209 protein-coding genes and 1 tRNA gene (2 of these 210 only partly in view) are annotated in these 229,353 nt (G+C 73.3%); 85 read left to right on the forward strand and 125 right to left on the reverse strand.

Annotated elements, in window-relative coordinates:
• Positions 1-78, reverse strand: partial view of an enoyl-CoA hydratase-related protein gene (locus tag G7072_RS12590; protein ID WP_240916926.1) — the 5' portion only. The gene continues 699 nt to the left of window position 1, outside the view; 78 of the gene's 777 nt are visible here — the first part of the coding sequence; it begins with the start codon at positions 76-78; its stop codon lies beyond the left edge, outside the window.
• Between the two features lie 125 nt (positions 79-203).
• On the opposite strand from G7072_RS12590, the gene glgX reads away from it, so the two are divergent.
• The gene (glgX, locus tag G7072_RS12595; protein ID WP_240916928.1) at positions 204-2,351 is read left to right on the forward strand and encodes a glycogen debranching protein GlgX; all 2,148 of its coding nucleotides are present in this window, start codon (positions 204-206) and stop codon (positions 2,349-2,351) included.
• 33 nt (positions 2,352-2,384) lie between these two features.
• Here the strand turns inward: glgX and glgP are convergent, their stop codons facing one another.
• Entirely contained in the window at positions 2,385-4,967 is a 2,583-nt protein-coding gene (glgP, locus tag G7072_RS12600; protein WP_166086871.1) for an alpha-glucan family phosphorylase, read from the reverse strand.
• A 148-nt stretch (positions 4,968-5,115) separates the two neighbouring features.
• Here glgP and G7072_RS12605 point away from each other — a divergent pair, with 148 nt between their 5' ends.
• Entirely contained in the window at positions 5,116-8,577 is a 3,462-nt protein-coding gene (locus tag G7072_RS12605) for a M36 family metallopeptidase (RefSeq protein WP_166086873.1), read from the forward strand.
• A 145-nt stretch (positions 8,578-8,722) separates the two neighbouring features.
• Here the strand turns inward: G7072_RS12605 and G7072_RS12610 are convergent, their stop codons facing one another.
• Positions 8,723-9,253: a DoxX family protein gene (locus G7072_RS12610; protein WP_166086875.1), complete on the reverse strand. Its 531-nt coding sequence runs from the start codon at positions 9,251-9,253 to the stop codon at positions 8,723-8,725.
• Between the two features lie 110 nt (positions 9,254-9,363).
• On the opposite strand from G7072_RS12610, the gene G7072_RS12615 reads away from it, so the two are divergent.
• The 4 genes from G7072_RS12615 (at position 9,364) to G7072_RS12630 (ending at position 15,526) form a co-directional block, all read left to right on the forward strand.
• On the forward strand, positions 9,364-11,349 hold the full coding sequence (locus tag G7072_RS12615) for an alpha-1,4-glucan--maltose-1-phosphate maltosyltransferase (RefSeq protein ID WP_166086877.1): 1,986 nt from the start codon (positions 9,364-9,366) through the stop codon (positions 11,347-11,349).
• On the forward strand, positions 11,349-13,139 hold the full coding sequence (gene treS / locus G7072_RS12620; RefSeq protein WP_166086879.1) for a maltose alpha-D-glucosyltransferase: 1,791 nt from the start codon (positions 11,349-11,351) through the stop codon (positions 13,137-13,139). The genes G7072_RS12615 and treS overlap by 1 nt, the downstream gene beginning before the upstream one ends.
• A complete protein-coding gene (locus tag G7072_RS12625; RefSeq protein WP_166086881.1) occupies positions 13,136-14,542 on the forward strand; it encodes a hypothetical protein in 1,407 nt (468 codons plus the stop codon). The genes treS and G7072_RS12625 overlap by 4 nt, the downstream gene beginning before the upstream one ends.
• 117 nt (positions 14,543-14,659) lie before the next feature.
• Positions 14,660-15,526, forward strand: a complete 867-nt coding sequence (locus G7072_RS12630; RefSeq protein WP_166086883.1) for a peptidase — start codon at positions 14,660-14,662, stop codon at positions 15,524-15,526.
• A gap of 43 nt (positions 15,527-15,569) precedes the next feature.
• On the opposite strand, the gene G7072_RS12635 is transcribed toward G7072_RS12630, so the two are convergent.
• Positions 15,570-16,475: a homocysteine S-methyltransferase family protein gene (locus G7072_RS12635; protein WP_166086885.1), complete on the reverse strand. Its 906-nt coding sequence runs from the start codon at positions 16,473-16,475 to the stop codon at positions 15,570-15,572.
• Positions 16,476-16,529: 54 nt separating this feature from the next.
• On the opposite strand from G7072_RS12635, the gene G7072_RS12640 reads away from it, so the two are divergent.
• The 3 genes from G7072_RS12640 (at position 16,530) to G7072_RS12650 (ending at position 20,701) form a co-directional block, all read left to right on the forward strand.
• Positions 16,530-17,435 (forward strand): GNAT family N-acetyltransferase, encoded by a 906-nt coding sequence (locus tag G7072_RS12640; RefSeq protein WP_166086887.1) that lies wholly within the window; start codon positions 16,530-16,532, stop codon positions 17,433-17,435.
• A 106-nt stretch (positions 17,436-17,541) separates the two neighbouring features.
• Positions 17,542-19,737 (forward strand): 1,4-alpha-glucan branching protein GlgB, encoded by a 2,196-nt coding sequence (gene glgB / locus G7072_RS12645; RefSeq protein ID WP_206063103.1) that lies wholly within the window; start codon positions 17,542-17,544, stop codon positions 19,735-19,737.
• Between the two features lie 76 nt (positions 19,738-19,813).
• Entirely contained in the window at positions 19,814-20,701 is an 888-nt protein-coding gene (locus tag G7072_RS12650) for an NUDIX hydrolase (RefSeq protein ID WP_240916930.1), read from the forward strand.
• On the opposite strand, the gene G7072_RS12655 is transcribed toward G7072_RS12650, so the two are convergent.
• From G7072_RS12655 to G7072_RS12700, 10 genes are all read right to left on the reverse strand, one after another.
• Positions 20,674-22,182, reverse strand: coding sequence for a response regulator (locus G7072_RS12655; RefSeq protein WP_166086889.1), 1,509 nt, complete (start codon positions 22,180-22,182; stop codon positions 20,674-20,676). The genes G7072_RS12650 and G7072_RS12655 overlap by 28 nt on opposite strands.
• On the reverse strand, positions 22,179-22,799 hold the full coding sequence (locus G7072_RS12660; protein ID WP_166086891.1) for a hypothetical protein: 621 nt from the start codon (positions 22,797-22,799) through the stop codon (positions 22,179-22,181). Before G7072_RS12660 ends, G7072_RS12655 begins: the two co-directional genes overlap by 4 nt.
• 114 nt (positions 22,800-22,913) lie before the next feature.
• Entirely contained in the window at positions 22,914-23,150 is a 237-nt protein-coding gene (locus tag G7072_RS12665) for a hypothetical protein (RefSeq protein ID WP_166086893.1), read from the reverse strand.
• Positions 23,151-23,154: 4 nt separating this feature from the next.
• Complete coding sequence (locus tag G7072_RS12670; protein WP_166086895.1) at positions 23,155-24,102, reverse strand: tetratricopeptide repeat protein; 948 nt, start codon at positions 24,100-24,102, stop codon at positions 23,155-23,157.
• A 21-nt stretch (positions 24,103-24,123) separates the two neighbouring features.
• Positions 24,124-25,236 carry a PH domain-containing protein gene (locus G7072_RS12675; protein ID WP_166086897.1) on the reverse strand — a complete coding sequence of 371 codons (1,113 nt, stop codon included), beginning with the start codon at positions 25,234-25,236 and terminating at the stop codon, positions 24,124-24,126.
• 31 nt (positions 25,237-25,267) lie between these two features.
• Positions 25,268-25,435 (reverse strand): hypothetical protein, encoded by a 168-nt coding sequence (locus G7072_RS12680; RefSeq protein ID WP_166086899.1) that lies wholly within the window; start codon positions 25,433-25,435, stop codon positions 25,268-25,270.
• A 63-nt stretch (positions 25,436-25,498) separates the two neighbouring features.
• Complete coding sequence (locus G7072_RS12685; RefSeq protein ID WP_166086901.1) at positions 25,499-26,695, reverse strand: uroporphyrinogen-III synthase; 1,197 nt, start codon at positions 26,693-26,695, stop codon at positions 25,499-25,501.
• Positions 26,696-26,769: 74 nt separating this feature from the next.
• On the reverse strand, positions 26,770-28,299 hold the full coding sequence (locus G7072_RS12690; protein ID WP_166086903.1) for a hypothetical protein: 1,530 nt from the start codon (positions 28,297-28,299) through the stop codon (positions 26,770-26,772).
• Between the two features lie 239 nt (positions 28,300-28,538).
• Positions 28,539-29,486: a methylmalonyl Co-A mutase-associated GTPase MeaB gene (gene meaB / locus G7072_RS12695; protein WP_166086905.1), complete on the reverse strand. Its 948-nt coding sequence runs from the start codon at positions 29,484-29,486 to the stop codon at positions 28,539-28,541.
• A 20-nt stretch (positions 29,487-29,506) separates the two neighbouring features.
• Complete coding sequence (locus tag G7072_RS12700; RefSeq protein ID WP_166086907.1) at positions 29,507-30,691, reverse strand: acetyl-CoA C-acetyltransferase; 1,185 nt, start codon at positions 30,689-30,691, stop codon at positions 29,507-29,509.
• A gap of 160 nt (positions 30,692-30,851) precedes the next feature.
• On the opposite strand from G7072_RS12700, the gene mce reads away from it, so the two are divergent.
• From mce to G7072_RS12720, 4 genes are all read left to right on the forward strand, one after another.
• A complete protein-coding gene (gene mce, locus G7072_RS12705; protein ID WP_166086909.1) occupies positions 30,852-31,304 on the forward strand; it encodes a methylmalonyl-CoA epimerase in 453 nt (150 codons plus the stop codon).
• 116 nt (positions 31,305-31,420) lie between these two features.
• On the forward strand, positions 31,421-32,758 hold the full coding sequence (gene ccrA / locus G7072_RS12710) for a crotonyl-CoA carboxylase/reductase (RefSeq protein ID WP_166086912.1): 1,338 nt from the start codon (positions 31,421-31,423) through the stop codon (positions 32,756-32,758).
• 242 nt (positions 32,759-33,000) lie between these two features.
• The gene (locus G7072_RS12715; RefSeq protein ID WP_166086915.1) at positions 33,001-34,233 is read left to right on the forward strand and encodes a hypothetical protein; all 1,233 of its coding nucleotides are present in this window, start codon (positions 33,001-33,003) and stop codon (positions 34,231-34,233) included.
• Entirely contained in the window at positions 34,230-35,312 is a 1,083-nt protein-coding gene (locus G7072_RS12720; protein ID WP_166086917.1) for an AI-2E family transporter, read from the forward strand. Before G7072_RS12715 ends, G7072_RS12720 begins: the two co-directional genes overlap by 4 nt.
• Before the next feature lie 30 nt (positions 35,313-35,342).
• On the opposite strand, the gene G7072_RS12725 is transcribed toward G7072_RS12720, so the two are convergent.
• The 3 genes from G7072_RS12725 to G7072_RS12735 form a co-directional block, all read right to left on the reverse strand.
• A complete protein-coding gene (locus G7072_RS12725) occupies positions 35,343-36,176 on the reverse strand; it encodes an endo alpha-1,4 polygalactosaminidase (RefSeq protein WP_166086919.1) in 834 nt (277 codons plus the stop codon).
• Positions 36,177-36,231: 55 nt separating this feature from the next.
• Positions 36,232-37,725, reverse strand: coding sequence for an MFS transporter (locus G7072_RS12730; protein WP_166086921.1), 1,494 nt, complete (start codon positions 37,723-37,725; stop codon positions 36,232-36,234).
• Between the two features lie 87 nt (positions 37,726-37,812).
• Positions 37,813-39,630, reverse strand: a complete 1,818-nt coding sequence (locus G7072_RS12735; RefSeq protein ID WP_166086923.1) for a 3-hydroxybutyryl-CoA dehydrogenase — start codon at positions 39,628-39,630, stop codon at positions 37,813-37,815.
• Between the two features lie 100 nt (positions 39,631-39,730).
• Between G7072_RS12735 and nucS the strand changes: the two genes are divergently transcribed.
• Positions 39,731-40,417 (forward strand): endonuclease NucS, encoded by a 687-nt coding sequence (gene nucS / locus G7072_RS12740; RefSeq protein ID WP_206063104.1) that lies wholly within the window; start codon positions 39,731-39,733, stop codon positions 40,415-40,417.
• A 52-nt stretch (positions 40,418-40,469) separates the two neighbouring features.
• On the opposite strand, the gene G7072_RS12745 is transcribed toward nucS, so the two are convergent.
• The gene (locus G7072_RS12745) at positions 40,470-41,066 is read right to left on the reverse strand and encodes a hypothetical protein (protein WP_166086927.1); all 597 of its coding nucleotides are present in this window, start codon (positions 41,064-41,066) and stop codon (positions 40,470-40,472) included.
• A gap of 37 nt (positions 41,067-41,103) precedes the next feature.
• Entirely contained in the window at positions 41,104-42,027 is a 924-nt protein-coding gene (locus G7072_RS12750; protein WP_166086929.1) for an FAD-dependent oxidoreductase, read from the reverse strand.
• A gap of 163 nt (positions 42,028-42,190) precedes the next feature.
• Between G7072_RS12750 and G7072_RS12755 the strand changes: the two genes are divergently transcribed.
• Together G7072_RS12755 and G7072_RS12760 are read left to right on the forward strand one after the other, a co-directional pair.
• Entirely contained in the window at positions 42,191-44,116 is a 1,926-nt protein-coding gene (locus G7072_RS12755; protein ID WP_166086931.1) for a right-handed parallel beta-helix repeat-containing protein, read from the forward strand.
• A gap of 1 nt (position 44,117) precedes the next feature.
• A complete protein-coding gene (locus G7072_RS12760; RefSeq protein ID WP_166086933.1) occupies positions 44,118-44,672 on the forward strand; it encodes a hypothetical protein in 555 nt (184 codons plus the stop codon).
• 96 nt (positions 44,673-44,768) lie between these two features.
• Here G7072_RS12760 and G7072_RS12765 read toward each other — a convergent pair whose 3' ends face one another.
• A complete protein-coding gene (locus tag G7072_RS12765; protein WP_166086935.1) occupies positions 44,769-46,850 on the reverse strand; it encodes a protein meaA in 2,082 nt (693 codons plus the stop codon).
• A 106-nt stretch (positions 46,851-46,956) separates the two neighbouring features.
• On the reverse strand, positions 46,957-47,265 hold the full coding sequence (locus tag G7072_RS12770; protein ID WP_166086937.1) for an STAS domain-containing protein: 309 nt from the start codon (positions 47,263-47,265) through the stop codon (positions 46,957-46,959).
• Between the two features lie 128 nt (positions 47,266-47,393).
• Here G7072_RS12770 and G7072_RS12775 point away from each other — a divergent pair, with 128 nt between their 5' ends.
• Positions 47,394-47,711, forward strand: coding sequence for a DUF3072 domain-containing protein (locus G7072_RS12775; protein WP_166086939.1), 318 nt, complete (start codon positions 47,394-47,396; stop codon positions 47,709-47,711).
• Between the two features lie 26 nt (positions 47,712-47,737).
• On the opposite strand, the gene murA is transcribed toward G7072_RS12775, so the two are convergent.
• Together murA and G7072_RS12785 are read right to left on the reverse strand one after the other, a co-directional pair.
• Positions 47,738-49,024, reverse strand: a complete 1,287-nt coding sequence (gene murA / locus G7072_RS12780) for a UDP-N-acetylglucosamine 1-carboxyvinyltransferase (RefSeq protein ID WP_166086941.1) — start codon at positions 49,022-49,024, stop codon at positions 47,738-47,740.
• A complete protein-coding gene (locus G7072_RS12785; RefSeq protein WP_166086943.1) occupies positions 49,024-49,605 on the reverse strand; it encodes an adenylate kinase in 582 nt (193 codons plus the stop codon). The genes murA and G7072_RS12785 overlap by 1 nt, the downstream gene beginning before the upstream one ends.
• Before the next feature lie 84 nt (positions 49,606-49,689).
• Here G7072_RS12785 and G7072_RS12790 point away from each other — a divergent pair, with 84 nt between their 5' ends.
• Entirely contained in the window at positions 49,690-50,262 is a 573-nt protein-coding gene (locus G7072_RS12790; RefSeq protein WP_166086944.1) for a cob(I)yrinic acid a,c-diamide adenosyltransferase, read from the forward strand.
• 9 nt (positions 50,263-50,271) lie between these two features.
• Here G7072_RS12790 and G7072_RS12795 read toward each other — a convergent pair whose 3' ends face one another.
• The 24 genes from G7072_RS12795 to lysA all read right to left on the reverse strand — a co-directional run bounded on the left by G7072_RS12795 (position 50,272) and on the right by lysA (position 74,430).
• Complete coding sequence (locus tag G7072_RS12795; RefSeq protein ID WP_166086947.1) at positions 50,272-52,137, reverse strand: response regulator; 1,866 nt, start codon at positions 52,135-52,137, stop codon at positions 50,272-50,274.
• Positions 52,138-52,251: 114 nt separating this feature from the next.
• Complete coding sequence (locus tag G7072_RS12800; protein ID WP_166086949.1) at positions 52,252-52,695, reverse strand: DUF2550 domain-containing protein; 444 nt, start codon at positions 52,693-52,695, stop codon at positions 52,252-52,254.
• Positions 52,696-52,739: 44 nt separating this feature from the next.
• The gene (locus G7072_RS12805; RefSeq protein ID WP_166086951.1) at positions 52,740-53,144 is read right to left on the reverse strand and encodes a F0F1 ATP synthase subunit epsilon; all 405 of its coding nucleotides are present in this window, start codon (positions 53,142-53,144) and stop codon (positions 52,740-52,742) included.
• Complete coding sequence (gene atpD / locus G7072_RS12810) at positions 53,141-54,625, reverse strand: F0F1 ATP synthase subunit beta (protein WP_240916931.1); 1,485 nt, start codon at positions 54,623-54,625, stop codon at positions 53,141-53,143. The genes G7072_RS12805 and atpD overlap by 4 nt, the downstream gene beginning before the upstream one ends.
• Before the next feature lie 29 nt (positions 54,626-54,654).
• Complete coding sequence (locus G7072_RS12815) at positions 54,655-55,560, reverse strand: F0F1 ATP synthase subunit gamma (protein ID WP_166086955.1); 906 nt, start codon at positions 55,558-55,560, stop codon at positions 54,655-54,657.
• Positions 55,561-55,563: 3 nt separating this feature from the next.
• Positions 55,564-57,204: a F0F1 ATP synthase subunit alpha gene (gene atpA / locus G7072_RS12820; RefSeq protein WP_166086957.1), complete on the reverse strand. Its 1,641-nt coding sequence runs from the start codon at positions 57,202-57,204 to the stop codon at positions 55,564-55,566.
• Positions 57,205-57,272: 68 nt separating this feature from the next.
• Positions 57,273-58,094, reverse strand: a complete 822-nt coding sequence (locus G7072_RS12825) for a F0F1 ATP synthase subunit delta (RefSeq protein ID WP_166090106.1) — start codon at positions 58,092-58,094, stop codon at positions 57,273-57,275.
• Positions 58,095-58,099: 5 nt separating this feature from the next.
• A complete protein-coding gene (locus G7072_RS12830; RefSeq protein ID WP_166086959.1) occupies positions 58,100-58,675 on the reverse strand; it encodes a F0F1 ATP synthase subunit B in 576 nt (191 codons plus the stop codon).
• A 34-nt stretch (positions 58,676-58,709) separates the two neighbouring features.
• The gene (gene atpE / locus G7072_RS12835; RefSeq protein ID WP_277343369.1) at positions 58,710-58,913 is read right to left on the reverse strand and encodes an ATP synthase F0 subunit C; all 204 of its coding nucleotides are present in this window, start codon (positions 58,911-58,913) and stop codon (positions 58,710-58,712) included.
• A gap of 32 nt (positions 58,914-58,945) precedes the next feature.
• Positions 58,946-59,770: a F0F1 ATP synthase subunit A gene (gene atpB / locus G7072_RS12840; RefSeq protein ID WP_240916933.1), complete on the reverse strand. Its 825-nt coding sequence runs from the start codon at positions 59,768-59,770 to the stop codon at positions 58,946-58,948.
• 13 nt (positions 59,771-59,783) lie between these two features.
• Positions 59,784-60,011: an AtpZ/AtpI family protein gene (locus G7072_RS19800; RefSeq protein ID WP_206063105.1), complete on the reverse strand. Its 228-nt coding sequence runs from the start codon at positions 60,009-60,011 to the stop codon at positions 59,784-59,786.
• A 135-nt stretch (positions 60,012-60,146) separates the two neighbouring features.
• On the reverse strand, positions 60,147-60,605 hold the full coding sequence (locus G7072_RS12850) for a hypothetical protein (RefSeq protein WP_166086961.1): 459 nt from the start codon (positions 60,603-60,605) through the stop codon (positions 60,147-60,149).
• A gap of 121 nt (positions 60,606-60,726) precedes the next feature.
• A complete protein-coding gene (locus G7072_RS12855; protein WP_166086963.1) occupies positions 60,727-61,878 on the reverse strand; it encodes an MraY family glycosyltransferase in 1,152 nt (383 codons plus the stop codon).
• Between the two features lie 9 nt (positions 61,879-61,887).
• Positions 61,888-62,547 carry an L-threonylcarbamoyladenylate synthase gene (locus tag G7072_RS12860; protein ID WP_166086965.1) on the reverse strand — a complete coding sequence of 220 codons (660 nt, stop codon included), beginning with the start codon at positions 62,545-62,547 and terminating at the stop codon, positions 61,888-61,890.
• Between the two features lie 5 nt (positions 62,548-62,552).
• The gene (prmC, locus tag G7072_RS12865) at positions 62,553-63,458 is read right to left on the reverse strand and encodes a peptide chain release factor N(5)-glutamine methyltransferase (RefSeq protein WP_166086968.1); all 906 of its coding nucleotides are present in this window, start codon (positions 63,456-63,458) and stop codon (positions 62,553-62,555) included.
• Complete coding sequence (gene prfA, locus G7072_RS12870; RefSeq protein ID WP_240916936.1) at positions 63,455-64,534, reverse strand: peptide chain release factor 1; 1,080 nt, start codon at positions 64,532-64,534, stop codon at positions 63,455-63,457. Before prfA ends, prmC begins: the two co-directional genes overlap by 4 nt.
• A 140-nt stretch (positions 64,535-64,674) precedes the next feature.
• Positions 64,675-64,920, reverse strand: a complete 246-nt coding sequence (gene rpmE, locus G7072_RS12875) for a 50S ribosomal protein L31 (RefSeq protein WP_166086970.1) — start codon at positions 64,918-64,920, stop codon at positions 64,675-64,677.
• A 101-nt stretch (positions 64,921-65,021) separates the two neighbouring features.
• The gene (locus G7072_RS12880) at positions 65,022-66,662 is read right to left on the reverse strand and encodes an ATP-binding protein (protein ID WP_166086972.1); all 1,641 of its coding nucleotides are present in this window, start codon (positions 66,660-66,662) and stop codon (positions 65,022-65,024) included.
• Positions 66,663-66,676: 14 nt separating this feature from the next.
• On the reverse strand, positions 66,677-67,051 hold the full coding sequence (locus tag G7072_RS12885) for a response regulator (RefSeq protein ID WP_166086974.1): 375 nt from the start codon (positions 67,049-67,051) through the stop codon (positions 66,677-66,679).
• 90 nt (positions 67,052-67,141) lie between these two features.
• The gene (gene rho / locus G7072_RS12890) at positions 67,142-69,379 is read right to left on the reverse strand and encodes a transcription termination factor Rho (protein WP_166086975.1); all 2,238 of its coding nucleotides are present in this window, start codon (positions 69,377-69,379) and stop codon (positions 67,142-67,144) included.
• A gap of 272 nt (positions 69,380-69,651) precedes the next feature.
• Positions 69,652-70,572, reverse strand: coding sequence for a homoserine kinase (gene thrB / locus G7072_RS12895; RefSeq protein WP_166086977.1), 921 nt, complete (start codon positions 70,570-70,572; stop codon positions 69,652-69,654).
• Positions 70,569-71,669: a threonine synthase gene (gene thrC, locus G7072_RS12900; protein ID WP_240916937.1), complete on the reverse strand. Its 1,101-nt coding sequence runs from the start codon at positions 71,667-71,669 to the stop codon at positions 70,569-70,571. Before thrC ends, thrB begins: the two co-directional genes overlap by 4 nt.
• Complete coding sequence (locus G7072_RS12905; RefSeq protein ID WP_166086979.1) at positions 71,666-72,991, reverse strand: homoserine dehydrogenase; 1,326 nt, start codon at positions 72,989-72,991, stop codon at positions 71,666-71,668. The genes thrC and G7072_RS12905 overlap by 4 nt, the downstream gene beginning before the upstream one ends.
• Positions 72,992-72,996: 5 nt before the next feature.
• Positions 72,997-74,430, reverse strand: coding sequence for a diaminopimelate decarboxylase (lysA, locus tag G7072_RS12910; RefSeq protein WP_166086981.1), 1,434 nt, complete (start codon positions 74,428-74,430; stop codon positions 72,997-72,999).
• A gap of 187 nt (positions 74,431-74,617) precedes the next feature.
• Between lysA and G7072_RS12915 the strand changes: the two genes are divergently transcribed.
• A tRNA-Arg gene (locus tag G7072_RS12915) sits at positions 74,618-74,689 on the forward strand.
• A gap of 50 nt (positions 74,690-74,739) precedes the next feature.
• Here the strand turns inward: G7072_RS12915 and G7072_RS12920 are convergent.
• Together G7072_RS12920 and G7072_RS12925 are read right to left on the reverse strand one after the other, a co-directional pair.
• Positions 74,740-75,711, reverse strand: coding sequence for an LCP family protein (locus G7072_RS12920; protein WP_166086983.1), 972 nt, complete (start codon positions 75,709-75,711; stop codon positions 74,740-74,742).
• Positions 75,708-76,295 carry a hypothetical protein gene (locus tag G7072_RS12925; RefSeq protein ID WP_166086985.1) on the reverse strand — a complete coding sequence of 196 codons (588 nt, stop codon included), beginning with the start codon at positions 76,293-76,295 and terminating at the stop codon, positions 75,708-75,710. Before G7072_RS12925 ends, G7072_RS12920 begins: the two co-directional genes overlap by 4 nt.
• Before the next feature lie 415 nt (positions 76,296-76,710).
• Between G7072_RS12925 and G7072_RS12930 the strand changes: the two genes are divergently transcribed.
• Positions 76,711-80,571, forward strand: a complete 3,861-nt coding sequence (locus tag G7072_RS12930) for a multifunctional oxoglutarate decarboxylase/oxoglutarate dehydrogenase thiamine pyrophosphate-binding subunit/dihydrolipoyllysine-residue succinyltransferase subunit (protein WP_240916939.1) — start codon at positions 76,711-76,713, stop codon at positions 80,569-80,571.
• A 50-nt stretch (positions 80,572-80,621) separates the two neighbouring features.
• Entirely contained in the window at positions 80,622-80,801 is a 180-nt protein-coding gene (locus G7072_RS12935) for a DUF6104 family protein (protein ID WP_166086987.1), read from the forward strand.
• A 112-nt stretch (positions 80,802-80,913) separates the two neighbouring features.
• On the opposite strand, the gene G7072_RS12940 is transcribed toward G7072_RS12935, so the two are convergent.
• From G7072_RS12940 to G7072_RS12950, 3 genes are all read right to left on the reverse strand, one after another.
• On the reverse strand, positions 80,914-81,882 hold the full coding sequence (locus G7072_RS12940) for a zinc-binding dehydrogenase (protein WP_166086990.1): 969 nt from the start codon (positions 81,880-81,882) through the stop codon (positions 80,914-80,916).
• 48 nt (positions 81,883-81,930) lie between these two features.
• A complete protein-coding gene (locus G7072_RS12945) occupies positions 81,931-83,121 on the reverse strand; it encodes an NADP-dependent malic enzyme (protein ID WP_166086992.1) in 1,191 nt (396 codons plus the stop codon).
• Between the two features lie 172 nt (positions 83,122-83,293).
• Entirely contained in the window at positions 83,294-83,614 is a 321-nt protein-coding gene (locus G7072_RS12950; RefSeq protein ID WP_240916940.1) for a S24 family peptidase, read from the reverse strand.
• A gap of 153 nt (positions 83,615-83,767) precedes the next feature.
• Here G7072_RS12950 and sodN point away from each other — a divergent pair, with 153 nt between their 5' ends.
• From sodN to G7072_RS12965, 3 genes are all read left to right on the forward strand, one after another.
• Positions 83,768-84,169 (forward strand): superoxide dismutase, Ni, encoded by a 402-nt coding sequence (gene sodN / locus G7072_RS12955; protein WP_166086994.1) that lies wholly within the window; start codon positions 83,768-83,770, stop codon positions 84,167-84,169.
• 116 nt (positions 84,170-84,285) lie between these two features.
• Positions 84,286-84,672: a hypothetical protein gene (locus tag G7072_RS12960; RefSeq protein WP_166086996.1), complete on the forward strand. Its 387-nt coding sequence runs from the start codon at positions 84,286-84,288 to the stop codon at positions 84,670-84,672.
• Positions 84,669-85,487 carry an RNA polymerase sigma factor SigF gene (locus tag G7072_RS12965; protein ID WP_240916941.1) on the forward strand — a complete coding sequence of 273 codons (819 nt, stop codon included), beginning with the start codon at positions 84,669-84,671 and terminating at the stop codon, positions 85,485-85,487. Before G7072_RS12960 ends, G7072_RS12965 begins: the two co-directional genes overlap by 4 nt.
• A gap of 39 nt (positions 85,488-85,526) precedes the next feature.
• On the opposite strand, the gene G7072_RS12970 is transcribed toward G7072_RS12965, so the two are convergent.
• Positions 85,527-85,928, reverse strand: a complete 402-nt coding sequence (locus tag G7072_RS12970) for a hypothetical protein (protein WP_166086998.1) — start codon at positions 85,926-85,928, stop codon at positions 85,527-85,529.
• A gap of 332 nt (positions 85,929-86,260) precedes the next feature.
• Here G7072_RS12970 and G7072_RS12975 point away from each other — a divergent pair, with 332 nt between their 5' ends.
• Positions 86,261-86,515, forward strand: coding sequence for a WhiB family transcriptional regulator (locus G7072_RS12975; RefSeq protein ID WP_166087000.1), 255 nt, complete (start codon positions 86,261-86,263; stop codon positions 86,513-86,515).
• Between the two features lie 54 nt (positions 86,516-86,569).
• Here the strand turns inward: G7072_RS12975 and G7072_RS12980 are convergent, their stop codons facing one another.
• Positions 86,570-88,042, reverse strand: a complete 1,473-nt coding sequence (locus G7072_RS12980; RefSeq protein ID WP_206063106.1) for a PAS domain-containing sensor histidine kinase — start codon at positions 88,040-88,042, stop codon at positions 86,570-86,572.
• A gap of 32 nt (positions 88,043-88,074) precedes the next feature.
• Between G7072_RS12980 and G7072_RS12985 the strand changes: the two genes are divergently transcribed.
• Positions 88,075-89,802: an acetolactate synthase gene (locus G7072_RS12985; RefSeq protein WP_166087003.1), complete on the forward strand. Its 1,728-nt coding sequence runs from the start codon at positions 88,075-88,077 to the stop codon at positions 89,800-89,802.
• Positions 89,803-89,806: 4 nt separating this feature from the next.
• On the opposite strand, the gene G7072_RS12990 is transcribed toward G7072_RS12985, so the two are convergent.
• From G7072_RS12990 to G7072_RS13030, 9 genes are all read right to left on the reverse strand, one after another.
• A complete protein-coding gene (locus G7072_RS12990) occupies positions 89,807-90,193 on the reverse strand; it encodes a hotdog domain-containing protein (RefSeq protein ID WP_166087005.1) in 387 nt (128 codons plus the stop codon).
• Between the two features lie 274 nt (positions 90,194-90,467).
• Entirely contained in the window at positions 90,468-90,746 is a 279-nt protein-coding gene (gene rsrA, locus G7072_RS12995) for a mycothiol system anti-sigma-R factor (RefSeq protein WP_166087007.1), read from the reverse strand.
• Positions 90,743-91,381 (reverse strand): sigma-70 family RNA polymerase sigma factor, encoded by a 639-nt coding sequence (locus G7072_RS13000; RefSeq protein ID WP_166087009.1) that lies wholly within the window; start codon positions 91,379-91,381, stop codon positions 90,743-90,745. Before G7072_RS13000 ends, rsrA begins: the two co-directional genes overlap by 4 nt.
• A 146-nt stretch (positions 91,382-91,527) precedes the next feature.
• The gene (locus G7072_RS13005; protein WP_166087010.1) at positions 91,528-92,157 is read right to left on the reverse strand and encodes an alpha/beta family hydrolase; all 630 of its coding nucleotides are present in this window, start codon (positions 92,155-92,157) and stop codon (positions 91,528-91,530) included.
• Positions 92,154-92,942, reverse strand: coding sequence for an SOS response-associated peptidase (locus G7072_RS13010; RefSeq protein ID WP_166087012.1), 789 nt, complete (start codon positions 92,940-92,942; stop codon positions 92,154-92,156). The genes G7072_RS13005 and G7072_RS13010 overlap by 4 nt, the downstream gene beginning before the upstream one ends.
• A gap of 5 nt (positions 92,943-92,947) precedes the next feature.
• The gene (locus G7072_RS13015) at positions 92,948-93,565 is read right to left on the reverse strand and encodes a TetR family transcriptional regulator (RefSeq protein ID WP_166087015.1); all 618 of its coding nucleotides are present in this window, start codon (positions 93,563-93,565) and stop codon (positions 92,948-92,950) included.
• 110 nt (positions 93,566-93,675) lie between these two features.
• Entirely contained in the window at positions 93,676-93,876 is a 201-nt protein-coding gene (locus G7072_RS13020; RefSeq protein WP_166087017.1) for a rubredoxin, read from the reverse strand.
• 89 nt (positions 93,877-93,965) lie between these two features.
• Positions 93,966-95,186: an alkane 1-monooxygenase gene (locus tag G7072_RS13025; RefSeq protein ID WP_166087019.1), complete on the reverse strand. Its 1,221-nt coding sequence runs from the start codon at positions 95,184-95,186 to the stop codon at positions 93,966-93,968.
• A gap of 146 nt (positions 95,187-95,332) precedes the next feature.
• On the reverse strand, positions 95,333-96,112 hold the full coding sequence (locus tag G7072_RS13030; RefSeq protein ID WP_166087021.1) for a hypothetical protein: 780 nt from the start codon (positions 96,110-96,112) through the stop codon (positions 95,333-95,335).
• Between the two features lie 356 nt (positions 96,113-96,468).
• Here G7072_RS13030 and G7072_RS20215 point away from each other — a divergent pair, with 356 nt between their 5' ends.
• The 4 genes from G7072_RS20215 to G7072_RS13050 are packed head-to-tail and all read left to right on the forward strand — an operon-like array spanning position 96,469 to position 102,602.
• Positions 96,469-99,201 carry a sigma-70 family RNA polymerase sigma factor gene (locus tag G7072_RS20215; RefSeq protein WP_166087023.1) on the forward strand — a complete coding sequence of 911 codons (2,733 nt, stop codon included), beginning with the start codon at positions 96,469-96,471 and terminating at the stop codon, positions 99,199-99,201.
• 43 nt (positions 99,202-99,244) lie between these two features.
• Positions 99,245-100,558, forward strand: a complete 1,314-nt coding sequence (aroA, locus tag G7072_RS13040) for a 3-phosphoshikimate 1-carboxyvinyltransferase (RefSeq protein WP_166087025.1) — start codon at positions 99,245-99,247, stop codon at positions 100,556-100,558.
• 2 nt (positions 100,559-100,560) lie between these two features.
• Positions 100,561-101,580 carry a ribosome small subunit-dependent GTPase A gene (gene rsgA / locus G7072_RS13045; protein WP_206063107.1) on the forward strand — a complete coding sequence of 340 codons (1,020 nt, stop codon included), beginning with the start codon at positions 100,561-100,563 and terminating at the stop codon, positions 101,578-101,580.
• A gap of 5 nt (positions 101,581-101,585) precedes the next feature.
• Positions 101,586-102,602 (forward strand): inositol monophosphatase family protein, encoded by a 1,017-nt coding sequence (locus G7072_RS13050; RefSeq protein ID WP_166087027.1) that lies wholly within the window; start codon positions 101,586-101,588, stop codon positions 102,600-102,602.
• Here G7072_RS13050 and G7072_RS13055 read toward each other — a convergent pair.
• Positions 102,544-103,395, reverse strand: a complete 852-nt coding sequence (locus tag G7072_RS13055; RefSeq protein WP_166087029.1) for a hypothetical protein — start codon at positions 103,393-103,395, stop codon at positions 102,544-102,546. The genes G7072_RS13050 and G7072_RS13055 overlap by 59 nt on opposite strands.
• A gap of 104 nt (positions 103,396-103,499) precedes the next feature.
• Between G7072_RS13055 and G7072_RS13060 the strand changes: the two genes are divergently transcribed.
• Complete coding sequence (locus G7072_RS13060) at positions 103,500-103,931, forward strand: CBS domain-containing protein (protein ID WP_166087031.1); 432 nt, start codon at positions 103,500-103,502, stop codon at positions 103,929-103,931.
• Between the two features lie 78 nt (positions 103,932-104,009).
• Here G7072_RS13060 and G7072_RS13065 read toward each other — a convergent pair whose 3' ends face one another.
• On the reverse strand, positions 104,010-104,588 hold the full coding sequence (locus G7072_RS13065; protein WP_166087033.1) for a TMEM165/GDT1 family protein: 579 nt from the start codon (positions 104,586-104,588) through the stop codon (positions 104,010-104,012).
• A gap of 301 nt (positions 104,589-104,889) precedes the next feature.
• On the opposite strand from G7072_RS13065, the gene G7072_RS13070 reads away from it, so the two are divergent.
• Positions 104,890-105,261 carry an FKBP-type peptidyl-prolyl cis-trans isomerase gene (locus G7072_RS13070; protein WP_166087035.1) on the forward strand — a complete coding sequence of 124 codons (372 nt, stop codon included), beginning with the start codon at positions 104,890-104,892 and terminating at the stop codon, positions 105,259-105,261.
• Between the two features lie 154 nt (positions 105,262-105,415).
• Positions 105,416-106,567, forward strand: coding sequence for a serine hydrolase (locus tag G7072_RS13075; RefSeq protein ID WP_240917289.1), 1,152 nt, complete (start codon positions 105,416-105,418; stop codon positions 106,565-106,567).
• Between the two features lie 5 nt (positions 106,568-106,572).
• Here the strand turns inward: G7072_RS13075 and G7072_RS13080 are convergent, their stop codons facing one another.
• From G7072_RS13080 to G7072_RS13110, 7 genes are all read right to left on the reverse strand, one after another.
• The gene (locus G7072_RS13080; RefSeq protein WP_166087038.1) at positions 106,573-106,824 is read right to left on the reverse strand and encodes an RNA-binding S4 domain-containing protein; all 252 of its coding nucleotides are present in this window, start codon (positions 106,822-106,824) and stop codon (positions 106,573-106,575) included.
• A complete protein-coding gene (locus G7072_RS13085) occupies positions 106,821-108,128 on the reverse strand; it encodes a DUF445 domain-containing protein (RefSeq protein ID WP_240916942.1) in 1,308 nt (435 codons plus the stop codon). The genes G7072_RS13080 and G7072_RS13085 overlap by 4 nt, the downstream gene beginning before the upstream one ends.
• Before the next feature lie 10 nt (positions 108,129-108,138).
• Positions 108,139-109,269: an ABC transporter ATP-binding protein gene (locus G7072_RS13090; RefSeq protein ID WP_206063108.1), complete on the reverse strand. Its 1,131-nt coding sequence runs from the start codon at positions 109,267-109,269 to the stop codon at positions 108,139-108,141.
• Positions 109,266-110,990 carry an iron ABC transporter permease gene (locus G7072_RS13095; protein ID WP_166087040.1) on the reverse strand — a complete coding sequence of 575 codons (1,725 nt, stop codon included), beginning with the start codon at positions 110,988-110,990 and terminating at the stop codon, positions 109,266-109,268. Before G7072_RS13095 ends, G7072_RS13090 begins: the two co-directional genes overlap by 4 nt.
• Positions 110,991-111,020: 30 nt before the next feature.
• A complete protein-coding gene (locus G7072_RS13100; RefSeq protein WP_166087042.1) occupies positions 111,021-112,070 on the reverse strand; it encodes an extracellular solute-binding protein in 1,050 nt (349 codons plus the stop codon).
• Positions 112,071-112,157: 87 nt separating this feature from the next.
• Positions 112,158-112,796, reverse strand: a complete 639-nt coding sequence (locus tag G7072_RS13105) for a response regulator transcription factor (protein ID WP_346766205.1) — start codon at positions 112,794-112,796, stop codon at positions 112,158-112,160.
• A gap of 315 nt (positions 112,797-113,111) precedes the next feature.
• Positions 113,112-113,729, reverse strand: coding sequence for a TetR/AcrR family transcriptional regulator (locus tag G7072_RS13110; RefSeq protein ID WP_166087044.1), 618 nt, complete (start codon positions 113,727-113,729; stop codon positions 113,112-113,114).
• A 67-nt stretch (positions 113,730-113,796) separates the two neighbouring features.
• On the opposite strand from G7072_RS13110, the gene G7072_RS13115 reads away from it, so the two are divergent.
• On the forward strand, positions 113,797-114,411 hold the full coding sequence (locus G7072_RS13115; RefSeq protein WP_166087046.1) for a hypothetical protein: 615 nt from the start codon (positions 113,797-113,799) through the stop codon (positions 114,409-114,411).
• 42 nt (positions 114,412-114,453) lie between these two features.
• On the opposite strand, the gene G7072_RS13120 is transcribed toward G7072_RS13115, so the two are convergent.
• Positions 114,454-115,659, reverse strand: coding sequence for a lipid-transfer protein (locus tag G7072_RS13120; RefSeq protein ID WP_166087048.1), 1,206 nt, complete (start codon positions 115,657-115,659; stop codon positions 114,454-114,456).
• Positions 115,656-116,120, reverse strand: coding sequence for an OB-fold domain-containing protein (locus G7072_RS13125; RefSeq protein WP_166087050.1), 465 nt, complete (start codon positions 116,118-116,120; stop codon positions 115,656-115,658). Before G7072_RS13125 ends, G7072_RS13120 begins: the two co-directional genes overlap by 4 nt.
• A gap of 141 nt (positions 116,121-116,261) precedes the next feature.
• On the opposite strand from G7072_RS13125, the gene G7072_RS13130 reads away from it, so the two are divergent.
• From G7072_RS13130 to G7072_RS13165, 8 genes are all read left to right on the forward strand, one after another.
• Positions 116,262-116,819: a YceI family protein gene (locus G7072_RS13130; RefSeq protein WP_166087052.1), complete on the forward strand. Its 558-nt coding sequence runs from the start codon at positions 116,262-116,264 to the stop codon at positions 116,817-116,819.
• Between the two features lie 172 nt (positions 116,820-116,991).
• Positions 116,992-117,450 carry a pyridoxamine 5'-phosphate oxidase family protein gene (locus G7072_RS13135; protein WP_166087054.1) on the forward strand — a complete coding sequence of 153 codons (459 nt, stop codon included), beginning with the start codon at positions 116,992-116,994 and terminating at the stop codon, positions 117,448-117,450.
• A 16-nt stretch (positions 117,451-117,466) separates the two neighbouring features.
• Entirely contained in the window at positions 117,467-119,095 is a 1,629-nt protein-coding gene (locus G7072_RS13140; RefSeq protein ID WP_166087056.1) for a GAF domain-containing protein, read from the forward strand.
• Positions 119,096-119,097: 2 nt separating this feature from the next.
• Positions 119,098-119,649, forward strand: coding sequence for a MarR family transcriptional regulator (locus G7072_RS13145; RefSeq protein ID WP_240916943.1), 552 nt, complete (start codon positions 119,098-119,100; stop codon positions 119,647-119,649).
• Positions 119,650-119,690: 41 nt separating this feature from the next.
• Positions 119,691-122,936, forward strand: a complete 3,246-nt coding sequence (icmF, locus tag G7072_RS13150) for a fused isobutyryl-CoA mutase/GTPase IcmF (protein ID WP_166087058.1) — start codon at positions 119,691-119,693, stop codon at positions 122,934-122,936.
• Between the two features lie 6 nt (positions 122,937-122,942).
• Complete coding sequence (locus G7072_RS13155) at positions 122,943-123,539, forward strand: GNAT family N-acetyltransferase (RefSeq protein ID WP_166087060.1); 597 nt, start codon at positions 122,943-122,945, stop codon at positions 123,537-123,539.
• 60 nt (positions 123,540-123,599) lie between these two features.
• Positions 123,600-124,769 (forward strand): acyl-CoA dehydrogenase family protein, encoded by a 1,170-nt coding sequence (locus G7072_RS13160; protein WP_166087062.1) that lies wholly within the window; start codon positions 123,600-123,602, stop codon positions 124,767-124,769.
• Between the two features lie 59 nt (positions 124,770-124,828).
• Positions 124,829-125,497, forward strand: coding sequence for a hypothetical protein (locus G7072_RS13165; RefSeq protein WP_166087064.1), 669 nt, complete (start codon positions 124,829-124,831; stop codon positions 125,495-125,497).
• 10 nt (positions 125,498-125,507) lie between these two features.
• Here G7072_RS13165 and G7072_RS13170 read toward each other — a convergent pair whose 3' ends face one another.
• Entirely contained in the window at positions 125,508-127,733 is a 2,226-nt protein-coding gene (locus G7072_RS13170; protein ID WP_166087066.1) for an N-6 DNA methylase, read from the reverse strand.
• 8 nt (positions 127,734-127,741) lie between these two features.
• Entirely contained in the window at positions 127,742-128,935 is a 1,194-nt protein-coding gene (gene galK, locus G7072_RS13175; protein ID WP_240916944.1) for a galactokinase, read from the reverse strand.
• 67 nt (positions 128,936-129,002) lie between these two features.
• Between galK and G7072_RS13180 the strand changes: the two genes are divergently transcribed.
• The 7 genes from G7072_RS13180 (at position 129,003) to G7072_RS13210 (ending at position 135,700) form a co-directional block, all read left to right on the forward strand.
• On the forward strand, positions 129,003-129,830 hold the full coding sequence (locus G7072_RS13180; protein WP_240916945.1) for an adenylate/guanylate cyclase domain-containing protein: 828 nt from the start codon (positions 129,003-129,005) through the stop codon (positions 129,828-129,830).
• Positions 129,831-129,849: 19 nt separating this feature from the next.
• A complete protein-coding gene (locus G7072_RS13185) occupies positions 129,850-131,304 on the forward strand; it encodes an amidase (RefSeq protein WP_166087072.1) in 1,455 nt (484 codons plus the stop codon).
• Positions 131,305-131,353: 49 nt separating this feature from the next.
• Positions 131,354-132,130, forward strand: coding sequence for an IclR family transcriptional regulator (locus tag G7072_RS13190; protein WP_166087074.1), 777 nt, complete (start codon positions 131,354-131,356; stop codon positions 132,128-132,130).
• Positions 132,131-132,168: 38 nt separating this feature from the next.
• A complete protein-coding gene (locus G7072_RS13195; RefSeq protein WP_166087078.1) occupies positions 132,169-133,200 on the forward strand; it encodes an acetaldehyde dehydrogenase (acetylating) in 1,032 nt (343 codons plus the stop codon).
• Entirely contained in the window at positions 133,197-134,210 is a 1,014-nt protein-coding gene (dmpG, locus tag G7072_RS13200; protein WP_166087080.1) for a 4-hydroxy-2-oxovalerate aldolase, read from the forward strand. The genes G7072_RS13195 and dmpG overlap by 4 nt, the downstream gene beginning before the upstream one ends.
• Before the next feature lie 190 nt (positions 134,211-134,400).
• Positions 134,401-134,931: a hypothetical protein gene (locus G7072_RS13205; RefSeq protein WP_166087082.1), complete on the forward strand. Its 531-nt coding sequence runs from the start codon at positions 134,401-134,403 to the stop codon at positions 134,929-134,931.
• 34 nt (positions 134,932-134,965) lie between these two features.
• On the forward strand, positions 134,966-135,700 hold the full coding sequence (locus tag G7072_RS13210) for a glutamine amidotransferase (RefSeq protein ID WP_166087084.1): 735 nt from the start codon (positions 134,966-134,968) through the stop codon (positions 135,698-135,700).
• Between the two features lie 25 nt (positions 135,701-135,725).
• Here G7072_RS13210 and G7072_RS13215 read toward each other — a convergent pair whose 3' ends face one another.
• Complete coding sequence (locus G7072_RS13215; protein WP_166087086.1) at positions 135,726-137,894, reverse strand: hypothetical protein; 2,169 nt, start codon at positions 137,892-137,894, stop codon at positions 135,726-135,728.
• Positions 137,895-138,122: 228 nt separating this feature from the next.
• Here G7072_RS13215 and G7072_RS13220 point away from each other — a divergent pair, with 228 nt between their 5' ends.
• Both G7072_RS13220 and G7072_RS13225 read left to right on the forward strand, forming a co-directional pair.
• Positions 138,123-138,629, forward strand: a complete 507-nt coding sequence (locus G7072_RS13220) for a SigE family RNA polymerase sigma factor (RefSeq protein ID WP_166087088.1) — start codon at positions 138,123-138,125, stop codon at positions 138,627-138,629.
• On the forward strand, positions 138,629-139,762 hold the full coding sequence (locus G7072_RS13225; RefSeq protein WP_166087090.1) for a hypothetical protein: 1,134 nt from the start codon (positions 138,629-138,631) through the stop codon (positions 139,760-139,762). The genes G7072_RS13220 and G7072_RS13225 overlap by 1 nt, the downstream gene beginning before the upstream one ends.
• Before the next feature lie 45 nt (positions 139,763-139,807).
• Here the strand turns inward: G7072_RS13225 and G7072_RS13230 are convergent, their stop codons facing one another.
• The 11 genes from G7072_RS13230 to G7072_RS13280 form a co-directional block, all read right to left on the reverse strand.
• Positions 139,808-140,410 carry an energy-coupling factor transporter transmembrane protein EcfT gene (locus G7072_RS13230; RefSeq protein ID WP_166087092.1) on the reverse strand — a complete coding sequence of 201 codons (603 nt, stop codon included), beginning with the start codon at positions 140,408-140,410 and terminating at the stop codon, positions 139,808-139,810.
• A complete protein-coding gene (locus G7072_RS13235) occupies positions 140,407-141,126 on the reverse strand; it encodes an ABC transporter ATP-binding protein (protein ID WP_346766206.1) in 720 nt (239 codons plus the stop codon). The genes G7072_RS13230 and G7072_RS13235 overlap by 4 nt, the downstream gene beginning before the upstream one ends.
• A complete protein-coding gene (locus G7072_RS13240; RefSeq protein WP_240916946.1) occupies positions 141,123-142,292 on the reverse strand; it encodes a thiolase family protein in 1,170 nt (389 codons plus the stop codon). The genes G7072_RS13235 and G7072_RS13240 overlap by 4 nt, the downstream gene beginning before the upstream one ends.
• A gap of 32 nt (positions 142,293-142,324) precedes the next feature.
• Positions 142,325-143,572, reverse strand: coding sequence for a long-chain fatty acid--CoA ligase (locus G7072_RS13245; protein WP_166087096.1), 1,248 nt, complete (start codon positions 143,570-143,572; stop codon positions 142,325-142,327).
• Positions 143,573-143,645: 73 nt separating this feature from the next.
• Positions 143,646-144,284, reverse strand: a complete 639-nt coding sequence (locus tag G7072_RS13250) for a biotin transporter BioY (RefSeq protein ID WP_166087099.1) — start codon at positions 144,282-144,284, stop codon at positions 143,646-143,648.
• Between the two features lie 88 nt (positions 144,285-144,372).
• Positions 144,373-145,137 (reverse strand): gamma-glutamyl-gamma-aminobutyrate hydrolase family protein, encoded by a 765-nt coding sequence (locus G7072_RS13255; RefSeq protein WP_166087102.1) that lies wholly within the window; start codon positions 145,135-145,137, stop codon positions 144,373-144,375.
• Positions 145,138-145,147: 10 nt separating this feature from the next.
• Positions 145,148-145,948 (reverse strand): 3-oxoacyl-ACP reductase, encoded by an 801-nt coding sequence (locus tag G7072_RS13260; RefSeq protein ID WP_166087104.1) that lies wholly within the window; start codon positions 145,946-145,948, stop codon positions 145,148-145,150.
• Positions 145,949-146,004: 56 nt separating this feature from the next.
• On the reverse strand, positions 146,005-147,372 hold the full coding sequence (locus tag G7072_RS13265; RefSeq protein ID WP_206063109.1) for an aldehyde dehydrogenase family protein: 1,368 nt from the start codon (positions 147,370-147,372) through the stop codon (positions 146,005-146,007).
• A 130-nt stretch (positions 147,373-147,502) separates the two neighbouring features.
• Positions 147,503-148,870, reverse strand: coding sequence for a glutamine synthetase family protein (locus G7072_RS13270; protein ID WP_166087106.1), 1,368 nt, complete (start codon positions 148,868-148,870; stop codon positions 147,503-147,505).
• A gap of 265 nt (positions 148,871-149,135) precedes the next feature.
• Entirely contained in the window at positions 149,136-150,068 is a 933-nt protein-coding gene (locus tag G7072_RS13275; protein ID WP_166087108.1) for an oxidoreductase, read from the reverse strand.
• A 66-nt stretch (positions 150,069-150,134) separates the two neighbouring features.
• Complete coding sequence (locus tag G7072_RS13280) at positions 150,135-152,024, reverse strand: alpha-amylase family protein (protein ID WP_166087110.1); 1,890 nt, start codon at positions 152,022-152,024, stop codon at positions 150,135-150,137.
• A gap of 93 nt (positions 152,025-152,117) precedes the next feature.
• Here G7072_RS13280 and G7072_RS13285 point away from each other — a divergent pair, with 93 nt between their 5' ends.
• Both G7072_RS13285 and G7072_RS13290 read left to right on the forward strand, forming a co-directional pair.
• Positions 152,118-153,014 carry a DICT sensory domain-containing protein gene (locus G7072_RS13285; RefSeq protein ID WP_166087112.1) on the forward strand — a complete coding sequence of 299 codons (897 nt, stop codon included), beginning with the start codon at positions 152,118-152,120 and terminating at the stop codon, positions 153,012-153,014.
• Between the two features lie 203 nt (positions 153,015-153,217).
• Positions 153,218-154,018 carry an META domain-containing protein gene (locus tag G7072_RS13290; protein WP_166087114.1) on the forward strand — a complete coding sequence of 267 codons (801 nt, stop codon included), beginning with the start codon at positions 153,218-153,220 and terminating at the stop codon, positions 154,016-154,018.
• 13 nt (positions 154,019-154,031) lie between these two features.
• Here the strand turns inward: G7072_RS13290 and G7072_RS13295 are convergent, their stop codons facing one another.
• Genes G7072_RS13295 through speB form a run of 3 tightly spaced genes read right to left on the reverse strand, consistent with a single transcriptional unit; the run spans position 154,032 to position 156,819 of the window.
• Positions 154,032-154,427, reverse strand: a complete 396-nt coding sequence (locus tag G7072_RS13295) for a hypothetical protein (protein WP_166087116.1) — start codon at positions 154,425-154,427, stop codon at positions 154,032-154,034.
• Positions 154,424-155,782, reverse strand: a complete 1,359-nt coding sequence (locus tag G7072_RS13300; RefSeq protein ID WP_166087118.1) for a pyridoxal-dependent decarboxylase — start codon at positions 155,780-155,782, stop codon at positions 154,424-154,426. Before G7072_RS13300 ends, G7072_RS13295 begins: the two co-directional genes overlap by 4 nt.
• Positions 155,782-156,819 carry an agmatinase gene (gene speB, locus G7072_RS13305; RefSeq protein WP_166087120.1) on the reverse strand — a complete coding sequence of 346 codons (1,038 nt, stop codon included), beginning with the start codon at positions 156,817-156,819 and terminating at the stop codon, positions 155,782-155,784. The genes G7072_RS13300 and speB overlap by 1 nt, the downstream gene beginning before the upstream one ends.
• A gap of 98 nt (positions 156,820-156,917) precedes the next feature.
• Here speB and G7072_RS13310 point away from each other — a divergent pair, with 98 nt between their 5' ends.
• The gene (locus tag G7072_RS13310) at positions 156,918-158,432 is read left to right on the forward strand and encodes an MFS transporter (RefSeq protein WP_240916947.1); all 1,515 of its coding nucleotides are present in this window, start codon (positions 156,918-156,920) and stop codon (positions 158,430-158,432) included.
• A 203-nt stretch (positions 158,433-158,635) separates the two neighbouring features.
• Here the strand turns inward: G7072_RS13310 and G7072_RS13315 are convergent, their stop codons facing one another.
• Positions 158,636-160,735, reverse strand: coding sequence for a prolyl oligopeptidase family serine peptidase (locus G7072_RS13315; RefSeq protein ID WP_166087122.1), 2,100 nt, complete (start codon positions 160,733-160,735; stop codon positions 158,636-158,638).
• 74 nt (positions 160,736-160,809) lie between these two features.
• On the opposite strand from G7072_RS13315, the gene G7072_RS13320 reads away from it, so the two are divergent.
• Positions 160,810-162,462 (forward strand): amidohydrolase, encoded by a 1,653-nt coding sequence (locus G7072_RS13320; protein ID WP_166087123.1) that lies wholly within the window; start codon positions 160,810-160,812, stop codon positions 162,460-162,462.
• On the opposite strand, the gene G7072_RS13325 is transcribed toward G7072_RS13320, so the two are convergent.
• Positions 162,440-164,347: an amino acid permease gene (locus G7072_RS13325; RefSeq protein ID WP_166087125.1), complete on the reverse strand. Its 1,908-nt coding sequence runs from the start codon at positions 164,345-164,347 to the stop codon at positions 162,440-162,442. The two genes, G7072_RS13320 and G7072_RS13325, sit on opposite strands and share 23 nt — an antisense overlap.
• Before the next feature lie 203 nt (positions 164,348-164,550).
• Complete coding sequence (locus G7072_RS13330; protein ID WP_166087127.1) at positions 164,551-165,738, reverse strand: aminotransferase class V-fold PLP-dependent enzyme; 1,188 nt, start codon at positions 165,736-165,738, stop codon at positions 164,551-164,553.
• Between the two features lie 82 nt (positions 165,739-165,820).
• Between G7072_RS13330 and G7072_RS13335 the strand changes: the two genes are divergently transcribed.
• The 3 genes from G7072_RS13335 to G7072_RS13345 all read left to right on the forward strand — a co-directional run bounded on the left by G7072_RS13335 (position 165,821) and on the right by G7072_RS13345 (position 168,952).
• Positions 165,821-167,275 (forward strand): FUSC family protein, encoded by a 1,455-nt coding sequence (locus G7072_RS13335; RefSeq protein ID WP_166087129.1) that lies wholly within the window; start codon positions 165,821-165,823, stop codon positions 167,273-167,275.
• Positions 167,276-167,443: 168 nt separating this feature from the next.
• Complete coding sequence (locus G7072_RS13340) at positions 167,444-168,427, forward strand: alpha/beta hydrolase (RefSeq protein ID WP_206063110.1); 984 nt, start codon at positions 167,444-167,446, stop codon at positions 168,425-168,427.
• Positions 168,428-168,475: 48 nt separating this feature from the next.
• Positions 168,476-168,952, forward strand: coding sequence for a GNAT family N-acetyltransferase (locus G7072_RS13345; RefSeq protein WP_166087131.1), 477 nt, complete (start codon positions 168,476-168,478; stop codon positions 168,950-168,952).
• On the opposite strand, the gene G7072_RS13350 is transcribed toward G7072_RS13345, so the two are convergent.
• Positions 168,949-170,199 carry an MFS transporter gene (locus G7072_RS13350; RefSeq protein ID WP_166087133.1) on the reverse strand — a complete coding sequence of 417 codons (1,251 nt, stop codon included), beginning with the start codon at positions 170,197-170,199 and terminating at the stop codon, positions 168,949-168,951. The two genes, G7072_RS13345 and G7072_RS13350, sit on opposite strands and share 4 nt — an antisense overlap.
• 106 nt (positions 170,200-170,305) lie before the next feature.
• On the opposite strand from G7072_RS13350, the gene G7072_RS13355 reads away from it, so the two are divergent.
• The 6 genes from G7072_RS13355 to G7072_RS13380 all read left to right on the forward strand — a co-directional run bounded on the left by G7072_RS13355 (position 170,306) and on the right by G7072_RS13380 (position 176,603).
• The gene (locus G7072_RS13355; RefSeq protein ID WP_166087135.1) at positions 170,306-171,028 is read left to right on the forward strand and encodes a TetR/AcrR family transcriptional regulator; all 723 of its coding nucleotides are present in this window, start codon (positions 170,306-170,308) and stop codon (positions 171,026-171,028) included.
• A 311-nt stretch (positions 171,029-171,339) separates the two neighbouring features.
• Positions 171,340-172,662, forward strand: coding sequence for an aminomethyltransferase family protein (locus G7072_RS13360; RefSeq protein ID WP_166087137.1), 1,323 nt, complete (start codon positions 171,340-171,342; stop codon positions 172,660-172,662).
• The gene (locus G7072_RS13365) at positions 172,659-174,287 is read left to right on the forward strand and encodes an NAD(P)/FAD-dependent oxidoreductase (RefSeq protein WP_166087139.1); all 1,629 of its coding nucleotides are present in this window, start codon (positions 172,659-172,661) and stop codon (positions 174,285-174,287) included. The genes G7072_RS13360 and G7072_RS13365 overlap by 4 nt, the downstream gene beginning before the upstream one ends.
• A gap of 100 nt (positions 174,288-174,387) precedes the next feature.
• Positions 174,388-175,227 carry a hypothetical protein gene (locus G7072_RS13370; protein WP_166087141.1) on the forward strand — a complete coding sequence of 280 codons (840 nt, stop codon included), beginning with the start codon at positions 174,388-174,390 and terminating at the stop codon, positions 175,225-175,227.
• A gap of 85 nt (positions 175,228-175,312) precedes the next feature.
• Entirely contained in the window at positions 175,313-175,981 is a 669-nt protein-coding gene (locus G7072_RS13375; RefSeq protein ID WP_166087143.1) for a hypothetical protein, read from the forward strand.
• Between the two features lie 25 nt (positions 175,982-176,006).
• The gene (locus tag G7072_RS13380) at positions 176,007-176,603 is read left to right on the forward strand and encodes a hypothetical protein (protein ID WP_166087145.1); all 597 of its coding nucleotides are present in this window, start codon (positions 176,007-176,009) and stop codon (positions 176,601-176,603) included.
• Between the two features lie 47 nt (positions 176,604-176,650).
• On the opposite strand, the gene G7072_RS13385 is transcribed toward G7072_RS13380, so the two are convergent.
• Both G7072_RS13385 and G7072_RS13390 read right to left on the reverse strand, forming a co-directional pair.
• Positions 176,651-177,334, reverse strand: a complete 684-nt coding sequence (locus G7072_RS13385) for a nucleoside/nucleotide kinase family protein (RefSeq protein ID WP_240916948.1) — start codon at positions 177,332-177,334, stop codon at positions 176,651-176,653.
• The gene (locus G7072_RS13390; RefSeq protein WP_166087147.1) at positions 177,331-178,158 is read right to left on the reverse strand and encodes a DNA-formamidopyrimidine glycosylase family protein; all 828 of its coding nucleotides are present in this window, start codon (positions 178,156-178,158) and stop codon (positions 177,331-177,333) included. The genes G7072_RS13385 and G7072_RS13390 overlap by 4 nt, the downstream gene beginning before the upstream one ends.
• A gap of 118 nt (positions 178,159-178,276) precedes the next feature.
• On the opposite strand from G7072_RS13390, the gene G7072_RS13395 reads away from it, so the two are divergent.
• Both G7072_RS13395 and G7072_RS13400 read left to right on the forward strand, forming a co-directional pair.
• On the forward strand, positions 178,277-178,942 hold the full coding sequence (locus G7072_RS13395; RefSeq protein ID WP_166087149.1) for an SDR family NAD(P)-dependent oxidoreductase: 666 nt from the start codon (positions 178,277-178,279) through the stop codon (positions 178,940-178,942).
• Positions 178,943-179,031: 89 nt separating this feature from the next.
• Positions 179,032-180,189 (forward strand): glycosyltransferase family 1 protein, encoded by a 1,158-nt coding sequence (locus tag G7072_RS13400; RefSeq protein WP_166087152.1) that lies wholly within the window; start codon positions 179,032-179,034, stop codon positions 180,187-180,189.
• Positions 180,190-180,204: 15 nt separating this feature from the next.
• Here G7072_RS13400 and paaE read toward each other — a convergent pair whose 3' ends face one another.
• The 6 genes from paaE to G7072_RS13430 are packed head-to-tail and all read right to left on the reverse strand — an operon-like array spanning position 180,205 to position 184,573.
• Positions 180,205-181,305: a 1,2-phenylacetyl-CoA epoxidase subunit PaaE gene (gene paaE / locus G7072_RS13405; protein WP_166087154.1), complete on the reverse strand. Its 1,101-nt coding sequence runs from the start codon at positions 181,303-181,305 to the stop codon at positions 180,205-180,207.
• The gene (paaD, locus tag G7072_RS13410) at positions 181,306-181,821 is read right to left on the reverse strand and encodes a 1,2-phenylacetyl-CoA epoxidase subunit PaaD (protein ID WP_166087156.1); all 516 of its coding nucleotides are present in this window, start codon (positions 181,819-181,821) and stop codon (positions 181,306-181,308) included.
• Complete coding sequence (gene paaC, locus G7072_RS13415; protein ID WP_166087158.1) at positions 181,821-182,789, reverse strand: 1,2-phenylacetyl-CoA epoxidase subunit PaaC; 969 nt, start codon at positions 182,787-182,789, stop codon at positions 181,821-181,823. The genes paaD and paaC overlap by 1 nt, the downstream gene beginning before the upstream one ends.
• Positions 182,790-182,796: 7 nt before the next feature.
• Complete coding sequence (paaB, locus tag G7072_RS13420) at positions 182,797-183,093, reverse strand: 1,2-phenylacetyl-CoA epoxidase subunit PaaB (protein ID WP_166087160.1); 297 nt, start codon at positions 183,091-183,093, stop codon at positions 182,797-182,799.
• Complete coding sequence (gene paaA, locus G7072_RS13425; RefSeq protein ID WP_166087162.1) at positions 183,090-184,064, reverse strand: 1,2-phenylacetyl-CoA epoxidase subunit PaaA; 975 nt, start codon at positions 184,062-184,064, stop codon at positions 183,090-183,092. The genes paaB and paaA overlap by 4 nt, the downstream gene beginning before the upstream one ends.
• 56 nt (positions 184,065-184,120) lie before the next feature.
• Positions 184,121-184,573: a GNAT family N-acetyltransferase gene (locus tag G7072_RS13430; protein ID WP_206063111.1), complete on the reverse strand. Its 453-nt coding sequence runs from the start codon at positions 184,571-184,573 to the stop codon at positions 184,121-184,123.
• A gap of 138 nt (positions 184,574-184,711) precedes the next feature.
• On the opposite strand from G7072_RS13430, the gene G7072_RS13435 reads away from it, so the two are divergent.
• Both G7072_RS13435 and G7072_RS13440 read left to right on the forward strand, forming a co-directional pair.
• The gene (locus tag G7072_RS13435; RefSeq protein WP_166087164.1) at positions 184,712-185,041 is read left to right on the forward strand and encodes a plasmid stabilization protein; all 330 of its coding nucleotides are present in this window, start codon (positions 184,712-184,714) and stop codon (positions 185,039-185,041) included.
• Positions 185,042-185,096: 55 nt separating this feature from the next.
• Complete coding sequence (locus G7072_RS13440) at positions 185,097-186,494, forward strand: FAD-dependent oxidoreductase (RefSeq protein WP_166087166.1); 1,398 nt, start codon at positions 185,097-185,099, stop codon at positions 186,492-186,494.
• 6 nt (positions 186,495-186,500) lie between these two features.
• On the opposite strand, the gene G7072_RS13445 is transcribed toward G7072_RS13440, so the two are convergent.
• Complete coding sequence (locus G7072_RS13445) at positions 186,501-187,868, reverse strand: SLC13 family permease (protein ID WP_206063112.1); 1,368 nt, start codon at positions 187,866-187,868, stop codon at positions 186,501-186,503.
• A 120-nt stretch (positions 187,869-187,988) separates the two neighbouring features.
• Here G7072_RS13445 and G7072_RS13450 point away from each other — a divergent pair, with 120 nt between their 5' ends.
• A complete protein-coding gene (locus tag G7072_RS13450) occupies positions 187,989-190,010 on the forward strand; it encodes a GAF domain-containing SpoIIE family protein phosphatase (protein ID WP_166087168.1) in 2,022 nt (673 codons plus the stop codon).
• Between the two features lie 25 nt (positions 190,011-190,035).
• On the opposite strand, the gene G7072_RS13455 is transcribed toward G7072_RS13450, so the two are convergent.
• Positions 190,036-190,479, reverse strand: a complete 444-nt coding sequence (locus G7072_RS13455; RefSeq protein ID WP_166087170.1) for a nitroreductase family deazaflavin-dependent oxidoreductase — start codon at positions 190,477-190,479, stop codon at positions 190,036-190,038.
• A 98-nt stretch (positions 190,480-190,577) separates the two neighbouring features.
• Between G7072_RS13455 and G7072_RS13460 the strand changes: the two genes are divergently transcribed.
• The 4 genes from G7072_RS13460 to G7072_RS13475 all read left to right on the forward strand — a co-directional run bounded on the left by G7072_RS13460 (position 190,578) and on the right by G7072_RS13475 (position 195,997).
• Positions 190,578-191,018, forward strand: a complete 441-nt coding sequence (locus tag G7072_RS13460; RefSeq protein WP_166087172.1) for an SRPBCC family protein — start codon at positions 190,578-190,580, stop codon at positions 191,016-191,018.
• Positions 191,015-192,619, forward strand: coding sequence for an NAD(P)/FAD-dependent oxidoreductase (locus G7072_RS13465; protein WP_240916949.1), 1,605 nt, complete (start codon positions 191,015-191,017; stop codon positions 192,617-192,619). The genes G7072_RS13460 and G7072_RS13465 overlap by 4 nt, the downstream gene beginning before the upstream one ends.
• Positions 192,620-192,653: 34 nt before the next feature.
• Positions 192,654-195,275, forward strand: coding sequence for a DEAD/DEAH box helicase (locus tag G7072_RS13470; RefSeq protein ID WP_166087174.1), 2,622 nt, complete (start codon positions 192,654-192,656; stop codon positions 195,273-195,275).
• A 230-nt stretch (positions 195,276-195,505) separates the two neighbouring features.
• Positions 195,506-195,997: a hypothetical protein gene (locus tag G7072_RS13475; RefSeq protein WP_166087176.1), complete on the forward strand. Its 492-nt coding sequence runs from the start codon at positions 195,506-195,508 to the stop codon at positions 195,995-195,997.
• A gap of 239 nt (positions 195,998-196,236) precedes the next feature.
• Here the strand turns inward: G7072_RS13475 and G7072_RS13480 are convergent, their stop codons facing one another.
• A complete protein-coding gene (locus G7072_RS13480) occupies positions 196,237-196,563 on the reverse strand; it encodes an AzlD domain-containing protein (protein WP_166087178.1) in 327 nt (108 codons plus the stop codon).
• On the reverse strand, positions 196,560-197,291 hold the full coding sequence (locus G7072_RS13485; protein ID WP_240916950.1) for an AzlC family ABC transporter permease: 732 nt from the start codon (positions 197,289-197,291) through the stop codon (positions 196,560-196,562). Before G7072_RS13485 ends, G7072_RS13480 begins: the two co-directional genes overlap by 4 nt.
• A gap of 251 nt (positions 197,292-197,542) precedes the next feature.
• Here G7072_RS13485 and G7072_RS13490 point away from each other — a divergent pair, with 251 nt between their 5' ends.
• From G7072_RS13490 to G7072_RS13500, 3 genes are all read left to right on the forward strand, one after another.
• Positions 197,543-198,169, forward strand: coding sequence for a hypothetical protein (locus tag G7072_RS13490; protein WP_166087182.1), 627 nt, complete (start codon positions 197,543-197,545; stop codon positions 198,167-198,169).
• Positions 198,166-200,883: a hypothetical protein gene (locus tag G7072_RS13495; RefSeq protein WP_166087184.1), complete on the forward strand. Its 2,718-nt coding sequence runs from the start codon at positions 198,166-198,168 to the stop codon at positions 200,881-200,883. Before G7072_RS13490 ends, G7072_RS13495 begins: the two co-directional genes overlap by 4 nt.
• 147 nt (positions 200,884-201,030) lie before the next feature.
• Positions 201,031-201,693 carry a TetR/AcrR family transcriptional regulator gene (locus tag G7072_RS13500; RefSeq protein ID WP_166087186.1) on the forward strand — a complete coding sequence of 221 codons (663 nt, stop codon included), beginning with the start codon at positions 201,031-201,033 and terminating at the stop codon, positions 201,691-201,693.
• A 162-nt stretch (positions 201,694-201,855) separates the two neighbouring features.
• Here G7072_RS13500 and G7072_RS13505 read toward each other — a convergent pair whose 3' ends face one another.
• The 4 genes from G7072_RS13505 to G7072_RS13520 form a co-directional block, all read right to left on the reverse strand.
• On the reverse strand, positions 201,856-202,587 hold the full coding sequence (locus G7072_RS13505) for a M23 family metallopeptidase (RefSeq protein ID WP_166087188.1): 732 nt from the start codon (positions 202,585-202,587) through the stop codon (positions 201,856-201,858).
• Positions 202,588-202,870: 283 nt separating this feature from the next.
• Entirely contained in the window at positions 202,871-203,044 is a 174-nt protein-coding gene (locus G7072_RS13510; RefSeq protein ID WP_166087190.1) for a hypothetical protein, read from the reverse strand.
• Between the two features lie 98 nt (positions 203,045-203,142).
• Entirely contained in the window at positions 203,143-204,000 is an 858-nt protein-coding gene (locus G7072_RS13515) for an LLM class F420-dependent oxidoreductase (protein WP_166087192.1), read from the reverse strand.
• A 248-nt stretch (positions 204,001-204,248) separates the two neighbouring features.
• Positions 204,249-204,953 carry a response regulator transcription factor gene (locus tag G7072_RS13520; RefSeq protein ID WP_166087194.1) on the reverse strand — a complete coding sequence of 235 codons (705 nt, stop codon included), beginning with the start codon at positions 204,951-204,953 and terminating at the stop codon, positions 204,249-204,251.
• A gap of 141 nt (positions 204,954-205,094) precedes the next feature.
• Between G7072_RS13520 and G7072_RS13525 the strand changes: the two genes are divergently transcribed.
• Together G7072_RS13525 and G7072_RS13530 are read left to right on the forward strand one after the other, a co-directional pair.
• A complete protein-coding gene (locus G7072_RS13525) occupies positions 205,095-205,550 on the forward strand; it encodes a response regulator transcription factor (protein WP_166087197.1) in 456 nt (151 codons plus the stop codon).
• A 93-nt stretch (positions 205,551-205,643) separates the two neighbouring features.
• Entirely contained in the window at positions 205,644-208,010 is a 2,367-nt protein-coding gene (locus tag G7072_RS13530) for a PAS domain S-box protein (RefSeq protein WP_166087199.1), read from the forward strand.
• A gap of 316 nt (positions 208,011-208,326) precedes the next feature.
• On the opposite strand, the gene G7072_RS13535 is transcribed toward G7072_RS13530, so the two are convergent.
• Complete coding sequence (locus tag G7072_RS13535; RefSeq protein WP_166087201.1) at positions 208,327-208,857, reverse strand: flavin reductase family protein; 531 nt, start codon at positions 208,855-208,857, stop codon at positions 208,327-208,329.
• Positions 208,854-209,996, reverse strand: coding sequence for an LLM class flavin-dependent oxidoreductase (locus G7072_RS13540; protein WP_166087203.1), 1,143 nt, complete (start codon positions 209,994-209,996; stop codon positions 208,854-208,856). The genes G7072_RS13535 and G7072_RS13540 overlap by 4 nt, the downstream gene beginning before the upstream one ends.
• A 149-nt stretch (positions 209,997-210,145) precedes the next feature.
• On the opposite strand from G7072_RS13540, the gene G7072_RS13545 reads away from it, so the two are divergent.
• Entirely contained in the window at positions 210,146-211,120 is a 975-nt protein-coding gene (locus G7072_RS13545; protein ID WP_277343370.1) for a LysR family transcriptional regulator, read from the forward strand.
• A gap of 89 nt (positions 211,121-211,209) precedes the next feature.
• Complete coding sequence (locus tag G7072_RS13550; protein ID WP_166087207.1) at positions 211,210-212,589, forward strand: MFS transporter; 1,380 nt, start codon at positions 211,210-211,212, stop codon at positions 212,587-212,589.
• Between the two features lie 81 nt (positions 212,590-212,670).
• On the opposite strand, the gene G7072_RS13555 is transcribed toward G7072_RS13550, so the two are convergent.
• On the reverse strand, positions 212,671-214,575 hold the full coding sequence (locus G7072_RS13555) for a bifunctional metallophosphatase/5'-nucleotidase (RefSeq protein WP_166087209.1): 1,905 nt from the start codon (positions 214,573-214,575) through the stop codon (positions 212,671-212,673).
• 138 nt (positions 214,576-214,713) lie between these two features.
• Here G7072_RS13555 and G7072_RS13560 point away from each other — a divergent pair, with 138 nt between their 5' ends.
• The 3 genes from G7072_RS13560 (at position 214,714) to G7072_RS13570 (ending at position 216,949) form a co-directional block, all read left to right on the forward strand.
• A complete protein-coding gene (locus tag G7072_RS13560) occupies positions 214,714-215,235 on the forward strand; it encodes an ACT domain-containing protein (protein WP_166087211.1) in 522 nt (173 codons plus the stop codon).
• A 162-nt stretch (positions 215,236-215,397) separates the two neighbouring features.
• On the forward strand, positions 215,398-216,030 hold the full coding sequence (locus G7072_RS13565) for a DoxX family membrane protein (RefSeq protein ID WP_166087214.1): 633 nt from the start codon (positions 215,398-215,400) through the stop codon (positions 216,028-216,030).
• A 19-nt stretch (positions 216,031-216,049) separates the two neighbouring features.
• Positions 216,050-216,949, forward strand: coding sequence for a universal stress protein (locus tag G7072_RS13570; RefSeq protein ID WP_166087216.1), 900 nt, complete (start codon positions 216,050-216,052; stop codon positions 216,947-216,949).
• A 12-nt stretch (positions 216,950-216,961) separates the two neighbouring features.
• On the opposite strand, the gene G7072_RS13575 is transcribed toward G7072_RS13570, so the two are convergent.
• The 6 genes from G7072_RS13575 to G7072_RS13600 form a co-directional block, all read right to left on the reverse strand.
• A complete protein-coding gene (locus tag G7072_RS13575; RefSeq protein WP_166087218.1) occupies positions 216,962-218,704 on the reverse strand; it encodes a GAF domain-containing protein in 1,743 nt (580 codons plus the stop codon).
• A complete protein-coding gene (locus G7072_RS13580) occupies positions 218,694-219,371 on the reverse strand; it encodes a response regulator transcription factor (RefSeq protein WP_166087220.1) in 678 nt (225 codons plus the stop codon). Before G7072_RS13580 ends, G7072_RS13575 begins: the two co-directional genes overlap by 11 nt.
• A gap of 112 nt (positions 219,372-219,483) precedes the next feature.
• Positions 219,484-219,906, reverse strand: coding sequence for a pyridoxamine 5'-phosphate oxidase family protein (locus G7072_RS13585; protein WP_166087222.1), 423 nt, complete (start codon positions 219,904-219,906; stop codon positions 219,484-219,486).
• Positions 219,907-220,120: 214 nt separating this feature from the next.
• A complete protein-coding gene (locus G7072_RS13590) occupies positions 220,121-220,477 on the reverse strand; it encodes a TraR/DksA C4-type zinc finger protein (RefSeq protein WP_206063114.1) in 357 nt (118 codons plus the stop codon).
• Positions 220,470-221,414: an NAD-dependent epimerase/dehydratase family protein gene (locus G7072_RS13595; RefSeq protein ID WP_166087224.1), complete on the reverse strand. Its 945-nt coding sequence runs from the start codon at positions 221,412-221,414 to the stop codon at positions 220,470-220,472. The genes G7072_RS13590 and G7072_RS13595 overlap by 8 nt, the downstream gene beginning before the upstream one ends.
• A 38-nt stretch (positions 221,415-221,452) precedes the next feature.
• Positions 221,453-222,817, reverse strand: coding sequence for an MFS transporter (locus G7072_RS13600; protein ID WP_166087226.1), 1,365 nt, complete (start codon positions 222,815-222,817; stop codon positions 221,453-221,455).
• A gap of 113 nt (positions 222,818-222,930) precedes the next feature.
• Between G7072_RS13600 and G7072_RS13605 the strand changes: the two genes are divergently transcribed.
• On the forward strand, positions 222,931-224,301 hold the full coding sequence (locus tag G7072_RS13605; RefSeq protein ID WP_166087228.1) for a CehA/McbA family metallohydrolase: 1,371 nt from the start codon (positions 222,931-222,933) through the stop codon (positions 224,299-224,301).
• Positions 224,302-224,320: 19 nt separating this feature from the next.
• Here G7072_RS13605 and G7072_RS13610 read toward each other — a convergent pair whose 3' ends face one another.
• A complete protein-coding gene (locus G7072_RS13610) occupies positions 224,321-226,429 on the reverse strand; it encodes a beta-galactosidase (protein WP_166087230.1) in 2,109 nt (702 codons plus the stop codon).
• 175 nt (positions 226,430-226,604) lie between these two features.
• On the opposite strand from G7072_RS13610, the gene G7072_RS13615 reads away from it, so the two are divergent.
• Positions 226,605-226,814 (forward strand): DUF2945 domain-containing protein, encoded by a 210-nt coding sequence (locus G7072_RS13615; RefSeq protein ID WP_166087233.1) that lies wholly within the window; start codon positions 226,605-226,607, stop codon positions 226,812-226,814.
• Between the two features lie 91 nt (positions 226,815-226,905).
• Here the strand turns inward: G7072_RS13615 and G7072_RS13620 are convergent, their stop codons facing one another.
• From G7072_RS13620 to edd, 4 genes are all read right to left on the reverse strand, one after another.
• Positions 226,906-227,412, reverse strand: coding sequence for a pyridoxamine 5'-phosphate oxidase family protein (locus tag G7072_RS13620; protein WP_166087236.1), 507 nt, complete (start codon positions 227,410-227,412; stop codon positions 226,906-226,908).
• A complete protein-coding gene (locus G7072_RS13625; protein ID WP_166087238.1) occupies positions 227,409-227,777 on the reverse strand; it encodes a hypothetical protein in 369 nt (122 codons plus the stop codon). The genes G7072_RS13620 and G7072_RS13625 overlap by 4 nt, the downstream gene beginning before the upstream one ends.
• A 134-nt stretch (positions 227,778-227,911) precedes the next feature.
• Positions 227,912-228,571, reverse strand: coding sequence for a bifunctional 4-hydroxy-2-oxoglutarate aldolase/2-dehydro-3-deoxy-phosphogluconate aldolase (eda, locus tag G7072_RS13630; protein WP_240916951.1), 660 nt, complete (start codon positions 228,569-228,571; stop codon positions 227,912-227,914).
• On the reverse strand, positions 228,555-229,353 hold the 3' portion of the coding sequence (edd, locus tag G7072_RS13635; protein ID WP_166087240.1) for a phosphogluconate dehydratase. Its footprint extends 1,106 nt past the window's final position; only the last 799 of its 1,905 coding nucleotides appear in the window; its start codon lies off the right edge, out of view; the stop codon is at positions 228,555-228,557. Before edd ends, eda begins: the two co-directional genes overlap by 17 nt.

Below are 229,353 nucleotides of genomic sequence, written 5' to 3' on the forward strand. Positions count from 1 at the left end.
GTTCAGCGCGTTCATCTTGGGGCGGTCCAGTCGGATCGTGCCGACCCCGTCCTCGACCTCGAGCCTGACGAACTCCACCGGGCACCTCCACCGATCGCACAACGTCACGGGCCGGGCGGTCGCCCGGCCACCGCCCGCACCCTACTCACGCCTGCCACCCGCCCGGCCGCGTGGCCCGCGACCACCTGGGCACAATGGGGCCCGTGAGTTCCCCCTCCTGGCGCTGGAGCGCCCCCGGCGAGTTCGCGCCCGTGTGGCCCGGGAGCCCGCACCGGCTCGGCGCCACCTGGTCCCCCGAGTCCACGACCTTCGCCGTGCACGCCCCGGAGGCCGAGGCGCTGTGGGTGTGCCTGGTCGACGACGCCGGTCGCGAGACCCGCCACCAGCTCACCGAGCACACCCTCGGGGTGTGGCACGGCGCCATCCCGGGTGTCGTCCCGGGGCAGCGCTACGGCTACCGCGCCGACGGGCCCTGGGCGCCGGACGCGGGTCGCCGATTCAACCCGCAGAAGCTGCTGCTCGACCCCTACGCCCGCGCGGTCAGCGGCACGGTGACGGCCTCGGCCGGCTCCCCCGAGCTGCTGGCGCACGACCTCGCCGAGCCGTGGCGCCCGAGCGGGCTCGACTCCGCCGGCCACGTCCCCCTCGGCGTCGTGGTCGACGACGACTTCGACTGGCGCGGCGACCGCCCTCCGGCTGTCCGGTGGACCGACACCGTGCTCTACGAGCTTCACGTCAAGGGCTTCACCCAGCTCCACGACCGCGTGCCCGAGGCGCTGCGCGGCACGTACGCCGGCCTCGGCTCGGCGCCCGTCGTGGACTACCTCCGCGACCTCGGCATCACCGCGGTGGAGCTCCTCCCGGTCCACCACTTCCTCTCGGAGCGGCCGCTGGCCGAGCGCGGCCTGTCCAACTACTGGGGCTACAGCTCCATCGGGTTCTTCGCCCCCCACGCCGCCTACGCCGCCGGCGACCGCGGCCAGCAGGTGACCGAGTTCAAGGAGATGGTGCGCTCCTTCCACGCCGCCGGCATCGAGGTCGTCCTCGACGTCGTCTACAACCACACCGCCGAGGGCGGGGCCGACGGGCCGACGTACTCCTTCCGGGGGCTGGACGACTTCGGCACCTACAAGCGCGCGCACGCGACCAAGGACGCCTACTGGGACGTCACGGGCTGCGGCAACACCGTCGACACCTCGCACCGCGGCACGCTGCGGATGATCATGGACTCGCTGCGCTACTGGGTCACCGAGATGCACGTCGACGGCTTCCGCTTCGACCTCGCGCCGGCGCTGACGCGCACCGGCCACGACGTCGACATGCGCAGCGCCTTCCTCACCACGGTCGGCCAGGACCCGGTGCTGCGCCAGGTCAAGCTGATCGCCGAGCCGTGGGACGCCAGCATGGACGGCTACCAGGTCGGCAACTTCCCGCCGCCGTGGGGCGAGTGGAACGACAAGTACCGCGACACCATGCGCGACTTCTGGCGGGCCGACGCCGGCGGCATCCGGGAGGTCGCGTCACGGTTGGCCGGCTCCTCCGACCTGTACGCCGACGACGGCCGCTCGCCGTACGCCTCGGTGAACTTCGTGACCTGCCACGACGGCTTCACCCTTCGCGACCTGGTCTCCTACGACCGCAAGCACAACGAGGCCAACGGCGAGGGCAACCGCGACGGCTCCGACCACAACCGCTCCTGGAACCACGGGGTGGAGGGCGAGACCGACGACGTCGCGATCGTCGCGCTGCGACGGCGTCAGGCGATGAACATGATGGCGACGCTCTGCCTGTCGAGCGGCATCCCGATGCTCGCGGCGGGCGACGAGCGCGGGCGCACGCAGGGCGGCAACAACAACGCCTACTGCCAGGACAACGAGACCTCGTGGGTCGACTGGCGCGCCGACGACGCGTGGCTGGACCTCTACGAGCTGACCAAGCAGGCGCTGCGGCTGCGCCGCGAGCACCCGGCGCTGCGCCAGCGGCACCACTTCCGGGGGCGGCCGTCGATCGACGGCGGACCGAAGGACCTCGCGTGGATGCACCCCGAGGGCCGCGAGATGACCGACCAGGACTGGTACGACGGCGCGCTGCACGTCGTGGGCATGTTCGTCTCGGGCGACCCGTTGCGCGCGCCGGGGCCTCAGGGCGAGCAGATGCGCGACCGGTCGTTCCTGCTGTGGTGCAACGCCCAGAGCACCGACTGCACGATCCGGCTGCCCGAGAACGAGTGGGTCGCCCGCGGCGAGGTGGTGCTGAGCACCGACCCCGCCCACGCGGACGGCTCCGAGGTGCAGGCGGGCGACGAGATCACGCTCGCCGCCCGCTCGCTGCTGCTGCTGCGCCAGGCCTGAGCCCGGCGCGAGCCGGGCCCGGCTCGCCGGCCGTCAGGACGGTACGGCGACCAGGCCCATCTCGGCGATCGAGGCGAGGCGGTTGTTCCGCGGCACGACCCGGACGGTGTACCCGAAGGAGCCCGACGTGGCCAAGGTGACCGTGCCGTCGAACCGGTGGCGGTTGGCCTCGTAGGACTCGACCGCCTTCAGCGGGACCGTGCCGGCGACCGTCATCACGTCCTCGTCGCGGACCCGGCCGTGGACGACCTGCACCTCGACGTCGTCGGGGCTGAGCGATCCGAGCGAGACGAAGGCGTGCACGGTCATGGTCGCGCCGACCTCCGGCGAGTCGCCGACGCCCTCGGAGTCGACGTGCTCGACGGCGACGTCGCCCCAGCCTGCGCGGACGCGGGACTTCCAGGTGGCGAGGTCCTTCGCGCCGGCGTAGTCGTGGTTGAGCGTGCGCGACGACTCGGCGGCCGGGACGTAGAGCGTGTTGACGTAGTCGCTGACCATGCGGTCGGCGAGCACCTTGGGCCCGAGCGACTTGAGGGTGTGACGCACCATCTCCAGCCAGCGGCCCGGCGTGCCGTCCTCGTCGTGGTCGTAGAACCGCGGCGCGACCTCGCGCTCGATGAGGTCGTAGAGGGCCTCGGACTCGAGGTCGTCACGACGGTCGGGGTCCTCGACGCCGTCGGCCGACGGGATCGCCCAGCCGTTGTTGCCGTCGAACCACTCGTCCCACCAGCCGTCGAGGATCGACAGGTTGAGCCCGCCGTTCAGCGCCGCCTTCATGCCCGAGGTGCCGCAGGCCTCGTAGGGCCGCAGCGGGTTGTTCAGCCAGACGTCGCAGCCCGGGTAGAGCGGCAGCGCCATCTTGATGTCGTAGTTGGGCAGGAAGACGATGCGGTGGCGCACCTCGGGGTCGTCGGCGAACCGCACGATCTCCTGGATGAGCCGCTTGCCGCCCTCGTCGGCCGGGTGCGACTTGCCGGCGATGACCAGCTGGATCGGGCGCTCGGGGTGCAGCAGCAGCGACTTGAGGCGCGCGGGGTCGCGCAGCATCAGCGTCAGCCGCTTGTACGACGGCACGCGGCGGGCGAACCCGATCGTCAGCACGTCGGGGTCCAGCGCGGAGTCGATCCACTTCAGCTCGGCCGGCGCCGCGCCCCGGTGGGCCCACGAGTCACGCAGCCGCTTGCGGGCGTCGACGACGAGCCGCTCGCGCAGGTCGCGCTTGACGGCCCAGATCCTCGTGGAGGGCACCTCGTCGGCGACGTCGAAGACGCGGGACGGGCTGTCGGCGCCCGGGCCGGAGCCCGGCTCGACGCCGGCCTCGCGGGCGAGGTCGAAGACCTCTCGCGCGACCCAGGTCGGGGCGTGGACGCCGTTGGTGATGGAGATGATCGGTCGGTCGGGGGCGTCGAACGCGGGCCACAGGCCCCCGAACATGCCGCGGCTGACCTCACCGTGCAGCTGCGAGACGCCGTTGGCCCGCTGCGCCAGGCGCAGGCCCATGACCGCCATGTTGAAGACACCGGGGTCGCCGCCCTCGAAGTCCTCGGCCCCGAGGGCCAGGATGCGCTCGACCGGGACGCCCGGGCAGGCGTTGTCGCCGCCGAAGAACTGGGTGACCAGGTCGCGCGGGAAGCGGTCGATGCCGGCCGGGACCGGGGTGTGGGTGGTGAAGACGGTGCCGGCGCGGGAGACCTCGACGGCGGAGTCGAAGTCGAGTCCCTTGTCCTCGGTGAGCTCGCGGATCCGCTCGAGGCCGAGGAAGCCGGCGTGTCCCTCGTTGGTGTGGAAGACCTCGGGCTCGGCGAAGCCGGTCAGCCGGGCGTGCGTGCGGACGGCGCGGACGCCGCCGATGCCGAGCAGCATCTCCTGACGCAGCCGGTGCTCGGTGTTGCCGCCGTACAACCGGTCGGTGACGTCGCGCAGGACGCCGTGGTTCTCCTCGATGTCGGTGTCGAGCAGCAGCAGCGGGACGCGGCCGACGCTGGCGACCCAGATGCGGGCCACGGCCTCCTCGCCGCCGGGCATGCCGATGGTGATGCGGGCGGGCGTGCCGTCGGCCTCGCGCAGCAGCGACAGCGGCAGCTCGTCGGGGTCGAGGACCGGGTAGGTCTCCTCCTGCCAGCCGTCGCGGGAGAGCCACTGGCGGAAGTAGCCGTGGCGGTAGAGCAGCCCCACGCCGACGATCGGGACGCCGAGGTCGCTGGCGGACTTGAGGTGGTCGCCGGCGAGGATGCCGAGGCCGCCGCTGTACTGCGGCAGCACGGCGGTGATGCCGAACTCGGGCGAGAAGTAGGCGATGGCGGACGGGGCGCTCTCGTCGAGCCCCTGGAACCAGCGCGGGCCGGTGAGGTACTCCGCGAGGTCCGCACGGGCGGCCTCGAGCCGCGCCAGGAAGTCGGCGTCCTGGGCGAGACGCGCGAGCAGGTCGGCGGGGACCAGCCCGAGGAGCTTCACGGGGTCCTGACGGCTCTTCTCCCACAGGTCCGGGTCGATGGACTCGAAGAGGTCCTGGGTCGGCGGGTGCCAGGACCAGCGGAGGTTGCCGGCCAGCTCGCCGAGAGCGGTGAGGGCGGTGGGCAGGACGGGGCGGACGGTGAACCGTCGGATAGCGCGCACGGCAGGAAGGTACCGAATGGATCGTTCAAATCCAATCCGACTACCCATTTCCGTAACTGACAACACCCTGGGGCGTTCCGCAGGTTGAATGACCTTCGCCACTCCCGGTCGCCGACCCACGACGGCCCCTCTCCTCGGAAGGCACCACATGCCCCTCCGCCACCGCACGACCGGGCTCCTCGCCGCCGGCCTCGTGCTCTCCCTGGCCCAGCTCCCGACGTCACCGGCCACCGGCGCTCCCGGCGACCAGGTCGCCGTCGATCCCGACGACTTCCGCGGCCTGGGCGACACCCCGCTCGGCATGGAGGACCTCGACGAGCGCGGGGTCGCGCTGCCGAGCGCCGCCCAGCGCACGGCCGCCCGCGGCCTCGGCGCCGACGTCCGCTGGAACGACTTCGGCACCCCCTCCTCGATCCTGCCCCGCACCGGCAGCCTGGGTACGGCGTCGGGCGACCCGGCCGCCGCTGCCCGGTCGTGGCTGCGCCGCAACGCCACCGTGCTCGGCCTCAGCACCGGCGAGGTCGACGACCTCGAGCTGGTCAACGACCAGCGGATGGCGCAGAGCCCGGGCCACGCCGTGCTGTTCCGCCAGACCTTCGACGGGCCGGGCGGCGACCTGAGCCCCGCCCTCGGCAGCATGGTGACGGTCGGTGTGTCCGGCGACCGGATCCACTACGTCTCCTCATCGCTCACCAAGGGCGCCGACCCCGTCCCGGCGGCGTCGCTGTCGCCCCAGGAGGGCTGGGTGGCGGCCGCCGACTCCGTCGGCATCGACGTGTCCGTCGGCGAGCTGACGGCCTCGACCGAGCCGCGCGAGGGCTGGACCACCTTCGGAGTGCCCGGCCTCGCCGAGGACCAGCTCGCCCGCGTGCGCAGCCTGGCGATGGCCGACGGCACCGTCCGCCCCGTCGTCGAGGCCAACGTCGTCGACGTCGACAACGTGCAGGCCTACACCGTCATGGTCGACGCCGTCACCGGCGACCTCCTGCACCGCGAGCACCAGGTCGAGCAGTCCAACGAGTCCTCGGGCTTCCAGGGCGAGGTCACCGCGAGCGAGTGCGGCCCCCAGCACCCGTTCGACATCTCCGACGACACCACCCGCACCATCACCGCGACCGCGGCGGCGGTGGTGACCACCAACGACCTCGTCGTGAAGATCCTCGACCCGGCCGACCAGGTCCTGACGGCGGGCGACACGGGCACCAGCCCCGAGGTCGCGACGTACACCTCGCCGGACGGGCCGCTCGCGCAGGGCACCTACGCGGTGCAGATCTGCCCCTTCGACGACCCCACCGTCCCCTTCGTGGCGCCCGGCACCTACGCCGGCACCGTGAGCCTCTCCGAGACCGAGGGCGAGACCCCCTCGCTGCCCTACCCGCCGAAGTGGCGCTACTTCGACACGAACCCGACGCCGATCTTCACCCCCGAGCACACCCCGACCAACTCGGTCGTGGGCTGCTGGGTCGTCAACAACGACGGCGCCCGGGTGCCCGACTGCACCGAGCCGGTGGGCCAGCTCTACAACCTGGCCTCCCGCTTCCCCTGGGACGTCGACACGCGCTCCGGGCTCTCGACGCTGACCACCGAGGGCAACAACGCCCGCGACCGGGAGGCGTGGGGCTCCCCGCTGACCCCGGGCGGCTTCTTCCAGGCCCCGGTCTCCCCCACGCGTGAGTACACCGACGAGTTCACCGACGCCTGGAACAACAGCAAGTGCGACCCGGCGAACCTCGTGCCCGGCGGCAACGACATCTTCGCGTCGGTGACGAACCTGTTCGTCAACCACAACCGGATGCACGACTACTCGTACTTCCTCGGCTTCACCGAGAAGAACTACAACCTGCAGCAGAACAACTTCGGCAACAACGGCAACGGTGCCGCCGAGAACGACCCGGAGGTCGGCAACGTGCAGGCCGGCGCCCTCACCGGCGGCGCGCCGTCGTACCTCGGTCGCGACAACGCCAACCAGATCGCGCTGCAGGACGGCGTGCCCGGCATCACCAACCAGTACCTCTTCCAGCCGATCGCCGGGGCGTTCTACGCGCCGTGCACCGACGGCGGCCTGGACATGGGCATCGTCGGCCACGAGTACACCCACGCCATCTCCAACCGCATGGTCGGTGGCCCCGACGAGGGGCTGACCTCCGAGCAGGGCGGCGCCATGGGCGAGTCGTGGTCGGACCTGGTGGCCGGCGAGTTCCAGTTCGCCCACGGCTACAGCAACGGCGGCAACATCTGGGCCATCGGGCTCTACGCCACCGGCAACAAGAAGGTCGCCATCCGCGACTACGCCGTCAACGACAACCCGCTCACCTACGGCGAGTACGGCTTCGACACCACCGGTGACGAGGTCCACGCCGACGGCGAGATCTGGAACGCCACCAACTGGCGGGTGCGCCAGGCGCTGGTCAACAAGTACGACGCCCGGTTCCCCTACAACGACAAGGCGCTCCAGCTGCGCTGCTCGGAGAGCCGCAGCTACAAGGCGCCGGTCCGGGCGCAGGACTGCCCCGGCAACCGTCGCTGGATCGCGCTGATGTTCGACTCGTTCCTGCTCCAGCAGGGCGCGACGAGCATGCTCGACGCCCGTGACGCCATGCTCGCCGCGGACCGCATGCGCTTCGGCGGTGCCAACCAGAGCGTGATGTGGAAGGCCTTCGCCCGCAGCGGCATGGGCACCGGCGCGAGCACGCCCACGGCCGACTCCGGGGACGTCGAGCCCAGCTTCGCCGCCCCGTCGGGCAACACGACAGTGCGGTTCAAGCCGGTCCTGGCCGACGGCACCCCCGTCGCCGGCGAGGTCTACCTGGGCACCTACGAGGCCCGGGCCACGCCGCTGGCGGACACCCTGCCCGGCACCCCGCGCGGGGCCTCGGCACCGATGACGCCCGGCACCTACACGGGTCTGCTGCGCAGCGACGAGACGGGGCTGACCCGGTTCACCGCCACCATCGGCGGCGCGAGCCAGACGGTCCGGATCACGGCCGAGCCGAACCTGGCCGCGAAGGCGAAGGGCGCGTCGGTGATCTCCACCAGCGCCGGCAGCCTGAACCCCGACTCCCTCATCGACTCCACCGAGTCCACCAACTGGGCCGGGGTCAACGAGGGCGGCGAGAACGTCGACGAGAAGAACCCCTTCGTGACGGTCGACCTCGCCGGCGGTCTGCAGACGGTGCGGAGGCTGGGAGTCAGCGCCATGCTGCGCCCCGCCGACGACAGCGGCGGCGACGTCCCGCTCGCCCAGGACGTCGACGAGGACCCGGACTCCGGCTCGCGGTTCACCGCGCTGCGCCGGTTCGCGATCGAGGTCTGCACCACCGACTGCGCGGGCAGCGGCGCCTCGTGGCGTCGCGTGTTCACCAGCAGCCCGGACGCCTTCCCCGGCGACCGTCCGCGTCCCACGGCACCGAACCTGATCTTCCGCAGCTTCAAGATCGACGCGGTGCAGGCCCGGGCCGTGCGGCTGGTGGCGCTGGAGAACCAGTGCACCGGGTTCGCGGGCTACGCGGGCGAGCAGGACAACGACCCGCTCAACGACACCGACTGCAAGACCGCCTCGGACCGCGGTCAGTCGGTGCGGGCGGCCGAGCTGGAGGTGTTCACCCGCTGAGCGGTGAGCCCGCCGGTCGACGTACCGGCGGGCTCCCGATGGCGTGACGCGGGGGCTGCTCCCCGCACGAAACCGGCGCTTCCCGAGCGATGCTTCGCTCGGGAAGCGCCGGTTTCACTAGGTACCTGGTGAAACCGACAGGGGGTCAGCGCACCTTCGCGGCGACCAGCTTGCTCTGCAGCTTGGCCTCGGTGCCGACGTGGCCGGCCTCGCGGCGCAGGTCGCGCGCGGCGCGCTGGGCCCGCCAGGCGACGCCCGGCTTGCCCTCGGTGTCGACCGCGGCGAGGATCAGCCCGCCGAGCAGGGAGACGTTCTTGGCGAAGGCCAGGCGCTGGTTGTTCTTGGCCTCGGCGTCGGTCTCCTCCCAGAAGGCGTGACCGGCGATCGTGGTCGGCACCAGGCTGGCGGCGAGCACGGTCGCCGAGACGCGGGGGAAGCGGTCGGTGGCCAGCGCGGCCGACGCCACGAGCTGCACGCCGGCGTTGACCAGCACCAGGGTGTGGGGGTCGGAGGTGATCGGGACCTGCGGAGCGGTCTTCCTGACCGTCTTCACGATCGGGTCCGTCACCGGCTGGGCCTTCTCGGCGAGAGGCTTGGAGTTCTTGAGCGCCTCCACGGCGCCCAGGGCGAAGGTGGTGGCGAGCATGGGGCGGGCGAGGCGTCGGATCAGGGTCATGTCCTCGGTTCTACCCCATCCGCCGCAGGTTCAGACCGGACATCGCCGGCCGCCGGGTGTCAGCCGTTCCGGGCTGGTTGACCCGCGCGGACTTGGGTAGGTTCGCGGGCATGGTTGGACGCATACCTGTCCTGGATGTCACGCCGCAGATCGAAGGAGGTACGTATCCGGCCAAGGCCGCGGTCGGTGAGCCCTTCGAGGTCACCGCACTGGTCCTCCGCGAGGGCCACGACGCCCACAGCGCCGAGGTCGTCCTCGTCGACCCGACCGGCACGAGACGCCCGCCGCAGCGCATGACCAAGGTGCCCGCCGAGGCCGACCGGTGGCGGGCCACCGTCGTCGCGGACACCGAGGGCGCCTGGGGCTTCGAGATCCACGGCTGGAGCGACCCCTACGGCACCTGGGTGCACGACTCGGAGATCAAGGTGCCCGCCGGCATCGACACCGAGCTCATGTTCACCGAGGGCGCGCTGCTGCTCGAGCGTGCCGCCGAGCAGCCCGGGCTGGACGCCGAGGCCGGCGCGACGCTGTCCGCCGCGGCCCGCGCCCTGCGTGAGCAGTCCACCCCCGACGTGGTCCGGCTCTCGGCCGGCATCTCCGCCGCCGTGCGCGCGGTCATGGCCGCCCACCCGGTGCGCGAGCTGGTCACCGTCGCGGGGCCGTTCCCGTTCTTCGCCGACCGCACCCGCGCGCTCTACGGCTCCTGGTACGAGTTCTTCCCCCGCTCCGAGGGCGCCTACGTCGACGCCGACGGCACGACCGTCAGCGGCACGTTCCGCACCGCCGCGAAGCGGCTCGCCGCCGTGGCCGAGATGGGCTTCGACGTCGTCTACCTCCCCCCGGTGCACCCGATCGGCCGGATCAACCGCAAGGGCAAGAACAACACCCTCGACGCCGGCCCCGACGACGTCGGCTCCCCCTGGGCGATGGGCTCCACCGAGGGCGGCCACGACGCCATCCACCCCGACCTCGGCACCTTCGAGGACTTCGACGCCTTCGTCGCCGAGGCCCGTCGGCTCGGGATGGAGATCGCGCTGGACCTCGCGTTCTCGGCCGCGCCGGACCACCCCTGGGTCACCGAGCACCCGGAGTTCTTCACCACCCGCGCCGACGGGAGCATCGCCTACGCGGAGAACCCGCCCAAGAAGTACCAGGACATCTACCCGATCAACTACGACAACGCCCCGGACGTCATCTATCCGGAGATGCTGCGCGTGACCCGGGTCTGGATGGACCACGGGGTCCGCATCTTCCGCGTCGACAACCCCCACACCAAGCCGGTGAACTTCTGGGAGTGGCTGCTCGGCGAGATCCGGAAGACCGACCCGGACGTGCTGTTCCTCTCCGAGGCCTTCACCCGGCCCTCGATGTTGCAGGCGCTGGCGAAGATCGGCTTCCACCAGAGCTACACCTACTTCACCTGGCGCAACACCCGCCACGAGATCGAGTCCTACTTCCAGGAGGTCTCGCACGAGACGGCGCACCAGATGCGGCCGAACTTCTTCGTCAACACCCCCGACATCCTCCCGGAGTACCTCCAGTACGGCGGTCCGCCGGCGTTCAAGATCCGCGCCGCGCTGGCCGCCCTGGGCTCGCCGTCGTGGGGGGTCTACGCCGGCTTCGAGCTCTACGAGCACGTCGCCATCCGGCCGGGGGCCGAGGAGTACCTCGACTCGGAGAAGTTCCAGATCCGGATCCGCGACTGGGAGGGCGCCGAGGCGTCCGGCCGCACGCTGTCGCCGTACCTGCGGATGCTGAACCACGTGCGCCGCGAGCACCCGGCCCTGCAGGAGCTGCGCAACCTGACGGTGCACAACCCCGAGGACGACTCGATCGTGTGCTTCTCCAAGACCACCGAGCTGCCCGACGGCAGCCGGGACACGGTGATCGCGGTCGTCAACGTCGACCCGCACAGCACCCGCGAGACCACCGTCCACCTCGACATGGCCGCCCTCGGGCTCGACTGGGCCGACCGCTTCCTCGTCCACGACGAGGTGACCGGGGCCGACTGGACCTGGGGCGAGCACAACTACGTCCGCCTCGACCCCTTCGACGAGCCCGCGCACATCCTGACCGTGAGGAGCCCCACCGCCTGATGACCACCACCTCCCCCACCCCGTCCGGAACCCAGACGGGCACCGTGCCCGCCGTCTCGCCCGGGGCCACCGAGGACACCGAGTGGTTCAAGACCGCGGTCTTCTACGAGGTCCTGGTGCGCTCGTTCTCCGACAGCGACGGCGACGGCTTCGGCGACTTCAAGGGCCTGACCGAGAAGCTCGACTACCTGCACTGGCTGGGCGTCGACTGCCTGTGGGTGCCGCCGTTCTTCACCTCGCCGCTGCGCGACGGCGGCTACGACGTGGCCGACTACACCGAGATCCTCCCCGAGGTCGGCACGCTCGACGACTTCCAGGAGTTCCTCGACGAGGCGCACAAGCGCGGCATCCGCGTGATCATCGACTTCGTCATGAACCACACGAGCGACGCGCACCCGTGGTTCCAGGCCTCGCGCAACGACCCCGAGGGCCCGTACGGCGACTTCTACGTCTGGTCCGACACCGACGACGAGTACGCCGACGCGCGCATCATCTTCGTCGACACCGAGCCGTCGAACTGGACCTGGGACCCGGTGCGCCAGCAGTACTTCTGGCACCGGTTCTTCAGCCACCAGCCGGACCTGAACTTCGACAACCCCAAGGTCCACGAGGCGATGTACGAGGCGCTCTCGTTCTGGCTCGACATGGGCATCGACGGGTTCCGCCTCGACGCCGTGCCCTACCTCTACGAGCGTCCGGGCACGAACGGCGAGAACCTGCCCGAGACCCACCAGTTCCTCAAGGAGGTCCGCAGCTACATCGACGAGCACTACCCCGGTCGGGTGCTGCTGTGCGAGGCCAACCAGTGGCCCGCCGACGTGGTGGAGTACTTCGGCGACTTCGAGAAGGGGGGCGACGAATGCCACATGGCGTTCCACTTCCCGGTCATGCCGCGCATCTTCATGGGCGTGCGCCGCGAGTCCCGCTTCCCGATCTCCGAGATCATGGAGCAGACGCCGGCCATCCCGGACGGCTGCCAGTGGGGCATCTTCCTGCGCAACCACGACGAGCTGACCCTCGAGATGGTCACCGACGAGGACCGCGACTACATGTGGGGCGAGTACGCCAAGGACCCCCGCATGAAGGCCAACATCGGCATCCGCCGCCGGCTCGCGCCGCTGCTCGACAACGACACGAACCAGATGGAGCTCTTCACCGCGCTGCTGCTGTCGCTGCCCGGCTCGCCGGTGCTCTACTACGGCGACGAGATCGGGATGGGCGACAACATCTGGCTCGGCGACCGTGACGGCGTCCGCACGCCCATGCAGTGGACGGCCGACCGCAACGCCGGCTTCTCCAAGGCCACCCCGGGCCGGCTCAACCTGCCGCTGAACCAGGACCCGGTCTTCGGCTACCAGCGCGTGAACGTCGAGACCGAGCTGGAGAACTCCTCCTCGCTGCTGCACTGGACGCGCCGGATGATCCACGTCCGCAAGAACCACCCGGCCTTCGGGCTCGGCGACTTCCAGGACCTCGGCGGCTCGAACCCGAGCGTGCTGTCCTACGTGCGCGAGCACGAGGGCGACACGGTGCTGTGCATCAACAACCTCTCCCGCTTCCCGCAGCCGGTCGAGCTCGACCTGCGCCGGTGGGAGGGCGTGGTCCCCGTCGAGCTGCTGGGCGGCACCCGCTTCCCCCAGATCGGCGAGCTGCCCTACCTGCTGACGCTGACCGGCTACGGCTTCCTGTGGTTCCGGCTGCCCCGGCCGGCGCCGGTCCACGAGCCGGCCGCCGAGATCGGCAGCGCGTCCGAGAACGGAGCCGGCGCCACGACCGGGGAGTCGGCGTGACCCCCGAGGCCCGTGACCAGGTCCACCGGTTCGTCGAGCAGGCGCGGTGGTTCGGCGGCAAGGGCCGCACGTTCGAGATCGGCGCCACCCGGCGGCTGGTCCTGCAGGAGGCTGCGGACGGCGTCCCGACGGTGGGCGTCGAGCTCGTCGACCTCGTCTTCGAGGGCGGCGAGACCGACACCTACCAGCTGCCGACCGTCTACTACGCGACCGAGCAGGAGCAGCTGGCCCACGCGCACGTCGGGTCGTGGGACGACGAGGAGCTGGGCCCGGTCCACGCCTACGACGCGCTGCACGACCACGCCTCCGCCCCGCTGTGGGTGCGGTCGCTCGCCGAGGGCGCCACCCGGGGCGAGGGCGCCGACGCGGTGCGCTTCGTCCGGGTCGGCGACCACGAGCTCGACGTCGAGGCCCGCTCGTCGTTCTTCTCCGGCCAGCAGAGCAACTCGTCGGTGATCTTCGGCGAGGACAGCCTGCTCAAGGTCTTCCGCCGGGTCACCCCGGGCGTCAACCCCGACATCGAGATCCTCGCGGCCCTGAGCGAGGCGGGCAACGAGAACGTCGCCACGCTCTACGGCTACGTCGAGACGACCAGCGGCCCGGGCGGGTCGGGCGAGGTGCTGCAGCTGGGCATCCTCCAGCAGTTCCTGCGGACCGCGAGCGACGGCTTCGACCTGGCACTCGCGAGCCTGCGCGGGCTGTTCGGCGACGGCGGCGACATGACCGCCCGGGAGGCCGGGGGCGACTTCGCCTCCGAGTCGCACCGGCTCGGTCGCGCCGTGGCCCAGATGCATGCCGACCTCACCGCCGCTTTCGGCACCGAGACGTGGGACCGTGCGCGGCTCGACGCCCTGACGTCGGCCATGACCGCCCGCCTCGACGCCGCGCTGCTCGTCGTACCAGGGCTGGAGGAGCACGCCGACGCGTTGCGGGCGATCTACGCGCGGGTGGGCGACCACCCGCGGGACGTGGCGGCGCAGCGGGTGCACGGTGACCTGCACCTCGGCCAGACGCTGCGGACGGTGTCGAGCTGGAAGATCATCGACTTCGAGGGCGAGCCGGCCAAGCCGCTCGAGGAGCGGCGCCAGGCCGACTCCCCGTGGCGCGACGTGGCGGGCATGCTGCGCTCGTTCGACTACGCCGCGGAGCTGACCCGGCTCGACCACGCCCAGGCGACCGGCGACTCCGACCACCACGACGCCGAGCGCTCGCGCGACTGGTCGTCGCGCAACTCCGAGGCGTTCCTCGCCGGCTACCGCGACGCCAGCGGTGCGTCGGTCGACCAGGTGCTGCTCACGGCGTACACCGCGGACAAGGCGGTCTACGAGGCGGTCTACGAGGCGCGCAACCGACCGACCTGGCTGCCGATCCCGCTGGCCGCGCTGGCCCGCATCGCCTCCTGAGGCCCGCCCCTCACACGCCGGCCGGCTCCTGGTCACTCGCTGCCGCGGTGCCGGCTTCCGGTCACCGCCTGCACCAAAAGGCGGCTCCGGCTTGGGCCCATCGACCAGAATCACGGGGTGGAGGGCCACCTGCGTGATCGCCTGACGCTCGGCCCCTACCGCCGTCGTCGGTGGATGCGGCGACGGCTCGCCCAGCTCGACCGCGAGTACGCCGCTGCGGCCGCCGGCCGGGCGCCCCGGGGCCGTCGACCCCGCAAGGACCGGACCCTCGGGCCGCTGGCGGCCCTGGCGCTCTTCGCGGTGATCGTCGGGGCCGGCGGGATGGCGATGGGGGTGTCCGACCTCGTCGGCCGCCTGCCCTGGGCCGAGGACGTGCGCGGGACCCCGCCGGACGCACCCGACGGACCGGGCGCGTTCGCCTTCAGCGCCACCCAGCCGGGCCGCTCGGACGAGCCGGTCGGCTACTCCCCCTGCGAGCCGCTCCGGGTGGTGCTCAACGACGACCAGGCCCCCGACGGCGTCGAGGGCCTGGTCGAGGACGCGCTGGCCGACGTCGCCACCCTGACCGGCCTGCGCATCGAGCTCGTCGGTCCCAGCGACGAGCTGCCGACGTCCGACGGCTCGCGGGCCCTGGACGCCCCGGCGCTGATCGCCTGGACCGACCCCGACCAGGTGCCCGCCCTCGAGGGCCGCGTGGCCGGTCTCGGCGGCAGCACGGCGGTGGAGGAGCCGCTGCGGAGCCGGGTCTGGCTGCGGACCGGCCAGGTCGCGCTGGACAGCCCCGACCTCGCCGAGATCCTCGACCGGCCCGGTGGCCGGGAGCAGGTGCTGGCCATCGTCCGCCACGAGATCGGCCACCTCGTCGGGCTCGACCACACCCCCGACAGCACCCAGCTCATGCACAGCGAGAACGTCGGGGTCGCGGACTTCCAGAACGGCGACCGACGAGGACTCGCCCGCCTCGGCGAGATCCGCTGCCGCTGAGCCCGCGACACCGGACGCCCCGGACGCCCCGGCGTCGCGGCGCTCAGACGCCCCAGAGCGCTCCGACGTGGCGGGCGTCGGTGCCGCAGCACCCGCCCACCGCCGCGAGCGCGGGCAGCTGGGAGCGCAGCCGGTCGACGGACGACGTGAGCAGGCCGAGGTCGCCCTCGTCCAGCTCCTCCATCGCGTCGAGCTCGGCGTGCGTGAGCGTCGACGCGTTGGGCCGCAGCACGGCGACCCGCTCCTGCCACCCACTCCCGTCGAGGGCCGGCGCCACGTGCGTCGGATGGGCACAGTTGACGCCGAACCGGTCCGGGGCGGCGACGGCGTCCACCCGGGCCACGGCCTCGGCGAGCGACGTGCCGTCCGGGAGCCGGCCGTCGGTCTCGACCGTGAAGGACACCACGACGGGCAGGGCGTGGGAGCGAGCGGCCCGCACCACCCCGATCGCCTCCTCGGTCGCCGTCAGCGTCATGGCGTGCACGAGGTCCACGCCCTCGGCCGCGAAGGAGGCCACCTGGTCCGCGTGGTGGGAGGCGGCCTCGTCCGGGTCGGACCACAGGCCCGGCACGTAGCCGTCACCCCGCGGACCGAGGATGCCGACCACGAGCGACCGTGCCACCCCGGCCCGTGCCTGCACCTCGCGAGCGAAGGCGACGGCCGCGCGGTTGACCCGGTCCAGCGCCTCGCGCCCGTAGCCGACGCGGGGCCCCCACGCGGGGTTCGCGCGCCAGGTGGGCGTCTCGACGAGCAGGCCGGCCCCGGCGGCGCGCGCGATCGCGGCGTACTCGTCGTAGTAGGCGTCCAGCGCCTCCCTCCCCGCCCGGTCCTCGAGCAGCGGGAACGACGCGAACTCGGGGAGGTCGATGCCGTGGTGGAAGATCAGGTCGGTCTCGAGCCCGCCGTCGGTGACGAAGGGCCCGTCGGCGAACAGGGTCGCAGCACTCATGCACGCAACTCTCCTCCTCTGGCGCCGCGCGCGGAACCTCCTAGGGTGGGCGCCATGGACGTCGTGCTGACCATCCCGGCCCCCGGGGAGCTGCACGCGGTCGCGGCGCACCTCGACGCCTGGCAGACCGACCGCGGGCCGGTGCACCTGCACCCCGGGGACCTCGGCTGGTACTCGATGCGAGGTGCCGAGCGGACCGCCGCCGACCTGCGGGTGTGGTCGCGCCACGGTCGGCCCGTCGCGGTCGGGCTGCTCGACGGGCCTGACGGTCTCCTCCGACTGGCGCTGGACCCGGACGCGCGTGAGGACCAGGACGTGGCCGAGGCGATCGCCGACGACGTCGTGGACGCCGACCGCGACGTCCTCCCGGGTGGTGAGGCGGTGGTCGAGGCCCGCGGCGCCACGCTGCTCGCGCAGGCCTTGCGCGCCCGGGGCTGGCAGGACGACGAGCCGTGGACGCCCCTGCACCGCGACCTCGCCGAGGCGGTGACGGACACCCGTGCGTCCGGGTCCGGGGTCCGCGTCGAGGTCGCCGGAGCGGATCTGGCGCACGCCTGGACGGCGGTCCACTGGTCGGCATTCCGGGGCTCACCGCTGAGTGAGAGCCGGCACCGCGAGGTCGTCGACTGGTGGCGGACCATGACCGACGGCCCGTTCGCCGAGCGAGGACGCACCCTGGTCGCCCTCGACGCCGACGACGCCGCGGTCGCTGTCGCCGGGGTGTGGTCGGCCGGGACCGGACGGCCCGGGCTGGTGGAACCGATGGGCGTGCACCGCGACCACCGGGGCAAGGGCCACGGAGCCGCCGTGTGCGTCGCCGCGGCGGCCGCCCTCCGGGAGCTGGGCAGCTCCAGCGCGGTCGTCTGCGCCGAGACCTCCAACGTCGGCGCCGTGTCGACGTACGTCGCGGCCGGGTTCGTCGCCGGGGCTCCGGTGACGGACCTGCGTCGAGGATCCTGAGCCGGTCAGGCTCACCCTCCGTCACGGTCGCGTTGTGCCGGTGTTGCTGCGCTGCCAGAGTGGGTACGACACCCTGAAGCGTCCCCGATCCCCAGGAGCAGCCTCCGTGCCGAACCCCCAGCCCGCGCCCGTGAGCCACGGCGACCTCGCCCTGCTCGTCGAGGGCCGGTACGGCGACCCGCACGCGCTCCTCGGCGTGCACCCGCACGACGGCGCCGTCACCATCCGCACGTTGAAGCCGCTCGCCGAGACCGTCACGGTGGTGTACGGCGACGAGCGCCACCCGCTCGCCCACGAGGCCCACGGGGTGTGGTCCGGGGCCGTCGCGACGAAGCACACCCCCGACTACCGCCTCGAGGTGACCTACGCCGACGGGCACCCCCACGTCGTCGACGACGCCTACCGCTACCTGCCCACCCTGGGCGAGATGGACCTGCACCTGATCAACGAGGGCCGCCACGAGGAGCTGTGGAAGGTCCTCGGCTCGCACGTGCAGCACTACGACGGCCCCTTCGGCCGGATCAGCGGTGTCTCGTTCGCCGTGTGGGCGCCGCACGCGAAGGGCATCCGGGTGAAGGGCGACTTCAACTCCTGGGACGGCCGCGAGCACCCGATGCGTGCGATGGCCTCCTCGGGGGTCTGGGAGCTGTTCGTGCCCGAGGTCGGCTCGGGCACCAAGTACAAGTACGAGGTCCTCGGGGCCGACGACGTCTGGACCGAGCGGGCCGACCCGATGGCGTTCTCCACCGAGGCGCCGCCCCTGACGTCGTCGCAGGTCCACGAGTCGTCGTACACCTGGGGCGACGACGCCTGGATGCAGGCGCGCGACCACAAGAACCCGGCCCGGGAGCCGATGTCGGTCTACGAGATGCACCTGGGCTCGTGGAAGCGCCACCCCGACACGTCCTTCTGGAGCTACGACGAGCTCGCCGACGACCTGGTCCCCTACCTGCGCGACAACGGCTTCACCCACGTCGAGCTGATGCCGGTCATGCAGCACCCGTTCGGCGGCTCGTGGGGCTACCACGTCACGTCGTACTTCGCGCCCGACGCCCGCTTCGGCGACCCCGACGGCTTCCGCCGCCTGGTCGACCGGCTGCACCAGGCCGGCATCGGGGTCATCCTCGACTGGGTGCCGGGCCACTTCGCCACCGACGAGTGGGCGCTCGCGCGCTTCGACGGCACCCCGCTCTACGAGGACCCCAACCCGCAGCGCGGGTGGCACAAGGAGTGGGGCTCCCACATCTTCAACTTCGGGCGCAACGAGGTCCGCAACTTCCTCTACGCCAACGCCGTCTACTGGCTCGAGGAGTTCCACGCCGACGGTCTGCGCGTCGACGGCGTCGCCTCGATGCTCTACCTCGACTACGCCCGCGAGCACGGCGAGTGGTCGCCCAACATCCACGGCGGTCGGGAGAACCTCGAGGCGGTGCAGTTCCTGCAGGAGATGAACGCCACCTGCCACAAGCGGGTGCCCGGCGCGGTCACCATCGCCGAGGAGTCGACGTCCTGGCCGGGCGTCACGGAGCCGACCAGCGAGGGCGGCCTCGGCTTCGACTTCAAGTGGAACATGGGCTGGATGCACGACACCCTCGACTACCTCAGCCGGGAGCCGATCCACCGCACCTACCACCACGGCGAGATGACCTTCTCGATGGTCTACGCCTACACCGAGCAGTTCGTGCTGCCGCTGAGCCACGACGAGGTCGTGCACGGCAAGGGCTCCCTGCTGCGCAAGATGCCGGGCGACCGCTGGCAGAAGCTCGCCAACCTGCGTGCCTACTACGCCTTCATGTGGGCCCACCCGGGCAAGCAGCTGCTGTTCATGGGCTGCGAGTTCGGCCAGGACGCCGAGTGGGCCGAGCAGCGCGAGCTCGACTGGTGGCTGCTCGAGCAGCCCGGCCACGCCGGGATGCTGGGGCTGGTCCGCGACCTCAACCACGTCTACCGCGACACCCCCGCGCTGTGGGCGGAGGACCACGACGAGTCCGGTTTCCGCTGGATCGAGGCCGACGACGCCGCCAGCAACGTCTTCGCCTTCCTGCGCACCGACGGCGCCGGCTCCCAGCTCGCCTGCGTGGTCAACTTCGCCGGCGTCCCCCACCACGGCTACCGCATCGGCCTGCCGCAGGCCGGGACGTGGCGCGAGGTGCTGAACACCGACGCCGAGGTCTACGCCGGCTCCGGCGTCGGCAACCTCGGCGAGGTCCGGGCCGAGTCCGAGGGGTCGCACGGCCTCCCTGCCTCGGCGACGATCTCGGTGCCCCCGCTGGGCGCGGTCTGGCTGCGGTACGACGCCTGAGCCGGTCGCCGGGCGGCCGCGGGACGGGGCCGACCGCCCCCGCCGAGGCCCACCGACCGCCGGTTAGGGTCGCAGGGTGAGCCGGGACAGCGACGCGTACGACGGGACCGACGACGGGGCGCGCGACCTGGACGACCTCGACCGTGGCAGCGACCTCGGGGGCAGCCACCGCAGCGCACGCGGCGTCCGGCTCGTGGCGATCGGCAACGGCGTGACCCGCGTCAGCTGGTCCGACGCGCTCCAGGCCCAGGGGTTCGACGCCGCCTCCGCCGCCGTGCGCGAGGAGGTCGACCTCGCGCTGGAGCAGCTGAAGCAGCGGCGCGTCGAGGCCCTCGTCGACCCCGAGGACGTCACCGCCACGCGGATCGCGACCTGGGCCGGGCTGCAGCGCGAGGGCGTCATGCGGGGCGCGGTCGACCGGGCCGGCGAGACGGGCGACCGGGTCGTCTTCGCCCGCCTCCACACCGACGCCCCGGTCTCGAAGTCGCGCGGCTTCCGGGCCATCTTGAACTCGTTCCTCCCCCGCAAGCGCGCCATCGCGCAGATGCTGGTGCGCGACGAGCAGGGTCGGGTGCTGCTGTGCAACCTGACCTACAAGCAGGACTGGGACCTGCCGGGCGGCGTCGTCGAGGTCAACGAGTCGCCGCGCGTCGCGGTGTCCCGGGAGGTCGAGGAGGAGCTGGCCCTCGACATCGACGCCGGCTCCCTGCTGCTGACCGACTGGCTGCCGCCGTGGAGCGGCTGGGACGACGCGGTCTGCTTGGTCTTCGACGGCGGTCGCCACGACGCCGGTCTCGCGGACCGCATCGTGCCGCAGGCCCGCGAGATCCGCTCCGCCCGCTTCTGCACCGTGGCCGAGGTGCACCAGCTCTGCGCCGACTTCACCGCGCGGCGCATCGACTCCGCCCTGGCGGCGGTCGACGGTCCCGCCCCGAGCTACAGCGAGAGCGGCCGGCCCGTCTGAGCCGGGTGCGGCACCGCCCGGTTCGCGGGCGCCTCGCCCCCGGGCACCGACCCGCCGGACCGCTCCGCGGCCGGCAGGTGCACCGAGAACTCCGACCCGCCCCCGGGCCGGGGGTCGTAGTCGGCCCGGCCGCCCTGCGCCTCGGCGAGCGCGCGCACGACGTACAGGCCGAGACCGGTGCCCTGCTCGCGCGTCGACTCCGCGCGGGCGAACTCGTCGAACAGGCGCGGGCGGAAGTCCTCCTCCACCCCGGGGCCGGCGTCGAGGACCGCGACCCGGACGAACGGCCGCCGGACCGACGGCACCTCGGTGACCTGCACGAGGTAGGGACCGTCGGCGTACTTGAAGGCGTTGGTGAGCAGGTTCGCCACCATCTGGTTCACCCGGGTGCGGTCGGCCAGCACGACGACGTGCGCGGGGACCGACACCTGCACCGGCTGCGCCCCCGCGACGTCGGCGACGATCTCACGCAGCAGCGGCGCCAGCTCCAGCCGTCGTACGTCGACCCGCAGCGTCCCGCGTCCCGCCTGGGCAGCGGCGAGGAGGTCGTCGGTGACGCGCTCGAGCACGGCGGCCTGCCGACCCACCGCCGCCAGGAGGTGGGTCTGCTGGTGGTCGCTGAGGCTGCTGCCGGCGTCGGCCACCACGCCTGCGATGCCGCTCAGCAACGTGACCGGGTTGCGGATCTCGTGGGCCGTGGTCCGGATGGCCCGACGCAGCCGCGCGACCTCCTCGTCGCTGCGCGAGGGGGCGAGGCCGACGACGACCTCGACCCCGTCGCCCCGCACCGTCACGTCGATCGGCACCGGGCCACCGAGCACCCGGTCCTCGACGCCGGCGGCGAGGTCACCGCTGCGGGCCCGGCTCACCAGGGCCGAGAGCGGCGGGGAGAGGTCGCTCAGCGAGCCGGGGAGCGGCGTCGCGGCGTCCCAGCCCAGCAGGGCCCGGGCGGCCGGGTTGGCGTAGCGGACGTCGTCGTCGGCGCCGAGCACGAGCAGCCCGGTCGCGGTCAGCTCGGCTGCCCGGGAGGCCACCGGAGCCGTGACGGCCGGCGGCTCCCGGTCCGGCGCCCGGGGGCTGCGGGCCGACGGGACGGTCGCGGTCGGCTCCGGCTCGCGGCCCACCAGGGACCGCACCAGCGCCAGGATCTCCTTCGGCGAGGCCCCCTTCTGGACGTAGGCGTCGGCCCCGGCCCGCAGGGCCCGGTCCTGCATCGCACCGGCCTCGAACCCCGACAGCACGACCACGCGCGCCTCGGGGCAGCCGGCCTTGATGCGCGGCAGGGCCTCCAGGCCGTCCATCACGGGCATCGCGAGGTCGAGCATGACGAGGTCGGGCTGCAGCCGCCCGGTGACCTCGATGCCCTGGCGGCCGTCCTCGGCCTCCCCGACGATCGTGATGTCGCCGTCGCGCTCGAGGGTCAGCCGCAGCAGCAGGCGCAGGTCGGGGGTGTCGTCGACGATGACCGCGCGCACGGTCACGGGGTGTCCCCGTCCCGGTCGTCGGGGGTCTTCTCCGGCGGCGGAGCGGTCACCGCGGGGGTGCCGCGGAGCAGGCGCTCGGACGAGCCCCGCCGGTCCGGGCCGAGCAGGTCGGTGATCATGTGGCTGGCCGAGCTGATCGCGGTCTCCAGGGCCTCGGAGGCGCGGCGCTGGTCGCCGAGGTCGAGCGACATCTTGGCCACCACGAGCCCCTGCAGCACGTTGTCGTTGAGCTCGAGGGCCTGCTCCTCCCGCTTGCGCATGTCCTCGAAGAGCTGGGCTCCCTCCATCAGCGAGCCGTAGTTGCGACGCAGCGTCCAGTAGTAGACCCCGACCAGGGCGCCGACGACGTCCCACAGCGCGAGCTGCCAGCCCCAGGCCGTCCGCATGGCGATGCCCTGGACCTCGTCCACGCCGAACACCGGCATGAGCATGTGCACCGAGTGCGTGCCGTGGTGGACCGCGCAGGTGAAGAAGATGGCGGCGGTCGCGCCGCCCAGGGGGTTCGAGCGGAGCTGCTGGCTGCGCACGAGGGGAACGACGATCGCGGCGCAGATCGCGAAGTAGGCGACGGCCACGACGGCGTTCGCCACCAGGCCGACCACCCACCAGTCCATCGAGTCATCCTTCGCCAGCCACCGTCGACACCCGCACGATATCCAGCAGCTCCGCGCGCTGATCCACGAATGCGGCAGAAGCCAGGACCAAGGGCACGCGACCGAACCGGGCGGTCACTCGTCGGGGTGCCCGGGCGCCTGCGAGGTGCTCGACCCGGCCCCCGCGGCGCGCAGCCGCGCCAGCTGCTGCTCGCGGACCTCGCGCGTGCGTCGACGCGGAGCGGACCGGCGGGGCCGCGTCGCCAGGAGCAGCGCGGCCAGGCCCAGCAGCGCCGCCAGCAGCATCACGCCGTGCACCGTGTGGGCGCCCAGCACCAGCGTCACGGGAGGCAGCACAGCCACGGGCGGCACGGGCTCAGAACAGGGCCGAGGCCAGGTCGCGGCGGCCGGCGAGCACCCGCGGGTCGTCGTTGCCCACCACGGCGAAGAGCTCGAGCAGGTGGACGCGCGCGGCGGTGCGCTCGTCGCCGTCCGTACGACGCACCAGGTCGAGCAGGCGCGCGAAGGCGTCCTTGACGTGACCGCCGAGCAGGTCGATGTCGGCGACGAGGGTCTGCGCCTCGACGTCGTCGGGCCGGTCGGCCGCGGCCTGTCGCGCCGCGGCGGGGTCGGCGTCGGCGGTGCGCTTCATCAGGCGGGCGCGCGAGAGGCCGACGGCGGCCTCGGTGTCGGCGGGGCTGTCGTCGAGGAGCTTCTGGTACTCCGCGATCGCGGCGTCGAGGTCGCCGGCCATGAGCGCGTCCTCGGCGGGGGCGTAGCGCGGGTCGACCGCGTCCTCGACCTCCTCCTCGGCGACCGGACCGGCCGCGAAGGGCTGGTGGCGACCGGTGATGCCCTGGGAGGTCATCTGCTGCAGGAGCTGGCCGAAGAAGGCGCGGAGCTCCTCGAGGGCCGGCACCTCCTGGAAGAGCGGCTGCAGCCGGCCCTGGAGCACCAGGGCGACCAGCGGCACGGACGGCACCTGCAGGGCCTGGCCGATGCTGGGCTGGGCGTCGATGTCGACGCGCCCGACCGCGACCCTGCCCTCGAGGCCGTCGGCGATGGCCGCGATGTCGTCGGCGAGCTGGACGCTGGCCGGCATGCGGCTGGGCGAGTAGACGACCAGCACCACGGGGGCGTCCATCGACGACTCCAGCAGGCCCTGGAAGCTCTGGTCGTCGACCTCCAGCGTCCAGCTCGGTCCGGCCCCGCCGGGGCCACGGGCGGCACCCGGGCCCGCGGCGCCGGGACCGCCGGCAGGGCGGGCCGGGGCCTTGAGGGCAGAGAGGTCGATCGCACCGGGACGGGAGAACGGCATGGTCATGGCCCCATTGTCCCAGCCGGGTCAGGCGTCGCGCGACCAGGGCCACGGGCGCGGCCGGCGCGGGTCCCGGGGTGGCCGGTGCTCGCGGGGCACGATCTCCGACAGCGTCCTGATCCGCTCGCCCCGCCGCGCGGACGTGCCCTCCTCGCGGTGGGTCGTGCGCGGGTCGAGGACCGGCCCGGTGGCGTGCTCGACGACGGGCTCGTCGTGCAGCGGTGCGCGGCTCCACGGCACCGAGACGTCCGAGACGCCGTCGCCCCCGTCGTCGCCGTGGTGCGGTCCCCCGGCACGACGCGACCGGTCGTCCGGCCCGCCGCCTCCGCGTCCGCCGGACCCGCCGGCCGGCCCGCCGCCGTACGCCCGGGCCTGGATCTGCTTGCTGACGCCGAGCGGGTCCCCGACGAAGTGGAACTTGTCCAGGCCCTGGCGCTGGGCCGCCGACTCGAACGTGAGGTGGCCGTAGCCCAGGACCCGCCCCAGGACCGGCTGGTGGACGGTGAGGTCGACGAGCCCGCGCAACGGCATGGCCCCCATCGTCTTGGACAGGAACGAGTTGACCTTGAACACGCGCTTGGTGGTCACGAACAGCACGTCGGAGCTGGTCGCCTGCCACAGCCACTCCCCACGCACCGCCGCCACCGGGGCGAGGAGCAGCAGGAGCCCGGACGGGTCCTCCACGCTGAGGAGCCCGGCGGTGGCGTAGGCGTAGAGGCCGATCGCGGCGACCAGGCAGCCCACGCGCATGCCCTGGCTGAAGACGTCGGGGTCGACCGGCAGCCGCCGCCCGCGCGCGGCGAGCGTGAAGGCGACCGACAGCAGCACCGCCGCCAGCAGGATCGTGCCCTCGACGGTCCGCGGCACCCCGAGCGCGCCCGCCACCACGGACAGCACCGCCACCGCGCGGTAGAGCGCGGCGCGGGCGTGGGCGAACCAGTGGTGGTGGATCTCGAGGGTGGACTCCCGGGTCTCCCGGCCGTCGTCGTCGCCGTCGAGCAGCTGCTCGAGCCACGGCGGGTCGGTCGAGGGCCGGAAGCGGTCACGCACCCACCGACCGGTCTGCCAGGCACCGCTTCCCAGGGCGCGGGTCCGCCGCAGCCGGCGCGGAGGGGCGCCCTCGGCGCCGGGTGACGCCACGGTCAGCTCCCGCGGGTGGGCCGCACGGGGCTCACGTGAAGAGGGCGCCGAGGAAGTCGATGAGCCCGCTGAAGACCGTCTCGGTCATGCTCCACACCCAGTTCGCCCCGTCGCCGGCGAAGTCGGCGAGCTGGTCGGGTGCCTGCACCATCCAGAAACCGACGAACAGCACGAGGAGCACGATGACCAGCGGCTTCATGGTCCATGGGTACCAAAATCAGGCTCCGGAGGGGCGGAGGCGCGCGGCGGCGGCCCGCGAACGTCACCGGGCCGCGAGCACGTAGCCCCGCCGGACGACCGTGCGGACCAGCCCGCCGTCGTCGTCGGCCACGCCGTTCCGGCCGCCGTCCTGGCCGCCGTCCTGGCCGCCGTCCTGGCCGCCGTCCTGGTCGCTGCGGAGGGCGCCGCGCAGGGCCTCGCGCAGGCGCGCCACCGCGACCTCGGCCGCGTGCGGGTCGCGCGAGGCGCCCGGCAGGACGCGCAGCAGCTCCTCGCGGCTCACGACGTGGCCCGGGGTCGAGGCGAGCCGGCGCAGCAGCGCCAGCCCGCCCGGGGACAGCGGCACCGGTCGGTGGTCCAGCGTCACGGTGCCGGCCCGCAGCCGCAGCAGGCCGTGACCGGTGAGGAGCGCGTGCCGGTCGTCCCCCAGCTCCTCGAGGACCAGGCGCACGAGGTCGGCGAGCCGCGACGTGGCCGGGGTGCGCGCGAGCAGCCCGGCGAAGGACAGCGGCTCGGCGGTCACCGCGCCCACGGCGGCCAGCAGGAGCTGGCGCTCCTCCACCCGGGCCCGGACCTCGTCGAGGCGGCCCTCCCGGCGTACGGCGCGCAGCCACGCCTGTGCCCCCGGCGCGCTGGTGAACAGCACGGCGTCGAAGCGTCCTGCCGCGGTGTCACGGGCCGCGGACCGCACCGGCGGGCGGTCGTCGAGCGGGACCCAGCGGTAGGGCTGGAGTGCCTCCACCTCGGCCCCACCGGCGCGCAGCGCCTCCTCGAGGTCGGCGTCACGGCGACCGCCGTGCAGCACGAGCACCCGCGCGGCATCGACGCCGTCCGCCAGCAGCAGGTCGGCGATCCCGGCGGTCGTCTCGGCCTCGCCCAGCCAGTCCGGGCGGACCCCGAGCCGCTCCAGGGCGGCGCGCGCCTTGGGCCCCCGGGCCATCACGCGGGCGCCGGTGAGCAGGTCGAGCACGCCGGGTCCCAGACCGGCGGGTCCGACGGCGGCGCTCCAGCGGTCGACCGCGGTGGCGGTGACGACCACCACGACGTCGGGCGGCCGGCCGATCGCGTCGCGGGTCCGCGCGCGCAGCCGTCGCGCGCTCTCGTCGACCGAGGCCAGGGTCGGGGCGTGCACGACCGTGGCGCCCCGGTCCTCCAGGGCGGCGCCCAGGTCGTCACCGCGGCGCCGGGCGGTCACCAGGATCCGGGCTCCTGCGAGCACCGGGGCGTTGCCGGTCGGCATGGCACCACTGTGGGCCGGTCCTGTCACCGCCGTCGGTCGCGGAGGTTACGGGCGTGCTACGTCGCCGCACCGGTTCAGGCCCGGACCCGGCCACCCTCGTCGAGCCACCAGCGGGCGGCGTCGCGCAGGTGCGCCGTCGCCGCGCCGTCCACGACGAGGTCGTGCAGCAGCGGGTCCTGCGTCATCCCGGCGGCGTAGAGCGCCGCGCGCCGCACCTCCTCGTCGTCACCGGTCAGCGCCCGGTGCAGCGGGCCGCGCTCCAGCGCGACCCCGGCGGTGCCGGCGACGCGCAGCCCCGTCGCCTGGAGGTCCCCGGGGTGGCGCCACCAGGCCACTGCCGCGGCCGGCACCCGGCCCGACAGCATGGCGGCGATCCGCCGGCCCGAGCGCTGCCGCACCACGGGGTCGTCGTGGTGCTCGGCCAGCGACGCGAGGATCGCGCACACCCCCTCCGCCAGCGGCGGGAGCGCACCCAGCAGCATGCCGCCGGTGATGGCGCGCGACTCCTCCTCCCCGGTGGCGAGCTCGAGCAGCAGCCGCGTCAGCACCGGCTGCTCGGGCAGCCCCAGGCGGTCGGTCAGCCGGCCGGCGAGGATCTCGCAGGTCGACCAGTGCGCGTTGAGCCGGTTGCGGCTCCACGCCCGGACCTCCGGCGTCGGGGGCAGCGGGTGCGCCAGCCGTGGCTCGACGCCAGCGCGCTCCGCCGGCGGCAGCAGCCGCACGAGGTGGGCCAGCCACCGCCACGCCGCTCCCTGCGGCTCCTGGGCGTTGTACGCCGCGACGGCGGGCTCGGCGCTGCGCCGCCACACGCCGGGGTCGTCACTGATCGCCGCGAGGTTCTCCAGCCCGACCACCCCGCCCGCGACCACGAGGTCGCGGGGGTCGGCCAGCAGCTCCTGCAGCCAGGTCTCCGCCCCGTCCCCGGCGCTCTCCCCCACGGCGCTCATCAGGTCGAGCAGCACCTGGGGGTGCGGCTCGGCGACGGCCGCGCGGGCCACGTCGAGCACCACCGCGCCGTACGCGCTGCGGCGCAGCAGGGACAGCGCCTCGTAGCGGGTGACGTAGCCGACGCCGTGGGAGCGACCCATCTCGCTGGCGAGCCGGGCGACCAGCGGGGTGGCGAGCAGCGTGGGCATGCCCAGCGCGTTGGGCTGGGCCAGCGCCCGGGCCCACAGCCACCAGTCGCTGCCGGTCGGGTCACCGCTGATGAGCGGGTGGACGAGCGCGTCCAGGGCCGCCACGCTCACCGCCCGACCACCGGGCGCCCGGTCCTGGGGGCCGTAGGGGAAGGTGCGGCAGAAGGCGTCGAGCGGCGCGCGCAGCGCCCCCGGCGGCCGGTCGAGCACCTGCTCGTAGCCGTCCACCAGGCTGCCGTCGCGGAGCTGCCCGGTCTCGAGCCGGTGCAGCGTCGCGGCGCTGGTGACCACGCCGTGGTCGGCCAGGGCGGTGACCATGTCGGCCAGCCGGGACAGCCGTGGCGCGTCCGGCGCGGTCAGCCGCGCCGTCCTCAGCACCCACCCCAGCCGTGCGTCGACCCGGATCCGCGGCCCGTCCAGCGGGCTGTCGTCGTCGAGCACGGCGAGCGGAGCCCCCCGTCGCGGCATGTCGACCCTCCCCTCGTGGACTGCTGCGCCTCCGGTGCGCCCTGGTCCTCCGTGCCGCCGCCCGCGGTTCCGGCGCCCAGGTTATTTCAGATCGCCGTCGGCGTGAATGAAAGGAGCCGACGATCCCCCTCCTGCCTACGCTGGGCGCGGCACATGCCGGGGTGCCCCCGGGGCGCCGGTGACTCCGTTCCGACGGGGGATGACGTAGCCACCGGTGCCTCGCGGGGCTATTCGTCGACTCAGTCGCCGAGCAGCCGGTCCGCCGCGGCGTACGGGTCGAGCTCGTGCGCGACGACGCGCCCGGCGAGGTCCTCGAGCCGGTCGCGGTCGGTGCTCCCCGCCCAGCGGCGCCGCAGCGCGGCGAGCGCGATGGCCTCGACCTCCTCGCGGGCCCGGCGACGACGCCGCAGCTCCAGCGCACCGCTGCGCCGCGACCACTCAAGGTGCTGCTCCAGGGCGTCGACGACCTCGGCCATGCCCTCGCCGCGGGTGGCGACAGTGCCCAGCACCGGCGGCTTCCACGCCCCTGGCGGGCGCTGGGCCAGCCCGAGCATCGAGCGCACGTCGCGCCGGACCTGGGCCGCACCGTCGCGGTCGGACTTGTTGACGACGTAGACGTCGCCGACCTCGAGGATGCCGGCCTTGGCGGCCTGGATGCCGTCCCCCATCCCCGGGGCGAGCAGCACGACCGTGGTGTCGGCGGCGCCGGCCACCTCCACCTCGCTCTGCCCGACCCCGACGGTCTCGACCAGCACCACGTCGAACCCGGCGACGTCGAGCACCCGCACCGCCTGGGGCGTGGCCCACGAGAGTCCGCCGAGGTGGCCGCGCGAGGCCATCGAGCGGATGAAGACGTCCGGGTCCGTGGCGTGCTCGCCCATCCGGACCCGGTCACCGAGCAGCGCGCCGCCGGAGAACGGCGAGGAGGGGTCGACGGCCAGCACGGCCACGCGCCGGCCGCGGCGCCGCAGCTCGCCGACCAGGGCCGAGGTGGAGGTCGACTTGCCGACTCCGGGAGCCCCGGTGACGCCGACCACGTGCGCGGCACCGGTCCGCGGCGCGATCAGCGCGATGGCGCGGCGCAGCGCCGGCGAGTCCTCCTCGACCAGGCTGAGCAGACGTCCGACCGCGCGGGCCCGGCCGGCGCGGGCGTCCTCGACGAGGCGCTCGACGTCCGGCTCGGGCACGCGGGCGGTCCCGGCCGGGATCAGGCGGGGACGCGGATGATGAGGGCGTCGCCCTGGCCGCCGCCGCCGCACAGCGCGGCCGCACCGACGCCGCCGCCGCGGCGCTTCAGCTCCAGCGCGAGGTGCAGCACGATGCGGGCGCCGGACATGCCCACGGGGTGACCCACGGCGATGGCGCCGCCGTTGACGTTGACCTTGTCGTCGTCGACGCCGAGCTCGCGGGCCGACTCGATGCCGACCGCCGCGAAGGCCTCGTTGAGCTCGAAGAGGTCGATGTCGGAGACGGCGATGCCCTCCTTCTCGGCGGCCTTCTGGATCGCGCGCGAGGGCTGCAGCTGCAGCGTCGAGTCCGGGCCGGCGACCTGGCCGGACGCACCGATCTCGCAGAGCCACTCCAGGCCGAGCTCCTCCGCCTTGGCCTTGCTCATCACGACGACGGCGCAGGCGCCGTCGGAGATCTGCGAGGCCGACCCCGCCGTGATGGTGCCCTCCTTGGAGAAGGCGGGGCGCAGCTTGCCGAGCGACTCGGTGGTCGTGTCGCCGCGCACGCCCTCGTCGGAGGTGACCTGGGTGTCGCCGCCGCGACCCTTGATCGTGACCGGCACGACCTCGTCGTCGAAGACGCCGTTCTTCCAGGCCTCGGCCGCGCGCTGGTGGCTGCGGGCGGAGAAGGCGTCCTGCTCCTCGCGGGTCAGCTCGGCACCGGCGGCGTTGCACTGCTCGGTGAGCATGCCCATGGCCTGGGTCGTGAACTGGTCGTAGAGGGCGTCGTAGGCCATCGAGTCGACCAGCGCGGTGTCGCCGTACTTGAAGCCCTCGCGGGACTTGGGCAGCAGGTGCGGGGCGTTGGTCATCGACTCCATGCCGCCGGCCACGACGATCTCGTGCTCGCCGGCGCGGATGAGCTGGTCGGCCATCGCGATCGCGTTGATGCCGGAGAGGCACACCTTGTTGATGGTGATGGCCGGGACGTTCATCGGGATGCCGCCCTTGACCGCGGCCTGGCGGGCGGTGATCTGGCCGGTGCCGGCCTGGATGACCTGGCCCATGATCACGTACTCGACGTCCTCGCCGTTGACGCCGGCCTTGCTCAGCGCGGCCTCGATGGCCACGCCGCCGAGGTCGGCGGCCGACAGGCTCTTGAGCCCGCCGAGGAGGCGTCCGATGGGGGTGCGAGCCCCCGCGACGATGACGGAACCGGACATGGAGCGCCTCCTGGTGCTGCGGATCGGGTGTGCCCACGCCGGGGACGGGGGGGGTGGGTCGGACGATACCGAGCAGTAGCCGTGAGCGGGAGGGGTCGCCTCCCGGTGGTCCTGTCGGACACGTCACAGTCGCTCGCTGCCCCGGTCACGACGTACGACGATGTGCCGCATGAGTGTGGAGATCCCCGGACACCTGTTCACCGCCATCGACCACGTCGGCGTCGCCGTGCCGGACCTCGACGAGGCGATCGCGCTCTACCGCGACGTCTTCGGCATGCAGGTCCTGCACGAGGAGACCAACGAGGAGCAGGGCGTGCGCGAGGCGATGGTCGGGGTCGGCGACTCCGGCTCCTGCATCCAGCTGCTCGCCCCGCTCGACGAGACCTCGACGATCGCGAAGTTCCTCGACCGCTCCGGCCCGGGCCTGCAGCAGCTGGCCTACCGGGTCACCGACGTGGAGGCGGTCTCGGCGGTGCTCCGCGAGCGCGGCGTCCGCCTGCTGTACGACGCCCCGCGCCGCGGCACGTCCGACAGCCGGATCAACTTCGTCCACCCCAAGGACGCCGGCGGGGTGCTCGTCGAGCTCGTCGAGCCCGCCGCCTCCGGTCACTGACACCGGTCCGGCACCCGGTCCGGACCACGAGCCAGATACGTCACACGGGGCTGACACGGTGGTTACTCGCCGGTAGATTCGCCGCCACTCGCCCCACCGAACCTCCAGGAGCCCCCGTGAAGCAGATCCTCGACGCGATCCAGGCCGGAGACACCTCGTCCGAGGACTTCGCCGCGCTGCCGCTCCCCGAGTCCTACCGCGCGGCAACGGTCCGCAAGGACGAGGTGGACATGTTCGAGGGCCTGCCCAGCAAGGAGAAGGACCCCCGCAAGTCGATCCACGTCGACGAGGTGGCGCTGCCCGAGCTCGGCCCCGGCGAGGCGCTGGTCGCCGTCATGGCGAGCGCCATCAACTACAACACCGTGTGGACCTCGATCTTCGAGCCGGTCTCCACCTTCGGCTTCCTCGAGCGCTACGGCCGGCTCTCCGAGCTCACCAAGCGCCACGACCTGCCCTACCACGTGGTGGGCTCCGACCTCTCCGGCGTCGTGCTCGCGACCGGCCCCGGCGTGACCCGCTGGAAGCCCGGCGCCCGCGTGGTGGCGCACTGCCTCTCGGTCGAGATGGAGGACCCCGACGGCCACAACGACACGATGCTCGACCCGCAGCAGCGGATCTGGGGCTTCGAGACGAACTTCGGCGGCCTCGCCGACGTCGCCCTGGTCAAGGCCAACCAGCTCATGCCGAAGCCGGAGCACCTCACCTGGGAGGAGGCGGCGTCGCCCGGGCTGGTGAACTGCACGGCCTACCGCCAGCTGGTCTCCAAGAACGGCGGCGACATGAAGCAGGGCGACAACGTCCTCATCTGGGGCGCCTCGGGCGGGCTCGGCGGCTTCGCGACGCAGTACGCCCTCAACGGCGGCGCCACCCCTGTCTGCGTGGTCTCCAACGAGGAGAAGGCCGCCATCGCCCGGAGGATGGGTGCGGAGCTGATCATCAACCGCTCCGAGGAGGGCTACAAGTTCTGGAAGGACGAGCACACCCAGGACCCGAAGGAGTGGAAGCGCTTCGGCGCCAAGATCCGCGAGCTCACCGGCGGCGAGGACATCGACATCGTCTTCGAGCACCCCGGTCGCGACACCTTCGGCGCCAGCGTCTACGTCACCCGCAAGGGCGGCACCATCACCACCTGCGCCTCCACCACCGGCTACATGCACGAGTACGACAACCGCTACCTGTGGATGAACCTCAAGCGGATCATCTCCTCGCACTTCGCCAACTACCGCGAGTCGTGGGAGGCCAACCGCCTCGTCGCCAAGGGCAAGATCCACCCGACCCTGTCGCGGACCTACGGCCTCGAGGACGTCGGCCAGGCGGCGCTCGACGTGCACCACAACCTCCACCAGGGCAAGGTCGGCGTGCTGTGCCTGGCCCCCGAGGAGGGCCTCGGCGTGCTCGACGAGGAGCTGCGCGCCACCCACCTCACGCAGATCAACGCCTTCCGCGGCCAGTAGCGGCCACTGGACGAGCACCCCGGGAAGGCTCGGGACGCCCGTCCCACCGACCCCACCGGTCACACGTCCCGGTCCCCCGACGGCTCTCAGCCGTCCGGGGACCGGGACGTTCGTCGTTTTCGGCGGACACGCCGACGAGACACGCAACCGCGGACGGGCTTTTGGCGCCGCATCGGTGACACTAGGGAATGGCTCCCGCCCGCCCGCCCAGGAAACGCAAGCACGAATCGAGGGACACTCCCATGACCGAGCGCTCCGGACTCTCCATCTTCGACGAGACCGACGACAGCACCGAGACCTCCACCCTTCCCGCCGTCGCGCCGGCCAAGCCCTCCGCCGCGGTGCCCGGGCAGGCGCCGTCGGCGAACGCCGCCCCGGCTCCAGCTCCGGCCCCCGCCCGTCCGGCGGCCGCCGCCCCCGCCGCGAGCCCCGAGCCGCGTGCGGCCTCGCCCCGCACGTCGAGCGGCTTCCCGATCGGTCGCCGCGGCTACGACACCGCCGCGGTGGACCGCAAGGTCGGCCAGCTGAGCAGCGAGAACTCCGCCCTGGCCCGTGACCTCGACGGGACCCGCCGCCGCCTCGCCGAGGTGGAGCAGCAGCTCGGCTCGCTGCGCGACCGGGCCAGCGAGAACGAGAACCCGACCTACGCCGGGCTGGGCGGTCGGGCCAGCGAGCTGCTGCGTCTGGCCGAGGAGCAGGCCGACGAGGTCATCGCGGCCGCCAAGCACCGCGCCGACGAGCTGCTGCGCACCGCCAGCGCCGACGCCGCGTCGCTGAAGTCCCACGCCTCGCGCGACGCCGAGGACATGCGGATGGTCCAGCTCAAGGAGCTCGACGAGGCCCGCACCTCGGCCATGAGCGAGGTCGAGCACCTGCGCTCGTCCGCCCAGGCCGACGCGGCCGACATGGTGGCGTCCGCCGAGCGCGACGCCTCGCAGCGTCGCCTGGCCGCCGAGCAGGAGGTCAACGCGCTGCGCACCGGCGCCCGTCGCGAGGCGGAGCAGGCCCTGGCCACCGCCCACCGCGAGGTGCAGGAGATGCAGCGTGGGCTCGCGGTCGAGAAGGAGCGCCTGACCCGCGAGGCCGCCGAGCACCACAGCACCGCCGTGGCCGAGACCACCGCGCTGGTCCAGGAGGCGGAGGCCCGGGCCGACGCCGCCGAGCAGCGCGCCCGCGAGGCCATCGCGCAGGCCACCAACCAGCGCCAGGCCGCCGCCGACGAGGCCGAGCGCCTCCTCACCCGCGCCCGCCGCGAGGCCCAGCAGGTCGTGTCGTCGGCGCAGACCCAGGCCGCGACCTTCGTCGCGACCGGTCAGGCCGAGGCCGAGCGCGAGCTCGAGGCCCTGCGCTCGGAGGTCGACCGCTACACCAAGCGGCGTGACGCGATCGTGGCCCAGCTCGGCGCCCTGCGCGACGTGGTGGCCGGCTTCGCCGACGGCCCCGAGCCGCGCGGCAAGGACGCCGGCACGGAGTGACCAGCAAGGTCCGCCCCCCGGCGGAGACGTCCGACGCGCCATCGCACCTGTGGCACCACCACGGTCCGGTGGCGCTCGGCTTTCTCTTCGGGGTCGGGGCGCTGACGGCGTACTGGCTGGGGAGCCTGCTGCTCTCGGTCAGCGGCGTCATCCTGCTCGTGGTCGTGGCGATGTTCCTCGCCGTCGGTCTCGACCCGGTCGTGAGCTGGCTGGTCCGCCACCGCGTCAGGCGGCCCTGGGCCGTGGTCATCGTGATCTCCGGGGTGCTGTTCGCGCTGGTGATGTTCTTCGTCGCGCTGGTGCCGGTGATCTCCGAGCAGGTGGGGCGGATCATCGACCAGGCTCCGGGCTGGTTCGCGCAGCTGCAGCGCAGCGAACGGGTGCAGGACCTCGACGAGCGCTTCGGCGTGGTGCAGAAGGTCGAGGACTTCGTCACCAGCGGCGACTGGGCCTCCGGCCTCTTCGGCGGCGTGGTCGGCCTGAGCCTGGCGTTCTTCGGGTTCCTGGCCAACACGTTCTTCGTGACCGTGCTGATGCTCTACTTCCTGGCCTCCCTGCACACCACCAAGCAGGCGCTCTACGACCTCGCCCCCCGCAGCCGCCGCGCGCGGGTCTCCGATCTCGGTGAGCAGATCTTCACCAGCGTGGGCGGCTACGTCGCGGGTGCCTTCGTGGTCGCCGTGTGCGCCGGCACCTGCTCGCTGGTGTTCCTGATGGTCGTCGGGCTCGCCGAGTACGCCGTCGCGCTGGCCGCCGTGGTGGCTTTGCTGGACTTCATCCCGATGATCGGGGCGACCCTGGGTGCGGTGGTGGTCTCGGCGATCGGCTTCGCCACCGACCTCAAGATCGGCATCGCCTGCGTGATCTTCTTCCTCGTCTACCAGCAGGTGGAGAACTACGTGCTCTACCCCCGCGTCATGCAGCGCTCGGTCAACGTGCCCGGCTCGGTGACCGTGATCGCCGCGCTCGTGGGCGCCGGTCTGCTCGGCGTGGTCGGAGCGCTGCTGGCCATCCCCACGGCCGCCGCGGTGCTGCTGCTGGTGCGTGAGGTCTGGACGCCGCGACAACAGGCCCGCTGACCCGGGCCGCCCCGTCCGGTCACGACCCGGTCAGCACCAGGCCCGGACCCCGCCGGCGCTGAGCGCCAGGTCGCGGCGTACGACGGGGTGGTCGCCGAAGCGTCCGCAGGTCCACGCGAAGTCGGCGTCGCGGTACTCCACCATCAGCACCCGGGGCCCGTAGGTGTCGACGTACCCCTGGCACTCGCGCCATCGCCCGCACTCCTCCGCGATGGCGAAGTCGAAGCCCAGCTGCGGCCCGCGTGCGCCGAGCTCGACCCAGTTCTTCTGCGCGACCGCCAGCCCGGCCGCGTGGGCGTCGCTCACCAGCAGCCGCGCGAACGCTCGCGCGTCCGCGGCGCTCAGCAGCCCGCGGCTGCGCGTGAAGGAGTCGAGGTTGTCGAGCTCGACGGCGTCGTAGCCGTCGGCGGCGCACCCGGCGGTCCAGCCGGCCACGATGCGGGCCAGCCGCTCCCGCTTCGCCGCCGTGCGGATGTCGAGCAGCCACTCCCCCCAGGCGCTGTCGACCACGGGCGAGCCCGCCTTCTTCAGCACGAGGTCCCACCGGGCGCGCCAGAAGCGCCTCTCGTCGGGCTGGGTCTGGAAACCGTTGACGTAGCAGATCGCGTAGGTGCCAGCAGCGGGCGCCTCGCGCCGGTCCCGGACCACGGTCCCCACCCGTGCGGGCGGCTCGGCGGGGCCGCCGAGCTGGTAGTCCCAGTCCAGGTCCGCCGGGGGCAGCGTGCGCACCGCGCCTCGGGCGGCCGCCTCCGGGTCGGCCCCGGCGGCGCCTGCCGGCCCCGAGGCGCCGACCGCGAGCGGCAGCAGCAGGCACGCGGCCAGCAGGACGCGGACGAGGGGAGGCAGGACGGGGCGACGGGTCATCACCCGCCCATCGTCCCCCTCCCCCCGCTCCGTGTCGGGGCTTTCGGTTGTCGCGTCAGACCGGCTGTGGGGTCTTCTCGTGGGCCCCCCCACCGGAGCCGCCGGCCGCGTCGTCCTCCGCGGTCAGCGGCTGGGCGATCGACTCCAGCGACTGGCCCTCGGCCTTGACCCCGAGGAAGGCGGCGACGATGCCGCCGGCGATCATCAGCGCCGCGCCGATGAAGTAGCCGATGGCGATCTGGGTGATGTCCTTGTCGGCCGAGGCCGCCTCGATGAGCCGGCCGAAGAGCAGCGGCCCGGCGATGCCGCCGGCGGCCGTGCCGATGGCGTAGAAGAATGCGATGCACAGGGCGCGCGTCTCCATTGGGAAGACCTCGCTCGCGGTGAGGTACGCCGCGCTGGCGCCGGCCGAGGCGAAGAAGAAGATCACCGCACCGAACAGCGTCAGGGTGGTCGCGCTCAGGTCGCCCAGCACGAGCCCGGCGATCGCGAGCAGGACGCCCGAGACCAGGTAGGTGCCCGAGATCATCGTCACCCGGCCGACGGTGTCGAAGAGCTGGCTGAGCAGCAGCGCGCCGGCGAAGTTGCTGGCGGCGAAGATCGCGAGGTACCACCCGGTCTGGCCGACACCGAGGAAGGTGGTCAGGGTGTCGCCGTAGGTGAAGAAGAAGGCGTTGTAGAGGAACGCCTGGCCCACGAAGAGCGAGAAGCACAGGATGGTGCGGCGCGGGTAGAGCGTGAACACGGTGCGGGCGATCTCCACGAGCGAGATGGTCCGACGCTGCCGGATGGTGATGGTCTCCGAGACGTCCGGCAGGTGGTGGCCCGACTCCGTGCCGACCTTGTGCTCGATGTCCTTCACGATGCGCTCGGCCTCGTCCTCGCGGCCGTGGATGAACAGCCAGCGCGGGCTCTCGGGGACGTTGCGTCGCACCACGAGGATGCCGACGGCCAGGATCGCGCCGAGCCCGAAGGCCAGGCGCCAGCCCCAGGCGGGGTCGACCAGGGTCGGGTCGAGCAGCGGGATGGTCAGCAGCGACCCGCCCGCGGCGCCGATCCAGAAGGAGCCGTTGATCGCGACGTCGACACGGCCGCGGTACTTCGCGGGGATGAGCTCGTCGATCGCGGAGTTGATGGCGGCGTACTCGCCACCGATGCCGGCGCCGGTGAGGAAGCGGGCGGCGAAGTACCACAGCGGCGTCATGGAGAACGCGGTCAGCACGGTGGCGACGGTGTAGATGCCGAGGCTCCACAGGAACAGCTTCTTGCGGCCCAGGCGGTCGGTCAGCTGGCCGAAGAACAGCGCCCCGAGGCAGGCCCCGGCGACGTAGATCGCGCCGGCCAGGCCGATGTCGGAGCTGCTCAGGCCCAGGCCCGTGCCCTCCGGCTTCAACGCCTCCGACATCGAGCCGACGATGGTGACCTCGAGCCCGTCGAGGATCCACACCGTGCCGAGCCCGATGACGACGAGCCAGTGCCACCGCGCCCACGGCAGCCGGTCCATGCGGGCCGGGATGTCGGTGGTGATCCGACCTGTCTCCACACTCATGTGACCGCCCTCCGCTCCGGAGTCGCGCGCGGAGCCGAGTGCAGGGCGGGCGAAGTCCCCGAAGACTTCAGGTGAGAGTGTCCCCCGTCACACCGCGGAGTAATCCCGGAAGCCCTTTTTCGTCTTCCGCCCCAGGTAGCCGGCGGCGACGAGGTGCTCGAGCAGCGGCGCCGGAGCGAAGCCGGGCTCGCGGAACTCCAGGTAGAGCTCGCGCTGGATGGCGAGCGAGACGTCGTTGCCGACCACGTCGAGCAGCGCGAACGGGCCCATCGGCAGCGCGCAGCCGTACTTCATGGCGGTGTCGATGTCGTCGGCCGTGGCGTAGTGGGCCTCGAGCATCTTGATGGCGTCGTTGAGGTAGGGGAACAGCAGGGCGTTGACGATGAACCCGGCGCGGTCGCCGCAGGAGACGGCGTGCTTGCCGACCTTGGCGCACAGCGCCCGGGTCGTCTCGGCGACGTCGTCGCTGGTGGCCACGGTGGAGACGACCTCGACCAGCTTCATGATCGGGGCCGGGTTGAAGAAGTGCATGCCCACCACGTCCTGCGGGCGCGAGGTGACCTTGGCGAGGCTGATGATCGGCAGGCTCGAGGTGGTGGTGGCGAGGATCGCGCCCGGCTTGCAGATCTCGTCGAGGTTCTCGAAGAGCACGGTCTTGACCTGGAGGTCCTCGGCGATGGCCTCGACCACGACGTCGACCTGGGCCAGGTCGTCGAGCGACGTGGCCCCGGTCAGCCGGCCGAGCACGGCGGCCTTGGCCGACTCGTCGAGCTTGCCGCGCTGGATCGCCTTGTCCAGGGAGCGCTCGATGGTGGCGCGGACCCCGTCGACCTTGGCCTGCGAGCGGCCGACGTAGACCACGTCGTACCCCGCCTTGGCGAAGACCTCCACGATGCCGCTGGCCATGGTGCCGGTGCCGACGACGCCCACGGTGGAGACGTCGTGGCGCAGCTGCGGTGCCTCGTCGGCCGACGGGGTGCGCTCGTCGGGGACGACGGCGGAGGAGTCCACGCCGTCGTAGGTGTAGAAGCCGCGACCGGTCTTGCGGCCCAGCAGGCCGGCGGTGACCATCTGCTTGAGGATCGGGGCGGGCGCGTGGAGACGGTCGCGGCCCTGCTTGTACATCGTGTCGAGGATCTCGTACGCCGTGTCGAGGCCGATCAGGTCGAGCAGGGCCAGCGGACCCATGGGGTAGCCGCAGCCGAAGCGCATCGCCGCGTCGATGTCCTCGCGGGAGGCGTAGCGGCCCTCGTACATGGACACGGCGTGGTTGAGGTAGCCGAACAGCAACGCGTTGGCGATGAAGCCCGCCTTGTCGCCGCAGACGACCGGGGTCTTCTCGAGCGACTCCACGAGTGCGGACACGTCGGCGAGCACGTCGGGCTGGGTCACGACGGTGCGGACGACCTCGACGAGCTTCTGGACCGGGGCGGGGTTGAAGAAGTGGACTCCGACCACGCGACCGGGGCGCGCGGTGGCCGTCGAGATCTCGGTGACCGACAGCGACGAGGTGTTGGTGGCGATGATGGCATCGGCGCCGAGGATGCCGTCGAGGGTGGAGATCACGCTGCGCTTGACGGCCAGCTGCTCGACGACGGCCTCGACGACGAACTGGCATCCGGCGAGCGCCTGCAGGTCGGTGCTGAAGGTGATGCGGTCGACCAGCTCGCTCTGCTCGGCCTCGGTCAGCTTGCCGCGGCTCACGGCGCGGGCGGTCGAGTTGGTGACGTGCTGGCGGCCGCGCTCCAGGGTCTCGTCGTCGACCTCGACGCCGACGACCTCGTAGCCGTGGCGGGCGAAGACCTCCGCGATTCCGGCGCCCATGGTGCCGAGGCCCACCACGCCGATGGTGGTGAACTCGCGGGACGGGGCGGTGCTGACCGGGGCGACGGCTTCTGCAGACATGGGCGCATCCTGCCACTCCCCGGGGCCTCCCGAGCCGACCCGTGAGGTACTTCACTGGCCGGTAACTTGTGGCCCGGACGGCCGGGTAGATTGCCGCCTTGTGAGACTCGTCGTCGCTCGGTGCCAGGTGGACTACGCGGGTCGGCTGTCGGCCCACCTGCCGATGGCGACGCGCCTGATCATGGTCAAGAACGACGGGTCGGTGCTCGTCCACAGCGACGGCGGCTCCTACAAGCCGCTGAACTGGATGTCACCGCCGGCCACCCTGCGCGAGGGCACCACCGACGACGGCCAGGTCGAGTGGAGGGTCACGTCCCCCAAGGCCGACGACACGCTGCGGATCCTCATCGAGGAGGTCCTCAGCGACACCCGCCACGACCTCGGCATCGACCCCGGGCTACAGAAGGACGGCGTCGAGAAGCACCTCCAGGCGCTGCTGGCCGAGCACCCCGCGACGCTCTCCGACGGCCTCACGCTCGTACGCCGTGAGTTCCCCACGGCGATCGGCCCGGTCGACCTGATGTGCCGCGACGGCGAGGGGCTGTCGGTCGCGGTCGAGATCAAGCGCCGCGGCGACATCGACGGTGTCGAGCAGCTGACCCGCTACCTCGAGCTGCTCAACCGCGACCCGCTGCTGACCGTCAACGGCGCGGTCCGGGGCGTCTTCGCCGCGCAGGCCATCAAGCCACAGGCGCGCGTGCTGGCCGAGGACCGCGGCATCGCCTGCGTCGTCGTCGACTACGACGCGCTCCGCGGCATCGACGACCCCAGCCACCGGCTCTTCTGACCGACGACCGGCGGCCGCTCTCCGGTCGCTCCGGAGCCGCAGGGCCGGCGGGTCAGGCGTCGGCGAGTGAGTAGTGGCGGGCCTCCTGGCCCTGGGCCCACGCCAGTCCGGCGGTGCCGAGGCCGATGAGGGCGGCACCGGCGGCGCCGTACGGCGGGAAGATGTGCTCCTCCGCGACCCACCAGGCGCCGAGCAGCACCATCGCGGTCCCGGGCAGGGCGACCCAGCCGGTGCGTCGGGCGACCTCGATCGAGGCCGCGCCGACAGCCACCAGCAGGCCCCACTCCCCCACGTCTCCGACCCGGCCGCCGATCTGGAAGATGTAGTCGACCTCGTCCGGGCGCAGCTGACCGGGCCCGAGCCGGTAGGTCACCCAGCCGGCGGTCAGCCCGCTGATGATGTCGAGGGCCGTGTAGCAGACCGCGTAGACGAAGGCACCGGCGTGCAGGACCAGCGCCAGCGGGTCCCGGCGCCCCCACACCAGCACCGACAGCGCGAGGCCCACCAGCGGGAAGACGAACATGCCCGCGAGGTGCATCTGCCACCAGTGGTGGGAGGTCGGGTAGCTCAGCGACCCGGGGTGGGTGGCGCCCACGACCCCCAGGGACAGGCCGGGCAGGGCGAGCAGCACGAGGCGACGGACGTCCATGGGGGCGAACCTACCGACCGGGTCTCAGCCGCAGGTCTCAGCCGCGTCCGACGAGAGACGTCACCTCGGCGGCGCAGCCCCACGAGAGCGTGACGCCGGCCCCGCCGTGTCCGTAGCAGTGGATGACGCGGTTCCCGCGCACCCCGGTGCGCTCCTCGAGGCGCACGCCTGAGCGCGCCGGTCGCAGCCCCACGCGGTGGCGCAGCACCCGCGCGCGCTTCAGCTGCGGCACCAGCGCCGTGGCCCGGGCGAGGACCTCGCGGGCGACGGCCTCGTCCGGCCGGCGGTCCCAGGCCCCCTCGGTGTCGGTGCCGCCGACGACGATGTCGTGCCGGCGCGGCACGACGTACGTCGGTCCCGCACTGTCGAGCCACCACTCCTCGAGCCCGACCTGCTCCACGACCACGACCTGGCCCCGCACCGGCACGACCGAGTCGTCGGACCCGAGCAGCCGGGCACCGAGCCCGCTGGCGTTGACGACCACCTCGGCCTGGTCGGGCAGCGCTGCCAGCGCCATGCGGGTCACGGTGCCGCCGAGGTCCTCGACCCGGTCGTTCAACCAGCCGAGGTAGACCGGCATCTCGGCGACCGGCACCTCCGCCGACCACCCGGCGGCGTACCCCGAGGGCAGGTCGGTGGCGGCCTCGACCGCCGGCAGCGCCGAGGCCCACCACGGCCGCGCCTCCGGTGAGCGGAGCACCTGGGTGCCGCGCCGCATCGTGACGCCGGTCGCCTCGTCGTCGGCCAGCGCGGTGAGGTCGGTGCAGGTCGTGGCGGCCCAGCCGAGCACGCGCTCGAGGGGGTAGGCGCGGTAGGGGTACCAGAGCGCGGCGGCCACCGCGGAGGTCGTCTCCAGCGGCAGGTCCCGCGCCAGCACCGCCACCTCGTGCCCGGCCTCGAGCAGGCGGACGGCGCACGAGAGCCCGACCACACCGGCCCCGACGACGGTCACGCGACTCATGCGCCTCAGTCTTCACCGCCGGGGCCGTGCGCGGACCGCGAACCGTGACCTTTCTCGGTGAAACGCGTTCTGACTGACAGTGCGTCGTGTCACATTGGGACGGCGTCCTCCGGCCTGGGCACTCCCGCCCGAGGTCGGGACCCGGAGAAGAACAGGTGTCCAGATGAGCCGTCCGTCGTCCGTCCGTCCCCCCTCGCGTCGCCCCTCGCGTCGCGCTGCGCGACCGCTCGCGGCCCTGCTGGTGGCGCCGCTCGTGGCGCTGCTGACGGCCGGGCTCGTGAGCGTGACGGCCCCGGCCGCCTCGGCCCACGAGGAGCGGACGTCGACCTTCCCGAAGGGCACCGGCGAGGTGCCGCGCTTCCTCGGCTACGACAACGCCCGCAGCCGCGTGGTCTGCCGGCCCGAGACCCGGGCGCTCGTCGCGGACATGCGCGCCGGCGCCGTGAAGGACCGCAACCAGCGGATGCTGCGACGCTGCGAGTTCGGCTCCATCCAGGACGCGATCAACACGATCTCGGCCCGCAACACCTCGATCTACGTGCTCCCGGGCACCTACCGCGAGACGAAGTACGCCGGCGACGAGCGGTCGGACTACTGCTCCAACCTCGAGACGGAGTCCAACGACCCGCTCGACGAGGTCGACTACATCGGCTCGGTGCCCGACCCCGAGGGCGAGGAGGGCGAGGACTCCGACCCGATCGCGCTGTCCTACTCCGACCAGCGCCGCTGCGCCCACAACCTCAACCTGATCGCGCTCTTCGGCGACGAGACGCCGCGCAACGACTCGATCGCCTGCGACAGCCGCTTCTGCGGGACGCAGATCGTCGGCACCGGCCAGCGCCGCACCGACGTGCTGATCGACAACCGCTTCAGCAAGCTCAACGCGCTGCGCGCGGACCGCATGAGCGGGCTCTACCTGTCGAACTTCGCGGTGCAGCAGGCCGAGTTCAACGCCGTCTACGTGATGGAGAGCGACGGGTTCGTGATCGACCGCCTGCTCACCCGCGGCAACGACGAGTACGGCATCCTCGCCTTCGCCTCCGACCACGGCGTCATCAAGCACTCCGAGGCCTACTACAACGGCGACTCGGGCATCTACCCGGGCTCGGCCTCGGACGTGAACGGCGAGAACGACCGCTTCCGTCCGAAGCGCTACTCGATCGAGATCTTCGGCAACCGCAGCCACCACAACACGCTCGGCTACTCCGGCACCGCGGGGAACTCGGTCTACTCCCACCACAACCGCTTCTACAAGAACGCGACCGGCATCTCGACCGACTCGCTCTTCCCCGGCCACCCCGGGCTGCCGCAGGACCACGCCCGCTGGAGCCGCAACAAGATCTACTCCAACAACGTCAACTACTTCACGAAGTACGTCGACACCGGGGTCTGCGCCAAGCCGATGCCGGAGCGCGGCTACCTCCAGGGCACCGTCTGCCCGGTCGTGCCGGTCCCCGTCGGCACCGGCGTGCTGATCGCCGGCGGCAACTTCAACTCCACCGACAACAACGAGATCTACGACAACTGGCGCTACGGGACGATGCAGTTCTGGGTGCCCGCCCCGCTGCGCGACGAGTTCGACCCGGCGAAGCTCTACGACACCTCGCACGGCAACCGCACCTTCGGCAACGAGATGGGCTTCGGGCCGCGCGGGCAGAAGCTCTACAACGGCATGGACCACTGGTGGGACGACGAGGGCCAGGGCAACTGCTGGGTGAACAACACCTCCTCGCGCGGCGAGCCGACCGACAACTTCCTCGTCGACCCGGGCCCGTGCGCCGAGGGTGGCTCCTTCAACTCCCCCGGCACCGCCGCGGTCAAGGACGCCGGCTTCCTCTCGTGCTCGCAGTACGACCGCAACGACCCGACGCTGCGTCACCCGCCGGAGTGCAACTGGTTCGACAGCCCGCCCAAGCCCACGGCGACCTCCGGGGACCCGTTCCCGATCGTGCCGGGCTCCGGCGAGATCGCCCCGCGCTCCTCGACGGTCGGCGGCCCCGACGTCGGCTGGGCGACCAGCCTGCTGGCGCTCGGCGCGCTGCTCGCCGTCGGCGCGGCGTCCCGCGCTCGGCGTACGGCGCGAGGCTGAGGTGCGCCGGGCCCTGACGGTCGCCGGCACCGTCACGCTCGCCACCGTCGCGGCCACCGGCGTGGCCGTGGCCACCGCCACCCCCGAGCTGGAGGCCACCGGACCGACCTCGGTCGCCGGCACCACCGGGACGGCCGTGTTCACGCTCGGCGACCGCACGATCCGGCAGGTCCGGTACGCCGACGGCGGCACCTTGGCCTACACGTTCACCGTGGAGAACGACGGCTGGCTGCCGCTGACGGTGACGGGCCTGCGGGCACCGGACCCCCAGCCGCGGCTGTTCGAGCTGAAGCGGGTGGTGGGCGCCGACGGCGACGCAACGATCGCCCTTCCGGCCCGCGGGTCGGCCGAGGTGACCGTGGAGATGCTCATGCGCGGCTGCGAGACCCTCTCGGCGCGCGCGGGCAGCATCGTCGACGAGGTCGAGCTCGAGCTCGAGAGCGCCGGGCTCCCCCGCGACACCGTCACGGTCGACCTGCCCGAGGAGGTCCGCGCCGGGTCACCGCGCGAGGCCGGCTGCGCCGACGCCACGGCCAGCTCGCGTCCCCCGGGCTGACAGCGGTCTCACTGCCCATGGCGGACTGGCACTCCCCATGGTGAGGACACCGTGGGGAGTGCTGGTCTCCCTGCATACCGTGGGAAACCAGCAGCCTCAGGCGAGGCCGCGGGCCGTGCGGATCTCGGCGACGATGCCGGCCATGATCTCGGTGAGGCCGAAGTCCTTGGGCGTGAAGACCGCGGCGACGCCCAGCTCCTTGAGGCGCGCTGCGTCCGAGGTCGGGATGATGCCGCCGAGCACGACCGGGACGTCGTCGAGGCCCTCGGCCCGGAGACCGTCGAGCACCGCCGGCACGAGCTCCATGTGCGAGCCGGAGAGGATCGAGAGCCCCACGCAGTGGACGTCCTCGGCCACCGCGGCCGCGACGATCTCGGCCGGGGTCAGCCGGATGCCCTGGTAGATCACCTCGAAGCCGGCGTCGCGGGCGCGCACCGCCACCTGCTCGGCGCCGTTGGAGTGCCCGTCGAGACCGGGCTTGCCGACCAGCAGCCGCAGCCGACCGCCCAGCTCCTCGCCCGTGGCCCGGACCGTCTCGCGGACCTCCGTGAGCGCCTCGCCGGGCTCGGCCACACCGACGGCGCCGGAGACGCCGGTGGGGGCGCGGTACTCGCCGAAGACCTCGCGCAGCGTGCCGGCCCACTCGCCGGTCGTCACGCCGGCGCGGGCCGCGGCCAGGGTGGCGTCCATGAGGTTGACCCCCGACTTGGCGTCGGCGGCCAGCCGCGCGAGCGAATTGTCGACCTCGCCCTGGTCGCGCTTCGCACGCCACTCCTCCAGGCCGCGCAGCGCGGCCCGCTCGGCCTCCGGGTCCGCGACCTGGATGGCGGTGTCGAGGTCCGCGGTCAGCGGGGACTCCTCGGTGGTCTGGAACTTGTTGACGCCGACCACGACCTCGTCGCCGGACTCGATGCGGCCGCGACGAGCGGCGTGGGAGGACACCAGCGCCTGCTTCATGTAGCCGGTCTCGACGGCCGCGACCGCGCCGCCCATCGCCTGCACCCGGTCGATCTCGGCGCGGGCGCTGGCGACGAGGTCGGCGACCTTGGCCTCGACCACGTGCGAGCCGTCGAAGAGGTCGGCGTGCTCGAGCAGGTCGGACTCGAAGGCCAGCACCTGCTGCAGCCGCAGCGACCACTGCTGGTCCCAGGGCCGCGGCAGGCCGAGCGCCTCGTTCCACGCCGGCAGCTGGACCGCACGGGCGCGGGCGTTCTTCGACAGCGTGACGCCCAGCATCTCCAGGACGATGCGCTGCACGTTGTTCTCGGGCTGGGCCTCGGTCAGGCCGAGCGAGTTGACCTGCACGCCGTACCGGAAGCGGCGCATCTTCTCGTCGGTGACGCCGTAGCGCTCCCGGGTGATCTCGTCCCACAGCTCGACGAAGGCGCGCATCTTGCACATCTCCTCGACGAACCGCACCCCGGCGTTGACGAAGAACGACATCCGGCCCACGACCTTGGCCATGTCGTCGGCCTCGACCTGGCCCGAGTCACGCACGGAGTCGAGCACCGAGATGGCCGTGCACAGGGCGAAGGCCAGCTCCTGCGTCGGCGTCGCCCCGGCCTCCTGCAGGTGGTAGCTGCAGATGTTGATCGGGTTCCACTTCGGGATGTGGTTGACGGTGTAGGCGATGGTGTCGGTGGTCAGGCGCAGCGAGTGCTCGGGCGGGAACACGTAGGTGCCCCGGGAGAGGTACTCCTTGATGATGTCGTTCTGCGTCGTGCCGGCCAGCTGGGCGTGCACCTCGCGCGGGTCGACGCCGGGGTTCTGCTCCTCGGCGACCACCTGATACAGCGCCAGCAGCCACATCGCGGTGGCGTTGATCGTCATCGAGGTGTTCATGCCGGTCAGCGGGATGTCGGCGAACAGCTGCCGCATGTCGCCCAGGTGCGGGACGGGGACGCCGACCTTGCCGACCTCGCCCTTGGCCAGGACCGAGTCGGGGTCGTAGCCGGTCTGCGTCGGGAGATCGAACGCGACCGACAGGCCGGTCTGCCCCTTGGCGAGGTTGCGGCGGTAGAGCGCGTTGGACTCCGACGCCGAGCTGTGCCCGGCGTAGGTCCGCATCACCCAGGGGCGGTCGCGCTCGGGGCGCACCTCACCGGTGCCCGGGGCCGTCTCCGCGGCGGTCTCGGCGGCGGGTGCGGCCGGGGGAACCTGGTCCTGCTGCTGGGTCATAGCGGCACCCTAGTGCCGGGTTACGCCCCGGTAACCGGGTTGTGAGGTGATCCACTGGGGCCCATCTCACACCGGGGAGCGAGCCCAGCGCCGACTCAGAGCCGACTCACTCGGAGGCGGCGCGCTCGAGCCGGAACAGCCGGCGCCACCCGCGGTAGGCGACCACCCGGCGCAACGCGGGCGAGCAGCCCACGAGGACGACCTGGCCGCCCGCGCGACGCACCTTGAGCGCGGCCGCGGCCAGCAGGTTGAGAGCGGTGACGTCGATCGACTCGACGTGCGTCACGTCGACGCGCACGTCCTCGTCGGGATGCCGCTCGATGTGGTCGTAGAGCGCTTCGCGCACCTCGGCCGAGCTGCGTCCGTCCAGGCGCCCCGTCAGCTCGATCGCCCCGTCGTTGTCCACGAGTTCCATGTGTCCCGTCCCTGCGGTCCGCCCACGCCGCCGCCAGCGTGGCTCACTCACTATGACGCACGCCACGTCGAAAACGTTGCACGCCGAGGTCGACGTTTTGCGGTCGTGACCTCGGGTAGGAGGAGGGCATGACCGAGTCGAACACACATTCGAAGTCCCCGTCCGCTGACCAGTCCACCGACGAGCCCACCCAGCATCCCACCGAGCAGCCCACCGGCCAGTCCGACCAGCCGGACGTCCTCGGCGCCGGCGCCGCCTCCCCCGGCACCACCGAGAAGGACCCGGAGAGCTGGGTCACCGGCGACGAGCCGATGACCGGCGCCCAGCGCAGCTACCTCGACACCCTGGCGCGCGAGGCCGGCGAGACCCTCCAGGGCGACCTCACCAAGGCCGAGGCGTCCGAGCACATCGACCGCCTGCAGGAGGCCACCGGCCGCGGCGCCTAGGTCGCAGCGGTACGACGCGGCGCGGCTCAGCGGTCGTAGTCGGGCAGCTCCACCCGCTCGACGTCGACCCCGAGCCGTTGCAGCGTCTCCACGAACCCGGGGTAGCCCCGGTCGATGTGGAACGAGTCGGCCACCGTCGTGCGTCCGCTGGCCGCCAGCCCCGCGAGCACGAGCGCCGCGCCGGCCCGGATGTCGTGGGCGACCACCTCCGCGCCCGACAGCAGGGGCCGACCTCGGACCACGGCGTGGTGGCCGTCGGTGCGCACGTCGGCGCCGAGCCGCGCCAGCTCCTGGGCGAACATGAAGCGCGCCTCGAAGACGTTCTCGGTGATCATCGCGGTGCCGTCGCTGACGGCCGCGAGGGCCATCGCGAACGGCTGCAGGTCGGTGGGGAACCCGGGGTAGGGCAGCGTCACGACGTCGAAGGCGTCGAGGCGCCGCTCGGCGGAGACCACGAACCCGTCGGGCCGCACCTGGACCTCCGCGCCCGCGCTGACGAGCTTGTCCAGCACGATGTCGAGGTGGCCCGCGACGCCGCCCTCGACGACGAGCTCGCCGCCGGCCATCGCGGTGGCGAACGCCCAGGTGCCCGTGACGATGCGGTCGGTGACGGTGGCGTGGGCGACCGGGTGGAGCCGGTCGACGCCGTCCACGACGAGGGTCGAGCTGCCGATGCCCTCGATGCGGGCGCCCATCTCGACCAGCATCGTGCACAGGTCCACGATCTCCGGCTCGCGGGCGACGTTGTCGACGACGGTCGTGCCGTGGGCGAGGGTCGCGGCCATCACGAGGTTCTCAGTGGCGCCGACGCTGGGGAAGTCCAGCCACAGCGGCGTCCCGACGAGACGGTCGACGACCGACGCGACGACGTACCCGTGCTCGATGCCGACCTCGGCCCCCAGGTCGCTCAGGCCACGCAGGTGCATGTCCAGGCCGCGGGATCCGATGTTGTCGCCCCCCGGCAGTGAGACCTCGGCCCGCCCGCAGCGCGCGAGCAGCGGCCCGAGCACGCTGATGGACGCGCGCAGGCGCCGCACCAGGTGGTACGGCGCGTGGTGGCCCAGCGTCTCCGGCACGTCGATGTCGACCCGCTCGGCGTCGAGGTCCAGACTCACCGTGCAGCCCAGCTCCTCCAGCAGCCGCGCCATGACGGCGACGTCGAGGATGTCCGGCAGGTTGGTGATCGTGGTGGTGCCGGGCGCGAGCAGCGCCGCAGCCATGAGCTTGAGCGCGCTGTTCTTCGCCCCGCCCACCCGCACCGTGCCGTGCAGCGGGGAGCGGTCCTCACCGCTGGTGACGACGAAGGCCTCCATCAGGACACCGCCTGCGCGTGGGGAGCCGCAGCCGCCAGCTGCTGCAGCCAGGCCGCCGTCTCGCGGGGCCGGCGCAGCCGCCGCACCGGCGGCAGGTCCGGGTCGGCCTCCCAGGCGGCGATGCGCGCCCGCTTGCTGGCGAAGGACCGGAAGTGCCACGCGACGATCGACTCGGACGAGAACGACTGCGCCAGCGTCTCGGTGTTGCCGTTGCAGATCGGGCGGCGGTCGACGACCCGCGCCACCGTGCGTCGCAGCAGCCGGGCCAACGACACCGCGCGCGGGTAGTCGAGGGCGACGACGAGGTCCGCGCGAGCCAGGGCGAGGTCCGACCAGACTCCCCAGGCCGAGTCGAGGACCCAGCCGTCGCGGGCGCAGACGACTGCCATCCGGCGCCGCTGCTCGTCGGGCAGCACCTGCACCCACCCCGGCAGCCAGCAGAGGTCGTCGACGGCGACGTGCTCGAGGCCCCGGAGCGCGGCGACCCGCGCGGCCAGCACCGACTTGCCCGACCCGGTGACGCCGTACACGAGGATGCGCTGCGCCCGGCCGTCCACCGCTGGGTCCTGGGTCGCACGCATCCGGCGAGGATACCGAGGTCGGAGGCCGGCACCGTGCGCGCCACCAGCCGTCCGGGCTCCCACCCCTCCCTCTACGCTGGGCCGATGGTCAACCTGACGCGCATCTACACCCGCACCGGTGACGCCGGCACCACACGGCTCGGCGACAACAGCGAGACCACGAAGACCGACCTGCGTCTCGAGGCGTACGCCGACGTCGACGAGCTCAACAGCCACCTCGGCCACGCGCTGGCGACGGGCGGGCTCGACGAGCGCTCGGTGGCGGTCCTCGTGCACGTGCAGAACGATCTCTTCGACGTCGGCGCCGACCTCGCCACCCCGGTGGTCGAGGACCCGGAGTTCCCGCCGCTGCGCGTGCTCCCGGAGTACGTCGAGCGCCTCGAGGCCTGGTGCGACGAGCTGAACGATCCCCTGGAGTCGCTGCGCTCCTTCATCCTCCCCGGGGGCACCCCCGGCGCTGCCCTGCTGCACGTGTGCCGCACGGTGGCCCGTCGCGCCGAGCGGGCCGGCTGGCGGGCCCACGAGGAGCACGGGGCGAGCATGAACGTGGTCGCCCTGACCTACCTGAACCGCCTGAGCGACCTGCTGTTCATCCTGGCCCGGCACGCGAACCGGGAGGTCGGCGACGTCCTGTGGGTGCCGGGCGGCGAGCGCTGACGTCGCCGGTCAGGCCGTCGACGAGCCGGCCAGCGTCTCGCGGATGACCGCGCCGAGCTCCTGGAGCGCCACGCCCTTCTCGACGTAGCGCGACGCGCCGGCGGAGACCACCCGCTCGGCCAGCACGCTGTCCTCGAAGCCGGAGAGCACCACGACCCGCAGGTCGGGGGCCTGCGCCAGCAGCAGGGGCAGCGCCTGGAGGCCGTCCATGCGCGGCATGGCCAGGTCCAGCAGCACCAGGTCGGGCCGCAGCTCGGCGGCGCGGGCCACGGCGTCCTCGCCGTCGGCGGCCTCGCCGACGACCTCGACGCCGGGCAGGGTCGACAGCTGGAGCGAGAGCAGGAACCGGACGTCCTCGGAGTCGTCGACGACCAGCACGCGCGCCGGCGGCGGCCCGTCCGCCGACCGCGCCGTCGGCACCCGCGGTGCGGTGGCGGCCCGGGCCCGGGGCCCGGTCGGGTCGTCGGCACTGTCCGGGTCGGGCGCCCCGTCGATCGTGCTCGCCTGGGAGCGCACGAGGTCGCCCGGACGCAGGTCGGTGCCGTCGAGGGGCTCGAGCAGGTCGGACATGAGCTGGCGTGCTGCGGCCAGGGTGCGCCGGTGCAGCCCGGTCGCGGTCTCGGTCTCGCCGGCCTCCAGGGCGTAGAGACCCGCACTCAGGCCCTGCACGACGTTGTCGTTGATCTCGAGCGCGGAGCGGCGACGCACCTGGGCCTCGCGCAGGTGCGCGGCCAGGGCCTCGCCCTCCAGCCGCTCACGCGACTCCCGCAGGAACAGCGCCTCCAGCCCGCGCCCCTGCGTGCCGTGCTCCTCCAGCGGAGCGCAGCGCACGTCGAGCTCGAGCGTCCGCCCGTCGAGGCCCGTCGCCGGCACCGCGAGGCCGTCGCCCGTCGATCCCGGGAGGATCTCCGTCAGCAGGCGCCCGACCGGGTCGCCACCGAGCAGGGCGGCCGCGCGACCGTTGGCCTGCACCACCACCCGGTCGGGTCCGCAGACCACGATGGCGTCCGGGGCCGCCTCGGCGAGCTCCTGGAACAGCACGCGGCTGCGCTCCCGCTCGTCCTCGGCCCGCACCCGCTCGGTGATGTCGATGCAGGTGCCGCGGAAGCGCACCGGGGTGCCGTCGTCGTCCTGGAGCACCTGGCCGTTGGAGGCCAGGTAGCGCAGCTCCCCGTCGGCCCGCACGATGCGCTCCACCATCTGGTAGGGCTCACCGGTCTCGTAGGCGCGCCGGTGCACCTCCGTCACCAGCTCGCGGTCCTCGGGGTGGATGAACGACAGGAAGCGCTCGTAGGAGGCGTTGAAGGACTGCGGCTCGTGGCCGTAGATCCGGAACAGCTGGTCCGACCACTCGTTGGTGTCGCTGGCCACGTGCCAGTCGTAGTCACCCATGCCGGCCAGCTGCTGGGCGTTGTCGACGCGGGCCTGGAGGTCGTGGAGCCGCTCGTGCTCGTCGCGGGCCTCCAGCGTGCGCAGCACGAGCGCCTGGGCCACGTCGTACGTCGGGTGCGGGCTCTCGTGGCCCGCGCACCAGGCGAGCACGAGGTGGCCCAGCAGGCCCGGCAGCGGCTGGCACACGACCGCGACGACCCCGGCCCCGGCCCACGCCGGCGGCACCGCGATGCCGGCCGCGGCCTCACCGCGGTGCCGGTGGCCGTCGAGGGCGGAGGCGGGGAGCTCGCTGAGCCCGTGGCTGCTCGCCACGGCCGTGCCACCCGCGCGCGGCTCGAGGACCCATCCCCCGGCGGCACCGGCGAGACGGCACAGGTGGGGCACCACCGTGTCCAGCAGCTCGCGGGCGGTGGCTGCCTCCTCGCACACCCGAGCGACGGTGACGAGCTCGCTCTCCTGCGGGCTGCACCCGAGGTTCTCCACGGCCATGACTCCTCCCGGGACGCCGCCGATGGCCGGAGGGCACACCGAGGTGGACGTCCCCCAGACGTCGACGACGCTACGCCGCGCGGACCCGTGGCGGCAGGCCCAGAAGACCTAGACCGGGCGGGGACTCTGGCCCGGAGGTGCGGCCTCCAGCCAGGACAGGAAGCCGGTCACGGCCGACTCCGCCATGGCGAGCTCGATCAGTCCCTGAGCCCGACGGCACGAGACGATGACGTGCCCCGCGTAGAGCGCGGAGGCCTCGGAGGCTTCCGGCGGCCGCTGCCCGAGGTACTCCACCTCGGCGCGCACCACGACGTCCATGGGCCGCGGCACGACCGAGAAGATGCGGAAGAACTGCAGCGTGTCCTCGGCGTAGCGGCCCACGCCCAGCACCCACCCCCGCCCGGGCCGGAGCTCGCCGGCGCGCAGGCTGAGGTCGAAGGTGCCGCCGGCGCGTGAGATCCACCGTCGCCGGACGACGAGCGCGACGGCGTACAGCGCGACCAGCAGCAGGACGCCGCCCAGCACGTCCACCAGCCACTGCCACCACGGCATGAACGGGGCCCTCTCCCGGCCTGGTCAGACCGAGTCGCGCGCGGTCAGGACTTCGAGGACTCCGCGGCGCGGATCCTGGCCTCGGCCCACGCCCGGGCGGCCTTCTCGGCCGCCTCGTCGTCGTTCTCGCCGGCCCCGTGCGCGCGGTCGAGGTCGCCGCGCGCCTTCTCGAGGTCGATCTCGTGCGACATCTCGGCGTGCTCGGCCAGGATCGAGATCCGGTTGGCCGCCACCGACAGGAAGCCCGCGTCGACGGCCGCGATCCAGGTCTCCCCGTCGCCGGTGGTCACGTCGACGATGCCGTCGACCATGAGCGAGAGCATCGGGGCGTGGTTCGGCAGGATGCCGACGTCACCCTCGGTGGTGCGGGCGACGACCATTCTGGCCTCGCCCGACCACACGAGGCGGTCGGCCGAGACCAGCTCGACCTGCATGGTGGTCTCGCTCATGAGCGGCTCTTGCCGCCGGTCTGCTCCTGGATCTCCGACCACTTCTTCTCGACGTCGTCGAGACCGCCGCACATGAAGAAGGCCTGCTCGGCCACGTGGTCGTACTCACCGTCGCAGATCTTGTTGAACGCCTCGATGGTGTCCTTGACCGGGACCGTCGAGCCCTCGAGGCCGGTGAACTGCTTGGCCACGTAGGTGTTCTGCGACAGGAAGCGCTGGATGCGACGCGCCCGGTGGACGGTGATCTTGTCCTCCTCGGAGAGCTCGTCGACACCGAGGATCGCGATGATGTCCTGCAGCTCCTTGTTGCGCTGGAGGATCTGCTTCACGCGGATCGCGGCGTCGTAGTGCTCGCGCCCGATGTACTGCGGGTCGAGGATCCGCGACGTCGAGGTCAGCGGGTCCACCGCGGGGTAGATGCCGAGCGAGGCGATCTCACGGGAGAGCTCGGTGGTCGCGTCCAGGTGGGCGAACGTGGTCGCCGGGGCCGGGTCGGTGTAGTCGTCGGCGGGGACGTAGATCGCCTGCATCGAGGTGATCGAGTGGCCGCGGGTCGAGGTGATCCGCTCCTGCAGGACGCCCATCTCGTCGGCCAGCGTGGGCTGGTAGCCCACCGCGCTCGGCATGCGGCCCAGCAGCGTGGAGACCTCGGAGCCGGCCTGGGTGAAGCGGAAGATGTTGTCGACGAAGAGCAGCACGTCCTGCTCCTTCACGTCGCGGAAGTACTCCGCCATCGTGAGCGCGGAGAGCGCGACGCGCAGGCGGGTGCCCGGCGGCTCGTCCATCTGGCCGAAGACGAGGGCCACCTTGTCGAAGACGTCGGCCTCCTGCATCTCCTGGATGAGGTCGTTGCCCTCACGGGTCCGCTCCCCCACCCCGGCGAAGACCGACACACCGTCGTGGTCCTTCGCGACGCGGGCGATCATCTCCTGGATGAGCACGGTCTTGCCGACGCCGGCGCCGCCGAACAGGCCGATCTTGCCGCCCTGCACGTAGGGGGTCAGCAGGTCGATGACCTTGATGCCGGTCTCGAACATCGTGGTGCGGGCCTCGAGCTGGTCGAAGGCCGGCGCCTTGCGGTGGATGGCCCACCGCTCGTCGACCTCGAGCTTCTCGCCCTCGGCGAGGTTCATGCAGTCGCCGGTCACGTTGAACACGCGACCGAGGGTGACGTCACCCACGGGGACCGAGATCGGGCCGCCGCTGTCGGTCACCTCGGCGCCGCGCACCATGCCGTCGGTGGGCTTCATCGAGATCGAGCGCACCATGCCGTCGCCGATGTGCTGGGCGACCTCGAGGACGATCCGCTGGGTCTCGTCGCCCAGCGTCACCTCCACGCTGAGGGCGTTGTAGATCTCGGGCATCGCGTCGATGGGGAACTCGACGTCGACGACCGGGCCGATCACGCGTGCGATACGGCCCACGGCGCCCCCGGTGCGGTCGGTGGCCTCGTCGCTGATGGTGGCTGTCATCTCTCTCACTTCTCCGTCGTTCGGGGGAACATCTGTGATCATTCCTTGCCGGCGTTGGCGTCGGCCAGGGCGTTCACGCCGCCGACGATCTCGCTGATCTCCTGCGTGATGCCCGCCTGGCGGGCCTGGTTGGCGATCCGCTTGTACTTCTTGATGAGCTCCTCGGCGTTGTCCGTCGCCGACTTCATCGCGCGCTGCCGGGCGGCCAGCTCGGAGGCGGCCGCCTGGAGGAGCGCGAAGTAGATCCGCGACTGGACGTACTTCGGGAGCAGGCCGTCGAGCACCTCCGAGGGGCTGGGCTCGAACTCGTAGAGCGGCAGCGCCTCCTCGGCGTCGGGCTTGGACTCGCCCTCGACGATCTCCAGGGGCAGCAGGCGCACGGCCGTCGGCTCCTGGGTGAGCATGGAGCGGAAGCGCGTGTAGACCACGTGCACCTCGTCCACGCCGGTGTCCTCGGTCAGGAACTCGCCGATCAGCTCGTCCCCGATCGCCTTGGCGACGTCGTAGGTCGGCTGGTCGGAGTGACCGGTCCAGGACTCCGCGATGTCACGGTCGCGGAACTTGTAGTAGGCCACGCCCTTGCGTCCGGAGACGTAGATCGCGGCGTCCTTGCCCTCGCCCTTGAGCTTCTCGACGAGACGCTCGGCCTCCTTGAGCACGCTCGAGGAGTAGGCACCGGCCAGGCCTCGGTCGCTGGTCACGACCAGCACGGCGGCCCGGTTGGAGTCGGTGGTCTCCTGCGTCAGCGGGTGGTCGACGTTGGAGTACGTCGCCACCGCCGACACCGCCCGCGTGAGCTCACGGGCGTAGGGAGCGGCTGCCTGGGCCCGCTGCTGCGCCTTGATGATGCGCGACGCAGCAATGAGCTCCATCGCCCGCGTGATCTTCTTGGTCGACTCGACCGACTTGATCCGGGCGCGGTACTCGCGCAGCGATACGGCCATGCGTCAGCCCCGCTTCTGCTTGACGATCTGCTCCTGCTCGACGTCGTCGTCCTCGAGCGCCTCGTGCTCCTCGTGGCCGGCCTTGATCGAGCCGCCCTCGGAGGTCTCGAACTGGTCGGCGAACTTGTCGAACGCCTTCTCCAGGGAGTCGGCGGTGTCGTCGTCGAAGTTGCGGCTCTCGCGGATGCCCTCGAGGATGCCGGACTCCTGACGACGCAGGTAGTCGAGGAACTCGGACTCGAAGCGCAGGACGTCGTCGGTCGGGACGGCGTCGAGCTTGCCGCTCGTGCCCGTCCACAGCGAGACCGTCATGTCCTCGAGCGAGTACGGCGAGTAGGCCGGCTGCTTGAGCAGCGCCATGAGGCGCTGACCGCGGTCGAGCTGCTGGCGCGAGGCGGCGTCGAGGTCGGAGGCGAACATCGCGAAGGCCTCCATGGCGCGGAACTGCGCCAGGTCGACCTTGAGCGAGCCGGTGACCTTCTTCATCGCCTTGGCCATCGCCGCACCGCCGACGCGCGACACCGAGACGCCGACGTCGATGGCCGGACGCTGGTTGGCGTTGAACAGGTCGGACTGCAGGAAGATCTGGCCGTCGGTGATCGAGATGACGTTGGTCGGGATGAAGGCCGACACGTCGTTGGCCTTCGTCTCGATGATCGGCAGACCGGTCATCGAGCCCGAGCCCATGTCGTCGGACAGCTTCGCGCAGCGCTCGAGCAGCCGCGAGTGGACGTAGAAGACGTCACCGGGGAAGGCCTCGCGACCCGGGGGACGACGCAGCAGCAGCGACACGGCGCGGTAGGCGTCGGCCTGCTTGGTCAGGTCGTCGAACACGATGAGGACGTGCTTGCCGTCGTACATCCAGTGCTGGCCGATGGCCGAGCCGGTGTAGGGGGCGAGGTACTTGAAGCCGGCGGAGTCCGAGGCGGGCGAGGCGACGATGGTGGTGTACTCCATCGCGCCGGCCTCCTCGAGGGCGCCACGCACCGACGCGATGGTCGAGCCCTTCTGACCGATCGCGACGTAGATGCAGCGCACCTGCTTGTCGGGGTCGCCGGAGTCCCAGTTGCTCTTCTGGTTGATGATCGTGTCGATCGCGATCGTGCTCTTGCCGGTCTGGCGGTCGCCGATGATGAGCTGGCGCTGGCCGCGGCCGACCGGGGTCATGGCGTCGATGGCCTTGATGCCGGTGGCGAGCGGCTCGTGCACCGACTTGCGCTGCATCACGCTGGGGGCCTGGAGCTCGAGGGCGCGGCGGCCCTCGGCCTCGATCTCGCCCATGCCGTCGATCGGGACGCCGAGCGGGTCGATGACGCGACCCAGGAACTTGTCGCCGACGGGCACCGAGAGGACCTCGCCCGTGCGGCGCACGGTCTGTCCCTCCTCGATCCCCTCGAAGTCACCGAGGACGACGACGCCGATCTCGCGGGTGTCGAGGTTCAGGGCCAGGCCGCGGGTGCCGTCCTCGAACTCGAGCAGCTCGTTCGCCATCGCGGAGGGCAGTCCGGTGACCCGGGCGATGCCGTCGCCGGCCTCCGCCACGGTGCCGACCTCTTCCCGGCTGGCGGTGTCGGGCTCGTAGTCGGCCACAAAGCGCTGAAGCGCGTCCCGGATCTCGTCCGGACGGATCGAAAGCTCCGTCATCGTGTCGTCCTGCTCTCTTCTGGGTTGAGGTCTACAAGTCTGGGTGGTCGGTGGTGAGCTGACCAGGTCTAACCGGCGAGCTTGCGCCGGGCGTCGTCGAGGCGGCTCGCCACGGACCCGTCGATGACGTCGTCACCGATCTCGACCCGCATCCCGCCGATGAGGGCGGGCTCGACGATCAGGTTGAGGTGGATGTCGCGGCCGTACTGACGGCCCAGGGCCGCGCGCAGGCGCTCCTGGTCGCTGTCGTCCAGGGGCTGGGCGCTGCGCACCGTGGCGACCCGCTCCCCCTGCACCGACGCCGCCACCTTCTGGTACTCGGCCACGGCGAGCGCGACCGTGCGGTGGGTGCCGGCGACGGCCTGCTCGACGAGGCGCAGCGTGGAGGCGAGCACCTTGTTCTCGAGGATCCCCTGGAGCAGGGTCCGCTTGTCGTCGACCGAGCGCGCCGGGTCGCCGAGGACGTTGCGCAGCTCCGGGTTCTCGGTCAGCGCACGGCTCACCGCGAACAGCTCGTCCGCCACCCGGCCCGGGTCGTCGGCCGAGCGGACCGTGGTCCGCACGCCCAGCAGCTCGAGGCTGTCGGCGAGGTCGCGCGGCGCGGTCCACCGCTGAGCCGTGGCCGTGGCGAGCACGTCCACCGACTCGTCGGCCACCTTGCCGGCGAAGATCGACCGCACCAGCTCGGCCTTGGCCGAGTCGTCGAGCGAGACGTCGGTCACCACGCGCCGCAGCCGCGGCTCACGGCGTACGACGTCGGCCAGGCCGAGCAGGTCCTGACCGATCTCGGCGGTCTTGCGCGAGCCCGCGGCGTCGAGCGCGTCCGACAGCTGCGACTCCAGCCGTCGGGCCGCCTCGGCCGAGGGACCGCGCAGGGTGCTGGACACCATGCTGCTCACCGACCCCCGTCGTTCGGGTCGGCGGCGGCGCGCGCGGTCTCGAGGGTCTCGAGGTCGGCCAGGAAGCGGTCGACCACGCGGTTGGCGCGGTCGTCGTCCTCGAGGGCCTCCCCGACGATGCGACCCGCGAGCGCGGTGGCGAGCGTGCCCACCTCGGCCCGCAGCTGGGTCACGGCCTGCTGGCGCTCGGCCTCGATCTGCGCCTTGCCGTGCTCGACGATGCGCGTGGACTCCTCCCGGCCCTGCTCACGCAGCTCCGAGACGATCTGGGCACCCTGCTCGCGCGCCTCCTCGCGGATGCGCGCAGCCTCGTGCCGGGCCTCGCCCAGCTGCTTCTCCAGCTCGGCGAGACGCTTGTCGGCCTCGGCCTGCTTGGTCTCGGCCGCCTTGAGGCCACCCTCGATGGCGTCGGTGCGCTCGGCGAAGACCTCCTCGAACTTCGGCACCACGAACTTGCGCAGCGCGAAGAACAGGATGCCGAAGACGACCAGCGACAGCCCGATCTCGGCCAGGTGCGGCAGGATCGGGTTGAGGTCTTCGCCTCCGGAGTGGAACACGGGTGTCTGGAGCATCAGCAGCAGTCCTCAGCAGTTGGGGCCGGGGTCGTCAGATGACGAACGCGAGCGCGATACCGATGATGGCGAGCGCCTCGGCGAGCGCGAAGCCCAGGATGGCGATCGACTGCAGGCGGCTCTGGGCCTCCGGCTGACGCGCCACACCGTTGATGTAGGCGGCGAAGATCAGACCGATGCCGACACCGGGGCCGATGGCGGCGAGGCCGTAACCGACCATGTTGAGAGAGCCTTCCACGGCTTCTTCCTTTCTGTTGTTTCTATCTGCTCTCAGTGCTCTTCAGAGATCGCACTGGAGATGTACATGGCGTTGAGCAGCACGAACACGTAGGCCTGGAGGAACTGGATCAGCAGCTCCAGGAACGAGATCGCGATGAAGAGCACCCAGGCGAGGATGCCCACAGGCTTCACCAGGAGCGAGCCCTCCAGGAGGAGGTACTCACCGCCCAGCGCGAACAGGATGAGCAGCAGGTGGCCGGCGAACATGTTGGCGAAGAGTCGCAGGGCCAGCGTGACGGGCCGCACGAGGATGTTCGACATGAACTCCAGCGGCACGAGCAGGATGAGCATCGGCCCGGTGATGCCGGCCGGCACGCACTGGTGCTTGAAGTAGCCCAGGACGCCGTGCACGCGCATGCCGGCGACGTTGTAGATGATCCAGCTCAGCAGCGCCAGGCCGTAGACGAGGCCGGAGCGGGAGAACGTCGGGAACTGGATGAACGGGACGCTGGCCATGAAGTTGTTGACCAGGATGAAGAAGAACAGCGCGAAGAGGTAGGGCACGTACTTGATGAAGTCGTGCCCGCCGATGATGTCGCGACCCAGGCTGTTGCGCACGAACCCGTAGGCCTGCTCGCCGGCGAACTGCATCCGGCCCGGCACCATGGACTTCTTGGCGATCGCGAGGCGGAAGAAGACGAAGACCAGCACGCCGGCGATGACGATCTGGAGCATCGGCTTGGTGACGCCGTAGTAGAACTCCTGCCCGAACATCGAGAAGGTGGCGTCGCCACCGAAGATCGGCGGCAGGTTGAAGTCGGCGGGCCCCGGAGGGGTGAACTCCTCGCCGGACGTCAGCACGGCTGCGTTCCTCACCAGCTCTCCTTCATCAGTTCTGTGCGGGATCGTCGTGCGGTCGTGCGGGGTCCGGCTCCGGTGCGTGGTCGATCGGCAGCTGCGGGTCGGACGAGGGGGGTGCGGGCGGTCGTTCTCGGTTGAAGCGGCTGAAGGTCAGGTACAGGCCCAGCGTGGCGCCCGCGACGATGCCCAGCGCCACCAGGAAGCTGGTGCCCAGCCACCGGTCCGCGAGCCAGCCGAGGAACCCGTAGAGCCCCACTCCCGACACGATGTACCCGAACGCGTGCCAGGGGTCCCCGCGCGGAGACTCCTGGGCAGCGGCCGTGGGATCTCCGGAGGAGGGACTCGACTGACTCATTGCCTCGGCGACAATAGCAGCCGCGAGCCGGCCCCATCACCGGGTCACCCCCACCGCGTGAGTCGTCTCACCGGGGGTGCCCGCGCGGAGCGTGCCGACGAGCAGCGCGCCCATCCACACGAGGGTCCCGACGATCACGGTGCCACCCAGCCAGCGCGCGTCGAAGGTGCCGGGCGCGACGTCGGAGCGGTTCACCGCGACCAGCACGACGGCCAGCAGCAGCACCTGGAGCGTGTAGGTCATGAGTGCGAAGAGCATCGACGCACGCGGCGCGACGGTCGCCACCAGGTTGACGCTGAAGGCGCCGAAGGTGAAGAACGAGACGACGAGCAGGGCTCCGGCGGCGGCGCCGGTCGCGGCGCCGGACCCGCCGACGAGCAGCGCGAGGAGGGCCAGCACGACGCCGACGGCGGTGACCGCGACCGACGCGAGGCCGAGGCCCTCGACCCTCACACCGCTCCCGGCGACGGGGGTGGCGGGTCCTTCGGTCGTCATGATCGGCGGCCGTTTCTGCTCGAGGACGGTCGGTCGGTGGCGCTTGTGAAAATTAGCACAAGCGCCCGGTCGGACCCAATTCGATCGATCAACCCGCCCCCGCCGCGGGGTCGCCGACGTCTCATCGGCGCGGCGGCGGCGGCACGTAGTCGTCGTGGTGGGTCCAGCCCGGACGCTCCACCCGGGGCACCACCACCGTCAGGACGACGGTCACCACCAGCCACCCGGCCAGCGCCAGGAACACCACCCGGTTCTGGTAGACGGCCACGGCCGTGCCCCCCAGCGAGATCAGCGCCGCCCAGAGCCACATGATCGCCACGGCGCGCCGGTGGGAGTGGCCGAGCTCGAGCAGGCGGTGGTGCAGGTGCTGCTTGTCGGGGCTGAACGGCGACAGCCCCTTGCGGGTGCGCCTGAGGATCGCCAGCAGCAGGTCCAGGAACGGCAGCACCAGGATCGAGATCGGCAGCAGCACGGGCAGCAGCACCGGCAGCAGGCTGGCCTGGGTGGTCTCCCCCACCACGTCGATCGGGAAGTTGGCGGTCAGCGTCAGCGCCGACCCGGCCAGCACGAGCCCGATGAGCATCGACCCGCTGTCGCCCATGAACATGGCCGCCGGGTGGAAGTTGTGCGAGAGGAAGCCCAGGCACCCGCCCGCCAGGGCCGCGCACAGCAGCGCCGCCGGGATCGCCAGCGACTCGCCGTTGACCGCCGCCAGCCGGTAGGAGAAGAGGAAGTAGCCGACCGCCCCCAGCCCCACCACCCCGGCCGCGAGGCCGTCGAGCCCGTCGACGAAGTTCACCGCGTTGACCGTCGCGACCACGATGATCACCGTCGCCACGGCGGCCTGCGAGATGTCGAGGGTGAGCATGCCGTTGCCGGGCAGGTAGAGGTAGTAGAGCTGCACGTCGTTGTAGACCATGTAGCCCGCCGCCAGCACCTGGCCGCCGAGCTTGGTCAGCGCGTCGATCTCGAAGAGGTCGTCGACCACGCCGAGAGCGCACACCATCCCCCCGGCCGTCAGCACGACGCCGGCGTCGGACAGCGCCTGCTCGCCGGCCCGCGACAGGAACGGAAGGTTGCGGGCCACGACGTACGCCGCGACGAGGCCGCCGTACAGGGCGAGACCGCCGAAGTACGGGATGGGGACCTCGTGGACGTCGCGGTCGCGCACCCGCGCCACCGCCCCGAAGCGCAGGGCGGTCTCGCGGGCGAGGACCGCGAGCAGGTAGGTGACGACGACCGCGACGAGGAAGACCGCGAGGTACTCGCGCACGTGGGGGTCTCAGTCCTCGTCGGTCACGACGGCGCCGAGCGGCTCGACGACCTCGTTGAGGGTCTCCAGGGCGATGACGCCCTGCCGGAGCACCCGGCCCCGGTCGGTGGTGCAGTCCACGATGGTCGAGGGCACGGGGCCCGCGGTCGGTCCGGCGTCGAGCAGCACCCGCGCGGCGGTGCCCAGCATCTCCTCGGCGCCGTCGGCGTCCGTGGCCGCCGGCAGGCCGGTGCGGTTGGCGCTGCTGACCGCCAGCGGGCCGGTCCGCGCCAGCAGGGCGAGCGTCACGTCGTGGTCGGGCATCCGGACCGCGACCGTGCCGCGGGTCTCCCCCAGATCCCACTGCAGGCTGGGCTGCTGGCGGAAGACCAGGGTCAGCGGCCCCGGCCACAGCTCCTCGATGAGGGCCTTGGCCCACCCGGGGACGTCGACCGCCAGCGCCTCGACGGTGGTCTTGGCCGAGACCAGGACCGGGGGCGGCATCTGGCGCCCGCGCCCCTTGGCCTCGAGCAGCCGGGTGACGGCCTCGGGGCTGAAGGCGTCGGCGCCCACGCCGTACACGGTGTCGGTCGGCAGCAGCACGAGGCGGCCGCGCTGGACCGCGCGGGCCGCGGCCGACAACCCTTCCTCGAGCTCGGCCTCGTCGGAGGTGTCGTAGCGGGTGCTCACGGGCGTCAGTCTGCCAGCCGCGCCGGGCGGGGGCCGGGGTTGGTCGCACGCCGCGCGGTGAGGAACCGCGCCCGCCCGGCCAGGTCCTCGTGGTCGCGTACGTCGCTCCAGCGTCCGGCGGTCGCGAACACCGCCGGGGCGTCGTGGGCCTGCACCTCGGCGTGCTCCGCGCCGACGCCCCCTCCCGGCACCAGCAGGCGCGCCGCGACCTGCTCCACGACGCGCATCGCGTCGAGCCCGTCGTCGCCGCTCCACAGCGCGAGCGCCGGGTCGTGGTCGCGCACCTCCGGGGTCACGGACTCGAAGGCCTCGAGCGGGATGTAGGGCGGGTTGGAGACGACCACGTCGACCGTGCCGTCGAGGTCGGTGAAGCTGGTGGCCATGTCGCCCGCCCGGAGGTCCACGCCGCTGCCGGCGAGGTTGCGCTCGGCCCAGACCAGGGCCTGCTCGTCCAGCTCGACGGCGTGCACCCGGCTGCCCGGCACCTCCGTGGCCACGCTCAGCGCCACCGCACCGCTGCCGGTGCACAGGTCCACCACGACGGGGTCCCGACCGGTGGCCGCCCGCACCGCCAGCGCCTGCTCGACCGCCCAGCCCGCCAGCAGCTCGGTCTCCGGGCGCGGGACGAAAACACCCGGCCCGACGGCCAGCTCCAGGTAGCGGAACCCGGCGGACCCCACCAGGTGCTGCAGCGGCTCGCGGGTCGCGCGACGCGCCACCAGGGCCTCGAACGTCTCCACGACGTCGGGGGCGACGTCCTCGCGCAGCAGCACCCGGCTGCGCGGCTCTCCGGCGGCGTGCGCCAGCAGCGCCGCCGCGTCGCTCTCCGGGGAGGCGACCTGCGCCGCGGCGAGGCGTGCGGTCGCGGCCTGCAGGAGGAGGCGCACCGAGCCGCGGTCGGGCCCGCTCATCCCTCCAGCTCCGCCAGGCGCGACTCCAGGTCAGCCGCCACGCACGAGCCCACCACCGGGTCCAGCTCGCCGTCGAGCACGGTGTCGAGGTTGTAGGCCTTGAAGCCCGTGCGGTGGTCGGAGATCCGGTTCTCGGCGAAGTTGTAGGTGCGGATGCGCTCGGAGCGGTCGACGGTGCGCACCTGCGAGCGCCGGGCGTCGGAGGCCGCGGCCTGCCGCTGCTCCTCGGCGAGCTGGAGCAGCCGCGAGCGGAGGATCCGCAGCGCCTGCTCCTTGTTCTGCAGCTGCGACTTCTCGTTCTGGCAGCTGACGACGAGCCCGGTCGGCAGGTGGGTGATCCGGACCGCGGAGTCGGTGGTGTTGACGCTCTGCCCGCCGGGTCCCGACGACCGGAAGACGTCGATGCGCAGGTCCTTGTCGTCGACCGTGACGTCGACCGGCTCCGCCTCCGGCATGACCAGCACGCCCGCGGCAGAGGTGTGGACGCGCCCCTGCGACTCGGTGACGGGCACCCGCTGGACCCGGTGCACCCCGCCCTCGAACTTCAGCAGCGCGTACGGCGCCTCGCCCGGGGCCGGTGTGCCCTTGGCCTTGACCGCGACGGTCACCGACTTGAAGCCGCCCAGGTCCGACGCCGTGGCGTCGAGCTGCTCGGTGCGCCAGCCCCGCCGCTCGGCGTACCGGGTGTACATGCGGAGCAGGTCGCCCGCGAAGAGCGCCGACTCCTCGCCGCCCTCACCGGACTTGATCTCCATGATCACGTCCTTGGCGTCCGAGGCCTCCCGGGGCACCAGCAGGTGGCGCAACCGGTCCTCGAGCTCGCCGAGCCGCTCGGACAGGCGCTCGGCCTCGGCCGCGAAGGAGTCGTCCTCGCCGGACAGCTCGCGGGCCGCCTCCAGGTCGCCGCGGACCGTCGTCCACTCCTCGTGGGCGCGCTTGACCGCGGTCAGCTCGGCGTAGCGCTGGTTGAGACGCTTGGCCAGCACCGGGTCGGAGTGGACCGCCGGGTCGGCGAGCCGCTCCTCGAGCTCGGCGTGCTCGCCGAGCAGCGCGGTCACCGCGTCGAGCACCGACATCGCCGCACCTCCTGGTCCCCCCGAGCCGTCGTCCGAGCCGTCGGCCGGGCCGTAGTCCGGGCCGTAGTCCGGGCCGCGGGGTCCCCCGCGGTCCGTGCATGCGAAACGCCGGCCCCGGACGGGGCCGGCGTCGCCGGGGACTACTTGCTGTCGGCGCTCTCAGCGGTCGGGGCGCCGGCGGCCTTCTTGGCGTAGCGAGCCTGGAACCGGGCCACGCGGCCACCGGTGTCGAGGATCTTCTGCTTGCCGGTGTAGAACGGGTGGCACGCCGAGCACACGTCGGCGTGGATGTTGCCGGCCGAGGCGGTGCTGCGCGTGGTGAAGGTGTTGCCGCAGGTGCAACGGACCTCGGTGGCGGTGTAGCTGGGGTGGATGTCCTTCTGCATGATGTCCTCTCGTCGTGGCCCCGGGTCGTCGGCTCGTGGTGAGCCGGACGTGAACCGGGGCCAAGGATCCAGTCTGCCGCACAACACCGTCACGGAGCGAATTAGTCCCGGCCGGTCCCGCCCAGGAAGTGGGCGGTGACCTCCTCGGCGCCGGACGCCTGGGTCAGCGGCAGACGGACCGTGACGGTCGTCCCGGCGTCCTCGACCGACTCGATGCCCAGGGTGCCGCCGTGGCGGTCCACGATCGTCTGCACGATGCGCAGCCCCAGTCCCGTGCCCGCGATCTCGGACCGGGTGGCGTTGGAGGCCCGGAAGAAGCGCGACCCGAGCCCGTCGAGGTCGGGCGCGGGGATGCCGATGCCCTCGTCGACGACCTCGAGCATCGCCTCCCGGCCGACGGGGGCGACCCGGACCTCCACCACGTCGCCGGGCTCGGAGAACTTGACGGCGTTCGAGACCAGGTTGGTCAGCGCCCGGAAGAGCTGGGTGCGGTCGCCGAGCACGAGGATGGGCGAGGCGCTCTGGATCGTCCGCAGCGTGATGGAGCGCGAGGCCGCCGTCAGCCGCAGGTCGCCGACCACCTCGGAGGCGACGACACGGAGGTCGAGGGCCTCGATCTTGAGCCCGGCCTCCTCCACCCGCGACAGGGTGAGCAGGTTGCTGATGAGCTCCTGCAGGCGCAGCAGGTTGCGTCGCACGACCGCCAGCATCCGCTTCTGGGAGTCGTCGAGCTGGTCCGAGACCTGGTCCTCGAGCAGCTCGAGGTAGCCCATCACGCTCGTCAGCGGGGTGCGCAGCTCGTGGGAGACCGTGGACACCAGCTCGGTGCGGACGCGGTCGATCTCGCCGAGCTGGGAGACCACGGTCTCCTCCATGTCGCGCCCCCGCAGGCTGTCCTCGGCCAAGCGGTTCAGGGCCACCGCGATCTCACGGACCTCCTCCGGGCCCACCTCGCGGACCCGGGCGGTGAGGTCGCCCTCCCGCAGGCGCGCCAGCACCTGCGACACCTCGTCCAGCGGTCCGTGGACCGCCACCTCCAGCCGACGCGTCATCGCGGTGGCGACGCCGATCATCACCAGCGGCACCAGCACCACCGCGGCCAGGGTCCAGAACAGCACGGCGCGGGCCCGGTCGCTGATGCGGGCGATGGTCCGCTCGATGGCCAGGTCGACCTGGGCGTTGGCCGAGCGGACGTCGTCGTACAACCGGCGCCCCTGGGCCCGGAGCCGCTCGCTCTCGGCGGCGTCCAGCCGCAGGGCCGGGTCCACCTGCAGCTCGACGTAGTCCTCCAGCCACCGGTCGGTGGCCTCCTCCTGGCGCCGGACCGCCTCGGTGAGCTCCGCGTCGCCCTCCGCGAGCTCGCGCAGGTGCTGCTCGTCCTGCGGCAGGTAGCCGATGGCGACCCGGTAGGGCTGCAGCGACGCGGAGTCGTCGTCGGCGAGCGCGTAGCCGCGGATGGAGGCCTCCGCGTCGGTGACGTCCTGCAGGATCTCCTTGTTGGCCACCTGCAGCGGCACCGCGGTCTCGTTGAGCGAGCCCAGGGAGTACGCCGACCACACCACCGCCGTCGAGCAGAGGGCGGCCAGCGTCACGAGCAGCACCACCGTGCCCCGCAGCGTGACCGCGGTCTGGCGCCGCAGCGACGCCGTGGCCCAGGCGACCCAGCGTGCCGGCTCCCCGGCGCCGCCGCCGCGTGCCGGCTCCTCGTGATCCGCGGTCGCGGTCCCGGACGCAGCGGCCACGGCAGGGCTCCGACTCAGCGCTCGCCTTGGGCGAGGAGGGCGTCGACCCGCTCCGCGAGGTCCCGCGGGCTGAACGGCTTGGTGATGTAGTCGTCGGCGCCGGCGGCCATACCCGCCTCCACGTCCGAGGTCTGCGCACGAGCCGTCAGCAGGATGACCGGGGTCTTGGCCAGCGCCGGGTCCGCACGGATCGTGCGGCAGGCGTCGAGACCGTTCATGCCCGGCATCATCAGGTCGAGCACGACGAGGTCCGGGGCGTCGTTGCGGCACTGCTCGACCGCCGTCGCCCCGTCACCTGCCTGCTCCACCTCGTGCCCGGAGTGCTGGAGCCGCATGACAACGAGCATGCGGATGTCCTCGTCGTCGTCCGCGACCAAGATGCGTGCCATCGACTCCCCCTTCCCTGGGACTCGTTTCCCCCGCCCACAGAAAGTCCGGCTCGGCGAGCATATCGGCGCCGGGGCCGCCCGCGCGGCGTATCAGTCGTCTTCGTGCGCCCCAGGAGTCGTCTTCTGCACCTGCATGAGGAAGTCGATGTTGTGGTGGCTGCGACGCAGCTTCTCCAGCAGCAGCTCCAGCGCCTGCTGCCCGTCCCGCCCGGAGAGCACGCGGCGGAGCTTCCAGATGATCGCGAGCTCCTCCTGGCCGAGCAGCAGCTCCTCGCGCCGGGTGCCCGACTGCACGGGGTCGACGGCGGGGAACAGACGCTTGTCCGCCAGCTCGCGGCGCAGCCGGAGCTCCATGTTGCCGGTGCCCTTGAACTCCTCGAAGATCACCTCGTCCATCTTCGAGCCGGTCTCGACCAGCGCGGTGGCCAGAATGGTCAGCGACCCGCCGTCCTCGATGTTGCGGGCGGCGCCGAAGAACTTCTTCGGCGGGTAGAGCGCACTCGCGTCCACCCCGCCCGACAGGACGCGGCCGCTGGCCGGCGCCGCGAGGTTGTAGGCCCGACCGAGCCGGGTGATGCCGTCGAGGAGCACCACGACGTCGTGGCCGAGCTCGACCAGGCGCTTCGCGCGCTCGATGGCGAGCTCGGCGACGATGGTGTGGTCGGCGGCGGGACGGTCGAAGGTCGACGCGATGACCTCGCCCTTGACGGTCCGCTGGAAGTCGGTGACCTCCTCCGGGCGCTCGTCGACGAGCACGATCATGAGGTGGCACTCGGGGTTGTTGTGGCTGATCGCGTTGGCGATGGCCTGCAGCGTCATGGTCTTGCCCGCCTTGGGCGGGGAGACGATGAGGCCGCGCTGGCCCTTGCCGATCGGCGCCACGATGTCGATGACCCGGCCGGTCATCTCGGTCGGCCCGGTCTCCAGGCGCAGCCGCTCCGTGGGGTAGAGCGGGGTCAGGTCGTCGAAGTCCGCGCGGTTCTGGGCCGCGTCGAGCTCGCCGCCGTTGATGGTGTCCAGCCGCACGAGCGGGTTGAACTTCTCCTTGCGCTCGCCCTCGCGGGCCTGACGCACCGCACCGGTGACCGCGTCGCCCTTGCGCAGGTGGTAGCGCCGCACCATCGACAGCGACACGTAGACGTCGTGGGAGCCGGGCAGGTATCCGCTGGTCCGCACGAACGCGTAGTTGTCGAGGATGTCGACGATGCCGCCGACGGGCACCAGCACGTCGTCCTCGGTGACCTCGAGGTCGGCGTCGCTGGGGGCACGGCGCTCGCGGTACGGCGCGTTCTGGTTGCCGCCCTGCCCAGGCTGGTTGCCGCCCTGGTTGCCGCCCTGGTTGCCCTGGTTGCCCTGGCCACCGCCGGTACGCTCGCGGTCGCGTCCGCGACGGCGTCGGCGTCGGTTGCCGCCCTCCTCGGTGCGGTTGTCGTCCCCGCCCTGGTTGGACTGGCTGGACTGGTTCGACTGGTTCGACTGGTTCGACTGGTTCGACTGGTTGGACTGGCTGGACTGGTTCGACTGGTTGGACTGGCTGCCCTGGTTGCCCTGGTTGCCCTGGTTGCCCTGGGTGGCGCCCTGGCCGTTCTGGTCCCCGCGGCTGTTCTGGTCCCCGCGGCCACCACCCTGGCCCTCGTCGGCGCGGTCGCGGCGGCTGCCCGGGTCGGGCTGCTCACCACGGTTCCCCGCGGAGGGAGCCTCGCCGCCGGCCGGCGCGGTCGCGGCGTCCTGCTGCTTGTTCTTGCCCTTGTCCTTGGTGTCCTTGTCCTTGTTCTTCTTCTTCTTCGGCTCGCCCTCGCGGCCGTCGGGCCCGCTCTGGCCGCCGCCGCCCTGGCCGCCGGCACCCTGGCCGCCGCCCTGGCCCCCGCCGCTCTGCTCGGTGCCGTTCTGACCACGGCCACCCTGGCCGCCACGGTCCTGGCCGCTCCCGTCCTGGTCGCGGTTGTCCGCGCGGTCCGAGGACCGGGTCGCACCCTGGTCAACCGTGCTCGCCCGGTCACCCGCACCGGGACGGTCGCTCGCACCGGTCGGCTCACTGACGGGGCGCTCGACGGACGGTGAGCCGGAGGACGCGCTCGGCCGGCCGCCGGACGAGTCGCCGGACGAGCCGCCGGGCTGGCCACCGGACTGGCCACCTGACTGGGCCGCCCGGATGGCCTCGACGAGCTGGGCCTTCTTCATGCCGCGGGCGCCCTTGATGCCGAGCCCGCCGGCGATCTGCTTGAGCTCCGGCAGCAGCTTGCCCGACAGGCCGCCGCCCGAGCGGGCGGCACCGGACGCACCGGCGTCCGGCGTCGAGGAGGAGGTGGCTCCGACAGTCTCCGACACGTGAGGTCCTTCGCACGTCGAGGTCGCGGAGCAGGTGCCCGTCGACCTGTGATCAGTGACTCCGGACCGCCGTCACGCCCGACGACCCGGTCAGGTGTCGACGTCAGGGAGACCCGGAGAGATGAGAACGCTGTCCCGGCGATCGAGCCAGGCCTGGGCGACGTCGTCCGTCGCGCTTCCAGCGCAGCGCCACAGTAGCACCGGCCGCGACCGCGGCAGCACCGGCGCCACGGCAGTCGGTCGGCGGCGCGTCCGCCGTCACGCCCGGGTGGTCAGGCGACGGTCGCCACGCCGCGGCCCACGCCGAGGGCGAGGCGGCGCCAGGAGTCGGGCACCACGTCGTCGACGTCCGCGGCCAGGCGCGACCCGTCCGCGGACGTGCCGAGCACGAGGACGGTGGGGCCGGCGCCGGAGACCACGGCGGCCGCGCATCGGCCGCGCAGCGCGGAGACGACGGCGAGCGTCTCGGGCATCGCCGGTGCCCGGTAGTCCTGGTGCAGCCGGTCCTCGGTGGCCTCGAGCAGCATCTCGGGCCGGGTCGTCAGCGCCGCCACCAGGAGCGCGGCCCGGCCGGCGTTCGCGGCCGCATCGGCGTGCGGCACCGTCGCGGGCAGCAGCCCGCGCGCCACCGACGTGGACACCGGTGACGGCGGCACGAAGGCGTGCAGCCGCACGTCGGGGTGGACCGGCAGCCGCACCGCGGCGTAGCCGTGGGCGCGGGTCAGGGCGACGGTGAATCCGCCGAAGACGGCGGGGGCGACGTTGTCGGGGTGGCCCTCGAGGCCCGCTGCCTGCTCGAAGAGGTCGTCGTCGCTGCGCTCCACGCCCGGGGTGAGGGCCCGCGCCAGGGCGAGGCCCCCGACGATGGCGGCGGCCGACGAGCCCAGCCCCCGGCTGTGGGGCACGACGTTGCGGCAGGTCAGGCGCAGGCCCGGGACGGGCGCACCCACGGCCTCGAGGCCGGCCACCAGGGAGCGGACGACGAGGTGCGAGGCGTCACGCGGCACGGCACCCGGCGCGGCACCCTCCCCCTCGACCGCGATCTCGAGCGCTCCTGCGGTGGGCAGCACCTCGGCGGTGATCTCGTCGTACAGGTCGAGCGCGAGGCCGAGCGCGTCGAAGCCCGGGCCGAGGTTGGCGCTCGTGGCGGGCACCCGGACCGTGACCGGTCCGGACGCGAGGGTCGCGCTCACGCGAGGCCGGCGGCCCGCGCCGCCGCGGCGGCGTCGGCCTCGACGACGTTGTCGACCAGGTCGGTGAAGGTCGACAGCGCGGTGTCGATGTCCTTGAGACCGTGACCGGTCACCGTCAGCACCAGGGTCCGTCCGCGGAAGTCGGCTCCGTCGGCGACGTCGCGCAGCAGCCCCGCGACGCTCGCCGCGGAGCCGGGCTCCACGAAGATGCCCTCCGCGGCGGCGAGCTGACGCTGCGCGGCGAGGATCTCCTCGTCGCTGACGGCGCCGAAGCGTCCGCCCGACTGCTCCGCCGCCGCCACGGCGAGGTGCCACGACGCGGGGTTGCCGATGCGGATCGCGGAGGCCACCGTCTCGGGCGAGGTGACGGGCTCGCCGCGGACCAGGGGCGAGGCGCCCTCGGCCTGCCAGCCGATCATCGTCGGGCGGTGCGTGGCGCAGCCGGCGTCGGCGTACTCCGTGTAGCCCTTCCAGTACGCCGAGATGTTGCCGGCGTTGCCCACCGGCAGCACGTGCACGTCGGGGGCGTCGCCGAGGAAGTCGACGATCTCGAAGGCCGCGGTCTTCTGCCCCTCCAGCCGGAAGGGGTTGACCGAGTTCACCAGCGCGACCGGGTAGTGCTCGGCCAGCTCGCGCGACATGCGAAGGCAGTCGTCGAAGTTGCCGCGCACCATGATGACCTGCGCACCGTGCACGATCGCCTGCGCCAGCTTGCCGGCCGCGATCTTGCCCTGCGGCACCAGCACGAGCGGCTTGACCTTGGCCCGCGCGGCGTAGGCCGCCATCGAGGCGCTGGTGTTGCCGGTGGAGGCGCACACGACCGCCTCGGCGCCCTGACCGACCGCGACCGAGAGGGCCACGGTCATGCCGCGGTCCTTGAAGGACCCGGTGGGGTTGTCGCCCTCGACCTTGATCCAGACCTTCGCGCCGGTCAGCTCCGAGAGCCACGGGCTGTCGATGAGCGGGGTGCCGCCCTCGCGCAGCGTGAACGTCGGGGTGCCCTCAGGCAGCGGCAGCCAGTCGCGGTACTCCTCGATGACCCCCCGCCACTGGTGGGTGCGGGTGCGCTGGTGGCCGGGACCGGTCTGCACGCTCACTCGCCCTCCCCCTCGACCCGCATCACCGAGGACACGTCGCGCACCTCGGGCATGGTGTGCAGCGCGGCGACCGTCGCCGACAGCGCCGCGTCGGTGGCGCGGTGCGACACCACGACGAGCTGGGCGTCGTCTCCCCGGCCCTCCTGGCGCACCGTCTGGATCGAGACGCCGTGCTCGGCGAAGGCCAGAGCGACCGCCGCGAGCACGCCCGCGCGGTCATCGACGTCGACGGCCACGTGGTAGCGCGTGGTGGTCTCCCCCATCGGTCGCACGGCCAGCTCGGCGTACGCCGACTCGCCGGCTCCGCGGACGTCGACGAGACGGTTGCGTGCGACCGTGACGAAGTCGCCCAGCACCGCCGAGGCGGTCGGGGCGCCGCCGGCGCCGGGGCCGTAGAACATGAGCTCGCCTGCGGCCTCGCTCTCGACGAAGACCGCGTTGAACGCCTCGCGCACGCTGGCCAGCGGGTGGCTGCGCGGGATCATGGCCGGGTGCACGCGCGCCGACACCGCCGGTCCGTCGGGACCGTCGGTGAGCTCGCAGATCGCCAGCAGCTTGACCACGGCGTCCATCTCGCGCGCCGAGGCGACGTCGGCCGCGCTGACGTCGGTGATGCCCTCGCGGTAGACGTCCGCGGCGACCACGCGGGTGTGGAAGGCGAGGCTGGCGAGGATGGCGGCCTTCGCCGCCGCGTCGAAGCCCTCGATGTCGGCCGTCGGGTCGGCCTCCGCGTAGCCGAGGGACTGGGCCTCCTCGAGCGCCTCGGAGAAGCCGGCGCCGGAGGTGTCCATCTTGTCGAGGATGAAGTTCGTGGTGCCGTTGACGATGCCGAGCACGCGCCGCACCCGGTCGCCCGCGAGCGACTCCCGCAAGGGCCGCAGGATCGGGATGGCGCCGGCGACCGCGGCCTCGTAGTAGAGGTCGCGGTTGTGCTTCTCCGCGGCCGTGAACAGCGTCGAGCCGTCCTCGGCGAGCAGCGCCTTGTTGGCGGTCACGACGCTGGCGCCGTGCTCGAGGGCGCTGAGGATGAGCGTGCGGGCGGGCTCGATGCCACCGATGACCTCGATGACGACGTCGACCCCGGAGGCGACCAGCCCGGCCGCGTCGGTGGTCAGCAGGTGCGCCGGCACGTCGACCTCGCGACGCGCGTCGAGGCGGCGTACGGCGACGCCGACCAGCTCGACCGGCGCCCCCACCCGCGCCTCGAGGTCGGTGGCCTGCTCGGTGAGCAGCCGCACCACCTGGCTGCCGACCGAGCCGCAGCCCAGCAGGCCCACGCGCACGGTGCGGCGGGGCGTGCTCGCCGGGACGTCCTCGGGCATCGCGTTCACTGCTCTCGTTCCTGGGTCGGGTCGGCGCCGGTGCCGGCACCGGTGTCGGTGGCCAGCAGGTCCTCGACGGTCTCACGCCGGACGACGACGCGGGCCGAGCCCCCGCGGACCGCGACCACCGGCGGGCGCAGGGCGTGGTTGTAGTTGCTGGCCATCGACCAGCAGTAGGCGCCGGTGCCCGGGACCGCCAGCAGGTCCCCGGGGGCGACGTCGCCGGGGAGGAACTCGTCCTTGACCAGGATGTCGCCGGCCTCGCAGTGCTTGCCGACGACGCGTCCGAGCACGACCGGGGCGTCGGAGGATCGCGAGGCCAGGGTGGCCGAGTAGTCCGCGTCGTACAGCGCGGTGCGGATGTTGTCGCTCATCCCGCCGTCGACCGACACGTAGGTGCGCACCGCCCCGCCGTCGAGGGCGACCTTCTTCACGGTGCCGACCTCGTAGAGCGAGCACATGGCCGGACCGACGATCGCCCGGCCGGGCTCGATCGCCAGCCGCGGCACCGCGAGCCCCCGCGCGCGGCACTCCTGCTCGACGATCGAGGTCAGCTCCGAGGCCAGGTCCTTCGGGTCGGCTGGGTCGTCCTGGAGGGTGTAGGCGATGCCGAAGCCGCCCCCGAGGTCGAGCTCGGGCATCTCCACGCCCAGCTCGTCGCGGACCCGGCCCTGCAGCGCGAGCACGCGCCGGGCCGCGACCTCGAAGCCCGAGGTGTCGAAGATCTGCGAGCCGATGTGGCTGTGCAGCCCGAGGAGCTCGAAGCCCTCGCTGCCGTGGACCTGCCGGACCGCCGCGAGCGCGTCCCCCGCGTTGATGGAGAAGCCGAACTTCTGGTCCTCGTGGGCGGTGGCGATGTACTCGTGGGTGTGCGCCTCGACGCCCGCGGTGACGCGGACCATCACCGGGGCGACGCGGCCGAGCTCGGCGGTCAGCCGCTCCAGCCGCGCGATCTCGTCGAAGGAGTCGAGCACGATGCGGCCCACGCCGGCCTCGAGGGCGGCGCGCAGCTCGGCGGTCGACTTGTTGTTGCCGTGGAAGCCGATGCGCGCCGGGTCGGTGCCGGCCCGCAGCGCCACCGTCAGCTCGCCGCCCGAGCACACGTCGAGGCCGAGCCCCTCCTCCGCCACCCAGCGGGCCACGGTCGTGCACAGGAAGGCCTTGCCGGCGTAGAAGACGTCGTAGGAGGAGAAGGCGTCGCGGAAGGCTCGCGCCCGGCTGCGGAAGTCCTCCTCGTCGAGGACGTACGCCGGGGTGCCCACCTCGGCGGCCAGCGCGCGCAGGTCTGTCCCGCCGACGTGGAGGACTCCGTCGACCTTCTCGGCCGTGCCCGGCCACAGGTGCGGCACCAGCGCGTTGGCGTCGACCGGCTCGCGCAGCCACGCAGGCCCGCGGGCGTTGATGTCGGCGTGCAGGGCGCCGGCCTCGTGGGCCCTCATGCCGGGGCCGCCAGGGGTCGGCGCAGGTCGGGACGCGAGATCAGCACCGGCCCAGCGTATCGGCGACGGCGGGCACCGCGGCGACCGATGTCAGGGGGCAGACGCACGCCGGCACCCGCCGGCAGGCCCACCGGCAGGGCGGTCGGGACGACCCGGCAGGTCATGTAACCTTGCCCGCGCACGCTGAGCCCCCGTAGCTCAGGGGATAGAGCACCGCCCTCCGGAGGCGGGAGCGTAGGTTCGAATCCTACCGGGGGCACCGTTTCCTGCGTGTCGGTCGAGCGGTCACCCGCTCCCGATCGCTCGCCCTCAGCAGCCCCGTGCGAAGCGACCGTCGTTGCGGGCCTCGTTGCCCAGCCGACGGGCCTGCGCCACGTCCGGGAAGATGATGCTCGCGCCGTTGACGTAGCCGTAGCTGCCGTCGAGCACGCAGGTGGGCATGGCCGAGGGGTCGATCGCGGTCAGCGCCTGGGCCAGGCGGAACAGCGCGGCCGGCGACAGGTCGGTGGTGAGGTTCTGCGCGACCGACAGCAGCGCGCGCTCCATGAAGCCCGGGGCGTCCTGCATCAGCCGCACCCGCCGCAGGATCGCGCGCAGCATCTCCTGCTGGTTGGCGGAGCGGTCGAAGTCGCCGCGCGGCAGGAAGTGACGGGCGCGGGAGAAGAACAGTGCCTCCCACGGCTTGAGGGTGTTGCGGCCCTTGCGGATGGATCCCTCCATGGCGTCGTCGCGGAACGCCATGCGCGAGTTCACCGTGACCCCGCCGATGCTGCCGACCATCTGCTTGAAGCCGGTGAAGGACGTCAGGAACACGTAGTCCGGCTGCACGCCCACGAGGTTGCCGACGGTGCGGCCCATGAGCTCCGGGCCGCCGAAGGTCAGCGCCGAGTTGACCCGGCCGGAGCCGTGGCCGGGGATCGGCACCCAGGAGTCGCGCGGGACGCCGATGCTGACCGCGTCGCCGGTGGCGAAGTTGACGCCCACCATCTGGATCGCGTCGGCCCGCTGCCGGGTGATGTTCTGCCCCGGGCGCGCGTCGGACCCGAGGGCCAGGATCCACAGCATCCGCTCGTCGTGGTCGACCCCGCGGGCCAGTCCGGTGGCGACCAGGCCGGCGGGGGTGTGGCTGGTGGTGGCCGGCGGCACGACGAGCAGCAGCGGGGCCAGCAGCGCCAGACCGACGATCCGGCCCGTGCGACCCGGGCGGCCCAGGCGGCCCAGGCGGCCCAGGCGGCCAGGGCGGCCCGTACGGCGGCCGGTCCGCACCGTGCGCGCGCTCATCGGTCGGTCCTGCGGACGTCGAACCCGAAGACCCGCCAGCTCTGTCCGACCGGGGTCAGGAGCAGGCGGCCCTGGAGCCGCACCCGCTCCGGCCCGGACGTCGACGCGGTCGGGGACCCGGACGCGGACGCCGAGGCGGTGTCGTCCTCCGGGGACGCGACCTCGAGCGTGAGGTCGAGGCGGGCCGTGGCGCCGGCCGGTCGGCCGCGCGGGGCCAGGACGTTGACCGGGGCCTCGACGCGCACGACCTGCACCACGACCGGTTCTCCCGCCTCCTCGAGGTCGGCCCGCGAGAGCACCGCTCCCTGTGTCCGGGCCAGCCGGGTCGCGCCCTCGGTGAAGCCGGGGAACCGGTCCGCGGGGGCCGTCGCCGGGTCGACGAAGGCCGCCAGGACGTAGCGCGACACGAGCTCCTCCACCTGACGTCGCAGCGCGAGACGGTCGCGGTCGGGGAGCCGCCCGGCCACCCGCGTCACCGGGGCGGAGACCTCAGGTGCCGCCACCTCCGCCGCCTCACCGGACTGCGGCGTCGGGGTGTCGGCCGACTCGGCGGGCGAGGTGCACCCGGCCAGGGCACCTGCCACGACGAGCGACACGACGGCCGAAGCAGCCGAGGCGATCGAGGGGGCCCGGCGGGCCCGAGTGGCTCGGGTGGATCGGTGGCGAGCCGCGCGAGGGGGCGTGGAGCGCCGGGACCAGCCGGCGGTCGTCGTACGACGCATGGGGACATGATCACCTCTGCACCGCGCCGCGCGGACGGACACGCCCGAGAACGGACCACCCCTGGGGGTGGGACGCACCGTGCCGCGGTGACGACCCTGGGGGTCGCTGCGTCCGCTTTGGACGTGTTCTCCCTCACCCTCGGAGCACCCGTCGACCGGGGCACAGCGTCCGGGCTACCCGCGAGTCGCGTGCCAGCCGCCCGCGACCTTCGCGCACGGTCTAGATTTGGTCCGGCGATCAGTTCCATACCGCAGCGGAAGAGGGCGAGCTTCAATCGTGGCCGAATCGGGTCCAGACAACCAATCCAGCGCCCCGGGCGGCTCGGTGGCCGAGTTCGGCGACAACGAGTGGCTCGTCGACGAGATGTTCGAGCGCTACCAGGAGGACCCGTCCAGCGTGGACGACGCCTGGGTGGCCTACTTCGAGGGCCGGTCTGACTCCGGCGACACGGCCTCCTCCGGCGACGGCACGTCCGCCGCCGGCAGCAACGGCACGGCCCCCGAGAAGGCGGCTGACAAGGCGGCTGACAAGGCGCCCGCGAAGAAGGCTGCTGCGGCGAAGGCACCCGCGGAGAAGGGTGCCTCGTCCGGCACCTCGGCTCCGGCCAAGTCGGCGCAGGACACCGCCGCGACCGCCGGCGCCAAGCAGTCGGCGGCCAAGGAGTCGGCGGCCAAGGACGCCTCGAAGCCCGCCGCGAAGGAGACCTCGGCCCCGAGGTCGAGCGACAAGCCGACCAAGAAGGCGGCCCCCGTGCCCAAGGAGAACCCGCCCGCTCCCCCGTCCGAGGCGAGCGACGAGCCCCAGCTCACCGTGCTGCGCGGCGCCCCCATGCGCACCGCGCAGAACATGGACCTGAGCCTCACCGTCCCCACCGCCACGAGCGTGCGCACCGTCCCGGTGAAGCTGCTGTGGGACAACCGGATCGTCATCAACAACCACCTGGCCCGCGCCCGCGGCGGCAAGGTCTCCTTCACCCACGTCATCGGCTACGCGCTGGTGAAGGCGCTGCGGTCGATGCCGGAGATGAACAACGGCTTCGACGTCATCGACGGCAAGCCGAACCTCATCCAGCCGGCCCACATCAACCTCGGCCTCGCCATCGACCTGCCCAAGGACGACGGCACCCGCCAGCTGCTCGTGCCCTCGATCAAGGGCGCCGAGGCGATGGACTTCGCCGAGTTCTGGACCGCCTACGAGGAGCTCATCCGCAAGGCCCGCAACGGCAAGCTCGGGGTCTCCGACTTTCAGGGCACGACGATCAGCCTCACCAACCCCGGCACCATCGGCACCAACCACTCCGTCCCGCGCCTGATGAAGGGCCAGGGGTGCATCCTCGGCGTCGGGTCGATGGACTACCCGCCGGAGTACCAGGGCGCCTCCGAGGAGACCCTCACCCGCAACGCGGTCAGCAAGGTGATGACGCTGACCTCGACGTACGACCACCGCGTGATCCAGGGCGCGCAGTCGGGCGAGTTCCTCAAGCGGATGCACGCGCTGCTGCTCGGCGAGGAGGGCTTCTACGACGAGATCTTCCGCGCGCTGCGCATCCCCTACGAGCCGATCCGCTGGTCGAAGGACATCTCGACCAACCACGACGACGACATCAGCAAGCAGGCCCGCATCCTCGAGCTGATCCACGCCTACCGCGTGCGCGGCCACATGATGGCCGACACCGACCCGCTGGAGTACCAGCAGCGCAGCCACCCCGACCTCGAGATCGAGTCGCACGGCCTGACGCTGTGGGACCTCGACCGCGAGTTCGCCACCGGCTCCTTCGGCGGCGACCGGCGCTTCATGAAGCTGCGCGGCATCCTCGGCATCCTGCGTGACTCCTACTGCCGCACCATCGGCATCGAGTACATGCACATCCAGGACCCCGAGCAGCGCCGCTGGATCCAGGAGCGCGTCGAGCAGCCGCACCAGAAGCCGCCGCGCGAGGAGCAGCTGCGCATCCTGCTCAAGCTGAACCAGGCCGAGGCGTTCGAGACGTTCCTGCAGACCAAGTTCGTCGGGCAGAAGCGCTTCAGCCTGGAGGGCGGTGAGACCACGATCCCGCTGATCGACGAGATCTGCGAGGCCTCGGCCGAGGCCGAGCTCAAGGAGGTCTGCATCGGCATGGCCCACCGCGGCCGGCTCAACGTGCTGGCCAACATCGTGGGCAAGTCCTACAACCAGATCTTCCGCGAGTTCGAGGGCAACATCGACCCGCGCACGGTCCAGGGCTCCGGCGACGTGAAGTACCACCTCGGCGCCGACGGCGTCTTCAGCGCCGGCTCCGGGGCGACCATCAACGTCTCGGTGGCGGCGAACCCCTCGCACCTCGAGACCGTCGACCCGGTCCTCGAGGGCATCGCCCGGGCCAAGCAGGACGTGCTGGACCGGGGCGCGGAGTTCCCCGTCATGCCGCTGCTGGTCCACGGCGACGCCGCCTTCGCCGGTCAGGGCGTGGTGGCCGAGACCCTCAACCTCTCGCAGCTGCGCGGCTACCGCACCGGCGGCACGATCCACGTCGTGGTGAACAACCAGGTCGGCTTCACCACGTCGCCGTCCTCGTCGCGCTCCTCGCTCTACTGCACCGACGTGGCGCGGATGGTGCAGGCGCCGATCTTCCACGTCAACGGCGACGACCCCGAGGCCTGCATCCGCACGGCCCGGCTCGCCTTCGAGTACCGCCAGGCCTTCAACAAGGACGTCGTCATCGACCTCGTCTGCTACCGCCGCCGCGGTCACAACGAGGGCGACGACCCGTCGTACACGCAGCCGCTGATGTACGACCTCATCGAGCAGAAGCGCTCGGTGCGCAAGCTCTACACCGAGTCCCTCATCGGTCGTGGCGACATCACGATCGAGGAGGCCGAGCAGGTCCTGCGCGACTACCAGCAGCAGCTCGAGCGGGTCTTCAGCGAGGTGCGCGAGGCCGACACCCAGCCCGACGAGTGGCTCACCGTCCCGGACTACCCGGACAAGCCGTCCCCCGAGGCGAAGACCGCGATCACTAAGGAGACGCTCAAGCGGATCTCCGACGCGCACGTCAACGCCCCCGACGGCTTCACCGTGCACCCGAAGGTGCTGCCGCAGCTGCAGCGCCGGGCGGCGGCGATCACCGACGGTCCCATCGACTGGGGCACCGGCGAGATCCTGGCGTTCGGCTCGCTGCTCATGGAGGGTCGGCCGGTCCGGCTGGCCGGGCAGGACTCGCGGCGCGGCACGTTCGTGTCCCGCTTCGCCACGATCATCGACCGGCGCAACGCCGACGAGTGGACGCCGCTGTCGAACCTCGACGAGGAGCAGGCGAAGTTCTACGTCTACGACTCGCTGCTCTCCGAGTACGCCGCCCTCGGCTTCGAGTACGGCTACTCCGTGGCCCGTCCCGAGGCGCTGGTGCTGTGGGAGGCGCAGTTCGGCGACTTCGTCAACGGCGCCCAGACGGTGATCGACGAGTACATCACCTCCGGCGAGACCAAGTGGGGCCAGCAGTCCGGCGTCGTGATGCTGCTGCCGCACGGCTACGAGGGCCAGGGCCCCGACCACTCCTCGGCACGCATCGAGCGGTTCCTCACCATGGCCGCCGACGACGCGTTCGTGGTGGCCCAGCCGTCCACCCCGGCGAGCTACTTCCACCTGCTGCGCCAGCACTCGCTGGGCGAGAAGCACCGCCCGCTCATCGTCTTCACCCCGAAGTCGATGCTCAAGCGCAAGGAGGCGGCATCGCGACCGGAGGACTTCACCGAGGGCACCTTCCGGCCGGTGACGTCCGACCCGGCGGTCGACGCGGACGCGGTGGAGACGGTCCTGCTGTGCTCGGGCCGCATCACCTGGGACCTGATGAACGAGCGGAAGAAGCGCGAGGGAGACACCCCCTCCACCGCGATCCTCCGCCTCGAGCAGCTCTACCCCCGCCCGGTCAAGGAGCTGCTCGCGGAGCTGGAGAAGTTCCCGAACCTCTCCGCGATCCGCTGGGTCCAGGACGAGCCCGCCAACATGGGGCCCTGGCCGCACATGGCGCTCAACCTGCGCGAGGAGCTGCCCGTCGAGATGACGCTGGTCTCGCGGTCGAAGTCGACCTCGCCGGCGGTCGGGCAGGCCAGCCGTCACAAGCAGGAGCTGGAGAACCTGCTCAAGGACGCGTTCGCGTAGTCGCGCGGACGCCGCAGCGACGAGTCGAGACGACGCGAGACGGGAGCACCGTGTACTTCACCGACCGCGGGATCGAGGAGCTCCAGGGCCGACGGGGCGACGAGGAGGTCAGCATCGCCTGGCTCGCCGACCGGCTCCAGGAGTTCGTCGACCTCCACCCCGACTTCGAGGTCCCCGTCGAGCGGCTGGCCACCTGGCTGGCCCGCCTCGACGACCCCGACGACGACTGAGCCGAGGCGGTGCCGGTTTCACTGGGTACCTAGTGATGTTGGCGCTTCCCGAGCGAAACTTCGCTCGGGAAGCGCCGGTTTCACTAGGTACCCAGTGAAACCGACAGGGGCCTCAGCGGGTGAAGACGACCTTGCCGAACACGTCGCCGTCGGCCATGGCGGCGAAGCCGTCGGCGGCCTGCTCCATCGGCATCAAGCGGTCGATCAACGGTGTGGTGCCGGTGGCGTCGAGCATCTGCACGAGGCTCGCCAGCTCCTGACGGGTGCCCATGGTCGAGCCGACGACCCGCAGCTGCAGGAAGAAGATGCGCGTCAGCTCGGCGTCGTCGAGCTTGGGTCCGCTCGTCGTCCCGCTGATGACGATCGCGCCGCCGGGGCGCAGTGCGCGGATCGAGTGCGACCAGGTCGCGCGTCCGACGGTCTCCATGACCGCGTCCACCTTGCCCGGCAGCTTGGCGTTGCTCTCGAAGACCTCGTGCGCCCCGATCTCCAGCGCGCGGGACCGCTTGGCCTCGTCGCGGCTCGTGGCCCACACCCGCAGGCCGCCGGCCCGCGCGAGCGTGATGAGGGCGGTGGCGACACCGCCGCCGGCGCCCTGCACCAGCACCGAGTCGCCGGCCTTCAGCCCGCCCTGGGTGAAGAGCATGCGGTACGCCGTGAGCCACGCGGTCGGCAGGCAGGCGGCCTCCTCGAAGCTGAGCGAGGCCGGCTTCGGCACCACGTTGGCCCGGGGTACGGCGACCTTGTCGGCGAACGTGCCCTGGTGGCGCTCGCTCAGCAGCGACCGGCGTGGGTCGAAGGTCTCGTCACCGGTCCACGACGCCGACGGGATGACGGCGTGCACGACGACCTCGTTGCCGTCCTCGTCGAGACCGGCCGCGTCGCAGCCGAGGATCATCGGCAGCGCCTCCTCGCGCAGGCCGACCCCGCGCAGCGACCACAGGTCGTGGTGGTTCAGCGAGGCGGCCTTGACGGTCACCATGGTCCAGCCGTCGGGGACCTCGGGATCGGGTCGCTCCCCCACCACCAGACCGTCGAGCGGGGTGTCGGAGGAGAAGGACTCGGCGTAGACGGCAAACATGCCCCGACCCTAGCCGCGGAGGCCCGCCGAGCCTCCCGGTTGTGATGTTTACCGCGTCCCGCCGCCAGCGACCGCCGCGGCGGCCACCGCGGCCACCGCGGCCGCCACGGCGGGGCCGACCCGGGGGTCGAACGGCGACGGCACGATGTAGTCGGCGCGCAGGTCCTCGCCGACCAGCCCGGCGATGGCGCTCGCGGCGGCGAGCTTCATCGCCTCGGTGATGGCGGTGGCCCGGGCGTCGAAGGCGCCGCGGAAGATGCCGGGGAACGCCAGCACGTTGTTGATCTGGTTGGGGAAGTCCGAGCGGCCGGTGGCCACGACGGCGGCGTGCCGGTGGGCGACGTCGGGGTGGACCTCGGGGGTGGGGTTGGCCAGCCCGAAGATGATCGCATCGTCGGCCATCGTGGCCACGACCTCCTCGGGGACGGTGCCGCCGGAGACGCCGATGTAGACGTCGGCGCCGGCGAGCGCGTCGGCCAGGGAGCCCGAGCGTCCGGTGCGGTCGGCGGTGTCGACGGCCAGGGCCCGCTTCACCGGGGTGAGGTCGTGGCGCTGGGAGCTCAGCACGCCGCGACGGTCGGTGACGGCGAGGTCGGTGATGCCGGCCGCCAGCAGGATGCGCGCGACCGCGACGCCGGCGGCTCCGGCCCCGGAGATCACGACGCGGGTGCCGGCGTGCGTGCGTCCGGTCAGCCGCAGCGCGCCCTCGAGGGCGGCGGCGACCACCACGGCGGTGCCGTGCTGGTCGTCGTGGAAGACCGGGATCGCGAGGCGCTCCTGCAGCCGCTGCTCGATCTCGAAGCACCGCGGAGCCGAGATGTCCTCGAGGTTGATGCCGCCGAAGGACGGTGCCAGCCGGACCACGGTCTCGACGATCTCGTCGGTGTCGGTGGTGTCGAGGCAGATCGGGACGGCGTCGACCCCACCGAACTGCTTGAACAGCACGGCCTTGCCCTCCATCACCGGCATGGCCGCGGCCGGGCCGATGTCGCCCAGCCCCAGCACCGCGGTGCCGTCGGTGACGACGGCGACCGTGTTGGAGACCCAGGTGTAGTCGCGCACCAGCGCCGGCTCGGCCGCGATCGCCTCGCACACCTCGGCGACGCCGGGGGTGTAGGCGAGCGACAGGTCGTCGCGGTCGTCGAGCGACACGGTGCTGGCGATCGCCATCTTGCCGCCCTCGTGCAGGCGGAACACGGGCGACGCGGCGCGGTCGGCGGGCGTGGGGGACGCGGTCATGGCGTGGCAGCAGGCTTTCGCGAGTGGGTGCGAGCAGGGGCGGCTCGAGTGCGAGTCGCGGTCGGGACTGATCGGTGCCGATCAGGGCGGGTCGTGGATCCGTGGGGTGGTGGAATCCGTGGCAGGGGCCCGCGGTCGTGGCAGGGCGCCCTGCAGCGCGTTCGATCGGGTCTCAGTCTGGCACAGCCCGACGACCGCGCAGCGGCCAGACCCGGGCCAGCACCGCGGCGAGCACGCGGTCGTCGGGCACCGCGCCGACCGTCCAGGAGTCCACGCCCTCGCGCGGGTTGTCCCGCTCGACCCACCAGCCGTCGGGCTCACGGCGTACGGCGCGCTTGACCGCCACCGTGCCGTCCGGCAGCCGTACGACGACCAGCCGGCCGACCCGCGGGCGGGCGCCGTGGACGACGAGGAGCAGGTCGCCGGGGTGCAGGGTCGGCAGCATGGAGCGACCGTGGACGCGGGCCAGGCCGACGCGGACCGGGGTGCTCACCCGCCTCACCTCACCTGTCACGTCGGGGTCCCTCGGGCGGCCCCACCCCTGGGGGTGAGTCTGCTGAGCCGCCCCCGCAGCGCCGTGGCCACGGAGTAGTGTCGCAGCAGACCGAAGAACCCCTCCCTGTGCATGCTCACGAAAGGATTCTGGATGCTCGCGCGAATCTTCGCCCCGACGCTCGATGTCCACGCCCACTGCGACCTGCCCTGCGGTGTCTACGACCCCGCGCAGGCCCGCATCGAGGCGGAGTCGATCAAGGCGATCATCGGCAAGCTCGCCGACAACGACGACCCGGACTTCCGCACCCGCGCCGTGGTCATCAAGGAGCAGCGCTCCGAGCTGGTCAAGCACCACCTCTGGGTGCTGTGGACCGACTACTTCAAGCCCCCGCACTTCGAGAAGTACCCGCAGCTGCACACCCTCTTCAACGAGGCCACCAAGCTCGCCGGTGCGTCCGGCACCAAGGGCACGATGGACGCTGCGACGGCCGACGACCTGCTGGCCAAGATCGACGAGATCGCGGAGATCTTCGCCGAGACCAAGAAGGCCTGAGCACCGTGGGGCGCCCCGCAGCGGGGGCCCCGCCTGCTCGACCTCATGACGTCGGATCGGGCCCGGGTCGACACGACCCGGGCCCGATCCCCACGCCGAACGGGAGCCACCACCACGTGGACATCGATTCACCGCCGGACGCGCAGCTGCGGCTGCCGGCCGACAGCGCCTACCTGGCCGTGCTGCGCTCGGCCACGGCCGGGCTCGCCGCCCGCATCAACTTCACCCTCGACGACATCGAGGACCTGCGCATCGCCGTCGACGAGGCGTGCGCCATCCTGCTGCCGCAGGCCGCTCCGGACACGCAGCTGGACTGCACCTTCTGGCTCGGAGGCGCGACGATGACCGTCGCGGTCGGCGCCACCTGCACCGAGCCGCGCCAGCCCTCGGAGCAGGGCTTCGCCTGGCGGGTGCTGACGGCGCTGACCACCCACGCCCGGTCGGAGGTGCACGACGACCGGCTCGTGCTCACGCTCTCGCGCAGCGCTGGACAGCACCCGTGACCGCCGGCCCGACCGCGCGCCAGGTGTCGACCACGCACCAGCGCAGCAACGACACGAACGACATCCACGCCCGCACCGCTGAGCTCTTCGCCCAGATGCAGGCCGCGGAGGGAGACGAGGCCGCGCGCGTGCGCGACGCCCTCGTCGAGCTGCACCTGCCGCTCGCGGAGTACCTCGCCCGTCGCTTCGGCAACCGCGGTGAGCCCCACGAGGACCTCGTCCAGGTGGCCACCATCGGGCTGATCAAGGCCATCGACCGCTTCGACACCGACCGCGGGGTCGCGTTCTCGACCTTCGCCACCCCGACGATCATGGGCGAGGTCAAGCGTCACTTCCGCGACCGCGGCTGGACCATCCGGGTCCCGCGCCGGCTGCAGGAGATGCAGGCGATCATCAACCAGGCCGTCGCCGACGTGGGCCAGCAGCTCGGTCGCAGCCCCACCGTGGCCGAGATCGCCAAGCACGCCGGGCTCAGCGAGGAGGAGATCCTCGAGGGCCTCGAGTCGGCCAACGCCTACAGCCCGCTGTCGCTCGACGCCCCCGACCCGGGCGGCGAGGTCGGCGCGGTGATCGAGCAGCTCGGCGACTACGACGACGCCCTCGACGCCGTGGTGGACCGGGAGACCGTGAAGCCCCTGCTCGACGCCCTGGACCCGCGCGCCAAGCGCATCCTGCTGCTGCGGTTCTTCCGCAACATGACGCAGTCGCAGATCGCCGAGGAGCTCGGGATCAGCCAGATGCACGTCTCCCGGCTGCTGAGCCGGACCCTGGCCGACCTGCGTCGCAACCTCGAGGACCAGCGACCGACCCCCTAGCCCGGAGGCCGGACGGCCGACCCCGGCTCGGGCCGGCGGTCAGGCGTGCTCGTCGGTGCTCAGCGCCGCCAGCGACCGGGGATGAAAGACCCCGACGAGCACGGCGATCCCGACCGCGACCAGCACCCACCCGATCACGTCGGGGGTCCAGTCGCTGGTGAACCCGACCAGCACCTGGATCAGCTGCGCCAGCACGACCGGCGCCCGCGCCCACGACTGGCCCCGGACCAGGCACCAGGCGCACCAGGCCAGCCCGGCGCCGTACACGGCGAGGAACAGCGCCGAGGTGAGGCCCATGGCGAGGCGCTGCCCGTCGAGCGCGGGCAGGACCAGGAGCGCCTGGACGACCAGGACGACCGCCTCGAGGGCCGCGGTGGCGCACGCGGCCCGGAGGGGCCAGGGCTGCGCGGAGAGGGGCGAGGAGCGCGGCACGTCGGTCACACCGCGATGGTACGGGCCCGCACCCGGGCACTACGTCCTAGCGCGACGGTGGCATTTGTGCTGGTGAGAGGCCATCTGAGGGCGTGTGACCAAACCAACCAGGCCAAAACCTTGAACCGGTGCCCCTGACTTTGACACGATCGGCTGGTCATCGGTCATGGGGGCATCCTGCGACGCGTCGGGCCCCCGCCCGGTCTTCGCAGCGCCCCCGTCCTCGGATCCGATCACCGGAACGTTGGACGCGAGGGTTTCACCAGAGCCGCGAGCGGCGACGATGACCTGTGGTCGGCACCCCGTGCCACACCCCCTGAACCAGACAAGGAGCCGTCGCCATGGATTGGCGCCACCGTTCCGCGTGCCTCGACGAGGACCCGGAACTGTTCTTCCCGATCGGCAACACCGGTCCGGCCATCCTCCAGATCGAGGAGGCCAAGCAGGTGTGCCGTCGGTGCGAGGTGCGCGAGCAGTGTCTTGCGTGGGCGCTCGAGGCGGGCCAGGACCACGGTGTCTGGGGCGGGATGAGCGAGGACGAGCGGCGCGCCCTCAAGCGCCGCAACGCCCGGGCCCGGGTGCGCACCACCGCCTGACGCGAGACCTCCTGACCCGAGACCGCCTGACGCGAGCCAGGTCCCGGTCGGGCGTCAGCCCGCGGGCACCACGAGCCGGACGCACGTCCCCCGCGGGGAGGCGGCGCCGATCTCGATGGACCCTCCGAGCTCGGACTCCACGAGCGTGCGGACGATCGACAGCCCCAGGCTGCTCGAGCGATCGAGGTCGAAGTCGTCGGGCAGGCCGACCCCGTCGTCGGTCACGCTGACGACCCAGCCGGTCTCGCTGCGAGTCGCGGCCACCTCCACGTGGCCCGGCCCGCCGGCGAAGGCGTGCTCGGCCGCGTTCTGCACCAGCTCGGTCAGCACCATCGCCAGCGGCGTGGCCACCTCGCCCGGCACGGTCCCGAACGAGCCGGTCCGCGACGAGCTGATGACCCCGCCGGCCGAGGCGACCCCGGAGCTGACGTCGGCCACCACGGTGCGCAGCCGGTCGGCGATCTCGTCGAAGTCGACGTGCTCGTCGAGGGACTGGCTCAGGGTCTCGTGGACCAGGGCGATCGAGCCGACGCGGCGCACCGCCTCCTCGAGGGCGGCGCGCGCCTCCGGCACCTGCATGCGTCGCGCCTGCAGCCGCAGGAGTGCCGCCACCGTCTGCAGGTTGTTCTTCACCCGGTGGTGGATCTCGCGGATGGTGGCGTCCTTGGTGACCAGCTCGCGGTCCCGGCTGCGCAGGTCCGTGACGTCGCGCAGCAGCACCAGGGCGCCGACGTGCCGCTCGAGGTCGCGCAGCGGGATGGACCGGGCGATGACGACGCGGGAGCCGTCGCCGATCTCGGTGTCGCGCGCGGCGCGCCCCCCGAGCACCGCGCTCAGCGTCTCCTCGTCGGCGCGCTGCGCGAGCGGCACCAGGGAGCGCGTGGTGGCCGCCAGGTCGAGACCGGTGAGGTCGGTGGCCAGCCCGAGCTGGCGGTAGACCGACAGCGCGTTCGGGCTGGCGTAGGTGACGGACCCGGACTCGTCCACCCGCACGAAGCCGTCGCCCACGCGGGGCGAGTCCGTGTGGTCCGAACGCTGCCCCGGGTAGGGGAACTGCCCGCGCGCGATCATCTGGGTGAGGTCGGTGGCGGTCTGGAGGTAGGCCAGCTCCAGGCGCGAGGGGGTGCGCACCCCCAGCAGGTTGGTGTTGCGCCCGATGATCGCGATGATGCGCCGCCCCCGGCGGACGGGGATCGCCTCCACCCGCACCGGCACCTCGTCGCGCCACTCCGGGTCGCCCTCGCGCACGACGCGCTCCTGTGCCAGCGCCGTGTCGATCAGCGGGCGCCGGCCGGGCGGGATGAAGGTGCCCACCACGTCGTCGACGTGCGCGGTCGGGCCCGTCGTCGGGCGCATCTGGGCCACGGCCCAGAAGCCTCGCCCCTCCCGGTCGGGCAGCCACAGCACGAGGTCGGCGAAGGAGAGGTCCGCGATGATCTGCCAGTCGGCCACCAGCAGCTGCAGCAAGGCCTCGTCGTCGGCGGTGAGGTCGGCATGCGCCTGGGCCAGCTCGCTCAAGGACGCCACGGCTCCACCCTAGGCCGGATAGGTTCGGCCGCATGACGCAGGAGACCACCCCCGACGCCCCGCACGCCGCCGAGACCCCGGAGGCGAACGCCCCGGCCGCCTCCTCCGACGGTGCGGTGGAGGGTCACAGCGGGACCCACGCGGTCGCCGTGGCCGCCTCCCACGGCGTCGAGACCATGTTCACCCTCTCCGGCGCCCACGTCTTCCCGATGTACGACGCCGCGGTCCACGCCGACCCGCCCGTCAAGCTGCTCGACGTCCGCCACGAGCAGACCGCCGTGTTCGCCGCCGAGGCCGTCGGCAAGCTGACCCGGGTGCCGGGGCTCGCGGTGCTGACCGCCGGCCCGGGCATCACCAACGGCGTCAGCCCCATCACGCAGGCCTACTTCAGCGGCTCGCCGCTGGTCGTCGTCGGCGGTCGCGCGCCCGCGAACCGGTGGGGTCAGGGCAGCCTGCAGGAGCTCGACCACGTCCCGCTCGTGTCCCCGGTGACCAAGTCGGCGCGCACCGCGCACCGGGCCGACGACGTCGCCGACGAGATGCACCGCGCCTTCACGTCCGCGCGCACCTCCCACCGCGGACCGGCCTTCCTCGACGTCCCCCTCGACGCCTTCTTCGACAACGCCACCGTGGAACGTCCCGCCTACTCCCCCGCCGAGCCGGTCGAGCCCGACCCCGAAGCGATCGCGACGATCGCCCAGCTGCTGTCCGAGGCCGAGCGCCCCGTGCTGGTGCTGGGCAGCGACGTGTGGCTGGACGGCGCCGAGGAGGCGGCCCGACGCCTCGTGGAGACCGCCGGGCTGCCGGCCCTGGCCAACGGCATGGGCCGCGGCATCGTCCCCGGCGGGCACGAGCTGCTCGTCACCAAGGCTCGCTCGGTCGCCCTGGGCCAGGCCGACCTGGTCGTGGTGGTCGGCACCCCGCTGGACTTCCGGCTCTCCTACGGCGTCTTCGGCGGCAAGGAGGGCGCTCCCACCGCGAGGACGGTCCACGTCGCCGACTCGGAGGCCCAGGTGGCCGGTCACGCCGAGCTCGCCGCGTCTGCGTACGGCGACCTCACCCACGCCCTCGACGGGGTGCTCACCGCCCTGGAGCAGCAGCGGCAGAAGCCCGACTGGTCCGCGTGGGTCGCGAGGCTCCAGGACACCGTCAAGGCCGCCGCCGAGCGCGACCGCGAGCTGCTCGACGCCGAGGCCGACCCGATCCACCCCGCCCGGATCTACGGCGAGCTGCTGCCGCGGCTGGCCGACGACTCCGTCGTGATCGGCGACGGGGGCGACTTCGTCTCGTTCGCCGGCAAGTACGTCGAGCCGCAGCGGCCAGGCGGGTGGCTGGACCCCGGCCCCTACGGCTGCCTCGGCGCCGGCATGGGCGCGGCGATCGCGGCCCGGCTGGTGCGGCCCTCGGCCCAGGTCGTGGTGCTCTTCGGCGACGGCGCCGCCGGCATGTCGCTGATGGACGTCGACACCCTGGTGCGCCACGACCTGCCGGTGGTCATGGTCATGGGCAACAACTCGGCCTGGGCGCTGGAGAAGGGCCCCATGCAGATGCTCTACGGCTACGACGTCATCGCCGACCTCGCCCCGCGCACGGCGTACGACGAGGTGGTGAAGGCGCTGGGGGGCGCCGGCGAGATGGTCACCGACCCGAAGGAGATCGGGCCGGCCATGGACCGGGCCTTCGCCGCGAACGTGCCCTACCTGGTCAACGTCATCACCGACGTGAAGGCGGCCTACCCGCGCAACACGCTGGGCATCTGAGCGCTCACCCGGCGCCCCGGCCCAGGCGGGCCAGGAAGCGCTCGGTGTCGACCACGACCCGGGTGACCTCGCCGTGCCCGAGCACCGAGCCGGTGTCGTCGGCCACGGCGGTGACCTCGTAGCGCAGCAGCCGGCCGTCGCGGTGGACCTGCCGGGCCAGCACCCGCACCCGGTCGCCGACGCTGCTGGCGGCGCGGTGCTCGAGGGAGACCCGGGTGCCGACGGTGGTCTGGCCGTCCTCGAGCAGCGGGTCGGCGGCCGCGCAGGTCGTCGCCTCGGCCCAGGCCAGCAGCACCGGTGTGCCGAGCACCTCCAGCGAGCCCGACCCGACCGCGCGGGCGGTGTCGTCGGTGGTGACGGTGAAGGTGAGGGTCGCCTCGTCGTGGGTCATGCCCCCAGCATGCCCATTTCCTCTGACGCCTGCCTCGATGAGAGACTGGGGCGAACCAGAGTCCACCGGTCCGTCGGATCACGGGCCGTGCAGAGGAGACACCATGGGTAAGACCGGTCGCAAGCGCCGCGGGCGCAAGAAGAAGGCAGCGAACCACGGCAAGCGTCCCAACGCCTGACCGTCCTCGCGAGAGACACCACGACCCCGTGCACCAGCACGGGGTCGTCGTCGTTCTGGGGCCGGGTGCGGTCCGGGACCCGGACCGGCCGTCGGCTCAGGCGGGGCCGGTCTCGCCGTAGCGGACCTGGATCTCCTGGCGGATGCTGATGAGCACCTTGTGGCGCAGCTCGTCGGGGGCGCGCTCGGCGCAGGAGCGCGCCACCAGCGCCTTGACCGCCCGCTCGAGCACGAAGTGGTCGACGCACGGCGCGCAGTCGTCGAGGTGCTGCTTGATCGTGGCGGCGTCGGCGTCGGCCAGCTCGTTGTCGATGAAGAAGACCATCCGCTCGAGGGCGGCGGTGCAGTCGGTGTCGTTCGGGTCGCCGCAGCTCATCGTGTCGCTCCTTCCACGGTCCGGGCGGCGTTGCCGTCGGCGTCGACGCGCATGCCGCGCTCCCGGGCGTAGTCGGCCAGCATGGTGCGCAGCTGGCGACGGCCACGGTGCAGCCGCGACATCACGGTGCCGATGGGGGTGTCCATGATCTCGGCGATCTCCTTGTAGGGAAACCCCTCGACGTCGGCGAGGTAGACCGCGAGGCGGAACTCCTCCTGCAGCTGGTTGAGCGCGTCCTTGACGTCGCTGTCGGGCAGGTGCTCGAGCGCCACCATCTCGGCGGACTTGAGTCCGCTCGAGGTGTGGGACTCGGCCCGGGCGAGCTGCCAGTCCTCGACGTCCTCGCTCATCGACTGCTGCGGCTCCCGCTGCTTCTTGCGGTAGCTGTTGATGAAGGTGTTGGTCAGGATGCGGTAGAGCCAGGCCTTCAGGTTGGTGCCCTGCTTGAACTGGTGGAAGGCGGCGAAGGCCTTCGCGAAGGTCTCCTGGACCAGGTCCTCGGCGTCGGAGGGGTTGCGGGTCATCCGCATCGCGGCCGAGTAGAGCTGGTCGAGGTAGGGCAGGGCGTCGCGCTCGAAGCGTGCGGCCCGCTCCTGCTCCGACTCGGGCTCAGGGGTGGTGACTTCGTCAGACATTGTCCGCCAGCCTACCGGCAGGGTCCGCCCCGGCAGATCGGCCGTGATCGTCGCGCAGGCCACGGTGACCCCTTCCTGTCGTTCGAGGTGCCGGCGCGCGTGCGCCGACCCCGGGTCAACGCCCGGCCCGCGGGGTTGATTCCCTCCTAGAGCACGCGCTGCTCGATGAGCTCCAGCGCGCTCTCGACCACGATCTGCGCGACGTCCTCGGCGCTGACCCCGCTGCGCTTCGGCGTCTTCAGCCCGTGGTCGGCCGAGGGTACGACGACCAGTGGCTGGGTCGGCGCGAACTCCGCCGGGGTTCCGAAGGGGTCCCGCTCGCCCTGGACGACCAGGGTCGGCACGGTGACCGCGGCCAGCTCGTCGGCCCGCGACCTCTCCGGCTTGCCCGGCGGGTGCAGCGGGAAGGACAGCGCGAGCACCGCCGACGCACCGAGGTGGTGAGCGGTCCGGCAGGAGCTGCGGGCTCCGGCGCTGCGTCCCCCGAGGACCAGCGGGGTCCGCGAGCGCAGCCGGTCGACGACCGCCACCGCGCAGGTGTCGAGGATGCCGGGGGCCGAGGCGATCCGGCGTCCGGCGACCCGCCAGGGCTGCTCGAGCCGGATGACGGTGATGCCCTGGCCGGGCAGCGCCCGTGCCAGCGCGACCAGGTCGGGGGCGTCGGGGCCTCCCCCGGCGCCGTGCTGCAGGAAGAGGGTGGCGCGGGGGCTGCGGGAGCGGTCGACGTGCAGCCGGGCGTCGCCGTGGGGGGTGGCCCAGGTGCGGATCTCGGTCACGCGGGTCCGCCCGTGCCGGCATCCACGCCCGCGGGCACGTCCTCGGCGGGCAGGGGCTCGGCGAGCTCGGGGCCGTTGTGGCGCACGTTGTTGACCTGGGTCGAGACGGGATAGGCCTCGAGCCGGCCCGGGGCCGCGGGCACCAGCAGGGCGCGGGCCCGGTCGACGTCGACGCCGGGGTCGAGCCACTCGGCGCGGCGGTCCGGCTCGACCAGCAGCGGCATCCGGTCGTGGATGTGGCCCACGGCGTCCTCCGCGGTCGTGGTGAGCACCGTGCAGGTCCAGCGGAAGCGCTCGGGGTCGTCCTCGTCGCGTGTCGGGTCCCTCCAGATCTCGTAGAGGCCGGCCATGGCCATCACGGACCCGTCCGCGGGGTGGATGTAGAACGGCTGCTTGAGCGGCTTGCCGGCCTTCGTGCGCTGCTCGGTGGCGTACCACTCGTAGTAGCCGTCGGCGGGCAGCAGGCAGCGACGCTTGGCGAAGGCCCGGCGGAAGGCGGGCTTCTCGGTCACCGTCTCCATGCGCGCGTTGATCATGCGGTTGCCGATCGAGGGGTCCTTGGCCCAGAAGGGCACCAGCCCCCAGCGCAGCACCCGGAGCTGCCGCTCGGCCGGGGCGTCCTCGCCGGGCGGCCGGTCGAGCACGGCGTACACCTGCTTGGTCGGCGCGACGTTCCAGTCGGGCTCGAGCGGAGCGGCGACGGTCTCGGTGACCTTCGCGCGGTCGATCTCGAACTCCTCGGCGAGGTCCTCCGGCTTGCGGCTCGATGCGTAGCGCCCACACATGGGCATCACCCTACGGCGGCCTGCTCGGCCTCGACCCCGGCCAGCACCGCGCCGACGACCCAGGCCAGGTCGTCGGCGGTGCGCTCGGGGCTGTGGTGGGGCTGCGTCAGGTGCGACAGCGCCAGCCGGATGACCGACTCCAGCGACACGGCGAGCTTCTCGCCGCGCAGCGGCAGGTCGGGGAAGTGCTCGACCACGAGGTCGTAGAGGAAGCCGGCGGCGGTGTCGATGATGGTCTGCGACTGGAAGATGTAGGGCAGGAGGTCGGTGTCGCCGGTGTGCCCGCTCTCCAGCACGGCCTTGAGCAGGGCGTTGTCGCCGGCGCTGGTGAGCGCGCCGAGCACCGCCGAGCGCACGGCGGGCTGGAACTCCTGCTCCCCCTCGAAGGACTCGCGCACCACGTCGAGGAAGACGTCGAGCTCGCGCATCACGAGCTGCTCGGCGAGCTGCTGCTTGGTGCCGAACTCGTTGTAGACGGTCTGCCGGCTGACCCCGGCCCGGTCGGCGACCTTGGCCATCGTGAGCCGGCGCCACCCCTCGGCGGCGAAGGCCGCGGCGGCCGCGTCGAGCAGCCGGTCGCGCAGGATCGTGCGCACGGCGGCCCGGAACGGTTTCTTGCTCACCTGGTCAGGGTCTCATCCGGGGGCAAGGTGCCGGGCAGGTCGTCCGGCGGGCCGTCCGGCAGGTCGACCAGCGCGTCGCCGGGCGGGTCGACCCGAGGTCGGGCGCTCGCTCAGACCGGCTCGAAGTCCTGCGCCTCGCGCACCCCGCAGTCCGGACACGGCCAGTCCTCGTCGACCTCGGCCAGCGGGGTGCCCGCCGGCCAGCCCTCGCGGGGCTCGCCGAGGGTCTCGTCGTAGACGTAGTCGCAATTGGGGCAGCGGAAGCAGCCGGTCTGCTGGTCCTGCCGTGTCGTGGTGGTGACGGTCTCCATGGTTCTCTCCCTCGGCTCGTCGGTCGGGTGCTGCGTGCTGGGCTCGTGCTGGGCTCGTGCTGGGCTGGTGCTGGGCCGGCGCCGGTGGCTCAGGCGGCGTCGGCGCGGCTCGTGGGCGGCTGCCCGTACGTCGCGAGGTAGCGCTCGGCGCGCCGCGGGTGGAGGTTGGCGCGGCTGACGTCGCCGTCGTAGTGCGCCACGACGCGGCGGTCCATGACCCGGCGCCAGACGGCCGGGACCCAGGTCAGCACGATCATCCCGGCGTAGCCGGTGGGCAGCACCGGCGCCTCGGGGAAGTCGCGCAGCGCCTGGTAGCGCCGCGTGGGGTTGGCGTGGTGGTCGCTGTGGCGCTGCAGGTGGTAGAGCAGCACGTTGGTCCCGATGTTGTTGCTGTTCCAGCTGTGGCTGGGGTTCACGCGCTCGTAGCGGCCCGACTCGAGCGTGGCGCGCTTCATGCCGTAGTGCTCGAGGTAGTTGACCGACTCCAGCTCCCAGATGCCGACCACGGCGGCGACCAGCAGGTAGGGCAGCACCTGCCACCCGAAGGCGAGCACCAGCCCGCCCCACAGCACCACGGTCATGGCGTAGGCGTTGAGGATGTCGTTCTTGATGGTCCAGTGGTTCTGGTCGCGGCGACCGAAGCGCTTCTTCTCCAGGCGCCAGGCGCTCTTCCAGCTGCCGACCACGGTGCGCGGCAGGAAGCCCCAGACGGTCTCCCCCATCCGCGAGCTCGCGGGGTCCTCCGGGGTGGCGACGCGGACGTGGTGCCCGCGGTTGTGCTCGATGTAGAAGTGCCCGTACGCCGTCGGGGCGAGCGCCACGCGCGACAGCCAGCGCTCGTGCTTCTCCTTCTTGTGGCCGAGCTCGTGGGCGGTGTTGATGCCGATCCCGACCACGATGCCGAGCGAGATCGCCATGCCGAGCCGGTCCAGCACGTCGTGCTGGGGCTGGCTGATCATCCAGGCGGTCCAGATCACCGCGAGGTACTGCATCGGGATGAAGGCGTAGGTGATCCAGCGGTAGAACCGGTCCTCCTCCAGGCGCTCGAGGACCTCGTCCGGGGGGTTGTTGGGATCGATCCCCACGAGGAGGTCCACCAGGGGCACGAGGCCGAAGATGAAGACCGGGCCGAAGAACCAGAAGGCGTCCCAGCCCGTCCAGCTCACCAGGCCCCAGGACAGGAACGGGATGATCGGCACGATCGCGCCGACCAGCCAGGCGTAGCGCTTGGTGTCGCGCCAGACGGGCTCGGCGGGGTGGGCCTCCGCGCTGTGGGTCGAGGTGGTCGCCGGGGTGTGAGTGGCAGCCATGATCAGCCTCCTGCTCGCTGCGTCCCGCGTGAACAGCGGGCTTTACACGAGAGTAGGAGTTGTACACCTACTTGGCAACGACTTCGAGTTTGTACACCGACGTGTCGCGCGTCACACCGCAGCGATTGGCGGGAGCGGCGTGTAGGTCAGTGGACGAGCAGCGTGCCCAGCACGGCGCCGGCCCGGTCCACGTCGCCCGGGAGCCCCTCCACCCAGATGCGGGCGTCCTCGGGACCGCCCAGCTCGGTGAGCAGCGTGCGCAGGCGCGCCACGGCCGGCGCCAGGTCGGGCGTGCGACGCACGAGCGTCACCACCGCGTCGTGGCCCAGGCGGGCCACGGTCTCCTCGCCGGAGAAGGTGGCACGCAGTCCCTCGGCGACGGTGGCCAGCTCGAGGGCACGCACCAGCCGCAGGTCGACGGGTCCGGCCCCGCGCAGGCCGGCGCGGTGGCGTCGGGCGCTGGCGGTGACGTCGACGACGACGAGCGCGTGCGTGCGGCGTACGTCGTCCCCGGAGCGCTCGGCGCCCCGGTAGACCTCCGCCAGGCGGCTGCGCAGGTGCTGCTGGCTGGCGAGCCCGGTGAGCGGGTCCTCGCACGAGACGTCGACCAGGTAGCCGAGCGTCGCCTCGCTCCAGGCCACGGTCATCGCCTCCACGGCAGCGAAGTCGGGGTCCGAGCTGCGGACGACCTCGTAGGTCCTCCGCAGCCCGGTGAGCGCCTCTCCCACGGACGCCCCGTCCCCGGCCAGCGCGGTCCCCACCAGGGCGCAGGCCGCGAGCGGGCACCTCCCGGACGCCAGGGCGTCACCGACCGCATCGAATCCCAGCGGCACGTCGTGCCTCGATGCGGTGGTGCGCTCCCTCCCTGGCTCCGGCGAGCCACCCGGGTCACGTCGGCCGGTGAAGGACGGCAAGCTGCCTCGCATGGCGTCCTCCTCCCCTCCGGTGGGTCGTCCTCCCATGAACCGACCCGTGGCCGACGAGCACCGGTGGTGCCGTCGATGAGGGAACGGAGCCGTGGCGGGGTCATGACGCGGTTCCGGAGATTTTCTTTTTCGGTGCCGCCCGGCCCTCGTCCGCCCCGGCGGGCCCGTCCCGCGGGTCCTGGTGCTGCCGGGTCGGCTGGGGCTGATGTGGCTGCCGGTGCACCCACGGTCGACTCAGGCGTCACCTCGGCCTCGCGGATCGCTCGCGGTATCGGCCGACCCGGGGTATTTTTTGTCACGGCAGGCGATTCGTCCGCCGAGGAGGCGGGCACCCTGTCCGCTCCACCCGTGGGGACATGACCGAACTCCTGCACCAGCTCGAGGCTCCCGGAGACGCGGAGCTGATCTCGCGCGTGCGCGAGGGCGACCTGGAGGCGTACGGCGACCTCTACGCGCGCCACGTGGACGCCGCCCGACGGCTGGCCCGCCAGCTGGTCCGCGGACCCGACTCGGACGACCTGGTCTCGGACGCCTTCGCGAAGGTCATGGCCGTGCTGCAGCGCGGCGGCGGCCCGGACGTGGCGTTCCGCGCCTACCTGCTGACGGCCGTGCGACGTCTGCACGTCGACCGGATCCGGGCGACGTCGCGCGTCACGACCACCGACGACCTCGAGGCCTTCGACCCCGGGGTGCCCTTCCAGGACACGGCCGTCGCGCAGTTCGAGAACGGCGCCGCCGCCCGGGCCTTCTCCTCGCTGCCCGAGCGGTGGCAGCTCGTGCTGTGGCACCTCGAGGTCGAGGGCCAGAAGCCCGCCGAGATCGCCGTCCTCCTCGGGATGAGCCCGAACTCGGTCTCCGCCCTGGCCTACCGCGCCCGCGAGGGCCTGCGGCAGGCGTTCCTGGCCGCGCACCTCGCCACCGCCGACCAGGCGGAGTGCCGCTGGGTGACCGAGAGGCTCGGCGGCTACGTCCGCAAGGGCCTGTCGAAGCGGGACCACGACAAGGTCGCGCTCCACCTCGACGTCTGCCCGCGCTGCACCGCGATGTACCTCGAGCTCACCGAGGTCAACGACAACCTGGCCGGCATCATCGCCCCCCTCCTGCTCGGCGGCCTGGCCGCCGGCTACCTCGGCTCGAGCGGCGCCGGCGCGGCCGGCGGCGTGGTCGCGCTGCTGGGGCGGGCCAAGGACGCGGTCACCGGCAACGTGGGCCCGGTCGTGGCGGGCACCGCCGCCGCCACGGTCGCGGTGGCGACCCTCATCGCGATCGCCGTCACCGGCGACGACGAGCCGCCCGCCGCCGCCGGCGGCGACCGCTCCACCACGGACACCGCCGACGGGGCCGACCCGGACGACCCCTCCGGTCCCGGTGGCTCCGCGCCCGGCGCCCGGCTCCCGGCCCCTCGGACCGCGGACGAGCCGGCCCTGCGGGTGGCCTCGCCGCTGCTCGCCGAGCCCGTCGCCCTGACCGAGGCCGCCGCCCCGACCTCCGTCACCGAGCTCGTCACCGAGGCCCTGGCGCCCGGGACCGACACCAGCACCGACACCGGCACCGGGACCGACCCGGGCACTGACCCCGGGACCGACCCGGGCACGGATCCCGGAACCGACCCCGGAACCGACCCGGGAGAACCGGAGACCGACATCCGGGTCGCGGGCGCGACCGTCTCCGACGACGCCCTGGTCGTCGACGTCGACAACCTCCCGCCGGAGCCGGTCACCATCGTCGTGGACCTGGCCTCGGACTCCGGTCGTGCCGCCTTCGTGCCCGGCCAGCGGGTGTGCAGCGTCGAGCCCGCCACCCCGACCCGAGCGGTCTGCGTGACGAGCACCGCCATGGCGCGCATGGCGGCCACCCAGCTGGCCCCCCGCTCCTTCCAGGCCGTCATCCCGCTCGACTTCCCGGCCGACGTCGACGTCGACTTCCTCGACGTGTCGGTCAACGTCGTCGGCTACCGCGAGACCTTCGCCGAGGACAACCGGATCCGCTTCGAGTACCGACCGGTCCGCACGCCCACGGACGGTCCGACGACCGACGGCCCCACCGACGGCCCCACCGACGGCCCCACCACCGGCGGTCCCACCGACGGCCCCACGACCGGAGGCCCGACCGACGGCCCGACCACGGGCGGTCCCACCGACGGCCCGACCGACGGCCCGACCGACGGCCCGACGACGGGCGGCCCCACCGACGGCCCCACCACCGGCGGCCCCACCGAAGAACCGAGCGAGGGACCCGACCTGGCCGTGGCCCTCTCCCGGGTGTCCGCCGACGACGGCCGCTTCAAGGTCCAGGTCAGCACACCGCGGGGCACCGGTCCGGCCGACGTCGGTCTGCGTCTGGCCTTCCGTCCCGGCACCGTGACCGTCGCCGCGGCCGAGCGCGACTGCACCGGGCCGGTCGACGGGGTCGTCACCTGCGACTGGAACGGCAACACCTGGGTCGGCTTCTTCACCGTTCCCCTGGCTGCCGGCGACACCGTCGACGTCTCGACGACCGTCAGCCTGCCCGGCCTCACCGACCCCCGCCCCGAGAACAACACCGACACGCTCCGGCTCGAGGGCGACGACCGCGCCACCGGAGGCGGCCCGAAGGACGGCGGGCCGAAGGACGGCGGGCCGAAGGACGGCGGGCCGAAGGACGGCGGGCCGAAGGACGGCGGGCCGAAGGACGACGGGCCGAAGGACAGCGGCGGCCCGAAGGACACCCGGCCGTCGAACCCCGGCGGCTCGAAGCCGTCCGAGGGACCCGGCCGACCGGACCCGTCCCCCGCGCCCGACAGGCCCGACAGGCCCGCCAAGCCCGAGAAGCCCGCCAAGCCCGACAAGCCGGCCCCGCCCGAGAAGCCGGGCCAGGCGGGCGACCCGCCCGGCAAGGCGGACCCGCCCGGCAAGGCGAACGGCCACGAGACCGACCCGTCGAACGGCAAGTCGGACGACAAGCCGGACGACAAGCCGGGCGACAAGCCGGGCGACAAGCCGGGCGGCAAGCCCGACCCGGACGACAAGCCGGGCGCCGGACCCTCGCGGCCCGCCGGTGAGGGCAAGGGCCCGCGCCGCTCCGGACGCCGGTCGCCTCGTGACGGCTGACCGTCGTCCCCGACCGGCACGCCCGGCTCGATAGGGTTCGCCGGTGCCTCCCGACGCCACCACCGACCTCCCGCGCACCGACGCCGGTGCGCCCGACCTGTGGCCGGCGCCGACGCCGACGGCCCCGGTCCGCTCGCGGGTCCGGCTCCCGGGCTCGAAGTCGCTCACCAACCGGGCGCTCGTCCTGGCCGCGCTCAGCGACGGTCCCAGCACCGTGGCCGGCGCGCTGCGCTCACGGGACTCGCTGCTCATGGCGGCCGCCCTGACCGCCCTCGGGTCCGCCGTCGACACCGAGGGCCCCGACTGGCGGGTCACCCCCGGGCCCCTGCGCGGCCCGGCACACGTCGACTGCGGCCTCGCCGGCACCGTCATGCGGTTCGTGCCGCCGGTGGCGGCCCTGGCCGACGGCGCCGTCACCTTCGACGGCGACCCCCACGCCCGCACCCGGCCGATGGGCCAGGTGCTGCACGGGCTGCGCGGCCTCGGTGTCGAGGTCGAGGACGAGGACCGCGGCACGCTGCCGCTCACGGTGCGGGGACACGGCTCGGTCCGCGGCGGCCAGGTGGTCATCGACGCCTCCGCCTCCAGCCAGTTCGTCTCCGCCCTGCTGCTGGCCGGTGCGGCGTACGACGAGGGCGTCGACGTCCTGCACGACGGCAAGCCGGTCCCGTCGCTGCCGCACATCGACATGACCGTCCAGGCGCTGCGCGAGCACGGCGTGGACGTCGACGACAGCGAGCCGAACCGGTGGCGCGTCTCCCCCGGACCGGTGCGCGCCGTGGACGTCGCCGTCGAGCCCGACCTGTCCAACGCCGCCCCCTTCCTGGCCGCCGCCGTCGTCACCGGCGGCGAGGTGACCGTCGTGGGCTGGCCTCGACGCACCACGCAGGCCGGCGACCGACTGCGCGAGATCCTCGCGCTGATGGGCGCCGAGGTGGAGCTCACCGACGACGGGCTGACCGTGCGCGGCACCGGGGTCGTCCGCGGCGTCGACCTCGACCTGCACGACGAGGGCGAACTCGCCCCCGCGGTCGCGGCCCTGTGCGCGCTGGCCGACGGCCCGTCGGTGCTGCGCGGCATCGGGCACATCCGCGGCCACGAGACCGACCGGCTCGCTGCGCTCGCGACCGAGCTGACCGCCCGCGGCTGCACCGTGCGCGAGCGGCCCGACGGTCTGGAGATCACGCCCGGCCCGCTGCGCGGCGGAGCCTTCGCGACGTACGCCGACCACCGGATGGCCCACGCCGCGGTCATCCTCGGCCTCGGCGTCCCCGGGGTGGAGGTGGTCGACGTGGCCACCACCGCGAAGACCTTCACCGACTTCCCCGGCGCGTGGACCGCGCTGGTCGGGGGCTGAGCGTGGCCGGACGGGACCGCAAGGGCGCGGAGCGGCAGTACGCCGACCTCGACGACTCCTCCTTCGACCGGCCCCGGCGCCGGACCCGGCCGCGCACCAAGGACCGCCCCACCTACGACGACGCCACCGACGCGGTGGTGATGACCGTCGACCGGGGTCGCTTCACCTGCGGGCTCGTCGGGGAGCAGCACCGCCTGGTCACGGCGATGAAGTCGCGCCCGCTGGGCCGCAAGGGCGTCGTGGTCGGCGACCGGGTGCGGCTGGTGGGCGACCTGGCCGGCGGCGACACCCTGGCCCGCATCGTGGAGGTCTCGCCGCGCGCCACCGTCCTGCGGCGCACGGCCGACGACGACGACCCCGTCGAGCGCGTCGTGGTGGCCAACGCCGACCAGCTCGTGATCGTGGTGGCCCTGGCGGACCCGGAGCCGCGCACCGGCCTGGTCGACCGCGCGCTCGCGGCGGCGTACGACGCGGGCATCGACCCGCTGCTGTGCCTGACCAAGGCCGACCTGGCCGACCCCGGGCCGTTCCTGGAGATCTACCGACCGCTCGACGTCCCCTTCGTCGTGACCCAGCGCGGCGCTGACGTCAGCGACGTGCGCGACCGCCTGGCCGACCGCACGAGCGTGCTGCTCGGTCACAGCGGGGTCGGCAAGTCGACGCTCGTCAACGCCCTGGTCCCGGGCGCCGACCGCGCCGTCGGGGTGGTCAACGACCACACCGGACGGGGCCGTCACACCTCCACCTCGGCGATCATGCTGGCGCTGCCCGGCGGCTCCGGCGGGGGTTGGATCGTCGACACCCCCGGCATCCGCTCCTTCGGGCTGGCACACGTCGACGCCGCCGACCTGATCCGTGCCTTCAGCGACCTCGAGGACGCCGCCCTCGACTGCCCGCGCGGCTGCTCCCACCAGCCGACCGAGCCGGAGTGCGGCCTCGACCTCGCCGTGACCGACCGGCGCATCGACGCCGCGCGGGTGGAGTCCTACCGCCGGCTGCTGGGCAGCCGGGACATACGCTGACCCCCATGCCCACCTCCTTCACCGACGACCTGAGGCTGGCCCACGTCCTCGCCGACGACGCGGACTCGCTGAGCACCAACCGCTACCAGGCGTTGGACCTCCGGGTGGACACCAAGCCCGACCTCTCCCCCGTGACCGACGCCGACCGGGCCGTCGAGGAGGGCATCCGGCGCACCCTCGGCCGCGCCCGCCCCCGCGACGCCATCCTCGGCGAGGAGCAGGGCAGCACCGGCTTCAGCCAGCGGCGCTGGGTGGTCGACCCGATCGACGGCACGAAGAACTTCGTGCGCGGCGTGCCCGTCTGGGCCACGCTGATCTCGCTCATGGTCGAGGACGAGGTCGTCGTCGGCGTCGTGTCCGCCCCGCAGCTCAACCGCCGCTGGTGGGCGATGAAGGACGGCGGCGCCTTCACCGGCCGCTCGCTGCTCAAGCCGCTCCCGATCCGGGTCTCCGACGTCTCGAGGCTCGAGGACGCCTCGTTCTCCTACTCCTCGCTCGACGGCTGGGACCACGCCGGTCGCCTCGACGACTTCCTCGCGCTCTCCCGCCACAGCTGGCGCACCCGGGCGTACGGCGACTTCTGGAGCCACATGCTCGTGGCCGAGGGGGCCGTCGACTTCGCGGCCGAGCCCGAGCTGGAGCTCTACGACATGGCCGCGCTCGACGTGATCGTGCGCGAGGCCGGGGGCCGCTTCACCTCCCTGGACGGGCGTGACGGCCCGCACGGCGGCAACGCCCTGGCCAGCAACGGGATCCTCCACGAGACCGTGCTGGGCTTCCTCGGCTCGGTCGGACCCGACGCCCGACCGTCCGCGGACGGACGGCCCGCCGGTGCGGCGGGCGGCGACGACGAGCGTGCGAGCGACCACCCGGAGGGCTCGGAGGCTCACGGCACCGGCGACCGGGCACCGGCCCGGGAGGGCTCGGTGGCCCCGCGCGAGCCCGGAGGCACGCTGCACCAGCTCAGCGACCGGCGTCGGCCGGCCCCGACGGGACAGGGTCCGGACCTGCCTCCGATGTGACGGCCGCGGTCTCCGGGGGCGCCGCCGCGCCCGGGCGGTCGCCGCGCAGCCGCGCCCACGCCGCCAGCACGGTCGGGGCGAGCAGCAGCCCGGCGAGGTCGAACCAGCCGTAGCCGCCCGCGGCGCCGGTCGGCGGGTTGCCGATGCTGACCAGCCCCGTGGGGTCGGTCGGCTGCCAGGTCCACGTCGCCAGCTCGGTGCCGAGCACCTCGAGCCAGGTCACGACGACGGCCGCGCCGACGTACACCTCCCGCGACGGCCCCCACCGCAGGAAGCCGAGGAGGCACAGGAACCAGAAGGCGCCGAGGACGTCGGGCCGGTCGCCGCGCAGGGCCAGTGCGGCCCACGTCCCGAGGCCGACGACGACGAGCCAGGTCGCGCGGTCGAGGTGGCGCCGCACCCACGGGGCGTGGCCCAGCGCGTAGGCGGAGAGGTAGACCAGCCCGTGGCCCGGCGGCACGTAGGCCGGGACGTTGTCGAAGCGGTAGGTGTAGACCTCGAGACCGGGGCTGAAGACGTACTCCACCACCGTCGCCACCACCACCACGACGGCGGTCTGCGCCCGCACGGTCGCGTCCACCCGCCGCAGCGCCAGCAGCAGGACGCCCCAGGTGGCCAGCCCCAGGAAGCGCTGCAGGGTGAGGGAGCCGTCGTGGTCGGCCAGCAGCACCAGGCTGAGCCAGCCCATGAGCACGAGCGCGACGCGCCCGCCCCCGGCTCCCCCGCCCCGGGGCGGCCCGCTCCCCCCGACAGCGGTGGCAGCGGCGCCCTCGGCGGGGTCGGGACGGGTCATGGCCCCATCCTGCCCGTCGCCCCTACCGCGGGCCGTCCGGCGTGGTCTAGATTCGCCTCACCCCAGCCGGCGGGAGGTCCCGTCGTCGTGACCGGAGGTCAGCCATGCGCATCAAGGACGTGCTCGCAGCCAAACCGCGCCACGAGGTCGTGACGGCCACGCCCGGCAGCACCGTGCGCGACCTGGTGGCCTCGCTGGCCGAGCACAACCTCGGCGCCCTGGTCGTCAGCGGCGACGGCACGCACCTCGACGGGATCGTCTCCGAGCGCGACGTGGTGCGCCACCTGGGCCGCGACGCCTCCGTGCTCGACGCGAGCGTGGAGCAGATCATGACCTCCGCGGTGCGCACCTGCACGCCCGAGGACCGGCTCGACGACCTGCTCTCGCTGATGACCGAGCACCGCATCCGCCACGTCCCCGTGGTCGACGGCGACGCCCTCGTCGGCATCGTCAGCATCGGCGACCTGGTCAAGCACAAGATCAGCGCCCTGGAGTTCGAGCGGGACCAGCTCGACTCCTACGTCCACCAGAGCTGACGCCCCCGACCCACCGGTCCCAGGTCACCGGTCCCAGGTCACCGGTCCCAGGTCGCGGGTCGCCGGCGGCGTCGCGAGTCAGAGCCAGCCGGCACCCTCGGCGACCAGCAGCAGGCCGAAGACGGCGAAGGCGGTCGCAGCGCCGTACTTGATGGCCCTCTCGGGCAGTTTCTTGCCGAGCACCGCCCCGACGACGATGGCCAGCGCGTCGGCGGCCACCATGCCCACGGTGCTGCCGATCCAGGTGCCGAGCCAGCCCTCCTGGGTGGCGAGCGTGACGGTGGCGAGCATCGTCTTGTCGCCCAGCTCGGCGAGGAAGAACGCGACGCCCACGGCCAGGATCGCGGCGCCGGTGCTGTGCCGGGCCTTGTCGGCCTCCTCGTCGCTCAGCTCGTCGCCGCGCAGCGTCCACGCGGCGAAGGCCAGGAACGCGAGGCCGGCGATGATCGAGATGAGGTCCTGGCTCTCGGCGAACTGGTCGCCGACGAAGCGCCCGAGGGCGACCGAGAAGAGGTGGACGATCGCGGTGGCGACCGTGATGCCGATGAGGACGTCGCGGGCGCGGTAGCGGGCGGCGAACGTCATCGCCATCAGCTGGCTCTTGTCGCCGAGCTCGGCGACGAAGATGACGGCGGTGCTGAGCAGGAAGGCGTACATCGGACGGGTGTCTCCTTGTCGTGACGGGCCGCGCCCGGACCGAGGAGACCGCCGGACGACGACCCTTCGACCAGGCACGTCCGCAGGGGTCGTGGAACCGGTCGAAAGTCTCGTCCGCCACCGAGTACTGATCGAGTGGCCTGCCGCACCGGACCCGAGGGTCAGTGTGTCGACGCGGCTGTTGGGGACTACTCCCTTTCGGCCACCAGTTTACCCGGGCCGCCCCGGGGGCCGGACCCGAGCCCCGGGGCGACCCGGGTACCGTCGACCAGCCCACCCCCGAACGAGACGAGGAACCTGCATGACCGACAAGCCCGAGATCGACTTCCCCGACGGCCCGCCGCCCAGCGAGCTCGAGATCACCGACCTCAGCGTCGGCGACGGCGACGAGGCCGCGGCCGGTCAGACCGTCAGCGTCCACTACGTCGGCGTGGCCCACTCCACCGGCGAGCAGTTCGACGCCTCCTACGACCGTGGCGACCCGCTGCAGTTCCGCCTCGGCGTCGGCCAGGTCATCTCCGGCTGGGACACCGGCGTGCAGGGCATGAAGGTCGGCGGCCGCCGTCGCCTCGTCATCCCGCCCCACCTGGCGTACGGCGACCGCGGCGCCGGCGGCGTCATCAAGCCCGGCGAGACCCTGATCTTCGTGGTGGACCTGCTGTCCGTGCGCTGAGCCGCACCGCGACCCGCTGACCGCGCGGGTGCGGTGGATCCGGACCCTGGCTCGGATCCACCGCACTCCGGTGTGGACCGGGCGCCGCCCGGCGTTGCCCGACGTGAGCGCGCAGGTCCATGATCGAAGGACCCAGCGACCAGGGGTGAGCGCGATGGACCTGCCGTCGACGGTCTCGGCTCCCTCCCGCACGCTCGCGAGCCTCACGGCTCTGCTCCTCGCCGGGACCGTCCTGGTGTCCTGCACCTCGACCGACGGGCCCCGCACCCCGGCGACCAGCCCCGGCGTCGGTGAGCCCCTCTCGTCGGCCGGAGTGGACGCCCTGAGGGCCGAGGTCGTCGACTACCTCGGGTCGCAGGACATCTTCGACGACGTCCGCGTGGTCCTCGTCGCCACCGGTGACGAGGTCGTCCTCGCCGAGTACCAGGACACCTCCCCCGAGGAGTTCGCCGACACCCGCTCGATCACCAAGAGCGTGATGTCGACCCTGGTCGGCATCGCGGTCGACCGGGGCCTGATCGACGGGGTGGACGCCACGCTCGGCAAGCTGCTGCCCGACGAGACGATGCCGCGTGCGGTCGCCGGCACCACGCTCGAGCAGGTGCTGACGATGACCGGAGGCTTCGTCGGCTCGTGGTCGGCCCCCGACGAGGAGTTCAGGGCCTCGCGCGACTGGGTCCGCGCCGTCCTGCGTGACGCCGATCCCGCCGCGGCCGGGGAGTTCGCCTACTCCGACGGCGGCGCGCACCTGCTCAGCGCCGTGCTGACCGAGGCCACCGGGATGCCGGTGCTCCGCTTCGCCCGCAGCGCCCTGCTCGACCCGCTCGGCGTCGACACCCGACCGGCCGCGCTGCCGCTCGCGGTCGCCCGCAACGCGCCGGCCTACGTCGCGGCGGACTTCGCCTGGCCGGTCGACCCCCAGGACCGACCGCTGGGCTGGGCCGGGCTCAAGCTGCGGCCCGAGGACCTGCTCGCCCTCGGTCGGCTCGTCCTGCAGCAGGGCCGCTGGGACGGGGAGCAGCTGGTCTCCGCCGCCTGGGTCGCCGAGGCCACCCGGACGCACGTGGAGGCGTACGGCGCCGCGGAGGGCTACGGCTACCTGTGGTGGGTCGACGAGGTCGACGGGTCGCCGTCCGCCCGGGCCTGGGGCTACGGCGGGCAGATGGTCGAGGTGGTGCCCGCGCGCGACCTCGTCGTGGTCGTCGCCTCCGACGTCGACCCGGGGCCCGGGCTGAGCCGCCTCGCGCCGGACCTCTTCGACTACCTGGTCGACGAGATCGTCGCTCCGCGGTTCCCCGCCGCGTGAGCGGATCAGTCGACCTGCACCGAGTTGGGGCCGGCCGGCAGGTCCACGGTGACGACGTCGCCGCGGACCAGCTGCCGGCCCCGCCGGGTCTCGACCTCGCCGTTGACGCGGACGTCGCCCTCGGCCAGCAGCGCCTTGGCGTCGGAGCCGGCGTCGACGAGGTCGGCCAGCTTGAGCAGCTGACCGAGGCGGATGCTCGCCTCGCGGACCGCCACGAGCCGCGGCTCGTGCTCCTGGCCCCCGCCGCCGCCGCTCATCCGAGCACCACCGCGACGGTGTGGATGAGGACCCCGACGAGGCCGCCGACGATGGTGCCGTTGATGCGGATGAACTGCAGGTCCTTGCCGACGTGCAGCTCGATCTTCTCCGAGGCCTCCTTGCCGTCCCACTCGTCGATGGTGGTGGTGATGACGGCGGTCAGCTCGCGGCCGTAGCGGTCGATGAGGAACACCGCGAGGTCCGCGGCCCGGACGTCGAGGCGGCCGCGCCGTCCGGCGTCGGCCACGAGGCGCTCGCCGTACGCCTGCACCTCGCGGACGCCGCGCCGCACCAGCTCGCCGTCGGTGTCGGCCAGCGCCTTCTCCAGCGACCGCTTGAGCGCGTTCCACAGCGAGATGTAGGTGCTGGTGACCTGCGGGTGACCGAGGAAGCGGGCCTTGAGCCGCTCCATGCGCTCGATGGTCTCCGCGTCCTCGAGGAGGTCACGGGCCAGGTCGCGCAGCAGCCGGTCCAGCGCGATCCGGGAGCGGTGGTGCGGCTCGCGGCGGATGTCGGTGAGCCAGGTGAGGATCTCGGTGTGCAGCCGGTGGATGACCCGCTCGTTGAGGGAGTCCGGCGCCCACCAGGGGGCGCGCTCGACGACGACGTCGTGGAAGGTCGACTCGTTGCCCTCGAGCCAGCGGTGGGCCTCCTCGAGCAGCAGGTCCACGACGCCGTGGTGCGCACCGTCCTCGACGACCTCCTTGAGCAGGCTCCCGACGATGGGGCTGATCGGCTCCTCCAGGAAGCGCGGCACCAGCACCTGCTCCATGAACGCCGCGACGTCCTCGTCGTCGACCCGGCTCAGGCCGAGACGCAGCAGGTCGGTCGCCTCGTGGACGACGCGCCGCGCGTGGCGCTCCTCGGCCATCCACTGCCCGGCCTTGAGCGCCGGCTCCGCGCCGAGGACCCGGTCCTTGATGATGTCGGGCTGCAGGAAGTTCTCCCCCACGAACTCCTCGAGGCCGCGCCCGAGCATCTCCTTGCGCTTGGGCACCAGCGCGGTGTGCGGGATCGGGATGCCCAGCGGGTGCTTGAACAGCGCCACCACCGCGAACCAGTCGGCGATCGCCCCCACCATCGACGCCTCGGCGCCGGCGTTGACGAAGCCGAGGAAGCCGTCCTCGCCCAGCGTGACGAGGTAGACGGTGGCCGCGAACAGCAGCAGCCCGACGGCGACGCTGCGCATCCGCCGCAGAGCCGTACGCCGCTCCTGGTCGAGGTCCGGATCGGCGTTCAGAGCGGGGGCGGACCGGGGCGGGGTCCCGGTGGCGGTGTTCGTGGCGGTCGTCGTGGCGGGCACCGGGCCCAACCTACCGGGGCGGTTCGGTCACGGCGTGGTCGCCGACGAGCAGCGTGGGGGTGACACCGGCCACCACCGACACCCGGACCCGGCTGCCGACCGGGTGGCGGACGGCGTGCGGCTGCCAGGAGCGGACCTCCCGGCCGGAGGCCAGCGCGACGGTGTGGAGCACGAAGGCCCCGTGGTAGGCCACGGCGGTGACCGTGCCCGCACCGTCCGGCTCGGCGGTCAGCGCCACCTCGTGGGGACGGAGCACGACCTCGACGTCGACGTCGGCGTCGCCCCAGCCGGGGACGGTCGAGACCACGCCCAGCTCGCAGGTCAGCAGCGCGTCGCGCACGTGGGCCGGCAGGAACACCGCGTCGCCCATGAAGGAGGCGACGAAGCGGGTGGCGGGCCGCTCGAAGACCATCACGGGGGTGTCGGCCTGCTCGACGAGGCCGTCGCGCATCACCACCACGCGGTCGCCCACCGACAGCGCCTCGGTCTGGTCGTGGGTCACCAGCACCCCGGTGGTCCCGGTGGCGCGCAGCACGGCGACGGTGTCGGCGCGCAGCTGCGCGCGCAGCGTCTCGTCGAGGCTGGAGAAGGGCTCGTCGAGGAGGATGACGGCCGGCCGCGGCGCCAGGGCACGCGCGAGGGCCACCCGCTGCTGCTCGCCCCCGGAGATCTCGTGCGGGTAGCGGTCGGCCAGGGCGCCGAGCCGGGTCAGCGCGAGGACCTCCTCGACCCGGGCGCGGCGTTCGCGTCCCGGCAGCTTGTCGAGGCCGAAGGCGATGTTGCGGCGCACGTCGAGGTGCGGGAAGAGCGCGTGGTCCTGGAAGACGAGACCGACCCGGCGCCGCTCGGGCGGCACCCAGCGGCCGCCGGCCTGCTCCTCGCCGTCGATGCGGATGCTGCCGACGGCGGGCTTCTCCAGCCCCGCGACCAGCCGCAGCAGGGTGGACTTGCCGCAGCCCGAGGGGCCGATGACGGTGAGCAGCTCGCCCGGGCCCGCACTGAGGGTCAGGCCCGTCACGGCCGGGACCTTGCCGTAGGCCTTGGAGACGTCGGCGATCTCGAGGACGGGCCGCTGGCCCTCGTGGCCGCGGTCGGGCTCGGTGACGGCCGCCACCTGGGGGGTGGTCAGGGTCGGGGTCACCGGGGCGCCCCCGCCGTCCGGTCCAGCGTGCGACGCTCCCGGCGGAACAGCAGGAAGACCGGCACCACCGCCGTCGCCACGATCACCAGCGCCGGGAGAGCCGCCTTCTCCCAGTAGTTCTCCTTCGCCAGCTCGTAGACCCACACCGACACGGTACTGAACCCGAACGGACGCAGCAGCAGGACCAGCGGCAGCTCCTTGACGGCGTCGACGAGCACCAGCACGAACGCCACGAACACCCCGGACCGCGCCAGCGGCAGGTGCACCCGGGTCAGCACGCGGCCGGGCCGGGCACCGAGGCTGAGCGCGGAGGCGGTCATCGAGGCCGACACCTTCGTGAGGCTGGCGTCGACGGCCTGGTAGGCGGGGGCCAGGAAGCGGATGACGTAGGCGTAGAGGACGCCCAGCACCGAGCCGGTGACGAGCAGTCCGGTCCCGTCCTCCGACCCCAGGGCCCGCACCACCCGGTCGAGGTCGGCGAAGACGAGCAGCACGCCGATGCCGATGACCGCACCGGGCACGGCGTACCCGAAGGTGGTGACCTGGGCGGCGGCCGGCAGCAGCCGACCGACCCGGGTCACCCGCTGGGCGTGGGCGACGACGAGCGACAGCAGCACGCAGACCGCGGCCACCGTGACGGCCACCGTGAGGGTGTTGGCGAGGTACTCGGTGAACCGCGGGTCGACCAGCGCGCCCGACTCGCGCCGCGCCTCGCCGACCGCCCACGCGAGCAGCCGGGCCACCGGCAGCAGGAAGGCCACGCTGAGCGCGAGCAGGCATGCGGCCACCGCGGCGCCGGCGCGCCAGCCGGTCAGCGTGACGGTCTCCAGGCCGCGCCCGCGCCCGCCGCGCTGGGTGAAGCGGGCCCGTCCGCGCAGGCCGCGCTCGGCCACCAGCACGGCCACCGCGAACAGCAGCACCAGCACCGACAGCCGGCTGGCCGAGTCGAAGTCGTAGCCGCCCTTCCACTGGTTGTAGACGCCGACCGAGATGGTCTGCACGCCGAAGTACTGCACGGTGGCGAAGTCGGTGAGCACCTCCATCGCCACCAGCGCCAGACCGGCCGCGAGCGAGGGGCGGGCCAGCGGCAGCACGACCTGGCGCAGCGCACGTCCCCGGGAGGCGCCCAGCGAGCGCGCGGCGTCGTACGTCGTCGCCGACTGCTCGGCGAACGCCGCGCGTGCCATCAGGTAGACGTAGGGGAACAGCGTCAGCGTCATCACGACGACCGCGCCGCCGAGCGAGCGCACCGGCGGCAGCCAGAACCCGTCGCCGAAGACCCCGCGCAGGGCGGTCTGCACGGGACCCGCCTCGTCGAGGGTGGAGAGGAAGACGAAGCCGAGGATGTAGGCCGGCATCGCCAGCGGCAGCACCAGCATCCACGTGAAGAGGTCGCGCAGCGGGAAGCGCGCGACGGTGACCAGCCAGGCCAGGCCGCCGCCCACGACCAGGGTGCCGATCCCGACGCCGCCGATCAGCAGGACCGTGTTGAGCACCATCTCCGGCAGCCGCGCCGGGAAGGCGGTGTCGGCGTCGGCCCGCAGACCGTCGACCACGACCGCCAGGATCGGGGCGGCCACCAGGGCGGCGACGAGCAGCGCCGCCAGCACCCACCCGACGCGCCCGCCCGCCCCGCTGCCCGTGGTGCGGCGGGTGCGGGACGCCGTCGCGCCCGGCCGCCGGCCGGGAGCGACCGGCTGCACCGGGTCGAGCAGGGTCATCGGGGGGTCATCGGGAGGTCATCGGGGGGCTCACTCGTAGCCGAGCTCGTCGAGCAAGGCCAGCGCGTCGGCGTTCCGCTCGCCGTAGGCCTCGGCGTCGACGGGCATGGTGGTGAACTCGCCGAAGGCGACGATCTCGTCGTCGGGGGCGACGTCGGGGTTGACCGGGTACTCGTGGTTGTCGCCGACGAACTCCTCCTGGCCGTCGGTGGCCAGCCACTCCAGCAGGCGCTGCGCGTCGGCGGCGTCGTCGGCGGTGGAGACCACCCCGGCGCCGGAGATGTTCTCCATGACGCCCTTGCCGTCCTGGCTGGCCCAGTAGAGCTCCACGTTGAGGTCGGGGTTCTCGTCGAGCTCGCGCGCCAGGTAGTAGTGGTTGACGATCGCCACGTCGCAGGTGCCGGCGTCGACGGCCTCGAGCAGCAGCACGTCGTTGCCCATCACGTCGACGTCGTTGTCGATCCAGCCCTGCACGATGTCGCGCGCCTCGTCGTCGCCGTACTGGTCCATCAGCGCGGCCACGAGCGACTGGGTGTAGGCCTCCGAGGAGTCCCGCATGCAGAGCCGTCCGGACCACTGCGGGTCGCCGAGCCCGGCGTAGCTGTTGACCGGGTCGAAGTCCGCGGGGTCGACGTTGTCGGGGTTGTAGACGAGGGTGCGCTCGCGCCGGGCCAGGCCGAACCAGCTGTTGTCGTCGGCGCGGTAGGCCGCCGGCACCGCCCGCTCGAGCGGTCGGCTGTCGAGGGGCGCGAGCACGCCCGCCTGGTCGGCGGCGTAGAGGTTGCCGGCGTCGACGGTCACGAAGAGGTCGGCCGGGGAGCCCTCACCCTCGGCCTCGAGCCGCTGCAGCAGGTCGGCGTCCTCGCCGAAGAGGAAGTCGACCTTCAGGCCGGTGTCCTCCTCGAAGTCCTCGAAGGCCTCCTCGAGGTCGTAGTGGCGCGCCGAGTAGACCTGGATGTCACCGGGCTCCTCCTCGCCGCCCCCGAAGATGCCGCAGCCGGCGAGGGTGAGCGACAGGGTGAGCCCGGTCAGCGCGGCGGTGGCGCGGCGAGCCGGGACGAGCGTGCGGGCGGTGCGCATGCGGGAGGGACCTCCGAGGGGGAAGACATCGGTTAGGTGAGCCTAACCTACCCAGGAGGAGGTGCCCGGCGACGGGGTCGGGAGGGGTCAGTTGAGCAGCTTCGAGGCCAGCACGGCGGCCTGCGTGCGGCGCTCGAGCCCCAGCTTGGTGAGGATGCTGGTGACGTAGTTCTTGACCGTCTTCTCGGCCAGGAAGAGCTGCTCGCCGATCTGGCGGTTGGTCAGGCCCTCGGCGACCAGCTCGAGGATGCGCCGCTCCTGGGGCGTGAGCGAGCGCAGCTCGGCGGGCTCGTTGGCCCCGCCGTCGCGCAGGCGGTCCAGCACCCGCTGGGTGACGGCCGGGTCGAGCAGCGACTGGCCGTCGGCGACCTTGCGCACGACGTCGAGCAGGTCGTTGCCCACGATCTGCTTGAGCACGTAGCCCGCGGCGCCGGCCATGATCGCGGCGAAGAGCGCCTCGTCGTCGTCGTAGCTGGTCAGGATGATGGCGCGGATGGAGGGGTCCACCGAGCGGACCGACCGGCACACGTCGACACCGCTGCCGTCGGGCAGGCGCCCGTCGAGCACCGCGACGTCGGGACGAAGCGCCGGGATCCGGGCCTCGGCGTCCTTGGCCGACCCGGACTCGCCGACGACCTCGAAGCCCTCCTCGGAGTCGAAGAGGTCCTTGAGACCTCGGCGCACGACCTCGTGATCGTCGAGCAGGAAGACGCGAACCACGCTCATGCCACCCATTTCCCTTCAGGCCCAGTCCGGCCCGCGTTGACTGCGGCCCATGCTAGCGGCTGGATCGGACACTGCCGGCGAAAAAAGACTTCGGGCCGGCCCACCCCTGGACCGGCCCGCTGTGAGTCTCGTCGCGCGCTGGGAGAGTCGCACGAGTGACTTTCTTGTGCCCGAAGGCGAGTCACGTCGCCGTGGGAGGTCGGCTTGGTGACATCACCCAGCATGGCGCAGTTCGCGGCGGCGCGCCCCGTGGCCTCTTTCCCGTGTTGCCGGGACGAAGGTCCCGGTCGGTGGGACCCCTGGGACCGGTGGTGGTCAGCGGGGCGCCGGCACCGGCGCGCCGACGACCACGCGCACGACGTCGGAGAGGACCTGCACCGACAGGGCCGGGTCGATGGCCCGCTGCAGCCCCAGCCCGATGCCGAGGCTCAGCAGGGCGTGGGCGGCCTCGTCGACCGGGATCGGCATGACCAGCCCGTGCCGTGCGCAGGTGTCGCCCAGCACCCGCGCGATCAGGTCGCGGATGGCCTTGTTGCGCTCCTCCAGGGCCGCCCGCAGCTCCGGCTGGCGGCGGCTCCGGGCGGCGAACTCGGCCTCCAGCGCCGACCAGTCCGGGTCGCCGAGCCGGGCGTCGGCCCACACGTCGAGCGCGCGCAGCGCGTCCTCCAGCGAGGTGGCGCCCTCGAAGGCGCCGACCACCGCCCGGGCGACCTCGGAGTGGATGACCTCGAGCACCTCGAGGCACAGCTCGTCCTTGCCCGAGAAGTTGGAGTAGACCGCGCCCTTGGAGAACCCGGCCTCCTCGGCTACCCGCTCGAGCGACGTGGCGGCGTAACCGTCGGTGAGGAAGAGCTCCCGTGCGGTCTCCACGAGCCGGCGCCGGGTCTGCGCCTGGCTCTCCGAGCGGCGGGTGCGCGTCGCGGGGCGGGTCACGGACCCAGCCTAAGCCGATCGACGTCAAACCCACCCGCCACCCGCGGGCCGCGGCTACGGTCGAGAGGTGGCCCTGCTGCCCCGCTTCGACGTCTTCTCCCGCCGCGCGGGACGCGGCGGCGCACCCGCGGACGGACAGGCGGCCGGAGCCGTCGACGGGACCGCAGCCGCGCACCCCGCGGTCCCCCGGCAGGGCGCGGGACAGCAGCTGCGACGACTCCTCGCGGAGGCCGAGAGCCAGGACGCCGCCGCCGGGCGCGACGCCTGGCTGGCCCGGGCCGTCGAGCACCTGGTGCCCGACGAGGCCCGCGTCCTGGCGGTGCTGGCCGCCGAGCCCGACGGCACGCCCGGGCGGGCGCTGGTCCACATCCACTGCATGACCCCGACCGGGCTCAACGGCGAGTCCCTGCTCGAGAACGTCGTCGGGATCGGCGACGCGGCCCCCCTGGCGCTGCCGCAGCTCGTGCCCTACTACGTGGGACGCCTGCTCGCCCTCGACCTCGTGGAGATCGGGCCCGCCGACCCGCGGCTCGAGAACGACTACCCCGCGCTGCTGGCGGACCCGACGGTCCTGGAGGCCCTCACCGCCGCCCGCGCGCAGGGCCTCACACCCCGCGTCATGCGACACTCGTTGCGGCTCTCGCCGCTCGGGCGCGAGCTCTGGGACCTGCAGGACGCCTGACCGGCCGATCGGCCGCGCGGCGGGGCGGCGGGGCGGCGGGGCTCAGCGGGACAGCAGCACCGAGGACCCGTGGCCGAACAGTCCCTGGTTGGCGGTGATCCCGACGCGGGCACCCTCGACCTGGCGCCCGGTCGCCTGCCCGCGCAGCTGCCAGGTCAGCTCGCACACCTGCGCGAGCGCCTGGGCCGGCACGGCCTCGCCGAAGCACGCCAGCCCGCCGGAGGGGTTCACCGGCAAACGCCCACCGAGGGCGGTGTCCCCCCGGCGGACGAGCTGCTCGGCCTCCCCCTCGGCACAGAGCCCGAGGTCCTCGTACCAGTCCAGCTCGAGCGCGGTCGAGAGGTCGTAGACCTCCGCCACGTCGACCTCGTCGGGGCCGATCCCCGCCTCCTCGTAGGCGGCGTGGGCGAGGGACTGCTTGAAGGTGCGCCCCGGACCCAGGTCCGCGCCGGGGGCCGCTGCGGCTCGGGCGTCGGTGGCGATGTCGGGCATCTCGATGCGGGTCTGCGGGTAGGTCGGCGTCACCGTGGAGACGGCCCGGACGCGCACCGGACGGTCGACACCCCTCCGGCGGGCGTAGTCGACGCTGGTGAGCAGCACCGCGGCGCCGCCGTCCGAGGTGGCGCAGATGTCGAGCAGGTGCAGCGGGTCGGCCACCACGGCGGAGGCGAGCACCTCCTCCTCCGTCACCGCCTTGCGGTAGCGGGCGTACGGGTTGGCCACCCCGGCCGCGGCGTTCTTGACCTTTACCTTCGCGAAGTCCGACGACGTGGCGCCGTAGACGTCCATGCGGCGGCGGGCGTAGAGCGCGAAGTAGGCCGGGTTGGTCATGCCCAGCAGCCGGAAGCGCAGCCAGTCCGGGTCGTCCCAGCGCTCGCCGGCGTTGGGGGCCAGGAACCCCTTCGGCGTGGTGTCGGCGCCCACCACGAGCGCCACCTCCGACAGGCCGGCCAGGATCCGGGCCCGGGCGGTGTCGACGGCCTGGGCCCCGGTCGCGCAGGCGGCGTACGACGTCGCGACGCGGGCCCCGTTCCAGCCGAGGGCCTGGGCGAAGGTCGCGCCGGCGACGTAGCCGGCGTAGCCGTTGCGCACGGTCTCCCCGCCCACGACGAGGTCGACGTCGGCCCACGGCACCTCGGCGTCGGCGAGCGCGGCCCGGGCGGCGTGCACGCCGTACTCGGTGAAGGGACGGCCCCACTTGCCCCAGGGGTGCATGCCCACCCCGAGCACGGCGACGTCGTGGCTCACCGGTCCCCCTCCGCCGTTCCCGACCCTGCCGGCCCCACCGGCCGCCACCGCCACGTCGTGCGCTCCCCCGTGTCGTCGACGTAGAGCGTCTCCACGACGAGCTCCACCTCGCTGCCGACCACCACGTCGCGCACGCCGTACCCCTCGGCGAGCTGGCCGAGCACCACCAGCCCCTCGGGCAGCTCGACGGCGGCGAGCGCGAAGGGGACGTAGGGATCGGTGGCGGGCACGTACGGCGGCGGGGGCTGGTACTGCGCGTCGGTGTAGGACCACACCCGGCCCCGGCGCGCGAGCGGGACCGGCTCGAAGCGGTCCCCGGCGCAGTCGGGGCGGCGGCAGAAGCCCCGCCCGTCACGGACGGGCGGGAACACCAGCGTCGCGCACGTCGTGCACCGCGATGCCAGCAGCGCGGGCGACCCCTCGGTGGTGAACCACCCCTCGACGACCGGCGTCGCCACCATGCTGCCTCCCGACCTAGAACGTGTTCTTGTTCCTATCACGGCACCGGCCCGGCGATCCCGTCCGGAGCAATACTTGACACTTCAACTGTCTCGTGGCACAGTGATGCTTGTAAGTTCAATCAACGACTCGAGGAGAGCCCGATGAGCACCACCACCCAGAGCACGATCCCCGCCGGCACCTTCACCGTGGACCCGTCGCACAGCCACGTCGGCTTCGTCGCGCGGCACGCGATGGTCACCAAGGTCCGCGGCTCGTTCAACGAGTTCAGCGCCACCGCCACCTTCGACCCCGCCGACCTCGCCGCCACCAAGGCCGAGGTCAGCGTCGACGTGGCCAGCATCGACACCCGCAGCGAGCAGCGCGACGGCCACCTGCGCAGCGGCGACTTCTTCGACGTGGAGACCTTCCCGAAGCTCACCTTCGTGTCCACCCAGGTCGAGCAGTCCGACGACGAGACCCTGAGCGTCACCGGCGACCTGACCATCAAGGACACCACCAAGCCGGTCACGATCGACTTCACCTTCACCGGTGCGGCCACCGACCCGTTCGGCAACGAGCGCGTCGGCTTCGAGGGCTCCGTCGTCGTCAACCGCAAGGACTGGAACCTCACCTGGAACGCGGCCCTCGAGACCGGCGGCGTCCTGGTCAGCGACAAGGTGACCCTGGAGTTCGACCTCAGCGCCATCAAGAGCGCCTGACCTCCTCTCCTCGAGGGGCCGGTCCCCGACCCGAAGGCCGATGGTCGCCCGGGTCGGGGACCAACGCCCCCACCTGGGGCGAAAGGCTGGCTGACGCGCCGCTCGTGGCGCACCATGGATCAGCACCGCGACCCGCGGTGCTCCTTGCCGCGAGCGCGACGGAGCCCGTCCCATGTCCGAGACCCGAGACCTCGAGCCCGGAGAGTGCGTCCGGCTGCTCCGCAGCGGCGTCGTGGGCCGGGTCGCGCTGTCGACGCCGGAGGGCCCGCACATCGTCCCGGTGAACTACGCCGTGTTCGAGGACACCATCGTGGTGCGCACCTCGACGTACAGCCTGCTGGGGACCTACGGCCGCAACTCCATGCTCGCCTTCGAGGTCGACGACGTCGACCACGACCGGCACGTGGGCTGGAGCGTGCTCGCCCGCGGACGGGCCTGGGCCGAGCTCGACGCCGACGTCATCACGGCGATGCGCAACGCGTGGCGGCCCCACCCCTGGGCCGGGGGCGTGCGCAACCTCTACCTCCGGATGCGGTGGGAGACCCTCACCGGTCGAGCCATCGGCGCCGGAGCGATGCGCGGCCTCTCCGCCACGCGGGTGTCGCCGGACACCACCCTGAACGCCAGCTGACTGTGACAATGAGCCCGTGAGCTCCGCCACCGGCTCCGACGACGAGGACCTCGGCTCCCCCGCCCCGCTGCCCTCCGCACCGTCGCCCACCCCCTCCCTCCCGGCGTTCCTGCGCGCCATGGAGACGATCTCCAGCGACCTCGACACCACCACGCTGCTGGACCAGCTCGTGCTCGCCGCCTGCGACCTCGTCGGCGCCCGGTACGGCGCCCTGCTCGTGTTCGGCGCCGACGGCCGGCTCGCGCGCTTCGTCACCCACGGGGTCGACCGACGCCAGGAGAGCCGCATCGGGTCGCCCCCCACCGGGTGCGGGCTGCTCGGGCTGAACGGGCACCCGAGCGGCGCGCTGCGGATGGACGACCTCACCCAGCACCCGCGCTTCAGCGGCTTCCCGCCGCACCACCCGGTGCTGCGCACGCTCATCTTCGCGCCCATCCGGGTGCGAGGCACCGAGTTCGGCAGCCTCTACCTCAGCGAGAAGGCCGACGGCGCCCCGTTCACGGCCGCCGACCAGGCCCAGGTCCAGGCGCTCGCGCAGGTCGCGGGCTTCGTGGTCGAGAACGCGCACGCCTACGGGCTGAGCGAGCGCCGCCGCCGCTGGCTGGAGATGTTCGGCGAGCTCAACGACGCCCTCCAGCCGCCGCTGGTGCTCGGCACCGCGCTGCGCCGCGTCGCCTCCGCCGTCCGCATCGCCTCCGGCGCCCTGGCAGCCGCGGTGGTCCAGGTGCCCGAGCAGGGCCTGGTCAGCGTCGCGGCGCAGTCCGGCGACGAGTCGGTCCTCAGCGCCGTGACGAGCGAGATGGAGCGGACGGTGCGGATGGTCGTGGCCAGCGGCGAGGTCCTCGAGACGACGCTGGCCGACGAGGTCAGCGCGCTCGTCGCCCCGCTGCGCGCCCACCTGGCCGTCCCCGGGGTGCTGGTGATCGCGCACGAGGCGAGCCGCCGCCCCGACTACGTGGAGGAGCGGGACCTGCTCGCGACCTTCGCCGACCACGTCGCCCTGTCGCTCGACCGGACGCAGGCCCTGCAGGACCGCGAGGAGATGGCGGTCGTCGCCGACCGCGACCGCATCGCCCGCGAGCTGCACGACGTGGTGATCCAGCGCCTCTTCGCCACGGGCCTGCACCTGCAGTCCGCGCGCACGGCGGCCACCGACCCCGACCTCCGCGCCCGCATCGAGCAGGTCGTGGTCGAGGTCGACCAGACCATCCGCGACATCCGCGGCACCATCTTCTCGCTGCAGAAGCGCCCCCAGGACTCCCTGCGGGCCGAGGTGCGGGAGGTCGTGCGTGAATTCGTCCCCCGCCTCGGCTTCGCCCCCTCGGTGCAGCTGACCGGGCGCGTCGACCAGGGCCTGGGCGCCCAGGTGCAGCCCGTCTTCCTCGCCGTCCTGCGGGAGGCCCTGACCAACGTCGCCCGGCACGCCCGCGCCGGCAGCGTGTGGATCGACGTCCGCGTGGTCGACGCGCAGGTGCAGCTGCGGGTCACCGACAACGGCAGCGGGGTGCCCGAGGAGCGTCGCGAGAGCGGTCTGCGCCACGCACGACGCCGCGCGCTGCTGCTGGGCGGCGACCTCGACCTGTGGCCCAACGAGCCCAGCGGCACCGTCTTCGTGTGGTCCGTCCCGCTCCCGGCCACCGACTGAGGGTGGTGTCCTCCCCAGGCCCGGACCGGCCGGCGCGCCCGGACCGGCCCGACCCCATCCGCGAGGCGCACCGGCAGTGGGTGCGGCACGGCTGGGCCGACGCCGCCGACGCGATGGCGGTGGTGACCTCGCTGGTGCGGGTCCACCAGCTCCTGCACGAGCGCATCGACGCCGTGCTGCGTCCGCTGGGCCTGACCTTCGCCCGCTACGAGGTCCTGCGGCTGCTGGCCTTCACCACGGCCGGGTCCCTGCCGATGACGCGGCTCGGGTCCCTGCTGCAGGTCCACCCGACGAGCGTCACCAGCGCCGTGGACCGCCTCGAGCGGCAGGGCTTCGTGGTCCGCGAGCGCCAGAGCGCCGACCGACGGGTGGTGCGAGCCGCCATCACCGACACCGGGCGCGCCGTCGTGGAGGAGGCGACCGTGGGCCTCAACGACTCGGTGTTCGGCGAGCTCGGCCTCGACCCGGACGAGACCGCCGACCTGACGCGCCTGCTGTCGACGTACCGCCGGCACGCCGGAGACCGGGTCGAGCCCGGCGAGGACGGCGTATGATGACGACGATTACTTGGACGTCCAACTAAATCCGAGGTGCCATGCCCGAGCCGACCGTGCCGTCCCGCCCCGCCCTCCACCGGCCGGTCCACCCGGTCCGGCTGGTGACGGCCTCCAGCCTGTTCGACGGCCACGACGCCTCGATCAACATCATGCGGCGGATCCTGCAGTCGCAGGGCGCCGAGGTGGTCCACCTGGGGCACAACCGGTCCGTGCAGGAGGTCGTCGACGCCGTCCTCGAGGAGGACGCCCAGGGCGTCGCCGTGTCGTCGTACCAGGGCGGCCACGTGGAGTACTTCGAGTACCTCGTCTCCTCCCTGGCCGAGCGCGGCGCCCCCGACGTGAAGGTGTACGGCGGTGGCGGCGGCGTCATCGTCCGCGACGAGATCGAGCGGCTGGCCCGCAGCGGCGTCACGATCTTCTCGCCCGAGGACGGGCAGAAGCTGGGCCTGGCCGGCATGGTCAACCGCATCGTCGCCGAGTGCGACGTCCCCGGCTGGGACCGCGGACCGGTCGACGTCGACGCCGTCCTCGCCGGCGGCGCGACCGCCGTGGCCCGGGCGATCACCGGCGCGGAGACCGGACGCCTGCCCGACGACCTGCGCGCACGCCTCGAGGAGGTCGCCGCCGGTCGGGACGTGCCCGTGCTCGGCATCACCGGCACCGGCGGCTCCGGCAAGTCCTCGCTGACCGACGAGCTCGTCCGCCGGCTGCGGCTCGACCAGGAGGACAAGCTGCGCGTCGCGGTGGTCGCGGTGGACCCGACCCGGCGCAAGGGCGGCGGCGCCCTGCTGGGCGACCGGATCCGGATGAACTCCCTCGACGGCGACCGGGTCTACTTCCGCTCCCTGGCCACCCGCGGTGCCCACGAGATCCCGCCCTACCTGCCCGACGTGGTCACGGTGCTGAAGGCCGCCGGCTTCGACCTGGTGGTGATCGAGACCCCGGGCATCGGCCAGGGCGACGCCGGCATCGTGCCGTTCGTCGACACCGCGCTCTACGTCATGACGCCCGAGTTCGGCGCCGCGTCGCAGCTGGAGAAGATCGACATGCTCGACTTCGCCGACGCGGTCGCGATCAACAAGTTCGAGCGCCGCGGGGCCGAGGACGCGCTGCGCGACGTCGGACGCCAGCTGGTGCGCAACCGCGAGGCCTTCGGGCAGCAGCCGACCGACATGCCGGTCTTCGGCACCTCGGCCGCCACCTTCAACGACGACGGCGTCACCGCGCTCTACCAGCACCTGCGCGACCTGCTCGCCGAGCGCGGCCTGCCGGTGACCGAGGGGCGCCTGCCCCGGGTCGACGTACGCCGCTCGTCGGTGACGGCGCGCATCGTGCCGCCCGAGCGGGTGCGCTACCTCGCCGACATCGCCGAGACCGTGCGCGGCTACCACGCCGCGACCGAGCGGCTGGCCGAGGCGGCGTCCCGCGTGCAGCGCCTCGAGCTGGTGCACGACGAGCTCGCCGGCTCCGACGACGCAGGGGTCCGGCGCCTCCTCGACCGGGCGCGCGACGACCTGCCCGCCGAGGCGGGCGAGCAGCTGGCCTCCTGGCCCGACGTGGTCGCGTCGTACTCCGGCGAGGAGCAGGTCGTCGTCGTGCGCGACAAGGAGATCCACACGGCCCTGACGCGGGAGTCCTTGTCAGGCAACAAGATCCGCCGGGTGTCGCTGCCCCGGCACCGTGACCACGGCGACCTGCTGCGCTTCCTGCGTCGGGAGAACCTGCCCGGCTTCTTCCCCTTCACCGGCGGGGTCTTCAAGTTCAAGCGCGACAACGAGGACCCGGCCCGGATGTTCGCCGGCGAGGGCGACCCGTTCCGCACCAACCGGCGCTTCAAGCTGCTGTCGGAGGGCCAGCCGGCCACCCGGCTGTCCACCGCCTTCGACTCGGTGACGCTCTACGGCCGCGACCCCGACCTGCGACCCGACATCTACGGCAAGGTCGGCACCTCCGGTGTCTCGGTGGCGACTCTCGACGACATGCGGGCGCTCTACGACGGCTTCGACCTCGTGTCGCCCACCACGTCGGTCTCGATGACGATCAACGGCCCCGCGCCCACGATCCTGGCCTTCTTCCTCAACACCGTCGCCGACCAGCAGGTCGCGAAGTTCACCGCCGAGCACGACCGCGAGCCGGACGCCGAGGAGCGCGCGGCGCTCGCCGCGCACGGGCTGGCCACCGTGCGGGGCACGGTCCAGGCCGACATCCTCAAGGAGGACCAGGGCCAGAACACCTGCCTGTTCTCCACCGAGTTCTCCCTGCGGATGATGGCCGACATCCAGGAGTGGTTCATCGAGAACGGCGTGCGCAACTTCTACTCGGTCTCGATCTCCGGCTACCACATCGCTGAAGCCGGGGCGAACCCCATCAGCCAGCTCGCGTTCACGCTGTCCAACGGCTTCACCTACGTTGAGGCCTACCTCGCCCGCGGCATGGACATCGACGACTTCGCGCCGAACCTGTCGTTCTTCTTCTCCAACGGCATGGACCCGGAGTACTCCGTGCTCGGCCGCGTCGCCCGTCGCATCTGGGCGGTGGCGATGCGTGACCGCTACGGCGCCAACGAGCGCTCGCAGAAGCTGAAGTACCACGTGCAGACGTCGGGCCGCTCCCTGCACGCGCAGGAGATGGACTTCAACGACATCCGCACCACGCTGCAGGCGCTCATCGCGATCTACGACAACGCCAACTCCCTGCACACCAACGCCTTCGACGAGGCCGTCACCACCCCGTCGGCCTCCTCGGTGCGCCGAGCGCTGGCGATCCAGCTGATCATCAACCGCGAGTGGGGCCTGGCGATGAACGAGAACCCGCTCCAGGGCTCCTTCGTCATCGACGAGCTCACCGACCTCGTCGAGGCCGCGGTGCTGGAGGAGTTCGACCGGATCACCGAGCGCGGCGGCGTCCTCGGGGCGATGGAGACCGGCTACCAGCGCGGGCGCATCCAGGACGAGTCGATGCTCTACGAGCACCGCAAGCACGACGGGTCGCTGCCCATCGTCGGCGTCAACACCTTCCTCGCGCCGGAGTCCGACCAGGAGCCGGTGACCGTCGAGCTCGCCCGCGCCACCGAGGACGAGAAGCGGTCCCAGCTCGACCGGGTCCACGGCTTCCAGGAGACCCACCGCAGCGAGGCCGAGGAGGCGCTGGCGCGGCTCAAGCGCGCGGCCGTCGAGGGCGAGAACGTCTTCGCCGTCCTCATGGACGCGGCGCGCGTGTGCTCGCTGCAGCAGGTGACCGAGGCCTTCTTCGAGGTCGGCGGGGCCTACCGCCGCAACGTGTAGGCCGTCGTGGCTCTCGAGATCCGGCCGGCCCACGACTTCGCCGACGTCGCGACGATGCTCGGCCCGAGGAACCCGACGTCCTCGGTGTGCTGGTGCCTCAGCCACCGCGTCGACTCCCGCACCAACCGCGAGCTCGTCGGTCCGGCCCGCGGGGAGTTCGTGCGCGGGCTGTGCTCCCGTGACGTCGCCCCCGGCGTGCTGGCGTACGACGAGGACGGCACCGTCGTGGGCTGGGCCGCGGTCGCCCCCCGCTCGGAGCTGCCCTTCGCCCGCTCGACGAAGATCCCGCACGTCGACGACCTGCCCGTCTGGTCGTTGTGGTGCGTGCGCGTCCGACCGGGACACCGGGGCCGCGGCATCGCCCCCGTGCTCGTCGCCGGCGCCGCCGACTACGCCTTCTCCCAGGGCGCTCCCGCGGTCGAGGGCTACCCCACCGACAACCAGGGCGCCAAGGTCGACCTGACCATGGCCTACGTCGGCACGCGCGCGCTCTTCGAGCGGGCCGGGTTCGTCAAGTCCGCCGACACCGAGTCCGTCTCGGGCGGATTCCCGCGCGTGCTCATGAGGCTGCACGCCGAGGACCGCGCCCGGCGTACCGTCTGAGCACCACCACCGACCCGCCCACCGACCCCACCGATCCCGCATCCGCCCCCGGAGGAACCCGTGCCCGCCACCCGCGTCCTGCCCACCGAGGAGGCCGCCGACCTGCTGCGGCTGACCCGCCAGATCGTCGAGGCCGAGCTCGGCCCGCACGTGGCGCGGGCCGAGGCCGAGGAGGAGTTCCCGCGCGAGGCCTTCCGCACGCTGGGGCGCGCCGGGCTGCTGTCGCTGCCCTACCCCGAGCAGTACGGCGGCGGCGAGCAGCCCTACGAGGTCTACCTCCAGGTGCTCGAGGAGATCTCGTCGGTGTGGGCCTCCGTCGGCGTCGGCGTCAGCGTGCACGCGCTGTCCTGCTTCGGGCTCTTCACCCGCGGCACCGAGGAGCAGAAGCAGCGCTTCCTGCCGGAGATGCTCTCCGGCGAGCTCCTCGGCGCCTACGCCCTGTCCGAGCCGCACGCCGGCTCCGACCCCGCGGCGATGACGACCAAGGCGGCACGCCAGGGCGACGGGTCCTACGTGCTGAGCGGCACCAAGGCCTGGATCACCCACGGCGGTCACGCCGACTTCTACAAGGTCATGGCCCGCACCTCCGACCGCCGCAACGGCATCTCCTGCTTCCTCGTGCCGGCGGACGCCGACGGGCTCAGCACCGACCCGCCGGAGCGCAAGATGGGCCTGACCGGCTCGGCCACCACCACGCTGCGGCTCGAGGACGTGCACGTCGACGCCGACCGGCTGCTCGGCGCGGAGGGCGACGGCCTGCGCATCGCGCTCGAGGGGCTCGACTCCGGACGTCTCGGCATCGCCGCGGTCGCCACCGGCCTGGCGCAGGGCGCGCTCGACCACGCGGTCGCCTACGCCAAGCACCGCGAGACCTTCGGCACGCGCATCATCGACCACCAGGGGCTGGCCTTCGTGCTGGCCGACATGGAAGCGGCGGTGCAGTCGGCGAGGGCCACGACGCTGCACGCGGCGCGCCTGAAGGACGCCGGCCGTCCGTTCGGGCGCGAGGCCTCGATCGCCAAGATGGTCGCCACCGACAACGCCATGAAGGTGACCACCGACGCGGTCCAGGTGCTGGGCGGCTACGGCTACACCCGGGACTTCCCGGTCGAGCGCTACATGCGCGAGGCCAAGGTCATGCAGATCTTCGAGGGCACCAACCAGATCCAGCGCATGGTGATCTCCCGCGACCTCGACAAGAACCCGGGCGGGAAGATCTCCCACCAGTGACCGTCCTGGCCGACCCTCCGCGTCCCCGAGCCGGCCGAGGCCGGTCGTGGGTCGTCGACGTGGTCCGGCTGGTGCTCCTCGGAGCCTGGCTCGTGGTGCTGGCCGCGGCGGTGCTCCTCGCCGAGCGCCCGTCGAGCTGGGACCGGCTGGAGGGTGCCGTCGCACGCGGGGACGTCGGCTCCGTCGTCCTGCGCGGCGACCTGGCGCTCGAGGGACGCGGCTGGTCGGTGACGGACGTCGCCTGGCGCGAGGGCCCCTTCGCGCACCACGCCGAGGTCCTGGTGGCCCGTCCGCGCGAGGCGGGCCTGAGGCAGGTGCGCCGCGGCAGCTTCCCTGAGGCCACGCTGGTCACGTCGCAGGACGTGTCGACGCTGCTGGCGGACCTGGACCCCGACCTCCGGGTCGAGACCGCCCCGTGGTCCGGCTCGGGTGCCACGTTCGAGGCCTTCCCCGGCTGGCGGCTGAAGGGCTGGGTCGTCGGCCTCGCGTTCGGGACGTTCGTCGCGACCGTCGTCCTGCTGGTCCTGGGCCCGCCGACCCGGCGGGCCACGCCGTGGGCCTGGTTCTGGCTCCTGACCACCCCGTTCCTGCCGCTCGTGGCGGTGGCCCTGCTGGTCCTCGGCTACCGGACGCCGTTCCTGCCGCCCGGCCGGGACGGGCGGCGTGGGCTGACCGGCGGTTGGGCCTTCCTGCTCTCCCTCGTGCTGGGCGCCGCGGCGACGCGCTGAGGGCCGGGGGTCAGACCCGCGGGAGGCGCGCGCTCCACCAGGCGAGGACGTCGTCCCCGGGCGGCCCCGGGAGCGGTGCGCGCGGCGCACCCGCGGGGTCCACGCCGAAGCCGTAGGCCCGGCCCATCGTGGCTCCGGCCCGCAGGAGGAGCTCGCGCCGCTCGGCCGGGGTCGCCGCCTCCTGGGCCGCCCGGACCTCGTCGGCGCCGCGGCCCCAGGACTCCTCGTCGGTGGGCAGCGGCAGCGCCGCGGCCTGCTTGGCGCTGAGCTTGATCGATGCGGGGTTGAGCGCGCTGCCGGCGTAGCGGGTCGCCGCGAGTGCGCACACGGGCGGGGCGAGCAGGACCGCGAGCACCCGCCACACGTCCGCGGGGTCGTGCGGGCGGACGGTGACGACGGGCACCGACGGCAGCCACATCCCGGCGGGGTCGGCGACCGCCTCGAGCACACGGCCCTGGGTCGCCAGCAGCACCTTGGGCACCAGCCGCCGCGCGGCCCAGCCCGCCAGCGCCGGGTCCTCCTCGAGCACGTCGAGGTCCACCACGGGGGCCTGCCACTGCTGCTTGAGGAAGCGCGTGCTGCGCAGCCCCCACAGGCAGACCGCGGGGTCGATCAGCCCGGCGGTGACGAGCGGGGCGACACGACCCCCGGTGGTCGGCGGATCCGCGGGGTCGGACTCGCGCACCGCCGGCTCGAGCCCGTAGTACTGGTCGCGGAAGTCCGCGGTGCAGTCGGCGAGGTCGCCGAGGGTCCGCGAGGACACCAGCGCGACCTCGGGCACCCCGAGGGCGGCGGCGAGCAGGAAGCCCCACTCCCGCGTCAGGTGGCCGGCCTCCACCGCCCGGTCGGGCAGCCGCTCGAAGGTGCCGCCCCGCCAGCGGCGTACGACGTCCTGGGTCGCGCCGTGCGCCACCACGACCGCGCACGTCGGGACCGCCGCGTCGAACAGGCCCGACTCCCCCACCCACAGCGACGTCACAGCGCCGGCCGCGGTCACGGCCTGCCGCACCGGCGCGGCGTCGCGCGTGGACAGCACCGACTGCGGCTGCACCAGCCCGACCCGGCCACCCGGACGCACCCAGGACAGCGCGTGCAGCAGGAAGACCGCGCTCAGGTCCGTGTACGTCGCGACGCCGGCGGTGGGGCGGGCCCGGACGGTCAGCCGTTCGAGCTGGTTGGCGAAGGGCGGGTTGCCGACCACCACGTCGAAGCCGCCCGGCGCCGTCTCGACCGCACGCACCTCGCCCGCGGCGAACTCCCCGGCCTCGAAGTCACCGAGCTCGAAGTCCCCCACCCCGACGCCGCCGTCGACGAACACGTCGGGGAAGCACCGCTGCCAGCCGAGGTCGCCCACGCTGTCGCCGGCGACCAGGGTGACCTCGAGCATGACGTCGGCGGGGACGGTCCCGGGCGCGTCCTCGTCGCGCAGGTCGAGCCAGGTGTCGAGCCAGAGACCGATCCGGGCGAGCTCGAGGACGGCCGGGTCGAGGTCCACCCCGTGCACGGCGGCCAGGGCCGCCCGCCTCGCCTCCGCCGGCCCCGGACCGCCCGCGCGGACCCGGGCGGTCAGCCGGCGGGCCGCGGGGAGGAGGAACGCGCCTGCCCCGCAGGCCGGGTCCAGCACCCGGGGCAGCGCCGGCGGCAGCACCGGTTGCCCGTGGGCGACGTCCTGGGGCCGGTCCGCCACGGGCTCCAGCGTCTCGTCGAGCAGGTGGTCGACCAGCGCGGCCGGGGTGAAGTAGGAGCCGCCGGCCTTGCGCAGGCGGCCCTCGCGCCGCCAGGTCCAGCGGTCCTGCTCCGCGACCAGCTGCCAGTCGAGCACCTCCTCGTGCAGCCGGCCGAGCCGCAGCACGTCGTCGCGCCCCAGGCCCGGCCCGTCATCACGCCCCAGGCCCGGTCCGCCACCCAGGCCCCGTCCGACGCCCAGCACGTCCCGGGCGGCGTCCAGCACGGGGAGGTCCGGCACCGGGGACGCGAGAGCCAGCCCCGCGACGGCCTCGGACGTGGAGACCGTCAGCCCCGACGCGCCGGCCAGCTCGGCGAACAGCAGCCGGTAGCCGACGGCCAGCAGGTCGGCGCGACAGCGGTCCGCGGCGCCCTCGTCACGGGCCTCGGCGACCTCAGCACCGGGCGGCGGGAGGGCGTCGGCGAGCCGCTCGAGGGCAGCCAGCAGGAAGGCTGTCCCGGGGAGGGCTGAGGTCGTCCCGGACCGGTCGCCCTGCCGGCGGCGGCTCATGCCGCCCGTCACCCCACCCGGCGCGCGCCGGCCGAGGCGGTCACCACGAAGGTGCGCGGCTCGGTGAACCCGTGCTCGTCGTACGCCGCCCGCACGCCCGCCTCGACCGCGGCGACGTCCTGGCGGAGCACGAGGGCGATGACGCACCCTCCGAAGCCGCCCCCGGTCATGCGGGCGCCGAGGGCGCCGGACCGCTCCGCCGCCTCCGCGGCGACGTCGACCTGGGGCACGGTGATCTCGAAGTCGTCGCGCATCGAGGTGTGGGAGGCGCTGAGCAGCGGTCCCACGGCGCGGAGGTCGCCGGACCGGAGCAGTGCCGCGACCTCGAGGACCCGGCCGTCCTCGGTGACGACGTGGCGGACCCGCCGGCGGACCACCTCGTCGTCGATGCGGGCCAGCGCGTCGTCGAGGTCGTCGACCGTGACGTCGCGCAGCGCCGGCACCCCGAGCGCGTGGGCCCCGGCCTCGCACGAGCTGCGCCGCTCGGCGTACTCCCCGTCGACCAGGGCGTGCGGCGCCCGGGTGTCGACGACGAGCAGCGCCAGGTCGTGGGCCGCCGCGTCGAAGGGCACCGGGTCGACCTCCAGGCTGCGGGTGTCGAGGAACAGCGCGTGGCCGTCGAGCCCGTGGAGGCTGGCCATCTGGTCCATGATCCCGGTCGGCGCGCCGACGTAGTCGTTCTCGGCGGTGCGCACGAGCAGCGCCAGCTCGGTGGCGTCGACCTCCAGCCCGGCGCGGCCGAGGAGGGCGCGGGCGACGGCGCACTCGAGGGCGTGCGACGACGACAGCCCGGCGCCGCTCGGCACGTCGGAGTCGAGGAAGACGTCCACGCCGGAGCGGCCCACGAGGTCGTGTCCGGCCTCGCGCAGCGCCCAGGCGACGCCGGCGGCGTAGCCGCCCCAGCCCTCGACGCGGCCGTCCTCGGAGGCGGGGTCGAGCGCGGCGACGTCGATCTCCACCACCCCGTCGGCCTGGCCCGACCGGACCACGACGAGGTGGTCGTCGCGGCTGCGCGTGGCGGCGCCGACCCCGAAGGGCAGCGCGAGCGGCAGCACGAAGCCCTCGTTGTAATCGGTGTGCTCGCCGATGAGGTTGACCCGTCCCGGGGCGAACCAGACCTGCTCCGGCTCGGCGCCCGACGCCGCGCGCAGCTGGTCGGCCGCGCGCACGGCGGGCTCGGGCCAGGGGGAACGGTCCGTCACGGGGGCTCTCCTCGGAGTTCGGTGGCCTCGGCGTCGCGGGCCAGGGTCACTCTGACAGGCTGGACCCGTGTCGCGGAACCTCACGCTCGTGCTGCTCCTGGTCGCGCTGGTGCTGCTGGCCGCCACGCTCGTCGCCCTGATCGCGATGACCGTGCTCGCGCTGCGTCGGGCCCGGCGGATCGAGGAGCTCGAGGCCCGGCTCACCCCCGATCCCGACCGGCCCCAGAACGCCGCCCAGTGGGCGGTGCGGACCGTGGTCGACACCGCGGCAAGGGTCCGCGAGCGGGGCCTGGTCTCGGGGCTGCTGCGGACCCCCATCGAGGAGCTGCAACGGTGGTTCACCGAGGAGCGGGAGCAGATCCGCCGCATCGCCGGCCCCGACGGGCACCTCACCGTGATGTTCTCCGACATCCAGGGCTCGACCGCCCTCAACGAGGAGCTCGGGGACCGCGAGTGGGTCAAGGTGCTGCGCCGCCACGACGCCGTGGTGCGGGCGGCGGTCGCGAGCCAGGACGGGTACGTCGTGAAGTCGCAGGGCGACGGCTTCATGGTGATCTTCAGCGACCCGGAGTCGGCGGTGGCCGCCGCCGAGCGCATCCACCGCAAGGTGGGCACCGCCGGGCGCCGGCTGCGACGTACGCCGCTGACGGTCCGGATCGGCATCCACTGCGGCACGGTGGTCGCCCGCAACGGGGACTTCTTCGGGCGCAACGTCGCGATGGCGGCCCGGGTGGCGACGCTCGCCGACGGCGGGCAGACCCTGGTCACCGACGAGGTCGCCGAGGCGCTCGAGGGTCGCGAGGACCTCGACCTGACCCCGCTCGGCGTCGTCGAGCTGAAGGGGCTCGCCGGCGAGCACCAGCTGTGGCTGTTGGACCCCCCGCAGCGCGTCTGAGCGGGCATCATGGGCTGCCATGACCTCCCCCACCCCTCCCGGGCACCCGGTCCACGCCTTCTCTGACGACGCCCTCGGGAGCGACGACGCCACCGGCGTGGCCGCGCGGATCCGCTCCGGCGAGATCTCCGCGGCCGAGGTGGCAGCCGCCGCGATCGACCGGGCGGAGTCCCTGCAGCCGGTGCTCAACGCGGTGCAGCACGCCGCCTACGACGCGGGCGGCTCGACGTCTCCGGGCGCGGACGCCGTCTTCGCCGGCGTCCCGACGTTCGTCAAGGACAACGCCGACGTGAAGGGGCTGCCGACCAACCACGGCACCGAGGCGTTCGTCGCCCGGCCCGCCAAGGCCGACGGCCCGGTCGTGACGCAGCTGCGCTCCCTCGGGGTCACCGTGCTCGGCAAGTCGCGGCTGCCGGAGTTCGGCTTCAGCGCCTCCACCGAGTACGCCGGCGCCGCTCCCGTCCGCAACCCGTGGGACCCCCGCTTCTCCGCCGGCGCGTCCTCCGGCGGATCGGCGGCCCTCGTGGCCGGCGGTGCCGTGCCGCTGGCGCACGCCAACGACGGCGGCGGCTCGATCCGCATCCCGGCGGCCGCCTGCGGGCTGGTCGGGCTCAAGGCCACACGCGGCCGGGTCGCCTCGGACCCGGCCGACCGGGCGATGCCGGTCGGCATCGTGGCGCAGGGGGTCGTGACGCGCTCGGTGCGCGACACCGCACGCTTCCTCGCCGCGGTCGAGGAGCACCGGCGCGCGCCGGGACTGCCCCCGGTCCGGCTGGTCGAGGGCCCCGGCCGGACCCGGCTTCGGGTCGGGGTCACCCTGGACTCGCTCGGCGGCGCCGTCACCGACGAGGAGACCCGCAAGGCGGTGCTCTCCGTGGCCGACCTGCTCTCCGGTCTCGGCCACCACGTCGAGGAGGCCGCGCCCCCGGCCCCGGACCGCTTCGCCGACGACTTCGCGGCGTACTGGGCGCTGCTCGGGGCACTGATCTCCCGCACGGGGCGGCTGGCGCTGGGGCGCGACTTCGACGCCTCGCGCACGGACGCGCTGACGCAGGGGCTGGCGCGGACGTTCCGCCGTCAGGTCCTGAGCACCCCGGGGGTGGTCCGGCGGCTGCGCCGCAGCACCGCGGTCTACCGCACCGGCTTCGCCACCCACGACGTCTACCTGTCTCCGGTGCTGAGCCACACCACGCCCGAGATCGGGTTCCTCTCCCCCGGGCTGGGGTTCGAGGAGCTCTTCGAGCGGCTGCGGACCTACGTCGCCTTCACGCCCCTGCAGAACGCCACCGGGACCCCGGCGGTCTCGCTGCCACTGGCGCAGTCCTCCCGGGGTCTGCCGATCGGCGTCCAATTGGCCGGCGACCTCGGCGACGAGCGGACCCTGCTGGAGCTGGCCTTCGAGCTGGAGGCGGCGCGGCCCTTCGCACGGATCCAGGACGCGCCCGGGGCCGCGCTGCTGACGAAGGGCTCCTGACATCGCCACCGTCGGGCCCGGACCGGCGCCCGCAACCGGGCCCGGGCCGGTGCCGGGGCCGGAGACCGTGCTGGGCAAGGCGGCCGCCCTGCTCTTCGCCTTCGGCCCCGACGAGCCGCAGCTCTCGCTGAGCGAGCTCACCGCGCGCACCGGCGTCGCCAAGCCGACGGTGCACCGGGTGGCGGGCGACCTCGTCGCGCTGCGGCTGCTCGAACGCGTCGGCAGCGACTACCGGCTGGGGGCGCGGCTCTTCGAGCTCGGCATGCGCGCCTCGGTCGAGCGGGGCCTGCTCGAGGTCGCGACGCCGTTCCTGCAGGACGTGCGCGAGCGCACCCGGGAGACCGTCCACCTCGCCGTCCCGGAGGGCACCGAGGTGGTCTACGTGGCGAAGCTCGGGGACCACCAGCAGGCCAGCACGCCGACCCGGCTGGGCGGGCGGATGCCGATGCACTGCACAGCGCTGGGCAAGGCGCTGCTCGCCCACACCGACCCCGAGGTGCGCGACGCGGTGCTCGCCGGGCCCCTCGAGCGACGTACGGCGCGCACCGTCGTGGCGCCCGGCCTGCTGCACCGTCAGCTCGAGCGGGTCCGCGCGAGCGGCGTGGCCTTCGAGCACGAGGAGGCGGTGGCCGGGGTGGTGTGCGTGGCGGCGCCGGTGCTGGGCGTCGACGACCGACCGGTGGCGGCCGTGAGCGCGACCGGACCGATCACCCGCTTCGACCCGACCCGCCACGCGGCGGCCGTCCGGGCGGCGGCGGACGGCATCGCGGCCACCCTCGCCCGTCGGCGGGAGCTGACCCCGGAGGTCCACTCACCGGAACACTGAGGTGTCCTCCCGCCCGGCATCCCGAGGACCATGCGGCCATGGAACCGGACGGAGCAGGACGGACCGCGGTGGCGGTGATCGGCTCGGGCAACATCGGCACGGACCTCATGATCAAGGTGCTGCGCCTCTCCGAGACCCTCGAGATGGCCGCGATGGTGGGCATCGACCCCGACTCCGACGGGCTCGCCCGGGCGGCCCGCCTCGGGGTGCCGACCACGGCCGACGGCGTCGAGGGCCTGATCGCGATGGAGGGCTTCGACCGCATCCGCATCGTGCTCGACGCGACGTCGGCCCGGGCCCACGCCGCCAACGCCGAGGCCCTCGCGCCGTACGGCGTGACGCTGGTCGACCTGACCCCGGCCGCGCTCGGGCCGTTCGTGGTGCCCGCGGTGAACCTGGAGGAGCACCTGGGTCCCGACGTCGCCTGGGAGGGGCTGGACCTCAACATGGTCACCTGCGGCGGGCAGGCCACGATCCCCGTCGTGCACGCCGTCGCCCAGGTGACCGCGGTCCCCTACGCCGAGATCGTGGCCTCCATCGCGTCACGCTCGGCCGGTCCGGGCACACGGGCGAACATCGACGAGTTCACCGAGACCACCGCGCGGGCGATCGAGCAGATCGGCGGCGCCGGTCGCGGCAAGGCGATCATCGTCCTCAACCCGGCCGAGCCGCCGCTGATCATGCGCGACACCGTCTTCTGCCTGACCGGGGACGTCGACGCGGACGCCGTACGCACGGCCGTGGAGGCGCGGGTGGCCGAGGTGGCGGCGTACGTGCCGGGCTACCGGCTCAAGCAGCAGGTGCAGGTCACCCCGCTCGCCGAGGGCGACCCCTGGCACACGGTGGTGCCGGCGGGGCACGCGCCGGTGACGACGAAGGTGACGGTCTTCCTCGAGGTCGAGGGCGCGGCGCACTACCTGCCCGCCTACGCGGGCAACCTCGACATCATGACGTCGGCGGCCCTGCGGGTGGCCGAGCGAGTCGCCGAGCGACGGGCCGACCGGGCCGACCGGGCCGACCGGGCCGACCGGGCCGACCGGGCCGACCGTGCGCTGGAGGCGGCGCGGTGAGCGCGCCCGAGCTCTACGTCCAGGACGTCACGCTGCGCGACGGCATGCACGCGATCCGGCACCGCATCGGCACCGACGACGTCGGCCGCATCGTGGCGGCGCTGGACGCCGCCGGGGTGGACGCCATCGAGGTCGCCCACGGCGACGGACTGGCCGGTGGATCGGTGAACTACGGGCCGGGCAGCCACACCGACTGGGAGTGGATCGAGGCCGCGGCCGAACACTGCTCGCGCGCCGTGCTGACCACGCTGATCCTGCCCGGGATCGCCACCCGACGCGAGCTGCGGCGCGCCTACGACCTCGGCGTCCGCTCGGTCCGCGTCGCGACGCACTGCACCGAGGCCGACGTGGCCGCGCAGCACATCGCGATGGCGCGCGAGCTCGGGATGGACGTGTCCGGGTTCCTGATGATGAGCCACATGGCCCCCGCCGCGGAGCTGGCCCAGCAGGCCCGCCTGATGGAGTCGTACGGCGCCCACTGCGTCTACGTGACCGACTCGGGGGGCCGGCTGACCATGGACGGGGTCCGGGAGCGGTTCCGCGCCTACCGCGACGTGCTCGACCCCGACACCCAGCTCGGCATCCACGCCCACGAGAACCTCTCGCTGTCGGTGGCCAACTCCGTGGTCGCCGTGGAGGAGGGCGTCACCCGGGTCGACGCGTCGCTGGCCGGGCACGGCGCCGGGGCCGGCAACTGCCCGATCGAGCCGTTCGTGGCCGTGGCGACGCTCAACGGCTGGGGCCACCGCTGCGACCTGCTGGCGCTGCAGGACGCCGCCGACGACCTGGTCCGGCCACTTCAGGACCGCCCGGTCCGGGTCGACCGGGAGACGCTGACCCTCGGGTTCGCCGGGGTGTACTCGTCGTTCCTGCGGCACGCCGAGGCGGCCTCGGTGCAGTACGGCATCGACGTCCGCACGCTCCTGCTCGAGGTGGGTCGGCGCGGGCTCGTCGGCGGCCAGGAGGACATGATCGTCGACGTCGCGCTCGACCTTCTGGGTGCGGCCTGAGCCCGGTCGGTGTGGCAGGGTGGGGCCGCTCGTGATCGCCCCTTCCCTCGCGCGAGGGAAATCATGCGAGTCCCAACGTCCCCTCCCGGGTGCCGTTGGGCCGTGGTGGCGGCGGGCGGGCGGAACATAACCTGACGCCGTCGCCGTGCTCCGACGTCGGGCGACCACCACGACCGAACGAGGAGGAACGATGGGCTACGTCGTGCTCAGGCACGCCGGGGACCACCTGGGACTCGTGCCCGACGCCACGTCCGGCCGGTCCCGTCTGCACCCGGTCGACGGGGCGGTCACCGCCGCGGCCGTCTTCCGCCGGCTGGCCCTCTCGCACGACCGCATCGCCCTGCAGACCCTCGACGGTCGCTACCTCACGGTGGCCGAGGACGAGGCGATGAGCTTCGCGGTGTACGCCGACGCCTCCTTCTCGAGCGCCGCCACCTTCGAGGAGGTGCTCTGGCCGGGCGGCGAGGTGTCGCTGCGCTGCGACCGGCTCACCTACCTCAGCGTGACCCCCTCGGGCCAGGTGAGTGCGAACCGCACGGTCACCGAGGTCTCGGAGCGCTTCTCGATGACCTCCGCCCCCCGCAGCCTGCGCCCGGTGGTGGCCGAGCCGGAGCCGGCCATCGCGCGCGTCGTCACCCTGCCGCGCCAGGCCGGTCCCCGTCGGGAGGACCCCAGCACCCGCCGCAACGGCGGCTCCTCGGTGGGCCACGGCACCGACTGACGCCGGCTGACAGGCCGGCCCCTATCCTCGCAGCGTGAAACCCTTCCTGCTCCTCGCCACCCGGGCCGAGGACGCTGCCGCCGACGAGGAGTACGCCGCCTTCCTGCGGTTCTCGGGGCTGGCGCCGAGCGACCTGGTCCGGCACCGGCTGGAGCGGGACCCACTGGGACGGGTGGACCTGGACCGGTGGTCCGGGCTGATCCTGGGCGGGAGCCCCTTCACGACCTCGATCCCGGCCGAGCAGAAGTCGTCGGCGCAGATCCGCTCCGAGGCCGAGCTGGGACTGCTGCTGCCGGAGGTGCTCGAGCGCGACTTCCCCTTCCTGGGCGCCTGCTACGGCGTGGGGATCCTGGGCCAGCACCTGCAGGGCGTCGTCGACGACACTTATCCCGAGCCGGTCGGGCCGACCGTGGTGCAGCTCAGCGACGACGGTCGCCGGGACCCGCTGCTGGGCATCCTGCCGCCGTCCTTCGAGGCGTTCGTGGGGCACAAGGAGGCGGTGACGGTGCTGCCGGAGGCCGCGGTCCGGCTGGCCGGCTCGTCGGCGTGCCCCGTGCAGGCCTTCCGGGTCGGTGAGCGCGTCTACGCCACGCAGTTCCACCCCGAGCTCGACGTCACCGGGATCCAGATCCGCATCGACACCTACAAGCACGCCGGCTACTTCGACCCCGGCACCGCCGACGACCTCAAGGCGGCCGCCGCCGCGAGCGACGTCGTCCACCCACCACGGCTCGTGCGCCGCTTCGTCGAGCTGTTCGCCACCGACTGAGCCCGGCGCGCGAGCGCCTCGTGGGTCAGGCGACGTCGATCAGGAGTCGTCCGATCCTGGCCTCCAGGGCACTGCGCGACCCGGGCGCGGCGGTGGGCCTGCTGCTGGCCCTCTCCTCGTGCTGGCGCAGGATCGCGGGGCGCTCCCGACCCAGAGGTGTGGTCCCGGTGTGGTCGACGCGGAACCAGTGCCCGCTCGGCGTCTGCCAGAGATACAGACCGGGGAGGGGCTGGTGGCAGCGCCAGCCGGCGTGGGTCTTGAGGTTGTGGTGGCCCACGGCGAGCGGCCCGAGGTTGCCGGGCCGCGTCGGACCCCTGACCGGCGCGGTCGAGGCGTCCGACGCGACCGTCTCGTCGACCTCCGGGCCCCGCCCGGTCGCGCGGGGCCCGGTGCGGTCGTGGACGTAGGGCACGGTGTGGTCGATCTGGCACCGGCGGGCGTCGGCCGTCCCCCACGGAAAGACCTCGAACACCGACGAATGCACGACCGCCTCCTGCATCGCAGCCGGCACGTCGTAGGCGTCGACGGGCGCCTGCCCCGCAACGTCCAGGACGGGCCTCACCACGATCTGGTCGCGGAGCCGGAGCCGTGCGCGGTTCTGACGGCGCGCTCGCGACGCAGGACCACCCTCGGTAGCAGCGGGAGCGGCATCGTCACCGACGCCGGGGACGGCACCGGGACCGGGACCGGGACCGGGACCCTGGTCGCTCAGCCGGGCTCCGGGTGGATGTCGTCCGTCGAGATGGTCGACCAGCCATGCGGGCAGCTGCTCCGACAGCAGGTCACGCAGCTGGCGCAACCCCACCGGACCCAGCGGACCGTCGGAGTCGGCCATCCGCGCCACCACCCCGTCCTCGCTGAGGTGGAAGAACAGCGTCGTCCGCGGACGCAGCAGGTCCCATGCGCTGCCATGACCCTGACGGGCCGCCAGGTCGGCTAGCTCTCGTCCGAACGCGGCCGCCAGCTCGACGGCCGTGGGCGGCTCCGGGTCCGGCTCCGGATCCAGGTCCGGGTCCGGGTCCGGGTCCGGGTCCGGGTCCGGGTAAGGGTCCAGGTCCAGGTCCAGGTCCAGGTCCAGGTCCGAAGGTGTGTCCGCGTTCGCGTCCGGTTCCGGGTTCAGGTCCGGCTCCGGGTTCAGGTCAAGTTTCAGGTCCCCAGCTGAACGTGTGTCCGCGTCCAGTCCTTGCTCGTGCTCGTGCTCGTGCTCGGGCTTGTGCTCGTGCACGGGCTTGTGCTCGTGCACGGAGTCGGCCCCTGGGTCGTCGTCCACCGCCGCGGGGCCGGGCCCGGCGCTGTCGACCCGGTCGGGGCTGACGGTCTGCCCGAGCAGCAGGCAGACCTGGGCGGGGTTGGCGAGGAGGCCGATCGCCTTGGCCCGCCGCACCTGCTCGGCGTCCCCGTCGCCGGCCGCGCCCAGGAGCTCGGCCAGGTGCTGGACCAGCGCGTCGAGCCGGGCCACGTTGCCTGCCGAGGTGCGGGCCACGAGCGTCCGGTTGCCCTTCTCGTCGGTGCCGCGGTAGCGACCGGCCGAGACGTAGCAGCGCTCGTCGTGCTCCCGCCGCCGCTCCTCGTGCCCCTCCGGGTCCGCGGCGATCACGGCCGCCTCGATGACGTCGAAGCAGCGACCCCAGGGCAACTTCGCGAGGACGTGCGCCGTCGCGCGGTCCACCTGGTCGGCCTGCTCCCGCGTCAGCCACGCGGCCATGCGCGCCAGGCGCCGGGCCTGCCACTCCTCGACCTCGCCGGCCATCAGCCGGCGCCAGAGCCGTGGGTGGCGGTGCCGCAGGTCCAGAGCCTCACCCAGCGCGGTCGAGCCCGACTGCGTGGTCGTGCCCAAGTGGACCGCGTACTCGGCCACCCCGGACGCCGACACCGCCGGCGTCCCGTCGCTCCCCGGCCGACGGCAGATCCACAGCCGCCGTCGCCACGGCGATGACGTCGAAGCGGTGCCCTGACAGCCGCACACGCCCTCGCGGGCGCCGGACCCGACGTCGGTGTCCTCCAGGTGCCGTCCCTGCTGGCACGCGGGCACGTGCTGGTCGGCCCAGGTCACAGCCAGCAGGAGCCGCCGAGCCCCGAGCAGCCGGCTCTCGCGGTCCACGTCGGCAATGGCGTCGGCCAGCTTCGCCGCATCGAGATCCACGACCGGCTCGACCTCCGCGACGTCGAGCACGCCCGAGCGAGGCTGCCCCATCCCCGAAACTCTGTCATGCTCGAACATACGTTCGATTGTACTACACGAGGGTGACAGGCTCCATACCGGCTCTCACTGATTGTGGATTCCTCGATCCGACCGTCCCCACCACGCGATCCGACCGTCCCCGCCACGCGATCCGACCGTGCGGCCACGACCATAGGACTGCGAACCGACGCAACCTGCTGGAGCAATCGTGCGTCTGGAGGGAGGAAGGAGGTGGTGCCGGTGCCGACGTACACCGAGGCGGAGCTACCGACGTTCGAGGAGTACGCTGCCGCAGCGTGGCCCTCGCTGTACCGCCGCGCGTACCTGTTGTGCGGCAACCACGCCGACGCGGAGGACCTCGCGCAGGCGTCGCTCATCAAGATCCACGCCTCGTGGACGAAGGTGAGCCGGGCGGAGTCGCCCCACGCCTACGTGCGCCGCATCCTCACCAACACCTTCCTGTCCACCAAGCGCCACAAGGGCCGCCGGCTGGAGCTGCTGGCCGGGGACCACGCCCCGGAGCCGACCAGCCCGCCGGTCGAGGGTCCCGAGGACCGCATGGCCCTGTGGCCACACGTGCGGGACCTCCCGAAGCGGCAACGCGCCGTCATCGTCCTGCGCTACTACGAACAGCTCAGCGAGGCGGAGATCGCCGACGCGCTCGACTGCTCCCGCGGCAACGTGAAGTCCACGGCCCACCGCGCCCTGCAGAACCTACGAACCGCTCTCGATGGGAGGGACGAATGATGGACTCCGAGCTCGAGCAGACCCTCGCACGCGACCTGGACGACGTCGCGAGCCGGCTCGTCGTACCCACGATGCCGACGCTGCCCTCCTCGCCCCCCGGCGGCTGGTCGCGTCGCCACCGCGCGGCGCCGTTGCTGCTCGCGGCAGCCGTCCTCGCCACCGCCCTCGCCACCGTGGCGACGATCCTGTCCCTGACAGGGCCCGCCGCCGACGGCCCGGTGGCGCCCCCGACCCCCGCCCCGAGCGCCGAGGGCGCGATCTCAGGTGCAGCGCCCGACGTGCCCGCGGTGGTCGCCGGAACCCTCCTCGTCGGGGGTGAGCAGGTCCCCGGCGAGTGGCTCAACGTCCAGGGCACCGGCACTCGCTGGGTCGGCCAGCGCGCCGACGGCGGCTGGCGGTGGGGCTTCGACACCGAGCCCCAGCGCATGGACGGCGCGATGGAGCAGCCGCCCGTCATGTCCCCCAACGGCGGCTACACCGCCCGGGTCGTCAGCGACGCGGGCAGCGCGATGCTCATCGGCGCCGACACCGAGTTCGGCGGTGAGGGGTTCGGTGGCGTCGACGTGCCGGTCGACCCCCAGGGTCCGCCACCGCGCGCCGCGGCCGTGACGGACGACGGGCTGGTGGTGGCCGGCGGACCCGGCTTCCAGCTGCTCTGGCGCCCCCTCGTGGACAACGAGACCGTCGACCTGGCGGAGACGGCTCCCGGCCAGGTGGTGCTCGACGGGACCGCAGCCGGACTGGTCGTCAACGAGGGCGAGTACGGCGCCACCGACGGCACCCAGGGCGAGCCCTACCTGGCCCGGGTGTCCGAGGACGGCTCGCTCGAGCGGCTGGGGTCGGTCCCGACGCACGACGTGCTCGAGGCCAGCGAGCAGTGGCTGGCGTTCGTGCCACCCGGCACGGTCGGCGGCGAGGCCTCGGCGGCTCCCGACCTCCGGGTGCAGCGCCTCGACGGCTCGGCGGACGGCACGCTGTCGCCGCCCCAGGGATGGCTCTTCGTCGCGCCGGGCTTCCGCTGGGAGAGCGAGGACAGCCTGGTCGGGCTGGTCGTGACCCAGGACGGTGGCGACGAGGGGCTCGTGCGGTGCCGCCCGGAGCCGGCGGCGTGCCGTCTGCTCGACCTGCCCTGAGGCGCTGAGCCGCTGAGCCGCTGAGCCGCTGGGGCCCGGACGGGCTCAGTCGTCGACGCCGCGGGCGACGAGGGCCTCGCCCAGGTCGTCGGCGTGGCGGACGGCGCGGATGATCAGCGGGGCGGCGTACGCACGGGCGCTGGGACGCACCCCGCGTGCCCGCTGGGCGTCGCGGACCTCCTCGGCCAGGCCGAGGACGACCGGGACCGAGCGGATGGCCAGCGCCATGAGCAGCCCGACCCGCTCGGGGTCGACGCCGACGTGGCGCAGCGGCCGGACGACCGCCACCACGACGTCGAGCAGGTCCTGGGTGCGGGTGGTCAGCGTGACCAGGCCGGCCAGCAGCACCAGCGCGCCCACCACGCCGACCACCACGACGGCCCGCTCCCAGCCCGCGACGAGCACCTGGAAGACGACCACGGCGCCGAGGATCAGCGCCAGCGGCCGGATCTGGGCCACCACGCTGCGCAGGGGGATGCGCGCGACGGCGTACGCGAGGACGAGGGCGAGCCACATCAGCCCGACCCGGGGCAACGTGTCGAGCCAGAGCGACCCGACCCCGGCCGCGACCAGGGCACCGAGCTTCACCCGCGCCGGCAGCCGGTGCACCACCGAGGTGCCCGGAACGAAGAGCCCGAGCTGGCTCACGGCCGGGCCGCCATGAGGTCGCGGTAGTGGGCCACCGACACCGCGGGCGGGCCGTCGTGCACCAGGCGACCCTCGTCGAAGACCAGCACCCGGTCGTAGTCGTCGAGCAGGTCGAGGTGGTGGGTCACGAGCAGCACCTGCTGCGGGAGTGCGGTGACGGTCTCGGCCACCCGGCGGGCGTTGCGCAGGTCGAGCAGCGTGGTCGGCTCGTCCAGCACCAGCACCTCCGGCTCGGTCACGAGGACCGAGGCGAGGGCCAGCATCTGTTTTTGTCCTCCCGACAACAGATGGGCGGGGTGGTCGGCGTGGCCGTCGAGGCCGTACCGCACCAGCGCCTCGTCCACCCGGGCGCGCACCTCCCCCTTCGACAGCCCGCGCCGGCGCAGGCCGAAGGCGACGTCCTCGCGCACCGTGGGCATCACGATCTGCGCGTCCGGGTTGGTGAAGCAGAAGCCGACGAGGCGCCGGACGGCGCGGCTGTCGTCGCGGGTGTCGAGGCCGTGCACCCGGACCCGACCCTCGTCGGGCAGCACCAGACCGTTGAGCAGCCGCACGAAGGTCGACTTCCCCGACCCGTTGGCGCCGATCACCCCGACCCGGCGCTCGGTCAGCGTCACGTCGACGTCGCGCAGCACCGGTCGGCCGGCGCGGGAGCCGACCATCGGGTAGGCGTGACTCACTCCCTGCACCTCGATGCGCGGCACCTCCGGGGTCACGCCACCGCCTCCACCACGACGGCCACACCCTGCCCGCCACCGGCCGCGATCGCGGCCAGGCCCAGGCCCCCGCGGCCGCTGCGCACGAGCTGGCTGAAGAGGCGCACCACGAGCACCGAGCCAGACGCTCCCCAGGGGTGGCCGAGCGCCAGCGCACCGCCCTCGGGACACACCCGCTCCGGGTCGAGGGCCAGCGCGCGGCAGCAGGCCAGCACCTGGCCCGCAAAGGCCTCGTTGAGCTCCACCACGGCGAGGTCGGCCAGACCCACCCCGGCCCGCTCCAGGGCCAGCCGGGTGGCGGGCACGAGCCCGTGCCCGGGCCGGTCGGGGTCGAACGCCACGGTCGCGGTCGAGCGGATCCGCAGGCCCGGCAGCCCGAGGGACCGGCGTACGTCGTCGGTGACGAGGGTGGCCGCGGCGGCGCCGTCGTTGATCCCGCAGCTGTTGCCGGCCGTGACGGTGCCGTCCTCGCGGAACGCCGGTCGGAGCCGGGCGAGGCGCTCGACGCCCAGTCCGTCGCGCGGACGCTCGTCGCGGGCGAGGCCGCCGACGAGGACCAGCTCGGCGTCGAAGCCACCGGCCGCCGCCGTCGCCACCGCCCGCGCGTGGGACCGCGCGGCGTAGCCATCCTGCTCGGCCCGGGTCACTCCGGCCTCCGCGGCGAGCAGGTCGTTCGCCACCCCCATGTCGGGGTCGCCGAGCGCCGCGGGGGCGAACGGTGCCCGCTCGTAGCGCTGCAGCGTCGGCGCGTCGGAGCCGCTCGCGGTGGCGTCCGGCCCCGGTGGCCAGAACCGCCAGGGTGCGGTCGAGGCGGACTCGACGCCACCCGCCAGCACCACGCCGGGTCCCGGCGTCGCCGTCAGGGTGGCCGCCCCCTGGACGACGGCGGCCAGCCCGCTCGCGCACTGGCGGTCGACGGTCACCGCGGGCACGTCGCGGCCCCACCCGAGCGTCGCCGGCTCGAGGCCGGCCTGCAGCGTCGCGACCCGGGCCACGTCGCCCCCGGGGCCCATGCAGTTGCCGAGCACCACCTCGTGCACGGCGCCCGCACCGGCCGGGAGGCGGTCGACGAGAGCGGAGAGCACCGGCGCCGCCAGGTCAGCGGCGGTGAGCGACGCGAGGCCGCGGCCCGCCGTCCCGATCGGGGTGCGGAGGGCGTCGACCACGCAGGGCGCCTCCGGCTCCGTGCCGCGGCGGGTCATCGCGCCCGCTCCGGGACCAGCCGGCGCAGCGGTCGATTCCCGCCGTCCGGGGCACTGGGGTCCGGGGCGCTGGTGTCCGGGGCGCTGGCGTGCAGGGCGGCTGCCTCACGGCGAAGCGCCGCGCGGTCGGTCTTGCCCGACGCGGCGACCGGCAGCCCGTCGCGCAGGAACCACAGGCGGGGCCGTTGCGCCGCGGTCAACCCCCGGGCCGCCGCCTGCGCCGGCTCGAGGTCGGACGGGTTGGTCAGCACCGCCGCCAGGACCTGGCCGAGGGAGGTGTGCGGGAGGCCGAGCACGGCGAAGGCACCGGTGACGACGGGCCGCAGCGCGGCCTCGACGTCGGCGACCAGCACGGTTGCGGCAGCCGTCGTCACGGCGTCGTCGCCCCGGCCGGTCACCACCAGCACCCGGCCGCCGCCGTCAGCGGCTCGCTCGGTCTCCCACCGACCCCGGTCGCCCACCGTCGCGAAGCCGTCGGGGGCGGTACGCAACGCGCCACCGGTGTCGGTGTGGGTGTCGGTGTCCATGTCGGCTTCGGTGCCGCCTGCGGCGTCGGTCCGCATTGTGCCGCCTGCGGCGTGGGTTCGCAGCGTTCCGCCGGCGTCGTCGGTCTGCGGCGTGCCACCGGCGTAGCCGTCGGAGAGGTACGGCGAGCGGGCCCAGACCTCGCCGTCCCGCACGTCCACCTCCACCCCGGGGAACGGCCGGAGCCCGGCGTCGCCGACGGCCCAGGCCACGAAGGACAGCTCGGCGGCGCCGTAGTAGCGGGAGACCCGGAGGCCGGCCGCCTCGGCGCGCTCGCGCAACGCGCCCGGCAGCGCTTCCCCGGCGACCGTGACGTGGACCGGGTGCGAGGCGCGCGCCGCCGCGAGGCCGTCGAGGGACCGCTCCAGCTGGCCGGGCGTCAGGTGCGCGTGGGTCGCGTCCTCGGGGCGCGCGACGCACGCGGCGCCGGTGTGCCGCGCGAGCACCTCCGCGAAGAGCGACAGCGTGCTGCCGTGCCCGACCCGGCCGGGACCGTCGGGTGCCCGCCCCGGGAGCCACATCCGCGACGAGGCGTCGAGGCCGGTCAGCCGGGCCACGACCGGGAAGGAGTCGAACCAGGACGCCGTGGTGCGCACGATCCGGCGCGGGCGGCCAGCCGTCCCCGAGGTCGTCAGCACGATCCGCCGGCCGGCGCGGTGGGCCGCCAGCACGGCGCCCGCCGGGTCCGCGGCCGCCGCGACGTCGACGGCACCGGCCACGCCGACCACTGGGCCCACCGCTGGGCCGACCGTCGGGCCCCCCGCTGGGCCCACCGCGTCGTCCACGACGTCGTCAGACAGAGGAGGTCTGCTTGCGCCGAGGGGCCCGGTCGAGCAGTCCCGGGTAGCCGGCGTGCACCGCGCGCACGACGAGCGCCGCGACCACGACCTTCACCAGGTCGCCGGGGACGTAGATCCAGAGCAGGGTGGTCGCCTCGTCGATCGGGATGCGCAGGTTGACCGCCATGCCGAGGACGCCGAAGACGTAGAGCACCACGACGCCGCCGACGAGGTTCGCCACGAGCGCGGCCGCGAGCCGTCCGGTCGCCGACGCCACGCCGTGCAGGCGCTCGGACAGCACCCCGACGACGTACGCCGCGACGGGGAAGCCGACCAGGAAGCCGACCGAGGGGCCGGCGAAGACGCCGAGGCCGCCGCGACCGCCGGCGAGCACCGGCAGCCCGATGGCGACCAGGGCCAGGAACACGAGCATGGACAGGGCGCCGCGGCGGCCGCCGAGGACACCGCCGGCCAGCATGACGCCCATCGACTGCGCGGTGATCGGCACGGAGAAGCCCGGGGCCGTCCACGCCGGGACCAGTCCCAGCGCGGCCATCACGCCGGCGAAGACCGCCACCAGGGCGAGGTCGCGGGCCGTGAACACGCGTCCCCTCGCGGATCCGCCGTGCTGCCGTCCGGTCGTGCCGGTCATGCGTCCACCTCTCGTCGGCCCCGTGCGCGCCGGACCCCGCGGTCCGGTCGCCGTACGTCGTGCCCGCCGCGCGGCGTGCCTGCGCAGTCTAAGCGGGGTGGCCGGGACCGCCCGGGCCCTGTCCGGAACCGCGACCGGCCCGCGCCGCCGCGACGACCCCGCGGAACAGCCCGGCGTCCTCCACCATCTCCGGGTGCCACTGGACGGCGACCTCGAAGCGGTCGCCGGGCCGCTCCATCGCCTCGAGCGTCTCGTCGGCCGCCCACGCCACCGGGTCGAACCCGGGGTGCTCGAGCACGCCCTGGTGGTGGTGGCAGCGCACGGTCAGCCGGTCGCCCACGAGGTCGTGGACGCGGGTGCCCTCACGCACCGCGACCGCCACCTCGCCGAAGACGTCGCCGCCCGGGCTGTGGTTCTCGTGGCCCACCCGGTCGGGCACGTGCTGCTCGAGCCGGCCACCGGCGGCGACCGCCATCACCTGCATGCCGCGGCAGATGCCGAGCACCGGCAGGGCCCGGGCAGCGGCCGCCTCGAGCAGGGCCAGCTCCCAGGCGTCACGGTCGTCGCGCCACGCCTGCGTCCGCTCGTGCGGCGCGTCGGCGTACCGGTGCGGCGACACGTCGGCGCCCCCGGTGACCACGAGCCCGTCGAGGGCCGCGACCACGGCCTCGGGCGCACCGCCGTCGGGGTGCTGCGGCGGCAGCAGCACCACCGCCGCCCCTGCCACCTCCAGCGCCCGGGCGTAGACGGCCGGCAGGACGTCGGCGGTGGTGTCCCAGATGCCCCAGGTCGCCGTCTCGCGGTACGTCGTCAGCCCGATGAGCGGCCGACGTTCCCCCTCGCTCGCACCCACCACGACCCGCTCAGAGCGGCGTGACGTAGGCGCCCGAGATGCCGCCGTCGACCAGGAAGGTGTTGGCGGTCATGAACGAGGACTCGTCCGAGGCGAGGAACAGCACCGCGTTCGCCATCTCGACGGGCTCGGCGAACCGTCCCATCGGCACGTGGACGAGCCGGCGCGCGGCCCGCTCGGCGTCACGGGCGAAGAGCTCCTGCAGCAGCGGGGTGTTCACCGGTCCCGGGCAGAGCGCGTTGACGCGCACGCCGTCGCGGGCGAACTGCACGCCGAGCTCGCGCGACATCGACAGCACGCCGCCCTTGCTGGCCGAGTAGGAGATCTGCGAGGTCGCAGCACCCATGACCGCCACGAAGGAGGCGGTGTTGATGATCGACCCGCGACCCTGCTCGATCATGATCGGCAGCACCGCCTTGCAGCACAGGTAGACGCTGGTGAGGTTGACCTCCTGCACCTTGCGCCACGCCTCGAGGTCGGTGTCGAGGATCGAGTCGTCCTCCGGCGGCGCGATGCCCGCGTTGTTGAAGGCGACGTCGACGGAGCCGAAGCGCTCCTTCGTGGAGGTGAAGAGCCGGTCCACGTCCTCCTTGCTCGTCACGTCGGTGTGGAGGTAGTGGAAGCCGAGCTCGGCGGCCAGCTCCTCGCCCCGCACGTCGTCGAGGTCGCCGACCACCACGGTGGCGTCCTCCTCGAGGAAGCGCCGGACGGTCGCCAGGCCGATGCCCGACACCCCTCCGGTCACGACGGCGACCTTGCCGTCCAGTCGTCCTGCGCGCCCCCCGGTGCGCCCCTTCTCGGGCACGGTCATGAGCGGTGTCCTTCCCTGCTGGTGTGCTGGATGTGCTGGCTGGTGGGCCGGACGGCTCAGCTGCCGTCGGCGATGAAGACGTTCTTCTCCTCGGTGAACGCCAGCGGGGCGTCCGGTCCGAGCTCGCGGCCCAGCCCGGACTGCTTGAAGCCGCCGAACGGCGTCCAGTACCGGACCGCGGAGTGCGAGTTCACGCTGAGGTTGCCCGCGGCGACGCCGCGCGACACCCGCAGCGCGCGGCCGACGTCGGAGGTGAAGATCGAGCCGGAGAGACCGTACTCGGTGTCGTTGGCCAGCCGCACGGCCTCCTCCTCGGAGTCGAACGGCAGCACGGCCACGACCGGGCCGAAGACCTCCTCGCGCCACACCGCGTCGTCCGTGCCGCCGGGCAGGACGACGGTCGGCGGGACCCAGAACCCGGCGCTGTCGGGCGCGGAGCCGGTGAAGGCGACCTCGACGTCGGTGAGGTAGCCGGCGACCCGCTCCTTCTGCGTCGCGGAGATCAGCGGCCCCATCTCGCTGTCCGGGTCGGCGCCGGGGTCGGTCACGCGCATGCCGGTGACGGCCTGCTCGAGGCGACCCAGGAACTCGTCGTACGCCGGACGCTCGACGAGGATCCGCGACCGCGCGCAGCAGTCCTGCCCGGCGTTGTCGAAGACGGCGTACGGCGCGCTCGCGGCGGCCGCGGCGATGTCGGCGTCGGCGAACACCACGTTGGAGGACTTGCCGCCGAGCTCGAGCGTCACCCGCTTCACCTGGTCGGCGGCGCCGGCCATGATCTTCTTGCCGACGGCGGTGGAGCCGGTGAAGCAGACCTTGCGCACCAGCGGGTGCGTGACGAAGCGGTTGCCGACGACGGAGCCGGCGCCCGGGATGATCGTCAGCACGCCCTCGGGCAGCCCGGCCTCACGGCCCAGCTCACCGAGGCGGATCGCGGTCAGCGGGGTGAGCTCGGCGGGCTTGAGGACGACGGTGTTGCCGGCGGCCAGCGCCGGGGCCAGGCCCCAGCCCGCGATGGGCATGGGGAAGTTCCACGGCACGATGATGCCGACGACGCCCAGCGGCTCGTGGAAGGTGACGTCGATGCCGCCGGAGACCGGGATCTGGCGGCCGTGCATCCGCTCCGGGGCGGCGGAGTAGTAGTTCAGGACGTCGCGCACGTTGCCGGCCTCCCAGCGCGCGTTGCCCCAGGTGTGGCCGGCGTTGCGGACCTCGAGCCCGGCCAGCTCGTCGAGGTGCTCGTCGACCAGCGCGGCGAAGCGGCGCAGCAGCCGCGCGCGCTCCCCCGGCGCGACGTCGCGCCAGGCCGGGAACGCCTCGTGCGCCCGCTCGATGAGGGCGTCGGTCTCGGCCTCCGAGGCCAGCTGGACCTCGGTCACCGGCTCGGCGGTCGCCGGGTTCAGGACGGTGTAGGACGTGCTCACGCCGGGGTCCTCCTCGGGGGCGGGGGAAGTGTGTCGGTTTCACTAGGTACCTAGTGAAACTGGCGCTTCCCGAACGAAACTTCACTCGGGAAGCGCCGGGATCACTAGGTACCTAGTGAAACTGGCAGGGTCACAGTCTCTCGAAACCGCGGCGAAGCTCCCAATCGGTGACGGTGGCGTCGTAGTCGGCCAGCTCGACGTCGGCCATGTTGGTGTAGTGGTCGACGACCTCGTCGCCCAGGGCCGCCCGCGCGACCTTCGAGGTCGTGAACGCCTCACGCGCCTCGTTCATGGTGTGGGGCACCTTGGGGGCGTCGGAGTCGTAGGCGCTGCCGGTGAGCGGCGGCTCCAGCGTCAGCTTCTTCTCGATGCCATGCAGGCCGCCGGCCAGCATCGCCGCGAGCGCGAGGTAGGGGTTCACGTCGCCGCCGGGCACTCGGTTCTCCATGCGGGCCGCCGGGCCCTCCCCGACCAGGCGTACGGCGCAGGTGCGGTTGTCGTTGCCCCAGGCGATGGCGGTGGGGGCGAAGGAGCCGTGGGCGAAGCGCTTGTAGGAGTTGATGTTCGGGGCGTAGAGCAGCGTGAAGTCCCGCATCGTCGCGAGCACGCCCGCGACGAACCGGTCGTAGAGCGGGGTGGTCTTCCCGGCCTTGTCGTCCCAGAAGACGATCTCGCCGTCCTTGCCACGCAGCGACAGGTGGATGTGGCACGAGCTGCCCTCGCGCTGGTTGAACTTCGCCATGAAGGTGATCGACTTGCCGTGCTTCACCGCGATCTGCTTGGCGACCTCCTTGTAGACCGCGTGGTTGTCGGCGGTCACCATCACGTCGTCGAAGAGGAAGCCGATCTCGTGCTGGCCGAAGTTGCACTCGCCCTTGGCCGCCTCGGTGTTCATGCCGGCGGCGTACATCGTGTTGCGGATCTCGCGCAGCAGCGGCTCCACGCGGTGCGTGCCGAGGATGGAGTAGTCGATGTTGTACTGGTTGGAGGGGACGAGGTCGCGGTAGCCCTTGGTGAAGGCCTCCTCGTAGGTGTCCTCCATGATGATGAACTCGAGCTCGGTGCCGGCGACGGCGACGTAGCCGAGGTCGGCGGCCCGCTTCATCTGCGCGGCGAGGATGGCGCGCGGGGACTGCGCCACCGGCGTGTGGTCGGGCCACGTCAGGTCGCACTGGATCATGGCGGCAGCCGGCTCGTTGGGCAGCAGCCGGATCGTCTCGAGGTCGAGCACGAACTCCATGTCGCCGTAGCCCTGCTCCCACGATGTGATGGCGTAGCCGTCGACGGTGTTCATGTCGACGTCGACGCCCAGCAGGTAGTTGCAGCCCTCGGTCTTGCCCTCGCCCAGCACGTGGTCGAGGAAGTAGCGCCCGTGCAGCCGCTTGCCCTGCAGGCGTCCCTGCATGTCGGTGAAGGCGACGACGACGGTGTCGATCTCGTCCTTCTCGATGGCTGCGCGGAGCGCGTCCTCGGTGAGGTGCCGGTCGTTGCGGGGCATGGAGACCTCCGAGGAGTCGAGCGCGGGTGGGGCGTCGTTCGTCACTCTTGCAGACCCCAGCGCCGTTTTGCGCCCTCTCGCCCCAGACAGGTAGCGTCCCCCGTCGTCGGGCCAGGGAGGCTTCTGCGGGCCCGCGACCGACGGCGACCCCCCAACGCCGTTCGAACCCTCCGGTTCCCCCCGACCGAGGCACCGTTCGTGTGCGCCCCGGAACGCCCCCTGGCCTGGCGCTGTGCCCCCGTGTCGGAGCCGTCGGCGGCCGGTCTCAGGCCCAGTCGAAGCGCACGCCCGTGCGCTCCTCGCTGACCTGCCACAGCTGCGCGGCGAGCTCCTCGTCGCGCGCCAGCGGCTGCAGCCGGGCGGGCCCGGGGTGCTTGCCGCGGCTCTCGCGGAGCCCCTGCGGCCCCGTGTACGGCGGCGGGTCGGCCACGGTGGCGGCGTACAGGACGGGCAGCGCGCCCGCCCGCGGCGACTGGAAGGCGAGCTTGAGGAAGAGCGGTGCCACGATCCGCACGCCCGGGATCGAGCCCAGACCCTGCTCGCTCGTGACCAGGTTGGTGGCCGAGACGCCCGGGTGGGCGGCGACCGAGGTCAGGGGCACGCCGGCGGCCCGCGCGCGGCGCTGCAGCTCGGCGGCGAAGAGCAGGTTGGCCAGCTTGGAGTTGCTGTAGGCGCGCGAGGCGTTGTAGCCCGCGCGGGGGTTGCCCGCGAGGACGTCGGGACGACCGCCGTGGTGGGCGATCGAGGACACCGTGACCACGCGCGCGGACGCGGCGGCGCGCAGCGCACCGAGCAGCCAGCCGGTGAGGGCGAAGTGCCCGAGGTGGTTGGTGCCGAACTGCAGCTCGAAGCCGTCGCTCGTCTCCTGGTAGCGCGGCGGGGTCATCACGCCGGCGTTGTTGACCAGCAGGTCCAGCGGCCCCTGCCAGTCGGCGGCGAGCTTCTCGACCGAGTCCAGGGACGCCAGGTCGAGCGCGGCAACGCGGACCTCGCCGGCGCCCTGCGCGCCCGCGAGCGCGGAGCGGACGCCGTCCGCGGCCGACTCACCCTTGGCCGCGTCGCGCACCGCGAGCGTCACCTCGGCGCCGTGGCGGGCCAGCTCCTGCGCGGTGTGCAGCCCGATGCCGCTGTTGGCGCCGGTGACGAGCGCGCGCCGTCCGGTCAGGTCTCCGAGGTCGTCGGTGGTCCAGCGGGACATGGGGCTCCTCAGGTCGTCGTGCGGTACGACGTCAGCGTGCCCCCGGCCCCGGGCGGGCACACCCGGTCAGCGCGTGAGCCACATCGCGGCGTACGGCGGCAGCTCGACCTCGCGCACGGAGCTCAGCCGGTGCGGGGCCCGGTGGGGGGCGAGCCGGTCGAGGACCCGGCCGTCCAGGCCGAGGTGGCGCAGCTTGGCGGTCGTGACGGAGCGTCCGGTGTCGGTGACGTTGTAGGCCCCGACCATCGGACCCAGCGGGTGGTCGCGCACGGTCAGCAGCACGCCCGGGTCCTCGGGCCACTCGACCCGGGTGGGCACCGAGGCGTGGAGGTGGGGCGTGCCGCGGCGCGCCTGCACGAGCGCCGTGATGCGCGGGAGCAACCCGTGGGGGTCCTCCGGGCGGCCGTCGCCGCCCCACGGCATCCGCGGCCGGTGGGCCCAGCGGTTGTCGTCGGCGTGCCCCTCCTCCGTCGCCCACCCAAGGTCGTTGAGGAGCCCGACCTCGTCGCCCATCCACAGCACCGGCAGGCCGCCGAAGCCGAGCACCAGCGCGTGCACGAGCAGGATCCGGTTGAGCGCCCACGGGTCGCCGCACTCGAGCCCGGCCAGGCTCGCCAGCGAGCCGGAGATGCGACGGTCGCCGGTCTCCTCGTTCTCGCCGAAGACCAGGCCGCGCGCCCAGGAGCCCGGGAACTCACCGGAGTAGAAGTCGGAGAGGAACGAGCGGTGGGCGAAGCCGCTGACGCCCATCGCCGCGGCGTCGCCGTCGTCGATCGCCCACCCGATGTCGTCGTGGCAGCGGGCGTAGGTGATCCAGGCCGTGGTGGGGGGCGTGGGCGGCAGCTGCTGCAGGGCGTACGTCGCGAGCCGCACGTCGCGGCTGGCCAGCATCGACCAGACCTGCACCATGAGGCCGTTGTGGTAGGCGAGGTCGCTGACCTTGCCGTGGTGCTCGCCGGCGCCGAGGTAGGCCGGCAGGTCGCGGGGTCCGACGATCGCCTCGGCCTTGAAGACCACCGCCGGGCAGGCGATCCGCACCACGGTGCGCAGCGCCTGGGTCAGGGCGTGGACCTCGGGCTGGTTCTGGCAGTTGGTCCCGAGCCGCTTCCAGAGGAACGCGATGGCGTCGAGGCGGAACACCTCGACCCCCAGGTTCGCCAGGTGCAGCACGATGTCGGCGTAGGCGCAGAAGACGTCGGGGTTCGACCAGTCGACGTCCCACTGGTAGGTGTTGAAGGTCGTCCACACCCAGGCTTCCACCTCGTCGTCCCAGGTGAAGCTGCCGGGGGCGATGTCGGGGAAGACCTCCGGCAGGGTCTGCTCGTAGGCGTCGGGCATCCGCCGGTCGTCGAAGAGGTGGAAGTAGGCGCGGTACTCCGCCTCGCCGGCCTTGGCCCGCCGGGCCCACTCGTGCTCGGTGGCGACGTGGTTGAGCACCAGGTCCAGGCACAGGCTCATCCCCCGCGCGCGCAGCCGGGTCGCCAGCGCGCGGAGGTCGTCGGTGGTGCCGAGGTCCTCGCGCACCGCGCGGTAGTCGGCGACCGCGTAGCCGCCGTCGTTCGGGGCGGGGCGCGGCTGCAGCAGGGGCATGAGGTGCAGGTAGGTGACGCCGAGCCCCTCCAGGTGGTCCAGGCGCTCCGCGACCCCGGCCAGGTCGCCGGCGAACCGGTCGGCGTAGGCGGCGTACCCGAGGGCGGCCGGGTCCTGGAACCAGTCCGGGGCCAGGCTGCGGCGCAGGTCGAGGTGGTGCAGCTCCGCGTCGCGGGCGGCGAACCCGGCCGCGGCCAGGTCGACCACCCGCCGGGCCACCGCCTCCGGGTCCGGGTAGACCGCGAGCCCGGCGAGCAGGTCGGGCCACCAGCGCTCGAGCCGGGCGGTGAAGAGCTCGACGAGGTGTGCCGGCAGACCCGTCAGGGCGTCGGGGACCGGAGGGACCGGGGGCACGTGCGCGGGCATGAGGAGCATCCTTCCAGCCCGTGCACCGACACGTCGCGAGACGATCGTGTTGAACAGGTTTCTCCACAAGGTGTGAAGGTTTATCCTCTTGTCATGACGACATCGTGGGCTAAATCGGGTCAGAGGGCCGGCCAGAACGGCCGAGAGGTCAATCCCGGCACCCTCACGATCGGCGAGCTCTCGCGCCGGACCGGCATCAGCGCCAGCAACCTGCGCATGTGGGAGAGCCGCTACGGCTTCCCGCTTGCGCTGCGGCTGCCCAGCGGGCACCGGCGCTATCCCGAGGAGGTCGTCGACTCGATCCTGCGCGTCAAGCAGCGTCGTGAGGTCGGCGTGCGGCTCGAGGCCGCGATCACCGAGGTCTCGCAGTTCGCCGCCTCCCCCGCGACGTCGGTGTGGGCCGAGCTGCGTGAGCGCCACCCCCACCTGCGACCGCACCGGCTGCGCAAGTCCACCCTCCTCGCGCTCTCCTGGGCACTCGAGGACGAGTGCTGCGCCCGGGCCAGCTCGCCGTGGCTGTTCGGCGCCTTCCAGCGGGAGAAGTACTACCGCCGTGCGGAGGGACGCTGGCGCGACCTGGCCCGGACCTCCCGCGGCACCTGGGCGCTGGCCGACTTCCCCGACAACGTCGCCCGCCCGGACGCCCCGTTCGAGGTGGCGCTGCCCGACGGCGCCCCGATGCACCGCGAGTGGACCCTGGCCTGCCTGGCCGAGGACTTCCCCGCCGTGCTCACCGCCTGGGAGATCCCCGGGCAGGTGGGCGTGGTCGACCGCGACCGCGTCTTCGAGTCGGTGTGGAGCCTGGAGCCGGAGCCCGTGCGCGACGCCTCGCGCACCCTGGCCCACATCGTCGCCGACGCCGGCTGCGACACCCGTGCGGTGCTCCACGACCTCGACCGGATGCGGGTCCCCGAGCCCCACCACCGCGACCTCCGCCGCGCCACGGACCTCTTCAACCGCGTCGTGGCGTACGTCGAGAAGGTGCGCTGAGCGTCCTCCCAGTTCCCCTGGATCCGGCTGCCGGTTTCACCAGGTACCTAGTGAAACCGGCGCTTCCCGAGCGAAGCATCACTCGGGAAGCGCCAGTTTCGTGCGGGAAGCACGCACCGTACGGCGGTCCAGCAGCCCGAGGTGACTCCCGGGAACCCGTCCAGGGTGGACTGCGTCCCACCGACATGACGATGATGCGACTCGTGACGCTTCCTGTGATCGCCGTCCTCACGCTGCTCGCCCTCGCCGTGGCCGGCTGCGGCGACACCACCGCGGGCTCCGACGGCGACGCCGCGGGACCGGGAGCCGGCGCGTCGGACAGCGGGCGGGCGACGGCCGCCCCCGCCGACGGGGTGTACGTCGCCACCGACGTGTCCGGACGCTCGCTCGTCGAGGGCACCCGGGTCCGGCTGACCTGGAAGGGCGACCAGCTCTCCGCGGACGCCGGCTGCAACCAGATGTCGGGCAGCGCCTCGGTGGCGGACGGTCGCCTGGTGGTCACCGGGCTGGGCATGACCGAGATGGGGTGCGAGCCCGGCCGCATGGAGCAGGACGAGTGGGTCGCCGACCTGCTGACGTCGCGGCCGCGGATCGCGACCGGCGCGGACGGCTTCACCCTCACCGGGCAGAGCGTCACGGCACGCTTCGCGACCGAGCCGCCTCCTGAGGACGTGTCGCTCGAGGGCACGACCTGGCTGCTGGAGTCCACCGTCGACGGCGACGTCGCCTCCAGCTCGGTCGGCGGCCCGGCCGCGTCCACGCCCCGGTTCCGCATCGCCGACGGCCGGGTGGTGGGCTTCGACGGCTGCGACGAGCTCTCCGGCCCCGTCGACGTCACCGCGGACTCGATCGCCGCGGGCGGCGACCTCGGCGGGACCGAGCGCCAGTGCCTCGTCGCCGGCGCCCCGCTGGCCGACCTGCTCGGCGGGTCGACGTACGTCGTCGAGGGTGACCGCCTCACGCTCACCCGCGGCGAGATCTCGCTCGTCCTGCGCGCCGAGTGACCGGTCGGCGGGCCTACTCCGGGTGGAAGCTGACGGAGACCTCCTCGTCGAAGAGCTGGAAGCCGCCTCCCTCGCTGCGCTCGACGGTGGGTCCGGTCCGCAGGAAGGCCTCCACCCAGACGTCGGGGTCGGAGTCCGGCGGGTTGCACGTCGAGGTCGACTCGACGGCCGCGAGCCGCAGCGTGGCGGCGTCGCCGACCTCGTCGACCTCGGCCTGCGCGACGATCCGCGTGCAGCCGGTCTCGACCTCGACCTCGTCGCCGCGCCACGCGAGCCGCAGCGGGGCGGTCAGCACCTGGGCGCTGACGTCCGACGGCTCGGCGGCGTAGCTCCCGTCGGCGATCACGCTCTCCCCACCGCAGCCGCCCAGCACGAGGGCCCCCACCGCCGCGAGCAGCGCGGCCCTCACCGGGTGCGCTCCAGGACCTCGCGGACGACGTCGAGCGTGGTGTCGGGGTGCAGGAAGGCGAAGCGTCCCACGGTCTCGCCGTCCCACTTGCTCGGCGGGATGAAGGCCACCTCGTCGTCGTGGAGCTTCCGCGCCCACGCGTCGTAGTCGTCGTGCTCCCACCCGAGCCGACGGAACAGCACGATCCCGAGGTCGGGCTCGCGCACCAGCTCGAGGTGGTCCTCGGCCCGCACCAGGTCGGCGGCCGCCTTCGCCAGGTCGACGCTGACCTCGATCGCCTCGCGGTAGGCACCGAGCCCGTTGACCGCGAGCGAGAACCACAGCGGCAGGCCGCGGGCCCGCCGCGTCAGGTGGTAGGCGTAGTCGGTGGGGTTCCACTCGCCGCCCTGGTCGCGGATGACGTCGAGGTAGGACGCGTCCTGGGTGTGGGTACGACGTGCCAGCTCGGGCCGCTTGTAGACCAGGGCGCAGCAGTCGAAGGGGGTGAACATCCACTTGTGGGGGTCGACGATGAACGAGTCGGCCCGCTCGATGCCGGCGTACTTCGGCTTCAGCGACGGCACCAGCACGCCCGCGCCGCCGTAGGCGCCGTCGACGTGGAACCACCAGCCGCGCTCCTCGGCCAGCGCTCCGACCCCGTCGAGGTCGTCGATGATGCCGGCGTTCGTGGTGCCCGACGTGCACACCACCGCGACCACGTCGTCGAGGACGGCCGCGTCGGTGCGCGCGATCATCCGCTCCACCGCGGACCGGGTCAGGCGGTGGTCGTCGGTCTCCACGACCAGAGCGTCCATCTCCAGCAGCATCAGGGTGTTGATGATCGAGGAGTGCGCGTCGAGGCTGACCACGACCTGCGGGCGTCCGGTCAGGGTCCGCTCCCGCTTCGCGGTCTCCCGCGCCACGGCCAGCGCCGACAGGTTGCCGGCCGAGCCGCCGGAGACGAAGCAGCCGCCGGCGGTGGGGGGCATGCCCATCTCGGCCGCCAGCAGGGTGAGCACGGAGTTCTCCGCGGCGATCGCCCCCGACGCCTCGAGCCACGAGATGCCCTGGATGGAGGCGCAGGACACGAGCATGTCGAACAGCAGGCTGGCCTTCGTCGGCGCCGCCGGGATGAAGCCGAGGAAGCGCGGGCTGTCGGCGGAGATGACGCTCGGGGCGATCACCGACGCGTAGACGCCGAGCACCTCGTCGGGCTGCCGCGGCTCCTCGCGGATCACGCCGCGCAACCGGTCGTGCAGCCGGGCGGGGTCGAGGGTCGCCTTGTCGAGCGGCACGGGGTCCATCCGCAGCCTGTTCTCCGCGTAGGCCAGCACGCTGCGCACCATCTGCTCGGTGGTCTGGTCGACGGAGTGCATCAGCGCTCGCCCTCCCCGGGCGTGCCACGCCCCTCGAGCAGCGGCTGGAGCGGGTTCCACGTCGTGCCGTCCCGGGCGTCCTGGCGGCGGCGCGCGATCGCGCTCAGCGACTCCAGCACCACCCGGTTGGCCAGGGCGGCGGTGATGCCGGCGTGGTCGTAGGGCGGGCTGACCTCGACGACGTCGACGCCGACCACGGGCAGCTCCAGGCAGATGCGGCGTACGGCGTCGAGCAGCTCGCGCGCGGTGAGCCCACCCGGCTCGGGGGTGCCCGTGCCGGGGGCGTGCCCGGGGTCGCAGACATCGACGTCGACGGAGAGGAAGACGCCCTCGCACTCGTCCGTGGCGATCGCGAACGCCTCGGTCAGGCACTCCGCGAAGCCGCGGTGGACGATCTCGGTCATCTCGTAGGACCGCATCGTCTTGCCGGCCATCCAGTCGAGCGTGTCCGGCTCGGGCCAGTAGCCGCGCAGGCCCATCTGCAGGAACCGGTCGCCGCGCAGCGCGCCCGACTCGATGAGCCGGCGCATCGGCTGGCCGTGGCCCCACAGCGACCCGAACTCGATGTCGCCGGTGTCGGCGTGCGCGTCGAAGTGGATCATCGAGACCCGGCCGTGGCCGAGCACGTTGGCCACGCCCTTAGCGTCCGGGTAGGCGATGGAGTGGTCGCCGCCGAGCACCACCGGGATGGCGCCGGCGCGGGCGACCTTCTCGACGGCCGCCTCCAGGGCGGGCAGCGAGCGCTCGATGTCGCCGGAGTACATCTCCACGTCGCCGGCGTCGACGACGCGCAGGTCCTTGAGGCCGTCGGTGCGCAGCGCCAGGCTGGGCCGCGAGCCGTCGTGGGGCAGGTAGTCCTGCTCCCGGATCGCCTGCGGCCCGAAGCGCGCCCCGGGCCGGTGCGAGGTGCCGCCGTCGAAAGGGGCGCCGAGGATGACGACGTCCGCGTCGGCGTACGTCGCGGGCTCGTCGAGGTCGCACCGGTCGACGCCCAGGAAGGTGAAGTCGGGGCCGAACTGTTGGCCGTAGCGGGTCATGCTCCGGAGTCTGGCAGCATCGCCGCCACGCGTCGCCCCCTGGACGTCGCGACGCAGGTCGGCGGGAATATCCCGGCCTCCCCCGGCGTCCCTCCCCTGTGTCCGTCGCCCCGCCCACCGCCGCCCCCGTGGCGTACGGCGCACCGGCGGGCCGCTGGATCCTGCTGGCCACCGTGCTCGGCTCGAGCATGGCGATGCTCGACGGCACCATCGTCAACGTCGCACTGCCGGCGATCGGCGAGGACCTCGACGCCGGGATCGGCGGCCTGCAGTGGACCGTCAACGGCTACACGCTGACGCTCGCCGCCTTCATCCTCCTCGGCGGCGCGGCCGGCGACCGGTTCGGCCGCCGCCGGGTCTTCCTGGTCGGGGTGGTCGGCTTCGCGCTGGCCTCGCTGCTCTGCGGGCTCGCCCCGAACGTCGAGACGCTCGTCGCCGCGCGGGCGCTGCAGGGCGTGGCGGGTGCGCTGCTGACCCCCGGCAGCCTGGCGATCCTCCAGGCGTCGTTCTCGGGCCCCGACCGTGGCCGCGCGATCGGGGCGTGGTCGGGCCTCGGCGGCATCGCGGCCGCCGTCGGTCCGTTCCTCGGCGGCTGGCTCGTCGACGTCGCCTCGTGGCGCTGGGTGTTCCTGCTCAACGTGCCGGTCGCGCTCGCGGTGGTGGCGGTCGCCGTACGCCACGTGCCGGAGAGCCGCGACCCCGACAGCGTCCCGGGCACCGACGTCCGTGGTGCTGCGCTCGGCGTGCTGTTCCTCAGCGGGCTGACCTTCGCCCTCGTCTCCTGGGGCGAGCGGGGGCTGACCGCTGCCCCGACGTGGGGTGCGCTGGTCCTCGCGGTGACCGCCGGGGCCGCGTTCGTGCGCGTCGAGCGCCGCGCCGCCCACCCGATGCTGCCGCCGGACATCTTCGTCTCCCCGCTCTTCCGGGTCACCAACGTCGTGACGTTCGTGGTCTACGCCGCCCTCGGCGGCATCTTCTTCCTGCTGGTGCTGACGTTGCAGACCGCTGTCGGCTTCGGGCCCGTGCTGGCCGGGGCCTCCCTGCTGCCGATCACCGTGATCATGCTGGCGCTCTCCGCGCGGGCCGGCGAGCTGGCCGAGCGCATCGGCCCCCGGCTGCCGATGACGGTCGGTCCCGCCCTGTCCGCCGCGGGCACGCTGCTCCTGCTCCGGGTCGACCAGGACGCGTCGTACGTCGCGGACGTCCTGCCAGGCGTCACGCTCTTCGGGCTCGGGCTGGCCGCCACCGTCGCGCCGCTGACGACGACCGTCCTCGCCGCGGCGCCGGACCGGCACGCCGGCCTGGCCAGCGGCGTCAACAACGCCGTCGCCCGCACGGCCGGGCTGCTGGCGGTCGCGGCGCTCCCGGTCGTGGTCGGGCTCAACGCCGCGTACGGCGACCCGGCCGCCGAGATCGCCGCCTTCCACCGGGCCGCCCTGGTCTGCGCCGGCCTCCTGGCCCTCGGCAGCGTGGTCGCCGCGACCCGGGTACGCCGGTCCGCGGCCTCCGCCGGCCCCGACGAGCCGCTCCCCGAGCCCTCCCCGTGCCGTCGTCACTGCGCCGTCGAGGCCCCGCCCTGGCAGCCCGCCGACGAGCCCGTCCCCACCCCCTGACGCCCGCCCCGCGTCGTCAACGACCCAGCACCCCAACCCCACGTCGTGAACGACGCCAGGCACCCGTCACGCGTCGTCAACGACACCAGGCCTCCCCCGACGCCCCTCCGACCGGCCCCACGTCGTTGACGACACCTGGCCCGAATCGACCCGCTGAGCCGACCCCGCTGGCCTCGATCACACGGACCGCGAGGGGCCCTCGCTCAGGGCAGGTTCTCGACCTCGACGACCGGGACGTCCCCTGCCGGGGTGAACCCGAAGACCTGGCCGTAGAACGACAGCTCGCTCTCGAGCGCCCGCGCCTGGTTGGCGGGGTCGCGGAAGCCGTGGCCCTCACCGTCGAACATCACCAGCGCCACGGGCAGCCCCTTGACCCTCACCGCCTCGAACATCAGCTCGGCCTGGTCGGGCGGCACCACCTTGTCCTCGGTGCCCTGCAGCAGGATCAGCGGCGTCGCGAGCCGGTCGACGTGGTGGATCGGCGAGCGAGCCGTGTAGACGTCCTCCCCCGACGGCCACGGCGCCACGAGCCCGTCGAGGTAGCGCGACTCGAGCTTGTGGGTGTCGCGGGCCAGCGCGGCGAGGTCGCTGATGCCGAAATGGCTGGCCCCGGCGGCGAACGCGTCGGTGAAGGTCAGGGCCGCGAGCGTGGTGTAGCCGCCCGCGCTGCCTCCGGTGATCGCCACCTTCGCCGGGTCGACGCGCCCCTGGTCGGCGAGGTGCCGGGCCCCGCTCGCGACGTCGGCCACCTCGGCCACGCCCCACTGGCCGTCGAGCCGCTCGCGGTAGGCCCGGCCGTAGCCGGTCGAGCCCGCGTAGTTCACGTCGAGCACCGCGAAGCCGCGGGAGGTCCAGAACGTCCGGGCCCGGGTGTACGCCGCTGGCGCCGCGGCCGTCGGGCCGCCGTGCAGCGTGACGATCAGCGGGGGGAGCTCCCCGTCGGGGGCGGCCGCGTCGGGGTTGGTCGGCGGGTAGAGGAAGCCGTGGGCGGTCGCCCCGTCCCCGCCCAGCTCGGTGAGGCTGGTCCAGCTGACGGCCTCGGGCGTGCTGACCCAGGCCGGGTCCGGCGCCTCGGGCTGCCCCGACACCGACCGGGTGGTGCCGTCGCGCAGGTCGATCGTGACCACGTCGGACGGCCGGTCGGTGAACGTCGCCCGACAGGTGGCGTGGTGCTCGCCGACGGCGCGCAGGTCGAACACGCCGGTGACGTCGGTGGGGACCTCGGTGACCTCGCCGGTCGCGGGGTCGAGCAGGCACACCGAGCAGAAGCCGTCCGTGAAGCGGGTCGTCACGATCCGGCCGTCCGGCAGCAGGTCGTACGACGACTGGTCGGGCGTCCACCGGGGCTGGCCGAAGTCGCGCTCCTCGGGGGCGAGGACCACCGGCTCGCTCGACGCGGCCGGCGCCGTGCCCGCGGCGTCGAGAGGCGCGAGCTGCACGGCGGAGAAGTTGCTCCAGCCAGAGCGGTCGGACAGGAACACCACCCGGTCGTCGGAGAGCCAGCGCGGCTGCTCGACGGACTCGCTCACCCCGCCGGCCACCACCCGGGCGTCGTGCAGGTCCCCGGCTTCGTCGACCGAGGCGACCCACAGCCACGTGCCGATCCACGCCATGTTCGGGTGGTCCCACTGCAGCCAGGCGATCCGCCGGCCGTCGGGCGACAGCGTCGGGTCGAGGACGAAGTCCGGACCCTCCTCGGCGCCCGCCTCCGGGCCCCGGTCGACCGGCCGCCGCTTGCCTGCCACCAGCACGACCCCGAGGTCCTCGTTGGGGCCGTCGAGGTCGATCCGAACCAACGACGTCACGGGCTCGACGGACGGGTCGCGCTGGTCCTCGCGCAGGCAGAAGGCGACACCGCGCGCGGCGTCGACCCGGAAGCACGACCACCGCACCTGTCCACCGGTGTCGGGCGTGACGGGCCGCGGCTGCCCGACCTCGACGCCCTGCTCCCCGGAGACCACGTCGACGCGGTGGACCCGCTGGTCGGAGAAGTCGACGTACAGCGCGAGGCCGCCGTCGGGCCCGCCCACGGCGACGGCTCCGCCGCCGTACTCGTGGAAGGCGGTGCGCACGTTGCAGCCCGCCGCGGACACGTCCACGGCCTCCCCCGCCTCGCCGCGCACCAGCGTGAGCCGACCGGCGTCGGTGGGGCGCGCCTCGAGCCACCACACCGAGCGGCCGCCGACGACCGGTGTCGTCCGCACGGTGCCCGCCGTCACCGTGTCGCGGGCTGAGAACGGTGAGGGCCAGGCGCCGTGCGTCGCGGTGGTCCGGTCGGTCGGGTCGGTCGCGTCGCTGCTCATCGCGTCACCCTAGATCGCGCGTCCGACAACGCTCCGGGTCACTGCGGTGCGGACCCGGGTGCCAGACTCGCGCCGTGATCGCCTTCGTCAACGGGTCCCTCTTCGACGGCCACCACCACCGCGGCCGACTGACCGGCGCCGTCCTCGTCGACGACGGCCGCATCGTCGCCGTCGACGCCCCCCGCGCCGACGTCCCGTCCGGGGCCGAGGTCGTCGACCTCGACGGCGGCCTGCTCGGCCCCGGCTTCGTCGACGCGCACGTCCACGCGGTGCAGGGCGGCCTCGAGCGCATCCGCTGCGACCTGTCGGAGGACCGCACGCGCGAGGACTACCTGCGCCGCATCTCCGCGTACGCCGCCTCCCACCCCGACCTGCCGTGGATCCTCGGGGGCGGCTGGTCGATGGCAGCGTTCGAGAACGGCGCCGCCCTCGCCGCCGACCTCGACGCCGTGGTGCCCGACCGCCCCGTCTACCTGCTCAACCGCGACCACCACGGCGCCTGGGTCAACAGCCTCGCGATGCGCACGGCCGGCATCACCGACACCTCCCCCGACCCGGCCCACGGCCACTTCGAGCGCGACGCCCAGGGCCGCCCCTCGGGCACGCTCCACGAGGGCGCGATGGACCTCGTCCAGGCGATCGTGCCGGCGACGACCGACGAGGAGTACTACCGCGGCCTGCTCGAGGGTCAGTCCTACCTGCACTCCCTTGGCGTCACCGGCTGGCAGGACGCGATCGTCGGCGCCTACGGCGGCATCGACGACCCCGGCCCGACGTACGCCGCCGCCGCGCGCAACGGCGACCTGACCGCCTTCGTCGTCGGCGCGCTCTGGTGGGACCGGGACGTCGACGAGTCCCAGATCGCCAGCCTGGAGGAGCGCCGCCGCGACTTCTCGCACGGCCGGTTCCGGGCGACCAGCGTCAAGATCATGCAGGACGGCATCCTGGAGAACGGCACGGCCGCGGTCAGCGCGCCGTACCTCGACCGGTGCGGGCACGCGACCACCAACACCGGGCACTCCTTCGTCGACCCGGCCGCGCTGCGGCGCTACCTCCCCCTGCTGGAGGAGGCCGGGTTCCAGGTCCACGTCCACGCCATCGGCGACCGTGGGGTGGCCGAGGCGCTCGACGCCTTCGCCACCGTGTCCCAGCAGGGCCCGAGCCCGTTGCGCCACCACCTCGCGCACCTGCAGCTCGTCGCGCCCGACGACGTCCGCCGCTTCGCCGAGCTCGGCGTGACCGCGAACATGCAGGCGCTGTGGGCCTGCTACGACGAGCAGATGACCGAGCTGACGCTGCCGTTCCTCGACCCCGCCGCCGTGCCGCGGCAGTACCCGTTCGCCGAGCTCCACCGCGCCGGCGCCCCGCTGGCGATGGGCAGCGACTGGCCCGTCAGCACGCCCGACCCGCTGCAGGCGATCCACGTCGCGGTCAACCGCTGGGCGTACGGCGAGCCGGGCCGGGCCGGCAGCGAGCCGCTCCTGCCCGAGCAGGCGCTCGACCTGGAGACCGCGTTCGCCGCCTACACGAGCGGCTCGGCGTGGGTGAACCACCGCGAGGACGAGGTCGGCGCGGTCCGCCCGGGCCTGGCCGCCGACCTCGTCGTGCTCGACCGCGACCCGTTCACCGCCGACGTCGCCGAGATCGGCGCCGCCCGCGTGGTCGCGACCTACGTGGAGGGCCGCCCCGTCCTGGGGCCTCGGCCTAGGTGCGCGCCGGCTCGCTGACCACCACGTGGTGCACGGGTACGTCGTACCGCTCCCGGGCACTGCTGACGACGTCGTGGCGCAGCCAGGTCGAGACGTCCTCGGGGTGGGTCGAGATCACGATGTGGTCCGGCTGGAACGACCGCACCGCGGCGTCGAGCGCGACCAGCGGCCGGTAGTCCCCGAGCTCGCCGTCGACGGTGAGGCCCTGCTCGCGCAGCACCCGCTTGGTCTGCTCGAGCCGGTCGCTCGCCGCGGTCGCGGTGGCCTCCCAGACGTAGGCCGCGCCCTCCCGCTCGGCCTGCCCGGTGTCGACCGGGTTGGTCGGCACGACGACGTGGTAGCTGGCCTGGTCGCTGCCGGGCAGCTCGTGCAGGCTGCGGTGCAGCTCGTCGCCGGTCAGCGTGCGGTTGGCCAGCACGAGCACCCGGCGCGCGGGCTCGCCGTCCTTGGCCGCCCCGTGGCTGTCGTGGTCGTCACCCCGGTTCAGGCGCTCGAGCTCGTCGGCGCTGACCGACCCGCCGCGCCAGCGGGTCAGCAGGAACAGCCCGAGCACGACGCCCCACGACAGCAGGCTGAGCAGGATCTGCGAGCGGGTGTCGTCGCCGATCATCATCTGCACCAGCACGGCGACGATGCCGAGCCCGGCGGCGATGGTCAACCACGGGAACAGCCACATCTTGACCGTCAGGTCCTCGTCGCGGGTGCGGCGACGCAGCACGAACTGCGAGACCGCGATGAGCAGGTAGACGAAGAGGATCACCGCGCCCGAGGAGTTCAGCAGGAACGTGAAGACGGTGTCGGGTGAGACGTAGGCGGCGATGACCGACAGGAACCCGATGACGGTGGAGGCCAGGATCGCCAGCACCGGCACGCCGCGGGAGTTGGTCGTGATCAGCCGCATCGGGGCCTCGCGGCGCCCGGCGAGCACGAAGATCATGCGTGAGGCGGTGTAGAGCCCGGAGTTGAGGCAGCTCAGCACCGCGGTCAGCACGACCGCGTTCATGATGTGGTCGGCGTACGGGATGCCCATCTCGCCGAAGGCGGCCACGAACGGCGATCCGCCGTCCTCGTTGTCGTCCCACGGCACGATGCAGACCAGCAGGAAGACCGCGCCGACGTAGAACGTCAGCACGCGCACGATGACCGACTGGGTAGCGCGGGCGATCGCCTTCTCCGGGTCCTTGGACTCGGCGGCGGCCACGGTCGCGATCTCGGCGCCCACCATCGAGAAGACGACCACCACGATGCTGGAGAAGATCGCGCCGGCACCCGAGGGCAGGAAGCCGCCCTGCTCGGTGAGGTTGCTGAAGTCCATCCCCTGGCCGGGCCACAGGCCCAGCACGAAGGCGCCGCCGAGCACGAGGAAGGCGATGATGGCGGCGACCTTGATGCCGGCGAACCAGTACTCGAACTCGCCGTACGACGACACCGAGACCAGGTTGGTGGCCGTCATGAGGACCATGAGGCCCAACGACAGCAGCCAGAGCGGGGCGTCGATCCAGTACGTCAGGATCTCCGCGCCGGCGACGGCCTCGAAGCCGACGACGATCACCCAGAAGTACCAGTAGAGCCAGGCGACGCTGAAGCCCGCCCAGCCACCGAGCGCGCGGCGCGCGTAGTCGGCGAAGGACCCCGTCGAGGGGTTGGCCGTGGCCATCTCGCCCAGCATCCGCATCACCAGGATGATGAGCACCCCGGTGACGAGGTAGCTGAGGAACGCTCCCGGGCCGGTGTCGAGGATGACCGTGCTGGACCCGACGAAGAGGCCGGCGCCGATGACCCCGCCGATCGCGATCATCGTCAGGTGGCGCTGCTTGAGGCCCTTCTGCAGCTGGGCCCCGCCTCCTGGTCCGCCGCCCGAGCCGCCGCTCGTCGTACTCGTCGCTCCCGCTGCACCCGCCATGACGGACCTCCTGGGCCGGGGGCCAGGCCGCCCCCGTAGGCAGTCCGGTCCCGATCTCCCAGGCGTACCCCTCCCGCGCGCTGCTCTAAACCAGCCCGCGGTTTCACTGGGTACCTAGTGATTCCGGCGCTTCCCTGACGAAACTTCACTCGGGAAGCGCCGGTTTCACTAGGTACCCAGTGAAACCGGCAGGGGGTCCCGCCTCAGGCGAGGCGACGTACGGCGGCCACGAGGGTGTCGAGCTCGGTCTCGGTGTTGTAGTAGTGCACGGAGGCGCGGACCACCTCGGCGAGGCCTCGGGCACCCAGGTCGAGCCGGGCCGACGTGGCGCTGGTGACGGAGGTGTTGATGCCCTGGCCGCGCAACGTGCCGCCCACCTCGGTGGCGGCGCGGCCCTGGACGGTGAAGGTGACGATGCCGCCGAGCACCTCCCCCCGGTCGCGTACGACGACGCCGGGCACCTCTGCGAGCCGCTCGCGAAGAGCAGCGGCGAGGGCGCGCACCCGGTCCCACGTCCGCTCCGGGCCGAGGTCGGTGAGGTAGCGGGACGCCACGCCGAGGCCGAGCACGCCGGCGGTGCTGCGCTCCCAGGTCTCGAAGCGGCGGGCGTCCTCGCGCAGCTCGTAGGCGTCGTCGGCGACCCAGGTGGCGGCGTGGAGGTCGAGGAACGGCGGGCTCAGCCGCTCCATCGCCCGGTCGCTGAGGTGGAGCAGCCCGGTGCCGCGCGGGGCGCGGAGGTACTTCCGCCCGGTCGCGGCGAGCACGTCGCAGCCGATCCTCGTCACGTCGACCGGGAGCTGGCCGACCGACTGGCAGGCGTCGAGGACGTAGAACACGTCGTGCTCGCGGCACTGCGCCCCGACCGCCTCCGCCGGGTTCACCACCCCGTTGCTGGTCGGGACGTGCACCAGCGAGACCATCGCCGCGCCCCGGCGCAGCTCGCGCTCGAGCGCGTCGAGGGAGACCTGGCCGTGGTCGTCGTCCTCGACCAGGACGACCTCGACGCCGAGCCGGTCGCGCAGGTGCAGCAGGGAGATGGCGTTGCTGGCGTACTCCTGGCGCGAGACCAGCACCCGGTCCCCCGGCTCGAACGGGTAGCCGTAGACGGCGAGGTCCCACGAGCGGGTGGCGCTGTCGGTCAGCGCGACCTGACGGGTCTCGGCCCCCAGCAGGGCCGCCACCGCGGCGTACACGGCCTCGATCTCGTCGGCGACCTCCCACTGCGCCTCGTAGCCGCCGATCTCCGCCTCGCGCCGCAGGTGGCCCACCACGGTGTCGAGCACCTGGCGGGTGGGCAGCGCGCTCCCGGCGTTGTTGAGGTGCACCACCGTCTCGGTGCCGGGGGTGTCGGCACGGAGCCGGTCGAGGTCGGGGAGCAGGTCGTCAGGCATGGGCTCATGCCACCACACGGCACCCAGCCGGCACCCAGCCCGCACCCTCCCGGCACCCAGGCGCCTGCGGCACTATGGGCAGATGGCTGCCACCCGCGACGGAACGCTGAGCCGCGCCCGGCGTCGGTTCCGGCTGCCGAGCCGCGGCGAGTTCCTCTTCGCCCTGCGGCTGACGGTCGCCGCGGTGCTCAGCTACGTCGCCGCCACGCTGATCTTCCCCGAGGCCCAGCCGCTGCTGGCACCCCTGACCGCGATGCTCGTCGTCCAGGTCACCCCGGCGTCACTGCTGGCGCGGGGGCTGGACCGGGTGATCGCCGTCGTGGCCGGCGTGTCCATCGCGGTCGGCTTCGCGACGCTGGTGCCCCTGGAGTGGTGGACGCTCGGGCTGCTCATCCTGGTCGCGCTGTCGGTGGGCCAGATGCTCCGGCTCGAGGCGAACCTCATCGAGGTCGCCATCAGCGCGATGCTCGTGCTGGGGGTGGGCTCGCTGTCGGCCGGCTCGGCTGCCTGGGAGCGGATGACCGAGACGCTGGTGGGGGCGGCCGTCGCGGTGGCGGCCAACCTGCTGTTCCCGCCGAAGGTCGCCGTCGACGACGCCGGCGAGGCCGTGGACGACTTCGCCGACCGGGTGAGCGGCCTGCTGCAGCGGGCGGCCGAGGAGCTGACCGAGGCGGTGGCGCGCGGCCACGACCTGGCCAACCTCACCCCCCGGTGGCTGGACGAGGCGCGGAGCGTCACCCACGACTTCCCGGCCGTCGAGGCGGCCGTGCTCCACGCGGAGGAGGGCCGGCGGATGAACATGCGCGCCGCCTTCACCTCCGACGCGGGCCCCGGGCTGCGCCAGGGGCTCGAGGCGCTCGAGCATACCGCGGTGTCGGTGCGGTCGATGTTCCGGGCCGTCGACGACGCCGCGGCGGACTCCCGCGACGTCGACCGGGAGGTGCTGGACGACATCGCGCAGGGTCTCGCCCAGACCTTTACCGAGATGCACCAGGGCGTCGACGCCTTCGGCCAGCTGGTGCACGACGAAGCGACCCCGGGGCCGCGCGGTCGCGCCACCGACGTGCGCGCGGTCGCGGCGGCCCTGGAGGGCCTGCACGAGGCCCGCACCCGCCTCGAGGAGGTGCTGGTCACGGCCTCGGTGCCCGAGCTGGTCGAGCTCACCGCGGCCGTGCTCGCCACCGTGCGACGGCTGCTGCAGGAGATGGACCTCGACGAGCGGATCCGGCGGCAGATGCGGTCCGCGCGCTTCGCCCCCCGGGTGCGCACCGGTCCGGCCGGGCGCCCCCGGCCCGGCGGTCCCCACCGGCAGGCCGTCCCCAGCACCCTGGCGACGACCCCGAGCGGCCCCGGCGGCCCCGGCGGTCCCGGCGAGCCCGACCCCACCGGCGACCCGGACGCCGCCACCGAGCTCATGCCCCGCATCGACGTCGACGCCACGACCCAGCTGATGGCCCGCATCGAGCGGGACCGGCTGACCGGCGAGCCGCGACTGCCCGACGACCCGTCGCGCGAGGGACCCCGCCCCCCGGACTAGAGGTGGCGCGACGCCGGTCAGACGACGGGGCGTGTCACAGGTCACGTCGGCGGGTACGACGTACGCGGATGCCGGACCGTGACCACGAGCTCGACTCGGGTGGGCTCGGACGGCCCTCGGGTGACCGACCGGTCACCCGGTCCGCACCGACCCACCGGGGAGCACCTCATGGCCGACGACACCGACGAGACGACCGAGAGCACCGAGAACTCTGAGAACAACCCGAAGGACACCGAGGCCGAGGACACCGAGGCCGAGGACACCGAGGCCGAGGACACCGAGGCCGAGGACTCGGGGAGCACGGACACGAGCGACGACACCGACGACGGCAGGACCGACGACGGCGACGATGACGACAACGACCTCTACGTCCGCGACACCGCGGGCGACGGCCGACCGGTCGTGCTGATCCACGGCTGGCCGTTGAGCAGCGACTCGTGGTCGGAGCAGATCCCGGTGCTGCGCGAGGCCGGCTACCGGGTGGTCGCCTACGACCGTCGCGGCTTCGGGCAGTCCGACCCCGGCGACGGCTACGACTACGACCGCCTCACCGACGACCTCCACAACGTCGTCACGAGCCTCGAGCTCTCCGACGTGACGCTCGTGGGCTTCTCCATGGGCGGGGGCGAGGTCGCCCACTACGTGGCGAAGCACGGCACCGACAACCTCCGCAGCCTGGTCTTCGCCGCCTCGGTCACGCCGTACCTCCAGAAGGGCGACGACAACGAGGACGGCCCGCTGACCGACGACGCGGCCACGGAGTTCCGCGAGGGGCTGGAGGACGACCGCGACGCGTTCTTCGACGGCTTCACCACCGACTTCTTCACCGCCGGCGACGACCTCAAGGTCAGCGACGAGCAGCGTCAGGAGGCCCTGGCGCTGTGCAAGAAGTCCGACCAGGAGGCGGCGCTGGGCTGCATGAAGGCGTGGGCGACCACCGACTTCCGAGAGGACCTGGGGAAGGTCGACGTGCCGACCCTGGTCATCCACGGCGACAGCGACGGGATCGTGCCGTTCGAGGGATCGGGCAAGCGCACCCACGAGGCGGTCGACGGCAGCGAGCTGGTGCTGCTCAAGGGCGCTCCGCACGGGTGCAACGTCAGTCACGCGAAGGAGTTCAACCAGGCGCTGCTCGACTTCCTGGAGAAGTGAGGCCGTGACGGTGGCACGTCGATGAGCTGACGGCGAGATGATGGGTCGGTGGAGCCGACCGTCGCCCTGGAGGACCCGCGCCGCGAGGACGTCGTCGCGCTGCTGACCCGTCATCTCGCCTTCGCCCGCTCGCAGAGCCCGCCGGAGGACGCCCACGCGCTCGACGTCGACGGGCTGGCCGGCCCCGACGTCGACTTCTTCGCCCTGCGCGACGACCAGGGCCTGCTCGCGGTCGGTGCCCTGCGCCGCCTCGACGACGGGCACGGGGAGGTCAAGTCGATGCACACCGCCGAGGGCCACCGCGGCGAGGGCCTGGGGCGGCGGATGCTGGAGCACCTGCTCGACCACGCCCGGGCGCAGGGGTTCACGCGCGTCAGCCTGGAGACCGGGTCGATGGAGATCTTCGCCCCGGCCCGCGCGCTCTACCGGCGCGCCGGGTTCGCGGAGTGCGAGCCCTTCGGCGACTACCGGGCGAGCGCGTGGAGCAGCTACTTCACCCGCAGCCTGCGTGGCCAGGACAGCTAGCGGACCGCCACGTCGTCGGGGGCAGCGGCAACCCGGGTGTCCCGGCGGTGCAGCACCGCCGAGCCGGTGATGAAGAAGAAGCCCAGCAGGCACAGCCCCGCACCGACGACGGCCGGGGCGCGGTAGCCCCAGCCGGCCGCGATCACGACGCCACCGAGCCAGGCCCCGAGCGCGTTGGCGGCGTTGAGGGAGGCGTGGTTCATCGCCGCCCCGACGGTCTGGGCGTCGCCCGCCACGTCCATGAGCCGCAGCTGGAGGTTGACGACGACGACCGACCCCAGGACCGGGATCGCGAAGGCGACCGGCAGCGCCCACCACCCACCCGGGATGACGAGCGCGAAGAGCAGCAGGGTCAGTCCCATCCCGAGCGTGGAGCCGAGCAGCGAGCGGAAGACCGACCAGTCGGCCAGCACGCCGGCCAGCCAGGTGCCGACGACCATGCCGAGGCCGAAGGCGAGCAGGAACACCGGCACGGCCCCGCTGCCGAGCCCGCCCACCTCGGTGACGGTGGGCGAGATGTAGGTGTAGACCGCGAACATGCCGCCGAAGCCGACGGCCCCGGCCAGCAGCGTCAGCCACACCTGGGCGCTGGCGAAGGCCTTGAGCTCGCGCATGCCGGTGGCCTCGGGCCGCCCGGGCGAGGAGGGCACGAGCAGCCGGACGAGACCCATGGTGAGGGTGCTGAGCACCACCACCGCCCAGAACGCCGAGCGCCAGCCGAGGTGCTGACCCATCCAGGTCGCCGCCGGGACGCCGACGACGTTGGCCACCGACAGACCCAGCATCACCTGGGCCACCGCCCGCCCCCGCTTCTCCGGCGCGGCCAGGTCGGCGGCCACCAGGGAGGCGACCCCGAAGAAGGCGCCGTGCGGCAGGCCGGCCAGGAAGCGTGCCGCGGTGACCAGCTCGAAGGACACCGCGATCGCGGTGAGGGCGTTGGCCAGCGTGTACGCCGCCATGAGGCCGATGAGAAGGCCCCGTCGTGGGGCACGGGCGCCGAGGAAGGCGATCACGGGGGCCCCCACCACGACCCCGAGCGCGTAGGCCGAGATGATGTGCCCGGCGGTCGGGATCGACACCCCGACGCCGTCGGCCACCTCCGGCAGCAGCCCCATGGTGACGAACTCCGTCGTACCGATGGTGAAGCTGCCCGTGGCCAGCGCCAGCATCGCCATCGTGAGCCGCGCCGTGGAGGGGCGGTCGGTCGGGCGCGCACCCGTCGACGGGTTCGTGGCGGCGGAGGTCATGGCTCCATTGTCGGGCCTCGACAAGGCACTAGGGTGCAGGCACCGTGGGGGTGGACCGGGCGCTCACTCGGCGCGTCCGACGCCGGCACGGTGCAAGGGGGCGACCATGACCGCACAGGGGTCAGGACCGAACGGCACCGGCGGCACCGGCAGCGCCTGCGGTGCCGCGGGTCCCGGGACGGGCCGCCGTCGCGTCGAGCTGCGGCGCGAGGAGATCCTGGCGGCCACGGTGACGCACATCGCGGGGGTGGGCCTGGCCCAGACCCGGGTCGGTGACGTCGCCGGCGCACTCGGTGTCAGCCCGGCGCTGGTCTTCTACCACTTCGGCACCAAGGACGAGCTCCTCGCCGAGGCGTTCACCTACGCCGTCGACCAGGACCTCCAGCGCATCGACCGCGCCGCGGCCCGCGGGCGTACGGCGACCGAGCGGCTACGCGCGCTGGTGCACGGCTACGGGCCGTCGGGGAAGGCCGTCGGCTGGCGGCTGTGGATCGACGCGTGGGCCCTCGCCCAGCGCGACGCGGGCATCCGCACGGTCCTCCGTCGGCTCGACCGGCGCTGGCGTGACACGTTCCTCGAGATCGTGCAGGAGGGCGTCGCGGACGGCAGCTTCACGTGCGCCGACCCCGAGGCCACCGTCGTGCGGGTCGGTGCCCTGCTCGACGGCCTGTCCGTGGCCACCTTGGTCAACCGGTCGGTGACCCGCGCGCAGCTGCGGGCGTGGACCGCCTCGACCGTGGCCGCCGAGCTCGGCCTGCCGGCCGACTGGACCGAGAGCTCCGCGGGGAACGGCAGGACCGGAGGGAGACGCCCCGAGCCGGACAGGTGACGGGGGATGGCACCTGCCCGGCGATCGTGGGCGACCCATGGCCCGCTTCGGAGAGGACCCTAACGCTTCGGATCCCGCGCGATGACGGATCGGCGCAAGAACCGCGAGCACCGTCCACCGGACGTGTCTCGACAGCCCCTTCCCCCGCCCCTCCTGCGACGCGCTGACTCACGAGTCAGCAGCATCCTGGCATCCGGCGGTCCCGGAGGGAAGAGCACGGACGGGCCAGACCTCGATCGCCCCTGCTCGCTCCGTCCCAGGGCCTCCGGAGACCCTGCTCTAGGCTGACCGGGGCGCCAGGAAGGGAGCCGATGATCCGGACCACGCCGTTCCACCCGCGGCTGAGCGAGCTGAACACCCAGGGCCTCTACACCCACTGGCAGGGCTTCCTCTCCCCGCTGCGCTACACCCAGGCCGCCAAGCACGAGTACTTCGCGGTGCGGAATTCGGTCGGCGTCTTCGACACCTCCCCCCTGTTCAAGTACGCCGTCACCGGCCCCGACGCCGAGACGTTCCTCGCCGGCATGCTGCTGCGCGACGTACGGCGGCTGCGACCGGGTCGGGCGCAGTACACCCTGTGGTGCGACGACCGCGGGTTCGTCATGGAGGACGGCGTCGTCCTGCGCCACTCGGCGACCGACTTCCTGCTGACCGCAGCACGGCCCGCCCTGGGCTGGCTGAGCGACCACCGCGGCCGGCTGCGGGTCGAGGTCGAGGACGTCTCCGACGACCACGGCATCCTGGCCGTCCAGGGCCCCCGGTCCCGGGCGGTGCTCGCGCAGCTGAGCGACGAGGTCGCCGGCCTGGGCTTCTTCGACCACGTCGCGACGAAGGTCGCCGGCGTGCCCGTGACCCTGAGCCGGACCGGCTACACCGGCGACCTCGGCTACGAGCTGGTCGTGCCCGCGGACGGCGCGCTCGCGGTGCTCGACGCGGTCCTCGAGGCCGGGAAGCCGCACAGCCTGCGCCCGTTCGGCGAGCAGGCACTCATGACCCTGCGCATCGAGGCCGGCCTGCCCCTGCTCGACGTCGAGTGGCACAACAGCCGTCTCGCGATGACCGACCACGACCGGGTCACCCCCACCGAGCTCGGCATGGGGTGGATGGTGCGCCCGGCGCTCACCGACGACCGGGCGTTCGTCGGCGCCGCCGCGATCCGTCGCGAGGTGGCCGAGGGGACGTCACGCTGGGCCACCACCGGCATCGTGCTCGACTGGGCCGAGTGGGACGCGCTGCACCGCGACGCCGGGGTGTTCCCGACCAAGGACGACCAGCCGCTGCCCTACGCGTCGGCGCTGCGGCTCCCGGCTGGGGTCTCGACGGGCTCGACCACCGGCGACCGCTCGACCACCGGCGACCGCTCGACCACCGGCGACCGCTCGACCACCGGCGACCGCTCGACCACCGGCGACCGCTCGACCATCGGCGACGGGGAGCAGGTCGGGTACTGCACGAGCCTGGTCTACTCGCCGGTGCTGCAGAAGCACATCGGCATCGCCCGGGTCCGGCCCGACCTCGGCTCCCCCGGAACGGCGCTGCGGCTCGAGACGACGCTGCACCACCGCACCACCACCGTGGGGGCGACCACCACGACGATGCCCTTCTTCACCCCCGACCGGAAGGTGGCCCCGTGAGCGACGCACAGGACCCGGCAGCACCCGGCGCGCCCGGCGCGAGCGGGTCGACGTACGACGCGATCGTGGTCGGCGGCGGGCACAACGGGCTGGTCAACGGCGCATACCTGGCGAAGGCGGGCCTGCGCACGCTGATCCTGGAACGGCGCCACCTGGTCGGGGGCGCGGCGATCACCGAGGAGCCGGTGCCCGGCTTCCACTTCACGACGTTCTCCTACGCGCTGAGCCTGCTGCGCCCCGAGATCATCCAGGAGCTCGACCTCGTCCGGCACGGCTTCATGCCGCTGATGATGCCGTCGGGCTTCCACCCCACCGGGGACGGCGGCCACCTGCTGCTCGGCGAGGACCACGCCCAGAACGTCCAGGAGATCCGACGTCACTCGCGTCACGACGCGGACGCCTACGACCGCTTCCACCACGACCTCGACCTGGTGCGCCGCGCGGTGCGTCCGCTGTTCGACAACCCGCCCCCGAACGTGTTCGGCAGCGACCCCGAGGACCAGGCCGACGTCCGCTGGCTGCTGAATCATTTAGGTAACGTCGACAAGAACACAATGCACGACGTCGCCCGGCTGCTCACGGGCAGTGCCGCGGACTGGCTCGACGACTACTTCGAGCACGACGCCGTCAAGGGCTACCACGCCTCCTCGTCCATCATCGGCTCGAAGGTCGGTCCGATGTCGCAGGGCTCCGGGCTGGTGATGCTGTTCCACAAGATGGGCGAGCACGACGGCGCCATGGGCGCGTGGGCGTTCCACAAGGGCGGCAACGGCGGCTTCACCCAGGTGCTCGCCCGCGCCGCGGAGTCCTTCGGCGCCGAGATCCGGGTGGGCGCGGCGGTGTCCTCGGTGCTGACCGACGGGGACCGCACCACCGGCGTGGTGCTCGCCGACGGCACGGAGATCCGCGCGACCACGGTCGTCTCCGCGCTCGACGCGCGGCGCACCTTCACCGAGCTCGTCGACCCGCGCGCGCTGCCCGACGACCTGGTCGACGCGGTCCGGCGCACGCGCTACCGCGGCGTCTCGGCCAAGGTGAACTTCGCCCTCGACGCGCTGCCGACCTTCCCCGGGCTGCCCGACACCGTCGACCACTTCGGCGGCTTCCTCAACATCGGGCCCACCATGGAGTACGTCGAGCGGGCCTTCGACGCCTCGAAGTACGGCTGGTACAGCGACCGGCCCTTCATCGACGCCGCCGTGCAGTCGGTCGTCGACCCCGACATGGCGCCGCCCGGCAAGCACGTCATGTCCTGCTTCGTGCAGTACGCGCCGTACGAGCTGCGCGGGTCGGACTGGGAGACCGAGCGCGAGCCCTTCGGCGACACCGCGCAGGCGGTGCTCGAGGAGCACTTCCCCGGCTTCGGCGACCTGGTGCTGCACCGCGAGGTCGTCACGCCGCAGGACATCGAGACGCACACCGGGCTGAGCGAGGGCAACATCTTCGCCGGGGAGTTCCTGGCGCCGCAGATGTACTTCTTCCGTCCCGCCCCGGGGTGGAGCCAGTACCGCACCCCGATCGAGGGCTACTACCAGTGCGGCTCGGGCACGCACCCCGGCGGCTGCGTCATGGGCTCGCCCGGCAAGCTGGCCGCCCAGCGGATCCTCAAGGACCGCCAGGCGTGAGCCCTGCCGACGGCCCGCCGCGGGCCGGTCACGACATCGTGTGCGCCTGAGGTCACCTGGTGGCACCAGGCGCACACGTTCCTGCGCGAGAGGATGACGCATGACGGTCATGGAGAAGCTGCTGGTGCCGGCGACGACGGCCCGCATCGTCGAGCGCGGGCACGACGAGATCGGCGGGCCGGTCCACCGCGCCGCCGACCTCTCCGGCCTCGGGGCCCAGGAGCGGGTCGCGGCGCACGGCCTGGCCGGCACCTCCGGGCCGTTCGGCGACGACCCGGCCTTCGTCGACGTCCTCCGCTTCCCGACCTGGCCGACCGTGCAGCTGCTCACCCCGACGTCGCCCTCGACGCCGGGCGAGCGGCCCTGGCCGGTCTTCGTGCACGGGTTCCTGCTCAACGCCGTCCCGGTGTGGACCCTGACGGCCACCCGGGTCCCGACGGGGTCACGCGTCGTGCGCATCGGGCGCGACGGGCGCGAGACCGAGCTGTCGTCGTACGGCGGCGCCGGGTGGGGCTGGCAGCGCGCGAAGGGCTACACGCCGCCCCTCGGCCTGCTCGGACCGCGTGCGCAGTGGCAGGGCCAGGAGCTTCCCGGCTCCTACAGCGAGGACCAGAGGTCCTTCGAGCTCGTCCGCGCCGGCGTCGCCGAGGCGCCCCCGGGGTTCCGGGAGAGCCGGCCGCGGGTCTTCGTGCGCGAGGTCCCGCTCAGCGAGTGCGACGCCGTCTTCGAGGTGGTGCTGACCGCGCGCTGGCGCGGCGTCGACGTCCGCGTCGTGCGGAGCACCGGACGCGAGCTGCTCCTGCAGCTCACCGACCCGACGCTCGCGGCGATCGCGGAGACCGGAGCCTCGCCGCTCGACCCGTGGACCTTCCAGGTCGTCGCACCCTCCGAGGAGGTCACGGACGTGTTCGGCATCCGCAACGAGGCCGCCCCGGACTGAGCGGGTGCGCCACCGGCGCCGGCTCGGGATCGATCCGTGCCAGGCGGTGACACGGATCGCCACGGATGTCGGGCACAGTGGCGTCGTGCACCGTCGACCCGCCGCCGCCCGCCTCGCAGCCAGCCCCGCCGCCCCCCTCGCCGCCGCCCTCCTCGTCGTCGGTGCTCTGGCCGGCTGCGGGGAGCAGTCCTCCCCCGACCCGACCGGAGCCGCGGGCGACGTACCCGTCACGCCGCAGGCGCTGGCGTGGGTGGTCTCCGAGCAGCTCGGCGCCCCGGGCTCGGCCGAGGGCACCGACCAGCTGCGAGACCTCGGTGAGGGCACGGTCGCGACGTCGGTGCGCTTCGGCTCGGCCCGGCGGGGCCACTCGCTCGTCCTCGGGGTCAGCCCCGACGCCCCCACGGGCTACCTCGACTGCTCCTCCGGGGAGAACTTCTTCGACGACTGCCAGGAGGTCGCCGACGGCGTGACGCTGGCGTGGCAGGAGGAGGAGCCCGAGGAGGACCCCGGCGTCGTCTACCTCTTCGCCACCAAGGGAGACACCACGGTCGCGGTCTACCAGTCCTCCACCCCGATCACCGGTGACCCCCGCGAGGTCGACCTGCCGGTCTCGGTCGAGGCCATGGTCGAGCTCGCCCAGGACCCCCGGGTCGACCTCACCACGTCGCAGGAGGCGGTCGACGCCGGTGCGTCGCTGGACTTCTGGCGCGGCGGCTACGCCCCAGGCCCCACCGAGACCGAGGACGCCGGATGACCCCGGCGTCCGGCACAGTGGAGCCATGACACGTCGACTCCTCGCCGCGGCTCTGCTCCTCGCCACGCTCACCGCCTGCGGCGACCGGGGCGAGGACGCCTCGACCCCGGAGGCCGGCGACGTCCCCACCACGCCCCGCGCGCTGGCCTGGGTCGCGGCGCAGACCCTGCCGGCGCCCGACCGGGCCTCGGCCACCGACGACTTCGACGAGCTCGGGCGGGACGCGGTGGGGATCGAGATGCGCTACGGCAGCGACGGGGAGTACGACGGCGACCTGCTGGCCCTCGGCGTCTCGGACCGGCTGCCCCGCGACCTGGTCGACTGCGAGGCCAACGACTACCTCTCCGGCTGCGTCACCACCGACGACGGCGTGGTCCTGCAGTGGGAGGAACAGGTCCCCGAGGAGGACCCCGGGACCGTCATCGTCATCGTTCCCCGCGCGGAGGGCGCGGCCGTGCTGTTCCAGTCGGGCGAGCCGGTCACCGGCGACCCGCGCGAGCTCGACCTGCGTGTCAGTGTCGACGAGATGATCGCGCTCGGGCAGGACCCACGGGTCGCCCCCACGACGACACAGGAGGCCGTCGACGGCGGCGAGGACCTCGCGTTCTGGGTCGACTCCTGACAGCGGGGAGCATCGACGTTATGTGGTGACCTCGACGGTCCCCGACGTCACCCGTCCAGGCGTACGACGAGGTCGGCGCGGCCCCGCGTGGTCGCGACCAGGTCGGCGTTGGGCTGGTCGACCCGGTCGACCCAGTCCCGGGCGGCGTCGGCCGACTTGCCGAACCTGACGTGGCGCGCGACGAGCCGCTCGCGGCGTACGGCGTCGTCGGTCTCGACGAACCACGTCTCGTCGAGCGCGGCGGCGACCGCGTGCCAGCGGGGGTCGTCGAGGAGCAGGTAGTTGCCCTCGGTGACGACCACCCGCGCCGAGGCGGGGACCGTCACGGCGGCGGCGAGCGGCTGCTCGAGGTCACGCTCGAACCCCGGCGCGTAGACCGGACGGGTTCCGCCAGACCGCAGCCGTGCCAGCAGCGCGGCGTAGCCGTCGGCGTCGAAGGTCTCGGGCGCACCCTTGCGGTCGCGCAGGCCGAGGGCGTCGAGGATGACGTCGGCGAGGTGGAAGCCGTCCATCGGCACGACCGCCACGGCGCCCTCCCCCGTCCGCTCCGTCAGCGCCCGGGCCAGGTCGCCGGCCAGGGTGGACTTGCCGGCCCCCGGCGCCCCGGTCAGGCCGAGCAGCACCCGCGGGCCCGCGGAGGCCGAGCCCGCGGAAGCCGAGCCCGCGGTGGTCGAGCCCGCCGAGACCCGCCCCAGCACCCGCTCGACGAGCTCCTCGAGGATCGGCGTCACGACGCGCGCGCCTGCACGGCGTCGGGGCCTGGGCCCGGCTGGCAGGTGGGGCACCACCAGGTGCGGCGGCGCGAGGGGTCGTTGACCACCGCGTCGACGACGCGCACCTCGGTGCCGCAGCGCAGGCAGGGCCGGCGCGCCCGACCGGCCACGTAGTGCTGCTCGCCGCGACGCGTGTTGCCCGTCGTCACCTGGTAGGCCCCGGGCACCTTGGCCGAGCGACGCAGCGCCTTGACGCCGAGGCGCACCAGCGCCGGCACGTCGACGTCCCCGATCGGCGTCCACGGGCTGTGCCCGCGCAGGAAGCACAGCTCGTTGGCCCACAGGTTGCCCCAGCCGGCCACCAGCCGCTGGTCGAGGATGGCAGCCGCCAGCGGCACGCCCGGGTCGGCCTCGAGCCGGCGCACCGCCTCGGCCTCGTCCCAGTCGGCGCGGAGCGGGTCGGGGCCCAGGTGGCCGATGACGGTGGCCTCCTCGGAGGTGCGGACCAGGTCGACGACCGGCAGCAGCACGCCGTACGCGGTGGAGCCGGAGTCGACCCCGAGCACGACGCGGACGTCCGGCATGAGGCGCCGGGGCAGCTGCTTGCCGGGGCCGGTGACGGTCCACGAGCCGTCCATGCGCAGGTGCGTGTGGAGGGTGAGGTCGCCGGAGAGCCGGGTGAGCAGGTGCTTGCCGTGCGTGTCGTGGGCCAGCACCCGGTGACCCACGAGGTCGGCGGTCGCGTGCTGCGGCACGCGCAGGTCCGAGCGCGTCAGGGTGTGCCCGTCGAGGCTGCGCTCCAGCCGGCGGGCGACGAGGTACACGCTGTCTCCCTCGGGCACCCGGCCATCCAACCAGGCCGTTCCAGCCCGTCCTGCGCGCTCACCCCTCGGGGTGGGCGTGGCCGGTGACGACCTGGGTAAGCGTGAAGCGTCAACCAACCGTCCCCGAAAGGACACGATGACCACCCTCGCCATCATCGGAGCCGGCCGCGGCCTCGGCGCGGCCGTCGCCCGACGCTTCGGACGTGAAGGCTTCGCCGTCGCGCTCATCTCCCGCCACCAGGGCCGTCTCGACGCACTCGCCTCCGAGCTCGAGGAGGACGGCGTGCGGGCCCAGGGCTTCGCCGCCGACGTGCGCGACCCCGCCTCCCTCGCCCGGGCCCTCGAGCAGGCGACCGAGGCCCTCGGCCCCATCGAGGTCCTGCAGTACAGCCCGCTGCCGCAGAAGGACTTCATGCGCCCGGTGCTGGAGACCACCCCGGCCGACCTCGTCGGGCCGGTCGAGTTCTCGATCTACGGCCCCGTCGCCGCCGTGCACCAGGTCGTGCCCGGCATGCGCTTCCTGGGCGAGGACAAGGGCACCATCCTCTTCGTCAACGGCGGCTCCGCGGTCAAGCCCGGCCGCAACGTCACCGGCACCTCGGTCGCCTTCGCCGGCCAGGCGGCGTACGCCGAGCTGCTGCACGAGGTCCTCGCCGAGGAGGGCATCCACGTCTCCCAGCTGATCATCGGCGGGGCGATCGTGGAGGGCGACGACGAGAAGGACCCGGCCGTGCTGGCCGAGCACCTCTGGCGCCTGCACACCGAGCGGGACACGTTCCGCTTCCAGGTCAGCGCGGACTGAGACGGGCCGGGCCCGACCGACACCGGACCTTCAACCGGCACGTCCGCGGGCATCACCGCCCGTTCACCCGGTTCGGTGACGGTCGTGGCATGAGAGTCGCGATCGTCACCGAGTCGTTCCTGCCGCAGGTCAACGGCGTCACCAACACGGTGCGTCACGTGGTCCGCCACCTCGTCCGCTCCGGCCACGAGCCGCTCGTGGTCGCCCCCGGCCCCGGGGACACCGACCACGACGGCGTGCGGGTGCACCGCGCCCGGTCGGTCCGGCTGCCGCGCTACTCGTCCTTCCCCCTCGGGCTGCCCGACGTGGAGGTGCGGCGGGTGCTCGCCGACTTCGGCCCCGACGTCGTCCACCTCGCCTCCCCGGTCGCGCTGGGCGCGGTCGGGCTGCGCGCGGCGCGACGCCTCGACCTGCCGACGGTGGCCGTCTACCAGACCGACGTCGGCGGGTTCGCCCGTCACTACGGCGTCCCGGCCGACGCCCTGCTCGACCGGTGGGTGGCGCGCGTGCACCGCCGCGCCGACCGCACCCTGGTGCCGTCCGACGCGGCGCGCGCACAGCTGGCGGGCTGGGGCGTGCCGGACCTCCACCTGTGGCGGCGCGGCGTCTCCTTCGACCTCTTCGGCCCCGGCCGGCGCGACCCCGGGCTGCACGCGGCCTGGAGCGGCGGCGGCCGTGACGTGGTGGTCGGCTACGTGGGCCGGCTGGCGGCGGAGAAGCAGGTACGCCGGCTCCTCGAGCTCGCCGACCTGCCCGGGACCCGGCTCGTCGTGATCGGCGACGGCCCGGAGCGCGCACGCCTCGAGCGGCTGCTGCCCGACGCCGTCTTCACCGGCTTCCTCCAGGGCACCGAGCTCGCGGCGGCGTTCGCGTCCCTCGACGTCTTCGTGCACCTCGGGGTCAACGAGACCTTCTGCCAGACCGTGCAGGAGGCGCAGGCCAGCGGCGTCGCCGTGGTCGCACCCAACCGCGGCGGACCCGTCGACCTGGTCGAGACCGGGCGGTCGGGCCTGCTGTTCGACGTCGCCGACCCCGGGTCGCTGCGCCGGGCGGTGGCCACGCTGGCCGCCGAGCCGCTCGCCCGTCAGGGGTTGGCCCTCGGGGGCCGCGCGGCCGTGGCAGGGCGAACCTGGGGCCGGCTGGTGGCCGAGCTGGTCGAGGTCCACTACACCGAGGTCATCGGCGCCCGGCGCACGAGCGCCCTCACGCCCACCGGCCCCGCTCGTCGTACACCCCGCGCGGCCTGAGGCCCGCGGGCTCACTCAGGCGTCGTAGTCGACGACCACCCGGTCGCTGACGGGGAAGCTCTGGCAGGTGAGCACGAAGCCCTGCTCGACCTCGACCGGCTCGAGGGCGTAGTTGCGGACCATCTCCACCTCGCCCTCGACGACCCGGGCCCGGCAGGTGCCGCAGACCCCGCCCTTGCAGGCGAACGGCAGGTCGCTGCGCACGCGCTGGGCCGCGTCGAGCAGCGTGCGGTCGCGCGGCAGCGGGTCGGTGGTGCGGCGACCGTCGAGGACGACCTCGACCTCGCTGGTCTCCCCGACCGGAGCCGCCCGGTCGGCACGCCGCAGCTCCGGTGGCGCCTCGTCGACGTAGAAGAGCTCGACGTGCACCCGCTCCGGGGGGACGCCGAGCGCGGTCAGCACCTCCTGGGCACCGCTGGTCAGCGCGTGGGGTCCGCACAGCCAGACGTGGTCGACGTCGGCGAGCGGGACCAGCCGGGTGAGCAGGTCGCGCAGGCGCCCGACGTCGAGGCGCCCGCTGAAGAGCTCGACCTCGCGAGGCTCGCGCGAGAGGACGTGGACCAGGTCGAAGCGGGCCGGGTGGCGGTCCTTGAGGTCGGCGAGCTCCTCGGCGAACATCACCGAGCTCGTGGTCCGGTTGCCGTAGAGCAGGGTCACGCTCGAGGCCGGGTCGCGCAGCGCGGTGGCCGCGACCGAGAGCATCGGGGTGATGCCCGACCCGGCCGCGATGCACAGGTGGCGCTCCCCCGCGCCGACCGGGGCACGGAACCCGCCCGACGGCGGCTGCACCTCGACGACCTCACCGACGCGGAGCTCCCGGGTCAGCCAGCGCGAGAACAGCCCGCCCGGGATCTCGCGGACCGCGATCCTCGGCGGCTCGCCCTCGGCGGCGCAGATCGAGTAGCTGCGACGGTGCTCCTCGCCGTCCACCACCCGCCGCACGGTCAGCGACTGGCCCGCGGCGAAGGCGAAGACCTCGGCGAGGTCGTCGGGGACGTCGAAGGTGACGGCGACGGCGTCGTCGGTCAGCGCGTCGACCCCGGCGACGGGGAGCGCGTGGAAGTCCGGACGCCCGCGTCGGCCGCCGGTCGCTGCCTCGACGGCGGTGGCGGACACTCAGATCTCCTTGACGTGGTCGAAGGGCTCCCCGCAGGCGCCACAGGCGTAGATCGCCTTGCAGGCGGTCGATCCGAACTCGCTGACCAGACGGACGCCGCTGGCACCGCACCGCGGGCAGGTCACGTCGCGGCGCCGGGGCACCAGCGTCAGCGCCACCGGACCGGCGGCGGCCGGCCCGGCCGCTCCCGGCGGGGAGATCCCGTGGCGCCGCAGCACGTCGCGCCCCTGGGGCGTGATGTCGTCGCTGCTCCACGGCGGGCTGAGCTCGACGCGCACCACCGCGTCGTACCCGGCGGCCGCGAGGCTCGCGACCAGGTCGTCACGCATGGTCGCCATCGCCGGACAGCCGGAGTACGTCGGCGTCAGCCCGACGACGACGCGACCGTCCTCCTCGGTGACCGAGCGCAGCACGCCCAGGTCGGCCAGGGTCAGCATCGGCAGCTCGGGGTCGGTGACGGAGGCCGCCGCCTCCCGGGCGCGGACGAGGTCGAGCGCGGTGCCGGTCGACGTCATCACCACACCCCCGTGGGGTGGGCGCGCGCCACGACCTGCATCTCGGCCAGCATCCGGCCGAGGGCCTCGGTGTGGAGCCCGTCGCGTCCCGCGCGGCCGCCGCTGACCGCGCCGACGCACGGCCCGTGCGGCCGCTCGAGACCGGCCGCCCGGAGGACCTCCTCGAGCACGCCCTCGACCTCCGCGCGGACCTCGGCGGGGTCGACCCCGACTCCCGCCGCCGCCACCCGCTGCTCGACGGGGTGCGAGCGCAGGGTCTCGTCGAGGAAGGGCCAGACCGCCGCCAGGCCGGCGCGCGTGCGCGCGCGGGACTCGTCGGTGCCCCGGGCCAGCGTCACGACCCAGCGGGCCGACCAGTCCCGGTGGTAGGTCAGCTCCTTGACCCCCTTGGCCGCGATCGCCGCCAGCACCGGGTCACGGCTCCCGCGCAGCCGGGTCAGCAGGGCGAGCCGGACGGTGGAGGCCAGCAGCAGCCGCACCACGGTGCGGGCGAAGTCGCCGTTGGCGACCTCCGCCAGCCGCACGTTGCGGAAGCCGCGGTCGTCGCGAAAGAACGCCAACGCGTCCTCGGCCGGCACCGGGGACCCCTCGGGCAGGGCCGGCACCACCGTGGGGTCGGCCGCCGCGGCCCGCGCCAGCAGCAGCCGCGCCTGGCCCAGCAGGTCCAGGGCGACGTTGGCCAGCGCGATGTCGTCCTCGAGGTCCGGTCCGCGGCTGCACCACTCCGCCAGCCGTTGCGACAGCACCAGCGCGTCGTCACCGAGCATGAGGCAGTACGCCGCCAGGTCGCCCGGGTCGACGTCGGAGGGCACCGTCGTGTCCACCCCGGCCAGCGGGTCCTCGAAGTCCGTGCCGAAGGCCCAGTGCGCGTCGCCCTGGCCCTCGAGCGGCAGGTCGTGGTCGAGCAGCCCGTCGTAGGGCGAGACCTCGTCCGGGGCGGTGCTGCTGGTGGTGGGATCGGGACTCATCACGGCCTCACAGGTGCGGGACGTCGTCGGGCAGGTCGTAGAAGGTCGGGTGCCGGTAGGCCTTGTCGCCGCTGGGGGCGAACATCGGGTCCTTCTCGTCGGGGCTGGAGGCGGTGATGTCGCTCGAGCGGACCACCCAGATGCTCACGCCCTCGTTGCGGCGCGTGTAGACGTCGCGGGCGTTGAGCAGCGCGGTGCGGTCGTCGGCGGCGTGCAGCGACCCGACGTGCACGTGGTTGAGGCCGCGCTTGCCCCGCACGAAGACCTCGTAGAGGGGCCACTCCCCTCGTGGCTGCTCGCTCATGCGCCGGCCCCCCGCTCGGCGTACGCCGTCGCCGCCTCGCGCACCCACGCGCCCTCGTCGCGGGCGTCGCGGAAGTGCTCGAGGCGCTGGGCGTTGCACGGCCCGCCCCCCTTCACCACGGTCCAGAAGTCGTCCCAGTCGGGCTGGCCGAAGTCGTGGGCGCCGCGCTCCTCGTTCCACCGCAGGTCGGGGTCCGGCAGCGTGACGCCGAGGCGCTCGGCCTGCGGAACGGTCATGTCGACGAACTTCTGACGCAGCTCGTCGTTCGTGTGCCGCTTGATCCCCCAGGCCAGCGACCGCTCGGTGTGGGCGCTGTCGGCGTCGGGCGGGCCGAACATCATCAGCGACGGCCACCAGAACCGGTCGACCGACTCCTGCACCATCGCGCGCTGGTCGTCGGTGCCGCCCATCATCGTCATGAGCAGCTCGAAGCCCTGGCGCTGGTGGAAGGACTCCTCCTTGCAGACGCGGATCATGGCGCGGCCGTAGGGGCCGTAGGAGGTGCGGCACAGCGGCACCTGGTTGCAGATGGCGGCCCCGTCGACGAGCCAGCCGATCGTGCCGACGTCGGCGTACGACAGCGTCGGGTAGTTGAAGATCGAGGAGTACTTCTGCGCGCCGGAGGCGAGCTTGGCGAGCAGCTCGTCGCGGCTGACGCCGAGGGTCTCGCACGCCGAGTAGAGGTAGAGCCCGTGCCCGGCCTCGTCCTGCACCTTGGCCAGCAGGATCGCCTTGCGGCGCAGGCTCGGCGCCCGGCTGATCCAGCTGCCCTCCGGCTGCATCCCGATGATCTCGGAGTGCGCGTGCTGGGCGATCTGGCGCACCAGTCCCGCACGATAGGCCTCGGGCATCCAGTCGCGCGGCTCGATGCGCTCGTGGCGCGCCAGGGTCGCCTCGAACCCGGCCTCCAGCGCCGCCTCGGACCCGGCGTCGGGCCCGTCGCGGCGTACGTCGTCCAGCGTGCTCGTCATGGCCACCTCATTAACCGACCGATCAGTCGGTTAATCATCCCACGGCGGCCGGACGCTCACAAGGCGACCGGCTTGGTGAAGTGGTGCGCGGTCGCGGACATCCGCTCGCGGAAGTAGAACCGGTGGGCCTCGAAGCGGGTGACGCCCGAGTCGAGGGTCAGCCAGCCGCTGCCCGCCTCGGCGGCGCGGCGCTCCAGCTCGGCCAGCAGAGCGCGCCCCACTCCGCCCGAGCGGGCGGCTGCGGAGGTGACCAGGTCGTCGACGTACAGGCGGCGGACGAGGCTGGTGCACGCGATCATGCGCCAGCCGGCGACGCCCACGCACCGCTCGCCGTCGTACGCCGCGAGGAAGCGCAGCCCCTGCGGGTGCCCCTCCTCGTAGACGGCCGTGAACGACTCCGGTGTCAGGTGGGGACGCAGCTCGAGGAGCACCGGCAGCGCCTCGGTGACGAGGCGGGCGTCGCCGGGCTCGAGGTCGACCAGGTCCAGCTCACGGCTCTTCTCGCTCATGGCGCCACGCTAGCCACCCGACGCCACCCCGCCCGCGTGACGACGGCGGCAGATGGGTACCAGTTCTCCCGAGACCCCGGGGATCTCGGGACCCCGGGGCCTCCCCCAGGATCCCGGGACCGGACGAGAGGTGGAGACGTGCCGCAGCAGGGGTGGAGCAAGAAGCGCGAGCGTCAGTACGAGCACATCAAGGACGGGCTCGAGGACAAGGGCAAGCCGGAGGAGGTCGCGAAGGAGATCGCGGCGCGCACCGTCAACAAGGAGCGCGCCCAGGCCGGTGAGAGCGAGCAGGCATCGAAGACCTCCACCGAGGACATCTCCGCGAGCCGGCGCGGCGGTCTGCGCTCGCACCGGGGCGAGGGCGGACGGACCAAGGACCAGCTCTACGCGGAGGCGCAGAAGAAGAACGTCGAGGGCCGGTCCTCGATGACCAAGGACGAGCTCGAGAAGGCCGTCGACGACGCCTGACGACGCCTGACGACGCCTGACGACGCCGGACGGGGCGTTTCGGTAGGTTGCGCGGGTGGAGCCGTACGACGTCGCCGTGCTGGGGGCGGGGCTGTCCGGCCTCGTGGCCGCCCGCGACCTCACCCGCGCCGGCCGACAGGTGGTCGTGCTCGAGGCCCGTGACCGGGTGGGCGGGCGCATCCTCGACCACCCCCTCGACTCCGGCGGCGTGGTCGAGTCCGGTGCCGCCTTCATCGGCCCCACGCAGGACCGGCTGCAGGCGCTCGCCGACGAGCTCGGCGTGGCGACGTTCCGCGGGCCCCGCGGGCTGAGCACCTACGCCACCCACCGCCTCGGCGTACGGCGCATGCCGACGACCGTCGTGCCGGCCGACCCCGTGCTGTGGCCCGACAGCGTGCAGCTGCTGCTGCGCATGAACCGCATGGCGGCGAGCATCGACGTCGAGGCCCCGTGGGCGCACCCGCAGGCCGCGGCGTGGGACGCGGAGACCTTCGGGTCCTGGCTGCGCCGCTCGACCCTGGCGACGCGGCGCGCGGTCGACTACCTCACCGGCTGGTCCCAGCCGGCCTTCGGCGCCGACCCCGACGAGCTGTCGCTGCTCTACGTGCTCTGGTACGTCGCCTGCTCCGGCAACGCCGACAAGCGCGGCACGGTGGAGCGCAACGGCGGCACCACCCGCGCCGCCCAGGAACGGCGCTTCGACGGCGGCGCCCAGCAGCTGCCCCTGCGCCTGGCCGCGACACTGCCCGACGGGACCGTCCGCCTCACCTCGGCCGTCACCACCGTCCGGCAGGACGCCGACGGCGTCGACCTCACGACCACCGACGGCACGGTCCGCGCACGTCGGCTCGTGCTGGCCGCCCCGCCCGATCCGCTGGGCCGCGTCGACTGGGGCGACGCGCTCCCCGCGTCGCGCACCGACCTGTGGCGACGCATGCCGATGGGCCGGCTGATGAAGGTCGACGCCGTCTACGACCGTCCGTTCTGGCGCGACGAGCGGCGCAACGGCTTCGCGATGGCGCCGGACGGCCCCGTCCGGGTCACCTTCGACAACACCGCCCGGACCCCGGGCGCCCCCGGCGTCCTGCTCGCGTTCATCGGCGGGGCCGCCTGGCGCGAGGTGGCCGACCTCGCTCCGCACCCGCGCCGCGACGCCGTGCTCCGCGGCCTCGCCCGGCTGTACGGCGAGCGCGCGCTCACCCCGGTCGAGTACGTCGAGTACGACTGGGCCGAGCCCCGACCCGGGCCCGACGACCCGGCGCGCTGGACGGGCGGCGCCCCCGTCCCGGTCCTCGCACCCGGCGTGATGACCGGCGGGTTCGACCAGGTCCGCACGCCGGTGGGGCGCATCCACGTCGCCGGCACCGAGACCTCGACGTACTGGACGGGCTACATGGACGGCGCCGTCCGCGCCGGCGAGCGGGCCGCCCGCGAGGTGCTCACCGCGCGGTGAGCGCGCTCAGGGACGGAGCACGAGCCCCGCGGCCCAGAGGGCGAGCGTCCCGAGCAGCAGCTGCGCCGGGACGGTGAGCAGGCCGTGGCGCAGGAAGGTGCCCCACGCCACCTCCTCGCCGTTCCACCGCAGCGAGCGCCGCCACAGCAGCGTCGCCAACGAGCCGACGTAGGTCAGGTTCGGACCGACGTTCACCCCGATGAGGACCGCGAGCACCGCCAGCGGCCCGGCCGCGGCCGCCGGCACCAGCAGCACCAGCAGGGCCGGCAGGTTGTTGGCCAGGTTGGCCAGCACCGCGCCGAGAAAGGTGAAGCCGAGCAGCGCGAGCAGGCCCTCCCCGGACGGGGTCAGCGCGTGCACCACCTCACCCACCCGCGACTCGACCACCGCCCGGACCACCACCGTCAGACCGGCGACGAAGACCAGGAACGGCACGTCGAGCGCCCGGGCGAGGGTCGCCGGGCGCGTGCGCCCACGCGCCAGCGCGTGCACCGCGAGCACCAGCGCCCCCGCGGTCGCGGCCCAGACCGGCTCGAGCCCCAGCGACCCGGTGACTGCGATCGCGCCGAGCGTCAGCCCCAGCAGGACGATCGCCGGCCAGGGGGTCGGCTCACCGTCCGCGTGGTCGGGTCCGGAGGCCGCGGCGGGGCCGGGGGCGGGCGACGCGCTCGGCTCCTCGGCCCGGAAGAACCGACGCGTGCCGACGAGCTCGACAGCGAGCACCACCAGCGCCGGCAGCGCCATCAGCGCGACGTAGTCGAGGAACCCCACCCCCATCCCGGTGAGCGTCGCCAGCGCCAGCAGGTTGGTGAGGTTCGCCACCGGCAGCAGCAGCGACGCGGAGTTCGTCAGGTGGCCGACCAGGTGGACCGAGGCCCGCGGCCGCAGCCCGGCGCGCCGTGCGGCCACGAGGACCGTCGGGGTGAGCAGCACGGCGGTCGCGTCGAGGCTCAGCGCCAGCGTGGTCAGCGTCCCCACCACGAACGTCGCCGTGAGGAAGCGGCGCTGCCGCTGCGCGGCACCGTCCGGCGGCCCGCCACCCGGCCCGCCACCCGGCCCGACACCCGCACCTCGGACCAGCCGGCGCCCGGCCGCCTCGAAGACGCCCTCGTCGGCGCACAGCCGGGCCAGCACCAGCAGCGCCGCCAGGAAGGCCACCACCGGCGCCAGCCGCTCGAGCTCCGCCTCGGCGTCGGCCACGTCCACCGCGCCGACACCCAGCACGACGGCCGCCGCTCCCACGGCCACCACCGCCTCCGGCAGCCGGTGCGGGCGGAGCACGGCCGCGACGAGGGTGGCGGCCAGCAGCACCACCGGGACGACGTCCTGCGTCAGCACCGCGACGGCGCCCACCTCACCCTGCACGAGCTGCACCCTGGCACTCTGCCCCGGCGGGACAACCCCGACCCCCGCACGTGCGGCCGACCCGGACCGGTCACGCGGTCGGCGGTGGTTCGGGTGGTGGACGTGACGGACGAGTGCCACGATGCCCCCGTGACGGCGATCAAGGGCGACCTCGACTCGTGGGCCGTGGAGCCCCGGGGCGAGCGGCGGGTGCTGCGCGTCGACCTGTACTCCGCGCTCGGCGTGACCCTCGTCGCGGCGCTGGCCTACCTGGTGGCGATCTTCACCCAGGCCCAGCCGCCGGAGGGCTTCGCGGTCTCGCTGGTCACCGTCGCGCCCCTCTCGGGCGCCCTGGCGCTCGTCATCCTGTGGTTCTGCGGTCGCGCGTTCGACGACCCGCTGCTGCGGTGGTACGCCGTCGGTCTCGCGGTCGCCGTGCCCGCCATGGCGCTGCAGCTGATCTCGTTCCCGCTGGTCGCCGCGGACGGCGGGCCGCTGGGCACCGGCCGCGACAGCAGCGCCACCCTCTACCTGCTGTTCCACCTCGTCCCCGCCGCCTGCACCTTCGCAGGCGTGCGCCGGGCCTCGACCGGCGCCGGGCGCGTCGTCGTCGTGGTCGGGGTCGCGGTGGGCGTCCTCGTCGCCGCCGACGTGGTGCCGCTGCCGTCCCTCATCGACGTCGACGGCTCCTTCACCACGACCCTGCTCGTCCTCGAGGGCGTCTGCGCGCTGGTCGTGCTCGCCGCCGCCGTGGTCTGGACCCGCTCGGTGGGTCGCACCCCCTCCGCCCCGCACGCCTGGATCGGCGTCTCGCTCATGCTCAACTTCGCGGACCTGCTGTTCAACGTCCTCGGCGGGGCCAGGTTCACCCCCGTGTGGTGGGCCAGCCTGTCGATGCGCGCCGCGACGTACGCCGTACTGCTCGTCGGCTGCCTGGTCTGGCTGCTGCTGTCGCTGAGCAACGCCGAGCGCTACACCGAGCGGGAGCTGTCACGGCGCGAGGGCCAGCTCGGGGTGGCCTTCGGCCTGACCCGCCGCCTCCTCGGCGTCTCCGAGCGGCTCTCGCTGGCGGTCTCGCTGCGGGACGTCACCGACGCCGTCGTCGACCTCGCCCGGGACGGCACCTCCATGACCGCCGGGCGCCTGCACGTGCCCGGCGCCGACACCCCACCCCCCAGTCCCGCCTTCGCCTCGATGATGGCCGCGCACCGGCGCGGCAACGGCGTGGTCCTGGCCTCCGGGCGCGAGGACCTGGCCCGCCTGCTGCCGGGCGCGGAGGTCCCCGACGAGGTCCGCGCCGTCGCGCTGGTGCCCATCGCGCTCGGCGCCCGGGAGGTCGCCCACCTCGCCCTCTGGTCCCACCACGACCACCGCTGGAGCCACGAGGACGCCCAGTTCCTCGCGGGGTTGGCCGACCAGGCCGGCCAGGCCCTCCAGCGGGCTGCCGCCTACGAGTCGATGGCCACCGCCGCCACCACGCTTCAGGAGTCGCTGCTGCCGGCCCGGCTGCCCGCCCTCGACGGTCTGCACCTGCTGTCGGCGTACCGCCCGCTGACCGAGCACACGCAGGTCGGGGGCGACTGGTACGACTGCGTCGAGATCGACCACCGCCGCGTCGCGCTCGTCATCGGCGACGTCATGGGCAAGGGCCTGCGCGCCGCCGCCGTGATGGGCCAGGTGCGGGTCGCCATGCGCACCGCCATCGGCTTCGACCCCAGCCCGACCGCGGTGCTGCGCGCCCTCGACACCGGCGTCCTCGACCTCGAGGACGACGAGATCATCACGCTCACCTACGCCGTGCTGGACCTCGAGACCGGGCTCCTCGGCGTGGCCCGGGCCGGCCACCCGCCGGTGCTCATCGCGCGCCCGGAGGCGGGCGTGGAGACGCTCGAGGACGGCGGCTCACCGCCGATCGGGGTCCCGGTCGGCACCCGCGCCGAGGTCTGGACCCAGCTCGAGCCGGGCTCCGCGCTCGTCCTCTACACCGACGGCCTGGTCGAGAGCCGCCACGCCAGCCTCGACGTCGGCATCGACGAGACCGCCCGGCAGGTCGAGCGGGTCCACGCCGAGGCCGCGACACGTCACGCCGCCTGGGCCGCGTGGCTGGCCGAGATCCAGGCGCGCAGCGGCTGGCAGGACGACGTCGCCGTCCTCATCGCGCTCTACCGCTGAGCGACCGCGCCGGACGAGAGCCGGGTCAGGCCACCGGCTCCAGCAGGAACACCGGGATGAGGCGGTCGGTCTTCTCCTGGTACGACGCGTACGTCGACCAGGTCGCCACCGCGTGCTCCCACCACGTGGTCCGCTCCTCGCCCTCGAGCTCGCGCACGGTGTAGCTGCGCGGCTCGGGGCCGTCCTGGAGGTCCACGAGCGGGTGGGCGCGGAAGTTGTCGGCCCACACCGGGTCCTCGGGCGCACCGCCCTTGGACGCGATGGCGACGTACGTCCCGTTCTTCTCCACGCGCATCACGGGGTTCTTGCGCAGCTTGCCCGAGGTGGCGCCCACCGACGTGATGACCACGATCGGGTCGCCGGTGCGCGGCAGCGTGTTCGCCTCCCGCCCGCCGGAGGCCTCGTACTCCGCGACCTGATCGCGGACCCACTGCGAGCTGCTCGGGACGTACTCACCCTGAAGTGTCATGCCCGCCACAACACCACACCCGCCCGCCGTGTTCCGCCCCGCCTCCTCCCGCCGCTGCGGGTGGGGCGGGGCTCCCCCGCGAGGGCTACGTTGACCCCATGAGCACCAACACCCGCGCGATCGACGCGACCCCCGACCAGGTCTGGCAGGTGCTCGCCGACGGCTGGCTCTACCCCCTGTGGGTGGTGGGCGCCTCGCGGATGCGCGAGGTCGACGACGCCTGGCCGGCGGCCGGCGCCAAGCTCCACCACTCGGTCGGCAGCTGGCCGGCGCTGGTCAGCGACGAGACCGAGGTCCTGGAGTCCGTGCCGGGGTCCCTGATACGGCTGCGGGCGGCGGCCTGGCCGACCGGCGAGGCGGGCGTGACCATCCGGCTCCGGCCCGTCGGTGGCGGCACCGAGGTCACCATCGAGGAGGACGCGATCGCCGGACCGGGCCGTCTGGTGCCCGCGCCGCTGCGCCACGCCGGGCTGAAGTGGCGCAACACCGAGACCCTGCGTCGCCTCGCCTTCGTCGCCGAGCGACGCACGCACGCGTGATCGGCGGACCCTCCCCGACGTACGATGCCGTCGTCGTCGGCTCCGGCCCGAACGGCCTGGTGGCCGCCAACAAGCTCGCCGACGCCGGCTGGAGCGTGCTCGTCCTCGAGGCCCAGCCCGAGCTCGGCGGCGCCGTGCGCAGCGACCACGGGGTCGACCCGGCGTTCGTGCACGACACCTTCAGCGCGTTCTACCCGCTGGCGCTGGCCTCTCCGGTGATCCGCAGCCTCGAGCTTGAGCGGCACGGCCTGGAGTGGTCGCACGCCCCCGCTCCCCTCGGCCACCCCCTCCCGGGCGGCGCGTGGGCCGTGATCCACCCCGACCGCCACGACACCGCGTCCGGGCTCGATGCGCTGCACCCCGGTGACGGTGAGGCGTGGCTGAAGCTGTGCGCCGACTGGGACCGGGTCGGCGACCCGATCGTCGAGGCGCTGATGGCGACCTGGCCGCCGGTCCGCGGCGGCGTGAGGGCGTTGGCGTCGATGCGCCACGTCGGGGGCCTCGCCTTCGTCAAGGAGCTGCTGACCCCCGCGGTCGGCCTGGGCCGCGCCCGCTTCGGCGGCGAGGCACCGCGCCTGCTGCTCGCCGGCAACGGCGGGCACTCCGACATCCCGCTCGAGTCTCCGGGCTCCGGCATCTTCGGGATGATCCTGACGATGCTGGCCCAGACGGTCGGCTTCCCCGTCCCCCGCGGCGGGGCCGGTGAGCTGACCCAGGCGATGGCGCGCCGGCTCACCTCCCTCGGCGGCGAGATCCGGCTCGACTCAGCCGTCGCGCGCATCGAGGTCGACCGGGGTCGCGTCAGCGCCGTGCGCACGGTCGGGGGCGAGCGGTTCGCCGTACGCCGCGCCGTGGTGGCCGACGTGTCCGCCCCGGTGCTCTACGAGCGGCTGGTCGCACCCGAGGACCTCCCTGCGTCGGTGGCGCGCGGGATGACGCGCTTCGAGCTCGACCCCGGCACCGTGAAGGTGGACTGGGCGCTGGACGGGCCGGTGCCGTGGACCTCGCCGCCGCCGGTGGCGCCGGGCTGCCTGCACGTGGCGGACTCGGTCTCGGCGATGCAGGAGTCGTTGAGCCAGGTGGTGGCCGGGGTCGTCCCGCGCGAGCCGTTCCTGCTGGCGGGCCAGATGACGACCGCCGACGCGAGCCGCTCGCCGCAGGGCACGGAGTCGATGTGGGCCTACACCCACGTGCCCCACGAGACGTCGTACGACGCGGGGAGCGGTGGCGGCCCGGCGGTGCGCGGGACCTGGGACCGCGACGACTGCGAGCGCTTCGCCGACCGCATGCAGGCCCAGCTCGAGAAGCACGCCCCCGACCTCGCCTCGCGGATCCGCGCCCGACGCGTGCTCGGGCCGCACGAGCTCGAGCAGCGCAACGGCAGCCTGATCGGCGGTGCGGTCAACGGCGGCACCTCCCAGCTGCACCAGCAGCTGGTGTTCCGTCCGGTGCCGGGCACGGGTCGCCCGACGACGGGGATCAAGGGTCTCTACCTCGGGTCCTCCTCGGCCCACCCCGGAGGCGGCGTACACGGGGCCTGCGGCGCGAACGCCGCACGGGCGGCCGTGGTCGGAGCCCGGGTGCCGCGGCTGCGGGGGTGAGCCCCCCGCACGGCACGGCTGACAGGATGACCCCATGCCGACCCGCCTGAAGCTCCCGTCGGGCGGTGCCGGCGGTGACGGTGCGGTCGACGCCGACCGGCTCTACGACCTCTTCACCACCTGGGTCACCGAGCAGGGTCTCGAGCTCTACGAGCACCAGGACGAGGCGCTCATCGAGCTGCTGAGCGGCGCCAACGTCATCCTGGCCACGCCGACCGGCTCGGGGAAGTCGCTGGTCGCCACCGCGGCGCACTTCGCCGCGATCGCCACCGACCGCGTGACGTTCTACACCGCGCCCATCAAGGCGCTGGTGAGCGAGAAGTTCTTCGCCCTGTGCGACGTCTTCGGCGCCGAGAACGTCGGCATGCTCACCGGTGACGCCTCGGTGAACCCCGACGCCCCGGTCATCTGCTGCACCGCCGAGATCCTCGCCCACCTGGCGCTGCGCGAGGGCCCGGACGCCGACGTCGGCCTCGTCGTCATGGACGAGTTCCACTACTACTCCGAGCCCGACCGCGGCTGGGCCTGGCAGGTCCCGCTACTGGAGCTGCCGCAGGCGCAGTTCCTGCTCATGTCGGCGACCCTCGGGCCCGTCGACCGGTTCGTCGAGGACCTGACCGCGCGGACCGGACGGCCGACCTCGGTGGTCGACGACGCCGAGCGCCCGGTGCCGCTGAGCTTCACCTGGGCCGTCACCCCGCTCGACGAGACCGTCGAGGAGCTCGTCGCCACGCGCCAGGTGCCGGCGTACGTCGTGCACTTCACGCAGGCCAACGCCGTGGAGCACTCGACGAACCTCAAGGCCGGTCTGCGCAGCCCGCGGGGCACCGTGCTGGTGGACGCGGCGGAGAAGGAGCGGATCGCCGAGGTGATCGGCGACTTCCGCTTCGGCGCCGGCTTCGGGCGGACGCTCTCGACCCTGGTGCGCAACGGCATCGGCGTCCACCACGCCGGCATGCTGCCGCGCTACCGGCGGCTCGTCGAGCAGCTGGCCCAGCAAGGGCTGCTCAAGGTCATCTGCGGCACCGACACCCTCGGCGTCGGGATCAACGTGCCGATCCGGACGGTGCTCTTCACCGCGCTGGCGAAGTTCGACGGCAACCGGCAGCGGATCCTGCGGACCCGCGAGTTCCTCCAGATCGCGGGCCGTGCCGGGCGGGCCGGCTACGACACCGTCGGCTACGTGGTGGTGCAGGCGCCGGAGCACGTGATCGAGAACGAGCGCCTCGTCCGCAAGGCCGGCGACGACCCGAAGAAGCTCAAGCGCATCCAGCGCAAGAAGCCCCCCGAGGGCCAGGTGGTGTGGACCGAGCAGACCTACGACAAGCTCGTGGCCGGGGTCCCGGAGCCGCTCGTGTCGCGGATGCGCGTCGACAACGCGATGCTCATCCACGTCGCCGCCCGGGAGTCCGACGGCGTCGAGGTGATGCGGCGGCTGCTGCGCGACAACCACGAGGACCCGCGCAACCAGCTGCGGCTCGTGCGGCGTGCGCTGCGGCTGGCGCGCTCACTCGTGCGCTCGGGCATCCTCACGCGGCTCGACGAGGTCGACGAGCTCGGGCGCCGCTACGTGCTGACGGTGGACCTGCCTCCCGACTTCGCCCTCAACCAGCCGCTGGCGCACTTCGCCCTCGCCGCATTGGACGTGCTCGACCCGGAGGCGGAGACCTACCCGCTCGACGTCATCTCCGTGATCGAGGCGGTCTTGGAGTCACCACGACAAATAATCTTCGCCCAGCAGCACGTCGCACGTGGCGAGGCCATCGGGCAGATGAAGGCCGACGGGCTGGAGTACGACGAGCGCATGGCCCTGCTCGACGAGGTGACGTGGCCGAAGCCGCTCGAGGAGCTCCTCGGGGCGACGTACGAGATCTATCGGCAGAGCCACCCCTGGCTGCCCGAGGACGGGCTGGAGCCCAAGTCCGTGGTCCGGGAGATGTGGGAGCGGGCGATGAGCTTCACCGACCTCGTCTCGCGCTACCAGCTCGCCCGGTCCGAGGGGCTGGTGCTTCGCTACCTCACCGACGCCTACCGGACGCTGCGCCAGACGGTGCCTGACGCCCACCGCTCGCCCGAGCTCGAGGAGATCATCGAGTGGCTGGGCGAGACCGTCCGCCAGACCGACTCCTCGCTGCTCGACGAGTGGGAGGCGCTGACCGACCCCGAGCACCACGAGCTGCACGGGGTCGGCCCCGGCGCCGCACCCCCGCCGCCCCGCGCGCTGTCGCAGCAGGAGCGGCCGCTGCGCGTCATGGTGCGCAACGCCGTCTTCCGCCGGGTCGAGCTGGTCGCGCGCGACGACGTACCGGCGCTGGCCGCGCTGGAGCGCACCGCCGCCGGACGCGCCGACCCGCCGCTCGAGCCGCTGATGGACTCCGACGCCTGGGACGCCGCCCTCGAGACGTACTTCGACGAGCACGACCGTGTCGGCACCGGACCCGACGCCCGCGGCCCCGAGCTCTTCGTCGTCGACACCCACCCGCCCACCGACCCCGACGCCCCCGACGCCTTCCCGCGCCGCACGTGGCGGGTGCGCCAGACCCTCGACGACCCCGCGGGCCACCGCGACTGGGTCATCGACGCGCTCGTCGACCTCGACGCCACCGACGAGGCCGGCGAGGCCGTCGTCCTCGCCACCGCCTTCCACCGCCTCTGACCCCCGCGAAACGTCTCACGCACACGCGAAACGTCACGTGTGCACGCGCGAAACGTCACTCGTGCTCGCGCGAGACGTCACTTCTGCCCGACGTACCGCGGTCCAAGGTCCCGTATCAGGCTCCGGCGGGCGTACGACGTACGCGCAACCGTCGAGCGCGCTCCTCCCCGACCGAGCCGGTCCGCGGCTCGACCGAACCGGCGGGACACCGCCGCCCCCAGGAGGACACCATGACCACGCTCACCCCCCGCCGCCGCACCGCTGCCGCCCTCGGCCTCACCGCCCTGGTGACCGCCGGTATCACCACCACCCTCTCGGGCAGTGCCGAGGCCGTCCCGACCGTCCAGCGCAGCTGTGCCACCAACGTCGTCTCGACCCTGGCGCAGAACGGCTGGACCTCGATGGGCCTGACCGCGACCGTGAAGAACGGCACCGCGCCGCGCCAGGTGATCGCGCAGCTGTCCTCCGACGCCGGCGTCGCCCCGAACGCCGAGATCCGGGTGGGGTACTCCGTCGACGGCGGCCCGGTCCGCGAGGGCGTCTACGGTCCCGCGAACTTCGCCAACCACACGGACTTCTGGGAGACCCGGACCACGATGGCGGTGCTCCCGCTCGGCGCCGGCACCCACACGGTCCAGGCCTTCTGGCGCATCAGCGGCGCGACCGGCACCAACGGGGTGCTCAACGTCCGCTGCTTCACCCTCGAGAGCCGTACAAGCTGATCTCAGCACCCCGGCGAGTGCAACCGGCGCCTCGCCCGTGCGCGACCGACGCCGCGCGCGTGCACGAGTGACGTTTCGCGCGTGCACGAGTGACGTTTCGCGCGTGCACGAGTGACGCTTCGCGCGTGCACGACCGACGTCTCGCGCGTGCACGAGTGACGTCTCGCGCGTGCACAACCGACGTCTCGCGCCTGCAGAAAGGGCGTCTCGCGGGGGTCGGAACGGTCGGAACGGCGGGGTCAGGTGAGGGCGCGCAGCAGCGCCGTCACGGTGACCGCGACGGCCACCGCGAGGACGAGGGAACGCCCTCGCCAGAGGAGGACTCCGGCGAGGGCGACGCCCACGGTGTGGGCGCCCACCGACCAGCGCTGGCCGTCGGCGAAGGTCGAGGTCACCACAAGTGCCGCCAGCAGGGCGGCCGCCATCAGCGCGATGACCCGGCCGAACCAGGCCGGCAGGTCCCGACCTCCGAGCGCGACCGGGCCGGCGGCCTTGATGACGGCCGTCACGACCACGAGACCGAGGATCAGCCACCAGAGGGCGGCGCCCTGCACCGGCGGGCTCATCGGGCCTCCCCGTAGCGGGTCAGCCCGAGCAGCGCGGCGGCCGCCGCGGCGAGGATCGGCACGCCCGGTGGCGTGAGGGGCACCAGCGCCAGCGCGATGACCGCGCCCAGCAGCGCCACCACCCGCGACCGCGCGTCGCGCAGCTCCGCGATCACGAGCCCGAGGAAGAACGTGGGGTAGACCGCGTCGAGACCGAAGCGCTCGACGTCCCCCAGCTGGTCACCGGCGAAGGCCCCGGTCGTCGTGCCGAGCACCCAGGTGAGGTACTGCGGGGCGGTCGCCCCGAACAGCAGCCACCGGTCGAACGAGCCGTCGCGCCGGTTCGCCATGGCCCACGAGCTGTCGACGACCGCCTGGCCCTGTGCCGCGCGCGCCGGGGCCGAGCCGGGCAGCGACGGCGCCAGCGCGATCCCCATCGCGAGGAAGCGCGCGTTCATCAGCCCCGCGGCCGACACCGCGGCCCCGACCCCGCCCCCGGCGACCACGATCGACAGCGCGGCGAACTGGGCGGACCCGGCGAAGACCAGCGCCGAGGTCGCCACCGCCTGCAGCGCGGAGAAGCCGGCCTGGCGCGCGAGCACGCCGAAGCTCAGCGACAGCACGAACCCCACGGCGGCGAAGGGCAGACCGCGGCGCACCCCGTCGCGGAAGGACTCCGCCCGCGTGAGGCCCGGCCCGGTCTCCCCGGGCGGCCCGTCCTCGTCGTCGCGGTCGGGTCCATCGGGCACGTCGGGAACGTTACCCGGCCGTCCCGACCGTTCGTCGCCCGGGACGGCTGGTCGCCGAGACGGCGGATACCGGTGAGTAGAACGAGTTCTACCGCTGATTTTGCGTGTGACGCGGCATACCCACGGACGGATTTCGCAAACTACGATCTGTAAGTTACGCTCTGTAACAAGCCCGCCGGTGACGGTCGTCACCCGGGCGGATCGACACGGAGGGTGTCGGTCGCACTCATCCTCGAAGGGAGCGCGCCAGCATGCGCACATCGTTGCTGGTCGGACTGAGCCTTGCCCTGACCGCCGCCGTGGCGGTCGTCGTGAGCTCGTTGTTCGACCTCCAGATCGAGTCGGTGGCCCTGCTGGGCGCTGCGACGGGCGCCGTGCTGGCCCTCGTCCCCGACACCACCCCCCTGGCCCGCATGGGCGGTGCGCTCCTCGGCGTGCTGGCCTCGCTGGTCGGCTTCGCGCTCCGCGCCGCCGAGCTGCCCGACACCGCCGGCGGCCGTGCCGTCGCCGTCGTGGTGGTCATCCTGCTCTGCACCGTCGTCGCGGTCGTCAGCCGTCAGCGCATCGCGCTGTGGGCCCCGCTCCTGGGTGCGGCGGCCTTCGCCGGCGCCTACGAGCGGGTGTACGCCGTCGCGCCGGCCGAGCTGCCCGACACCGCCCTCACCACCGTCACCGCCCTGCTCATGGCGCTGGCCGTCGGATTCCTCGCCACCAGCTGGGCCGCCCCGCGTACCGAGCGCGGCACCCGCACCCCGACCACCGACCCGCGCCCGCCGGCGCGCCCCGGTGACGAGCACACCGAGCCCACCACCGACCTGGAGACCCTGCTGAACCGCGAAGCGGCCGGCACCGACGCCCGTATGGAGAACGCCCGATGAGCCCCCGCCCCGTCTTCTTCCGTGCCGCCGCCGTTGCCGGCGCCGGCGCGCTCGGCCTCATGGCCGTCGGCGGCCCCGCGGCCGCCGCGACCGGTGACGACCTCACCGTCGTCAACACCGAGACCGTCCAGGCCTACACCGACGCCACCGGCGAGGTGGAGGAGAGCCGCCTCTACGAGCAGCTCCACCTGACCGGCGAGGGCTCGACCAGCCTGGAGAACCCGGCCGTCGTCGAGGGCCTGCGCAACCTCGAGGGCTTCAGCGGCTTCGACACCGAGGACGGCGAGCAGTACCTCGAGCTCGACGTCGACGGCACCGAGGACGTCCGCACCGTCACCGACTACGAGGAGGACCTCCCCCTCGACATCTCGGTGACCTACACCCTCGACGGCAAGCGCGTCGAGCCGGCCGACCTCGTCGGCTCCACCGGCGACCTCGAGGTCGAGTACACCGTGGAGAACGTCACCGAGCGCGTCCAGACCGTCTCGTTCGACGACGGCAAGGGCGGCACGACGACCGAGGACGTCCCGGTCTCCCTGCCCATGGTCGGCAGCCTCACCACGGTCCTGCCGCCGTCCTTCCGCAAGGTCACCTCGGGCCAGGCCAACATGGCCGGCGACGGTCGTGGCAACATCAAGATGAGCTTCACGATGACGCTCGTGCCGCCGGTCGGCTCCGACACCGCTGTCTTCGGCTACACCGCCGAGATCCGCGACGCCGTCCTGCCGCGTGCCAGCGTCACCGCGCTGCCGGTGAACCCCATGGAGAGCCCCACCTTCAAGAGCGCGGGCGACTCGTACGCCGCCGGCGCCGCGACGGGTGCCGAACTCACCGACGGCGCCACGCAGATCGACTCGAACCTGCTGCTGCTCCGTGACGGCGCCGGCAACCTGCTCGCCGGCCTCATCAAGCTGCGCGACGGCTCCGCCGAGCTGCAGGACGGCCTGCAGGGCAAGGCCGCCCCCGGTGCCGAGAAGCTCGCCGCCGGTGCTGACACCCTCCGCGCCGGGCTGCAGGACAAGGCCTACCCGGGCAGCCAGGAGCTGTTCGCGGGTGCCGACCTGCTCCGTGCCGGTCTCCAGGACCGCGCGGTCCCCGGCTCGGAGAAGATCGCCGACGGCACCGCCGAGCTCGCCGGTGGCCTGACCGGCACCGCCGTCCCCGGTGCCAACAAGCTGGCTGACGGCTCTGCCGAGCTCGCCGACGGTCTCGGCCGCCTCGACGCCGGCGCCGGCAAGCTCGCCGGCGGCGCCGGCCAGGTCGCCGACGGTGCGACCTCGGCCGCGGCCGGTGGCGCCAAGCTGACCACCGGTCTGTCGCAGATCAGCGCCGGTCTCGGCCAGCTCGCCGCGGTCGACGGTCTCCCCGCCGCCGCGGTCGGCATCGACAAGCTGCAGGCGGGTGTCGACCTCGTGAACGCCGGGCTCGGCTCGGTGGAGAGCCCGACCAGCCTCATCGGCGGTCTCGCCCGGCTCGAGGGTGGCCTCTCCGCGCTCGTGACCGGTCAGGGCAACCTGGTCGCCGGTCTCGAGCAGTCCGCGACCAAGCTCCCCGCCGCGAAGGGCGGTGTCGACCAGGCCAAGGGTGCGGTCAACGGCGCCAGCGGCGCCATCGGTGGCGCCGTGGGCGACATCAACGCCGCTCGCGGCGTGCAGGAGTGCGCGGACGTCCCCGCGTGCGTCGACAACCTCGACGCCGCGCTCACCAAGCTGGGCAACGCCCAGGGTCTGCTCGGTGCCGCCGACGGTGCGCTCGGTGCGGTCTCCACCGGCCTCGGCGAGGCGCTCACCGGCCTGAACAGCCAGCTGCTGCCGGGTGCCCGTCAGATCGAGACCGGCCTGACCGACGCCAGGAACGGTGCGACCAGCGCCAAGAACGGCGCCCTGCAGATCAAGGGTGGCGTGGTCCAGGTCTCCGACGGCCTGGCTGCCCTGGAGATCGGAGTCACCAAGGCCGTCTCCGGCATCTCGGCCCTGTCCGCCGGCGCCAGCGACGCCTACACCGGCTCGCAGACCCTCAGCACCGGCCTGAACGCGCTCGGCGCCGGGGCCACCCAGGTCGCCGACGGTGCGGGCGAGCTCGCCCAGGGCGCGGGCGAGGCCAAGAGCGGCGCCAGCCGCATCGCGGCCGGCAACGCCACGCTGGCCGAGGGCCTGCTGACCGCCTCGGTCGGCTCCGAGAAGCTCGCCGCCGGCACCCGCGAGCTGGCCGACAAGCTCGTCGAGGCCGCTGACGGCTCCGGCAAGCTGACCGACGGCGCCGAGAAGCTCTCCGACGGCCTCGGCGACGCCGCCGAGGGCTCCGGCAAGCTGGCCGACGGCGCCGGGGTGCTCTCCGACGGCCTGCAGGACGCCGCCGAGGGCTCCGGCAAGCTGACCGAGGGTCTCGGCACCGCCGCCGAGGGTGCGCCCAAGCTCGTCGACGGCGCCCAGCGCCTCTCCGACGAGGGCACCTCCAAGCTGGTCGAGGCCGGCGAGGACACCGCCGCGAAGTACGGCGTCATGTACGCCACGCTCGAGGCGGGCGCCGAGCGCGCGAAGGACGAGCGGATGATCGTCGGGGCCCCCGACGGTGCCGTCGGCCTGGCGGCGTACACCTTCGAGATCAAGGGCGAGGACGGCGAGGGCGGCCGCAACCTCACCCGCGGACTGGCGGCCCTCGGGCTGCTCTCCGCGGCCGGCGGGACGCTGTTCCTCCGCCGTCGCCTGGTCTGACCCGGCCGGTCCGGGGCGCGGAACCCCCGCCGCGCCCCGGACCTCTCCCCCGACCTCCGCCGAGGTCACCCCGCTCCACCAAGGCGTCACCCCGCACGCCGACTCTCGTTAGACTCAGAACCGATCTCCACGATCACGGGGGAACCCATGGCAACAACCCGTATGTCCCACGACGACCGGAGCACGCAGCTCCTGGACGTGGCCGAGGCGCTCTTCACCACGCGCGGCTACGACAAGGTCTCGGTCGAGGACATCGCGCGCGGGGCCGGCGTCAGCCGGCCCATCGTCTACCAGCACTTCGGCAGCAAGGAAGGCCTGTTCCTCGCCTGCGCGATCCGCGCCCGCGAGGAGTTCGAGGCCTCGCTCACCGCGGCCCACCTCGCCTCGGACGGCGACCTGGCCACCTTCGTCGAGCGCGGGGGCAACCTGCTCTTCGACCTGCTCTTCGACCAACCGAGCCGGTGGGCGCTGCTGTTCAGCGGCGCCGTCGGCGAGAGCGGGGACCTGGCGGTCCAGCTGTCGCAGCTGCGGTTCTCCACCGTCGGCAAGCTCGGCCTCCTCGCGGGCGAGTACGCCCCCGGTCTCGACACAGAGGAGCTGCAGGCCTTCGCCAACGCCATCTCCGGCATCAGCGACTCCTTCTGCCGCTGGTCGCTGCACAACCCGGAGATCCCGCGCAGCCGCATCCTGGGCTACTACCGCGACTTCATCACCAGCGCGATCACCGCGGCACAGCTGCGCAGCGCCGAGCGTGCCCGGGCCCGCATCCAGGAGCGGGTCGTCGAGGAGCGGGCGCTCGCCGAGGGCTGAGCGCTCCCGGCCTCCACGCCCGCCTCCGAGGCCGACGACGTACGACGAAGGGGCCGACCCCGCCACGTGGCGGGGTCGGCCCCTTCTCGTCTCCTGCGTGCCAGGAGTGTCACCTACCGCACGCGAGAGGTGCCGGCGGAGCCGGCGGGCTGGTCGGGCCGGTCAGGGAGCGATGCCCTGGGCGGCCAGGAAGGACGCCGGGTCGACGGGCTGGTCGCCCTGGCGGATCTCCAGGTGGAGGTGCGAGCCGGTCACGTTGCCGGTCGCGCCGACGTAGCCGAGCACCTCGCCGGCCGAGAGCTGCTGGCCCTTGCTGACGCTCAGCTCGTTCTGGTGGCAGTACCACGCCTCGCTGCCGTCGGGCAGCGTGACGACGGTCTTGTAGCCGTAGGAGCCGTCGTAGCCGGCCTCGGTGACCACGCCGTCGGCGATGGAGCGGATCGGCGTGCCCGTCGGGGCGGCGAAGTCCAGCCCGGTGTGGCTGCTCGACCAGAGACCGCTGACGGACCCGAAACGCCCGGTGAGGTCGTAGCCGCTCACGGGGAGCACCCAGCGGACCTCCTCGCGGATCACCACGGGCGTGGCGACGGGCTGCGGCTCCTGGCTCACGGCGGGCACGACGCGGGTGCCCGAGCGGGACACGCGGGTGTCGCGGTCCAGGATCTTGTCGGCGATGGCGGGCCGCGCGGAGGCGCCCGAGACGCTCGAGGCCCCGGCGGAGCCGAGGTCAGAGCCCCCGAGGCCGCTCTTGGCCTCGATGACGGTGGATCCGACGGTGGCGGCCACTCCGGCGACCGGGTACTCACCTACGGCGACGGCAGCGGGGGCGGCGACCAGCGTGGTCACCACGGTCATCCCGAGCGTGCGCCTGATGGCGGTTCGACGTGTCGACATAACGGAATGGGGTCCTCACCCCACGGTCCCTACCGACTTGTGTGCACGTACAGCGACCGACCTGGGCGGGTAGGGGACGTCGTTCCCGGGTGGCGCCTGGATCCGAGATCCGCTTGCTTTTGCAAGCAAGCAACTACTCCAGTACGCCACATCAGCGCCCTCGTCTCAAATCGAGGGCGCAATTCGTGACCGAGACCACGTCGAACCCGTGGCCCCGGTCACGCCCGCCGCGGTCCGCGCCCGCCCGGTCGCCCGGGCGCGTACGTCGACCCGCGTGCGTCGTTCAGCGCTTGCGCAGCTTGCCGAGGGCCGTGCGGACGCCGCGGCCGATGGCCTCGTCCTGCGTGCGGCCCCCGCGCGAGCCTGCGGCTCCGGCGTGTCCGGTCGGGCCGGCGGGGCGTCCGCCGGCTCGGCGTCCTCCCGCGAACCGTGAGACCAGCTGGCTGAGTGCTCCCATGACGTGCTCCCTCCGAGTCGAGTGCGCCGGCGGCTCCGATCACCGCCCGACGAGGGACTGTGCCCCGTCGGGGACGGTTCACTCCTCCGTCCGCCCGATCAGTCGCGCGGGACCAGCCCGAGCCGCTCGCCCTGCCGCGCCAGGGAGGCCACGACCTCGTCCTCGGAGCGGTCGGGCAGGCCCCAGATCGCGTGGGTGACGCCCGCCGCGTCCCACGCCGCCAGCCGCGCGGGGTCCGGCCGGCTGGTGGCGAGCACGTGGATCTCGGGCGCCCCGCCGCGCCCCGCCGCGCCCCACGCGTCCCGCAGCCGCCCGGCCTGTCCCTCGACGTCCTGCTGGCGCGGCGTGGTCATCCAGCCGTCGGCCGACCGGGCGATCCAGGCGAAGGTCTTCGGGCCGGCGTCGGCGCCGACCACGACCGGGACGTACGCCTGCACGGGCTTGGGGAAGGCCCAGGAGGCGCCGAAGGAGACGAACTCGCCGTCGTAGGACGCCTCGTCCTGGGTCCAGAGCGCGCGCATGGCCTCGACGTACTCGCGCAGGACCGTCCGCCGGCGCGGAGCGGGGACCCCGTGGTCGGCGAGCTCGTCGGTGTTCCACCCGAAGCCGGCGCCCAGCGTCACCCGTCCCCCGGAGAGGTGGTCGAGGGTGGCGACGGTCTTGGCGAGCGTGATCGGGTCGTGCTCGACCGGCAGGGCGACCGCGGTGGCGAGCCGGATGGTGGAGGTCACGGTGGCGGCGCTCGCCAGCGCCACCCAGGGGTCGAGCGTGCGGGCGTAGCGGTCGTCGGGGAGCGAGGCGTCCCCCGTGCCGGGGTGTGCGGCCTCCCGACGGACGGGGATGTGCGTGTGCTCCGGCACGTAGAACGTGGAGAAGCCGGCTCGCTCGGCGGCGCGGGCGGCGGCCGCCGGTGTGATGCCGCGGTCGCTGGTGAACAGCACGATCCCGTGCTCCATCGGGGCCCCCTGGTGACGACGACACGTGCCGCCACCGTAGAGCACCGGCGCGCCGCGACGGCCGACCGGGGCGGGGGCACCGGAGCCGTCACGACGTACACCGCCGGACACGCGGTCGTCCCCTCCCAGAAGGCCGACCGCCGGGCGCTCTCCCGGGCGCCTCAGCCAGTGTGCACGGCGCACGACCGGCGGGACAGGCGCGCAGGGGCCGTTCGGCGCTGGTGCATCGGCACCACGCGCGAGGACCCTCAGGCGTCGGGGAGCAGGCCGCGGCGCACCGCGATGGAGAGCGCCTCCAGCTTGCTGTGGGCTCCGAGCTTGGCGGAGAGGTTCGCGACGTGGTTGCGCACGGTGTGCACGCTGACGAAGAGGTCGGCGGCGATGGCGGCGTTGGACTTGCCCTCAGCCAGGAGCTCGAGCACGTCCTGCTCCCGCGGCGTCAGCTCCACCGTGGGCCCCGAGCTGCGGGTCAGCTTGGGCAGCAGGCGCGAGAGCATCTCGCCGGAGATGACGGCCTCGCCGGCGGCCGCGGCCCGGACGGCTCCGATGACCTCGCCCAGGCCCCTGCTCTTCGACAGGAAGCCGGACGCGCCGGCCTCGATCGCCTGCACCAGGACCTGGTCGGTGTCGCTGGCGGTGAGGACGACGACCTTGCTGGCCGGGCTCAGGGTGCGCAGCTCACCGATGGCCTCGATGCCGTCCCCGTCGGGCAGGCGCCGGTCGAGCAGGATGACGTCGGGCTGGTGCTCGACCACCTGACGGCGCGCCTCGGCCAGGTCGCGCGCCACCCCGACCGCCTCCATGTCGGCCTCGGCGCCCACGACCAGTGCGAGGCTGCCGCTGAGCACCTCGTGGTCGTCGACGACCAGGACGCGCACCGGCGGCCGGACGTCCTCCTCGCCGGTGGTCCCGGTGGGTCCGCCCGCGCTCGCGGGAGCGTCTCCGTCGGACATGCGGACGACCCCCCTTGTTGGCTCGTGGAGCGACACGTGGCTCCTAGTATGCAGGCACTAGGCCGTCTGCGGTGCGCGTGCACCTTCCGGAGGGGTGCCGGTTCAGCGGATCCTCGGATGCCAGGGCAGGAGCGGAGGGACATGAACGCCAGTCGCGCGGTCCGCGTGGTGATCGCCGACGACCACGCGACCGTCCTGTCCGCCGTCGTCAACGTGGTCGAGGGTGAGCCCGGCTTCGAGGTCGTGGGCTCGGTGGGCACCGGCCACGAGGCCGTCGAGGTGGCCCGCGAGCAGCGTGCCGATCTCGTCCTCATCGACGTGCAGATGCCCTCGGGCGGCGCCGTCGCCGCGGCGGCGCTCACGCGCCTGCGCCCGGCGCCGGTCGTGGTGGCGATCTCCGGGCAGACGGCGGCGTCGACCCTGGAGGACCTGCTCCTGGCCGGGGTCACCGGGTTCGTGACCAAGGGGCACGCCGGGACCGACCTGGTCGAGGTGCTCGAGCGCTGCGCCCGCGGCGAGGTCGTGCTGGCCTCCCCGGCTGCGGCCTCCGCCCTGGCCTCGCTCGTGGCGCGCGCGGGACGTCCGTCGCCCACCTGATCGCTCTCCGTCCGCGAGGGTGTGCTCGACGACCGGCCGACGGCATAGCATGCGGTCACGTCGACAGCCGACCGGGCGGAGGGGGCGAGTCACGTGGAGACCTACCCGGACGCTCCCGCGGCGTGGCTGCGCGCGACGCCCTCGATCGTCTACGCCTTCGACGCCCACGGCACCTGCACCATGTCCGAGGGGCCGGGCCTGGCCCAGCTCGGGCTGCGCTCGGGCGAGATGGTCGGGCTGGACCTCTTCGAGGTGTACGCCGACGACCAGGACTTCCTCGTCAGCATGGGGCGGGTGCTCGGGGGCGAGACCTTCGTCTTCTCCCGCGAGATCAACGGCCGGGTGCTCGAGACGTTCCTGCAGCCCCTGGCCTCGCGTGACGGTGGCCGGGCCGGCGCGCTCGGCGTCGTCAGCGACCTGACCGACCAGCGGCGCCTGGAGACCGAGGCACAGGAGCACGAGCGTCGGCTCCGGTCCCTCGTGGAGCTCGACGCGGCACTCGCCCGCGACGTCGTCGACCTGCCGGCCCTGCTCGACACCGCGGTGAAGACAGCCACCTCGGGCACCGCGTCGTCGGGGTCGGTGTGGTTGCTGGACCCCGACGGGGACCGGATGCGGCTGGCGGCCTTCGCCACCGCCCGCACCGCCACCGACGAGGAGCTGCGACCGCCCCCGGGACAGGCCACTCCCGAGCAGCTCGCGATCGACCGGCGCCTGGCCGAGGGCATCGACCGCGCGCTCCTCCTCGACCTCGACGACACCGCCGCTCGCGAGCTGTACGGCGACCCCTTCCTCGTGTCGTGGCTGCGCGAGACCGGGGTGCACTCGGCGCTGCGGGTGCCGCTGCGGGCGCGCGGTGCGCTCCTGGGCGCCCTCGACCTCGTCCGCCGGGACGGGACGCCGTCGTTCCACGACAAGGACACCGACTTCGCCGTCGACGTGGCCGAGCGCGTCGCGATGGCGCTCGACAACGCCCTGCTGCTGCAGTCCCAGCGGGAGGCGCTCGAGGAGCAGGTGAAGTTCAAGGCCCTGGCCGACGCCACCAGCGACCTGATCGCGATGACCGACACCGAGGCGGTGGCGACCTACGTCAACGCGCGCGTCGCCGACGTCGGCGAGGAGTGGGTCGGGCGCAGCATGCACGACATCTTCGGCTCCTCCATCGTCGAGGACGTCGCCGCCGAGGTGGAGAGCAGCCTCGCCGCCCGAGGGCGCTGGCGGGGCGACCTCACGTTGCGCGACGCCGCGAGCTCCACCGTGGCCCGCACCGAGGCCTTCCACATCTTCCACCCGGAGTCGCAGGAGCCCCTGGGCACGGTGTGGGTCGCCCAGGACGTCACCGAGCTGCGCTCGGCCGAGCAGGCCCTGCGCGCCGCCAACGTCGAGCTGCTGCGCTTCAAGGTCCTGGTCGACGCCTGTCCCGAGTTCATCGCGATCGCCGCCCTCGACGGCACCGTGCTCTACGTCAACCCGCCCGGTCGCGCCATGGTCGGCATGTCCCCCGACGTCGACGTGACGACGACCCGCATCGCGGACTTCCTGACCGAGGAGGGGCTGGAGCGGTCGCTGCAGATCGAGCAGCCGGCGGTCATCGCCCACGGGTCGTGGGAGGGCGAGTCGACGCTCCGTGACATGCGGGGCGGTCCGGCGATCCCGGTGCAGATCGCCAGCTTCCTCATCCGTGACCCCGAGACCGGGGAGCCCTTCGCGCTGGCCACCGTCCAGCGCGACCTCTCCGACCGCGTCGCGGCCGAGGAGGCGCTGCGCGACCTCGCCGAGCAGCGACGGCACCTGCTCACCCGCCTCGTCGACGCCCAGGACGCGGAGCGGGCGCACATCGCGGCCGAGGTGCACGACGACTCGGTGCAGTCGCTGGCGGCGGTCGACCTGCGTCTCGGCCTGCTCGCACGCCGCATCGCGGCCGGCGCCCCCCACCTCCTGGAGTACGTCGACCCGCTGCGGGCCACCGTCACCGAGGCAACCGACCGGCTCCGCACGCTGCTGTTCGACCTGACCCCGGTGGACCTCGACCACGGCCTGGCGACCGCGCTGCGGGAGACGGCGCGCGAGATCTTCGACGACAGCATCACCGAGGTCGACGTGGTGACCGAGCCCGCGGTCGACGTCCCGGGCAGCATCCCCGTGCCGACCCTCCGGGTGGCGCACCGGATCGCCCGCGAGGCCCTCATCAACGCCCGCAAGCACGCGCGGGCGGACCGGGTCAGGGTGAGCGTGCGGGGACGCGACGGCGGGATCGAGGTGCGCGTGCTCGACGACGGCATCGGCATCCCGCTCGACCGGGCATCGGCGGCGGCCGGTCATCTCGGGCTGTCGACCATGCAGGACCGGGCCCAGATCGCGGGCGGGACGTGGTCGGCCGGGCGGCGGGCCGAGGGCGGCACCGAGGTGCTGCTCTGGCTGCCCGGGGAGCCCGACCCGAGTCCGCCGCCAGCTCGGTAGGACGACTGTCCTGGTCGGGTGAACAGGTTGAATAGCGCGGCAGCACTAGGCAAGTTCGTACGCCCGCACCGCGCGCCAGAGACGGGCAGGCGGTCACACTGGAGGTGCGTCGGCCGGCTCGTTCCCCCGTCGAGCCGGTCGGCGCCACGCACGTGGGTCCTGCCCGCGGCCTTTCGTCAGGCCCGGCAGGACCCCCTCACGATGGCGGCGCCTCCCAAGCTGGCGCCGCCATCGGCCTGTCCGGGGCCGTCCTGGGGTCGGGTCCCGGGTCAGGTACGAGGTCGGCGAGGGTGCACCGACGGGGTCGCACCGAGGCTCAGCCCGCGCGGCGCAGGGGGGTGTCGAGACGTTCGAACCCGCTGCGGTGGAACACCAGCGGTGAGGCGCTGTCGCCGTCCTCGACGCCGTGGAGCCGCAGCAGCACCATCGTGTGGTCGCCGGCCTCGATCTCGCGCTCCACGCTGCAGTGGAACGACGCCACGGCGTCGGGCAGCGTCACGGCCCCCCGCTCGCTCACCCGCGCCTCGAGACCGGCGAACCGCTCCGCGGCCGGGCCGGCGAGCTGGCGGCAGACCCGGTCCTGGTGGCTGGCCAGCACCGACAGGCCGAGGTGGTCGGCCCGACGCAGCACGGGCCACGTGGAGGAGGAGTTCGCCACCGAGAACGCCACGAGCGCCGGCGTCAGGCTGATCGAGGTGAACGAGCTGGCGGCGATGCCGACCTCGGCACCGTCCACCACGGCCGCGACGGCGACCACGCCGCTGGGGAACGCGGCGAAGGCGTCCCGCAGCTCGTGCGGGTCCAGCTCGGGTGCGCCCTCGCCGTCGGGCGTGAGCGTCGCGGTCATGAGGCGGCCGCACCGAACGGGACGGAGGCGGCGTACGTGCTGGGGGCCGGGTGCTTCCACAGCCCGCGCTTCTCCAGCACCGGGAGCACACCCTCGCCGAACCAGTAGGCACCCTCGAGGTGGGGGTAGCCGGAGAGCACGAACTCGTCGATGCCGAGCGCGTGGTACTCCTCGATGCGGTCGGCGACCTCGTCGAAGCTGCCGACCAGCGCGGTGCCGGCGCCGCCGCGGACCAGGCCGACCCCGGCCCAGACGTTGGGGTAGATCTCGAGGTCGTCCTTGCTGCCGCGGTTGAGGTCGAGCATGCGTCGCTGGCCCTCGGACTCGCTCTTGCGCAGCCCTGCCTGGACCTTCGCGATCGTCTCGTCGTCGATGCCCTCGAGCAGGCGACCGGCCTCGTGCCACGCCTCCTCGGAGGTGTCGCGGGTGATGGTGTGCATGCGGATGCCGAAGCGGACCTCGCGCCCCTCCTTCTCGGCCAGCTCCCGGATCCAGGCGATCTTCGCCGCGACCGCCTCCGGCGGCTCGCCCCACGTGAGGTAGACGTCGCTGTGCTTCGCCGCGACCGTGCCGGCCGCCGGTGACGACCCGCCGAAGTAGATCTCGGGCGTCGGGCTCGGCAGCTGCTGGAGCTGCGCGCCCTCGACGTGCACGTGCTCGCCCTCGAAGGTGACCTTCTCCCCCGTCCACAGCTCGCGCACGACGGTGAGGAACTCGTCGCAGCGGGCGTAGCGCCCGTCCTTGTCGAGGAAGTCGCCGTAGCCACGCTGCTCGTGGCTCTCGCCGCCGGTGACGACGTTGAGCAGCAGCCGGCCCCCGGTCATGTTCTGGAAGGTGGCGGCCATCTGGGCCGCGAGGGTGGGCGAGGTGAGGCCCGGCCGGAAGGCGACCAGGAACTTCAGGCGCTCGGAGACCGGCGCCAGCATCGCGGTCGCCAGCCACGCGTCCTCGCACCACGCGCCGGTGGGCGTGAGGGCGGCCTCGAAGCCGAGCTGCTCGGCGCTGCGCGCGACCTGGCCGAGGTACGGCACCGAGGCCGGACGCCCGCCGGAGCCGGCGTCGACACCGTGCCCGCCGCTCACGACGTGACGGCCGTCGCCGCCGTTGGTGGGCAGGAACCAGTGGAAGGTGAGGGACATGCGCGTCTCCTTTCGGAGGAAGTATGTGTACTGGGTTAGTCTACTTAGCCACGGTCCCCCGGAGGCCCGGGTTCAACCCCGGGATCGCCGACCCGGACCTCGGCAGGTCCGATCACGGCTGCCCCACCCCCCGACTGGAAGGCCGTCCCGTGAGGATCGAGCAGCTGGAGTACATCGCCGCGGTGACCGAGCACGGATCGCTGCGGCGCGCCGGTGAGCGGCTGCACGTCTCGCAGCCCGCGCTGAGCGAGGCCGTGGCCAAGCTGGAGCGCGAGCTGGGCGTCACCCTGCTCGACCGGCGCCGCTCGGGCGCACGCATCAGCCGACGCGGCGCCGACCTGCTGCAGCCGATGATCGACGTGCTCGACGCCGTGGAGCGCCTCAAGGCCGCCGCCCGCACTGAGTCGCCGGCCTCGCGCCTCGTGCGTCTCGGCACCGTCAGCACCGCGACGTCCACCCTGCTGGTGCCGGCCGTGCTCGCCTGCCGCGAGGCCCATCCCGAGGTCACGGTCGAGCTGGTCAACGCCCAGCAGGCGCGGATCTCCGAAGGAATCGCCGAGGGACGCCTGGACCTGGGCCTCGTGAACCTCTTCGAGGGCGACGACGCGCCGCACGACACCACGGCCACCGAGCTGCTGCGGGGCACACCCGTGGCCGTGCTGCCGCGCGACCACCCGCTGTGCAGCCGCGACGCCGTCTCGGTCGACGACCTGCGCTCGGCCGACCTGGTGGGCATGCGCCCGGGCTACCTGATGCACCGCTTCACCCAGCGCCTCTTCGGCGGCGAGCCGCCCCGGGTCTCGGCGGTCACCGACGGCGCGGAGATGGGCAAGCTCATGGTGGCCGAGGGACTGGGCGTGACCCTGCTCCCTGACTTCAGCGTGGTGCAGGACCCGCTGTTCCGCGCCGGGCTCATCACCGCCCGTCCGCTCGCCGGCGCTGCCACCCGCGTCTCCCTGGTGGCGCTGCGGCGGGTCGGGGACTCCTCGGCCGCCACGCAGCGTCTCCTCGAGGCCCTGCTGGCCGGCGCCAGCACCTACCGGTCGCCGGTCGCCACCACCGCCGGCGTCCGCTCGGTCTCGTCCGCCTCGCCGGTCGCGCCCGTCGCCGCCACCGGCAGCTGACACGCAGAAGATCTGTCGCAGATGTGACTCCTGACCGGATTGTCTAGTAACTTAGTTGACTTAGTTGCTTCCGGTCTGAAGGACTGCCCATGCCTGTCACCCCACCCCCCGCGCGTGTGACCCCGCCGGCCGACGACCCCGCCGGAGGGCGGGTCGACGCCCCGAGCGCGACCAAGGTCTCGATGGCCTCGGCCGTCGGCGCCACGATCGAGTGGTACGACTTCTTCCTCTACGGCACGGCCGCGGGCCTGGTCTTCGACAAGCTCTTCTTCAACGGCCTCGAGGGCCCCGCCGCCCAGTTCGCCGCGTTCGGCACCTTCGCCGTCGGCTTCTTCGCCCGGCCGATCGGCGGCCTGATCTTCGGCCACTTCGGCGACCGGGTCGGCCGCAAGAAGATGCTGATCCTCACGCTGCTGATCATGGGCGTCGGCACGGCGGCCATCGGGCTGCTGCCGACGTACGACCAGATCGGGGTGTGGGCGCCGGTCCTGCTCGTGACCCTGCGGGTGCTGCAGGGCATCGGCGTGGGCGGTGAGTACGGCGGCGCGGTCCTGCTCGCCGTGGAGTACGCGCCGGCGCGACGACGCGGCTTCTTCGGCAGCTTCGCGCACGTCGGGGTGCCGGCCGGGCTGCTGCTGGCCAGCGGCGCCTTCTCGATCGCCAGCCTGCTGCCCGACGAGGCCTTCCTGGCCTGGGGCTGGCGCGCCTGCTTCCTGGTGAGCGTCGCGCTGCTCGCCGTGGGCGCCTACATCCGCCTGAGCGTCATGGAGACGCCGGCCTTCGCGAAGGTGCAGGAGCGCAAGGAGGTCTCCACCCTCCCGGTGCGTGACCTGCTGCGGACCCAGCCGGGCCGCGTGGTGCTGGCGATGGGCACCCGCTACATCGAGGGCTTCACCTTCAACCTGTTCTCGGTCTACCTGCTGGCCTACGCCGTCACCAACCTCGAGCTGCCGAAGTCGCTGGCGCTCAACGGCATCATGGTCGGCGCCTTCCTCGGCATGGTGCTGGTGGTGGTCACCGGCGGGCTGTCGGACCGGTTCGGCCGCAAGCGCGTCTACCGGTACGGCGCCTGGGCCGCCCTTCTCTTCGCCTTCCCGGCGGCCGCCCTCATCCAGAGCAAGGGCTCGGCGGCGGTCTTCGCGGTCTTCGCCGTCGGTCTCGCGCTGTACGGCGTGGTCTACGGGCCCCTCGCGGCGTTCTGGTCCGAGCTGTTCGACACCTCCTCCCGCTACACGGCGCTGAGCACCGTCTACCAGGTCTCCGGCATCCTCGCGTCGGGACTGACCCCGCTGATCGCCGCCTGGCTGGTGACGAAGGGAGACGGGACCCTGTGGTGGGTGGCCGGCTACAACGTCCTGGTCGCGGCCATCAGCCTGGTCTCGATGCACCTGCTGCCCGAGACCCGCGGCCGCGACCTCGACGTCACCGCCGCCGAGGAGGCCACCGACCGCGAGCTGGTCAGCGCCTGAGCGGGCCCCGCGCGCACGACACGGCCCCCGCCCTCCGTGAGGAGGACGGGGGCCGTGTCGTCGTGCAGGTCGTGCTCGGGGTCAGGGCTGCTGGCTGATCCGGTCCGTCGCGGTGGGCGCGACCGGGTCGTTGGCCACCAGGTACTCCCGCAGCGCGTCGATGTCGAGACCCTCGGTGATGCGGTTCGTCGCCTGCTTGAAGGTGGCGAAGTTGTCGCCGCCGTCAGCCAGGAAGTTGCTCGCCGCCACCCGGTAGGTGTCACCGTCGACGAGCGGCACCAGAGCGGTGCTCGGGTCACCGTCGGCGTCGACCAGGACGTCACCCACGATGGCGTTGGTGTCGGGCAGCCCCGCGTCGGACAGGTCCCACGTGTACTTCAGGCCCGAGACCTGCAGGATCTTGCGGGACGTCGCCGCCTCGTTGGAGCCGTTCCACTGCTCGTTGAGCAGCTGCTCGATCTGCGCCCCGGTCAGGTCGAACGACGTCATGACGTTGTTGAAGGGCTGCATCTCGAACGCCGCGCCGTACGTCACGTCGCCCGCGGAGTTCTCGATGAGGTCGGCGCGGATGCCACCGGGGTTCATGAAGGACACCACCGGCGCAGGCGTCCCCTCGGGGGCGATCGTGGTGAACACCCTCTGGGCGTCGGCGATCAGGTTCCCCGCCGGGGAGTCGCCGCCGTTGGTGTCGGCCGTGCGCGTGATCGTCGAGCCGGGCTCGATGTGGCCGAGCACCTCGTCGGCGATCGGCTTGACCAGCTCCTTGTACGTCGCGATCAGGTCGAGCACCGACTGCTGGGGAGTCACGTCGGGGCCGTTCTCGGCGATCAGGTTCTCTGCGAAGGCGGCCGGTCGGACGATGTCTCCGTTGCGGGGGTCGATGAGGAAGTGCAGCTTGCTGACCATGCGACCGAACGAGGCGGCGCTGGTGAGCAGCCGGTTGTTGCCCTTCGGGTCCTTGACCACGCAGTTGTAGGGCTGGTGGGTGTGACCCGAGACGACTGCGTCGACGGCGGGCTTGAGCTGCTGGGCGATCTCGAGAGCGGGACCGGCCGCACCCGTGCAGTCGTTGTACGCCGTGGCGTCGGTGGGGGTCACGCCCTCGTGCAGCAGCACCACGATCGACTCGGCGCCGCGGGCCCGCAGCTGCGGCACGAGCGCGTTGGCGGTCTCGACCTCGTCGCGGAACGAGATCCCCTGAATGCCGGCCTGGCTGACGATGGAGGCGGTGCCCTCGAGGGTCATGCCGATGAAGGCGACCTTCTGGCCCTCGACCTTCATGATCTTGGTCGCCGGCAGGACCGTGTCGCCCGCACGGCGACCCGCGTCGTACGTCACGTTCGCGCCGAGGTACTGGAACGCCGCGCCGGGGAAGCCCTGGTCGCCGGGGCAGGAGTTCTGCCCGTCCACGCCGTCCGGGCCGTCGTCGAGGCAGCCGCCGCGCTGCATGCGCAGCAGCTCGCGGTAGCCCTCGTCGAACTCGTGGTTGCCCACCGAGGCGACCTGCAGGCCCACCCGGTTCATCGCCTTCACGGCCGGCTCGTCGTGGAACGCGGCCGAGACGAGCGGCGAGGCGCCGATCAGGTCACCCGCGGCCACGGTGATCGGCGTGGCCCCCGCGGCGCGGGACTTCGCCCGCTCCTCGCGCAGCAGCGCCCCGAGGTACGCCGCTCCGCCGGCGGGGGTCTGGTTGATCCGACCGCTCGAGCTCTTGACGGGGTCGATGGTCTCGAGGTTGCCGTGGAAGTCGTTGAGGGCCAGCAGGTCGAGCTTGACGTAGTCGCGCGCACGGGCCCGGTCGCGGGACTGGCCGCGCGCCTGGCTCGCACCGTCCGACGTGGTCATCGCGTCGTAGACACGCTCGGCATCGGCCCGGTCGGGGTCGGCGGCCGAGACGTTGCTCGCCACCAGGGTGGTGGCGGCGAGGCTGAGGGACGCCGCGAGCACGGCCGGGACGGCCAGGGCGCGACGAGGCATTCGGGGCATGGAGGCTCCTTGTGAGGTAGGTCGCGGCGACCTTATGTCGCCTTCAGGGCTTTGGGCACCCCCTGCAGGGGGAGCGCGCCCCGAACGTTGCGTGAACGAGACCGGCGCCGCTGCTCGCCCGGCCACTACCCTGCGTGCATGGCGACCCTCGTGCTCACCGTCCTCGGCGACGACCGTCCCGGCCTGGTGTCGGCGGTCTCCGCCGCGCTCGACTCCCACGGCGCGAGCTGGGAGCGCAGCCGGATGGCACGCCTGGCCGGCAAGTTCGCCGGGGTGGTCGAGGTGGGCGCGCCGGACGGCACCGTCGGCGACCTCGTCACCGACCTCGAGGCGCTGTCCTCGACCGGGCTGACCGTGGTGGTCGAGCGCACCGACGCCCCGGAGGCGGCCGAGCCGACCCGGCTGACCCTCGACCTGGTCGGGTCCGACCGACCGGGGATCGTCGCCAGCATCTCCTCGCTGCTGGCCGAGCGCGGCGTCAGCGTCGAGGAGCTGGAGACCGAGGTGCGCGACGCCCCCATGGCCGGAGGGACGCTCTTCGAGGCCCACGCCGTCCTCGTCGTCCCCGCCGACCTCTCCTCCGAGGACCTGCGCGCCGCTCTCGAGGCGTTGGCCGACGAGCTCCTCGTCGACGTGGAGCTCGCCGACGTGCCCGTCTGAACGACCCGGCCGGAGCGCGGCCGGTGTGACCCCGATGGCCGGAGGTCATCGGGTGGCGATGACCTCCGGCACCCCGGGTGACGACCGGCAGCCCTGACGGGCGCCCCCTGCGGGGACCGATGCTCGAGATGTCAACGAGCACCGCTCACCGAGGAGACCGCCATGAGCCACACCACCGACCGGGGAAGCACCCGCAGCACGGGACCGGCGCGACGCGCCGTCGCCCACGCCGTCCACAGGGTCGGCCACGTGCCCGGCCCCCGCCAGGGACACGACCACGAGGGCGTCGGGGACGAGGGCACCGCGACGTCGAGCGGCGTACGCCTGCTGGCAGCGGGGCTGCGGCTCGCGCTGGGGTGGACCTTCCTGTGGGCCTTCCTGGACAAGACCTTCGGGCTCGGTCACGAGACCGCTGCGGCCGACGCCTGGACCGAGGGCGGCAGCCCCACCGAGGGCTTCCTGTCCTTCGCCACCGCCGGCCCGTTCGCCGACACCTACCAGGGCATCGCCGGCGCCGCCTGGGCCGACTGGCTCTTCATGATCGGCCTGCTCGGCATCGGGGTCGCGCTGGTGCTCGGCGTGGCCATGCGCATCGCCGTCGCCAGCGGCGCGCTGATGCTCGTGCTGATGTGGACCGCCGTGCTCCCCCCGGCCAACAACCCGTTCATGGACGACCACCTGATCTACGCCGGGCTCCTGGTCCTGCTGGCCGCGCTCGGCGCCGGTCGCACCCTCGGCCTGGGGACCTGGTGGGAGAGCCTCCCGATCGTCCGCAGCAACAGCTGGCTGCGCTGAGCCGGCGGGGGTGAGCACGATGAACGAGCCCGTACCCAGCGGAGCGGTGGTCGTCGGCATCGACGGCTCCGACCACAGCCACCGGGCCCTCGACGCCGCCTGCGAGGTGGCGGCCCGGGAGCACCGCTCCCTCCACGTGCTGCACTGCTACGAGCCCTACCCGGCGGCCATGGGTCCGGTGCTCCCCTCCCGGGACGTCACCTCGACGCTGCGCGGCATCGCGGAGGGCGTCGTCCAGGAGGCCCGGGAGCGGGTCGCCGGGCGTCACCCCGCCCTGACGGTGTCGACCAGCCTCAGCACCCACGACGCACGGGAGAAGCTCGCGGCGGTGTCGCACCAGGCGTCGCTGCTCGTGGTCGGCTCCCGCGGGCGCGGGGGGATGCGCAGCCTGCTGCTGGGGTCGACCAGCCTCTGGGTCGCCCACCACAGTGCGTGCCCGGTCCTGGTGGTCCGCCCCGAGCCGAACCGGGCACCCGGCACGGCCGACGAGCCGGTGCGCGGCGTGGTCGTGGGAGCGGACGACAACGTCCGGTCCCGGGCGGCCGTCGAGCTGGCCTTCGCGCAGGCGTCGCTGCGGCAGCTGCCCCTGCGCGTGGTGCACTGCGTGCCGCCGCTGCCCTACCGCGACGACCCCGACGTGCCCCTCGACGAGGACCTCGACGACCTCCAGCTGCACCGGCTGGAGCTGTCTGAGGCGGTCGCCGGTCTGCGGGAGAAGTACCCCGACGTGGCCGTCGAGCTCACCCTCGCCCGCGGCCCCGCTGCCGGCCACCTCGTCGAGGAGTCGCGGCACCACCGTCTGCTGGTGGTCGGGGCCCACCACCGCAGCGTGTGGGACCTCTTCCTCGGCTCCGTGAGCCGAGCGGTCGTCGAGCACGCCGCGTGTCCCGTGATCGTGGCGTCGAGCGGCCGTCGCTGATCCGCACGCGGCTCAGAGGAGCGGGACCCACCAGGACACGGTGGTCCCGCTCCGAGCCGCGTCCGCCGGCTCGCCGCTCCCGGCCGGGTCGACGGACCGGGAGCCGCTGAGGCTCATCGCCCCGCCCCGCACCCGGGCGCGATCCTCGAGGTTCGCCAGCCCACTGCGTCGGCGTACGCCGTCCCCGGCGTCGCCCTCGTCCAGCCCGACGCCGTCGTCGAGCACCGTCACCGAGAGCCGACCGTCGTGGGCCGTCACCGTCAGCGTCACGACCGAGGCGTGGGCGTGCCGGGCGACGTTGGACAGCGACTCGCGGACCACCGCCTGCACGTCGCGGGTGAGCTCGGCGTCGCTGACGGCGTCGACCGGTCCCTCGAAGCGCACGTGGGGTGCGAAGCCGAGGGCCGGGCGCACCTCCGCGACCGCGGCCAGCACGCCGGTGCGCAGGCCCGCCGGGTCGCGCGGCTGGGCCCGCAGCTGGAAGATCGAGGTGCGGATCTGGCCGACCGCGTCGTCGACGAGGTCCACGACCCGGTCCAGCAGCTCCGCCTGCGGGCCGTCGCCCAGGGACGCGGTCACGCCCTGCACCGTCATGCCGGCCGCGAACAGCTGCTGGATGACGTGGTCGTGCAGGTCGCGCGCGATCCGGGCCCGCTCCTCCAGCAGCTGGATCCGCTCCTGGTCGCGCTGCCGGGTGGCCACCTCCAGCGCGAGCGAGACGTGACCGGCGAAGGTCAGCGCGGTGGCGACGTCGCCGGTGGCGAACCCCCGCTCGCCGGGAGCCCGGCTGACGACGAGCACGTCGCGGCGCTCCCGGGAGCCCACCAGGGGCACGACGACCAGGGCTCGGTCCCGGTCGCGGTCCCGGGTGGGGAGCTGGGGCAGCGAGGACAGACCGCCCTCGGCGACGGCCTCCAGCTCGCCGTCCTCGTCGCGCCGGATCGCCGCGCCGCTGGACAGGGCCCAGGCGGCCAGCGCCGCCTCGTCGGCCACCGCCATCGCCGGGCAGCCGTCGCCCACCTCGGTGACCGGCACGAGCTCGCGAGGAACGGCACCGTCGCCCGCGGGGTCCCGCACCGACCCGCCCGGGTCGGGCAGCGACCACACCACGACCCGGTCCGCGGCGGCGAGCCGCAGCACCGTGCGGGCGATGAGCGAGGCCGCGTCCTCGACCTGCCCGCTGAGCAGCTCGCGCGTCAGCTCGCTGGTCTCCTCCAGCCAGGTCTGGCGCCGGCGCGCCTCCTCGAAGAGCCGGGCGTTCTCGATGGCGATGCCGGCGGTCGCGGCCAGCGCGGTGACCAGCTCGACGTCGTCGTCGCTGAAGTCGCGGGGCTGCAGCCCGCAGAGGTAGAGGTTGCCGAAGACGGTCCCGCGCACCAGGACCGGCACCCCGAGGAAGCTGGCCATGGGCGGGTGGTGGTCGGGGAAGCCGGCCGACCGGACGTCGTCGCCGATGCGTCGCAGCCGGATCGGGCGGGGGTCCTCGATGAGGGCCCCGAGCAGTCCCTGGCCCGTCGGCAGGTGCCCGATCGCCGCGACCGAGGCCTCGTCGATGCCGGCGTGGACGAACTCGTCGAGCCCGTGCCGGTTGGCGGCGATCACCCCGAGGGCACCGAACTCCACGTCGACCAGGTCGCGCGCCGCCTCGACGATGCGGCGCAGCACCGCCGCCAGGGAGAGCTCCCCCACGATGCTGCTCGTGGCGCGCAGCAGCCCGCGGAGCCGGGCCTCGACCTCGTCCGGGTCAGCGGCCACGGGATCCGTCCGCACCCAGCAGCTTGGTGGCCAGCACGGCGGCCTGGGTGCGGCGCTCGAGCCCGAGCTTGCCCAGCAGCTGCGAGACGTAGTTCTTCACCGTCTTCTCCGACAGGAACATCTGCTCGCTGATCTGCCGGTTGGTCAGCCCCTCGGCGACGTGGCCCAGCAGCGTCATCTCCTGGTCGGTCAGCCCCTCGAGCTCGGGCGCGACCGCCGGGCCGTTGCGCACCCGGTCGAGCACCCGGGTCACCAGCGACGGGTCGATCAGCGAGTGGCCCTCGTGGACGCGCTCGACGGCCTGCAGCAGGTCGCCGCGCTTGACGTCCTTCAGCACGTAGCCCATGGCGCCGGCCATGATGGCGCTGAACAGCGCCTCGTCGTCGTCGTACGACGTGAGGATGAGCGCCTTCAGCGTCGGGTCGACCGAGCGGATGGCCCGGCAGACCTCGATGCCCGACCCGTCGGGCAGGCGTACGTCGAGCACCGCCACGTCGGGGTGCACGGCCGGGATGCGGCTGATCGCCTCCTCCGCGGAGTCCGACTCGCCCACCACCGTGATCCGCCCGCTGGCCTCCAGCATGGTGCGGATCCCCTGCCGCACCACCTCGTGGTCGTCGAGGAGGTAGACCCGGATCCTGTCCTGTCCGTTCTCTGCGCCGCTCATGGCGCCCATTGGAGCAACGATCGCCGCAGAGCGGAAGGCCCCCCGGTGCCAGGTGGCCACCAGGTGGCCACCAGGTGGGGCGCCGGCCGGGCCCGGGTCCGCGCCTGCGGGCTCAGTGACCGAGCACCCGGCGCCCGGTGATGCTGGTGGCGCGGATGCGCACGAGCACCGAGCGGACCCCCTCGGGCCACGGCTCCGGCTCGGGGCCGGGCACGTGCCCGAGCACCACCTCGACCGGACCGCGCACCAGCACGCTCCACCCCGACTCGGTGTAGTCGTCGGTCTCGTCGACCTCGAACGCGACCTGCGACCCGCTGCCCTGCTGGGCGATGCGGGCGTAGGGCGAGGTGCGGAAACGGATCCCGTCGCCGTCGGCGACGTAGTTGACCGGGAAGACCGTCGGGCCCTCGTCGCCCCAGAAGGCGACGCGGCCGATCTTCTTCAGCGCCAGCAGATCGCGGCACTCCTCCGCACCGAGCTCGTGGAACGAGCCCCGCAACCACGGGGGTGGGCTCGCCGGGTCCGTGACCACCATGACCGCCTCCTGCTGAGTCGTGCGGACGCGGGTCCGCGTCCTGCTCTCAGGACCAGTCAACTCCGCGTGGTGCCGGGCGCGGAGAGGAGGAAGTCACCGCCGCAATGGTCCTTCGTCGTCGCGTCGTCGCGTCGTCGCGTCGTCGCGTCGTCGCGTCGTCGCGTCGTCGCGTCGTCGCGTCGTCCGAGGGGACGTCGTGGCGGCGGCGTCGTGCTCAGGCGTGCTGCAGGCAGCGGGCGGCCCACGGCCGGGCCTCCAGCCGCGCGGCCGGGATCGGGGTCCCGCACACCTCGCAGACGCCGTAGCTGCCGTCGGCCACCCGCTCCCGCGCGCGACGTACGTCGTCGAGCATCGTCAGCAGCTCCTCCTGGGCCGAGACCGCCGTCAGGCGGTCGACCGCCATGTTGGTGCCCTCCCCGACCCTCTTGCCGAAGGAGATGTTGCCCATCTCGGCGGGGGCGGCCGTGAGCGTGGCGAGCTGGTCGACGAGCCGGGTCTCGCGCTCGGCCAGCAGCAGGTCCGCCTCGGCGTGCGTGGGGGCGGGCTGCGGGGGACCTGTGGGGTCAGCCACGGTCCTCCGCCTCCGCACGCAGACCCGCGGCGAGCTCGGCCAGGGCGGCGTCGAGGTCCAGCTGCGGCGTCCAGCCCCAGCGGCGGGCCCGCTCGGAGACGAGGTCACCGGTCCACGACTCGCCCTCCTCCCACACGGGCTCGAGGCCGAGGGCCCCGGTCACCGCACCGAGGTAGTCGCGCTGGGTGCCGGTGCCGGCGGCCACGTTGACCGGGGTGCAGGCGCCCTCGACCGGTCCGCGCTCGGGGTCGTCGGCGCAGGCGACGCGCCCCGTGGCGACGTCGGCGGCCAGCCGCGCGAGGTCGTCGACGTGGACCCAGGCGAAGGACTTCTCGGGCACGGCGGTCCGCTCGGACGCGTCGTCGCGGATCTGGGCGGGACGGACGCTGTTCCAGATCGAGGTCTCGCCGACGCCGAGGATGGCCGGCGGGCGCAGCAGCACGCGGGTGATGCCGTCCACCTCGGCCAGGGCCGCGTCGGTGTCGCGCTTGGTGACGGCGTACACGTCGCTGTCGTCGGCGACCAGGGCGGAGTGCTCGTCGACGTCACCGGCCGAGGGCGAGCGGTCGTAGACGGCCGCGGTGGAGACGTGGACCAGCCAGGTGACGCCGTTGTCGCGCGCGGCGCGGGCGATGACGGGGGTGCCCTCGACCGCCACGGTGCGCTGCGACTCGTCGTCGCCGCCGAGCGGGTGCACGGTGGTCACGACGGCGGTCGCACCGGCGGTGACCCGGGCCGCGAGCTCCGGGTCGGCGAAGTCGCCGACGTGCTCCTCGAGGTCGGGCAGGGACGGCGAGGTGCCGGCTCGGCGGACGACGGCGCGGACGGTGGCGCCGCGGTCGTCGAGCGCGGCACAGACCCGGGAGCCGACCAGGCCGTTGCCGCCGGTGACGACCACGACGGGGGTGGGGGACGCGGGGGCGGTGGAGTCGCTCATGGGTCCACCCTCCCCCTCCTGGGGTGGCGGCACACCGGTCAGCGGGTGCCGGCCTGTCCGGTCCGCCGGGACGGGCGGGTCGCCCGGCGCCGCAGCTCGCCCCACAGCTCGGGGTCGTCGTCGAGGTAGCGGGCGCGCGCCTTGTGGCGGTAGCGCCAGATCTGGAGCAGCCCGAGCCCCCAGAGCAGGTACTGGAACGACATCGCCCAGCGGAACGCCTCCGGGGTGTACGCCGTCGAGTCGCCCGGGGTGCGCCAGTCCAGGATCAAGCCGATCGCGGCGACCAGCACCAGGCTGGCGTAGAAGCCGCCCTGGTTGATGATGCCGGTGGCCGAGGCCAGCCGTTCGGAGGGGTTGGAGGTGCGTCCGAGGTCGAAGCCGATCATCGAGGCCGGCCCGCCGACGCCGGTGACCACGACCAGCAGCACGAGCAGCGGCAACGGGGCGTCGCCCGGCCAGACGAGCACCACGGTCCACACCGCGACGATGGCCGCGACGATGCCCAGCACGAGCGTGGAGCGCTGCCAGGGCTGCACGGTGATGCGCCAGCCGAGCACGGGGCCGGCGGAGATGACCGCGACCACCATGATCGTCAGCAGCACGCCGGCGGTGGCCTCGCTCAGACCCTCCCCGCGCACGAGGAACGGGTAGCCCCACAGCAGACCGAGGGTGGTCGCGCTGAACTGGGTGGAGAAGTGCATCCAGAAGCCGAGCCGGGTGCCCGGGTGCTCCCACGAGGCCCCGAGGCTGGCCCGGATGGCGCGCACCGACATCGCCTCACCGCGCCGCGACCGCTCCCCCGGCTGGTCGTGGACGACCAGCAGCAGCCCGAGGGTCACGAACACCCCGACGGACGCGGCGAGCAGGTAGGCCCCGGTCCACCCCAGGCGCCCCAGCGCCCACGTCATCGGCACCGCCGCCACGATGGCGCCCCCCTGGCCGATGACGCCGGTCAGCTGGGTGATGAGCGGGATGCGGCGCGGGGCGAACCAGGAGTTCACCAGGCGGAGCACGCAGATGAACGTCATGGCGTCGCCCAGGCCGACGAAGAACCGCGCCAGCAGCGCCACCGGGTAGCTCTCGGCCAGCGCGAAGCCGACCTGCGCCAGCGTCAGCACCGCGGCGCCGGTGAGCAGCACCGACCGCGGGCCGAAGCGGTCGACGAGCAGCCCGACCGGGATCTGCATCGCGGCGTAGACGAGCAGCTGGAGCACCGCGAAGGTCGCGAGCTGCGAGGCGTTGATGTCGAAGCGCTCGGTCGCCATCAGCCCGGCGACGGCCAGGGACGAGCGGTGGAAGACGGCCAGGAAGTACGTCGCCAGCGCCACCAGCCAGATCACGACCGCCTGCCGGAGCCGTCGGTCGGCCTCGCCCCAGGAGGCGGGGTCGACGGGGGTGCTCATCCCCCGATCGTAGGGAGCGGCCGCCACCGGACCGGCAGCGGCCGATCGCTCCGTTCACCCGGTGTTCGCCGCACGCACCAGTAACCGGCGGGCGCGGGCCGCGTTGACCGGACATGTGCACCTCGAGCCCGCACCCCCACGCGTCCGTCCCCCTGCCGGCGCCACCCGGCGACGACCTCGACGCCCAGATCGAGGCCGGGCTGACCCGGCGCGGCGTGATCGCCGCCGGGGGCGGGCTGCTGGTGGCCACGGCCGGGGCCGGCGTCCTCACGACGGCCGCCTCCGCGACGGCGGACGCCGTACCGGCGGGGGGCGCGGCGCGGACCTCGCGGCTGACCCGCGGCACCTCCCTGGTGCACGCCGACCTGCACAACCACACGCTGCTCTCCGACGGCGACGGCGACCCCGCGGACGCCTTCGTGTCGATGCGCGCGGCCGGGCTCGACGTCGCGGCGCTGACCGACCACGCCACCTTGTCGGACAACCTGCTCGGCGACGTGGCGACCGGGGCGCTGCCGCCGGAGTACACCCAGCTCGGTGGTCTCACCCCCGCCGGCTGGGCGCGCACCCGCGAGCTCGCGGACGCTGCGAACCGCCCCGGCCGCTTCACCGCGATCCGGGGCTTCGAGTGGTCCGAGCCCGCGCTGGGGCACGTGAACGTCTGGTTCTCCCAGGCGTACGTCGACGTGCTGCAGGCCGGGACGATGCGACCGTTCTACGAGTGGCTGCTGCGCGACCCGGACGCGACCGGGACCGGGCTCGTCGACGGCGGCTCCGACGGCCTGGCCGGCTTCAACCACCCGGGTCGCGAGCCGGGACGCTTCCAGGAGTTCACCTACGACGCGCGCCTGCGGAAGCGCTTCGTGAGCATGGAGATCTTCAACCGCGGCGACGACTACCTCTTCGAGGGCCACGCCGACGGCCGCACCTCCCCGCTGTGCGCCTGCCTGAACGCCGGCTGGCGCACCGGCCTCTCCGGGGTCACCGACGAGCACGGCACGGACTGGGGCTTCCCGGAGGACAAGGGCCGCACGGGCTTGTGGGTCAAGGAGCACTCGCGCGCCGGCGTGCGCGAGGCGATGCGGGCCCGGCGCTTCTTCGCCACCCGCACCTCCGGCCTCCGCCTCGACGCGACGCTGGAGATGGGCGGGCGCGCGCACCGCATGGGGCGGGTGCTGCCCGTCTCCCGCGGGCGGGCGACGTTCCGCCTCGACCTGGCGCGCGACCGCGACTGGCGCGGTCGCCGTCTCCACGTGCAGGTGCTGCGCCCCGGTCCCGACGTGCCCGAGGTGCTCGAGGTGGTGCCGTTCGAGGTGGGCGCTCCCGTCACGGTGCGCTCCCGTCTCGACGCCGCCGACGGCGACTGGGTGGTGCTGCGGGTCAGCGACCCCGAGCAGCCCAACGCCACTCCCGGGCCCGCGGGCCACCCGTGCAACGACCTCGCGATCGCCTACAGCTCGCCCTGGTGGCTGCGACGCCCCTGAGGGGACCGGCCGGGTCCGCTCAGGCTTCCGGCGCCACCGCCTCGTCGCGCGCCTCCCGGACCACCGCGCAGCCACCGGCCGCGACGCGCAGCAGGCCGGCTGCCTCGTCGGCGGCGCCAACGGCCCGCTGCGTGACGAGGTCGTGCCCGCTGACGTCGAGCGTGACCTCGGCGTCGGTGTGGTTGACGACGAAGAGCCAGCTCCGGTCGCCGTCGCGCCGCCGGGTGACGTCGACACCGACGGGGACGTCGGGCACGACGGGCGCCACGCCGGCCTCGGCCAGCACCCGCGACGTCAGGGCGTCGGTGCCCGACGGGTCGAGCCGGGTGGCGACGTACCAGGCGGCACCGCCCGCGCCCGCGCCCGTGCCCTCGCCCTCCCCGCCACCGAGACCGCGGCGCGTGACCGCGGGGACGCCGGGGACGGGTCCGTCGACGAAGGAGGTGACCGCCTCCGCGTCGGTGCAGGTGAGGTCCTCGGCCCAGGTGGTGCCGTGGGCGCCGGCCACGAGGCGGCCGTCGAGCCTCAGGCTGACGCCGGGCAGCACGGGCGCGAACTCCTCGACGCGGACACCGAGCAGGTCGCGGAACGCTCCCGGGTAGCCGCCGAGCCGGACGTGGTCGCGCTCGTCGACGATGCCGGAGAAGTAGGTCACCACCACGTGCGCGCCCGCGTCGGCGGCGGCCTGCACGGCCGCCGCAGTGGCGTCGCTGGTGAGGTAGAGGGTGGGCACCAGCACGACGCGGTAGCCGGTCAGGTCGGGCGTCGTCGTGACGGCGTCGCTGACGGGTACGACGTCCACGGTGACGCCCTGGCGCCGCAACGACGCGTGCAGGTCGTGGGCGACCGCGCCGTAACGGACCTCCGCGCTGGGGTGGGCCTCCTGGTCGCACGCCCAGTCGGCGTGGTGGTCCCAGAGCAGCGCCACCTCGGCGTCGACACGGCTGCCGCGCACCTCGGCGAGCCTGCCCGCGACGGCCCCGAGCTCGACGACCTCGCGCCAGAGCCGGGAGTCGGTGCCGGCGTGCGGCACGAGGCCGGAGTGGTACTTCTCGGCCCCCGCACGCGACGCGCGCCACTGGAAGAAGCCGAGGGCGTCGGCGCCGCGGGCGACGTGCCCGAGGCTGTGCCGCATCATCTGCCCGGGCCGCTTGGCCACGTTGACCGGCTGCCAGTTGACCGCGCTCGTCGAGTGCTCCATGAGCAGCCACGGATCCCCGCCGGCGAGGCCGCGGGTGTGGTCGGCGGTGAAGGCCAGCTCGGCCTCGGGGTCGGCCAGCGCGCCGACGACGTAGTGGTCGGTGGACAGCACGTCGACGTGCTCCGCCCAGGCGGCGTAGTCGAGGTGACGGAAGTGGTCGTTGGTCATGAAGTTGGTGGTGACCGGCACGTCGGGGGTGACACGACGCAGCACCTCGAGCTCGGCGCGGTACTGGCCCAGCAGGGCGTCGGACTGGAAGCGGCGGTAGTCGAGGACCTGCCCGGGGTTGGCGAAGGTCGGGACGGTGCGCGGCGGCACGATCTCCTCGATCTCGCCGTAGCGCTGGCTCCAGAACGCCGTGCCCCAGGCCTCGTTGACCCCGTCGAGGTCGCCGTACCGCGCGAGGAGCCAGACCCGGAACGCCGCCGCGCAGGTGTCGCAGTGGCACGGCACGTCGTGGCAGCCGTACTCGTTCGAGACGTGCCACATCGTCAGGGCCGGGTGGTCGGCGTACCGGGTGGCGACCTTCTCCGCGAGGGCCGTGGCGTGCTCGGTGAACACCGTCGAGCTCGGGCACCACGCCTGGCGGCTGCCCTGCCACAGCCGGGTGCCGTCGGCACGCTGCGGGAGCGTCTCGGGGAAGCGGCGCGAGAACCAGGGCGGCGGGGAGGCGGTGGCGGTGGCGAGGTCGACCGCGACGCCGTTCGCGTGGAGCAGGTCCATGGCGTCGTCCAGCCAGCCGAACTCCCAGCGGTCCGGCGCCGGCTGCAGGTGCGACCACGAGAAGATCCCGAGCGAGACGAAGGTGACGCCGGCCTCGCGCATGAGCACGACGTCCTCGTCCCAGGTCTCGCGCGGCCACTGCTCGGGGTTGTAGTCGCCGCCGAAGGCGATGCCCGGACCTGCCCACTCACGCCATTTCCGCATGCGCTCACGGTGGCGGGCGGCGCAGCGCGGGTCAACTCCCGCCCGCCGGTCCGGCTCCGAGTGACGGGTTCCACGAAGGGGTGAGGTTCCGGGCCTGAAACCTCCACGGGATGGGTAGTTCTCCTGCACGCCCGGCGAGCGTCGGGAGACTCGGAAGACTCGGGAAGGAGAGCCCATGATCCGCACCGGCAGCGAGGTGTCCTGGAAGTGGGGCAGCAGCACGGCCTCCGGCAAGGTCACGGAGGTGCACCAGGAGAAGGTCACGCGCCAGAGCAAGGGCGAGAAGATCACCCGCGACGGCAGCGACGACAACCCGGCCTACGTCATCGAGCAGGAGGACGGCACGACCGTCCTCAAGCTGAAGAGCGAGCTGCAGGAGTCCTGAGCACGCGAGCGGGCCCCGGCGTCACCTCGACGTCGGGGCCTGCTGCTGCGCGTGCGTGGGTGCTGCTGGGTGCTGCTGCGTGCGGCCGGGCTCAGAGCTCGATGGTGCGGTTCTCGGCCGGGAACGCGTCCGGGTTCTTGGTGACGGCGGCCCGGAGCGCCCCGACCGCGGTCTTGATCGTCGACGACGGGGCGTCCCAGTACTCCGCCGAGGTCGTCTCGACCTTGAGCAGCGCGACGCCCTCGGTCTCGAGCCCCTCGGGGAACCACACCTTCAGCGCCGGCGAGTAGAGCTGCTCGGCCTTGGCGCGGTCGTGCACGACGCTCGCCCGCCCGGACACCGAGGTCCAGGTGCTGTGCTTGGCGTCGGCGAAGGCGACGTTGACCTCGGGGTTCGCGGCCACCTGGCGCGCCTTGTCCGAGTCGTCGTAGGTGAAGAACCACAGGTCGCCGTCGAACTCGGCGTCCTGCACGGCCATCGGACGGCTCACGTGCTTGCCGTCCTCGGTCATGGTCGTGAGCATGCAGATGCGGGCGTTGCCCAGCAGGTCGCCGAGGTCCTTGACCGCCTGGTCCGTGGTCTGGCCGGTATCGCTCATGCGCGGGCCGCCTTCTCGTCGGCGAGCAGCGCGAGGGTGTTCAGCACGCCCCAGCCGATCGTCACCGCCAGCACCTTGCCGCGGACCTTCTGGTTGGGCGCGTAGCGCGAGAGGATCGTGGCGTCGCTGAGGTCGCCGGCGATGCGCAGCGCCATGGCGGCCCGCACCAGGGCGGGGGTGCCGAGGATGCCGAGGGCGGAGATGCCCAGGTCACGGGCACCGTAGGTGTAGGCGACCTGGTCGATCGCAGGGCGCTGGACGTGCGGCGCCTCGAGGGCGTCGCCGAGGTGGCGCGGCTTGGCGAGGGCGAACAGGCCGTAGGCGGCCGTCGCGGCTGAGATGGTGCGGCTCCGAGAGTAGGTCATGTCCTCGAACGTACCCAGGGCCAGGCTGGCGACCCTTGTCGGAGGTGCGCGCGATCGCCTGCCTGAGCGTGCTTGTGCGGTGGGTTGTGACGGACATGCCGTCGCAACCCACCGCACAAGGATCGGCTGGGCCGTCAGCCGGCGCGCAGGGCGTGCGACTCCTCGGCCAGGCGGGCGACGCGGTCCCAGTCCCGGTCCGCGAGCGCGTCGGCCGGGGTGAGCCAGGAGCCGCCGACGCAGCCGACGTTGGGCAGCGCGAGGTACGACGCCGCGTTCGCCGGGCTGATCCCGCCGGTGGGGCAGAAGCGTGCCGCCGGGACCACGCTCGCGATCGCCTTGAGGAAGCCCGCTCCCCCGGACTGCTCGGCCGGGAAGAATTTCAGCTCCGTGACGCCGGCCTCGAGGGCGGTCAGCACCTCCGAGACCGTCGCGGTCCCGGGCAGGAACGGCAGCCCGGTGTCGGACATGGCGGCGAGCAGGCTCGGCGTACACCCGGGAGAGACGAGGAACGACGCACCGGCGGCGCGCGCGGCCTCGGCCTGACGGGGGTCCAGCACCGTGCCGGCACCGACGCGGATCTCGGGCACCTCGTCGGCGATCGCGCGGATCGCCTCGAGCGCCACGGGGGTCCGCAGCGTGAGCTCGATGACCGGCACGCCGCCGGCCGCGAGGGCGCGGGCGACGGGGACGGCGGTGCTCAGGTCGTGCACGACCACGACCGGGACCACCGGCGCGAGGTCGAGCAGCGAGCCGGTGGCGACCGTGCGGTCCAGGACGTCAGATGTGCTCGGCAACGCGGTTCTCCTCGTGGCTGAAGTCGTAGGGCTGGAGCGCCGGGAAGACGCTCGCCCCGGTGTCGGCGGCCCCGACGGTGGCGCGGAACCCGGCGAACAGCTCGCGGCCGGTGCCGACCCACTCCTCGCCGGTCGGGGCGCGGCCCGTGGACTGGCGGGCGCGCAGCTCCTGCTCGCTGACCACCAGCTCCAGGACGCCGCGCTCGGCGTCGACGGTGATGACGTCGCCGTCCTGGACGCGGCCGAGCACGCCGCCCAGCGCCGCCTCGGGGGTGACGTGGATGGCGGCCGGGACCTTGCCGCTGGCGCCCGACATGCGGCCGTCGGTGACGATCGCGACCTGCTGGCCGCGGTCCTGCAGCACCCCGAGAGCGGGGGTCAGCTTGTGCAGCTCGGGCATGCCGTTGGCGGCCGGCCCCTGGTAGCGCACGACGGCCACGAGGTCACGGCCGTCGAGACGGCCCTCGGCGAAGGCGGCCAGCAGGGAGTCCTGGTCGTCGAAGACCATCGCCGGGGCGGTGACGACCCGGTGCTGGTCCTTGACCGCCGAGGTCTTGATGACCGCGGTGCCGAGCGGGCCGTGCAGCACCCGCACCCCGCCGTCGGCGGCGAAGGGGTCCTCGATCCCGCGCAGGACGCCGGTGTCGAGGGAGGCCTTCGGCCCCTCCTCCCACGCGACCCCCGGGGCTCCGGTCGTCCCCCCCAGGCCGTCCGGAGCCAACCGGGGCTCGGTGGTGTAGCGCCACAGGCCGCGGCCCATGACCGTCTGCACGTCGTCGTGG

This window comes from Nocardioides sp. HDW12B (assembly GCF_011299595.1).
In the GTDB taxonomy this organism is placed as follows: Bacteria; Actinomycetota; Actinomycetes; order Propionibacteriales; family Nocardioidaceae; genus Marmoricola_A.

What these genes read in the sequence shown, in the direction of transcription:
- G7072_RS12605 (WP_166086873.1), top strand. Translation starts at nt 5,116, where the DNA reads ATGCCCCTCCGCCACCGCACGACCGGGCTCCTCGCCGCCGGCCTCGTG.
- G7072_RS12610 (WP_166086875.1), bottom strand. Translation starts at nt 9,253, where the DNA reads ATGACCCTGATCCGACGCCTCGCCCGCCCCATGCTCGCCACCACCTTC.
- G7072_RS12615 (WP_166086877.1), top strand. Translation starts at nt 9,364, where the DNA reads ATGGTTGGACGCATACCTGTCCTGGATGTCACGCCGCAGATCGAAGGA.
- treS (WP_166086879.1), top strand. Translation starts at nt 11,349, where the DNA reads ATGACCACCACCTCCCCCACCCCGTCCGGAACCCAGACGGGCACCGTG.
- G7072_RS12635 (WP_166086885.1), bottom strand. Translation starts at nt 16,475, where the DNA reads ATGAGTGCTGCGACCCTGTTCGCCGACGGGCCCTTCGTCACCGACGGC.
- G7072_RS12640 (WP_166086887.1), top strand. Translation starts at nt 16,530, where the DNA reads ATGGACGTCGTGCTGACCATCCCGGCCCCCGGGGAGCTGCACGCGGTC.
- G7072_RS12660 (WP_166086891.1), bottom strand. Translation starts at nt 22,799, where the DNA reads ATGGACTGGTGGGTGGTCGGCCTGGTGGCGAACGCCGTCGTGGCCGTC.
- G7072_RS12670 (WP_166086895.1), bottom strand. Translation starts at nt 24,102, where the DNA reads ATGACCATGCCGTTCTCCCGTCCCGGTGCGATCGACCTCTCTGCCCTC.
- G7072_RS12680 (WP_166086899.1), bottom strand. Translation starts at nt 25,435, where the DNA reads ATGAAGCCGCTGGTCATCGTGCTCCTCGTGCTGTTCGTCGGTTTCTGG.
- G7072_RS12685 (WP_166086901.1), bottom strand. Translation starts at nt 26,695, where the DNA reads ATGCCGACCGGCAACGCCCCGGTGCTCGCAGGAGCCCGGATCCTGGTG.
- G7072_RS12690 (WP_166086903.1), bottom strand. Translation starts at nt 28,299, where the DNA reads ATGCCGCGACGGGGGGCTCCGCTCGCCGTGCTCGACGACGACAGCCCG.
- G7072_RS12700 (WP_166086907.1), bottom strand. Translation starts at nt 30,691, where the DNA reads ATGTCCGGTTCCGTCATCGTCGCGGGGGCTCGCACCCCCATCGGACGC.
- mce (WP_166086909.1), top strand. Translation starts at nt 30,852, where the DNA reads ATGTGCCGCATGAGTGTGGAGATCCCCGGACACCTGTTCACCGCCATC.
- G7072_RS12715 (WP_166086915.1), top strand. Translation starts at nt 33,001, where the DNA reads ATGACCGAGCGCTCCGGACTCTCCATCTTCGACGAGACCGACGACAGC.
- G7072_RS12725 (WP_166086919.1), bottom strand. Translation starts at nt 36,176, where the DNA reads ATGACCCGTCGCCCCGTCCTGCCTCCCCTCGTCCGCGTCCTGCTGGCC.
- G7072_RS12730 (WP_166086921.1), bottom strand. Translation starts at nt 37,725, where the DNA reads ATGAGTGTGGAGACAGGTCGGATCACCACCGACATCCCGGCCCGCATG.
- G7072_RS12735 (WP_166086923.1), bottom strand. Translation starts at nt 39,630, where the DNA reads ATGTCTGCAGAAGCCGTCGCCCCGGTCAGCACCGCCCCGTCCCGCGAG.
- G7072_RS12745 (WP_166086927.1), bottom strand. Translation starts at nt 41,066, where the DNA reads ATGGACGTCCGTCGCCTCGTGCTGCTCGCCCTGCCCGGCCTGTCCCTG.
- G7072_RS12750 (WP_166086929.1), bottom strand. Translation starts at nt 42,027, where the DNA reads ATGAGTCGCGTGACCGTCGTCGGGGCCGGTGTGGTCGGGCTCTCGTGC.
- G7072_RS12755 (WP_166086931.1), top strand. Translation starts at nt 42,191, where the DNA reads ATGAGCCGTCCGTCGTCCGTCCGTCCCCCCTCGCGTCGCCCCTCGCGT.
- G7072_RS12765 (WP_166086935.1), bottom strand. Translation starts at nt 46,850, where the DNA reads ATGACCCAGCAGCAGGACCAGGTTCCCCCGGCCGCACCCGCCGCCGAG.
- G7072_RS12770 (WP_166086937.1), bottom strand. Translation starts at nt 47,265, where the DNA reads ATGGAACTCGTGGACAACGACGGGGCGATCGAGCTGACGGGGCGCCTG.
- G7072_RS12775 (WP_166086939.1), top strand. Translation starts at nt 47,394, where the DNA reads ATGACCGAGTCGAACACACATTCGAAGTCCCCGTCCGCTGACCAGTCC.
- murA (WP_166086941.1), bottom strand. Translation starts at nt 49,024, where the DNA reads ATGGAGGCCTTCGTCGTCACCAGCGGTGAGGACCGCTCCCCGCTGCAC.
- G7072_RS12785 (WP_166086943.1), bottom strand. Translation starts at nt 49,605, where the DNA reads ATGCGTGCGACCCAGGACCCAGCGGTGGACGGCCGGGCGCAGCGCATC.
- G7072_RS12790 (WP_166086944.1), top strand. Translation starts at nt 49,690, where the DNA reads ATGGTCAACCTGACGCGCATCTACACCCGCACCGGTGACGCCGGCACC.
- G7072_RS12800 (WP_166086949.1), bottom strand. Translation starts at nt 52,695, where the DNA reads ATGCCGTGGTGGCAGTGGCTGGTGGACGTGCTGGGCGGCGTCCTGCTG.
- G7072_RS12805 (WP_166086951.1), bottom strand. Translation starts at nt 53,144, where the DNA reads ATGAGCGAGACCACCATGCAGGTCGAGCTGGTCTCGGCCGACCGCCTC.
- G7072_RS12815 (WP_166086955.1), bottom strand. Translation starts at nt 55,560, where the DNA reads ATGGCCGTATCGCTGCGCGAGTACCGCGCCCGGATCAAGTCGGTCGAG.
- atpA (WP_166086957.1), bottom strand. Translation starts at nt 57,204, where the DNA reads ATGACGGAGCTTTCGATCCGTCCGGACGAGATCCGGGACGCGCTTCAG.
- G7072_RS12825 (WP_166090106.1), bottom strand. Translation starts at nt 58,094, where the DNA reads ATGGTGTCCAGCACCCTGCGCGGTCCCTCGGCCGAGGCGGCCCGACGG.
- G7072_RS12830 (WP_166086959.1), bottom strand. Translation starts at nt 58,675, where the DNA reads ATGCTCCAGACACCCGTGTTCCACTCCGGAGGCGAAGACCTCAACCCG.
- G7072_RS12850 (WP_166086961.1), bottom strand. Translation starts at nt 60,605, where the DNA reads ATGACGACCGAAGGACCCGCCACCCCCGTCGCCGGGAGCGGTGTGAGG.
- prmC (WP_166086968.1), bottom strand. Translation starts at nt 63,458, where the DNA reads ATGAGCGGGCCCGACCGCGGCTCGGTGCGCCTCCTCCTGCAGGCCGCG.
- prfA (WP_240916936.1), bottom strand. Translation starts at nt 64,534, where the DNA reads ATGTCGGTGCTCGACGCGGTGACCGCGCTGCTCGGCGAGCACGCCGAG.
- rpmE (WP_166086970.1), bottom strand. Translation starts at nt 64,920, where the DNA reads ATGCAGAAGGACATCCACCCCAGCTACACCGCCACCGAGGTCCGTTGC.
- G7072_RS12885 (WP_166086974.1), bottom strand. Translation starts at nt 67,051, where the DNA reads ATGGCACGCATCTTGGTCGCGGACGACGACGAGGACATCCGCATGCTC.
- G7072_RS12905 (WP_166086979.1), bottom strand. Translation starts at nt 72,991, where the DNA reads ATGCCCGAGGACGTCCCGGCGAGCACGCCCCGCCGCACCGTGCGCGTG.
- lysA (WP_166086981.1), bottom strand. Translation starts at nt 74,430, where the DNA reads ATGAGGGCCCACGAGGCCGGCGCCCTGCACGCCGACATCAACGCCCGC.
- G7072_RS12920 (WP_166086983.1), bottom strand. Translation starts at nt 75,711, where the DNA reads ATGAGCGCGCGCACGGTGCGGACCGGCCGCCGTACGGGCCGCCCTGGC.
- G7072_RS12940 (WP_166086990.1), bottom strand. Translation starts at nt 81,882, where the DNA reads ATGTTTGCCGTCTACGCCGAGTCCTTCTCCTCCGACACCCCGCTCGAC.
- G7072_RS12945 (WP_166086992.1), bottom strand. Translation starts at nt 83,121, where the DNA reads ATGACCGCGTCCCCCACGCCCGCCGACCGCGCCGCGTCGCCCGTGTTC.
- sodN (WP_166086994.1), top strand. Translation starts at nt 83,768, where the DNA reads ATGCTCGCGCGAATCTTCGCCCCGACGCTCGATGTCCACGCCCACTGC.
- G7072_RS12975 (WP_166087000.1), top strand. Translation starts at nt 86,261, where the DNA reads ATGGATTGGCGCCACCGTTCCGCGTGCCTCGACGAGGACCCGGAACTG.
- G7072_RS12985 (WP_166087003.1), top strand. Translation starts at nt 88,075, where the DNA reads ATGACGCAGGAGACCACCCCCGACGCCCCGCACGCCGCCGAGACCCCG.
- G7072_RS12990 (WP_166087005.1), bottom strand. Translation starts at nt 90,193, where the DNA reads ATGACCCACGACGAGGCGACCCTCACCTTCACCGTCACCACCGACGAC.
- rsrA (WP_166087007.1), bottom strand. Translation starts at nt 90,746, where the DNA reads ATGAGCTGCGGCGACCCGAACGACACCGACTGCACCGCCGCCCTCGAG.
- G7072_RS13000 (WP_166087009.1), bottom strand. Translation starts at nt 91,381, where the DNA reads ATGTCTGACGAAGTCACCACCCCTGAGCCCGAGTCGGAGCAGGAGCGG.
- G7072_RS13010 (WP_166087012.1), bottom strand. Translation starts at nt 92,942, where the DNA reads ATGTGTGGGCGCTACGCATCGAGCCGCAAGCCGGAGGACCTCGCCGAG.
- G7072_RS13020 (WP_166087017.1), bottom strand. Translation starts at nt 93,876, where the DNA reads ATGGAGACCGTCACCACCACGACACGGCAGGACCAGCAGACCGGCTGC.
- G7072_RS13025 (WP_166087019.1), bottom strand. Translation starts at nt 95,186, where the DNA reads ATGGCTGCCACTCACACCCCGGCGACCACCTCGACCCACAGCGCGGAG.
- G7072_RS13030 (WP_166087021.1), bottom strand. Translation starts at nt 96,112, where the DNA reads ATGCGAGGCAGCTTGCCGTCCTTCACCGGCCGACGTGACCCGGGTGGC.
- G7072_RS20215 (WP_166087023.1), top strand. Translation starts at nt 96,469, where the DNA reads ATGACCGAACTCCTGCACCAGCTCGAGGCTCCCGGAGACGCGGAGCTG.
- G7072_RS13050 (WP_166087027.1), top strand. Translation starts at nt 101,586, where the DNA reads ATGCCCACCTCCTTCACCGACGACCTGAGGCTGGCCCACGTCCTCGCC.
- G7072_RS13055 (WP_166087029.1), bottom strand. Translation starts at nt 103,395, where the DNA reads ATGACCCGTCCCGACCCCGCCGAGGGCGCCGCTGCCACCGCTGTCGGG.
- G7072_RS13060 (WP_166087031.1), top strand. Translation starts at nt 103,500, where the DNA reads ATGCGCATCAAGGACGTGCTCGCAGCCAAACCGCGCCACGAGGTCGTG.
- G7072_RS13065 (WP_166087033.1), bottom strand. Translation starts at nt 104,588, where the DNA reads ATGTACGCCTTCCTGCTCAGCACCGCCGTCATCTTCGTCGCCGAGCTC.
- G7072_RS13070 (WP_166087035.1), top strand. Translation starts at nt 104,890, where the DNA reads ATGACCGACAAGCCCGAGATCGACTTCCCCGACGGCCCGCCGCCCAGC.
- G7072_RS13075 (WP_240917289.1), top strand. Translation starts at nt 105,416, where the DNA reads ATGGACCTGCCGTCGACGGTCTCGGCTCCCTCCCGCACGCTCGCGAGC.
- G7072_RS13080 (WP_166087038.1), bottom strand. Translation starts at nt 106,824, where the DNA reads ATGAGCGGCGGCGGCGGGGGCCAGGAGCACGAGCCGCGGCTCGTGGCG.
- G7072_RS13095 (WP_166087040.1), bottom strand. Translation starts at nt 110,990, where the DNA reads ATGACCCTGCTCGACCCGGTGCAGCCGGTCGCTCCCGGCCGGCGGCCG.
- G7072_RS13100 (WP_166087042.1), bottom strand. Translation starts at nt 112,070, where the DNA reads ATGCGCACCGCCCGCACGCTCGTCCCGGCTCGCCGCGCCACCGCCGCG.
- G7072_RS13105 (WP_346766205.1), bottom strand. Translation starts at nt 112,796, where the DNA reads ATGAGCGTGGTTCGCGTCTTCCTGCTCGACGATCACGAGGTCGTGCGC.
- G7072_RS13125 (WP_166087050.1), bottom strand. Translation starts at nt 116,120, where the DNA reads ATGGTGGCGACGCCGGTCGTCGAGGGGTGGTTCACCACCGAGGGGTCG.
- G7072_RS13130 (WP_166087052.1), top strand. Translation starts at nt 116,262, where the DNA reads ATGAGCACCACCACCCAGAGCACGATCCCCGCCGGCACCTTCACCGTG.
- G7072_RS13135 (WP_166087054.1), top strand. Translation starts at nt 116,992, where the DNA reads ATGTCCGAGACCCGAGACCTCGAGCCCGGAGAGTGCGTCCGGCTGCTC.
- icmF (WP_166087058.1), top strand. Translation starts at nt 119,691, where the DNA reads ATGCCCGAGCCGACCGTGCCGTCCCGCCCCGCCCTCCACCGGCCGGTC.
- G7072_RS13170 (WP_166087066.1), bottom strand. Translation starts at nt 127,733, where the DNA reads ATGAGCCGCCGCCGGCAGGGCGACCGGTCCGGGACGACCTCAGCCCTC.
- G7072_RS13185 (WP_166087072.1), top strand. Translation starts at nt 129,850, where the DNA reads ATGACCTCCCCCACCCCTCCCGGGCACCCGGTCCACGCCTTCTCTGAC.
- G7072_RS13195 (WP_166087078.1), top strand. Translation starts at nt 132,169, where the DNA reads ATGGAACCGGACGGAGCAGGACGGACCGCGGTGGCGGTGATCGGCTCG.
- G7072_RS13205 (WP_166087082.1), top strand. Translation starts at nt 134,401, where the DNA reads ATGGGCTACGTCGTGCTCAGGCACGCCGGGGACCACCTGGGACTCGTG.
- G7072_RS13215 (WP_166087086.1), bottom strand. Translation starts at nt 137,894, where the DNA reads ATGGGGCAGCCTCGCTCGGGCGTGCTCGACGTCGCGGAGGTCGAGCCG.
- G7072_RS13225 (WP_166087090.1), top strand. Translation starts at nt 138,629, where the DNA reads ATGGACTCCGAGCTCGAGCAGACCCTCGCACGCGACCTGGACGACGTC.
- G7072_RS13250 (WP_166087099.1), bottom strand. Translation starts at nt 144,284, where the DNA reads ATGACCGGCACGACCGGACGGCAGCACGGCGGATCCGCGAGGGGACGC.
- G7072_RS13260 (WP_166087104.1), bottom strand. Translation starts at nt 145,948, where the DNA reads ATGACCGTGCCCGAGAAGGGGCGCACCGGGGGGCGCGCAGGACGACTG.
- G7072_RS13270 (WP_166087106.1), bottom strand. Translation starts at nt 148,870, where the DNA reads ATGCCCCGCAACGACCGGCACCTCACCGAGGACGCGCTCCGCGCAGCC.
- G7072_RS13275 (WP_166087108.1), bottom strand. Translation starts at nt 150,068, where the DNA reads ATGTCCCGCTGGACCACCGACGACCTCGGAGACCTGACCGGACGGCGC.
- G7072_RS13280 (WP_166087110.1), bottom strand. Translation starts at nt 152,024, where the DNA reads ATGCCCGCGCACGTGCCCCCGGTCCCTCCGGTCCCCGACGCCCTGACG.
- G7072_RS13285 (WP_166087112.1), top strand. Translation starts at nt 152,118, where the DNA reads ATGACGACATCGTGGGCTAAATCGGGTCAGAGGGCCGGCCAGAACGGC.
- G7072_RS13300 (WP_166087118.1), bottom strand. Translation starts at nt 155,782, where the DNA reads ATGCACTCCGTCGACCAGACCACCGAGCAGATGGTGCGCAGCGTGCTG.
- speB (WP_166087120.1), bottom strand. Translation starts at nt 156,819, where the DNA reads ATGACCCGCTACGGCCAACAGTTCGGCCCCGACTTCACCTTCCTGGGC.
- G7072_RS13315 (WP_166087122.1), bottom strand. Translation starts at nt 160,735, where the DNA reads ATGAGCAGCGACGCGACCGACCCGACCGACCGGACCACCGCGACGCAC.
- G7072_RS13325 (WP_166087125.1), bottom strand. Translation starts at nt 164,347, where the DNA reads ATGGCGGGTGCAGCGGGAGCGACGAGTACGACGAGCGGCGGCTCGGGC.
- G7072_RS13330 (WP_166087127.1), bottom strand. Translation starts at nt 165,738, where the DNA reads ATGCCTGACGACCTGCTCCCCGACCTCGACCGGCTCCGTGCCGACACC.
- G7072_RS13335 (WP_166087129.1), top strand. Translation starts at nt 165,821, where the DNA reads ATGGCTGCCACCCGCGACGGAACGCTGAGCCGCGCCCGGCGTCGGTTC.
- G7072_RS13340 (WP_206063110.1), top strand. Translation starts at nt 167,444, where the DNA reads ATGGCCGACGACACCGACGAGACGACCGAGAGCACCGAGAACTCTGAG.
- G7072_RS13350 (WP_166087133.1), bottom strand. Translation starts at nt 170,199, where the DNA reads ATGACCTCCGCCGCCACGAACCCGTCGACGGGTGCGCGCCCGACCGAC.
- G7072_RS13355 (WP_166087135.1), top strand. Translation starts at nt 170,306, where the DNA reads ATGACCGCACAGGGGTCAGGACCGAACGGCACCGGCGGCACCGGCAGC.
- G7072_RS13360 (WP_166087137.1), top strand. Translation starts at nt 171,340, where the DNA reads ATGATCCGGACCACGCCGTTCCACCCGCGGCTGAGCGAGCTGAACACC.
- G7072_RS13370 (WP_166087141.1), top strand. Translation starts at nt 174,388, where the DNA reads ATGACGGTCATGGAGAAGCTGCTGGTGCCGGCGACGACGGCCCGCATC.
- G7072_RS13380 (WP_166087145.1), top strand. Translation starts at nt 176,007, where the DNA reads ATGACACGTCGACTCCTCGCCGCGGCTCTGCTCCTCGCCACGCTCACC.
- G7072_RS13395 (WP_166087149.1), top strand. Translation starts at nt 178,277, where the DNA reads ATGACCACCCTCGCCATCATCGGAGCCGGCCGCGGCCTCGGCGCGGCC.
- G7072_RS13400 (WP_166087152.1), top strand. Translation starts at nt 179,032, where the DNA reads ATGAGAGTCGCGATCGTCACCGAGTCGTTCCTGCCGCAGGTCAACGGC.
- paaD (WP_166087156.1), bottom strand. Translation starts at nt 181,821, where the DNA reads ATGACGTCGACCGGCACCGCGCTCGACCTCGTCCGCGCCCGGGAGGCG.
- paaC (WP_166087158.1), bottom strand. Translation starts at nt 182,789, where the DNA reads ATGAGTCCCGATCCCACCACCAGCAGCACCGCCCCGGACGAGGTCTCG.
- paaB (WP_166087160.1), bottom strand. Translation starts at nt 183,093, where the DNA reads ATGAGCGAGCAGCCACGAGGGGAGTGGCCCCTCTACGAGGTCTTCGTG.
- paaA (WP_166087162.1), bottom strand. Translation starts at nt 184,064, where the DNA reads ATGACGAGCACGCTGGACGACGTACGCCGCGACGGGCCCGACGCCGGG.
- G7072_RS13430 (WP_206063111.1), bottom strand. Translation starts at nt 184,573, where the DNA reads ATGAGCGAGAAGAGCCGTGAGCTGGACCTGGTCGACCTCGAGCCCGGC.
- G7072_RS13455 (WP_166087170.1), bottom strand. Translation starts at nt 190,479, where the DNA reads ATGACACTTCAGGGTGAGTACGTCCCGAGCAGCTCGCAGTGGGTCCGC.
- G7072_RS13460 (WP_166087172.1), top strand. Translation starts at nt 190,578, where the DNA reads ATGAGCACCAACACCCGCGCGATCGACGCGACCCCCGACCAGGTCTGG.
- G7072_RS13470 (WP_166087174.1), top strand. Translation starts at nt 192,654, where the DNA reads ATGCCGACCCGCCTGAAGCTCCCGTCGGGCGGTGCCGGCGGTGACGGT.
- G7072_RS13475 (WP_166087176.1), top strand. Translation starts at nt 195,506, where the DNA reads ATGACCACGCTCACCCCCCGCCGCCGCACCGCTGCCGCCCTCGGCCTC.
- G7072_RS13480 (WP_166087178.1), bottom strand. Translation starts at nt 196,563, where the DNA reads ATGAGCCCGCCGGTGCAGGGCGCCGCCCTCTGGTGGCTGATCCTCGGT.
- G7072_RS13490 (WP_166087182.1), top strand. Translation starts at nt 197,543, where the DNA reads ATGCGCACATCGTTGCTGGTCGGACTGAGCCTTGCCCTGACCGCCGCC.
- G7072_RS13495 (WP_166087184.1), top strand. Translation starts at nt 198,166, where the DNA reads ATGAGCCCCCGCCCCGTCTTCTTCCGTGCCGCCGCCGTTGCCGGCGCC.
- G7072_RS13500 (WP_166087186.1), top strand. Translation starts at nt 201,031, where the DNA reads ATGGCAACAACCCGTATGTCCCACGACGACCGGAGCACGCAGCTCCTG.
- G7072_RS13505 (WP_166087188.1), bottom strand. Translation starts at nt 202,587, where the DNA reads ATGTCGACACGTCGAACCGCCATCAGGCGCACGCTCGGGATGACCGTG.
- G7072_RS13510 (WP_166087190.1), bottom strand. Translation starts at nt 203,044, where the DNA reads ATGGGAGCACTCAGCCAGCTGGTCTCACGGTTCGCGGGAGGACGCCGA.
- G7072_RS13515 (WP_166087192.1), bottom strand. Translation starts at nt 204,000, where the DNA reads ATGGAGCACGGGATCGTGCTGTTCACCAGCGACCGCGGCATCACACCG.
- G7072_RS13520 (WP_166087194.1), bottom strand. Translation starts at nt 204,953, where the DNA reads ATGTCCGACGGAGACGCTCCCGCGAGCGCGGGCGGACCCACCGGGACC.
- G7072_RS13525 (WP_166087197.1), top strand. Translation starts at nt 205,095, where the DNA reads ATGAACGCCAGTCGCGCGGTCCGCGTGGTGATCGCCGACGACCACGCG.
- G7072_RS13535 (WP_166087201.1), bottom strand. Translation starts at nt 208,857, where the DNA reads ATGACCGCGACGCTCACGCCCGACGGCGAGGGCGCACCCGAGCTGGAC.
- G7072_RS13540 (WP_166087203.1), bottom strand. Translation starts at nt 209,996, where the DNA reads ATGTCCCTCACCTTCCACTGGTTCCTGCCCACCAACGGCGGCGACGGC.
- G7072_RS13550 (WP_166087207.1), top strand. Translation starts at nt 211,210, where the DNA reads ATGCCTGTCACCCCACCCCCCGCGCGTGTGACCCCGCCGGCCGACGAC.
- G7072_RS13555 (WP_166087209.1), bottom strand. Translation starts at nt 214,575, where the DNA reads ATGCCCCGAATGCCTCGTCGCGCCCTGGCCGTCCCGGCCGTGCTCGCG.
- G7072_RS13560 (WP_166087211.1), top strand. Translation starts at nt 214,714, where the DNA reads ATGGCGACCCTCGTGCTCACCGTCCTCGGCGACGACCGTCCCGGCCTG.
- G7072_RS13565 (WP_166087214.1), top strand. Translation starts at nt 215,398, where the DNA reads ATGAGCCACACCACCGACCGGGGAAGCACCCGCAGCACGGGACCGGCG.
- G7072_RS13570 (WP_166087216.1), top strand. Translation starts at nt 216,050, where the DNA reads ATGAACGAGCCCGTACCCAGCGGAGCGGTGGTCGTCGGCATCGACGGC.
- G7072_RS13580 (WP_166087220.1), bottom strand. Translation starts at nt 219,371, where the DNA reads ATGAGCGGCGCAGAGAACGGACAGGACAGGATCCGGGTCTACCTCCTC.
- G7072_RS13585 (WP_166087222.1), bottom strand. Translation starts at nt 219,906, where the DNA reads ATGGTGGTCACGGACCCGGCGAGCCCACCCCCGTGGTTGCGGGGCTCG.
- G7072_RS13595 (WP_166087224.1), bottom strand. Translation starts at nt 221,414, where the DNA reads ATGAGCGACTCCACCGCCCCCGCGTCCCCCACCCCCGTCGTGGTCGTC.
- G7072_RS13600 (WP_166087226.1), bottom strand. Translation starts at nt 222,817, where the DNA reads ATGAGCACCCCCGTCGACCCCGCCTCCTGGGGCGAGGCCGACCGACGG.
- G7072_RS13605 (WP_166087228.1), top strand. Translation starts at nt 222,931, where the DNA reads ATGTGCACCTCGAGCCCGCACCCCCACGCGTCCGTCCCCCTGCCGGCG.
- G7072_RS13610 (WP_166087230.1), bottom strand. Translation starts at nt 226,429, where the DNA reads ATGCGGAAATGGCGTGAGTGGGCAGGTCCGGGCATCGCCTTCGGCGGC.
- G7072_RS13615 (WP_166087233.1), top strand. Translation starts at nt 226,605, where the DNA reads ATGATCCGCACCGGCAGCGAGGTGTCCTGGAAGTGGGGCAGCAGCACG.
- G7072_RS13620 (WP_166087236.1), bottom strand. Translation starts at nt 227,412, where the DNA reads ATGAGCGATACCGGCCAGACCACGGACCAGGCGGTCAAGGACCTCGGC.
- G7072_RS13625 (WP_166087238.1), bottom strand. Translation starts at nt 227,777, where the DNA reads ATGACCTACTCTCGGAGCCGCACCATCTCAGCCGCGACGGCCGCCTAC.